Annotated in this window: 204 protein-coding genes and 2 tRNA genes (2 of these 206 cut by a window edge); 109 read left to right on the forward strand and 97 right to left on the reverse strand. The window is 67.3% G+C overall.

Translation table 11 applies throughout. The features are described 5' to 3' along the window. On the forward strand, positions 1-921 hold the 3' portion of the coding sequence (gene leuA / locus ACTJKY_RS12500; protein WP_440846482.1) for a 2-isopropylmalate synthase. Its footprint begins 738 nt before the window's first position; the window shows 921 of its 1,659 coding nt (coding positions 739-1,659); its start codon lies off the left edge, out of view; it ends in the stop codon at positions 919-921. 45 nt (positions 922-966) lie between these two features. Here leuA and ACTJKY_RS12505 read toward each other — a convergent pair whose 3' ends face one another. The 10 genes from ACTJKY_RS12505 to miaA form a co-directional block, all read right to left on the reverse strand. Beyond that, positions 967-2,730: a methyl-accepting chemotaxis protein gene (locus ACTJKY_RS12505; protein WP_440846483.1), complete on the reverse strand. Its 1,764-nt coding sequence runs from the start codon at positions 2,728-2,730 to the stop codon at positions 967-969. A 111-nt stretch (positions 2,731-2,841) separates the two neighbouring features. Continuing rightward, on the reverse strand, positions 2,842-3,207 hold the full coding sequence (locus ACTJKY_RS12510; protein ID WP_440846484.1) for a dihydroneopterin aldolase: 366 nt from the start codon (positions 3,205-3,207) through the stop codon (positions 2,842-2,844). Next, the gene (locus ACTJKY_RS12515) at positions 3,200-3,973 is read right to left on the reverse strand and encodes an SDR family oxidoreductase (protein ID WP_440846485.1); all 774 of its coding nucleotides are present in this window, start codon (positions 3,971-3,973) and stop codon (positions 3,200-3,202) included. The genes ACTJKY_RS12510 and ACTJKY_RS12515 overlap by 8 nt, the downstream gene beginning before the upstream one ends. Further along, entirely contained in the window at positions 3,973-4,593 is a 621-nt protein-coding gene (gene folE, locus ACTJKY_RS12520; protein WP_440846486.1) for a GTP cyclohydrolase I FolE, read from the reverse strand. Before folE ends, ACTJKY_RS12515 begins: the two co-directional genes overlap by 1 nt. A gap of 76 nt (positions 4,594-4,669) precedes the next feature. After that, a complete protein-coding gene (locus tag ACTJKY_RS12525) occupies positions 4,670-5,269 on the reverse strand; it encodes a TMEM175 family protein (protein ID WP_141985754.1) in 600 nt (199 codons plus the stop codon). A gap of 64 nt (positions 5,270-5,333) precedes the next feature. Continuing rightward, on the reverse strand, positions 5,334-5,933 hold the full coding sequence (locus tag ACTJKY_RS12530) for a YceI family protein (RefSeq protein ID WP_440846487.1): 600 nt from the start codon (positions 5,931-5,933) through the stop codon (positions 5,334-5,336). A 96-nt stretch (positions 5,934-6,029) separates the two neighbouring features. Continuing rightward, positions 6,030-7,049, reverse strand: coding sequence for a ketol-acid reductoisomerase (ilvC, locus tag ACTJKY_RS12535; RefSeq protein WP_440846488.1), 1,020 nt, complete (start codon positions 7,047-7,049; stop codon positions 6,030-6,032). Positions 7,050-7,099: 50 nt separating this feature from the next. After that, positions 7,100-7,615 (reverse strand): acetolactate synthase small subunit, encoded by a 516-nt coding sequence (gene ilvN, locus ACTJKY_RS12540; protein ID WP_440846489.1) that lies wholly within the window; start codon positions 7,613-7,615, stop codon positions 7,100-7,102. A gap of 46 nt (positions 7,616-7,661) precedes the next feature. After that, positions 7,662-9,407 (reverse strand): acetolactate synthase 3 large subunit, encoded by a 1,746-nt coding sequence (locus ACTJKY_RS12545; protein WP_440846490.1) that lies wholly within the window; start codon positions 9,405-9,407, stop codon positions 7,662-7,664. Between the two features lie 92 nt (positions 9,408-9,499). Continuing rightward, complete coding sequence (gene miaA / locus ACTJKY_RS12550) at positions 9,500-10,426, reverse strand: tRNA (adenosine(37)-N6)-dimethylallyltransferase MiaA (protein ID WP_440846491.1); 927 nt, start codon at positions 10,424-10,426, stop codon at positions 9,500-9,502. Between miaA and serB the strand changes: the two genes are divergently transcribed. Next, positions 10,425-11,303: a phosphoserine phosphatase SerB gene (serB, locus tag ACTJKY_RS12555; RefSeq protein WP_440846492.1), complete on the forward strand. Its 879-nt coding sequence runs from the start codon at positions 10,425-10,427 to the stop codon at positions 11,301-11,303. The genes miaA and serB overlap by 2 nt on opposite strands. A 4-nt stretch (positions 11,304-11,307) precedes the next feature. Here serB and ACTJKY_RS12560 read toward each other — a convergent pair whose 3' ends face one another. Together ACTJKY_RS12560 and ACTJKY_RS12565 are read right to left on the reverse strand one after the other, a co-directional pair. After that, positions 11,308-12,102, reverse strand: a complete 795-nt coding sequence (locus ACTJKY_RS12560) for a MipA/OmpV family protein (RefSeq protein WP_440846493.1) — start codon at positions 12,100-12,102, stop codon at positions 11,308-11,310. A 14-nt stretch (positions 12,103-12,116) separates the two neighbouring features. Next, complete coding sequence (locus tag ACTJKY_RS12565) at positions 12,117-13,013, reverse strand: SPOR domain-containing protein (RefSeq protein WP_440846494.1); 897 nt, start codon at positions 13,011-13,013, stop codon at positions 12,117-12,119. 133 nt (positions 13,014-13,146) lie between these two features. Here ACTJKY_RS12565 and ACTJKY_RS12570 point away from each other — a divergent pair, with 133 nt between their 5' ends. The 3 genes from ACTJKY_RS12570 to ACTJKY_RS12580 are packed head-to-tail and all read left to right on the forward strand — an operon-like array spanning position 13,147 to position 15,391. Then, complete coding sequence (locus ACTJKY_RS12570; protein ID WP_440846495.1) at positions 13,147-13,860, forward strand: AAA family ATPase; 714 nt, start codon at positions 13,147-13,149, stop codon at positions 13,858-13,860. Between the two features lie 5 nt (positions 13,861-13,865). Further along, positions 13,866-14,171 (forward strand): hypothetical protein, encoded by a 306-nt coding sequence (locus ACTJKY_RS12575; protein WP_440846496.1) that lies wholly within the window; start codon positions 13,866-13,868, stop codon positions 14,169-14,171. Continuing rightward, a complete protein-coding gene (locus ACTJKY_RS12580; RefSeq protein ID WP_440846497.1) occupies positions 14,168-15,391 on the forward strand; it encodes an SPOR domain-containing protein in 1,224 nt (407 codons plus the stop codon). The genes ACTJKY_RS12575 and ACTJKY_RS12580 overlap by 4 nt, the downstream gene beginning before the upstream one ends. A gap of 4 nt (positions 15,392-15,395) precedes the next feature. On the opposite strand, the gene ACTJKY_RS12585 is transcribed toward ACTJKY_RS12580, so the two are convergent. The 5 genes from ACTJKY_RS12585 to ACTJKY_RS12605 form a co-directional block, all read right to left on the reverse strand. Next, positions 15,396-16,616 (reverse strand): dihydroorotase, encoded by a 1,221-nt coding sequence (locus ACTJKY_RS12585; RefSeq protein WP_440846498.1) that lies wholly within the window; start codon positions 16,614-16,616, stop codon positions 15,396-15,398. After that, positions 16,613-17,602 carry an aspartate carbamoyltransferase catalytic subunit gene (locus ACTJKY_RS12590; protein WP_440846499.1) on the reverse strand — a complete coding sequence of 330 codons (990 nt, stop codon included), beginning with the start codon at positions 17,600-17,602 and terminating at the stop codon, positions 16,613-16,615. Before ACTJKY_RS12590 ends, ACTJKY_RS12585 begins: the two co-directional genes overlap by 4 nt. Positions 17,603-17,664: 62 nt before the next feature. Beyond that, positions 17,665-19,053 (reverse strand): flagellin N-terminal helical domain-containing protein, encoded by a 1,389-nt coding sequence (locus ACTJKY_RS12595; RefSeq protein WP_440846500.1) that lies wholly within the window; start codon positions 19,051-19,053, stop codon positions 17,665-17,667. A gap of 87 nt (positions 19,054-19,140) precedes the next feature. Continuing rightward, positions 19,141-19,602: a Holliday junction resolvase RuvX gene (gene ruvX, locus ACTJKY_RS12600; protein ID WP_440846501.1), complete on the reverse strand. Its 462-nt coding sequence runs from the start codon at positions 19,600-19,602 to the stop codon at positions 19,141-19,143. A gap of 55 nt (positions 19,603-19,657) precedes the next feature. After that, entirely contained in the window at positions 19,658-20,761 is a 1,104-nt protein-coding gene (locus ACTJKY_RS12605; protein ID WP_440846502.1) for a DUF3089 domain-containing protein, read from the reverse strand. A 148-nt stretch (positions 20,762-20,909) separates the two neighbouring features. Between ACTJKY_RS12605 and gatC the strand changes: the two genes are divergently transcribed. Both gatC and gatA read left to right on the forward strand, forming a co-directional pair. Then, a complete protein-coding gene (gene gatC, locus ACTJKY_RS12610; protein WP_121076543.1) occupies positions 20,910-21,197 on the forward strand; it encodes an Asp-tRNA(Asn)/Glu-tRNA(Gln) amidotransferase subunit GatC in 288 nt (95 codons plus the stop codon). After that, positions 21,194-22,675 carry an Asp-tRNA(Asn)/Glu-tRNA(Gln) amidotransferase subunit GatA gene (gene gatA / locus ACTJKY_RS12615; protein WP_440846503.1) on the forward strand — a complete coding sequence of 494 codons (1,482 nt, stop codon included), beginning with the start codon at positions 21,194-21,196 and terminating at the stop codon, positions 22,673-22,675. The genes gatC and gatA overlap by 4 nt, the downstream gene beginning before the upstream one ends. Positions 22,676-22,717: 42 nt before the next feature. Here gatA and ACTJKY_RS12620 read toward each other — a convergent pair whose 3' ends face one another. Beyond that, positions 22,718-24,184, reverse strand: coding sequence for a hypothetical protein (locus ACTJKY_RS12620; protein ID WP_440846504.1), 1,467 nt, complete (start codon positions 24,182-24,184; stop codon positions 22,718-22,720). 124 nt (positions 24,185-24,308) lie between these two features. Further along, positions 24,309-25,268 carry a glycosyltransferase family 2 protein gene (locus ACTJKY_RS12625; RefSeq protein ID WP_440846505.1) on the reverse strand — a complete coding sequence of 320 codons (960 nt, stop codon included), beginning with the start codon at positions 25,266-25,268 and terminating at the stop codon, positions 24,309-24,311. A 261-nt stretch (positions 25,269-25,529) separates the two neighbouring features. Here ACTJKY_RS12625 and gatB point away from each other — a divergent pair, with 261 nt between their 5' ends. Together gatB and ACTJKY_RS12635 are read left to right on the forward strand one after the other, a co-directional pair. Further along, complete coding sequence (gene gatB, locus ACTJKY_RS12630) at positions 25,530-27,041, forward strand: Asp-tRNA(Asn)/Glu-tRNA(Gln) amidotransferase subunit GatB (protein ID WP_440846506.1); 1,512 nt, start codon at positions 25,530-25,532, stop codon at positions 27,039-27,041. Positions 27,042-27,054: 13 nt separating this feature from the next. Further along, a complete protein-coding gene (locus tag ACTJKY_RS12635) occupies positions 27,055-27,672 on the forward strand; it encodes a peptidylprolyl isomerase (RefSeq protein ID WP_440846507.1) in 618 nt (205 codons plus the stop codon). 6 nt (positions 27,673-27,678) lie between these two features. Here the strand turns inward: ACTJKY_RS12635 and ACTJKY_RS12640 are convergent, their stop codons facing one another. From ACTJKY_RS12640 to ACTJKY_RS12650, 3 genes are all read right to left on the reverse strand, one after another. Next, a complete protein-coding gene (locus tag ACTJKY_RS12640) occupies positions 27,679-28,398 on the reverse strand; it encodes a Crp/Fnr family transcriptional regulator (RefSeq protein ID WP_440846508.1) in 720 nt (239 codons plus the stop codon). Positions 28,399-28,481: 83 nt separating this feature from the next. Further along, a complete protein-coding gene (locus ACTJKY_RS12645; protein WP_440846509.1) occupies positions 28,482-28,673 on the reverse strand; it encodes a hypothetical protein in 192 nt (63 codons plus the stop codon). A gap of 16 nt (positions 28,674-28,689) precedes the next feature. Next, positions 28,690-28,872 carry a hypothetical protein gene (locus ACTJKY_RS12650; protein ID WP_440846510.1) on the reverse strand — a complete coding sequence of 61 codons (183 nt, stop codon included), beginning with the start codon at positions 28,870-28,872 and terminating at the stop codon, positions 28,690-28,692. Positions 28,873-28,984: 112 nt separating this feature from the next. On the opposite strand from ACTJKY_RS12650, the gene ACTJKY_RS12655 reads away from it, so the two are divergent. Continuing rightward, positions 28,985-29,069 (forward strand) — tRNA-Leu (locus tag ACTJKY_RS12655). 58 nt (positions 29,070-29,127) lie between these two features. Next, a complete protein-coding gene (gene tig / locus ACTJKY_RS12660) occupies positions 29,128-30,735 on the forward strand; it encodes a trigger factor (protein WP_440846511.1) in 1,608 nt (535 codons plus the stop codon). Between the two features lie 197 nt (positions 30,736-30,932). Here tig and ACTJKY_RS12665 read toward each other — a convergent pair whose 3' ends face one another. The 3 genes from ACTJKY_RS12665 to ACTJKY_RS12675 all read right to left on the reverse strand — a co-directional run bounded on the left by ACTJKY_RS12665 (position 30,933) and on the right by ACTJKY_RS12675 (position 34,551). Continuing rightward, positions 30,933-32,417 carry a glycoside hydrolase gene (locus ACTJKY_RS12665; protein WP_440846512.1) on the reverse strand — a complete coding sequence of 495 codons (1,485 nt, stop codon included), beginning with the start codon at positions 32,415-32,417 and terminating at the stop codon, positions 30,933-30,935. After that, on the reverse strand, positions 32,414-33,781 hold the full coding sequence (locus ACTJKY_RS12670) for a glycoside hydrolase family 27 protein (protein ID WP_440846513.1): 1,368 nt from the start codon (positions 33,779-33,781) through the stop codon (positions 32,414-32,416). The genes ACTJKY_RS12665 and ACTJKY_RS12670 overlap by 4 nt, the downstream gene beginning before the upstream one ends. A 62-nt stretch (positions 33,782-33,843) precedes the next feature. Then, positions 33,844-34,551, reverse strand: coding sequence for a FadR/GntR family transcriptional regulator (locus ACTJKY_RS12675; RefSeq protein ID WP_440846514.1), 708 nt, complete (start codon positions 34,549-34,551; stop codon positions 33,844-33,846). Positions 34,552-34,779: 228 nt separating this feature from the next. On the opposite strand from ACTJKY_RS12675, the gene ACTJKY_RS12680 reads away from it, so the two are divergent. The 6 genes from ACTJKY_RS12680 to ACTJKY_RS12705 all read left to right on the forward strand — a co-directional run bounded on the left by ACTJKY_RS12680 (position 34,780) and on the right by ACTJKY_RS12705 (position 46,103). Beyond that, positions 34,780-37,515, forward strand: a complete 2,736-nt coding sequence (locus ACTJKY_RS12680; RefSeq protein ID WP_440846515.1) for a TonB-dependent receptor — start codon at positions 34,780-34,782, stop codon at positions 37,513-37,515. Positions 37,516-37,639: 124 nt separating this feature from the next. Continuing rightward, complete coding sequence (locus ACTJKY_RS12685; protein WP_440846516.1) at positions 37,640-39,145, forward strand: tryptophan halogenase family protein; 1,506 nt, start codon at positions 37,640-37,642, stop codon at positions 39,143-39,145. An 81-nt stretch (positions 39,146-39,226) separates the two neighbouring features. After that, positions 39,227-42,478, forward strand: coding sequence for a glycoside hydrolase family 2 TIM barrel-domain containing protein (locus ACTJKY_RS12690; RefSeq protein ID WP_440846517.1), 3,252 nt, complete (start codon positions 39,227-39,229; stop codon positions 42,476-42,478). Then, entirely contained in the window at positions 42,478-44,025 is a 1,548-nt protein-coding gene (locus tag ACTJKY_RS12695; protein ID WP_440846841.1) for an alpha-N-arabinofuranosidase, read from the forward strand. The genes ACTJKY_RS12690 and ACTJKY_RS12695 overlap by 1 nt, the downstream gene beginning before the upstream one ends. Beyond that, entirely contained in the window at positions 44,022-45,377 is a 1,356-nt protein-coding gene (locus ACTJKY_RS12700; RefSeq protein ID WP_440846518.1) for a family 43 glycosylhydrolase, read from the forward strand. Before ACTJKY_RS12695 ends, ACTJKY_RS12700 begins: the two co-directional genes overlap by 4 nt. Before the next feature lie 102 nt (positions 45,378-45,479). Beyond that, complete coding sequence (locus ACTJKY_RS12705) at positions 45,480-46,103, forward strand: superoxide dismutase (RefSeq protein ID WP_440846519.1); 624 nt, start codon at positions 45,480-45,482, stop codon at positions 46,101-46,103. A gap of 39 nt (positions 46,104-46,142) precedes the next feature. Here ACTJKY_RS12705 and ACTJKY_RS12710 read toward each other — a convergent pair whose 3' ends face one another. The 4 genes from ACTJKY_RS12710 to mtaB are packed head-to-tail and all read right to left on the reverse strand — an operon-like array spanning position 46,143 to position 50,652. Next, positions 46,143-47,900, reverse strand: a complete 1,758-nt coding sequence (locus ACTJKY_RS12710) for a chloride channel protein (RefSeq protein WP_440846520.1) — start codon at positions 47,898-47,900, stop codon at positions 46,143-46,145. 7 nt (positions 47,901-47,907) lie between these two features. Next, positions 47,908-48,531 (reverse strand): septation protein A, encoded by a 624-nt coding sequence (locus ACTJKY_RS12715; RefSeq protein ID WP_121076593.1) that lies wholly within the window; start codon positions 48,529-48,531, stop codon positions 47,908-47,910. Next, complete coding sequence (gene ftsY / locus ACTJKY_RS12720; RefSeq protein WP_440846521.1) at positions 48,524-49,459, reverse strand: signal recognition particle-docking protein FtsY; 936 nt, start codon at positions 49,457-49,459, stop codon at positions 48,524-48,526. The genes ACTJKY_RS12715 and ftsY overlap by 8 nt, the downstream gene beginning before the upstream one ends. Next, positions 49,456-50,652, reverse strand: coding sequence for a tRNA (N(6)-L-threonylcarbamoyladenosine(37)-C(2))-methylthiotransferase MtaB (gene mtaB, locus ACTJKY_RS12725; RefSeq protein ID WP_440846522.1), 1,197 nt, complete (start codon positions 50,650-50,652; stop codon positions 49,456-49,458). Before mtaB ends, ftsY begins: the two co-directional genes overlap by 4 nt. Positions 50,653-50,681: 29 nt before the next feature. Here mtaB and ACTJKY_RS12730 point away from each other — a divergent pair, with 29 nt between their 5' ends. Beyond that, entirely contained in the window at positions 50,682-51,260 is a 579-nt protein-coding gene (locus ACTJKY_RS12730; protein ID WP_440846523.1) for a DUF924 family protein, read from the forward strand. Here the strand turns inward: ACTJKY_RS12730 and ACTJKY_RS12735 are convergent. Then, a complete protein-coding gene (locus ACTJKY_RS12735) occupies positions 51,235-52,839 on the reverse strand; it encodes a putative bifunctional diguanylate cyclase/phosphodiesterase (protein ID WP_440846524.1) in 1,605 nt (534 codons plus the stop codon). The two genes, ACTJKY_RS12730 and ACTJKY_RS12735, sit on opposite strands and share 26 nt — an antisense overlap. 236 nt (positions 52,840-53,075) lie before the next feature. Between ACTJKY_RS12735 and ffh the strand changes: the two genes are divergently transcribed. Genes ffh through rimM form a run of 3 tightly spaced genes read left to right on the forward strand, consistent with a single transcriptional unit; the run spans position 53,076 to position 55,556 of the window. Continuing rightward, a complete protein-coding gene (gene ffh, locus ACTJKY_RS12740) occupies positions 53,076-54,557 on the forward strand; it encodes a signal recognition particle protein (RefSeq protein WP_440846525.1) in 1,482 nt (493 codons plus the stop codon). Positions 54,558-54,605: 48 nt separating this feature from the next. After that, a complete protein-coding gene (rpsP, locus tag ACTJKY_RS12745; protein WP_440846526.1) occupies positions 54,606-54,992 on the forward strand; it encodes a 30S ribosomal protein S16 in 387 nt (128 codons plus the stop codon). A 60-nt stretch (positions 54,993-55,052) separates the two neighbouring features. Beyond that, positions 55,053-55,556: a ribosome maturation factor RimM gene (gene rimM, locus ACTJKY_RS12750; RefSeq protein ID WP_440846527.1), complete on the forward strand. Its 504-nt coding sequence runs from the start codon at positions 55,053-55,055 to the stop codon at positions 55,554-55,556. A 60-nt stretch (positions 55,557-55,616) separates the two neighbouring features. Here rimM and ACTJKY_RS12755 read toward each other — a convergent pair whose 3' ends face one another. After that, positions 55,617-56,519: an NAD(P)/FAD-dependent oxidoreductase gene (locus ACTJKY_RS12755; RefSeq protein WP_440846528.1), complete on the reverse strand. Its 903-nt coding sequence runs from the start codon at positions 56,517-56,519 to the stop codon at positions 55,617-55,619. Positions 56,520-56,575: 56 nt separating this feature from the next. Here ACTJKY_RS12755 and ACTJKY_RS12760 point away from each other — a divergent pair, with 56 nt between their 5' ends. The 5 genes from ACTJKY_RS12760 to rplS are packed head-to-tail and all read left to right on the forward strand — an operon-like array spanning position 56,576 to position 58,767. Further along, complete coding sequence (locus tag ACTJKY_RS12760; protein ID WP_440846529.1) at positions 56,576-56,944, forward strand: PIN domain-containing protein; 369 nt, start codon at positions 56,576-56,578, stop codon at positions 56,942-56,944. A 55-nt stretch (positions 56,945-56,999) separates the two neighbouring features. Continuing rightward, positions 57,000-57,272, forward strand: coding sequence for an AbrB/MazE/SpoVT family DNA-binding domain-containing protein (locus ACTJKY_RS12765; protein WP_440846530.1), 273 nt, complete (start codon positions 57,000-57,002; stop codon positions 57,270-57,272). Beyond that, entirely contained in the window at positions 57,265-57,648 is a 384-nt protein-coding gene (locus ACTJKY_RS12770; protein WP_440846531.1) for a type II toxin-antitoxin system VapC family toxin, read from the forward strand. Before ACTJKY_RS12765 ends, ACTJKY_RS12770 begins: the two co-directional genes overlap by 8 nt. After that, positions 57,645-58,379, forward strand: coding sequence for a tRNA (guanosine(37)-N1)-methyltransferase TrmD (trmD, locus tag ACTJKY_RS12775; RefSeq protein ID WP_440846532.1), 735 nt, complete (start codon positions 57,645-57,647; stop codon positions 58,377-58,379). Before ACTJKY_RS12770 ends, trmD begins: the two co-directional genes overlap by 4 nt. A gap of 1 nt (position 58,380) precedes the next feature. Further along, complete coding sequence (rplS, locus tag ACTJKY_RS12780; RefSeq protein WP_440846842.1) at positions 58,381-58,767, forward strand: 50S ribosomal protein L19; 387 nt, start codon at positions 58,381-58,383, stop codon at positions 58,765-58,767. Positions 58,768-58,925: 158 nt separating this feature from the next. Here the strand turns inward: rplS and ACTJKY_RS12785 are convergent, their stop codons facing one another. Then, positions 58,926-59,234 carry a hypothetical protein gene (locus ACTJKY_RS12785; protein ID WP_440846533.1) on the reverse strand — a complete coding sequence of 103 codons (309 nt, stop codon included), beginning with the start codon at positions 59,232-59,234 and terminating at the stop codon, positions 58,926-58,928. Positions 59,235-59,626: 392 nt separating this feature from the next. On the opposite strand from ACTJKY_RS12785, the gene ACTJKY_RS12790 reads away from it, so the two are divergent. Beyond that, positions 59,627-60,019, forward strand: coding sequence for a GAF domain-containing protein (locus ACTJKY_RS12790; RefSeq protein ID WP_440846534.1), 393 nt, complete (start codon positions 59,627-59,629; stop codon positions 60,017-60,019). Positions 60,020-60,044: 25 nt separating this feature from the next. Here the strand turns inward: ACTJKY_RS12790 and ACTJKY_RS12795 are convergent, their stop codons facing one another. Both ACTJKY_RS12795 and ACTJKY_RS12800 read right to left on the reverse strand, forming a co-directional pair. Continuing rightward, entirely contained in the window at positions 60,045-60,461 is a 417-nt protein-coding gene (locus tag ACTJKY_RS12795; RefSeq protein WP_440846535.1) for a hypothetical protein, read from the reverse strand. After that, entirely contained in the window at positions 60,458-60,634 is a 177-nt protein-coding gene (locus tag ACTJKY_RS12800; protein WP_440846536.1) for a hypothetical protein, read from the reverse strand. The genes ACTJKY_RS12795 and ACTJKY_RS12800 overlap by 4 nt, the downstream gene beginning before the upstream one ends. A gap of 26 nt (positions 60,635-60,660) precedes the next feature. On the opposite strand from ACTJKY_RS12800, the gene ACTJKY_RS12805 reads away from it, so the two are divergent. The 3 genes from ACTJKY_RS12805 (at position 60,661) to ACTJKY_RS12815 (ending at position 66,287) form a co-directional block, all read left to right on the forward strand. After that, positions 60,661-62,898: a DPP IV N-terminal domain-containing protein gene (locus tag ACTJKY_RS12805; protein WP_440846537.1), complete on the forward strand. Its 2,238-nt coding sequence runs from the start codon at positions 60,661-60,663 to the stop codon at positions 62,896-62,898. Positions 62,899-63,020: 122 nt separating this feature from the next. After that, complete coding sequence (locus ACTJKY_RS12810; protein WP_440846843.1) at positions 63,021-64,886, forward strand: methyl-accepting chemotaxis protein; 1,866 nt, start codon at positions 63,021-63,023, stop codon at positions 64,884-64,886. A 375-nt stretch (positions 64,887-65,261) separates the two neighbouring features. Continuing rightward, positions 65,262-66,287, forward strand: coding sequence for an aspartate-semialdehyde dehydrogenase (locus tag ACTJKY_RS12815; protein WP_440846538.1), 1,026 nt, complete (start codon positions 65,262-65,264; stop codon positions 66,285-66,287). Between the two features lie 65 nt (positions 66,288-66,352). On the opposite strand, the gene dcd is transcribed toward ACTJKY_RS12815, so the two are convergent. Together dcd and ACTJKY_RS12825 are read right to left on the reverse strand one after the other, a co-directional pair. Continuing rightward, positions 66,353-66,907, reverse strand: coding sequence for a dCTP deaminase (gene dcd, locus ACTJKY_RS12820; RefSeq protein WP_315383097.1), 555 nt, complete (start codon positions 66,905-66,907; stop codon positions 66,353-66,355). 98 nt (positions 66,908-67,005) lie between these two features. After that, on the reverse strand, positions 67,006-67,488 hold the full coding sequence (locus ACTJKY_RS12825; protein WP_440846539.1) for a peroxiredoxin: 483 nt from the start codon (positions 67,486-67,488) through the stop codon (positions 67,006-67,008). 114 nt (positions 67,489-67,602) lie between these two features. Here ACTJKY_RS12825 and ACTJKY_RS12830 point away from each other — a divergent pair, with 114 nt between their 5' ends. Further along, a complete protein-coding gene (locus tag ACTJKY_RS12830) occupies positions 67,603-68,163 on the forward strand; it encodes a YqgE/AlgH family protein (protein ID WP_440846540.1) in 561 nt (186 codons plus the stop codon). A 120-nt stretch (positions 68,164-68,283) separates the two neighbouring features. Beyond that, positions 68,284-69,702 (forward strand): adenosylhomocysteinase, encoded by a 1,419-nt coding sequence (gene ahcY / locus ACTJKY_RS12835; RefSeq protein ID WP_440846844.1) that lies wholly within the window; start codon positions 68,284-68,286, stop codon positions 69,700-69,702. Between the two features lie 177 nt (positions 69,703-69,879). Here the strand turns inward: ahcY and ACTJKY_RS12840 are convergent, their stop codons facing one another. Then, complete coding sequence (locus tag ACTJKY_RS12840; protein WP_440846541.1) at positions 69,880-72,792, reverse strand: TonB-dependent receptor plug domain-containing protein; 2,913 nt, start codon at positions 72,790-72,792, stop codon at positions 69,880-69,882. 329 nt (positions 72,793-73,121) lie between these two features. Here ACTJKY_RS12840 and ACTJKY_RS12845 point away from each other — a divergent pair, with 329 nt between their 5' ends. The 7 genes from ACTJKY_RS12845 (at position 73,122) to trxA (ending at position 84,564) form a co-directional block, all read left to right on the forward strand. Beyond that, entirely contained in the window at positions 73,122-75,461 is a 2,340-nt protein-coding gene (locus tag ACTJKY_RS12845) for an ATP-binding protein (RefSeq protein WP_440846542.1), read from the forward strand. Then, complete coding sequence (tsaE, locus tag ACTJKY_RS12850) at positions 75,458-75,916, forward strand: tRNA (adenosine(37)-N6)-threonylcarbamoyltransferase complex ATPase subunit type 1 TsaE (protein WP_440846543.1); 459 nt, start codon at positions 75,458-75,460, stop codon at positions 75,914-75,916. The genes ACTJKY_RS12845 and tsaE overlap by 4 nt, the downstream gene beginning before the upstream one ends. Beyond that, a complete protein-coding gene (locus tag ACTJKY_RS12855) occupies positions 75,913-76,884 on the forward strand; it encodes an aminoglycoside phosphotransferase family protein (RefSeq protein WP_440846845.1) in 972 nt (323 codons plus the stop codon). Before tsaE ends, ACTJKY_RS12855 begins: the two co-directional genes overlap by 4 nt. Beyond that, on the forward strand, positions 76,881-77,633 hold the full coding sequence (locus tag ACTJKY_RS12860; RefSeq protein WP_440846544.1) for a nucleotidyltransferase family protein: 753 nt from the start codon (positions 76,881-76,883) through the stop codon (positions 77,631-77,633). Before ACTJKY_RS12855 ends, ACTJKY_RS12860 begins: the two co-directional genes overlap by 4 nt. A gap of 79 nt (positions 77,634-77,712) precedes the next feature. Beyond that, complete coding sequence (gene addB, locus ACTJKY_RS12865) at positions 77,713-80,652, forward strand: double-strand break repair protein AddB (RefSeq protein WP_440846545.1); 2,940 nt, start codon at positions 77,713-77,715, stop codon at positions 80,650-80,652. Positions 80,653-80,754: 102 nt separating this feature from the next. Further along, positions 80,755-84,159, forward strand: coding sequence for a double-strand break repair helicase AddA (addA, locus tag ACTJKY_RS12870; RefSeq protein WP_440846546.1), 3,405 nt, complete (start codon positions 80,755-80,757; stop codon positions 84,157-84,159). An 84-nt stretch (positions 84,160-84,243) separates the two neighbouring features. After that, positions 84,244-84,564 (forward strand): thioredoxin TrxA, encoded by a 321-nt coding sequence (trxA, locus tag ACTJKY_RS12875; protein WP_121076646.1) that lies wholly within the window; start codon positions 84,244-84,246, stop codon positions 84,562-84,564. Between the two features lie 49 nt (positions 84,565-84,613). Here trxA and ACTJKY_RS12880 read toward each other — a convergent pair whose 3' ends face one another. Next, positions 84,614-85,408 carry an inositol monophosphatase family protein gene (locus ACTJKY_RS12880; protein ID WP_440846547.1) on the reverse strand — a complete coding sequence of 265 codons (795 nt, stop codon included), beginning with the start codon at positions 85,406-85,408 and terminating at the stop codon, positions 84,614-84,616. A gap of 4 nt (positions 85,409-85,412) precedes the next feature. Beyond that, positions 85,413-86,639, reverse strand: coding sequence for a bifunctional glutamate N-acetyltransferase/amino-acid acetyltransferase ArgJ (gene argJ, locus ACTJKY_RS12885; RefSeq protein ID WP_440846548.1), 1,227 nt, complete (start codon positions 86,637-86,639; stop codon positions 85,413-85,415). A 68-nt stretch (positions 86,640-86,707) separates the two neighbouring features. On the opposite strand from argJ, the gene ACTJKY_RS12890 reads away from it, so the two are divergent. The 3 genes from ACTJKY_RS12890 to secA all read left to right on the forward strand — a co-directional run bounded on the left by ACTJKY_RS12890 (position 86,708) and on the right by secA (position 90,571). Then, positions 86,708-87,346 carry an energy transducer TonB gene (locus ACTJKY_RS12890; protein ID WP_440846549.1) on the forward strand — a complete coding sequence of 213 codons (639 nt, stop codon included), beginning with the start codon at positions 86,708-86,710 and terminating at the stop codon, positions 87,344-87,346. Positions 87,347-87,439: 93 nt separating this feature from the next. Beyond that, positions 87,440-87,700, forward strand: a complete 261-nt coding sequence (locus ACTJKY_RS12895) for a hypothetical protein (RefSeq protein WP_440846550.1) — start codon at positions 87,440-87,442, stop codon at positions 87,698-87,700. 126 nt (positions 87,701-87,826) lie between these two features. Beyond that, positions 87,827-90,571 carry a preprotein translocase subunit SecA gene (gene secA, locus ACTJKY_RS12900; RefSeq protein ID WP_440846551.1) on the forward strand — a complete coding sequence of 915 codons (2,745 nt, stop codon included), beginning with the start codon at positions 87,827-87,829 and terminating at the stop codon, positions 90,569-90,571. Between the two features lie 174 nt (positions 90,572-90,745). Here secA and ACTJKY_RS12905 read toward each other — a convergent pair whose 3' ends face one another. The 3 genes from ACTJKY_RS12905 to ACTJKY_RS12915 all read right to left on the reverse strand — a co-directional run bounded on the left by ACTJKY_RS12905 (position 90,746) and on the right by ACTJKY_RS12915 (position 93,008). Beyond that, positions 90,746-91,345 (reverse strand): CC0125/CC1285 family lipoprotein, encoded by a 600-nt coding sequence (locus ACTJKY_RS12905; protein WP_440846552.1) that lies wholly within the window; start codon positions 91,343-91,345, stop codon positions 90,746-90,748. 131 nt (positions 91,346-91,476) lie between these two features. After that, the gene (locus ACTJKY_RS12910; RefSeq protein WP_440846553.1) at positions 91,477-91,992 is read right to left on the reverse strand and encodes a phosphoribosyltransferase; all 516 of its coding nucleotides are present in this window, start codon (positions 91,990-91,992) and stop codon (positions 91,477-91,479) included. Further along, positions 91,992-93,008, reverse strand: a complete 1,017-nt coding sequence (locus ACTJKY_RS12915) for an adenosine deaminase (RefSeq protein WP_440846554.1) — start codon at positions 93,006-93,008, stop codon at positions 91,992-91,994. Before ACTJKY_RS12915 ends, ACTJKY_RS12910 begins: the two co-directional genes overlap by 1 nt. 92 nt (positions 93,009-93,100) lie before the next feature. Between ACTJKY_RS12915 and ACTJKY_RS12920 the strand changes: the two genes are divergently transcribed. Further along, positions 93,101-93,361 carry a PepSY domain-containing protein gene (locus tag ACTJKY_RS12920; protein ID WP_440846555.1) on the forward strand — a complete coding sequence of 87 codons (261 nt, stop codon included), beginning with the start codon at positions 93,101-93,103 and terminating at the stop codon, positions 93,359-93,361. Between the two features lie 72 nt (positions 93,362-93,433). Here the strand turns inward: ACTJKY_RS12920 and ACTJKY_RS12925 are convergent. From ACTJKY_RS12925 to moaA, 3 genes are all read right to left on the reverse strand, one after another. Continuing rightward, positions 93,434-93,508 (reverse strand) — tRNA-Asn (locus ACTJKY_RS12925). An 84-nt stretch (positions 93,509-93,592) separates the two neighbouring features. Beyond that, complete coding sequence (locus ACTJKY_RS12930; RefSeq protein WP_440846556.1) at positions 93,593-94,369, reverse strand: NAD kinase; 777 nt, start codon at positions 94,367-94,369, stop codon at positions 93,593-93,595. After that, positions 94,366-95,382: a GTP 3',8-cyclase MoaA gene (gene moaA / locus ACTJKY_RS12935; RefSeq protein WP_440846557.1), complete on the reverse strand. Its 1,017-nt coding sequence runs from the start codon at positions 95,380-95,382 to the stop codon at positions 94,366-94,368. The genes ACTJKY_RS12930 and moaA overlap by 4 nt, the downstream gene beginning before the upstream one ends. 81 nt (positions 95,383-95,463) lie before the next feature. On the opposite strand from moaA, the gene ACTJKY_RS12940 reads away from it, so the two are divergent. Further along, positions 95,464-97,449, forward strand: coding sequence for a putative bifunctional diguanylate cyclase/phosphodiesterase (locus tag ACTJKY_RS12940; RefSeq protein ID WP_440846558.1), 1,986 nt, complete (start codon positions 95,464-95,466; stop codon positions 97,447-97,449). A 15-nt stretch (positions 97,450-97,464) separates the two neighbouring features. On the opposite strand, the gene ACTJKY_RS12945 is transcribed toward ACTJKY_RS12940, so the two are convergent. Beyond that, entirely contained in the window at positions 97,465-98,931 is a 1,467-nt protein-coding gene (locus tag ACTJKY_RS12945) for a methyl-accepting chemotaxis protein (protein WP_440846846.1), read from the reverse strand. Positions 98,932-99,198: 267 nt separating this feature from the next. Between ACTJKY_RS12945 and ACTJKY_RS12950 the strand changes: the two genes are divergently transcribed. After that, on the forward strand, positions 99,199-99,603 hold the full coding sequence (locus tag ACTJKY_RS12950) for a YybH family protein (RefSeq protein ID WP_440846559.1): 405 nt from the start codon (positions 99,199-99,201) through the stop codon (positions 99,601-99,603). Positions 99,604-99,609: 6 nt separating this feature from the next. Here the strand turns inward: ACTJKY_RS12950 and mfd are convergent, their stop codons facing one another. Next, positions 99,610-103,083, reverse strand: a complete 3,474-nt coding sequence (gene mfd / locus ACTJKY_RS12955; RefSeq protein ID WP_440846560.1) for a transcription-repair coupling factor — start codon at positions 103,081-103,083, stop codon at positions 99,610-99,612. A 71-nt stretch (positions 103,084-103,154) separates the two neighbouring features. Next, a complete protein-coding gene (locus tag ACTJKY_RS12960; RefSeq protein WP_440846847.1) occupies positions 103,155-103,421 on the reverse strand; it encodes a succinate dehydrogenase assembly factor 2 in 267 nt (88 codons plus the stop codon). A 191-nt stretch (positions 103,422-103,612) separates the two neighbouring features. On the opposite strand from ACTJKY_RS12960, the gene ACTJKY_RS12965 reads away from it, so the two are divergent. Both ACTJKY_RS12965 and recG read left to right on the forward strand, forming a co-directional pair. Continuing rightward, positions 103,613-103,855 carry a hypothetical protein gene (locus tag ACTJKY_RS12965; RefSeq protein WP_121076676.1) on the forward strand — a complete coding sequence of 81 codons (243 nt, stop codon included), beginning with the start codon at positions 103,613-103,615 and terminating at the stop codon, positions 103,853-103,855. Between the two features lie 71 nt (positions 103,856-103,926). Continuing rightward, complete coding sequence (recG, locus tag ACTJKY_RS12970) at positions 103,927-105,990, forward strand: ATP-dependent DNA helicase RecG (protein WP_440846561.1); 2,064 nt, start codon at positions 103,927-103,929, stop codon at positions 105,988-105,990. Here the strand turns inward: recG and ACTJKY_RS12975 are convergent, their stop codons facing one another. The 3 genes from ACTJKY_RS12975 to ACTJKY_RS12985 all read right to left on the reverse strand — a co-directional run bounded on the left by ACTJKY_RS12975 (position 105,991) and on the right by ACTJKY_RS12985 (position 108,392). Next, positions 105,991-106,311, reverse strand: coding sequence for a PilZ domain-containing protein (locus tag ACTJKY_RS12975; protein ID WP_175487959.1), 321 nt, complete (start codon positions 106,309-106,311; stop codon positions 105,991-105,993). It lies immediately after the preceding gene. 85 nt (positions 106,312-106,396) lie between these two features. After that, positions 106,397-107,626: a tyrosine--tRNA ligase gene (gene tyrS / locus ACTJKY_RS12980; protein ID WP_440846562.1), complete on the reverse strand. Its 1,230-nt coding sequence runs from the start codon at positions 107,624-107,626 to the stop codon at positions 106,397-106,399. 49 nt (positions 107,627-107,675) lie between these two features. Next, positions 107,676-108,392, reverse strand: a complete 717-nt coding sequence (locus ACTJKY_RS12985; protein ID WP_440846563.1) for an MgtC/SapB family protein — start codon at positions 108,390-108,392, stop codon at positions 107,676-107,678. 179 nt (positions 108,393-108,571) lie between these two features. Between ACTJKY_RS12985 and ACTJKY_RS12990 the strand changes: the two genes are divergently transcribed. The 5 genes from ACTJKY_RS12990 to ACTJKY_RS13010 are packed head-to-tail and all read left to right on the forward strand — an operon-like array spanning position 108,572 to position 113,979. Next, positions 108,572-109,054 (forward strand): DOMON-like domain-containing protein, encoded by a 483-nt coding sequence (locus ACTJKY_RS12990; RefSeq protein WP_440846564.1) that lies wholly within the window; start codon positions 108,572-108,574, stop codon positions 109,052-109,054. Position 109,055: 1 nt separating this feature from the next. After that, complete coding sequence (locus ACTJKY_RS12995) at positions 109,056-110,252, forward strand: exo-beta-N-acetylmuramidase NamZ family protein (RefSeq protein ID WP_440846565.1); 1,197 nt, start codon at positions 109,056-109,058, stop codon at positions 110,250-110,252. A gap of 11 nt (positions 110,253-110,263) precedes the next feature. After that, positions 110,264-111,457, forward strand: coding sequence for a hypothetical protein (locus tag ACTJKY_RS13000; protein WP_440846566.1), 1,194 nt, complete (start codon positions 110,264-110,266; stop codon positions 111,455-111,457). Between the two features lie 36 nt (positions 111,458-111,493). Beyond that, positions 111,494-112,558 (forward strand): DUF2336 domain-containing protein, encoded by a 1,065-nt coding sequence (locus tag ACTJKY_RS13005; protein WP_440846567.1) that lies wholly within the window; start codon positions 111,494-111,496, stop codon positions 112,556-112,558. Beyond that, positions 112,555-113,979 (forward strand): ATP-binding protein, encoded by a 1,425-nt coding sequence (locus ACTJKY_RS13010; protein WP_440846568.1) that lies wholly within the window; start codon positions 112,555-112,557, stop codon positions 113,977-113,979. Before ACTJKY_RS13005 ends, ACTJKY_RS13010 begins: the two co-directional genes overlap by 4 nt. Before the next feature lie 4 nt (positions 113,980-113,983). Here ACTJKY_RS13010 and ACTJKY_RS13015 read toward each other — a convergent pair whose 3' ends face one another. Further along, positions 113,984-114,277 carry a hypothetical protein gene (locus ACTJKY_RS13015; RefSeq protein WP_440846569.1) on the reverse strand — a complete coding sequence of 98 codons (294 nt, stop codon included), beginning with the start codon at positions 114,275-114,277 and terminating at the stop codon, positions 113,984-113,986. Between the two features lie 415 nt (positions 114,278-114,692). On the opposite strand from ACTJKY_RS13015, the gene ACTJKY_RS13020 reads away from it, so the two are divergent. Next, entirely contained in the window at positions 114,693-115,067 is a 375-nt protein-coding gene (locus ACTJKY_RS13020) for a hypothetical protein (protein ID WP_440846570.1), read from the forward strand. 23 nt (positions 115,068-115,090) lie between these two features. Here ACTJKY_RS13020 and ACTJKY_RS13025 read toward each other — a convergent pair whose 3' ends face one another. Together ACTJKY_RS13025 and ACTJKY_RS13030 are read right to left on the reverse strand one after the other, a co-directional pair. Further along, entirely contained in the window at positions 115,091-115,417 is a 327-nt protein-coding gene (locus ACTJKY_RS13025) for a hypothetical protein (RefSeq protein ID WP_440846571.1), read from the reverse strand. Positions 115,418-115,440: 23 nt separating this feature from the next. Continuing rightward, on the reverse strand, positions 115,441-117,078 hold the full coding sequence (locus ACTJKY_RS13030; RefSeq protein ID WP_440846572.1) for a L,D-transpeptidase family protein: 1,638 nt from the start codon (positions 117,076-117,078) through the stop codon (positions 115,441-115,443). Between the two features lie 162 nt (positions 117,079-117,240). Between ACTJKY_RS13030 and ACTJKY_RS13035 the strand changes: the two genes are divergently transcribed. From ACTJKY_RS13035 to ACTJKY_RS13055, 5 genes are all read left to right on the forward strand, one after another. Continuing rightward, positions 117,241-118,569, forward strand: a complete 1,329-nt coding sequence (locus ACTJKY_RS13035) for an MFS transporter (protein ID WP_440846573.1) — start codon at positions 117,241-117,243, stop codon at positions 118,567-118,569. A gap of 88 nt (positions 118,570-118,657) precedes the next feature. Continuing rightward, positions 118,658-119,377 (forward strand): GDSL-type esterase/lipase family protein, encoded by a 720-nt coding sequence (locus ACTJKY_RS13040; protein WP_440846574.1) that lies wholly within the window; start codon positions 118,658-118,660, stop codon positions 119,375-119,377. Then, positions 119,374-121,326 carry a glycoside hydrolase family 97 protein gene (locus ACTJKY_RS13045; protein ID WP_440846575.1) on the forward strand — a complete coding sequence of 651 codons (1,953 nt, stop codon included), beginning with the start codon at positions 119,374-119,376 and terminating at the stop codon, positions 121,324-121,326. Before ACTJKY_RS13040 ends, ACTJKY_RS13045 begins: the two co-directional genes overlap by 4 nt. 160 nt (positions 121,327-121,486) lie before the next feature. Next, positions 121,487-123,340, forward strand: coding sequence for an ABC transporter ATP-binding protein (locus tag ACTJKY_RS13050; protein WP_440846576.1), 1,854 nt, complete (start codon positions 121,487-121,489; stop codon positions 123,338-123,340). Between the two features lie 163 nt (positions 123,341-123,503). Beyond that, positions 123,504-123,974 (forward strand): RICIN domain-containing protein, encoded by a 471-nt coding sequence (locus ACTJKY_RS13055; protein WP_440846577.1) that lies wholly within the window; start codon positions 123,504-123,506, stop codon positions 123,972-123,974. A 132-nt stretch (positions 123,975-124,106) separates the two neighbouring features. On the opposite strand, the gene ACTJKY_RS13060 is transcribed toward ACTJKY_RS13055, so the two are convergent. Both ACTJKY_RS13060 and ACTJKY_RS13065 read right to left on the reverse strand, forming a co-directional pair. Then, the gene (locus ACTJKY_RS13060; RefSeq protein ID WP_440846578.1) at positions 124,107-125,390 is read right to left on the reverse strand and encodes a citrate synthase; all 1,284 of its coding nucleotides are present in this window, start codon (positions 125,388-125,390) and stop codon (positions 124,107-124,109) included. Between the two features lie 27 nt (positions 125,391-125,417). Beyond that, on the reverse strand, positions 125,418-125,717 hold the full coding sequence (locus tag ACTJKY_RS13065; RefSeq protein ID WP_440846579.1) for a hypothetical protein: 300 nt from the start codon (positions 125,715-125,717) through the stop codon (positions 125,418-125,420). 412 nt (positions 125,718-126,129) lie between these two features. Between ACTJKY_RS13065 and ACTJKY_RS13070 the strand changes: the two genes are divergently transcribed. Beyond that, positions 126,130-128,208: a ComEC/Rec2 family competence protein gene (locus ACTJKY_RS13070; protein ID WP_440846580.1), complete on the forward strand. Its 2,079-nt coding sequence runs from the start codon at positions 126,130-126,132 to the stop codon at positions 128,206-128,208. Continuing rightward, positions 128,205-129,065 (forward strand): subclass B3 metallo-beta-lactamase, encoded by an 861-nt coding sequence (gene bla / locus ACTJKY_RS13075; protein WP_440846581.1) that lies wholly within the window; start codon positions 128,205-128,207, stop codon positions 129,063-129,065. The genes ACTJKY_RS13070 and bla overlap by 4 nt, the downstream gene beginning before the upstream one ends. Positions 129,066-129,076: 11 nt before the next feature. Here the strand turns inward: bla and ACTJKY_RS13080 are convergent, their stop codons facing one another. The 9 genes from ACTJKY_RS13080 to ACTJKY_RS13120 all read right to left on the reverse strand — a co-directional run bounded on the left by ACTJKY_RS13080 (position 129,077) and on the right by ACTJKY_RS13120 (position 138,909). Continuing rightward, positions 129,077-129,412: a hypothetical protein gene (locus ACTJKY_RS13080; protein ID WP_440846582.1), complete on the reverse strand. Its 336-nt coding sequence runs from the start codon at positions 129,410-129,412 to the stop codon at positions 129,077-129,079. A 939-nt stretch (positions 129,413-130,351) separates the two neighbouring features. After that, positions 130,352-131,263: a hypothetical protein gene (locus ACTJKY_RS13085; RefSeq protein ID WP_440846583.1), complete on the reverse strand. Its 912-nt coding sequence runs from the start codon at positions 131,261-131,263 to the stop codon at positions 130,352-130,354. Positions 131,264-131,548: 285 nt separating this feature from the next. Beyond that, positions 131,549-131,683 (reverse strand): LexA family protein, encoded by a 135-nt coding sequence (locus tag ACTJKY_RS13090; protein WP_440846584.1) that lies wholly within the window; start codon positions 131,681-131,683, stop codon positions 131,549-131,551. Positions 131,684-131,942: 259 nt separating this feature from the next. Next, positions 131,943-132,911 (reverse strand): hypothetical protein, encoded by a 969-nt coding sequence (locus ACTJKY_RS13095; RefSeq protein WP_440846585.1) that lies wholly within the window; start codon positions 132,909-132,911, stop codon positions 131,943-131,945. 179 nt (positions 132,912-133,090) lie between these two features. After that, positions 133,091-133,768, reverse strand: a complete 678-nt coding sequence (gene lexA / locus ACTJKY_RS13100) for a transcriptional repressor LexA (protein ID WP_440846586.1) — start codon at positions 133,766-133,768, stop codon at positions 133,091-133,093. Between the two features lie 58 nt (positions 133,769-133,826). Continuing rightward, positions 133,827-135,008 carry a molybdopterin molybdotransferase MoeA gene (locus ACTJKY_RS13105; protein WP_440846587.1) on the reverse strand — a complete coding sequence of 394 codons (1,182 nt, stop codon included), beginning with the start codon at positions 135,006-135,008 and terminating at the stop codon, positions 133,827-133,829. Positions 135,009-135,049: 41 nt separating this feature from the next. Further along, on the reverse strand, positions 135,050-135,991 hold the full coding sequence (locus ACTJKY_RS13110; RefSeq protein ID WP_440846588.1) for a PilZ domain-containing protein: 942 nt from the start codon (positions 135,989-135,991) through the stop codon (positions 135,050-135,052). Positions 135,992-136,082: 91 nt separating this feature from the next. Beyond that, the gene (astD, locus tag ACTJKY_RS13115) at positions 136,083-137,498 is read right to left on the reverse strand and encodes a succinylglutamate-semialdehyde dehydrogenase (RefSeq protein ID WP_440846589.1); all 1,416 of its coding nucleotides are present in this window, start codon (positions 137,496-137,498) and stop codon (positions 136,083-136,085) included. Positions 137,499-137,559: 61 nt separating this feature from the next. Then, positions 137,560-138,909, reverse strand: coding sequence for a protein adenylyltransferase SelO family protein (locus tag ACTJKY_RS13120; protein ID WP_440846590.1), 1,350 nt, complete (start codon positions 138,907-138,909; stop codon positions 137,560-137,562). A gap of 18 nt (positions 138,910-138,927) precedes the next feature. Between ACTJKY_RS13120 and ACTJKY_RS13125 the strand changes: the two genes are divergently transcribed. The 3 genes from ACTJKY_RS13125 to ACTJKY_RS13135 all read left to right on the forward strand — a co-directional run bounded on the left by ACTJKY_RS13125 (position 138,928) and on the right by ACTJKY_RS13135 (position 142,481). After that, positions 138,928-139,794, forward strand: a complete 867-nt coding sequence (locus ACTJKY_RS13125; protein WP_440846591.1) for an alpha/beta fold hydrolase — start codon at positions 138,928-138,930, stop codon at positions 139,792-139,794. A gap of 59 nt (positions 139,795-139,853) precedes the next feature. After that, the gene (locus ACTJKY_RS13130; RefSeq protein ID WP_440846592.1) at positions 139,854-140,987 is read left to right on the forward strand and encodes a glycosyltransferase; all 1,134 of its coding nucleotides are present in this window, start codon (positions 139,854-139,856) and stop codon (positions 140,985-140,987) included. A gap of 90 nt (positions 140,988-141,077) precedes the next feature. Beyond that, positions 141,078-142,481, forward strand: a complete 1,404-nt coding sequence (locus tag ACTJKY_RS13135) for an NAD(P)H-dependent flavin oxidoreductase (RefSeq protein ID WP_440846593.1) — start codon at positions 141,078-141,080, stop codon at positions 142,479-142,481. Positions 142,482-142,532: 51 nt separating this feature from the next. On the opposite strand, the gene ACTJKY_RS13140 is transcribed toward ACTJKY_RS13135, so the two are convergent. Beyond that, positions 142,533-143,531 carry a 2-hydroxyacid dehydrogenase gene (locus tag ACTJKY_RS13140; RefSeq protein ID WP_440846594.1) on the reverse strand — a complete coding sequence of 333 codons (999 nt, stop codon included), beginning with the start codon at positions 143,529-143,531 and terminating at the stop codon, positions 142,533-142,535. Between the two features lie 73 nt (positions 143,532-143,604). On the opposite strand from ACTJKY_RS13140, the gene ACTJKY_RS13145 reads away from it, so the two are divergent. Then, positions 143,605-144,087: an SH3 domain-containing protein gene (locus ACTJKY_RS13145; protein WP_440846595.1), complete on the forward strand. Its 483-nt coding sequence runs from the start codon at positions 143,605-143,607 to the stop codon at positions 144,085-144,087. A gap of 50 nt (positions 144,088-144,137) precedes the next feature. Here ACTJKY_RS13145 and ACTJKY_RS13150 read toward each other — a convergent pair whose 3' ends face one another. Further along, positions 144,138-145,325 carry an acetyl-CoA C-acyltransferase gene (locus ACTJKY_RS13150; protein WP_440846596.1) on the reverse strand — a complete coding sequence of 396 codons (1,188 nt, stop codon included), beginning with the start codon at positions 145,323-145,325 and terminating at the stop codon, positions 144,138-144,140. Positions 145,326-145,414: 89 nt separating this feature from the next. Between ACTJKY_RS13150 and ACTJKY_RS13155 the strand changes: the two genes are divergently transcribed. The 6 genes from ACTJKY_RS13155 (at position 145,415) to ACTJKY_RS13180 (ending at position 155,247) form a co-directional block, all read left to right on the forward strand. Continuing rightward, positions 145,415-145,675, forward strand: coding sequence for a hypothetical protein (locus tag ACTJKY_RS13155; protein WP_440846597.1), 261 nt, complete (start codon positions 145,415-145,417; stop codon positions 145,673-145,675). Further along, entirely contained in the window at positions 145,671-146,438 is a 768-nt protein-coding gene (locus ACTJKY_RS13160; protein WP_440846848.1) for a prepilin peptidase, read from the forward strand. The genes ACTJKY_RS13155 and ACTJKY_RS13160 overlap by 5 nt, the downstream gene beginning before the upstream one ends. Before the next feature lie 239 nt (positions 146,439-146,677). Next, entirely contained in the window at positions 146,678-147,124 is a 447-nt protein-coding gene (locus ACTJKY_RS13165) for a MarR family winged helix-turn-helix transcriptional regulator (RefSeq protein ID WP_440846598.1), read from the forward strand. Positions 147,125-147,328: 204 nt separating this feature from the next. Next, positions 147,329-149,512 carry a BamA/TamA family outer membrane protein gene (locus ACTJKY_RS13170; protein WP_440846849.1) on the forward strand — a complete coding sequence of 728 codons (2,184 nt, stop codon included), beginning with the start codon at positions 147,329-147,331 and terminating at the stop codon, positions 149,510-149,512. After that, complete coding sequence (locus tag ACTJKY_RS13175; RefSeq protein ID WP_440846599.1) at positions 149,512-153,729, forward strand: translocation/assembly module TamB domain-containing protein; 4,218 nt, start codon at positions 149,512-149,514, stop codon at positions 153,727-153,729. Before ACTJKY_RS13170 ends, ACTJKY_RS13175 begins: the two co-directional genes overlap by 1 nt. 51 nt (positions 153,730-153,780) lie before the next feature. Continuing rightward, a complete protein-coding gene (locus tag ACTJKY_RS13180) occupies positions 153,781-155,247 on the forward strand; it encodes a flavin-containing monooxygenase (RefSeq protein ID WP_440846600.1) in 1,467 nt (488 codons plus the stop codon). Here ACTJKY_RS13180 and ACTJKY_RS13185 read toward each other — a convergent pair. The 17 genes from ACTJKY_RS13185 to ACTJKY_RS13265 all read right to left on the reverse strand — a co-directional run bounded on the left by ACTJKY_RS13185 (position 155,244) and on the right by ACTJKY_RS13265 (position 173,502). Beyond that, a complete protein-coding gene (locus ACTJKY_RS13185; RefSeq protein ID WP_440846601.1) occupies positions 155,244-156,458 on the reverse strand; it encodes a flavin monoamine oxidase family protein in 1,215 nt (404 codons plus the stop codon). The genes ACTJKY_RS13180 and ACTJKY_RS13185 overlap by 4 nt on opposite strands. Positions 156,459-156,475: 17 nt before the next feature. After that, positions 156,476-156,925, reverse strand: coding sequence for a MaoC family dehydratase (locus tag ACTJKY_RS13190; RefSeq protein ID WP_126001132.1), 450 nt, complete (start codon positions 156,923-156,925; stop codon positions 156,476-156,478). Beyond that, the gene (locus ACTJKY_RS13195; protein WP_440846602.1) at positions 156,926-157,390 is read right to left on the reverse strand and encodes an N-acetyltransferase family protein; all 465 of its coding nucleotides are present in this window, start codon (positions 157,388-157,390) and stop codon (positions 156,926-156,928) included. After that, a complete protein-coding gene (locus tag ACTJKY_RS13200) occupies positions 157,387-159,330 on the reverse strand; it encodes an acetyl/propionyl/methylcrotonyl-CoA carboxylase subunit alpha (protein ID WP_440846603.1) in 1,944 nt (647 codons plus the stop codon). The genes ACTJKY_RS13195 and ACTJKY_RS13200 overlap by 4 nt, the downstream gene beginning before the upstream one ends. Positions 159,331-159,456: 126 nt before the next feature. After that, a complete protein-coding gene (locus tag ACTJKY_RS13205) occupies positions 159,457-159,768 on the reverse strand; it encodes a DUF3088 family protein (RefSeq protein WP_440846604.1) in 312 nt (103 codons plus the stop codon). Continuing rightward, the gene (locus ACTJKY_RS13210; RefSeq protein ID WP_440846605.1) at positions 159,765-160,292 is read right to left on the reverse strand and encodes a nuclear transport factor 2 family protein; all 528 of its coding nucleotides are present in this window, start codon (positions 160,290-160,292) and stop codon (positions 159,765-159,767) included. Before ACTJKY_RS13210 ends, ACTJKY_RS13205 begins: the two co-directional genes overlap by 4 nt. A gap of 47 nt (positions 160,293-160,339) precedes the next feature. Further along, positions 160,340-161,941 carry a carboxyl transferase domain-containing protein gene (locus ACTJKY_RS13215; protein ID WP_440846606.1) on the reverse strand — a complete coding sequence of 534 codons (1,602 nt, stop codon included), beginning with the start codon at positions 161,939-161,941 and terminating at the stop codon, positions 160,340-160,342. A gap of 6 nt (positions 161,942-161,947) precedes the next feature. Continuing rightward, positions 161,948-163,102, reverse strand: a complete 1,155-nt coding sequence (locus tag ACTJKY_RS13220; protein WP_440846607.1) for an isovaleryl-CoA dehydrogenase — start codon at positions 163,100-163,102, stop codon at positions 161,948-161,950. Beyond that, complete coding sequence (locus ACTJKY_RS13225) at positions 163,099-163,470, reverse strand: Rieske (2Fe-2S) protein (RefSeq protein WP_440846608.1); 372 nt, start codon at positions 163,468-163,470, stop codon at positions 163,099-163,101. The genes ACTJKY_RS13220 and ACTJKY_RS13225 overlap by 4 nt, the downstream gene beginning before the upstream one ends. Positions 163,471-163,633: 163 nt before the next feature. Next, positions 163,634-164,911 carry a homogentisate 1,2-dioxygenase gene (gene hmgA / locus ACTJKY_RS13230; protein WP_440846609.1) on the reverse strand — a complete coding sequence of 426 codons (1,278 nt, stop codon included), beginning with the start codon at positions 164,909-164,911 and terminating at the stop codon, positions 163,634-163,636. A gap of 125 nt (positions 164,912-165,036) precedes the next feature. Beyond that, a complete protein-coding gene (gene hppD / locus ACTJKY_RS13235) occupies positions 165,037-166,077 on the reverse strand; it encodes a 4-hydroxyphenylpyruvate dioxygenase (RefSeq protein ID WP_440846610.1) in 1,041 nt (346 codons plus the stop codon). 50 nt (positions 166,078-166,127) lie between these two features. Further along, positions 166,128-167,477: an FAD/NAD(P)-binding protein gene (locus ACTJKY_RS13240; protein WP_440846611.1), complete on the reverse strand. Its 1,350-nt coding sequence runs from the start codon at positions 167,475-167,477 to the stop codon at positions 166,128-166,130. A gap of 25 nt (positions 167,478-167,502) precedes the next feature. After that, entirely contained in the window at positions 167,503-167,769 is a 267-nt protein-coding gene (locus tag ACTJKY_RS13245; RefSeq protein WP_440846612.1) for a DUF6356 family protein, read from the reverse strand. Between the two features lie 190 nt (positions 167,770-167,959). Next, positions 167,960-168,829: an NAD(P)-dependent oxidoreductase gene (locus tag ACTJKY_RS13250; protein WP_440846613.1), complete on the reverse strand. Its 870-nt coding sequence runs from the start codon at positions 168,827-168,829 to the stop codon at positions 167,960-167,962. A 58-nt stretch (positions 168,830-168,887) separates the two neighbouring features. After that, a complete protein-coding gene (gene mprF, locus ACTJKY_RS13255) occupies positions 168,888-171,479 on the reverse strand; it encodes a bifunctional lysylphosphatidylglycerol flippase/synthetase MprF (protein ID WP_440846614.1) in 2,592 nt (863 codons plus the stop codon). 79 nt (positions 171,480-171,558) lie between these two features. Next, on the reverse strand, positions 171,559-172,323 hold the full coding sequence (locus ACTJKY_RS13260; protein WP_440846615.1) for an AcvB/VirJ family lysyl-phosphatidylglycerol hydrolase: 765 nt from the start codon (positions 172,321-172,323) through the stop codon (positions 171,559-171,561). A 126-nt stretch (positions 172,324-172,449) separates the two neighbouring features. Next, positions 172,450-173,502, reverse strand: a complete 1,053-nt coding sequence (locus ACTJKY_RS13265) for a potassium channel family protein (RefSeq protein ID WP_440846616.1) — start codon at positions 173,500-173,502, stop codon at positions 172,450-172,452. A 148-nt stretch (positions 173,503-173,650) separates the two neighbouring features. Between ACTJKY_RS13265 and ACTJKY_RS13270 the strand changes: the two genes are divergently transcribed. The 27 genes from ACTJKY_RS13270 to ACTJKY_RS13400 all read left to right on the forward strand — a co-directional run bounded on the left by ACTJKY_RS13270 (position 173,651) and on the right by ACTJKY_RS13400 (position 201,180). Then, positions 173,651-174,643 (forward strand): L,D-transpeptidase family protein, encoded by a 993-nt coding sequence (locus ACTJKY_RS13270; protein ID WP_440846617.1) that lies wholly within the window; start codon positions 173,651-173,653, stop codon positions 174,641-174,643. Between the two features lie 4 nt (positions 174,644-174,647). Continuing rightward, positions 174,648-175,229, forward strand: a complete 582-nt coding sequence (locus tag ACTJKY_RS13275; RefSeq protein WP_440846618.1) for a M23 family metallopeptidase — start codon at positions 174,648-174,650, stop codon at positions 175,227-175,229. 40 nt (positions 175,230-175,269) lie between these two features. Further along, positions 175,270-175,833 carry an elongation factor P gene (efp, locus tag ACTJKY_RS13280; RefSeq protein ID WP_313534918.1) on the forward strand — a complete coding sequence of 188 codons (564 nt, stop codon included), beginning with the start codon at positions 175,270-175,272 and terminating at the stop codon, positions 175,831-175,833. 119 nt (positions 175,834-175,952) lie between these two features. After that, positions 175,953-176,768: an inositol monophosphatase family protein gene (locus ACTJKY_RS13285; RefSeq protein ID WP_440846619.1), complete on the forward strand. Its 816-nt coding sequence runs from the start codon at positions 175,953-175,955 to the stop codon at positions 176,766-176,768. Positions 176,769-176,895: 127 nt separating this feature from the next. Further along, positions 176,896-179,364 carry a methyl-accepting chemotaxis protein gene (locus tag ACTJKY_RS13290; RefSeq protein ID WP_440846620.1) on the forward strand — a complete coding sequence of 823 codons (2,469 nt, stop codon included), beginning with the start codon at positions 176,896-176,898 and terminating at the stop codon, positions 179,362-179,364. An 8-nt stretch (positions 179,365-179,372) separates the two neighbouring features. Further along, positions 179,373-180,773, forward strand: coding sequence for a chemotaxis protein CheW (locus ACTJKY_RS13295; protein WP_440846621.1), 1,401 nt, complete (start codon positions 179,373-179,375; stop codon positions 180,771-180,773). Positions 180,774-180,902: 129 nt separating this feature from the next. Then, positions 180,903-181,277 carry an NADH-quinone oxidoreductase subunit A gene (locus ACTJKY_RS13300; RefSeq protein ID WP_440846622.1) on the forward strand — a complete coding sequence of 125 codons (375 nt, stop codon included), beginning with the start codon at positions 180,903-180,905 and terminating at the stop codon, positions 181,275-181,277. After that, positions 181,268-181,807, forward strand: coding sequence for a NuoB/complex I 20 kDa subunit family protein (locus ACTJKY_RS13305; RefSeq protein WP_064312156.1), 540 nt, complete (start codon positions 181,268-181,270; stop codon positions 181,805-181,807). The genes ACTJKY_RS13300 and ACTJKY_RS13305 overlap by 10 nt, the downstream gene beginning before the upstream one ends. After that, the gene (locus tag ACTJKY_RS13310; RefSeq protein ID WP_440846623.1) at positions 181,804-182,640 is read left to right on the forward strand and encodes an NADH-quinone oxidoreductase subunit C; all 837 of its coding nucleotides are present in this window, start codon (positions 181,804-181,806) and stop codon (positions 182,638-182,640) included. The genes ACTJKY_RS13305 and ACTJKY_RS13310 overlap by 4 nt, the downstream gene beginning before the upstream one ends. Beyond that, positions 182,637-183,866, forward strand: coding sequence for an NADH-quinone oxidoreductase subunit D (locus tag ACTJKY_RS13315; protein ID WP_440846624.1), 1,230 nt, complete (start codon positions 182,637-182,639; stop codon positions 183,864-183,866). Before ACTJKY_RS13310 ends, ACTJKY_RS13315 begins: the two co-directional genes overlap by 4 nt. Continuing rightward, a complete protein-coding gene (locus tag ACTJKY_RS13320) occupies positions 183,866-184,534 on the forward strand; it encodes a complex I 24 kDa subunit family protein (protein WP_440846625.1) in 669 nt (222 codons plus the stop codon). The genes ACTJKY_RS13315 and ACTJKY_RS13320 overlap by 1 nt, the downstream gene beginning before the upstream one ends. Then, positions 184,534-184,701: a hypothetical protein gene (locus tag ACTJKY_RS13325; RefSeq protein WP_440846626.1), complete on the forward strand. Its 168-nt coding sequence runs from the start codon at positions 184,534-184,536 to the stop codon at positions 184,699-184,701. Before ACTJKY_RS13320 ends, ACTJKY_RS13325 begins: the two co-directional genes overlap by 1 nt. Before the next feature lies 1 nt (position 184,702). Then, the gene (gene nuoF / locus ACTJKY_RS13330; RefSeq protein ID WP_440846627.1) at positions 184,703-186,007 is read left to right on the forward strand and encodes an NADH-quinone oxidoreductase subunit NuoF; all 1,305 of its coding nucleotides are present in this window, start codon (positions 184,703-184,705) and stop codon (positions 186,005-186,007) included. Continuing rightward, a complete protein-coding gene (nuoG, locus tag ACTJKY_RS13335; RefSeq protein ID WP_440846628.1) occupies positions 186,007-188,025 on the forward strand; it encodes an NADH-quinone oxidoreductase subunit NuoG in 2,019 nt (672 codons plus the stop codon). The genes nuoF and nuoG overlap by 1 nt, the downstream gene beginning before the upstream one ends. Beyond that, positions 188,022-189,071: an NADH-quinone oxidoreductase subunit NuoH gene (nuoH, locus tag ACTJKY_RS13340; protein WP_440846629.1), complete on the forward strand. Its 1,050-nt coding sequence runs from the start codon at positions 188,022-188,024 to the stop codon at positions 189,069-189,071. The genes nuoG and nuoH overlap by 4 nt, the downstream gene beginning before the upstream one ends. Next, positions 189,068-189,553 carry an NADH-quinone oxidoreductase subunit NuoI gene (gene nuoI / locus ACTJKY_RS13345; RefSeq protein WP_066718225.1) on the forward strand — a complete coding sequence of 162 codons (486 nt, stop codon included), beginning with the start codon at positions 189,068-189,070 and terminating at the stop codon, positions 189,551-189,553. The genes nuoH and nuoI overlap by 4 nt, the downstream gene beginning before the upstream one ends. 33 nt (positions 189,554-189,586) lie before the next feature. Further along, positions 189,587-190,198 carry an NADH-quinone oxidoreductase subunit J gene (locus ACTJKY_RS13350; protein WP_440846630.1) on the forward strand — a complete coding sequence of 204 codons (612 nt, stop codon included), beginning with the start codon at positions 189,587-189,589 and terminating at the stop codon, positions 190,196-190,198. Further along, a complete protein-coding gene (nuoK, locus tag ACTJKY_RS13355; RefSeq protein ID WP_116469538.1) occupies positions 190,195-190,500 on the forward strand; it encodes an NADH-quinone oxidoreductase subunit NuoK in 306 nt (101 codons plus the stop codon). Before ACTJKY_RS13350 ends, nuoK begins: the two co-directional genes overlap by 4 nt. Next, positions 190,500-192,620, forward strand: a complete 2,121-nt coding sequence (gene nuoL / locus ACTJKY_RS13360) for an NADH-quinone oxidoreductase subunit L (protein ID WP_440846631.1) — start codon at positions 190,500-190,502, stop codon at positions 192,618-192,620. Before nuoK ends, nuoL begins: the two co-directional genes overlap by 1 nt. A gap of 7 nt (positions 192,621-192,627) precedes the next feature. Next, positions 192,628-194,193, forward strand: coding sequence for an NADH-quinone oxidoreductase subunit M (locus ACTJKY_RS13365; protein WP_440846632.1), 1,566 nt, complete (start codon positions 192,628-192,630; stop codon positions 194,191-194,193). Then, on the forward strand, positions 194,193-195,650 hold the full coding sequence (gene nuoN, locus ACTJKY_RS13370) for an NADH-quinone oxidoreductase subunit NuoN (protein ID WP_440846633.1): 1,458 nt from the start codon (positions 194,193-194,195) through the stop codon (positions 195,648-195,650). The genes ACTJKY_RS13365 and nuoN overlap by 1 nt, the downstream gene beginning before the upstream one ends. A gap of 5 nt (positions 195,651-195,655) precedes the next feature. Next, positions 195,656-196,351 carry a biotin--[acetyl-CoA-carboxylase] ligase gene (locus ACTJKY_RS13375; protein WP_440846634.1) on the forward strand — a complete coding sequence of 232 codons (696 nt, stop codon included), beginning with the start codon at positions 195,656-195,658 and terminating at the stop codon, positions 196,349-196,351. Between the two features lie 19 nt (positions 196,352-196,370). Then, positions 196,371-197,153, forward strand: a complete 783-nt coding sequence (locus ACTJKY_RS13380) for a type III pantothenate kinase (RefSeq protein WP_440846635.1) — start codon at positions 196,371-196,373, stop codon at positions 197,151-197,153. After that, positions 197,154-198,791, forward strand: a complete 1,638-nt coding sequence (locus ACTJKY_RS13385) for a ribonuclease J (RefSeq protein WP_440846636.1) — start codon at positions 197,154-197,156, stop codon at positions 198,789-198,791. A gap of 9 nt (positions 198,792-198,800) precedes the next feature. Continuing rightward, on the forward strand, positions 198,801-199,061 hold the full coding sequence (locus tag ACTJKY_RS13390; protein WP_141985617.1) for a DUF1467 family protein: 261 nt from the start codon (positions 198,801-198,803) through the stop codon (positions 199,059-199,061). Positions 199,062-199,121: 60 nt separating this feature from the next. Continuing rightward, on the forward strand, positions 199,122-199,514 hold the full coding sequence (locus tag ACTJKY_RS13395; RefSeq protein WP_440846637.1) for a hypothetical protein: 393 nt from the start codon (positions 199,122-199,124) through the stop codon (positions 199,512-199,514). 109 nt (positions 199,515-199,623) lie between these two features. Then, the gene (locus tag ACTJKY_RS13400; RefSeq protein ID WP_440846638.1) at positions 199,624-201,180 is read left to right on the forward strand and encodes an alkaline phosphatase D family protein; all 1,557 of its coding nucleotides are present in this window, start codon (positions 199,624-199,626) and stop codon (positions 201,178-201,180) included. Positions 201,181-201,202: 22 nt separating this feature from the next. Here ACTJKY_RS13400 and ACTJKY_RS13405 read toward each other — a convergent pair whose 3' ends face one another. Continuing rightward, a complete protein-coding gene (locus ACTJKY_RS13405; RefSeq protein ID WP_440846639.1) occupies positions 201,203-203,491 on the reverse strand; it encodes a hypothetical protein in 2,289 nt (762 codons plus the stop codon). Between the two features lie 82 nt (positions 203,492-203,573). Between ACTJKY_RS13405 and ACTJKY_RS13410 the strand changes: the two genes are divergently transcribed. Beyond that, a complete protein-coding gene (locus ACTJKY_RS13410) occupies positions 203,574-203,867 on the forward strand; it encodes an Hpt domain-containing protein (protein ID WP_440846640.1) in 294 nt (97 codons plus the stop codon). Between the two features lie 25 nt (positions 203,868-203,892). Next, a complete protein-coding gene (locus ACTJKY_RS13415; protein WP_440846641.1) occupies positions 203,893-204,303 on the forward strand; it encodes a hypothetical protein in 411 nt (136 codons plus the stop codon). A 50-nt stretch (positions 204,304-204,353) separates the two neighbouring features. Here the strand turns inward: ACTJKY_RS13415 and ACTJKY_RS13420 are convergent, their stop codons facing one another. From ACTJKY_RS13420 to ACTJKY_RS13455, 8 genes are all read right to left on the reverse strand, one after another. Continuing rightward, complete coding sequence (locus tag ACTJKY_RS13420; RefSeq protein WP_313534893.1) at positions 204,354-205,052, reverse strand: immunity protein Imm33 domain-containing protein; 699 nt, start codon at positions 205,050-205,052, stop codon at positions 204,354-204,356. Then, a complete protein-coding gene (locus ACTJKY_RS13425) occupies positions 205,049-206,227 on the reverse strand; it encodes a vWA domain-containing protein (RefSeq protein WP_440846642.1) in 1,179 nt (392 codons plus the stop codon). Before ACTJKY_RS13425 ends, ACTJKY_RS13420 begins: the two co-directional genes overlap by 4 nt. A gap of 74 nt (positions 206,228-206,301) precedes the next feature. Beyond that, positions 206,302-207,144 carry an AAA family ATPase gene (locus ACTJKY_RS13430; protein ID WP_440846643.1) on the reverse strand — a complete coding sequence of 281 codons (843 nt, stop codon included), beginning with the start codon at positions 207,142-207,144 and terminating at the stop codon, positions 206,302-206,304. 53 nt (positions 207,145-207,197) lie between these two features. Continuing rightward, a complete protein-coding gene (locus tag ACTJKY_RS13435; protein WP_440846644.1) occupies positions 207,198-207,863 on the reverse strand; it encodes a DUF6975 family protein in 666 nt (221 codons plus the stop codon). 204 nt (positions 207,864-208,067) lie between these two features. Next, positions 208,068-210,095: an RNA polymerase sigma factor RpoD gene (gene rpoD, locus ACTJKY_RS13440; RefSeq protein WP_440846645.1), complete on the reverse strand. Its 2,028-nt coding sequence runs from the start codon at positions 210,093-210,095 to the stop codon at positions 208,068-208,070. 42 nt (positions 210,096-210,137) lie between these two features. Next, positions 210,138-212,033 carry a DNA primase gene (gene dnaG / locus ACTJKY_RS13445; RefSeq protein ID WP_440846646.1) on the reverse strand — a complete coding sequence of 632 codons (1,896 nt, stop codon included), beginning with the start codon at positions 212,031-212,033 and terminating at the stop codon, positions 210,138-210,140. Between the two features lie 3 nt (positions 212,034-212,036). Beyond that, positions 212,037-212,447, reverse strand: a complete 411-nt coding sequence (locus tag ACTJKY_RS13450) for an endonuclease domain-containing protein (protein WP_440846647.1) — start codon at positions 212,445-212,447, stop codon at positions 212,037-212,039. A 58-nt stretch (positions 212,448-212,505) separates the two neighbouring features. Continuing rightward, positions 212,506-212,958 carry a GatB/YqeY domain-containing protein gene (locus ACTJKY_RS13455; protein WP_440846648.1) on the reverse strand — a complete coding sequence of 151 codons (453 nt, stop codon included), beginning with the start codon at positions 212,956-212,958 and terminating at the stop codon, positions 212,506-212,508. 141 nt (positions 212,959-213,099) lie between these two features. On the opposite strand from ACTJKY_RS13455, the gene carA reads away from it, so the two are divergent. From carA to ACTJKY_RS13480, 5 genes are all read left to right on the forward strand, one after another. Continuing rightward, on the forward strand, positions 213,100-214,263 hold the full coding sequence (gene carA, locus ACTJKY_RS13460; protein ID WP_440846649.1) for a glutamine-hydrolyzing carbamoyl-phosphate synthase small subunit: 1,164 nt from the start codon (positions 213,100-213,102) through the stop codon (positions 214,261-214,263). Beyond that, complete coding sequence (locus ACTJKY_RS13465; RefSeq protein WP_440846650.1) at positions 214,260-214,622, forward strand: ribonuclease E inhibitor RraB; 363 nt, start codon at positions 214,260-214,262, stop codon at positions 214,620-214,622. The genes carA and ACTJKY_RS13465 overlap by 4 nt, the downstream gene beginning before the upstream one ends. Then, complete coding sequence (gene carB / locus ACTJKY_RS13470; RefSeq protein ID WP_440846651.1) at positions 214,622-217,951, forward strand: carbamoyl-phosphate synthase large subunit; 3,330 nt, start codon at positions 214,622-214,624, stop codon at positions 217,949-217,951. The genes ACTJKY_RS13465 and carB overlap by 1 nt, the downstream gene beginning before the upstream one ends. A gap of 223 nt (positions 217,952-218,174) precedes the next feature. Next, positions 218,175-218,651, forward strand: a complete 477-nt coding sequence (greA, locus tag ACTJKY_RS13475) for a transcription elongation factor GreA (protein ID WP_440846652.1) — start codon at positions 218,175-218,177, stop codon at positions 218,649-218,651. Positions 218,652-218,659: 8 nt separating this feature from the next. Further along, a complete protein-coding gene (locus tag ACTJKY_RS13480; protein WP_440846653.1) occupies positions 218,660-219,286 on the forward strand; it encodes a rhomboid family intramembrane serine protease in 627 nt (208 codons plus the stop codon). 36 nt (positions 219,287-219,322) lie between these two features. Here ACTJKY_RS13480 and ACTJKY_RS13485 read toward each other — a convergent pair whose 3' ends face one another. The 3 genes from ACTJKY_RS13485 to ACTJKY_RS13495 are packed head-to-tail and all read right to left on the reverse strand — an operon-like array spanning position 219,323 to position 222,611. Then, complete coding sequence (locus ACTJKY_RS13485) at positions 219,323-221,140, reverse strand: DUF885 domain-containing protein (protein WP_440846654.1); 1,818 nt, start codon at positions 221,138-221,140, stop codon at positions 219,323-219,325. 20 nt (positions 221,141-221,160) lie between these two features. Further along, positions 221,161-221,619 (reverse strand): NfeD family protein, encoded by a 459-nt coding sequence (locus tag ACTJKY_RS13490; RefSeq protein ID WP_440846655.1) that lies wholly within the window; start codon positions 221,617-221,619, stop codon positions 221,161-221,163. Between the two features lie 8 nt (positions 221,620-221,627). Beyond that, positions 221,628-222,611, reverse strand: a complete 984-nt coding sequence (locus ACTJKY_RS13495) for an SPFH domain-containing protein (protein ID WP_121076855.1) — start codon at positions 222,609-222,611, stop codon at positions 221,628-221,630. A gap of 51 nt (positions 222,612-222,662) precedes the next feature. Between ACTJKY_RS13495 and ACTJKY_RS13500 the strand changes: the two genes are divergently transcribed. The 3 genes from ACTJKY_RS13500 to guaB all read left to right on the forward strand — a co-directional run bounded on the left by ACTJKY_RS13500 (position 222,663) and on the right by guaB (position 225,463). After that, the gene (locus tag ACTJKY_RS13500; RefSeq protein WP_440846656.1) at positions 222,663-223,481 is read left to right on the forward strand and encodes an HpcH/HpaI aldolase/citrate lyase family protein; all 819 of its coding nucleotides are present in this window, start codon (positions 222,663-222,665) and stop codon (positions 223,479-223,481) included. 49 nt (positions 223,482-223,530) lie between these two features. After that, entirely contained in the window at positions 223,531-223,929 is a 399-nt protein-coding gene (locus tag ACTJKY_RS13505; protein ID WP_440846657.1) for a hypothetical protein, read from the forward strand. A gap of 76 nt (positions 223,930-224,005) precedes the next feature. After that, the gene (guaB, locus tag ACTJKY_RS13510; RefSeq protein WP_440846658.1) at positions 224,006-225,463 is read left to right on the forward strand and encodes an IMP dehydrogenase; all 1,458 of its coding nucleotides are present in this window, start codon (positions 224,006-224,008) and stop codon (positions 225,461-225,463) included. Between the two features lie 5 nt (positions 225,464-225,468). Here the strand turns inward: guaB and ACTJKY_RS13515 are convergent, their stop codons facing one another. Further along, positions 225,469-227,031 carry a diguanylate cyclase domain-containing protein gene (locus tag ACTJKY_RS13515; RefSeq protein WP_440846659.1) on the reverse strand — a complete coding sequence of 521 codons (1,563 nt, stop codon included), beginning with the start codon at positions 227,029-227,031 and terminating at the stop codon, positions 225,469-225,471. A gap of 323 nt (positions 227,032-227,354) precedes the next feature. Here ACTJKY_RS13515 and ACTJKY_RS13520 point away from each other — a divergent pair, with 323 nt between their 5' ends. Next, complete coding sequence (locus tag ACTJKY_RS13520; protein ID WP_440846660.1) at positions 227,355-228,542, forward strand: RsmB/NOP family class I SAM-dependent RNA methyltransferase; 1,188 nt, start codon at positions 227,355-227,357, stop codon at positions 228,540-228,542. Between the two features lie 29 nt (positions 228,543-228,571). After that, positions 228,572-228,632, forward strand: the 5' end (the start) of a protein-coding gene (locus ACTJKY_RS13525) for a tetratricopeptide repeat protein (protein ID WP_440846850.1). Its footprint extends 452 nt past the window's final position; only the first 61 of its 513 coding nucleotides appear in the window; it begins with the start codon at positions 228,572-228,574; its stop codon lies off the right edge, out of view.

Here is a 228,632-nt window from a genome sequence, read left to right on the forward strand (position 1 = left end):
AACGACCGCGGCACCGGCGTCGCCGCGTCCGAACTGGGCCTGCTGGCGGGCGCGGACCGTGTCGAGGGCTGCCTGTTCGGCAATGGCGAGCGGACCGGCAATGTCGATCTCGTGACGCTGGCGCTCAACATGTACACCCAGGGGCTGAACCCGGGCCTCGACTTCTCGGACATCGACGAGGTGATCCAGACGGTCGAGTATTGCAACCAGCTGCCCGTCCACCCGCGCCACCCTTATGCCGGCGACCTGGTGTTCACCGCCTTCTCCGGCAGCCACCAGGACGCGATCAAGAAGGGCTTCGCCTCGCAGGCGGCGCGCAACGATCAGGTCTGGGACGTGCCGTACCTGCCGATTGATCCCAAGGATCTCGGCCGCGATTACGAGGCGGTGATCCGGGTCAATTCGCAGTCGGGCAAGGGCGGCGTCGCCTGGGTGCTCGAGCAGGACAAGGGCCTCAAGCTGCCCAAGCGGATGCAGTCCGAGTTCTCCAAGCACGTCCAGGCGCTGGCCGACGAGACCAGCCGCGAGCTCAACGCGGCCGATATCTGGAGTCTGTTTGAACGGGTGTACCTGCCCGGTGACAAGGACCGCATCACGCTGGTCGATTACGAAGAGACCGGCAGCGCGGGCAGCCGCGTGTTCGTCGGGCGCATCGCGATCGACGGCGCGGCGCAGTCGATCTCGGGGCGGGGTAACGGCCTGATCTCGGGCGTGGTCGATGCGCTGGCGGGCTCTACGGGTCCGCGCTTTGACGTGGTGGACTATAGCGAGCACGCGATCGGCGGCGGCGCCGATGCGCAGGCTGCGGCCTATGTCGAGTGCCGCACCGAGGATGGCCGGACGGTGTTCGGCGTCGGCATCGATGCGGATATCGCCACTGCCTCGGTGCGGGCGGTGCTCAGCGCGGCCAATCGGGCCTGAAATAGGAAGCCCCTGTCCGTGGAGGACAGGGGCTTCCTCGCCTCCTCAGTGCACCGTCGCCAGTTCGCCCGTCTGGGCGGCGGCGCGCGTGGCAGCGGCGCGATCGAAACGGAAGGCGCCGGCGCGCTGGGCGAGCGCGTTGACCTCGCTCGACAGATTGCGGATCGCCGCCGAGGTCTCTTCGACCATCGCCGCGTTCTGCTGCGTCACCAGATCCATTCCCTTCATCGCGGTCGAAACCTGGCTCACCGCCGCCGACTGGGCGTGGTTGTCATGGTCGATCGCTGCGATGAGATCGTGCACCGCTTCGACGTCGCTCGAGATCGTGTCGAGCGCGGTGTCGGTATCGTGCACCGCATCGGCGGCCTGGAGGATGTCGACCTGGGTTTCGCTGAGCATGTCGCGGGCCTGCTTGGCCTGGTCCTCGGCGCGGAGGGCCAGCGCGGCGACGAGATCGGCGACGACCATGAAGCCGCGGCCGGCCTCGCCGGCGCGGCCTGCTTCCACCGCCGCGTTCATCGCAAGCACGCGCGTCTGGAAGGCGATCTTGTCGAGGCCTTCGATCACGCCGTCGATATTCTTGGCGCTGCCGCTCGCCCGGTCCATCGCCTGAACGGCGCGGGCGGTGGTGCCGCGGCCGTCGCGGAGCGCGGTGGTGGCCTCGCCGGCGCGCTTCACGGTGTTGTCGGCGGCGATCATCGTCGCGCGCAGGCGCTCTTCGATCTTCGCCAGCGCCTCGGTGGCCTGGGCGAGATTGGCCGCACTCTTTTCGGTGCGATGTGCCAGATCCTCGGAGCCTTGCGCGACCTCGGACGAGGTGTTGCGGATATTGTCGGCGCTTTCGCTGACCAGCTGCACGCGGGCGCGCAGCGAGGCGATCGCCTCGTTGATGTTGTGGCGCAGCACTTCATATTCGGCCGGGAAGCGCTGGTCGATGGTGCGGCTCAGGTCACCCTCGCGCAGCGCCAGCAGGCCGTTGCCGAGCACTTCGGTGACGTTGCGCTGCGCCTCGAGCTTGCGCGCATCTGCCTCGCTCTGCGCTGCCGCGGCGGCGCGGTAATGCTCGAGGCCGCAGGCGATCCGGCCCATTTCGTCGGTGCGATCCTGATAGGGGATCGTGGCCACTTCGCCTCGGGCGAGGCGATCGGTGAGCGCGGATAGCGTGCCGACCGGCTCCAGCACCCGGCGATACATGGTGATGTAGAAATGCGCCGCCTGGCCGCCGACGATCAGCGCCAGCACCAGCACAATGCCGATCGCGAAGTAGAATTCGGACGTGCCGCTGGCGGATACGCGCTGCTGCTCGGCCAGCGCCATCGTGACGAGCTTGTCCACCGCCGTGCGGTGCGCCTCGTACAGGCCGGTCAGCTTGGCGTAGCTGGCCTCGATCGCGGCGCGGTCCCCCTTCCGGGCGGCGGGCAGGAAGCCCCCTTCGAGCTCGTTCCAGAAGGCCTGGGCGGCGGGGTGTGCCTGCTGGAGCAGCTGGGTGCGCAGGCTCTCGTCCACCCGCGCGGTCTGCCAATACTTGTTGCGCTCCAGGTAGAGCTTCCTGAGGCCTTCCAGCTTATCGGCCCGCGCGCCGACCGTTGCCGGGTTCCGCGCGATCAGCGTCGCTTCGAGAAACGGCTCGATGATATATTCGGGGGGCGGCAGGATGTCCGCGATCAGTTCGGCATTGACCTGCTGGTGCAGTTGGACGTCGCCGCCCATGCGGATGCGATCCAGTCGCCAGGCTGCCAGCGAGCCGCCTACAACCAAAAGCGCCATCATGGCTAAGGCGCTGTTGCGAACGAAACTTGCAATCGACATCCACAATCCTCTGGTGACAGGCGCACGCATCCCCCAAGCGGGCCTCCGGCGAGGAAGGCCTTTTGATAGATTATAGGGGGGAGGATCGGGGCGAGGCGCCCTGATTCGGGATTATTGCTGCATATTCGTAAGAATACGGACCACCTCGCAGCCCACCCGCGCGTCCGGGTAGATGTCCTGCTTGGCGGAGCGCACGCGGACCTGGACGACGCGCGGATCGCGCATCGCCAGCGCGGCGACCTGCTCGCACAGCACTTCCTGCAGTTCGAAATGGCGCGAGCGGACCAAGGCATGGATCCCCTCGCGGAGAAAGTCGTAATCGACGACCGCGTCGATGCGGTCCTCGGGCACGTCGGGGTAGCGGCAGGTCATCGCCACGTCGATGCGGACGCGCTGGGGGGCGGCGCGCTCATGGGCATGGATGCCGAGGCCCATCGAGACCTCCAGCGCTTCGAGGTGGATCACATAGTCAGGCATCGGGGCGGTGCTCGCGTCCTTCGAACATCACGTCGCTGTCGCGCGCGAGGAAATGCTGACCGCAATCGACAAAGATATTCTGCCCGGTGATGCTGCGGCATTCGAGCAGATGCGCGACCGTCGCGGCGAGGTCGGCCGGGTCGACCGGGCGGCGGAGCAGGTTCTGGTTGCCGGTGCGGGAAAATTCTTCCTCGGTCTGGTCTAGGCTGGGGAGGGTGAGGCCGGGCGATACCGCGTTCACCCGCACCCGCGGCGCCAGCTTCTGCGCGAGCATGTGGGTCGCGCCGTGCAGTGCCAGCTTGGAGCAGGTGTAGCTGAAGAAGTCCGGGTTGAGATTGCCCACCTTCTGGTCGAGCAGGTTCACGACGGCACCTTCCGCCAGATCCGGCTGGGCTGCGAGCGCCGTGGCGAGGGCTACGGGGGCGGCGAGGTTCACGTGCATGTGCCGGTCGAGCAGGGCGTAATCCGCGATCGGGGCCTGATCATAGGCAAACAGCGAAGCGTTGTTGACCACCGCATCGAGCGGCGCGCCGAAGGCGGTGCGGCACGCCTCGACGAGTGTGGCGGGGGCTGCCGGATCGGCGAGTTCGGCGCAGACGATCGCCGCCGTCGCCCCGCCGGCGCGCAGTTCGGCGGCAAAGGCTTCGGCTTCGTCGGGCGCGTGATGGTGGTGGATCGCCACGGCCCAGCCGCGCGCGGCCAGCCCTCGGCTGATCGCCGCGCCGATCCGCCGCGCGCCGCCCGTCACCAGCACCCGCCCGGGCATCAATAACCCATCAGCTTGAGCACTTCGGCCCGGCTGCGCTCGTCCTCGCGAAACACGCCCATCATCCGGCTGGTGACCATGCCGACGCCGGGCGTGCGGACCCCGCGTCCGGTCATGCAGCCATGCTGCGCCTCGATCACCACCGCGACGCCCTGTGGGTGGAGGTGGTTCCAGATGCAGTCGGCAACTTCCGCGGTGAGCCGTTCCTGCACCTGCAGGCGACGGGCAAAGGCGTGGAGGACACGTGCGAGTTTGGAGATGCCGACGACATGGTTCCTGGGCAGATAGGCGATCGATGCCTTGCCGGTAATCGGTGCCATGTGGTGCTCGCAATGTGACTGGAAGGGAATGTCCTTCAGCAGCACGATTTCGTCATAGCCACCGACCTCCTCGAACACACGCGAGAGATGGTGGGACGGGTCCTCGCCATAGCCGGCGCAATATTCCTTCCAGGCGCGAGCGACGCGCTGGGGGGTGTCGAGCAGCCCCTCGCGCTCGGGATCGTCGCCGGTCCAGCGGATCAGGGTGCGGATCGCCTCGGCGACATGCTCGGGCACCGGAATCTTGGGCTGGGGGGCGACGATGTCACCGTCTACGGGGTCATGGTGATGATCGTGCATGTCTGTCTGTCCTTTCGCCGCGCATGGCGGGTTCGGACCGCAGAAACAGCAAAGTGGCTACAGGTGCAACCCGGGGTCAGCGTTCGAACAGCCGATCGAGCGGACCGTCGGCCAGGCACCAGAGCAGCGCGACGAGCGCGGCGCAGGCGAGGCCGGCGGCGGGCGACGCGATCGCCACGGCGAGGCCGGCAAGGTAGAGGCAGCAGGCAAGCATGCTCTTGCGCAGGGTCCGGCGGTGGTAGCGCTGCGCTTCGGCCGACTGGGCGCCGGTACGCCGGATCACCCGCTGCAGCCAGTTATAGGCGAAGGAGGGGAGGAGCATCACCAGCATGTAGAGAAGCGTCGCCTCGCCGCTGAAATGCTGCTCGCCGAGATAGGCGGTGGCGAAGGGGATCAGCGACAGGGTGAACAGCAGCACGATGTTCGACCAGAGCAGCGCGTTGCCGGCGCGGGTGGCGAACTGGAACAGCTTGTGGTGGTTCACCCAGTAGATCGCCACATAGGCGTAGCTGAGCGCGTAGGCGAGGAAGACGGGCCATTGCGCGGCCAGCGCGCGCAATCCCGGCGCCTCGGGCGCGTGCAGCTCCAGCACCATGATCGTCACGATGATGGCGATCACGCCATCCGAAAACGCCTCGACTCGCTTGGCGCCGTCGCGGCCTTCCTGGTCCTGCATATCCGTCCTCCTGCCCGCAGCCGTGGTGGCGCAGGCAGGAGGCGGAGGCAACTAAACCAAGGGTTTACTTGGCCGAGAATGCCGCGTTGATGTGCAGCTTCACTTCGTCCGAGACGAAGGGGACATACTTGTCCATGCCGAACGCGCTGCGCTGGATGGTGGTGGTCGCCTCGAAGCCGAAGTTCAGCTTCTTCATCATCGGGTTGGTGCCCGCGCCGACCAGACTGGTCTCGAGCGTGACGGGCTTGGTGACGCCGTGCAGCGTCAGGTCGCCGGTGATCTGCGCCTTGGTGCCGCTCACGACAACCTTGGTCGAGACGAAGTGGATCGTCGGATACTTGGCCGCATCGAAGAAGTCCGGCGATGCGAGATGCTTGTCGAGCGCCGAGACGGTGGTGACGATGCCGCTGGTCGGGATGGTGATGTCCAGCTTGGCGTCGTTCGGCTTGGCCGGATCGATCGTCAGCGCGCCGGTGGCGCCGCCGGCCTGGCCGGTGAACTGGCTGAAGCCGAAATGGTTGACAGTGAAGTCGACCTGGGTGTGGCCGGTATCGACCGCATAGGTGCCGGCGGGAACGCGGCTGGCATCGGCCTGGCCGGGCAGTTCCTGGGCGAAGGCGACCGGAGCGGCCGCGAAAAGAGCGAGAGCAAGGAGAGCGCGCATGGATGTTCCCTTCGGGTGGTTGCGTCGCTCCCGTAATGAGGGCGCCGGCCGCGCAAAGCTAGTGCGCAGCCGGCAACCCAAGGTTTCCGCCCGTGATCAGTTCTTCGACTGATCGACCAGCTTGTTGGCGCCGATCCACGGCATCATCGCGCGCAGTTCGCTGCCGACCTGCTCGATCTGGTGGCGCTTGGCGGCGATGCGGCTGGCCTTCAGCTCGGGCTGGCCAGCGCGGTTGTCGAGCACGAAGTCCTTCACGAAGCGGCCCGACTGGATGTCGGCGAGCACGCGCTTCATTTCCTTCTTGGTCTCTTCGGTGATGATGCGCGGGCCGGTCTTGATGTCACCGTACTCGGCGGTGTTCGAGATCGAGTAGCGCATGTTGGCGATGCCGCCCTCATACATCAGGTCGACGATCAGCTTCAGCTCGTGCAGGCACTCGAAATAGGCCATTTCGGGGGCATAGCCCGCCTCAACCAGCGTCTCGAAGCCGGCCTGGACCAGCGCGGTCGCGCCGCCGCACAGCACGGCCTGCTCGCCGAACAGATCGGTTTCGCATTCTTCGCGGAAGTTGGTCTCGATGATGCCCGAACGGCCGCCGCCGACGCCCGACGCATAGGCCAGCGCGACGTCATGCGCGTTGCCCGAGGCGTCCTGGTGGATCGCGATCAGGCAGGGGACGCCGCCGCCGCGGACATACTCGCTGCGCACGGTGTGGCCCGGGCCCTTGGGCGCGATCATGATCACGTCGATGTCCGCCGGCGGCTCGATCAGGCCGAAATGCACGTTGAGGCCGTGCGCGAAGGCCAGCGCCGAACCCGGCTTCATGTTGCCCTTGAGGTCGGCCTCCCAGATCGCGGCCTGGTGCTCGTCGGGTGCCAGGATCATCAGGACGTCGGCCCATGCGGCGGCTTCCTTGTTCGGCAGCACCTTGAAGCCGGCGGCTTCCGCCTTGGCGGCCGAGGCCGAACCCGGGCGGAGCGCGATCGCGACTTCCTTGACGCCCGAATCGCGCAGGTTCTGCGCATGGGCATGGCCCTGGCTGCCATAGCCGAGGATGGCGATCTTCTTGTCGGTGATCAGGTTCAGATCGGCGTCGCGATCGTAATAGACACGCATGGTGGTATTCTTCCCTTTCAAATCTGCGGTGCGCGGATGCGCGGAGAAATTCAGGCGGCTTCGCGGCCGCGCGAGATCGCGACGATACCGGTGCGGGCGACTTCGATCAGCCCCACTTCGCGCATCAGCTCGACGAACTTGTCGATCTTGTCGATCGTGCCGGTCACTTCGAACACGAAGCTGGAGATGGTCGCATCGACCACGCGGGCGCGATACACCTCGGCGAGGCGCAGTGCCTCGATCCGGTGATCGCCGGTGCCTACGACCTTGATCAGCGCCAGCTCGCGCTCGACATGCTCGCCCTTGACCGTGAGATCGACCACCTTGTGGACCGGCACCAGCCGATCGAGCTGGGCGATGATCTGCTCCATCACCGGTGCGGACGCAAAGGTGACGATGGTGATCCGGCTGATCAGGTCGTCGTCGCTGACCTCCGACACGGTGAGCGACGAGATATTATAGCCGCGCGCCGTGAACAGGCCGGCGATCCGCGCGAGGATGCCGGGCTCGTTATCGACGATGACCGCCAGCGTGTGGCGCTCGATGGCTTCTTCCTTGATGTGCATTTCTACCCCTTCGATCCTGCCCGCGCGGGGAGGATCCAAAATCCGGTCAAACCAGCGCCTTGGCCTCGTCGTCCATCTCGCCGGAGACTTCGCTCGCCTGGAGCAGCATCTCGGTGTGGGCGGCACCCGATGGGATCATCGGGAAGCAGTTCGCGAGCTTCGCGACGCGGCAATCGACCAGCACCGGGCCGTCATAGTCGAGCATCGCCTGGATGCCGTCGTCCAGCTCCGAACGCTTCTCGATGCGGATGCCCTTCCAGCCATAGGCCTCGGCCAGCTTGACGAAGTCGGGCAGGGCGTCCGAATAGCTCTCCGAATAGCGCGACTGGTAGGTCAGCTCCTGCCACTGGCGGACCATGCCCATATATTCGTTGTTCAGGATGAAGATCTTCACCGGCAGGCGATACTGCGTCGCGGTCGCCAGCTCCTGGATGTTCATCTGGATCGAGGCTTCGCCGGCGATGTCGATGACGAGATCGTCCGGATTGCCCAGCTGCGCACCGATCGCCGCGGGCAGGCCATAGCCCATGGTGCCAAGACCGCCGCTGGTCAGCCACTTGTTCGGCGCTTCGAAGCCGAAATGCTGGGCCGCCCACATCTGGTGCTGGCCGACCTCGGTGGTGATGATCGGGGCGCGATGCTTGGTCGCCTCGTACAGCGCGCGGACCGCCCGCTGCGGCATGATCGTCTCGCCCGCTTCGGGGAAGTCGAGGCAGCGGCGCGCGCGCCAGCCCTGGATGCGGCTCCACCATTCGCCCAGATCGGGCTTGGGATGGCCGCGCGACTTCCAGCTTTCCACCATCGCGTCGAGCGCACGGGCGCAATCGGCGATGATCGGCAGATCGACGCGGACATTCTTGTTCACGCTCGAACGATCGATGTCGATGTGTACCTTGCGGCTGTTCGGCGCGAAGGCATCGAGCCGGCCGGTAACGCGGTCGTCGAAGCGGGAGCCGACCGCGATGATCAGGTCGGCCTGATTCATCGCCATGTTGGCTTCATAGGTGCCGTGCATGCCGAGCATGCCCAGCCACTGGTCCGACGAGGCGGGCAGGGCGCCCAGGCCCATCAGCGTCGAGGTGACCGGCGCGCCGGTCAGCGCCGCCAGTTCGCGCAGCAGGCGCGTGGCTTCGGGACCCGAATTGATCACGCCGCCGCCGGTGTAGAAGACCGGGCGCTCGGCCGCGGCGAGCATGTCGACCGCTTCCTGGATCTTCGCCGCCTCGGGCTCGGTGGTCGGGCGATAGGTCTTGTGCTGGATCGGGCCCGGCGCCTCGTAGCGCGCCGTCGCGACCTGGACGTCCTTGGGGATGTCGATCACGACCGGGCCGGGGCGGCCCGAGACGGCGATGTGGAAGGCCTCATGGACGGTCGCGCCCAGCAACTCCGGCCGCTTCACCAGATAGTTGTGCTTGGTGCAGTGGCGGGTGATGCCGACCGTGTCCGCTTCCTGGAAGGCGTCGGTGCCGATCAGCGTCGTCGGCACCTGGCCGGTGATGACGACCATCGGGATCGAATCGAGCAGCGCATCGGTGATGCCGGTGATCGCGTTGGTCGCGCCCGGGCCCGAGGTGACGAGGACGACGCCCGGCTTGCCGGTCGAGCGGGCATAGCCTTCGGCGGCGTGGGTCGCTGCCTGTTCGTGGCGGACCAGGATGTGCTTGATCCGGTCCTGCTTGAACAGGGCGTCGTAAATCGGAAGCACGGCACCGCCCGGATAGCCGAACACGACTTCCACCCCGAGGTCGGTCAAAGCCTCGATCAGGATGTCTGCGCCGCTCTTCTCGGTCACATTTGCCTCCACGCAATCAAAAATGGTATACAGTGCGGAAAGAGCTCCGCCGGAGAGGGGCTGCTACTCGCACGAAAATGATGCGTCAACCCCTATTGAAATAATTTCCTTTCAATCTGAAGTAGGTTTTCGTACGTATCTGTCTCCGCTGTCGCCTCCCACCCCCCTGGGGGCTGGCGGCGGAACCAAGTGTACTGGCGTTTGGCATATTGGCGGGTGGCGGTAGCGCCGGCTTCCTGCGCCTGTTCGGCCTCCCATTCGCCACGCAGCAGCCTGCCGATCTCGTCCACGCCGATCGCGCGCAGCACCGGCGCGTCCGCGGGAATGTCGGTGCGGGCGAGCAAGGCGCGCACCTCGTCTTCGGCGGTGGCGAGCATGGTGGCGAAGCGGCGGTCGATCCGCTCGCTCAGCCAGGCGCGATCGGGCAGCAGGATCATCGCGGCGAGTTGGACCTGGTCGCCGATGCCGCCCTCGCGGCGGTCCTGCCATTCGGCGAGCGTGCGGCCGGTCGAGCGCACGACTTCAAGGGTGCGGGCGACGCGGGTGGTGTCGGCCGCATGCAGCCGCGCGGCGGCGGCGGGGTCGGCAAGGGTGAGCGCCGCATGTGCCTCGGCGACGGGGAGGGCGCGGACCTCGGCGCGGATCGCGGGATCGATCTCCGGGACCGGGGCGATGCCGTCGATCAGCGTGCGCAGATACAGGCCGGTGCCGCCGACCAGGATCGGCAGGCGATCCTCGGCATGCGCCTCAGCGATCGCGGCGCGCGCGTCGGCGGCCCAGCGCGCGGCCGAGCATGCCTCGGCGCCGTCGATATGGCCGAACAGCCGGTGCGGCGCGCGTGCCTCTTCCTCTGCGGAGGGGCGGGCGGTGAGGATACGGAGATCGGCATAGACCTGCATCGAATCCGCGTTGATCACTGTGCCGCGATGCTTTTCGGCGAGCGCGAGGGCCAGCGCGGACTTGCCGCTGGCCGTCGGCCCTGCAATGAGCGCGACGCGCGACAGCCCAGGGGAAATCATGTTCATTGCGACGCTGATAGCAGAAGGTCTTACGTCAGGGCAGCTGGAGGCGGTGAAGGATCGCCTCGCGGCCGCGGGTTGCGCACCCGGCAGCTGGCGCTGGCTCGACGACGGCATCGCGGCGGACCTGCCGTTCACGGCTCAGCCCGATGCGGCGCGTGCTGCGCTAGAAGGGGCGGTCCCCGGCGCCGACGCGATCGTGCAGGTGGAAGCGCATCGCGAAAAGAAGCTGCTGGTTGCCGACATGGATTCGACGATGATTACCGTCGAGTGCATCGACGAGCTCGCCGACTATGCCGGGATCAAGCCGCAGATCGCCGAAGTGACCGAGCGCGCGATGCGCGGCGAGCTGGACTTTGCCGAGGCGCTCGATGCCCGCGTCGCGCTGCTCAAGGGGCTGCCCGAGACCGCGATCGACCAGTGCCTCGCAGAGCGCGTGCGGCTGATGCCCGGCGCCCAAGCGCTGGTCCAGACGATGCGCGCGCGAGGTGCGCATACCATCCTCGTCTCGGGCGGCTTCACCCGCTTTGCCGAGCCGGTCGGCACGCAGATCGGCTTCGATCGCCGCATCGCCAATGTGCTGGAGATCGAGGAGGGCAAGCTCACCGGCACCGTCACCAAGCCGATCGTCGACAGCAGCACCAAGGAAACCACGCTGCTCGGCGCGATGGCCGAGCTGGGCCTCGCGCCCGAACAGACCATGGCGGTGGGCGACGGCGCCAACGACCTGGCGATGATCCGCAAGGCAGGCCTCGGCGTCGCCTATCACGCCAAGCCCATTGTAGCGGCAGCGGCAGGGGCTCGCGTTGACCATGGCGACCTGACGGCGCTGCTCTATGCCCAGGGCATCGCCCGCGCCGATTGGGTCACCGGCTGAGGACCTAGCGCACGCCGCGCCCGAAGGTGTAGCTGAGCGCAAGGCCGCCGTAGAACTGGTTCTTCGAGCCGTAGCGTTCGGTGATCGGCGAGCGCGCCGCATCGCCGGTCAGCCGGTCATAGGCGAGATAGCCATAGAGGCCCCAGCGCTTGGTCAGCTGGCGGATGCCGGTGGCGGCGAGGCCGACGCTGTGCACGACATTGTCGCCGACCTGATAAACCGGGATTCCGGCGGCGGCCGCATCGCGCTGGGTCACGCCGAAATAGGCGCGGCGATATTTGGCGTCCGAAAGGCCTAAACGCGGACCGACCGAGACCAGCCAGCTATCGCCGTCGCGCTCAACATAATCGAGGGCGACCATGCTCACCAAGCCCTCATGCCCGCCCGCGCCCTTGCGCACTTCTGCATAGGCGCGGAGCTTGGGAGCGACATAATAGCCGGCGAACACGCCCGGCTCGACGGTGAAGTCGACCTTGGCGAGGTCCGCGCCGGCGCGCTTGCGGGTGCGGGCGCTCTGGAAGCCGACGACGATGCCGGCCTCGAGGCCATCGCGATCATACAGCGCAATATTGGGGTTTTCGTCCGCCGCTTCGAACTTGAACTGCTCGTCGCCGCGCGCGGTGGCAAAGTCGAACAGCGGGCGCACCGCATCGTGATCGGCGCCCGGATAGCTCGGCGTTCCCTGCGCGCCGACGGCGATGCGATAGCGGCGCGGTACATCCTTGCTGTCCTCCGACTGGGCATGCGCAGGCATCGCAAACCCGAGCAGCAGGCCGGCGCACAAGATGGATCGTTGCATGTCGTTTCTCCCCGTCAATGTTGCACTGCCATGCAGGGCTTGATCGCGCCACAGGCTTTTTCCGCCTCGGCCTGTGAGGGGAAGGGTCCGACGATTAAGCGGGTCAGCTTGCCCGAGGTGGAATAGAAGGGCTGGCGGCCGGGGAAGCGGGTGCGGACCTGGCCCCAGAGCCGCTCGGCATTGCCCGGGGCGGCGAAGGCGCCGAGCTGGAGCCGCCAACTGCCGTTGGCGTGCGGCGGCGGCGGCGCGGTCGCGACCGCCGGCTTGGCGGCGTGGGCGACGGCGATCGGCGCGGTCTTGCGGGGCGGGGCGCTTTTCGGAACCGGCGTGGCGGCCGCGTGCTCCTCCTTGGCGTAGCGCTGCGCCAGGGCTTGTGCCTGCTCGCGATCGGCGGCCGGGATGTTCTGGTCCATCTGGGCCAGCGTGCGGGTGGCCGCGTCGAGCCCGCCGGCCGAGGCACGGAGCATCAGCGCATAGGCGCGCACCCAGTTTCGGGCGACGCCGTCACCGTTGAACAGCATCACGCCTAGCAGATATTGCGCGCGCGGCTCGCCATGCGCGACGGCGCGCTCCAGCCACGGCACCGCGGCTTCCCGCTTGCCGTTCTCGAACAGCATCATGCCGTAGTTCGCCTCGCCCAGGTCATGCCCCTGCAGCGCGGCGAGGCGGTACCATTTCTCGGCCTCCACCATATCGACGGGCACGCCGCGGCCGAGCTTGTAGATCTGGCCGACATTGTACTGCGCGTCTGCATCGCCCTTCTCGGCTGCCGGGCGCCAAGCCTGCATCGCGCCCGCATAGTCGCCGCGATTATAGGCATCGACGCCCGCCTTCACGGCAGCGTCCTGGGCAAGGGCGGGCGGGGTCAGGCCAAGGCTGGCGAAAAGCAACAAGGCGGCAGGCAGGCGCATGGCGAATCCCCTCTTTGGCGGCCGTTCGGACGCTGCGCCCGTTGCGTAGCGGCTTAGCGGGCCCCCGTTAACTCGATCTTATCCGCGGCCGTGGCAGACGGTGTGCGAGTATCCGTCGACGTCGAGAGGGTAAATGCGCGTTCTGGCGCTGGCTTCGCAAAAAGGTGGATCGGGCAAGACGACCTTGTCCGGCCATCTGGCGGTGCAGGCGCAGCTCAGCGGTGCCGGCCCGGTGGCGATGATCGACCTCGATCCGCAGGGTTCGCTGACCGACTGGTGGAACGAGCGCGAGGCCGAACTGCCGGCGCTCGCCCAGACCAGCATCGCCCGCCTCGCCGCCGATATCGAACTGCTGCGCCAGCAGGGCTTCAAGCTGGTGGTGATCGACACGCCGCCCGCGATCACCCCGGCCATCCTCACCGTGATCCAGATCGCCGAGCTGATCGTCATCCCGACGCGGCCGAGCCCGCACGATCTGCGCGCGGTAGGCGCCACGGTGGAGCTGTGCGAGCGCGCCCACAAGCCGCTGCTGTTCGTGGTCAATGCCGCCACCCAAAATGCCCGGATCACCGCCGAGGCGGCGCTGGCGCTGTCGCAGCACGGCACCGTCGCACCGATCATGCTCCACCACCGCACCGATTTCGCCGGATCGATGATCGACGGGCGGACGGTGATGGAGGTCGATGCCGGCAGCAAGTCCGCCGCTGAGGTCGAGAGCCTGTGGGCCTATGTCTCGGACCGGCTCGAGAAGAATTTCCGCCGCACCGTGTTCGCGGCGCCCGCAGCGGCTGCCCCGTTCGCGGCAGCGCGGCCCGGGGGCGGCTTTGGTCGCCGGGTGGTGAATTGAGCGCCATGGACAAGCCGATCGCGTCGCTGAGCGCCGGGCTGCTCGCCCGCAAGCCGGTGCCGGTGCTGTCCGATGGCGATGCGGTCGCCGCGCAGCTGGCCCGCACCGCGCGGGCGACCAAGGACAAGGCCGCGTTCACCCTGCGCCTCGATGCCGAGCGGCGACTGCGCCTCAGGCTGGCGGCGGCGGTCACCGGCCGCTCGGCGCAGCAGCTAGTGACCGAGGCGATCGACACGATGCTGGCCGACATGGCCGAACTGGAACCGCTCGCGCGCCGGATCGCCGCGATCGAAGGACAAGAAACGATATGACGTCCCGCAAACTGCTCTCGATCGGCGCGGCGCTGCTCGCGCTGGGCGGCACCGCCGCGACCGGCGTGATGGTGCACGGCGCCGCCTCCGCCGCCGTCGCGGCCAACGCCAAGAAGGCGGCGCGCGAGGCCCGGTCCGCGCAGAAGGCGCTGGCCGCGCACAAGGCCGCCGCCGCGGTTGCCCATGCCGAGCAGGCGGTGGCGAACGATCCGCAGCGCGGCGACTATCGCACGCTGCTCGGCCAATCCTATCTGCTCGTGGGGCGCTTTACTTCGGCGGCCCAGGCGCTGCGTGACGCGCTGGCGCTGAACCCCGAGGATGGCCGCGCGGCCCTTAACCTTGCGCTCGCCAGCATCGGCACGGGCGACTGGGGCGGGGCCCGGACATTGCTGCAGGCGCATGCCGCGCGCATTCCCGCTGCCGACCTCGGCCTCGCGACCGCCTTGGCCGGTGATCCGAACGCCGCGCTCGAGATCCTGGCGCCCGCAGTGCGCGCACCCGATGCGACCGCCCGCACCCGGCAGAATTTCGCGTTGGTGCTGGCGCTGGCGGGCCGCTGGGGAGAAGCCAAGACTGTGGCGGCAATGGACGTCGCACCCGACCAGCTCAACGCGCGGATGCTGCAATGGGCGAGCTTTGCCCGGCCGGCCAACGCCTATGACCAGGTTGCCGCCGTCCTCGGCGTGCAGGCGGTGCAGGACGGCGGCCAGCCGGTCGCGCTCGCGCTGGCCAAGCAGCCGGACTTCGCCGCCGTGACGCCGGCACCGACGCCGACGATCACACCGGAACCCGAACCGGCGCCGATTCCGGTAAGCGAGCCCGTGCCGACGCCCATGTTCACGCCGGTGCCGGTCCGCATGGCAAAGTCCAAGCCCGTCAAGCCGGTCCCACCCAAGGCTGCACCGATTCCGGTGGCGAGCGGCGCCTATGTCGTCCAGCTCGGCGCCTTCGCCAATGCCGGCGTGGCGCGCGATGCCTGGCAGAAGCTAAGCGGTCGCGTCGCGGCGCTCCGCCCGCTCAAGCCGCAGGGTGCCACCGTGCCGAGCGGTGCGGCGACGCTCTATCGCCTCTCGGTCGGCGGCTTCGCCCGCAGCGACGCCGATGGGCTCTGCCGCGCGGTAAAGACCGGCGGCGGCAATTGCTTCGTGCGCATGGCGGCGGGCGACGCGGTAGCGAGCTGGTACAAGCCCGCCGGCCGCATCGGCATCGCCGCCCGGTGATCGATCAGACCAGCGCGCCGCCCTTGTAGAGCTGCAGCACCCGCCCTTGCGTAGGCAGGCGATCGAACGGGGTGTTGCCGGCGCGCGCGTTCATCTTGCGCGCGTCGATCACCCAGGGCGTTTCCGGATCGAGAACGATCAGGTCGGCCGGCAGGCCCGGCTTGAGCGCACCGCTCTCCAGCCCGAGGATCTTCGCCGGATTGGCGGCGAGCAGCGCGAACAGCTGGTCGAGGCCGATCTTGCCGTCGCGCACCAGCGTGAGCGACAGCGCCAGCAGCGTCTCGGCGCCCGCCATGCCCGGCTCGGCATCGGCGAAGGGCAGGCGCTTGGCCTCGGGCCCACGCGGATCATGGCCGGAGGCGATCACGTCGATCGTGCCGTCGGCCACCGCCAGCAGCGCCGCCTGGCGGTCGCTTTCGTCGCGCAAGGGGGGCGAGAGGCGGGCGAAGGTGCGGAAGTCGCTGATCGCGATGTCCGACAGCAGCAGATGCGCCGGCGTGATGCCGCAGGTGACCTGCACGCCGCGGCGCTTGGCGGCGCGGATCAGGTCGAACCCAGCGGCCGTCGTCACCTGGCGGAAGTGGAGCTTGGCGCCGGTTTCCTCGGCCAGCATGAGGTCGCGGGCGATGGCGAGCGGCTCGGCGATCGATGGCGCGCTCGGCAGGCCGAGGCGCGCGGCGGTCTCGCCCGCGGTCGCGACGGTGCCGTCGGCCAGCCCGCCGTCCTCGGCATGCGCGACGACGGTGAGGTTGAGGTCGCGTGCGTAGAGCAGCGCCTTGCGCATCGTGCCGGTGTTGGCGATCCAGCGCCGCCCGGTGGCGATGGCGCGGGCGCCGGCCGAGGCGTTGATCGCGATCTCGGCAAGATCCTCGCCCTTGAGGCCCTGCGTCGCCGCGGCGAGCGGGTGGACCCAGAGCTGCGGCTTGCCCGAAACGGCGGCGCGGCGGACGATGCCGGGATCGTCGAGCACCGGCGACTGGTCGGGCATCAGGCCGACGCGCGCGATCCCGCCGAAGCGGCAGGCGCCCTTGTCCACGGCGAACACGCCCAAGTCGATCAGCGCGGGCGCGAGCACCTTGCCGGCGACATCGACGATTTCGGCATCGGCCGGCGCATCCACCGCGCCGACCGCGGCGATGCTGTCACCCTGCACCAGCAGGTCGCCTTCGGAAATGCCGCCTGCGGGGCAGACCAGCTTGGCGTTGCGGAAGAGGATGCTGTTCATGCCCAGCCCTCCACGCCGCGCGATCGTCGTGTCAGCACGTCGAGGCATGCCATGCGCACCGCCACGCCCATCTCCACCTGTTCGGTGATCGCGCTGCGCTCCGGATGGTCGGCGACGATCGAGTCGATTTCGACCCCGCGGTTCATTGGGCCCGGGTGCATCACCAGCGCGTCGGGCTTGGCCCGGGCCAGGCGTTCGGGGGTGAGGCCGTAGCGCATGTGGAACTCGCGAGTCGAAGGGATGTAGCCGCCGGCCATGCGCTCGTTCTGGACGCGGAGCATCATCACCACGTCGGCGCCTTCCAGCGCGGCATCGAAATCGGTGAAGGGGGTGACGAACATCCGGTCCATGGCGGGCGGCATCAGCGTTGACGGCGCGACCACGCGCACCTCGGCGGCCAGCGCGGTGAGCGCGAGGATGTTCGATCGGGCGACGCGACTGTGGAGGATGTCGCCGCAGATCACCACGCGTTGACCTGCCACCGACCCCCGGCGACGGCGGATGGTGAGCGCGTCGAGCAGCGCCTGGGTCGGGTGCTCGTGCCAGCCGTCGCCGGCGTTGAGCACCGGGCAGTCGACCTTGTCGGCGATCAGCCGCACCGCGCCCGAGCTGGCATGGCGGATCACGATCACGTCGGCGCGCATCGCGTTGAGCGTCACCGCGGTGTCGATCAGCGTCTCGCCCTTCTTCACGCTGCTCTGCGCGGCGTGCATGTTGACGACGTCGGCGCCGAGGCGCTTGCCCGCGATCTCGAACGACAGCAGCGTGCGCGTCGAATTCTCGAAAAAGGCGTTGATCTGGGTGAGGCCTTCCAGGCGCTTGTCGCTCTTGGCGCGGCTGCGATTGGCCTCCACCCATTGTTCCGCTTCGTCGAGCAGGAACATGAATTCGTGGGGCTGAAGTCCCGAAATGCCGGTGAGGTGCCGGTGCGGGAAAACGGCGCTGCCCTGTATCTGGGCACCGGGGCGATGATCGGAGGTGTGCATTAAAGCCGCCGCCTAGAGCGGGGGCGGGCCGGGCGCAAGGCCGCGACTCCGCCGCGCCCGCGTTATGCGGCCTTCTTGTCGAACAGCGAGAGCAGGATCTTGGGCTGATCGTTGGCGATCGACAGCGCCTTGGCGGCAAGCTGCTGCTTGATCTGCGCCGACTGGAGCTTGGCCGCTTCGACGCCAAGATCGGCATCGACGATGTTGCCCACCGCGATGTCGAGCACGTCGCCCAGCTTGGTGTTGAACAGGCTGGCGATGTCGAAGGAGCGTGCCTTGGTGCCGAAATGGCTGAGCGCTTCGTTGACCCGGCCCGTGGCGCCGTCCACCGCCCCCATCGCGCTGCCCAGCGCACCGAGCCAATCGACGGTGTTCAGTCCCAGGCCCGTGGTCGACAGGTCGCGCGAGCCGATGCTGATCTTCTCGCCATTGGTGCCGGTGATCACATTGTAGCTGAACGGCACCGCGCCTTGCCCTTCGCTCGTCGTAGAGCTGGTGGAGGTGCTCGCGATCGGTGCGGTCTTGTCGTTGAGGGCGACGCCGGTCACTGCCCAAGCGGTGGCCGAGTCGGCACCGTTCGGGTTGAAGCGGAAGGTGAGGTCGCCCTTGCTCGGGTCATAGTCGAAACTGACGATGTTCTCGCCGCTCACTGCCTTGCCGGCAGACACGGCGCCGCCGCCGGCGGCATAGGTCTGCCCAGTGGCCGCGATCCGCGCGCCATTCTGCCACACCTCCATCACGTCGCCCTCGCCGAAGGCGTTGAACGCAACGTCCATGCGCCCGGCCTGGTTGCCGCCCGATACGGTGTAGCTGGTGCTGGCATTCTCGGGCGGGGTGCCGAGCGCCTTGGCGGCGAGTTCGGGGTCGCCCGCATTTGCGCTCGTGGCGTCGGTGGTGACGGTCTGCAGCGTGCTGCCGGTGCCGGTGTTGGTCAGCGTCGATCCCGGCGGCAGCGCCGCCATGGTGGGCAGCGCGGGCGGGGCATAGGTAGACGGCGACATCGTCGTCACGGTCTTCGTGGTCGTCACCGTGGCCGGGCGACCGGTCAGCAGGTTGATCCCGTTGAGATTGCTGCTTTTGGCGATTGTGTTGATCTGGTCGACCAGCGCCTTTACGTCGTCCGCGATAGCGTTTTTCGAGCCGCCGTCGCTGCCGGTAAGGCTCAGCGCCTTTTCGCGAATGCTGTTGAGAATATTGCTGATCTGCTCAGCGCCCATGTTGGCGACGTCGAGTACCGAGCTGGCATTCGCCATGCTTTTGCCGATTGCGCGGCGCACGTCGGCGTCGCTGCGCAGCTGCTGGGCGGTGATATAGTCGGCGCTGTCGTCCTTGGTGCCGTTGACGCGCTTGCCGGTCGAGACCCGCTCCTCGTGGACCTGCACCTCGGCGGTCGCAGCATTGAGCGCGCGAACCGCATCCGCCGCGCCCGTGTTGGTCAAGATCGACAGCATCTTCCGAACTACCCACGTTGATTACGAGGAAGTCTACGTGGTCAGGGTAAACGGATCGTGTCTTTCAGCAAGTGCCGAAAGAAAAAGTCACGTGTTTACCAGACCATCGATAGCGCCTTGCAGAATATAAGCGGCAGCCATCTTATCGATCAGCTCGGCCCGTTTGGCGCGGCTGGCGTCCTGTTCGATCAGCGTGCGCTCGACCGCGACGGTAGACCAGCGCTCGTCCCACATCAGGATGGGGAAGCCCAGGTCTTCGAGATTGCGGGCAAAGGCGCGGGTCGATTGGGTGCGGGGGCTGTCGGTACCGTCGAGATTAAGCGGCAGGCCGATGACCATGCCCCGGACCTGCTGGGCGGCGATCAGCTCGACCAGCGCCGCCTTGTCCTTGGTGAACTTGGTGCGGCGGATCAGCTGGGCGGGGCTCGCGAAGCTCCAGCCGGCGTCGCACAGCGCGGTGCCGATCGTCTTGGTGCCGACGTCGAGGCCGATCAGGCGGCCGCCTTCCGGCAGGACTGCACGGAAATCGCTGGGAACGATGGTGATCACCGCGCGGCTATAGGGGAGGCGGGGCGGGGGTGCAAAGGCCTCCCCGCCGTCGTGATTAGGGCTTGTAGGCGGCCAGCCGGCGCGCGGCATCGGCGCGGACATTGGCCCAGAACAGGCTGTAGTCGAACACGTGGTAGTTGTTGCCCGGCAGCACATATTGGCCGAAGTCGGGCGGGGTCGCGCCGATGGTGAGGATGCCGCGACCGTCGCAGCGCGCTGGCACCCGGCCGGCCTCGAGATGCGCGGATTGCAGGTTCAGGTCCGGGATCAGCGATCCGAGGTTCGCGCTTGCCGGCGCGGAGTCGTTCGGCTTGCCGGTCAGCGGGTTGGTGCAAAGCATCTTCGTCCCCGCGCGCGGCTGGCCGGTGAAGCCGTTGGTGGCGTCGAAGGTGTCGACGATCAGCGCCGGGTCGGCGGGTTCGGCGAAGCTCTGCCAGGATAGGATGCAGCCGGCTTGGTCGGGGCCGGTGCAGGCGGGCAGGCCCATCTTGGGCAGGTCGGCGGTGAGCGAGACCGGCCATCCCACCACATAGGCGGCGACGACCCGCTTCGCGATCGGCGTGCCCGCGACTCGCTCAGCGAGCAGGCGGGAAAGGTGCAGCGCACCCTGGCTATGGCCGGCGAGGATGATCGGCCGGTCGCCGGCTTCGTGGAGGAATTCCTCGAACGCCGCCGACACGTCGCGATAGGCGAGGTCGAGCGCCTTCTGCGCCTGCGCCTTGCTGGTGAGGAACGCCCCGAACGTCGCCTGGCGATAGCGCGGTGCCCAGATCGCGGCGCTGCCGTTGAACGCGCTCGCCTGGCCGCGCAGGAACAGCTCGGCGCGGGCGTTGGCGTCCGGGTTGTCGAGCGGGGCGTTCCACTGCTTGGTGTCGAGGAACGAGGTGGGGTGGATGAAGAATAGCGCCGCCCGGGGATTGGCCGCGGGTGTGTGCCCGGCAGGGGTCCACAGCGCCGGGTTGCCCGGCTTGTCCGGCCGCGCGATCCACATCTCTGCCTTGGCATAGTCGCGCGGGGAAACCGGCGGCAGGTCGGCGGCGTCTCCGGCGGGCACCATGAACTGGCGCATCAATTGGATGCCGTAGAGCCTGTAGGCGAACATGGATGCCACGCCAAGCATGATCAGGATCGCAACCGCATAAAGAAACTTTCGGGCCAATCGGCCTCTCCATTGTGCAATGCAGCATAAACGGGCGGCGACGCAATCGCGTTCCGGCCAGTGTTGCGTGCGAAGGATGCAACCGCAAGTGCCGATACAGCGCGACGGACGCTTGAAGGGGCGCGGCTCGGCTGTTAGGCGCAGATGCATGTCCGTAGACACCGCAACCGTGAAGAAAGTGGCGAGCCTGGCGCGTATCGCGATCAGCGACGCCGACGCCGAGCGCCTGGCGCCCGAACTCAACAACATCCTCGGCTGGATCGAGCAGCTCGGCGAGGTCGACACGAAGGATGTCGCGCCGATGACCGCCGTGATCCCGAACACGCTGCGCCTGCGCGCCGACGTGATCACCGACGGCAACCAGCGCGAGGCGGTGCTGGCGAACGCGCCGCAGGGCGAATTTGGTTTCTTCACGGTTCCGAAGGTGGTGGAATGAGCACGCTGACCGATCTGGGCGTCGCCGCCATCCGCAAGGGCGTGCGCGACGGCGAATTTTCCGCGCGCGAAGTCGCCGAGGCGTTCAACACCGCCGTGGCGGGTGCCGACGCGCTCAATGCCTTCATCGTCAAGACCCCCGAGCATGCGCTCGCCGCCGCCGATGCCGCCGACAAGGCGCGCGCCGCGGGCGAGACGCTCAAGCCGCTGGCCGGCGTGCCGATCGGCATGAAGGACCTGTTCGCCACCAAGGGCGTACAGACCACCGCTGCCAGCCACATCCTCGAAGGCTTCAAGCCGGAATATGAGTCGACCGTCTCGCACAAGCTGTGGGACGCCGGCGCCGGCATGCTCGGCAAGCTCAATCTCGACCAGTTCGCCATGGGCTCGTCGAACGAGACCAGCTATTTCGGCAACGTGATCTCGCCGTGGCGGCGGGGCGAGGGCAACAACACCCCGCTCGCGCCGGGCGGCTCCTCGGGCGGCAGCTCGGCGGCGATTGCCGCACGGCTCTGCCCGGCGGCGACCGGCACCGACACCGGCGGCTCGATCCGCCAGCCCGCGGCGTTCACCGGCATTTCGGGCATCAAGCCGACCTATGGTCGCTGCTCGCGCTGGGGCGTGGTGGCGTTCGCCTCCTCGCTCGACCAGGCAGGGCCGATGGCGCGCGACGTGCGCGACTGCGCGATCATGCTTGAGGCGATGGCTGGGTTCGACCCGAAGGACTCGACCTCGCTCGACATGCCCGTGCCGCACTGGGAGGCGGGCCTCTCCGCCGATCTGCGCGGCAAGCGCGTCGGCATCCCGGCCGAGTACAGGATGGACGGCACGCCGGCCGAGATTGAGGCGCTGTGGCAGCAGGGCATCGCCTGGCTGAAGGACGCGGGTGCCGAGATCGTCGAGGTCAGCCTGCCGCACACCAAATACGCGCTGCCAGCCTATTACATCATCGCGCCGGCCGAGGCCTCCTCGAACCTCGCCCGCTATGACGGTGTGCGCTACGGCCTGCGCGAGCTGGCCGAGGGCCAGAACCTGCAGGAAATGTACGCCGCCACCCGCGCCGCCGGCTTCGGCGACGAGGTGAAGCGCCGCATCCTGATTGGCACCTATGTGCTTTCGGCAGGCTTCTACGACGCCTATTACACCCAGGCGCAGAAGGTCCGCACGCTGATCGCGCGCGACTTCGACAATGCCTGGAGCCAGTGCGACCTGCTGCTCACCCCCACCGCGCCGAGCGCAGCGTTCGGGCTGGGCGAGAAGGTCGATCCGCTCGCGATGTACCTCAACGACGTGTTCACCGTGCCGGCCAGCCTGGCAGGCGTGCCCGCGATGAGCGTGCCGGGTGGGCTGGACGCGGCAGGGCTGCCGCTGGGCCTGCAGATCATCGGCAAGCCGTTCGACGAACAGGGCGTGCTCAACGCCGGCCTCGCGCTCGAGCAGCGCGCGGGCTTCACCGCGCGTCCCAACGCCTGGTGGTGATGTGATGCCGGGGGCGGTAGCGTAGCGCTGCCGCTCCCGCCTTCAGCGCGCAGATTGCGCGTTGGCGCTGCGCAGCTGGATCAGGATCGCCAGCGCGAACAGCGGGATCAGCCAGGCGACGCGGCCCTGGTAGCGATCGAACACTCCGGAAATCGCACCGCACACCGCGCCGTTGAGCAGCACGGCGAACACCACCAGCAATGTTGCCTCGAACAACCGTGTCGGCCACAAAACGACCGGCTGGGTGTCGCTGGCGCGCCGGGACAGCCGCACCGCCAGGACCGCCAGCGCCACGCCGCCCAGCGCATAGCTGGCGAGCATCAGGCTGCTGAGCAGCCGCAGCGGCATGGTCTGGGTCGCGATGCCGCTGTCCTGCCGATAGGCCGCGACGTCGGGGTGCAGCAGCGTCGTCGTCGCGTCGCGGGGCATCACGGCATATTCGGTCACGCCCACGCTGGCGATCTGACGGAAGACACCGGCGACGCTCTTGCCGAGCTGTTCCAGGCCATGGGTGCGCAGCGTGCCGAGCACGATCGGCCATTGCTCGCTGCAGATCTGCGCCTTTTCGGCGGCGGACAGGGAGGCGAAGCTGCTTGCGTTGCCGTCACCGCTCCACAGGAACTCGTTCTCCGTCATCGGCATGCGCGATACGAAGCGGCAGGTGGCGTAGGGGGTCTGCGCGCAGGTCTCGCGCAGATATTGCTCCGCGGTGCGATCTCCGATCACGCGGGCCAGCAGGAAGGGCGGCGAATAGACCGTCAGCCCGGCATGGCGCGCGGCCATGCTGAAGGCGACCTGCCCGAGCCCGCCGACGGCGATCAGCAGCGCGATCAGCCCCAGGCTGGCCCAGCGCGGCCGCCGGGTGACGAGGCCGAGCAGCAGCAAGGCGCAGAACATGCCGAGTGCGAGCAGCAGGTGCGACTTGTGGAACAGGATTGCCGCGACGCCCAGCGCCAGCCAACCGAACAGCTCCAGGCGCGATACTGCAGGGCGATAGATCGCAATGATCGCGAGCGCGAGGATCAGCAGCCCGGCGAACACGTCCGGCATGAGGGTGGTGGCGAAGATGCCCGCGCCGCCGATCAGTCCGGTAGCCGCCACCACCGTCCAGCGGACCCCCTGCGGAGCCGCTGGAGCGAGGTGCCGAAGCGCGGCATAGATTGCGACGACGCAGAGCAGTGCCTGGAGCACGGGCAACGCCCATAGCCCTGCCACCGCCCAGCTCAGGATGAAGGCGGTACCGTAATAGACCGAGCGTGCATCGGACACGCCGTCTTCGGTGTTGATCCCCATGGCTGCCGCCGGGCTGCTCTGCGCGGGTGCTGCGGCCGGGTGCGCGGCGGGCAGGGGGATGTGCGCCGCGCTGGCGGCCGCCTTGCCGGCTTGGAAATAGCCTACCGAGTCGGGATAGAGGATCGGGCTGCGGTTGATCGCGGCGGGGACGAGGAACAGCAGCAGCGCGACGAAGGCGAAGAGAAGATCGGTTCGCTTCCATCGTGCAACCGTCATGGTGTACCTAGTCCTTCTAACCCGCGGCCGGGATACTCGTCGAAGGTTCCGGTCGTGCCGTGAAATGCCTTCAAGCTTGTCATGGTTCCGTTTCGGCTGCGTTCAGAGCAGCCGAAGCCGCCGTTCAGGCGCGCGGCGCCGGAACGCCCAGATAGGCCAGCCGCCGGATCTCGCGCCGGCCGCGTACCACCGTGTCGAGGATCAGGCCGGTGAAGATGTTCAGCACGCCGATGATCGACAGGCCGGTGACGAGCACCGCCGTTGGGAAGCGCGGCACCAGGCCGGTGTGCGCGTAGGTAATCGCCAGCGGGATCGCCAGGATGATCGCGAGCAGCAGCGCGATGCCGCCGAGGAGGCCGAAGAACAGCACCGGCCGCTCGATCCGGAACAGGTTCACGATCGTCCGCAGGATCCGCCAGCCGTCGCGATAGGTGGAAAGCTTCGAGGTCGAGCCTTCCGGACGCGCGGCATAATTGGTGACGATCTCGGACACCGGCATGCGCAGTTCGAGGGCGTGGATGCTGATCTCGGTCTCGATCTCGAAGCCGGCGGACAGCACCGGGAAGCTCTTGACGAAGCGGCGCGAAAAGACGCGGTAGCCCGACAGGATATCGGTGAAGCTGCGCCCGAACAGCTGGGCGAGCATGCCGGTCAGCATCGCATTGCCGAAGCGGTGGCCGCGGCGATAGGCCAGCTCGATCTCGGATTTGCGCGCGCCGACAACCATGTCCAGCTGCTCGTCGATCAGGCGGTCGACCAGCTCGGGAGCGGCGTCGGCATCATAGGTCAGGTCGCCGTCGGAAAGGACGTAGATGTCGGCCTCGACATCGGCGAACATACGACGGACGACATTGCCCTTGCCCTGCATGCGCTCGCAGCGGACGACGGCGCCGGCCTCGGCGGCCACTTCGCAGGTCCGATCGCGGCTGTTATTGTCGTAGACGTAGACGGTAGCTTCCGGCAGCGCGTTCTTGAACGCGGCCACCGTGCGGCCGATCGCCACTTCTTCATTGTAACAGGGAAGCAACACGGCGATCTTCAGGCCGGAAAAGCGTCCGGCACCAGTGATGGCGTTCGGTGACATGAAGCTACCCCTTGTACTCGCTTGCCTAAATTCGGCAGCGCGGCGGTTGGGTAGTGGATCATTTCGCCTTGTGCAACGCCGAACAACTCGGCTTTGAGGGCAGTTCGTCGCGTTGCGGGACTCTCTCGGGCTGCAATTTTCGCTGCGATGCACAATTGCGCCGGGCCGCGCCGTTCCTGTCGGCCAATTGCCCGCTGGACCTGAACGCCGCGACGCGCGATAGGCGAAGGCACGCATATCCCATTACCTTGTGAAGAGCACATGGCGACCAAGACTGCATCGAGCTACCGAATCCAGGGCGAGACCGGCGAATGGGAGGTCGTGATCGGCCTCGAAGTCCATGCGCAGGTGACGTCGAACGCCAAGCTGTTCTCGGGCGCGGCGACGGCGTTCGGGGCGGACCCGAACAGCCAGGTGAGCCTGATCGACGCGGCGATGCCCGGCATGCTGCCCACGCTCAACCGCGAGTGCATCCGCCAGGCGGTGCGCACCGGCATGGCGATCGGCGCGGTGATCAACAAATGGTCGCGCTTCGACCGGAAGAATTATTTCTATGCCGATCTGCCGCAGGGCTATCAGATCAGCCAGCTCTTCCACCCGCTGGTGGGCGAGGGTGAAGTCACGATCAGCCTCGACGACAAGGATCCCGAGGCCGAGGTGAAGTCGATCGGCGTCGAGCGCATCCATGTCGAGCAGGACGCCGGCAAGCTGATCCACGACCAGCATCCGAACCGCTCCTATGTCGATCTCAACCGCGCCGGCGTGGCGCTGATGGAGATCGTGTCGAAGCCGGACATGCGTTCGCCGGCCGAGGCGGGGGCGTATCTGTCGAAGCTGCGCGCGATCCTGCGCTATGTCGGCAGCTGCGACGGCAACATGGACCAGGGCTCGATGCGCGCCGACGTCAATGTCTCGGTCCGCAAGCCCGGCGAGCCGTTCGGCACGCGGACGGAGACCAAGAACGTCAACTCGGTCCGCTTCGTGATGCAGGCGATCGAAGTCGAGGCGCGCCGCCAGGTCGAGGTGCTGGAGAGCGGCGGCCGTATCGTCCAGGAAACCCGGCTGTTTGATCCGGATCGCGCCGAGACCCGCTCGATGCGCTCGAAGGAAGACGCGCATGACTATCGCTACTTCCCCGATCCCGACCTGCTGCCGCTCGAACTCGACGACAGCTTCCTCGAGGATTGCCGCCAGAGCCTGCCCGAGCTGCCCGACGCCAAGCGTCGTCGCTATGAGGAATCGCTGGGCCTGACCCCCTACAACGCCGCGGTGCTGACCGCCGAGGCGGAGACGGCGCGCTGGTTCGAGGCCCTGCTCGCCGAGAGCGCGCGGATCCAGAAGAAGGGCGAACAGGAAGTCGCGCGTTCCGCGGCCAACTGGCTGCTCTCGGACCTCTACGGGGCGCTCAACCGCCTCGGCAAGGGCATCGAGGAAAGCCCGGTCAGCCCCGAGGCGGGTGCCGAACTGCTCTCGCTGATCGCTGACGGGACGATCTCCAACACGCTGGGCAAGCAGGTGTTCGAGATCATGCTCGAAACCGGCGAAGCCCCCGGCAAGATCGTCGAAGAGCGCGGCATGAAGCAGACCAGCGACACCGGCGCGATCGAAGCGGTGATCGCCGATATTCTGGCCAAGAACCCGAACCAGCTGGAGCAGTACCGCGGTGGCAAGGAAGCCCTGTTCGGCTTCTTCGTGGGCCAGACGATGAAGGCGATGGCCGGCAAGGCCAATCCGGCGGTGGTCAACGAGCTGCTGAAGAAGGCGCTGAGCTAAGGGAGGCGCGGGGATGTTGCGTAGACTGGTCGTCCTGGCGCTGTGCTTGGTGCCGCTGGCCGCTTCGGCGCAGACCGCGCCGGTGCCGGCATCCCCGCCCGCCAATCCCAAGGTCGCGATCGAGACCAGCGCCGGGCCGATGGTCGTCGAGGTCTATCTCGACAAGGCGCCGATCTCCGCGCGCAACTTCCTGCGCTATGTCGATGCCAAGCGGCTCGATGGGGTGGTGTTCTACCGCACGGTCAGACCGGCGGAGAAGTTCGGCTTCGTCCAGTTCGGCATCCAGAACGCGCCGGCCAAGATGTTTCCGCCGATCAAGCACGAGCCGACCACCGAGACGGGCATCAAGCATCTCGACGGCACGCTCTCGCTGCCACGGCTGGCGCCGGGCACCGCCCGCGGCGAGTTCACCATCATGGTCGGCGACCAGCCCTCCTTCGATGCCGACCCGAGCAAGCCCGGCGACAATCTCGGCTATGCGGCGTTCGGCCGGGTGATCGAGGGCAAGGACGTGTTGCTCAAGATCCTCGATGCGCCGACCTCACCGACCAAGACGCTGAGCGGCAGCTTCAAGGGCGAGGTGCCGGAGGTACCGGTGAAGATCGTCTCGGCCCGCCGCATCGCTGGTTGATCCGCCTCAGAGCGGGTGACGGTCCAGGTAGAGATACCCGGGATCGAATTCGGCGAGCCTTTTGAGGCCGGGCAGGTCCTGGAAGGCGACGCGGCCGTTGCGGAACTCCATCAGCGTGCGTTCGCGCAACTCGCGCAGCACGCGGTTCACATGCACCGGCGTGAGGCCCAGGCATTCGGCCAGTTCCGCCTGGCTAATCGCGAGCCGATAGCCGTCCTCCTCGGCAAGCCCCACGGCGCCGAGCCGCACGTGCAGTTCGCAGAAGAAGTGCGCGGCGCGCTGGATCGCCGATCGCCGGCCGAGTGACACTTCCCACTCCCGATGGATCGCCGCATCGACATTGGTCGAGAACCACATGATCCTGGTGAGATGCGGCAACGTCTCGGTGATCTCGCGGAGCCGCGTGTGCGAGGCCCGCGCGATCGTGCAGGGCGTCAGCGCGAGCAGCGAATGGTCGAGTCGCTTGAGCGTGAAGCCGTGCAGATCGGCGAAATCGCCGGCGACATGGACATGGGTGATCTGCCGCTGACCGTTCTTCAGGTCCTTGTACCGGCCGATCAGGCCGTCGAGCAGCAGGGTGGAATAGTTCAGCTCCTCGCCCGCGCGCACGATGGTGCGGCCGGCCGGATGGGTGACTGTGTCGACAATCGTCCCCTGCAGTGCAGCCGCTTCGGCCGCGTCGATCGTATCGCGGAGTCGGAGCTTGAGCAGGTGGCGTTCGATCATCGCTACGTTTATCTCCAACAAGGTGACAGCGACGCTACCGTGCGGAGGTCGGGCCGCTGTCATCGCAGGTGTGGGGGAGGGGGTTATTGCTGGTTGAGATCCTGGTTCTTCACGACCCCATCGGCGCCGTTTTCGCCACCCGCGCCCAGCGGCACCGCTTTGGGGAGCGGCGTGCCTTCCTTGGCGGCCGCATCGGCGGCATCGGAGCGGGCTTCCACAGCCTGCTGGATGTCGGAGCGCGGATCCTCGCGATCGTCGTTGGTGATGTTCGGCATGGAAAGTTCTCCTGGTTCAGGCAACGGGCTGGCCGGGGGTGATGCCGGGATCGATGCTCGGCGTGGTGTCAGGCGCGGGCACGTCGATATCGGGACCGGGCGGATTGATCTCCGGCGGCGGGCCGCCGGGCTGGCCGGGATCGGGCGCGGGCGCTTCGGGCGGCGGCGTGGTAGGCTGGATGGGGGGCTCTACCGGCATGGGGCGTCTCCTGTTCGTTTCAGCCCCAACGCCTTGCGGCGCCCAATTGTTGCTTCGTACTTGCCCCGAACCCCATGACTGCTATAGAGCCCGCCGACCGGCGGTGTCCCCTGCGGGCGTGGCGGAACTGGTAGACGCGCTGGATTTAGGTTCCAGTATCGAAAGATGTGGGGGTTCGACTCCCTTCGCCCGCACCAGTCCTCGCGGCTGATGTGTGGTACACCGCAATTCCGAATTCTTTTAGAAAGCGTGAGAATGCAGACTGTCGAGACGTTGAACGAGGGCCTGAAGCGCGCCTTCACGCTGAAGATCACCGCCGCGGACATCGACTCGAAGGTCGATGCCGAGGTCAAGCGGGTCGCTCCGCAGATTCGCATGCCCGGTTTCCGTCCCGGCAAGGTGCCGATCAACCTGGTCCGCAAGATGCACGGCGAGGCGCTGACCCAGGACGCGCTCAACAGCTCGATCCAGGAAGGCATCCAGAAGCTGATCGCCGATCACAAGCTGCGCCCGGCGATGCAGCCGTCGGTGAGCCTCGAGGGCGAATATGCCGTTGGCGGCGACGCGGAAGTGAAGGTCGAGCTGGAAGTGCTCCCGGACGTTCCGACCCCGTCGATCGAAGGCCTGAAGCTGGAGCGCCTGACGGTGCCGGTGCAGGATTCGGAAGTGCAGGAGCAGCTGAAGCAGCTCGCCGACCAGCAGAAGCGCTGGGACGATGCGGCTACGGGCCATGCCGCGACCACGGGTGACCAGGTCGTCATGGACTTCGCCGGCAAGGTCGACGGCGTCGCCTTCGAGGGCGGCACCGGCGAGGGCATGGCCGTCGAGCTCGGCTCCGGCCGCCTGATCCCGGGCTTCGAGGAGCAACTCGAAGGCGTGAAGGTCGGCGACGAGAAGCAGCTCAACGTCACCTTCCCGGACGATTACGGCGCCAAGGATCTGGCCGGCAAGGCCGCGACGTTCGACGTCAAGATCACCGCGGTGCAGACCGCCGGTGAGACCAAGATCGACGACGACATGGCGAAGGCGTTCGGCCTCCAGGATCTGGAGCAGCTGACCGGCCTGCTGAAGGGCCAGATCGAGCAGCAGCTCAACGGCCTGACCCGCACCCACATGAAGCGCAAGCTGCTCGACCAGCTCGCCGCCGGCCACGACTTCCCGGTGCCGCCGTCGATGGTGGAAGCCGAGTTCGACCAGATCTGGCACCAGCTCGTCCACGAGACCGAGCATGAGGAAGATCCGGCCGCAGCGCTGGCGGAGCTCGAGAGCGAGCGCGACGAATATCGCGCGATCGCCGAGCGCCGCGTGCGCCTGGGTCTGCTGCTCAGCGAGATCGGCACTGCCAACGGCGTGGAAGTGACCGCGCAGGAAATGAACCGCCTGATCGCGCAGGCCGCGCAGCAGTACGGCCCGCAGGATCGCCAGCGCTTCATCCAGTATGTCCAGCAGGAGCCGATGGCGGCTGCCCAGCTGCGCGCGCCGCTGTTCGAAGACAAGGTCGTCGACTTCCTGTTCGACAAGGCCGAGATCAGCGACCGCGAAGTGACCAAGGAAGAGCTGGAAGCCGCGATCGAGAGCGAAGACGGCTTCTCGTCGGGCACCCACGTCCACGATCACGACAACCACAAGCCGAAGAAGAAGGCCGCCAAGAAGGCCGACGCTTCGGACGAGGCCGGTGAAGAAAAGCCCGCCAAGAAGCCGGCTGCCAAGAAGGCCAAGGCCGACGACGCCGAGCTGGCCGCCGAGGGCGATGCCGAGCCGGTGAAGAAGGCCAAGAAGGCTGCCAAGGCCGAAGGCGAGGCCGAAGACGCCGCGCCGAAGCCGAAAAAGGCAGCGGCCAAGAAGAAGGCCGACGCCGAGTGATTTGAGAGGGGGCCGGAACGAAAGTTCCGGCCCTTTTTCTATGTCCCCCTGATCCTCCCCTGGAAGGGGAGGTGGCGCGCGTAGCGCGACGGAGGGGTGTAGACGCTGGTGTGTCGGATGCCTGCCCAGCCGGGACACCCCTCCACCACCGCCTTCGGCGGCGGTCCCCCTCCCCCTCCGGGGGAGGATCTTTCGCTTCAGCGCAGCGCGACGATCAGCGTGGTGACCGCCTTGGGCTCCGCCAGCGCTTCCACCGATACCGACGCCGCGTTGCGCGTAGCATCGGTAACGACCCGCTCCACCACCTTTGCCCCGGGCACGCCGATCGTCAGCCGCCGCGGCACCACGCCGCCATTGACGTGCACCAGCACCAGCTGCGTGCCGTCCGGCGACACCGCGCCGACCGTGTCTGCATCGTCCACCGGCACCAGGCGATAGCCCGGCCGAATGTAGCGGCTGAACTGCGCCATCGCCCAATATTTGCGCGTCACGTGGATCGGATGCTGGGGGGCGCTCGCAGGCGTGTAGGCCATCTTGACGATGCCCCAGTTGCTGCCGCCGGCGGTGCCATCACCCTTGTCGCTGCTCTGGCGCTCCACCGCCTGCCAGAACACCCAGGCGACCGGCTCCAGCCGCTTGAGATCGTGGACGACATGCTCGGCAAAGGCGAGTGGGCTCGCCATGCCGTCGAAGCTCTCGGGGTCCTTGTCGAGCGGAGTATCGTTCTCGCTCATCCACAGGCGGATGCCATGCGCGCGGGCGATGTCGCGCACCGCGGTCTGGTGGACGGTGCCATAGCTATGGACGTTGAGCTGGCCGATCCGCGCGCGTGTCGCCGCCGGATAGCCTTCCCAGTCGCGCACGAAAAGGTGTGAGTTGGTCTCGTCGGGCGCGGCGATCACCGTCTTAAGGCCATGCGCCTTGAGCGCGCGGTCGGACGCGTCGATCATCAGCGCCTGGCGCGCGGGGCTCCAATGCGCACCTTCCTGGGTGTTCTTGGCGAACCAGTAGTCGGTATTCGGCTCGTTGACCGGCGACAGCGTGCGGAAAGTGATGCCGTGGGCCTGTTGCAGCTTGTCCACCACGATCGCCAGATATTCGGCGAAGCGCGCCTCCTGGCCTGGCCGGAGATTATCGTCGGTGCCCTTCTCGGCGCCCGACACCTTGCCGCTGACGGTCATGAACCAGGGCGGCGAGTTGGAGAAGGCCTCGAAAATCGGCGTCTTCACCCGGCGCTTGATCGCATCCAGCCACCAGCGCTGGTTGGCATCGGCCGACCAGTCCCACATCGCCGGATCGGCCGGGTTCCACCAGTCGCTGCCGGTGGCGCCGGTCGGCCGGCGCCAGAAGCCTGGCACGTCGGCGCCGAGGCGGAGATAGGGTTTGGTCTCGGGCGCATCGCCTCCGCCGATATTGTAGCGGGCGATTGTCCAGCCGAGCCCACCGGGCCCATAGAACAGGTCGGCGAGCTTCTCGCGCACCGGGTCGGGATAGCCGCCGGTCACATGTGCGAACCAGGCGAGCGCGGTGCCCCAGCCTTCGAAGGGCTGGCCGGGCCGCTGGAGATCGGGCCGCAGCGTCAGCGTCACCGCCGGCTCGGCTGCGGGGGGCGGGGGGCTGGTCTGGGCGAGCGCGGCAGGGGAGGCTGCGAGCAGCAGCGACAAGGCAAGCGTGCGGATCATGCGGGGCGTACTCGGTAGAGGGCGGCACCATGGGGCGGCAGCGTGCGGGCGAGGCGGAGCGGGCCGGGGCCTTCGTCCTTGCCCTCCCACAGGTTGCGGATCTGCGCTCTGCCCGACAGGCCGAGCAGCCGCAGGTCGAACGCCGCCTCGCCGGGTTTGTCGCCGGTGTTGAACAGCGCGACATAATGGCCGCCCTTGGCCGCGCGGGCGGTCCAGACGCGGCGATCGTCGGCGACGAACCAAGGGCGATTGTCGCTGCTCGCCTGGTTCACCGCGATCACCTCGCGATTGGTGAGCAGCGCCCGGGTGGGCGCGTCGAGATGGCGCAGGTCGCCGCCCATGATCAGCGGCGAGCGGGCGATCGACCAGAGCGTCATCAGCGTGCGCTGCTCGTCCGGCGTGAACTTGGTGTCGCGCTGGCCGAGCGCGAGGCGGCCGAGCGGCAGCATGTCGGCATCGGGCCAGGCACCGGGCCGGGTGTGCGGGCTCCAATTCTCCAGCCGGGTGAACTGCGCCTCAAGCATCTTCCAGTCGTCCCAAAAGTCGTCCGAGATGCGCCACATCTGCGCGTGCCGGGCGACATGGTCCGCGCGCGGCACCGGGGTCTCGCCCGGTGACAGGCTCAGCAGGATCGGGCGGCCGCTTGCCTTGATCGCCTTTGCCGCGGCCTCGATTTCCGGGGCATGCGCGTCATAGGGGCGGCTCATGTCGTCCATCTTGACGAAGTCGACGCCCCAGGAAGCGAGCAGCGCGAAGACACTGTCATAATAGGCCTGGGCGCCGGGCTTGCGCATGTCGACGCCGTACATGTCCGGGTTCCACGGGCAGATGCTCGCGGTGTCGGCGATGTCGGCCGCGCGGACGCCGTTGGTGCCGAGTACGGCCAAGTTGCGCTCCACCGCCAGCCGGGGAATGCCGCGCATCAGATGGACGCCGAACTTCATGCCGAGGGCATGGACCTTCGCGGCGATGGCCGAGAAGCCCTTGCCGTTCGCGGCCGAAGGAAAGCGGTTGGGGGCGGGGAGCAGCCGGCCATACCCGTCCAGCGTCGGCGCGGGCTTGGCGTTGTAGGTATAGCTGCTCGCATCCGGCTCGTACCACTGGATGTCGATGGTGAAGACGTCATAGCCGAAGGGCAGCAGCTCGCGCGCCTGGATCGTCGCGGTCTCCAGCGCCTGGGCCTCGGTGATCGTCGTGGCGAAGCTGTTCCAGCTGTTCCAGCCCATCGGGGGGGTGGGGGCGAGCAGCGGCGCCTTCGCCGCGGCGGTCGCGCGCGGGGCCGCCGCGAGGCCGCCGACGAGCACGGCCCCCTTCAGCACGCCGCGCCGGCCGACCTCCCCCTTGCGTGCGATCGTGTCAGGCATCGGCGTCTCCCTGTTGTTTTGTCTGACTATAATGGGGCGAAGATGAGGTCAACGCTGGGCGCTCACGCCTTGAGCGACGATTCCGTGTCTTCCTGCGCCTGGAGAATCAGCGTGATCGTGGCGGCGCGCGCGGCTGCCGGATCGCCGTTGGTGATGGCCGCGAACAGGTCTCGGTGCAGCGGGATCGAATCGCGCAGCTGCTTGGCCTTGCGGTGCTTGAACAGCGTCGTCGCACGCACCGCCGCACCGATGCTGCCGGACAGGCTGATCAGCAGATCATTGGCCGTGGCCTCCAGGATGATGTTGTGGAACTGCTGGTCGGCGGCCTGCCCTTCGGGGTTCGACAGCCCGGCTTCTTCCATCAGTTCGAGCGCGTGGCCGAGGCGCCCGATCTGCCGCGTCGAGCGCAGGCGCGCGGCCATTTCAGCGGCGGCGGGCTCGACGATCATGCGGAGTTGAAACAAACTTTCCACGAAGGCCATCGGCGGCTCGCCTTCAAACATCCAGGCGAGCAGGTCCGGATCGAGCAGGTTCCAGTCCGCCCGCGCCCGCACCCGCGTGCCGGCCTTGGGCCGGCTTTCGATCAGCCCTTTGGCGGCAAGCATGCGCAAGGCCTCGCGCACGACGCTGCGCGACACGCCCCGCGATTCGGCGAGATCGAGTTCGCCGGGAAGAACGGCCCCCGGAAGATAGCGGCCGGTCGCGATCGCGACTCCAATCTCGCGTGCAATCGATTGGTGCGCCGGGTGGCGCTTTCGTCGTTCCCTCAATGGCTTGCCCCCGTGTGATGAGGCGATTTTGCGGGGTTTTCGCGTGGCGTGCCAGCCCCAATCACGGCCGCTGAAACAACTTGTCTTACAAATATGATCGTATATGTTGTCCGACAACTGGTGCGGCAATGCGCAAAGACGTAGTAGGCTCGCCGGTGCCTTTGGGAGGATGGGATGAAGGTGTCTTCGCGTTTTTCGTTGGTCGGCGTTTCGTTGATCGCGCTCATGATGGGTGCTGCAACGGTGCCTGCCTTTGCGCAGCAAACTAATGGCCAGCCCGCGGACGGCGAGGGCGAGATCGTCGTGACCGGCGTGCGAGCAAGCCTGCGGTCCGCACAGGCGCTGAAGCGCAATTCCGATCAGATCGTCGACTCGGTCCAGGCCCAGGACATCGGCAAGCTTCCGGATGCGAATACGGTCGAGGCACTGCAGCGCATCACCGGCGTGCAAATCCAGCGTCGCTATGGCGAAGGCGCCACAGACTTCGACCATCGTACCCAGCCAGCGATCACCGTTCGCGGCCTTACCCAAGTCAGCAATTTCATCGACGGCCGCTCCGCCATCTCCGCATCCGGCGGGCGCACGCTAGACCTCGAGGCGGTGCCGCCGGAACTGCTCGCCGGCATCGACGTTTTCAAGAACCCGCCTGCCAGCACGATCGAGGGTGACGTGGCTGGCGTGGTCAACATTCGCACGCGGCTTCCGTTCGACCAGCCTGGCCAGCTGATCAGCCTCACCGCCAAGGGTAATTATTATGATCGCGCCGACAAGTTCGGCGGATCGCTCTCCGGCTTGTATAGCAATCGCTTCGAGACCGGGATCGGCGAGATCGGCTTCCTGGTGAATGCCAGCTATGCGCGGAGCTCCTACCGGCAGGACGCGATCCTGATCGGCGCTTATGGCCCGATCCCGGCCGGCATCAACATCCCCGGCGCGCCGGCGAATGCACAGGTACCGTTCGGCGAGCAAATCTATGACGATGGCGGCGATCGCAAGCGGCTCGGTGTTGCTGGCGCGGTTCAGTGGCAGGCCTCGGACAATCTCCTGCTGACCGGCCAGGCGCTCTACTCGCGGTACAAGTTCTTCCGGCAGGGCAAATACTTCTACTACAACAATAACGGCAATACGGTCACGACGCCTCTGAACGGCGCGGCGTTTACCTTCGACAGCGCCGGCTATGCGACGTCGGGATCGCTCGCCAACCAAGTGTTCGAATCGTCGCGCTTCGACCAGGACCTGACCAACACGACAGGCAACTACACGCTCAACGCGAAGTGGAAGGTCTCCGACCGCCTGCGGATGACGTTCGACGCCCAGTATCTCAAGTCGACCTATAATGCCGATCGCAACGGGTTCGTGATTTCGCTGTACGATCAGACGGGCGAGACGCCGTATACTGCGAAGAACCAAAGCATCGTAGACTTCGATCTGCGGGGCTCCAAGCCGGTTTGGAGCGTTCGCAACCCTGCGCTGCTCTCCGACCCGAACAACTATGCATTCACCTACATGGCGGATGCGCTTCAGCGGAACGACGCCAACAACAAGTCGCTGCAATATGACCTGGAATATGACGTCGATGGCGGCTTCCTGAAAAAGCTGCGCGGCGGCGCGCGCTATTCTAACAGCACGATCGACTTGCGCGGCACTTGGAACGCCTTCTGCCTGCTGCCCACGGGCGCCAACCCGAGCTGCTCGTCCGCCAACGGTATTCCGTTCGTGCCGCTTTCCCAGCATCCCGAGCTTGCGCTCAAGGGCCCCACGCCCAACTTCTTCGACGGCAGGACGCTGAACGGCGGGATTCTCTATCCCAACTTCGAGCCGGGCACCAGCCTGTGGGACAGCCTCACCAAGACCGAAGCGCTGTTCAATACGACGCCGAAAAACTATTTCGCACCGGCCGATCTCAACCACCAGACGGAAGAGACGATCGCTGGCTTCGCGATGGCGGATTACGACACGACCATCGGCGGGTTGCGGATCGACGGCACGATCGGCGTGCGGGTGGTGCGCACCAACACCGGATCGACCGGCACCATCTTCAACAGCGATGGCTCGTCGGCAGCGATCGACGTCAATCGCAGCTACACCAAGGCGCTGCCCAGCTTCAATTTCCGGGCGCACCTGACCGACACGCTGCAGGCGCGTCTGGCTTTCTCCAAGTCGTTCGCGCGGCCCAATTTCGACACTATGTCGACCAACGTCACGCTCAACCCGGCGACTCAGAAGACCTTCCAGGTCAAGGACTCAAGCGGCAACGTCATCGCCGCTTACCCGACGGGCAGTTCGGGCAACCCCTATCTGAACCCGATCACTTCGACCAACTATGACGCCACGCTGGAATGGTATTTCGCCCCCACCGGGTCTGTGACGGTCGGCGCCTTCTACAAGGACGTGAACGGTTTCCTGGCGAGCGGCACGCGCTTCGCCACCTTTGGCGGCACCGAATATGCGATCGGCACGACGCTCAATACCGGTGCCGGCAAGATCAAAGGCTTCGAGGCTGCCTATCAGCAGTTCTTCGATTTCCTGCCCGGTCCGCTTAGCGGCCTTGGCATCCAGGCCAACTATACGTTCGTCGACAGCGACGTGACCAACCCGTTCGCCTCGGCGGGATCCGACATCCCGACGCGGGTGCCGCTGGAGAAGCTGTCCAAGCACAGCTACAATCTCGTCGGCCTGTACGAGAAGGGGCCGATCCAGGCGCGCGTGGCCTGGAGTTGGCGTGGAAAGTATCTGGATACCACCCAAGGTAGTGGCGCTAACGGTCTGGCGCAGTATCAGAAGCCTTATGCGTCGCTGGACGGGTCGATCAGCTACAATCTGAACCAGCATATCGCTGTGTCTGTGGACGCGGTGAACCTGCTGAACCGTATGAACGTGACGTATATCGGCACGCCAAGCCAGCCGCTGCAATATACGCTCAACGACCGGCGCTTCGGCTTCTCCCTGCGCGCGACCTACTGACGACGTGCGATCGATGCCGGCATGTTATACTCATGCCGGCATCGTTCCTGAGGAGCATGCGTCTCGTGTCTGTCTCGATGCCCCAAAGCGCGACAACGTCGCGTGTTTGTAGCGGTACCGTTCTATGAGCACGCCGCTTTCGCATATCGCGGTCATCGGCGGCGGCACCGCGGGCTGGATGGCGGCGGCCGCGCTCAGCCGGGTGCTGGATACGCGCGCCATCGCCGTTACGCTGGTCGAGTCCGAGGCGATCGGCACGGTGGGGGTGGGCGAGGCGACGATCCCTCCGATCCAGGCATTCAACGCGCTGCTCGGCATCGACGAAGCGGAGTTCCTCCGCGCGACCAAGGGCACCGCCAAGCTCGGCATCGAGTTCGTCGACTGGCGCGCGAAGGGTACGCGCTATTTCCATCCCTTCGGCATCCACGGCATCGATTTCGGCGCGATCCCGTTCGAGGCGCTGTGGCAGCGCGCGCGGCTGGCGGGCGAGGCGGCGCCGCTCGAAGCCTATTCGATCTGCGCCGAGGCGGCGCGGCTGGGCCGCTTCCAGCGCCCGGTGACGAGCGGCAACAACCCGCTGACCCATCTCGGCTATGCCTATCATTTCGATGCGGCGCTCTATGCCGGCTTCCTCCGCGAAAAGGCCGAGCAATGGGGCGTGCGGCGGCAGGAAGGCCGGATCGTCACCGTCGAGCGCGGCGACGATGGCGCGATCGCTGGCGTAGTGCTGGAGGACGGTACCCGCATCGCCGCCGATTTCTACATCGACTGTTCGGGCTTCCGCTCGCTGCTGCTCGGCGAGACGCTGGGGGTGCCGTTCGAGGATTGGGCACAGTGGCTGCCCAACGACCGCGCTGTCGCGGTGCCCTGTACGCTGGGGCCGGAGGGGCGTTCGCCGTTTACGCGCTCGACCGCGCGGGGGGCGGGGTGGCAGTGGCGGATCCCGCTGCAGCACCGCGTCGGCAACGGGCTGGTCTATGCGAGCTCCTATTGCTCGGATGCCGAGGCCGAGGCGCAGCTGCTCGGCAGCCTGGAAGGGACGCCGCTCGTCGAACCGCGGCTGCTGCGCTTCCAGGCGGGGCGCCGCGCCCGCTTTTGGGAGAAGAATTGCGTGGCCCTGGGTCTCGCCAGCGGTTTTCTGGAGCCGCTGGAATCGACCAGCATCCACCTCGTCCAGGCGGGGATCGCGCGGCTGCTGGAGATGCTGCCGATAGGCGGCGGCACGCCCGCGGACATCCGCCGCTACAACCGTCTGATGGCGACGGAATTCGAGACCATCCGCGACTTCCTGATCCTCCACTTCCACGCCACCGCGCGCGACGACACCGACTATTGGCGGCACCTGCGCACCTTGGAATTGCCCGACACGCTGGCCGATCGCATCGCCATCTACCGCGCCAGCGGCCGGCTCTACCGCGAGGCGGACGAGCTGTTCTCCAAGACCAGCTGGCTCGCGGTGCTGCACGGGCAGGGGGTCGACCCCGCCGGTTACGACCCGATCGCTGACGGCATGCCGCGCGACGAGGCGGCGGCGCGGCTCGCCCGGATCGCCGAGGTGACGGCGCTCGCGGCCTCCCGCATGCCCGCGCACGAGGCATTCCTGCACGAGAGCGGGGCGCTGCAACGATAAATTACACGGAAATTACTCCGAGAAATTTGACCGAAACAATCTGCCTTTGCAGTATGCCCCAGTGGGGCGGGAGGAATCAGCGTGAACAAGTTCGGGTTGCTGGCGGCGGTGGGCACGGTTGCGCTCGCCTCCGGCATGGGGATGGCGCAGGACGGGCCGAAGATCGGCGACGCGCCGCAGGTCCAGCCGGTGCAGGTCGATCCGCGGCGCCCTGATTGGGAGAACCCGGCGGTGTTCGCGCGCGGCAAGATGCCGGCCAACGCCACGCATTTTCCGTATGAGAGCCGCGCCGCCGCGCTGGCGGGCGATCCCGCCAAGTCCAGCCGCTATCTGCTGCTCGACGGCCAATGGTCGTTCCACTTCTCGCCTTCGTCGGATGCAGTGCCGGACGGCTTCGAGAAGCCTGACTATGACGTCGCCAAATGGAAGCGCATCAAGGTGCCGGCCGACTGGCAGACCGAGGGCTATGACCAGGCGCGCTATTTCAACATCACCTACCCGTTCCCGGCCAATCGCCCGCTGATCCCGCACGCGACCAACCCGGTCGGTTCCTATCGCCGCGACGTGCAATTGCCGGCGAACTGGGCCGGGCAGGACGTGATCCTGCACATCGGCGCGGCGGGTTCGGCGACGCAGGTGTGGGTGAACGGCGTCGAGGCGGGCTATTCGGAGGATTCGAAGCTCCCGGCCGAATATGATGTGACCAAGCTGCTCCATGCCGGGCGCAACACCATCGCGATCCAGATCCATCGCTGGTCGGACGGCAGCTATCTGGAGGACCAGGACTTCTGGCGCGTCTCGGGTATCGAGCGTTCGGTCTATCTGGCGGCGGCCCCCAAGGCGCGCGTGGCGGATCTGTTCGTCCACGCCGGGCTCGACTCCGCGTACAAGGACGGCAAGCTCTCGACCGAGCTGACGCTCACCGATCGCAGCGCGCCGCTCACCGCGCGGATGACGTTACTGGATGGTGACAAGGCGGTGCTGGTGCGCGAGTCCCAGCTTGCCGCCGGTCCGGCGCAGAAGCTGACGCTCGCCGCCGATGTACCGGGCGTCCGCCCCTGGACTGCCGAGACGCCCAATCTCTACACGCTGCTCGTCGAACTGGTCGATGCCGAGGGCAAGGTGGTGCAGGCGACGCCGCAGCGCATCGGCTTCCGCACCGTCGAGATCAAGAACGGGCTGGTCAGCGTCAACGGCAAGCCGATCACGATCCGCGGCGTCAACCGCCACGAGCATGATCCGGAGACCTTCCACGTCGTCAGCCATGCGTCGATGGAGCATGATATCCAGCTGATGAAGCGGGCGAACATCAACGCGATCCGCACCTCGCATTATCCGAACGACCCGTATCTGTACGAGCTCGCGGACCGCTACGGCCTCTATGTGATGGACGAAGCCGATATCGAGAGCCACGGCTATATGGATTACGCCAACAAACATGGCGAACTCCGCTCGCAATTCCAGGTCGGCTTCGATCCGGCGTGGAAGGACGCGCACGTCTCCCGTGTCGTCAACATGGTCCAGCGCGACAAGAATCACCCCTCGGTGATTATCTGGTCGCTGGGCAACGAGGCGGGCATCGGCCCCAATTTCGCGGCCGCGGCGGCCGCGGCGCGCGCGGTCGATCCGGGCCGGCTGATCTCGTATCTCGGCTGGGGCACGTGGGACGGCATCCAGGACCACCGGCCGAACGATTATGCCGACATCTACGCGCCGATGTATGATCCGGCAGTGAAGCTGGAGGATTACGCCACCAACTGGAACTTCAAGCAGCCGGTGATTCAGTGCGAATATGCCCATATGATGGGCAATTCGGGCGGCGACCTGAAGGAATATTGGGACACGATCTACGCCCATCCGGGCAAGCTGCAGGGCGGCTTCGCCTGGGACTGGGTCGACCAGTCGATGTACCGCTATACCAAGGATGGCCGGCGCTATTGGGGCGACGGCAGCGAATATGGCCCGAACCCCGGCGGCGAGATCGAGTTCGGCGACGGCCTGCTCCAGTCCGACCGCACGCCCAATCCGCAGCTCTACGAGTTGCGCAAGGTCTATGCGCCGATCCAGTTCGACGGGTTCGATCCGGCGAGCGGCCGGGTCACGGTGCGCAACCGGCACGATTTCCGCGATCTTTCCGATTTCACCTTCGACTGGGAAGTGCAGGAGAACGGCGTCGCGGTGGCGAACGGCACGCTGGCGACGTCGGACGTAGCAGCACACGGCGCGGGCACCATGGCGCTGCCGCTGGCAGGCATCGCCCGCAAGCCGGGCGCCGAGTATTTCGTCACGATCCGCGCGCGGGCCAAGGCCGATGCGGTGCCGCTGGTGCCGGGCGGCACGGTGATCGGCTGGGAGCAGTTCGCGCTCGATCCGGCCTATCGCACGGCAGAGGTCGCGGCGCCCACCGGCACGGTGACGACGCAGGATGGAAAGGGGGCGATCACGCTCTCGACCGGCGGTGCCACGCTGGTGGTGAACCGCGCGACCGGCCTGGTCGATCGCTATGCCGCCAGGGGCAAGACGCTGCTGAGCGGCGGGGCGCCGCATTTCTGGCGGGCGGTGACCGACAACGACATCGGCATCGGCACCGAAAAGCAGCTCGCGGCGTGGAAGGGCATGAGCGACACGCGCACCGTCTCCTCCGTGCAGGTGCAGGATCTGGGCGAGGGCGGTGCCGAGGTGCGCGTCGCCTATACCATGGGCGCGGGCGCGGTGCGCTTCACCAGCGTCTATCGGATGGCCGGCGACGGCTCGGTCGCGGTCGACGGCCGGTTCGAGCCGGTCTCGGGCCAGTTGCCGCCGCCGTTCCGCATCGGCCTGGCCTTCACCACGCCGGGCAGCCTCAAGACGGTCGAATGGTATGGCCGGGGCCCACACGAAAGCTATGTCGACCGCAAGACCTCGGCGCCGATCGGGCTGTGGCGCGGCGCCGTTGCCGAGCAGAACCATGATTACATCCGCCCGCAGGAGACCGGCAACAAGGTCGATGTCCGCTGGATGGAACTGATCGGCGGCGGCGCCGGCCTGCGGGTGCAGGGCGACACGCCGCTGATGATGAACGCGCTCGCCTTCCGCTATGCCGATCTCGACCGGCACGAACCCGGCACCTGGAAGAGCACCGATGTGGTGCCCAAGAGCCAAGGCACGCTGCTGATCGACGCGGCGCAATGGGGCGTCGGCGGCGACACCCAGTGGAGCGAGTTCGGCAAGCCGCTCCCGAAATACCGCACCCAGCTGGTGCCCACGACGATCCATTTCCGCCTCACCCCGTTCGCGGGCGAAGGTACTACCCCAGCAAAGGCGCGCCCGGCGCGCGCGACGGAGAAAGAATGATGCGAAGCCTCATCAGCGCGATCGCGCTCATCGCCGCCATGCCCGCATTGCCGGCGCTGGCGCAGACCAGCGGCGACGCCGTGACCGTGCATGGCGACAAGCCGGGCGCAAAATATGACAAGCGCCTGTTCGGCCAGTTCGCCGAGCATCTCGGCTCCGGCATCTATGGCGGCCTCTATGTCGGTACCGACAGCAAGATCCCGAACGTGAAAGGTTTTCGACGCGACGTGATCGACGCGCTGAAAGCCATCAAGGTCCCCGTGATCCGCTGGCCGGGCGGCTGTTTCGCCGACGAATATCACTGGCGGGAAGGCATTGGCCCGAAGGCCAAGCGCCCGGTGAAGGTCAACACCAACTGGGGTGGCGTGACCGAGGATAATGCCGTCGGCACCAACGAGTTCATGGACTTCACCGAGGTGGTGGGCGCCGAGCCCTATGTCTCGGGCAATGTCGGCACCGCGGCACCGAGTGAAATGGCGGAGTGGGTCGAGTACATGACCTCGCCGACCCAGTCGACGATCGCCAACCAGCGCCGCGCCAATGGCCGTGACAAGCCGTGGAAGCTGACGATGTTCGGCATCGGCAACGAGCTGTGGGGCTGCGGCGGCGACATGCTGCCGGAGTACGCCGCGGACGTCACGCGCCGCTATGCCACCTTCCTCAAGGTGCCCGAGGGCCAGAAGCTGATGAAGATCGCCAGCGGCGCCAATACGGATGATTATACCTGGACCGACGTGATGATGCGCAAGGCCGGCGACAAGATCGACGGTATCGGCGTGCATTACTACACGGTGCCTGGCCCCTGGAGCAAAAAGGGCGCCGCCACCGGCTTCGACGAGGAAAGCTGGGCGCGCACGCTTTCCAAGACGCTCAAGATGGAAGAGCTGCTGACCGAGCATAGCAAGATCATGGACAAATATGATCCGTCCAAGCGGGTCGCGCTGCTCGTCGACGAATGGGGTACCTGGTACGATGTCGAGCCGGGCACCAACCCCGGCTTCCTCTACCAGCAGAACAGCCTGCGCGACGCGATGGTCGCGGCGCTCAACTTCAACATCTTCGCGGCCCATGCGGACCGCGTGCGCGGCGCCAACATCGCCCAGATGGTCAACGTGCTGCAGGCGATGCTGCTGACCGACGGCGCCAGGATGGTGAAGACCCCGACTTATTGGGCGTTCGACCTGTACAAGGACTATATGGACGGCACGGTGCTGCCGGTCGACGTGACGTCGCGCTGGTACAACAAGGACCAGTGGACGATGCGTGCGGTCAGCGCCAGCGCGGTGCGGGGCACCGACGGCGTGGTCCATGTCGGCCTGGTCAATGTCGATCCCAACCAGCCGGCGAGCGTGAGCGTGAAGCTGGACGGCGTGACCGGCACGCAGGTAACCGGCAAGGTCCTCACCGGCGCCACGATGGACGCGCATAACGACTTCAAGGCACCGGACGCGATCCGTCCGGCGGCATTCACCGGGGCGACGCTTTCGGGCGGCACCCTGACGGTGCAGGTGCCGGCCAAGGCGATCGTGATGCTCGACATCAAGTGAGCAAGGCGTTCCTTCTGATGGTGGCGGCGGGCTTGCTCGCCGCCGCCGACGCGCCCGCGCCGCGCTGGGATGCGGCCGGCGACGGCAATCCGCTGCTCCCCGGCTATCTCGCGGATCCCTCGATCGTGCGTGATGGCGGCAAATGGTACATCTACGCCACCATCGATCCCTGGGGCGGGGACACGCTGGGGATGTGGACCTCCAGCAACGGTCGGGACTGGAGCTTCTCCACCCCGGCTTGGCCGACCAAGGCCGCGGCGACCAGCCCGACCTCGGGCGATTCCAAGGTCTGGGCGCCTTCGGTGGTGAAAGCCAAGAACGGGCGCTGGTACATGTATGTCTCGGTCGGCTCCGAGGTGTGGGTGGGCAGCGCGCCGTCGCCCGCAGGCCCCTGGGCCGATGCGCATGGTGGCAAGCCGCTGATCGCCAAGGACTTCGCGCCGGCCTATCACATGATCGACGCCGAGGCGTTCGTCGACGACGACGGCACGGCGTATCTCTATTGGGGCTCGGGTCTCAACTGGACCAACGGCCACTGTTTCGTCGTGAAGCTCAAGCCGGACATGGTCAGCTTCGACGGCGAACCCAAGGACGTCACGCCCGCCAATTACTTTGAGGGTCCGTTCCTGGTGAAGGCGGGCAAACACTATGTCCTCACCTATAGCGACGGCAAGACGACCGAAGACACCTACAAGGTCCGCTACGCGATCGGCGACACGCCGTTCGGCCCGTTCCGCGAGGGGCCGGACAGTCCGATCCTGTCTACCGATAAAAGCCGAGACGTGATCAGCCCTGGGCATCACGCGATCTTCCGCGTCGGCAAGCAGCCCTACATCCTCTACCACCGCCAGTCGCTGCCCTGGCCGCGACCGGGCGACGATGCGACGCTGCGTCAGATCGCCGTCGATCCGCTGACGATCCATGACGACGGGACTATCGCGAAGGTGACGCCGAGCCATGGCAGTGCGGTTGCGGGCTTCGTCGCCCGCCGTGCGCGCGGCCTGCCGGTCACGCTGAAAGGCGCGGCGGTGGATGCGGTCCATGGCGCCGAGCAGGCAGGGGACGACAATTACGCGACGCTATGGCGCCCCGCGACCGGCACTGCGCCGCTGCTCGTTGCCGATCTCGGCAAGGTACAGACGATCCGTACGGCGCAGTTGCGGATGGAATATGCCAACCGCGCCTACGACGTCGCGATCGAGGCCTCGGTCGATGGCACGCACTGGCGGCAGGTTGCTGCCAAGTCCGGCGCCAGCGGCTCGCCCATCGTGCTGCCGCTGGCCATCACCGCCCGCTATCTCCGCCTGCGCGTGCCTGCGGGTGCCGGTGTATGGGAGTGGCAGCTCTTCTGATCGGCGGCATCGATCAGGGGCGAAACAAAAAATGTTGCGGCGCGACGCCCTCCCATGCGTTAGGCGGGCGGACAAGCTTTCCAATTCCAAGAGGAGCATGACATGGCCTTCGAACTTCCCGAACTGCCGTACGCCAAGGACGCGCTCGCGCCGCACATGTCGGCCGAGACCTTCGACTATCACCATGGCAAGCACCACCGGACCTATGTCGACAACTGCAACAAGCTGGTTGCCGACATCCCCGAGCTGGCCGGCGCGAAGCTCACCGACGTGATCGCGTACGCCAAGGACAAGGGCATCAAGGGCCTGTTCAACAACAGCTCGCAGATCTGGAACCACAGCTTCTTCTGGCAGTGCCTGACGCCGAACTATGCGGCGCCCACCGGCAAGCTGGCCGAGATGATCACCCGCGACTTCGGCAGCCAGGAAGCGCTGGTCGAGAAGCTGAAGGCGGAGTCCGTCGGCCACTTCGCCAGCGGCTGGGGCTGGCTGGTGCTCGACGGCGACACACTGAAGGTCACCTCGTTCCATGACGGCGACTCGCCCGTCGCGCACGGCGTGAAGCCGCTGTTCACGATCGACGTGTGGGAACACGCCTATTACATCGACTATCGCAACGCGCGCCCGTCGTTCGTCGATACCATTCTGACCAAGCTGGCGAACTGGGAGTTCGTTGCCCAGAACCTCGACGGCGAAGGCGCGAGCCGCGCCGACCAGCAGGGCTGAGCCCTATAGGTCCCTCCGCCCGGTGATCGGGCGGGGGGATCAACTTTCCCCGTACAAATCGCGCTGGGCCTTCTCCAGCTCCTCGGCATAGCGCCGCCGCGCATGGCTCTCGGTAATGAGCCCCAGCACCTCGCCATCGGGTGCCAGCACCGCCAGATCGTCCGCCACGCTCGCGTCGAAGGCTTCCAGCACCTCCGCGATCGTCATGTCCGGCGACAGCGCGCGATCGACGAACTTCGCCATGCTGCCGACGCGATCCGCCTGATCGGCGGACGGGCTCCACACCGCGGCGGTTTCGGCAATGCCGGCATAATGGTGCCTGGCGTCGAGCAGCACGACGCGCTTCGTCGAGCCTAGCGGGAAGCGCGCGCGGAACGTCGCGACGTCGCTGTTCGCTGCGATCGTCGCCACATCGCGCCGCATCATACGGGCTGCGGTGAGGCCGCGGACCCAACCCACGTCCCGCCCGCTGCGCAGCGTTTCGCCGCGCAGGTGCAGCCGCCAAGTGGAGAAGCTGTAGCCGAACATCTCGCGCACGATCGTGCTGGCGATCAGCGTCGCGGCGATGGTGACGCCGGTAATGCTGAAGTCGTGGGTGACCTCCAGCACCAGCAGCGACATCGTCATGGGGCCGCCGACCACCGCCACTGCGAGCGCCGCCATGCCGACCACCGCGGCGTCGTCGGGCGCGAGATGGTGGAGCCCGGGGATCTCGGCCAGCGTGAGCTGATAAAAGCGCCCGATCAGCGCGCCAAGGAACAGCGACGCGAAGAACAGGCCGCCGCGAAACCCGAAGCCGAGCGAGACGGCCGAGCCCAGCAGCTTGAGCAGGATCACCAGCCCCAGCGACGCGATCGTCGCCTGTGCGGCGAGGTTGATGTCCAGCGCGCCATGCCCGCTCGACAGCACCTGGGGGGAGAGCAGCGCGAGCGGGATCATCAGCACGCCGCCGATCAGCGGCGCCCAGGCAGGCCGGATCGGGCTGCGGCGTACGCCCGCTTCCACCAGCGCCACCAGCCGCATCAGCGCGATGCCGAAGCCGGCGCAGAGCACGCCGAGCACCGCGTAGAGGAGATAGTCCGCGGTGCCGATCGCATGCGCCCCGCCTGCGCTGATCACATAGGGGTGGATGCCGAGCGTGCGAGCGATGGTCGCGGCGGTGAGCGAGGCAAGCACCACCGGTGCGACGATCGCGGGCGTATAGGCGCCCAGCACGATCTCGAAGGCGTAGAAGGCGCCGGTGAGCGGCGCCCCGAACGCCGCGCCCAAGCCTGCACCCGCGCCGGCCGCCATCAGCGTGCGCAAGTCCGCGCGGCGCAGTTTCAGCCGTTGGCCGAGCAGCGAGGCGAGCCCGCCGCCCGCTTGCGCATAGGCCGCTTCCAGCCCCACCGAGGCGCCGAAGCCGTTGGAGAGCAATGTCTGGCCCACCACCGTGGCCGTATCGCGCGCGGGGATGCGCCCGCCATGCAGTGCGTTGGCCTCGACCACGTCGACCGTCTTGCGGCGGCGGAGCAACCACAGCGTGATCCCGAGCAGCGCGCCGCCCACGGGCAGGGCGAGCAGCCGCAGCGGCGCGATATGGCTCGCTGCGCTCAGATGCTCGCCGACTGCCAACCCGAACAGCACCCGCTGCATGCCGCGTGCGCTCTGGCCGATGGCGATGGCGGCAAGGCTCGCCGCCGCGCCGACGCCGATCGCCAGCAGCAGGAACAGCAGCGTGTTCGAGCGGATCTGCCGGCGCAGTCCGTTCGCCGCGCGCACCGCGTGAAAGGTGGCCGGGTGGCGCGGCAGGAACATGGCGGGATCAGCCTTCCGGCGGGACGGGCGCGTCCTCGGGCTTTTCCAGCTGCAGGCCATGGCGCAGCAGCATCGGGATATTGGCGATGGCGAACACAAGGGTCAGCGGGATCACCACCCAGGTCTTGAACGTCACCCAGCGATCCCAGTCGAGCATGTGGCGCATGACTTCGTTGAGCACGGCCATCGCGACGAAGAAGACGGTCCAGTTGATCGTGAGCAGCCGCCAGCCCTTGGCGCTCAGCCCCGGATAGGCGGACTCCAGCATCGTCTGGAGCAGCGGCTTGTTGGTGATCAGGCCATAGCCGAGGATCACCGCGAACATCGCATAGACGATGGTCGGCTTGACCTGGATGAAGGTCTGGTCGTGATAGTAGAGCGTCAGCCCGCCGAACACGAGCACCAGCACGCCGGTGATCCACAGCATCGGCGAGACGTGGCGGGTCTTCCACCAGGAGACGGCGATCGCCGCCGCCATCGCGATCATGAAGGCCAGCGTCGCGGTGAAGATGCGCTGGAGCTGGACGCCGGGGGCGAGGCTGTTGACCGCGAAGAACACGATCAGCGGGCCGTAATCGAGCGCCATGCGCAGGCCGGCAGAGGCCTTGGGGCGGGCGGCTGCATCAGCCATGGGTCAGCTCCTCCACGCCGGCGATGATGCGGGCGACCTCGACCGGATCGAAGCCGCGCAGATCGTCGACCTTCTCGCCGACGCCGATCGCGTGGATGGGCAGGCCGTATTTCTCGGCCGCCGCGACCAGCACGCCGCCGCGCGCGGTGCCGTCGAGCTTGGTCATGACGAGGCCGGTGACGCCCGCCACTTCCTTGAACACCTCGATCTGGTTCAGCGCGTTCTGGCCGGTGGTGGCATCCAGCACCAGCACCACGTCGTGCGGCGCGGCCGGATTGAGGCGGCCGAGCACCCGGCGGACCTTAGCGAGCTCGTCCATCAGCTCACGCTTGTTCTGCAGGCGGCCGGCGGTGTCGACGATCAGCACGTCGGTGCCGATCTCGGTCGCGCGCTTCACCGCTTCGAAGACGATGCCGGCGGCGTCACCGCCCTCGGCGCCCGATACGATCGGGACGCCGATCCGATCGGCCCAAGTCTTGAGCTGACCGATCGCGGCGGCGCGGAAGGTGTCGCCCGCCGCGACCATCACGCTATAATCCTGCTCGAGCAGCTGGTTGGCGAGCTTGGCGATCGTCGTCGTCTTGCCCGATCCGTTGACGCCGATGACCAGGATCACCTGTGGGCGCGGGAACGCCTCGATCTCGAGCGGCTTGGCGACCGGCTCGAGCACCTTGGCGACTTCCTCGGCGACGATCACGCGGATGCCGAGTTCCTCCAGGTTGCGCTCGAACTGCCCCTGGGCAAGCCGCGCGCGCACCTTGGCGGCGGTGGCGGGGCCGAGGTCCGAGGCGATCAGCGCCTCCTCGATCTCGTCCAGCGTCGCCTCGTCCAGCCGGGCGAGCGACAGGCCGGCGAGGTTGCCGAGCAGCCGGTCCGACGTCTTGCGAAAGCCGCCGAGCAGCTTTTCATGCCAGCCGGGCCCGCTCATGCGACCAGCTTTCCGTCTTCGACGCGTGCAATCGTCACGTTCACCGTTTCTCCAGTCTGCCGGGGGGCGGTCAGCCGCACCTCGGCGAAATTCTCTGCATGGCCGCGGTCGCCCGGGCGCTCGACCAGCACCTGCTGGCGGCTGCCGACCAGGGTCTCCAGCCAGCGCGCCCGCTGCTCGGCCGCCGCCGCGCGCAGCCGGGCGGCGCGATCGCGGATCGTGGCGGGCGCCACCTGCGGCATGCGCGCGGCGGGCGTGCCGGCGCGCGGGCTATAGGGGAAGATATGCGCATGCACCACGCCGCAATCGGCGATCAGGGCGCGGGTGTTTTCGAACATTGTCTCGTCTTCGGTCGGAAAGCCGGCGATCAGGTCCGCGCCGATGGCGATTTCGGGGCGTGCGGCGCGCAGGCGCTCGGCCAGGGCCACCGATTGCGCGCGGCTGTGGCGGCGCTTCATCCGCTTGAGGATCATGTCGTCGCCCGCCTGGAGCGACAGATGGACGTGCGGCATCACGCGCGGCTCCTGGGTGAGCAGCGCGAACAGCCGATCGTCGACTTCGATCCCGTCGAGAGACGAAAGCCGAAGCCGCTGCAGCCTGGGCACGTGGCGGAGGATGCGCTCGACCAGCGAGCCCAGTGCGGGCGTGCCGGGCAGGTCATGGCCATAGCTGGTGAGGTCGACGCCGGTCAGCACCACTTCGCCATGCGCCTCGGCGAGCATCGCGATCCGATCGATCACCGCGCCTGCGGGCACCGAGCGGCTGTTGCCGCGGCCGAAGGGGATGGCGCAGAAGGTGCAGCGATGGTCGCAGCCATTCTGCACCTCCACAAAGGCGCGGGCATGGGTGGAGAAGCTGGCTGCGAGGTGCGGCGCGGTCTCGCGCACGGCGAGGATGTCCTGCACCTGTACCCTGGCCTCAGACGCCCAGGCCTCGGGCAGCAGCTTCTCGGCATTGCCGATCACCCGGTCCACCTCGGGCATCGCCGCAAAGGCTTGCGGATCGATCTGCGCCGCGCAGCCGGTGACGACCAGTTCCGCATCGGGCCGCTCGCGGCGCGCGCGGCGGATCGCCTGGCGGGTCTGCTTCACCGCTTCGTTGGTCACCGCGCAGCTGTTCACCACGATCGCATCCTGCCCAGAGAGCATCGCACGGATCGACTCGCCTTCGGCTAGGTTCAGCCGGCAACCCATGTTAAGGATGAGAGGCGAGGAGAGGGGCATTGGCCAGCGATCTAAGGACGCCGACCGCAGAAGTCCAACACCGGGCGGGCCAAGTGCTGGCCTTCTGGTTCGACGCGCTGCTGCCCGAACAATGGTTTCTGAAGTCCGACGGGGTGGATCGCGAGATCGCCGATCTGTTCGGCGACCTGCGCGACCGGGTGCTGGCCAGCGACGCGGCGGGCTGGGACGAAGATCCCGAAACGCTGCTCGCGGCCGTTATCCTGCTCGACCAATTCTCGCGCAACATCCATCGCGGGCAGGCGGAGGCGTTTGCCGGCGATCTGCTCGCCCAGCGTCTCGCCAGGCTCGCCGTGACGCGAAGCTGGGATGAGCGCATGTCCAAGGAACGGCGCCAGTTCCTCTACATGCCCTTCGAGCATGCCGAGGATGCCGAGCTCCAGGCGCTGAGCCTGCGCTGCTTCGCGAGCCTGGAGGATGACGAACTGCTCGGCTATGCCCGCGATCATGCCGAGGTCTTCCACCGCTTCGGCCGTTTCCCGGGCCGGAACGAGGCGCTGGGGCGCATCTCCACCCCCGACGAGCTCGATTATCTCAGCCGGCCTGGAGCTGGCTGGTAGCATCGCCGCCCTCCAGCCGCGGGCCGGGCTGGAGAATCAGCCGCCGCTCGGCGAGCAGGCGCCGCGCGCCTGCGATCGACAGCGGCTTGCCGTACAGCCAGCCCTGCGCCTTGGCGCAGCCGATAGCGCGCAGCCGCTCCTCGATCGCTGCATTTTCCACGCCCTCGGCTGTAATCGGCAGGTTGAGGCTCTCGCCCAGCCGCAGGATGGTGTGGACGATCGCGGCGGAGTCCGCGCTCTGGTTGAGCGAGAGGATGAAGCTCTTGTCGATCTTGATCCGATCGAAGGGCAGCGCGCGGAGATGGGCCAGCGACGAATAGCCCGTCCCGAAATCGTCGAGCGCCAGCCGCACGCCCTGGTTCTTGAGGCTGCCGACAATCGACTGGGCGAGTGCCAGATTGTCGAACAGCGCACTTTCGGTGATCTCCACTTCCAGCCGGTGGGCGGGGAAGCCGGTCTCGGTCAGCACCTTGATGATCTTCTGCGCGAGCCACGCATCGCGCAGCTGCACCGGCGAGATGTTGACGGAGAGGCTGAGCCCCGGATCCCAGTCACGCGCGGCGTGGAAAGCCTGGCGCATGATCGACAGCGACAGCTCGCCGATCAGGCTGGCATCCTCGGCGACGGGAATGAACCGGTCGGGCGGGATCATGCCGTGGGTCGGATGCTCCCAGCGGGCCAGCACCTCGAAACCGTGCAGCCGACCGCTGGCCAGATCGACCTGCTGCTCGAAATAGGGGATGATCTCCTCGCGCGGGATCGCGACGCGCAACCCGCTTTCTAGGGCGCTACGCACCTGCAGCGCGCGCTCCATCGCCGGATCGAACCAGGCGAAGCGGTTTCTGCCCGCCTTTTGCGCCTGGTGCATCGCGATGTCCGCCGTGCGCAGCAGTGCGTCGATGCTTGGGCAGTCGAAGTCGGAGCGGGCAATCCCCAGCGAGCAGCTGATGTGCAGCACATGGCCCTCTACCTCGAACGGCTCTGCCATACGGGTGACGATCCTCTCGGCGATCCGCTCGACGATGTCGGGCTCGCGGGGGTCGAAGGCGAAGGCACAGGCGAACTCGTCGACGCCCAGCCGCCCCGCCTGCGCCATTTGCGGCAGCACCCGGGCGACTTCCTGCGCCACGACGCGGATCAGCGCGTCGCCCACCGCGTGGCCGTGCAGATCGTTGATCGCCTTGAACCGATCGAGGTCGAACACCAGCATCGCCACCGCCTGGCTGCGACGATACGCGCGGGCAAACATCGCGGCGCCTTCCTCGGTCAGGCTGTTGCGGTGGAGGAAGCCGGTCAGCGCATCGCGGCTGGCGACGCTTTGTACGCGCTCGCCCGTTGTGCGCCGGGTCGCGCGGGTGACAAGGCGTCGGCCGCAGAGGAGGATGAGCACGAGGTTCACCGCCTGGGCGCCGAGCAACCAGCCGCTCGGCACTATCTGTTCGATATGGTCGAACGCCAGGCCGGCACAAATCGCAAGTGCGAGCAGCGCCGAGGCGACGCACAGCGCGTTGAAGATCGCCGCGGTTCGATCCTTTCGCGCGTTCTGCCGCTTCTCTTGCTGTTGCTGTTGCCGCGTCATCGACGCACTACGCCCCTCGTACTAACGAAGCGGCGTTTTCCCATGCGAGGCGTGTAGATCGGGTTAAATCCCTAGAGGTTGCTTTCCGCCACCACAGCGGCTAAGGGGGCCTACCGTTCCTCCGTGGACGCGAGACATTTGCCACCCCAAGGGGTGACGCCGGCCGACGAGGTTTCGTCCGCCGGCGTGTTTTGCGTTTGGCGGGACATGGACTGATTTGGAGTGATCTGGGCATCATGTTCGAAAGTTTGAGCGATCGGCTGGGCGGCGTCTTCGAGCGCCTGCGCGGACGTGGCGCGCTCAGCGAGGCCGATGTCCGGACCGCGATGCGCGAAGTACGCGTGGCGCTGTTGGAAGCGGACGTCGCGCTGCCCGTCGCCCGCGAATTCGTCGACAAGGTAACCGAGCAGGCCGTCGGCCAGCAGGTGCTGCGGTCGGTCACGCCGGGTCAGCAGGTCGTCAAGATCGTCCATGACGCGCTGGTCGACATGCTCGGCGCCGATACGGCCGAGCTGCACATCGACGTTACGCCGCCTGCCGTCGTCATGCTCGTCGGCCTGCAGGGCTCGGGCAAGACGACGACCACCGCCAAGCTTGCCAAGCTGCTGAAGAAGCAGGGCAAGAAGGTGATGATGGCGTCGCTGGACGTCAATCGTCCAGCCGCGCAGGAGCAGCTGGCGGTTCTCGGCACGCAGACCGAAGTGGCGACGCTGCCGATCGTCACCGGCCAGCAGCCGGTCGAGATCGCCCGCCGTGCGCTCCAGTCGGCGAAGCTCCAGGGCTTCGACGTGGTGATGCTCGACACCGCCGGCCGTCTCCACGTCGACCAGGCGCTGATGGACGAGATGAAGGCCGTGGCCGACATCTCGCAGCCCCAGGAAATCCTGCTCGTCGTTGACTCGCTCACCGGCCAGGACGCGGTCAACGTCGCCAGCAACTTCTCGGCGCAGGTGCCGCTGACCGGCGTGATCCTCACCCGGATGGACGGCGATGCGCGCGGTGGTGCGGCGCTGTCGATGCGCGCGGTCACCGGCCAGCCGATCAAGTTCGCCGGCATGGGCGAGAAGCTCGACCAGATCGAGCCTTTCCATCCGAAGCGCGTTGCCGGCCGAATCCTCGGCATGGGCGACGTGGTCAGCCTGGTCGAGCGCGCCGCGGCGTCGATCGAGCAGGAAGACGCCGAGCGCATGGCGAACCGGCTCGCCAAGGGCCAGTTCGACATGAACGACCTGCGCGCGCAGCTGAACCAGATGCGCAAGATGGGCGGCATCGGCGCGCTGGCGGGGATGATCCCCGGCATGAAGAAGGCGCAGGCCGCGGTCGACCAGGTCGGCGGCGACAAGGTGCTGATCCGCATGGACGCGATCATCGGTTCGATGACGCCCAAGGAGCGCGCCAAGCCCGAACTGCTCAACGCCAAGCGCAAGATCCGCATCGCCAAGGGCAGCGGCCTGACCGTGCAGGACGTCAACAAGCTCATCAAGATGCATCAGGAGATGCAGACCGCGATGAAGCGCCTGAAGAAGATGGGCGGCTTGAAGGGCATGCTGGGCATGCTCGCCAAGGGTGGCCCGGGCGGCGGCATGGGCGGCATCGGCAATGCCCTGGGCGGCGCCGAGATGGGCGAGATGATGGACAAGGTGGGCGCCGGCCTGCCGGGTCTGCCGGGCGGCGCCAAGCTGCCGCCGGGATTCGAGAATTTGCTGAAGAAAAAGTAACTTAACCCGATTTGTTTCAATCGTATCTCTAGAAGGAAGTGAAGTAGAATGGCTCTCTCCATGCGTCTGTCGCGCGGCGGCTCCAAGAAGCGCCCGTACTACCGGATCGTCGTTGCTGACGCCCGTGCGCCCCGCGACGGCAAGTTCATCGAGAAGATCGGCACCTACAACCCGCTGCTCGCCAAGGATTCGCCCGAGCGCGTGAAGCTCGACAACGAGCGCGCCACCTACTGGCTGGGCGTCGGCGCGCAGCCGACCGATCGCGTCCTCCGCTTCCTCGACGCCGCCGGCGTGAAGGAGCGTGCGGCGCGCAGCAACCCGAACAAGGCGGTTCCGGGCGAGAAGGCCAAGGAGCGCGCCGAGGAGCGTGCGGAGAAGGCCAAGGCAGCAGCCGAAGCCGCTGCCGCCCCGGCCGAAGAGGCTGCCGAGGCCTGAGGCTGAACGTCCCTCCCGCCTGGTGCGGGAGGGATGCCTTGTGCGTCGCAGATCTCCATCATGGCAGAACCTTCCGCTCCCTCGACCCGCGGCGACCGCCCGGTGACGCTTGCCGCCGTGATCGGTGCGCATGGCATCGCCGGCGAGGTGCGGCTGAAGGTCTTCGCCGAAGATCTGGCGGCGCATACAAGCTTTAACGGCGGCACGCTCACGCTCAAGTCGGTGCGCGGGGGATCCAATGGTGTGATCGCTCGCTTCGCCGAAGTGGCGGACCGCAACGCCGCCGAGGCACTGCGCGGCACCGAACTGACGGTGCCGCGTGCTGCCCTCCCGCCGCTGGGTGAGGGCGAATATTACCATATCGACCTGGTCGACCTGCCCGTGCTGGGTGAGGATGGGGCAGCGATCGGCCGTGTCGTCGCGATCGACGATTATGGCGCGGGCGACGTGATCGAGATCGAGCGCCCCGACGGAAAGCGCTTCATGGTGCCGATGCGGCCCGAGGCGGTGCCGAGCTGGGATGCGGAAAAGCTCGTCGTCGCGGACGCTTTCCTGGAAGCCTGACGACCGTCGCTAGCGGCGGGTGCGGCTATCCTGGGCTGCGGGTGGGCGGTGGTCGGGTGGTCAACGCCAGAGCGGGGCTTCCGCATTCAACATATTACGGATCGTCGTCGCCGCCACTCCGGCCTCGCCCATGGCGTGGCTGATCTGGTCGAGCCCCTTAGCGACGTCACCGGCGGCGAACAGGCTGGGGAGCGACGTGCGCTGGTGATCGTCCACCTCCAGGCAGCCGCTTGAATCTGCGCGCGCGCCTGCGCCAACCGCCAGCTCGGAGCGGATGCGCGAGCCGAGGGCGGGGTAGAGGCTGTCGAAGCGCAGCCGGCCCGCCGGCACCGTCAGGTGGATCCGGTCGTTCTCGAGTGCCCAGTCGGTGGCCGGGCCATCGACGCGCGCGACGCCCGCGGCCTCAAGCTGCGCGATCTGGTCCGGCGGCAGATCGTGGGCATCGGGGGCGATCAGCGTCACGTCCTGGGTGAAGCTGCGGATGAACAGCGCCTCGCGCGCGCCATGCTCGCCGGTTCCGTACACGGCGACGCGCTTGTCGGTGACCTCATAGCCGTCACACACCGGGCAGTAGCGGATCTGGCCCTTTGCCAGCGCCGCGTCGTGGAGGTCGTCGGGCATCGGCGGGCGGTGATTGATGACGCCGGTTGCCAGCAGCACCGATCGGGCACGCACTTCGCGTTCGCCGATCTGCGCGGCAAATCCGCCTTCGATCGGCTGGAGGCTGGTCACCTTCGCTGCCTCGCGCACCGTGCCGTATTTCTCGGCCTGGGCGCGCATTGCGGCGAGCAGGTCGAGACCCGAAATGCCTTCCGGATAGCCCGCATGGTTGTGCGTGCAGGGGATCAGCGCGGCGCGGCTGGATCCGCAATCGAACAGGCGGATCTTCAGATGGTAGCGGCTGAGATAGATGGCCGCGGTGAGGCCTGCAGGGCCGCCGCCGATGATGATGCAATCGTCCATCGCGCGCCAGCGCGCGGGGCCGCGACAGGTTCCCCCATCCGTTGTAGGGCCGGCATATGGCCGCGCCCGATTATCTGCTCGACACTTGCGTCTGCATCCGCCTGTTGCGCGGCGGCGGGGCACCGATCGCGCGGCGAATCGCATCGGCCGCGCCGGAAGTCATTGCGATTTCCGCGATCAGCCTGGCCGAACTGATGGAGGGCGTTGGGCAGGGCAGTGCCGCTCTGGACGCGCTGCTCGAACAGGTTCCGGTGCTGGGCTTCGATGCTATGGCTGCGCGCGCGTTTCCTGCGGCACGTGCCGCGCGCGGTCGCCATGACCGGCTGATTGCGGCGCACGCGCTCGCGTTGGGGGCAACGCTGGTCACGCATAACGGCCGCGATTTCCGCGCCGTGCCAGGCTTGCGGATTGAAGACTGGTTCTGAGTGCGTTGCGCTTCGGCACGAATGTATATACATCCCGTATATACGGAGGCGATGCATGGGCGAGGAATATCGCGCCAAGATCTTCAAGTCGGGCAATTCGCTGGCGCTGCGCCTGCCCAAGGCGCTGGGGCTGAAGGAAGGTGCCGAGGTCGTGCTGCGCGAGGAGCGGCGCGGCTTCTCGGTCGAGCCGGTGGACGGCGAGGAAAAAATAGACCTGAGCGGCATCGCCGGCGCGCTGCCCTGGCTGAAGCCGATCCCGCCGGAGGATCGCGAGATCGAGGAACGCGCGCTCGATTGGGAAGGGCGCAGGCTGCGGCGCGATGGCTGAACCTCGCTTCCTGCTCGACACGAACATCTGTATCTATGTCCTGAACGAAGCCCATGGCGCGGCGGCGCGGGCGGTGGAGGCGCAGGCCAAAGGCAGCGTGGTGAGTTCCACCATCGTGCTCGCGGAAGTGCTGCGCGGGGTGCCTGACGACGATGCGGCCGGACGACAGGTCGTCGAGCGGTTCTTCCGCCTCGTCGAGCCGCTCCCATTCGACGCTGCCGCAGCCGATGCCTATGCTCGCCTGCCGTTCCGCCGTGCCCGCCTCGACCGGCTGATCGCGGCGCAGGCGCTGGCCGCCGGCCTGACGCTGATCACCAACAACGAACGGGATTTCGCCGACATCCCCGACCTCAGAATCGAGAACTGGACGCTGTGACCTTCGCTGCCACCATCCTGACGCTGTACCCCGAGATGTTCCCGGGGCCGCTGGGCATATCGCTTGCCGGACGCGGCCTGCGTGAGGGCCTGTGGTCGCTGGAGGCGGTGCAGATCCGCGACTTCGCTACCGACAAGCACCGCTCCGTGGACGACACCCCGGCGGGGGGTGGAGCGGGGATGGTGCTGCGCGCCGACGTTCTCGCCGCCGCGATCGACAGTGTGGCTCGGGACGGCCGGCCGCTGCTGGCGATGACGCCGCGTGGCCGAACCCTGACCCAGGATCGCGTGCGCGACCTTGCAGCCGGCCCCGGTGCCATCGTGCTCTGCGGCCGTTTCGAGGGGTTCGACGAGCGCATCTTCGAGGCGCGCGAGATTGAGGAAGTCTCGATCGGGGATTACATCCTCTCCGGCGGCGAAATGGCCGCGCTGACGCTGCTCGATGCTTGCATTCGGCTCGTTCCCGGCGTAATGGGCGCCGCTTCTAGCGGTATGGACGAGAGCTTCGAAACGGGGCTGCTCGAATATCCGCAATATACCCGACCTGTCGAATGGGAAGGGCGCACGATCCCCGAAGTGCTGCGATCGGGGGATCATGCGAGGATCGAAGCCTGGCGACGCGCCACGGCAGAGACCGATACACGGCTAAGGAGGCCGGATCTTTGGGAACGCCATGAGGGCGTTCGGGTCCAGTCTCCCTCTGGCGCGCGGCGAAAACATGGGACTGACTGAGATGAACATCATCCAGACGCTCGAAGCAGAGCAGATTGCCAAGTTCACCGAAGCCAAGAAGATTCCTGAATTCCGTCCGGGCGACACCGTCCGCATCGGTGTGAAGGTCGTCGAAGGCGAGCGCACCCGCGTGCAGAACTTCGAAGGCGTGTGCATCGCCCGCTCGAACAAGGGCATGGGTTCGAACTTCACCGTCCGCAAGATCTCGTTCGGTGAAGGCGTGGAGCGCGTGTTCCCGCTCTATTCGCCGAACATCGATTCGATCGACGTTGTGCGTCGCGGTGTCGTGCGTCGTGCGAAGCTCTACTATCTGCGTGGTCGTACCGGTAAGTCGGCGCGTATCGCCGAGCGCCGGGATCCCCGCCCCGAGGCGCAGGCCGCCGAATAAGGCTGGTCTTCCCAGAAAGAGAAAGGCGTGCGGACCCAGCGGTTCGCACGCCTTTTTTGTGCCCGGCGCGGTTCGTGCCCGTTGCTGCCGGTGCAAAAAAATGCGCCGTCGACGGTAGCCGTCGCGGCGCATCCCTACTTTTCGATGGAGGACGCCGCTCAGGCTGCGGCGCGGAAGCTGTCGTTCTGGAGCAGAGCGCGGCCGCGGGCGGTGAGCGCGGCATCGCGCACTTCGGGACCGCCGATACCGATCAGCAGCGCCTCATAGGCCAGCAGGCCGCGATCGCAGAGTCCCTGCACGGCAGCGACGAAAGCGTGGTGGCGATCCAGCGACGCACCCAGATCCAGTGCGGTGGGAGTAAGCGTCGCGCTGCCCGGCCAACTGCGCTGCAGCGCATCGGCGATCGCGACGATGCAGCGCGAATCGAGGGCGCCCAGCGCCTCACGACTTTCCCCGCTCATCGACATCAGGTCCTCCTCAGCAATATGGTCCGCACGCCTTTGTGCAGCCCGAGGGATCGTAGTGAACCCATCGAAATCTTGCCCAAAACTGCAATTATCAGAACCACGCCATCGACCCCCGGCCGGTTCCGCAACATTCCTATGCACGCATACGCCGAATCGGTCTTTTCCAATCCCGGAGTCGTGCTGTGACGCAGCATTTACGCCACTAGGCAAATTCTGCCTAGACGTGGATTGCGTCCGAAACGAATTTACCGGTTGATAACTTCTATGCTCGTCTCGTTCTGAAACAGTGCATGGAGGTCGGTCGGTCGGTAAATGTGCCGCTGGTAGAACTCCGTACTGCCCCAACCAGACCGTGTCGCTTACGATACAACCGTTTTCATCAGGGTGTAGTTATGTCGGCTTGGGGCGTTGCAAGGTTGGAAGTGGATGATCGATTCGGACAGTGTGCCGCGGGTGAAATGATGCCCGAGGAAAGCCGGATCGTGCGCGCGGCGGTGGTGCTGCTGCGCGGTGACGTTGCGGTACTGCGCACCGGATCGCGCGCCGTCCTCGCGGCTGCCGACGGCGTCGAGGCCGTCGATTCGGCACGGCGCTTGTCCGATCCCCTCGAGGCCATGGCGCTCGGCTATCGCAGCCAGCTGTCGGTGCCGTTGTGGCGCGACGGTCGCCGTATCGGGGCGCTGGCCGTGCTTGGCCGCGACGACCGCAACTTCGGTGATGCCGACATCGCACTGCTGCAGGCGCTTGCCGGGCGCATGGACCGCGCACATCCCAGTATCCACTGATCGGCGGACGAGGGCGGGGGAGCGCTCAGTTCGCCCGGTTGGCCTCCCTTGCCAGCATGGCGCGACCGCGGGCGGTGAGGGTGGCATCGACCAGCATCGGCCCCTCGCTGTTGAACACCAGCGCCTCGTACGCGAGGAACCCGGCGTCGCTGAGCGATTCGACCATTCCGAGAAATTCGGCGACCGCCGTTTCCCGTCCGCCCAACCCGATATCGGCGGGGGTGAGAAGCGTCGAACGCGGCCAGTTTTGCTCCAGCAAACGCGTAGCGCTTTCTACCGGAACACCCGAACCTATCCTGCCAAGACGGTCCACTGACATGCGGTACTTCTCCTGATCGATCGATCGCGCCCCGCTTCGCGGCTCCACCGCGGCTACCGTGTTCCCGGCAACTTGTGTGAGCGAGACTTTACCATAATCTGATCTCAGGTCGAGGCTATTCATTCGGAAAACTGAATATCTTTAATTCGCTTCGCTTTCATTAGCCTTCTAAAGAACTTGTTCGTGACTTTGCGGAAGTGCGCGATCGTTCGCTTGGCAAGGGCACGCGTCGCCGTGCGGGTCTTCTGCCTCTTTACGCGTCGGCGCGCGGCGATAAACCAGCCGCCACCGGTCATTGGATGCCGGTCTGGCGGAGTGTTGGATGCGCAAATGGATGCTGGGTGTTGCCAGTGCGGCGATCGCGATGGGGGTGTGCATGGCTGATGCCGCGGCGCAGGTGCCGGCACAGACCGGGCAAACCCTCACGCTCGAACGGGTTTTCGGCAGTCCTGCACTGGACGGCCCGGCGCCGCGCGCGGTGCAGCTGTCGCCCGACGGCCACTATCTAACCCTGCTGCGCAACCGCGACGACGATCGCGAGCGCTACGACCTTTGGGCGCTCGACACCACCAATGGCCAGTGGCGCATGTTGGTCGATTCGAAGAAGCTGGGCTCGGGCGCCGAACTTTCCGAGGCCGAGAAGATGCAGCGCGAGCGCGCGCGCATCGGCGGGGCCAAGGGCATCGTTTCCTATGACTGGGCCCCGGACGGCAAGTCGATCCTGGTGCCGCTAGAAGGCGAGCTGTTCCGCGCGCGGCTGGATGGGGTGGTCGACAAGCTGCCGGCCGCGGCCGGCCCGAAGCTCAACGCGGCGCTCAGCCCCGCGGGCACGTTCGCCAGCTATGTGCAGGATCAGAACCTGATCATCATGGACCTGGCCAGCGGCAAGGCGACCCGTATAACCCAGGACGGTGCCGACACCGTGCATTGGGGCGAGGCCGAGTTCGTCGCGCAGGAGGAAATGGCGCGGAGCGACGGCTATTGGTGGTCGCCGAACGACGCCTATGTCGCGGCCGAGCGCTTCGACGACGCGCCGGTGGGCATCGTCACCCGTGCCGCGATCGGTGCCGAGGGCACCAGCATCGTCCAGCAGCGCTATCCCAAGGCCGGCACGGCCAATGCGCTGGTCGAGCTCTATGTGCTCGATCCAACGGGGCAGAAGCGGGTGAAGGTCGATCTCGGCGCCGATCCCGACATCTATCTGGCCCGTGTCGATTGGGCTGCGGACGGCAAGACGCTGTACGTCCAGCGCGAGAACCGTGCGCAGACCCGGCTCGACCTGCTCGCGGTCGACCCCGCCACCGGTGCATCGCGCGTGCTGTTCAGCGAGACAGCGGCACCGAAAAGCTGGATCAACCTCAGCTACGGCCTCAAGCCACTCGACGACGGCAGCCTGATCTGGTGGTCCGAGCGCGACGGCCACGGCCACCTCTATCGCTGGCAGGCGGGCAAGTTCACCCAGTTGACCAAGGGGCCGTGGGAAGTGGCGCCGGACGGCATCAGCGTCGATCAGAAGCGCGGACGCCTCTATTTCCAGGGCAACAAGGACGATCCGCTCGAACGCCACCTCTACTGGGTTGACTATCGCAAGCCCGCCACGATCACGCGGCTGACCGAGCGCGGCTGGTGGAACGCCGCGGCCATGGATGCCAGCGGCACCCGTGCCATCGTCGGCCGCTCGAATCCGAACCAGCCGCGCCAGGTCTATCTCGCCGATGCCGACGGCAAGCGGATCGCCTGGGTGCAGGAAAACGCGATATCCGATACCGGTCATCCCTATCATCCGTACCTCGCCGCGCATCGCGAGCGGACCTTCGGAACGATCAAGGGGCCGGACGGCACCGACCTCCACTGGGAGATGATCACGCCGAAGCTGGAGCCGGGCAAACGCTACCCGGTGTTCTTCCAGCATTATGGCGGCCCGCATGTGCAGACGGTCAGCCGCGCTTGGGGTGGCGCGCTCCAGCAATATCTGGTCCAGCACGGCTATATCTGGTTCCAGATCGACAATCGCGGATCGGCCAATCGCGGCGTCGCGTTCGAAAGCGCGATCTGGCACGCGATGGGCAGCGTGGAAGTGCAGGACCAGTTGGCGGGCGCGGCCTATCTCAAGTCGCTGCCCTTCGTCGATCCTAAGCGCATCGCCACCTATGGCTGGTCGTACGGCGGCTACATGACGCTGAAGATGCTGGAGGCCGCGCCGGGCACCTTCGCCGCAGGCGTTTCCGGCGCGCCTGTGACCAAGTGGGAACTGTACGACACCCATTATACCGAGCGCTACATGGGCGATCCGCGCCAGGTGCCGGAAGCGTACAAGGCTTCCAGCACGTTGGGCGACGCCGCGAAGATCGCCGATCCGCTGCTGATGATCCACGGCATGTCCGACGACAATGTCGTACTGGAGAACGGCACTGCAATGTACGCCGCGCTCCAGCAACAAAAGGTGCCGTTCGAGATGATGCTCTATCCTGGCCAGACCCACCGCGTGGGCGGGCCGGGCATCAGCGAGCATCTCTGGAATACTATACTCAACTTCCTTGATCGAGCGTTGACCAAGTAAAGCGCTAAGAAAACAACCGGGTACGTAAAATTCCGGGGGCGTGTCGCAGCAGTGCGGCGCGCCCCGTCTTCTATAATGCGCAGGTGGGATATCTGCGCCCCTCCTGGGGTGCCTAGGAGGAACTGACTGTGCAATTCCTGTCTAACTTAAAAATCCAGTTCAAGATCATGATGATGCTGGGCTTGCTTGGCGTCGTGACCTTGGGCGTCGCCTGGTATGGCAGCAGGGTGATGAAGTCGATCGACGCCGACTATTCGCAGCTGACGGACGTCGTCCACCCGGACACGGCGAAGCTGATCCGAGTCAATCGCCTTACCCAGACCATGATGTACGCGGCGTACAAGACGCTCGTGTATGAAGGTACGTCGACGCAGGCTAAAAAGGCAGCGGCCGACGAGGTTGCGGCGTACAAGCAGGCAACCGACTATCTGAACGAGGTCGAGGCGACCGAGAAGGGCACGGCCAATCTGGCGGCGATCCGCTCCGGTCTGGACGAACTCCAGAATGCGGTGGCACCGGCGCTTGAGCAGGGCCTCGCCAACAATGACGCGGAAGCAAAGGCGCTGCTGACGAAGGCCGACGACACCGCGACTGCGTTCACGGCGAAGATCAAGTCGTTCAACGATGGCCGCGTTGCCGAGGCGAAAAAGCAGTCGAGCGCACTGAGCGACAGCGTTGCGTCGGCGGGCCTGACCCTGCTCGGTATCGCGCTTGTCGCGGTTGCCGGCAGCATGGGTCTTGCCGTGTTCATCACCCGTTCGCAGATCGCCGGTCCGCTGGAGCGCCTGCAGGACACGATGCGTGCGCTGGCCGGCGGCCAGAACCATGTCGACGTGCCCGGCACCGAGCGTGGCGACGAAGTCGGCACGATGGCCAAGTCGGTGCTCGTCTTCAAGGAAGCCGCGCTGCGCCAGGAAGAGCTGACCGAGGCCAAGAAGCGCTCCGATGCCGCACAGGCGCTGGTCGTCGAGACGCTCGAGGATCGCCTGGGCAAGCTGGCCGGCGGCGACCTGACCGCGGCGATCGAGACCCGCTTCGATCCCGAATATGACGGGCTGAAGCAGAACTTCAACGCCGCCGTGGCCTCGCTGCGCGAACTGATCACCGCGGTGATCGAGAGCGCCGAGACGATCTCGACCGGCTCGGCCGAAATCGCCCAGGCCAGCGAGGATCTCGCCCGCCGTACCGAGGGCGCTGCTGCCAGCCTCGAGGAAACCTCGGCCGCGGTGCATCAGATGGACCAGCGCATCAAGGCGACCGCCGCCGCCTCGACCAAGACCGTCGAGCGCGCCACCGGGGCCATCGGCGTGGTCGACTCCGGCCGCAGCGTGGCGGACGAGGCGATGCAGGCGATGAGCCGCGTGTCGGAAAGCGCCAAGGGCATCGACAACGTCATCGAGGGCCTCGACAAGATCGCCTTCCAGACCCGGGTTCTCGCGATGAACGCGGCGGTGGAAGCCGGCCGGGCAGGGGAAGCGGGTCGCGGTTTCGCGGTCGTCGCCGATCTCGTCTCGGCGCTGGCGATGCGCGCCGAAGAGGAAGCCGGCCGCGCCCGCGACCAGCTGACCGCGACGCAGACCGACATCAACGCCGCGGTCGACATGGTCCGCCGCGTGGACAGCGCGCTCGGCGCAATCGTCGGTGACGTCAACGAGGTCCACTCGCTGCTCGAGACCATGGCCCAGGACAACCAGGTCCAGGCCACGGCGGTCACCCAGGTCGCGACCGCGGTGAACAGCATCGACCAGACCACCCAGCAGAATGCGGCGATGGTGGAAGAGACCTCGGCTGCCGCGCGCAACCTCAGCTCGGAGGTCAACGCGCTCACCGAGCAGGCCTCGCGCTTCAAGGCGGGCGACCGCAGCCACCGCAAGCCGTTGCGCTCCAAGGTCCATGCGTTGCCGGTGGCGTCGAACGCCCCCCATGCCGCAAGCGTCAACACCGTGCGCTCGACCAGCGCCGAAGTGGAAGAATGGGCAAGCTTCTAAGGCTCGCTTCTTCGCGATAGACTAGCAGTATCCCACACTACAGGCTCGCCTCCGTCTTGCGACGGGGGCGAGCCACGGTGTTTGAGAGGGCGCGCGCGCCCTTCCGGTGCGCACCTGCGGCCACGTCGGAGCCACACTGACGGCAGCATGAAATTGCGCAAAAAGGGCCTCGCCACGCAGCATTGTTTCTGCTAGCGGATCCCACGATGCTTCGAAAACGCGCTAAATCCACGCGAATTACACCGCGCCCGTAGTCCGGGCGCGATAGCTGCGCTTTATGCAGCGAAGCAGCGGAATGCTGGTGCATTCCATCCTCCATCCCCACTAAAGAGCCTCCACGCCGCAGGTGTCGGCGCGGGCAAGAAAGAGGTACAAATGGGTTACCGTGTCGTCGTCGCAGGCGCCACCGGCAATGTCGGTCGCGAAATGCTCAACATCCTGGCCGAGCGGGAATTCCCGATCGACGATCTCGCCGTGCTGGCGTCGTCGCGCTCGACCGGCGACATGGTCGACTATGGCGAGACCGGCAAACAGTACAAGGTCCAGAACATCGAGCATTTCGATCCCACCGGCTGGGACATGGCGCTGTTCGCGATCGGCTCCGAAGGCAGCGCGAAGTACGCGCCGAAGTTCGCCGCTGCGGGCTGCACGGTGATCGACAATGCCTCGCTCTACCGCATGGACCCGGACGTTCCGCTGATCGTGCCCGAGGTGAACCCCGAGGCGATCGACGGCTACAAGGCCCGCAACATCATCGCCAACCCGAACTGCTCGACCGCGCAGATGGTGGTGGCGCTCAAGCCGCTGCACGATGCCGCCAAGATCAAGCGCGTGGTGGTCGCGACCTACCAGTCCGTCTCCGGCGCGGGCAAGGCGGGCATGGACGAGCTGTTCAACCAGAGCCGCGCGATCTTCGTCGGCGACCAGGTGGAGCCGGCCAAGTTCACCAAGCAGATCGCCTTCAACGTGATCCCGCACATCGACAGCTTCCTCGACGACGGCTCGACCAAGGAAGAGTGGAAGATGGTCGTGGAGACCAAGAAGATCCTCGATCCCAAGATCAAGGTGACCGCCACCTGCGTGCGCGTGCCGGTGTTCGTCGGCCATTCCGAGGCGATCAACATCGAGTTCGAGGACGAGATCTCGGCGGAAGAGGCGCAGAACATCCTGCGCGAGGCGCCGGGGATCATGCTCGTCGATAAGCGCGAGAATGGCGGCTACGTCACGCCGATCGAGAGCGTCGGCGAATATGCGACCTATATCAGCCGCGTGCGCGAGGATTCGACCGTGGAGAACGGCCTGTCGCTGTGGTGCGTGTCGGATAACCTGCGCAAGGGCGCGGCGCTGAACGCGGTGCAGATCGCCGAACTGCTCGGCCGCCGCCACCTGCAGAAGGCGTAAAATGTAAGGCGTCTCCTCCCCCGCTTACGCGGGGGAGGAGACGCTTTAATCTCTGAACGTTCAGTTCAAAGCCGCGGCAGGGTTACCCCGCGCTGGCCCATGTACTTGCCCGCCCGGTCGGCATAGCTCGTCTCGCAGGGCTGCTCGCCCTTGAGGAACAGGAACTGGCAGGCGCCTTCATTGGCGTAGATCTTGGCCGGGAGCGGGGTGGTGTTGGAAAACTCCAGCGTCACATGGCCCTCCCATTCGGGCTCGAGCGGGGTCACGTTCACGATGATCCCGCAGCGCGCATAGGTCGACTTGCCGAGGCAGATCACCAGCACGTCGCGCGGCACCCGGAAATATTCCACCGTCCGCGCCAGCGCAAAGCTGTTGGGCGGGATCACGCAGACATCGGTCTTGCGGTCGACGAAGCTGTTCGCGTCGAAATTCTTGGGGTCGACCACGGCGCTGTCGACATTTGTGAAGATCTTGAACTCGTCGGCGACGCGGGCGTCATAGCCGTAGGAGGAGAGGCCGTAGCTGATGCAGCCTTCGCGGCGCTGGCTCTCGACGAAGGGCTCGATCATGTTGTGGTTGAGCGCCTGCTCGCGAATCCAGCGGTCGGATAGAATGGACATGGGCGCGGGTAGTGCGGGGCGGGGCGGCCTCCGTCAAGCGGACCGCCGCGCAAGCACGCTTCCTCCTCCCCGCGGCTGCAGGGAGGAGGAGGGGGCGATCAGAGCTTGCTCAGGACATATTCCGCCGAGCTCACCTCGAACGCGCCCGGCGCCTCGACGAACAGCTGCTCGACCACGCCGTCATTGACGATCATCGCGAAGCGCTGGCCGCGCGTGCCCAGGCCGAAGGCCGAGCCGTCCAGCGTGAGGCCCAGCGCCTCTGCGAAGCCGCCATTGCCGTCGGCGAGCATCGTCACCTTGTCGGCCACGCCATTGGCTTCGCCCCAGGCCTTCATCACGAAGAAGTCGTTGACCGCGGTGCAGGCGATCTCGTCGACGCCCTTGGCCTTGATCTCTTCGGCCTTCTCCACGAAGCCCGGCAGGTGCTTGGCCGAGCAGGTGGGCGTGAAGGCACCGGGCACCGAGAACAGCGCGACCTTGCGGCCGGCGAAATAGGCGGGGGCCTGGACCTGGTCCGGACCCTCGGCGGTGACCTTGACGAGCGTGGCGTCGGGGATGCGATCGCCGGTCTGGATCGTCATGCTGTTCTCTCCTTGTACGAATCCTGCGGCCGCGCGGCCGCGCCGCCTCCATCGCATCCCGCGCAACAAATTCAAGCGTGGCCCGTAGGGAGGGTGGACGATAAGGTGGACTGCATGGATTCGACGCCCTCCCTCACCGGCCAGTTCCTGCTGGCCATGCCTGGCATCGGCGACCCGCGCTTCGAGCGCGCGGTGATCGCGATGTGCGCCCATGATACCGAAGGCGCGCTGGGCATCGGCATCGGCGCGACGATCGAGGGGCTGGGCCTGCACGACCTGCTCAAGCAGTTCGAGATCGATCCGGGCGAAGTACCCGATGTGCCGGTACATTTCGGTGGCCCGGTCGAGCCGCGCCGCGGCTTCGTGCTGCATTCGGCCGACTGGAGCGGGCAGGACACGATCGACGTCGCCGGCCGCTGGCAACTCTCCGGCACGATCGACGTGCTGCGCGCGATCGCCGAGGGGAAGGGGCCGAGCCGCTGGTTGGTCGCGCTCGGCTATGCCGGCTGGGGCGAGGGGCAGCTGGAGAGCGAGCTGACCCGCCATGGCTGGTTCAACACCCCCGCGGACCTGACGCTGCTCTACGACACCGATGTGTACGATCGCTGGGCCGAGGGGTTCGTCGGCGCAGGCATCGATCCGCGGCTGCTGGCAAATAGCACGGGTACCGCTTGAATTCGGCCGAACGGCATATAAAGATATCTTTATATTAACGTTGCGCGCCTCCCTCGAAGCGGGTAGGGGCGCACCCATGCGACCGGGAGGATTCCCGGTGCGCCAGCATTATGCCTGCAACTGGAGAAGCAGCCCGTGGCTAAAAACGACTATGTCATCAAGGACATCGCGCTCGCCGATTTCGGCCGTGCCGAGATCAACATCGCCGAGACCGAGATGCCCGGCCTGATGGCGCTCCGCAAGGAATTCGGCGCGTCGCAGCCGCTCAAGGGCGCGCGCATCACCGGTTCGCTGCACATGACGATCCAGACCGCCGTGCTGATCGAGACGCTGACCGCGCTCGGCGCGCAGGTCCGCTGGGCGACCTGCAACATCTTCTCGACGCAGGACCACGCTGCCGCCGCGATCGCCGCGACCGGCGTGCCGGTGTTCGCGGTGAAGGGCGAGAGCCTGGCCGACTATTGGGACTATGTCGGCGACATCTTCAACTGGGGCGCCGACGGTGACGGCACCACCGCCAACATCATCCTCGACGACGGCGGCGACGCGACCATGTTCGCGCTGTGGGGCGCCAAGCTCGAAGCCGGCGCGACGCTGGGCGAGCCGGAAAATGACGAGGAAGTCGAGTTCCAGCGCGCGCTGAAGGCGTTCATCGCCAAGTATCCGGGCTATCTGACCGAGACGGTCAAGAACCTGAAGGGCGTCTCGGAAGAGACCACCACCGGCGTGCACCGCCTGTACGAGATCGCCAAGAAGGGCGAGCTGCCGTTCCCGGCGATCAACGTCAACGACAGCGTCACCAAGTCGAAGTTCGACAACCTCTATGGCTGCAAGGAATCGCTGGTCGACGCGATCCGTCGCGCCACCGACGTGATGCTCGCCGGCAAGGTTGCCGCGGTTGCCGGTTTCGGTGACGTCGGCAAGGGCTCGGCCCAGTCGCTGCGCAATGGCGGCGCCCGCGTGCTCGTGACCGAAATCGATCCGATCTGCGCGCTGCAGGCGGCGATGGAAGGCTTCGAGGTCGTCACGATGGACGAGGCCGTCCAGCGCGCCGATATCTTCGTGACCGCCACGGGTAATGCCGACGTGATCACCGCCGATCACATGAAGGCGATGAAGCCGATGTCGATCGTCTGCAACATCGGCCACTTCGACAGCGAGATCCAGATCGCTGCGCTGTCGAACTACAAGTGGACCGAAGTGAAGCCCGGCACCGACCTGGTCGAGTTCCCGGACGGCAAGCAGATCATCGTGCTCGCCAAGGGCCGCCTGGTGAACCTGGGCTGCGCCACCGGCCACCCGAGCTTCGTGATGTCGGCCAGCTTCACCAACCAGACGCTGGCGCAGATCGAGCTCTGGACCAAGGGCGAGAACTACAAGAACGAAGTCTACGTCCTGCCGAAGCACCTCGACGAGAAGGTCGCCGCGCTCCACCTCGAGAAGCTGGGCGTGCACCTGTCGCAGCTGAGCGAGAAGCAGGCCGCCTATATCGGCGTGCCGGTCGAAGGCCCGTTCAAGCCGGACCACTACCGCTACTGATCGCTTCCCGCGATCGAGGCTATGAGGGCCGCGCTCCGAAGGGAGCGCGGCCCTTTTCGTATGTGCGCGGCTGGGCGGGCCGGTGGACGAGGATCGGGGGCGCCAGCGAAGGTGGGCCCGGCACAAAAAAAAGGGGGGCCGTTTCCGGCCCCCGTATCAGGTCGAACGTGGTTCGGATCAGAAGGCGAGCCGGACGCCGGCATAATAGCGGCGGCCGATCGGGTCGTAGACGCCCGCATCGGTATCCTGACCGGCCGACGCGCCGATATCGGCGAGGTAAGGCGGCTTGTTGTCGAGCAGGTTGTCGCCGCCGATGAAGAACTCATACTGGCGGTTGACGCGGAAGCGCAGCTGCGAGTCCAGGTAGAACTGCGGGCGTGTACGCACCAACGGGTCGGTACCCGGCCGCTCGCCGGTCAGCTGGTCGTCGACGCTCGACTGGCTCAGCCAGGTCCCGGTGACCGTCAGGCCGACGCCGTTGATCGCATAGTTGCCGTTGATCGTGAACTTGTCGCGCGGCGCACCGATTTCCCCCGCGAAATAGTCCCGGTCCGCGTTCGGCACGGGCACGGTGTAGCCCGTGAACAGGTGGGTGTACGAACCACGCAGGCCGAGATTGCCGGCCAGGCCCCAGTCGGACAGGTTCTGGTTCCACGTGACGGTGGTGTCGATACCCGAGGTCTTCAGGCCGCCGCTGTTGCGGAAGGTGGTGTTGACCTCGTCGATCGAGCCCACGCTGTTCGCGCCGACCGCTGCCGCTCGGCGCACGATCTGCGAGCAATAGGCCTGCACGCCGCCATTGTAGCACTGCGCCAGCGTGTACTGGAGCGGGGTGAAGACGATCGCGTCCTTGATGCGGATGTTGAAGTAATCGACCGTCACGACCAGGTTACGCAGCGCGCGGACCGAGCGGGGGTTGATCAGGACGCCGGCCGTGAACGAGTCACCCTTTTCTTCCTGCAGCGCGAGATTGCCGCCGCCGAAGCTGGTGATGCCCTGCTTGTCCGCCTGGCTCACCGCGAACGCACCGTTGGCGGCGATGTTCGCGGCGACACCGGGGGCTGCGCGGCACTGGGCGCCGAGCGTGCCGCCGGTAGCAGCCGTCACGCCCAGGCAGGGGTCCTGCAGGCCGCTCGGGAAATCCTGCTGCGCAGGCTGGTACAGCTCGTTGATATTCGGTGCACGCACCGAACGTGCAGCGATCACGCGGAAGCGGATGTCCTCCACCGGCGCCCACTCGCCACCATAGTTGTAGCTGACCGTCGTGCCGACCGTCGAATAGTCGGAGACGCGGATCGCGCCGCGCACGTTCAGCGAATGGAAGAACGGACGATCCTGAAGCAGCGGCGCGATCACTTCGCCGAAGCCTTCCCAGACATGGAAGCTGCCCGAGGTAGCCGGCAGTGCGTTGTTGCCGTTCAGGCCCTGCTGGGTCAGCAGGTCGAAGGTGTTGCTGCTGGTCTCGCGGCGATACTCGGTGCCGATGTTGATGCCGACCTCGTCGGCGCCGAACAGCGAGAAGAGCTTGCCGGTGACGTTGCCGCCGAACACCGTCTGGGTGATCTTGGCATCCAGCGTCGTCGGCGCCTCGATATAGCCCGCAGCCGGGGCAAGCGTGCCGATGCCGTAGATGTTGGCGGGCACGCAGCCGGCTGCACGCGCGGCGGGGTCGGCGCAGACGATCTGGCCGGTCGCCGGATCGGTATAGGCATTCAGCGCCTGGGTGAACTTGGTGCTGTCGAACTGGCCCGAACCAGTCTGATGCTCCTTGCTCTGGCCGTAGATGCCATAGACCTCATAGCTAAAGCGATCCCCGGCGAACGAGCCGTTCAGGCCGCCGGCGATGCGGAACAGGTCGCGGTCTGCGGACGAGGTGCGCGGGCCAAAATCGGCAAGGCGGCGCTCGAAAAAGACGTCGCGCAGGCCGTCGCCGTCGGTGTCGGTCGCTGCGTTGAAGATCGCGTTCGGCACGTACGGATTGCGATAGCGGGTGCCGCCGACGATCGTCTCGATCGGCACCTGACCGCCGGTCGCGATGTCGACCAAGTCCGAGCTGAGCGGGAAGGGCTCGATTTCCGTGCGCACCTTGGTCTTGGCGTAATTGCCTTCGACCCAGAGATTGGCAGCCGAAGAGAATTCGAAGTTCGCGCGGCCGGCGGCGACGTAGCGCTCGACCGGGACGGCGAGATAGCGATAGTCGGAACGGTTGAAGCCGCCGCAGCTGATGTCGGTGCAGTTCACCAGCGAACCGGTGTTGTAGCCGAAGACCTGGTCGCCGGCGTAGATGCTGCCGCCCGGCGTGTAGGAAGAAAGATAGGGCCGCTCCGGATCGTTCGGACGGAAGCTGCCGCTCGTCGAATCGACCGCGCTCGAACCGGCTTCGGTCGAGCGGTCGCGCTTGAGCACGGTGCCCTGCTTCGAATAGCTGCCGAACAGCATCACGTTGCCGCGACCATCGGCGAAGTTCTTGCCGCCGAGCAGGCTGTACTGCTGGTCGAACCCGTCGCCGCGCTCGGCCACACCGAGCTGCGCATCTGCCTGAATGCCTTCGAAATTCTTCTTGTAGACGATGTTCACCACGCCGGCGACCGCGTCCGAACCATAGACGGCCGAGGCGCCGCCGGTCAGCGTGTCGATCCGCTCGATGAAGCCGGTCGGGATCACGTTGAGGTCGACCGCCTGGCTGCCCGGCTGGCCCGAGACGAAGCGGCGGCCGTTGACCAGCACCAGCGTGCGGTCTTCGCCGAGGTTGCGCAGGTTCACCGTCGCGGCGCCTGCCCCCTGGGTCGCGAAACTCGAATTGGTGCGGCTGATGCCGGGAGCGCCAAAGGCCGGGTTCTGGAGCAGCACTTCCTGGACGTTGATCGCGCCCTGCTGCTGGATCTGCTCGGCGCTGATCACCTGCAGCGGCGATGCCGAGGCGGCGGCGGGCGACGCGATGCGCGAACCAGTCACGACGATTTCGGCGGGCTGGTCCTGGGTGCCTGTGGTCTGGTCCGCCGCAGTCTGTGCCGAGGCGACCGGAACCGCGATTAGCGCGCTGCCGAGCAGCGTACTCGCCAGAAGATGGTGACGGCGCAAAAGATGCATAGCAAACGTCCTACTCATACTGAAACAAATCGTCATGCGGCGTTACGCAATCGTGAATGATCGGCGGAGTAGGGGGTGAAATCAGTGCACGCTACGCCCCGTTAGGCTTTTCTGTATTTCCATTCATCTGTGTATCAAATCTGCAACAATTGCAGTATTAAGAAGTATTGCTGTAATATCAACTTTGAATGCCGAGACATGTCTGTGATGTGTCCCACGGGATCTTTCGGTGCGGCGATGGGCGTCCCGGTAGGAGCTCGTCCAAAATACTTTTCGCGCTGGGCTGCATTGGCTTAAGGACGAAGCGTGGCAGTCCCGGGGACCCTTTTGTGATCGTACTTTCGCAAAGTGGCGCAGCCATTGTTGGCGCGGTGCTGGCGTTCGTGCTGATCGCGGCGATCTGGGCGCTCTATGCGGGGCTGGCCGCGCGTGTCGCGGCGCGTACCGCCTATGAGCAGAACCGGCGGCTGCTGCGCTTTTCTCGCACCTCGCCGGCGCTGCCGATGCTGGTCCGCGCCGATGGCCGGATCGAAATGTCACCGCGTCTCGCCGCATGGCTGGGGTTGGACGGCCCGGTCGAATCGCTCGGGCGACTGTCGCAAAAGGATGCCGGCCTCGATCCCGATGATGTCGTCCTGCTCGGCGAGCAGGTCCAGGCCGCACAGCGGGCGGGGCAATCGTTCCGCCTGTCGCTGCCGGTACGCGGGTCCGAGCGGATGTTGCTGGTGCTGGGCGAGCGCGCCTCCGAAGCCGTGGAGACGCCGGGCAGCGTGCTGCTCTGGGTGCTCGACGCGACCGATAGCCAGGCGGAGGTGGGATCGCTGGAGCGCGAGGCGGATCGGCTGCGCGCCGCCTTCGACGCGCTGACCGCGCTGATCGAGGCTGCGCCGATGCCGATGTGGTATCGCGGGCCCGACCTGCGGCTGCTGATGGTCAACACCGCCTATGTCCGTGCCGTGGAAGGCCGCGACGCCGAGGATGTGGTGTCGCGCGGGGTGGAACTGGTCGACGGGGCGGGGCTGGGCGGGCCGCTCGCCAATGCCGCGATCGCGCGCGATACGCAGGAGCCGCAATCGGCCGCGATGCCCGCGACGATCGCCGGCGCGCGACGGATGCTCCGCCTCCACGACGTGCCGCTGCCGACCGGCGGCATCGCAGGCTTCGCGGTCGACATCGAGGAACTGGAGCGCGCCCGCGGCGGCCTCAAGCGCTTCGCGGAGGCGCAGCGGGCGATGCTCGATCGCATGTCCGCCGGTGTCGCCCAGTTCGGTTCGGACCGCAGCCTGGTATTCTGCAACCAGCCCTTCCGCCGCCTGTTCGCGATGAAGAACGAGTGGCTGGCCGACCGCCCGGAATTCGACCGCGTGCTCGAGCGGATGCGCGAGGCGCGCAAGCTGCCCGACGTGCGCGACTTCCCGCACTGGAAGGCCGAGCGCCGCGAATGGTTCACCGCGCCTGACGCGGTGGAGGAAAGCTGGAGCATCGGCACCACCCATCTCCGCGTCGTAGCGCAACCGCTGCCCGAGGGCGGGCTGCTGCTGATTTTCGAGGATCAGACCCAGCAGCTCGAACTCCAGCGCGAGCATGGCGAGATGCAGCAGGTCCGCACCGCGACGCTGGACAGCCTGGCCGAGGCGGTGGCGGTGTTCGGCAAGGGGCGGCTGCAGCTGTGGAACCGCAAGTTCCGACAGGTCTGGGGCTTCGAGGACGGCTTCCTCGACGGGCACCCGCAGATCGCCACGATCGTCAAGGCGGCGGGCGGCAAGCTGGTCAATCCGGCGCGCGCCGAGATCATCGGCGACCTCATCCGGCTCGCGGCGAAGGATCGCCAGCAGCGCGGCTCCAGCATCACCTTCGCCAATGGCCGCCATTTCGACATCGCCGCGGTGCCGCTGCCCGACGGCAATGCGCTGGTGACCATGCTCGACACCACCGATCGCCAGCGGGTGGAGCGCGCGCTGCGCGACCGCAACGAGGCGCTGGAAGCGGCCGACCGTGTCCGCACCGCCTTCGTCGCGAACATGAGCTACGAGCTGCGCACGCCGCTCACCTCGATCAAGGGGTTCGGCGAGATGCTGCAGGGCGGCTTTGCCGGCAAGCTGAGCGCCGACGGCAAGGAATATGTCGAGGCGATCCTGATGTCGGTGGACCGCCTAGGCGGGCTGATCGACGACGTGCTGGATCTCACCCAGAGCGAGGGCCAGCCGATCGAGCGCGAGACGGTGGACGTCGAGCTCGCCGCGACCAGCGCCGCCGACGTGATCGCGCCGCTCGCCAAGGGCAAGGCGATCGAGCTGGTCATCGAGGATGCGGGCACGGCGGGCGTCGTGCAGGGCGACGCTCGCCGCATCCGCCAGACGGTGGAGCACCTGCTCCGTCATGCGGTGTCGCACACGCCGGAGGGGGGGCGCGTGCTGCTCCATCTCGACGGCAATGCGCGGGTGGCGCGGGTCATCGTCAGCGACGACGGGCCCGGCATGCCGCCGGAGGCGGTGGCGCGGGCGTTCGACCGCTTCGCGCAGGTCGGCACCTCGCGCGGCGGCGACCGCGCCCTGGGGCTGGGCCTGCCGCTCGCCAAGCAGTTCGTCGAGGCCCATGGCGGGCGGATCGAGCTGATCTCCGAACCCGGGGAGGGGACGCTCGTCACGGTGGAGTTGCCGCGCGGATGACCGAAGACCGGATCATGCTCGCCTCGCTGGAGGAGGCGCTGGCGCTCGGCGCCAGGCTCGCGGCGGTGGTCGGGCCGGGCGACGTCGTCGCCTTGTCCGGCCCGCTGGGTGCGGGCAAGACCAGCATTGCCCGCGGGCTTCTCGCTGCACTGGGCCTGGAGGGCGAGGCGCCGTCGCCGAGCTTCGCGATCGTCCAGCCCTATGACGTGCCCGAGGTGCGGCTGCCGGTGCTGCACGTCGACCTGTACCGGATCGAGGATCCGGACGAGGCCGAGGAACTCGGGCTCGACGATGCGCGCTACGATGCGCTGCTGCTGGTCGAATGGCCCGAGCGGCTGCCTGCGTCGGCGTGGCACGATGCCCTGTGGCTGACGCTGGCCGTCGCGGCGGACGGCACCCGCACCTTGACAGCGCGCGTGCCCGCGGCATGGGAAGGCCGATGGCCGTTGACATGACTCCGCCGCCTGCGGCGCCCGCTTTTCTTCTCTCCGCCGGTTGGGCGGGGGCAGACATCCTCCCCGTCGCCGGCGATGCCTCGTTCCGCCGCTATTTCCGCGTCGTCGAGCGCGACCGCAGCGCGATTCTGATGGACGCGCCGCCCCCGCACGAGGACCCGCGCCCGTTTCTGGCCGTCGCGCGCTGGCTGACCGACCACGGCTTTGCCGCGCCCGCGATCCTGCACGAGGATCTGGCGCAGGGGCTGGTGCTGCTCGAGGATTTCGGCGACGTCCGGTTGCGCGAGACGGTGGATGCCGAGCCTGCGCGCGAGCTCGGCCTGTACGGCGCCGCGGTGGACCTGCTGGTGCGGCTCCACGATGCGCCGGCCGGTGTGGAGGCGCCCTATGACCTTGCCGTCTACCAGCGCGAGGCGGCGCTGTTTGTCGAATGGTATTGCCCCGCCGTCGGGCTCGACGTCGATGCGGCGGGCTATCGCGACGCCTGGGATGCGGTGCTGGCGCCGCTGCTGGACGGTCATCGGCCCGTCACGGTGCTGCGCGACTACCATGCCGAGAATCTGATGCTGATCGAAGGTGGCGAAGGCTTGGGACTGCTCGACTTCCAGGATGCGCTCGCCGGCCACCCCGCCTATGACCTCGTCTCGCTGCTCCAGGATGCGCGCCGCGACGTGCCGGCCGCGACTGAAGCGGCGATGCTGGCCCGCTACCGCGACGCCACCGGGGCGGGCGAGGCGTTCGACACCGCCTATCACGTCCTCGGCGCGCAGCGGAACGCCAAGATCCTCGGCATCTTCACCCGGCTGTGGAAGCGCGACGGCAAGCCGCGCTACCCGTCGCTCTGCCCGCGCGTCTGGGCCTATCTCGAGCGCGACCTCGCGCATCCGGCATTGAAGCCGGTGGCAGACTGGTTCGCCGCCAATGTGCCACCCGAGAAGCGCGGCGATCCGATGCAGGTGGCGGCATGACGATCTATTCGCTCCGCCCGCAGCCGGCAGCGCCGGTGCCCAGGACGGCGATGGTGATGGCTGCCGGCCTCGGCAAGCGGATGCGTCCGCTCACCGTCACCCGGCCCAAGCCGCTGATCGAGGTCGCCGGCAAGCCGCTGATCGACCATGTCTTCGATCGCCTTTCGGCGGCCGGGGTCGAGCGCGCGGTGGTCAACGTCCATTACCTTGCCGACCAGCTCGAGGCGCATCTGCGCGCGCGGGTGAAGGGCATGGAGCTGCTGGTGTCGGACGAGCGCAAGCAGTTGCTCGAGACCGGCGGCGGCCTCGTCCAGGCCCGCGAGCTGTTGGGGGACCAGCCCTTCCTCTGCGTCAACAGCGACAATCTGTGGGTCGACGGCCCCAGCGATGCGATCCGGCTGCTCGCCGCGCAGTGGGACGACGCGAAGATGGACGCGCTGCTGCTGCTGGTGCCGCTGGCGCGCGCGACCTGCCATCGCGGGCAGGGCGATTTCCGGCTCGATGCGTTCGGGCGGATCACCGAGCGGCGCAAGCCCGGCCGACTGGCGCCCTTCGTCTTCACCGGCATCCAGATCCTGTCGCCGCGCGTGATCCGCGACTGGCCCGAGGGTCCGTTCTCGACCAACTTGTTCTGGAACCGCGCTATGGAGGCCGGGCGCCTGTGGGGCGCGGTGCATCAGGGGCTGTGGTTCGACGTCGGCTCCCCCAAGGCAATCCGCGCGACCGAACTGGCGCTCGCGGAGCTTTGATCGTCCAGGCCGAGGACAGCGGTTGCGTTGAAGGCGCACGGCGCTAAGGTTCGCGCTCCGTTCCCCTTTGCCGAGCCGCATGTCGCACGCCCTGCACCTTTACACGATTCCGCCACACCGGGCCTTTGCCGACGCGCTGGCGATCGGGCTGATCCGCCGCTTCGGCGCGGACCCGCTGCGGCTGGCCCGCGGTGTGGTGCTGCTACCGAACAATCGCGCCAAGCGGGCGATGCAGGACGCCTTCGTGCGCGAGAGCGGCGGTGGGCTGCTGCTGCCCCGATTGGTCGCGATCGGCGATCCCGAGCTCGACGAAGCGGTGTTCGAGACGGTCGACGATCCCGAGCCGGTACCGCCCGCGGTCGATCCGCTCCAGCGGCGGATGATCCTCGCGCGGCTGCTCCAGGGGCACGATGCGCGGCTGGACGCGGCGGAGGCGGTGCGGCTGGCGGGTGATCTGGGCACGACGCTCGACCAGCTGCTGGTCGAGGAAGTTTCGCCCCGTAAGCTGCGCGATCTGGAGCTGGGGCCCGAGCTGTCGGCGCATTGGGAGCGCTCGCTCGCGCTGTTCGAGATCGTGCTGACCCGCTGGCCCGAGGAACTGGCCGCGCTGGGGCGCGTCGACCTGCCCGAACGGCGGCGGCGCCTGCTCGATCGTGTTTCCGCACGGTGGAAGGCGGCGGCGCCCGCCGGCTTCGTCTGCGCTGCGGGCATCACCACGGCGGCGCCCGCGATCGCGCGGCTGCTGCGGGTCGTGGCGGGGCTGCCCGAGGGGATGGTGGTGCTGCCCGCGCTCGCCACCGGCATGGGCGACGACGAATGGGAGTCGCTCGGGCCGCACAAGCCGGATACCACAACGGGTCGGCGGCGGCGCGCGCTGGAGACGCACCCGCAATTCCACCTCAAGCTGCTGCTCGACCGGATGGGCGTGGCGCGCGGCGAGTTCCAGCAATGGCGCGTCGCCAGCGAGCTCGACGCGCCGCCCGCGCGCAGCAAGGCGATCGCCTCGGCGATGCAGCCGCCCGAGCTCACCCATCGCTGGACCGACCTGCCCGCCGGCGAGCGTCGCTTGGACGGGGTCCGCGCGCTCGAACTGGCGACCCCCGCCGAAGAGGCGCAGGCGATCGCACTCGCGCTGCGCGAGGCGCTGGAGACGCCGGCGCGTACCGCCGCGCTGGTCACCCCCGATCGCGCGCTGGCCCGCCGCGTGGCGGCGCATTGCGCGCGCTGGGGCATCGCGGTCGACGATTCCGCCGGGCAGCCGCTGTCGCTCACGCCGCCGGGCACCTTGCTGCTGGCACTCGCCGATGCGGCGGCGCAGGCCTTCGCGCCGATGCCGCTGTTGACCTTGCTCAAGCATCCGCTGGTGCAGCCGAACGAGCGCTCCACCTGGCTCGACGGCGCCCGCGCGCTCGACCTCGCGCTGCGCGGCCCGCGCCCGGCCCCGGGACTGACCGGTATCGACGCACATCTCGCCGAGCAGGGCGGCCGGGAAAGGGCATTGCGCCGCACTGCCGCGGGCTGGTGGGAAACCGCGCGGCCTCTGCTCGCGCCACTCGAAGGCGTGTTCGAGTGCGGCGCGCAGCCGCTTGCCGGGCTGGTGGCCGCTCTCCGTGAGGCAGCCCAGGCACTGGGTGGTGACATGTTGTGGAGCCGCGAGGATGGCCGCGCCGCCGCACTGCTGCTCGACGATCTGGAGCGTGAAGCGGCGCACGGCCCTGCACTCGCCGAGCCCGACAGCCTCGCGCCGATGCTGCGTACGCTGATGGACGAGGTGGCGGTGCGGCCGCCGCAGGGCGGGCACCCGCGTCTCGCCATTCTCGGCCTGATCGAGGCGCGGCTGCACAGCGCCGATTTGATGATCCTGGGCGGGCTCAACGAAGGCGTCTGGCCCGGCCTGCCGTCCCCCGATCCCTGGCTCGCACCGCGCATCCGTGCCGAACTCGGGCTGCCGGGGCTGGAGCGGCGGATCGGCGTGTCGGCGCACGATCTCGCGATCGGGCTGGGTGCGAAAGAGGTGTTGCTCACCCGTGCCCGCAGAGACGCAAGCGCGCCGACCATCGCCTCGCGCTTCTGGCTGCGGCTAGAGGCGCTGTCGGGCGGTCTGGAGCGAGCAGGCGACCTTGCCGCCTGGATGGCGGCGATCGATGCGCCGCGTGCCTTCGCGCCGGTCGCGCGGCCCGAGCCGTCGCCCCCAGCCAAGGACCGGCCCAAGGTCATCTCGGTCACCGAAGTCGATCGGCTCAAGGCCGATCCCTATGCCTTTTACGCGCGGCGTATGCTGCGGCTGATGCCGCTCGATCCGGTCGATGCCGATCCCAGCGCGGCATGGCGGGGCACCGCGGTGCACGATGTGCTGCAGCGCTGGTTCGAAGAGGATGACTGCCGCCCGGACCTGCTCCGCGCTCGCGCCGAAGCGATGCTGGCCGACACCCGCACCCACCCGCTGATCCGCGCGCTGTGGCAGCCGCGACTGATCGAGGCGATCGACTGGATCGCCGGCGAACTGGTCGAGCAGGGCGCAAAGGGCCGCACGGTACTGGCGGTGGAGCGGGACGGGTCGATCGACTTCGCGGGCGTGACGCTGCGCGGCAAGTTCGACCGGGTCGACCGGCTGGAGGGCGGTGCGCTGGCGATCGTCGACTACAAGACCGGCCAGCCGCCGAGCACCCGCGCGGTGAAGGCGGGGTTCAGCCTGCAGCTCGGGCTACTGGGGCTGATCGCCGAGCGGGGCGGGTTCGAGGGCATCGAGGGCGCCGCGCGGGCGTTCGAATACTGGTCGCTGGCGCGCAACCCGAGGAGCGGCGGGTTCGGCTATGTCGACTCGCCGGTCGATCCGAAGAAGCGCGAACCGGTGCCCGCGGAGGATTTCGTCAGCATCGCCGCCGAGCATTTCACCGCGGCGGCCGGCGAGTGGCTGACGGGCGAGCGTCCGTTCACCGCCAAGCTGGTGCCGGAATACGCCCCCTATGCCGAGTATGATCAGCTGATGCGCCGGGATGAATGGTATGGGCGTGAGTAGTTTTCGTGCTCCTGCGAACGCAGGAGCCCAGGGCCACGCGGGAATCCCTCGCGACTCCTGGCCCCCTGCTTTCGCAGGGGCACGGCCAGGAAGGACGCGCCCATGAGCCGCAGCCCCGCCAAGCTCCACCCGCTCAAGGGCAACCAGAAGCGTGCCAGCGATCCTACGCGGCATATCTGGCTGTCGGCATCGGCAGGGACCGGCAAGACGCAGGTGCTCGCCGCACGCGTGTGGCGGCTGCTGCTCGCCGGCACCGATCCCTCGGCGATCCTGTGCCTCACCTTCACCAAGGCGGGCGCGGCCGAGATGTCCGAGCGGATCACCGGGCGGCTGGCGTACTGGGTGCGTGCCAAGGACGAGGAACTGGCCGCCGACCTTGCGGCGCTGGGCGAGAGCATCGGGCCGGAGAGTCGGGCTGCTGCGCGCACGCTGTTCGCCAAGGTGCTCGATGCGCCCGGGGGCGGCATCCGCATCCAGACGATCCACAGCTTCTGCCAGTCGCTGCTTTCCGCCTTCCCGATCGAAGCGGGACTGGTGCCCGGCTTCCGGCCGCTGGAGGCGCGCGAGGAGGCGGTGCTGGCGCGCGAGACGCTCGCCGAGATGCTCGTCGAGGCCCGGCGCGAGGGCCGCGAGGGCGTGATCGAGGCGATCGGCGCGCTGTCCTTGCGGCTCGGCGAAGGGGGGGCGGAAGGCTTCCTCCAGGAATGTGCGCGCGCTGGCGAGGCGTTGGAGGGGCTCCCCAGCGGCATCCAGCCCTGGCTCCGCCGGGCGTTCGATCTGCCCGCGGGCGACATCGCAGAATCGCTCGCAGCAAGCTGCTGCGACGATAGCTTTGACCTGCAAACGCTACGCAATATCGCCTCTGCCAACGCCGCATGGGCCACCGCCCGCGGACTGGAGCGGGCCGATGTGATCGCCGCGTGGCTCGCGCGTTCGCCGGAAGAACGCGCCGAGACGCTCGATCAGCTCCACCTCGTCTGGGCCACCGCCAAGGGCGATCCGCGCAGCTTCGCGAAGGCGCAGGCGCCGCAGGATCCCGACTATGCCGAAGCGGCGATGCGGCTGCACGGGCGCTGCGGCGAACTGCTCGCGATGCGGGTGCGTGCCGCCTATGTCGACCTGCTTGCGCGCGGGTTGGAAGCCGGCCGCGAATACGCCCGCGCCTATACCGCCGCCAAGCGCCGGCTGGGCGCGGTCGACTTCGACGATCTGATCGGCCGCACCATCGCGCTGCTTCGCCAGGAGGGCATGGGCGCATGGGTGCGCTTCAAGCTCGACCAGGTGACCGAGCATGTGCTGATCGACGAGGCGCAGGACACCAATCCCCGACAATGGGCGATCGTCTCGGCGATGGCCGACGAGTTCTTCGCCGGCGAAGGCGCGCGCGGCGACCGGCTGCGCACGCTGTTCACCGTGGGCGACTACAAGCAGGCGATCTTCGGCTTCCAGGGCACCGACCCGATCTTCTTCCAGGCGGCGTTCGAGCGGTTCAAGCAACTCGCCAATTTCCGGCCCGACTATGAAGTGGAAGCGCGCGAGCTGGAATCGCTGTCGCTGACCCACAGCTTCCGCTCCACGCGCCCGGTGCTCGAGTTCGTCGACACCGCGCTGGGCCTGCTCCCCGAACCCGGCATGGGCCCGATGAGCGACAGCGAGCCGCACGCCAGCGAAGTGCCGGGTCCCGGCACGGTGACATTGTGGCCGCCGGTGATAGAAGGCGGCAGCGAGGCCGACGAGGAGGAGTGGATCGGCGATGCCACCCGCGCGCTCGCCGCCCGCATCGCCAGGCAGATCAAGGGCTGGGTGGGCAACCTCCCGCTCTCCGCCAAGGGGCGGATGCTCGCCCCAGGCGACGTCATGGTGCTGGTCAAGCGGCGCGGCGAGCTTGCCTCGCTGATCGTCGCGCGGCTCTATGCCGAGGGCGTGCCGGTGGCGGGCGTCGACCGGCTGCGCTTGAACGCGCCGTTGGCGGTGCAGGATCTGCTCGCCGCTATCCGCTTCGCGCTCCAGCCCGAGGACGATCTGTCGCTGGCATCGCTGCTGGTATCGCCGCTGATCGGCTGGACGCAGGAAGAGCTGATGGCCGCGGCGGTGCGTGAGCGCGGCGGGCTGTGGCGCCACCTGCGCGAAGGCCAGCCGGCGGAGAAGCTGGCGCCGCTCTACGACCTGCTGCGCCGCGCCGATCTCGCCACGCCCTATCGCTTTCTCGAGGAGATCTTGTCCGGGCCGATGCAGGGGCGGCGCAAGCTGCTGTTGCGGCTGGGCGAAGAGGCGCGCGATCCGATCGAGGAACTGCTCAACGCCGCGCTGACCTTCGAGACGCGGGCGACGCCTTCGCTCCAGCGCTTCCTCGACTGGTTCGATCGCGGCGATGTCGAGATCGTCCGCGATGCGGCGCAGCCCCAGCCGGCGGTGCGGGTGATGACGGCGCACGGCTCCAAGGGCCTGCAGGCACCGCTGGTGATCTTGGCCGACGCGACGGTGGACCCGACGCGCAGCCCGCGCAGCACCCTCAAATGGACGCCCGACCAGGAGCAGGAGAAGTTCCCGATCTTCCGCCCGCGCAGCGCCGAGCGTGACGGGGCACTGGCCGAGGCGCTGGCAGAGGCGGACGCGCGTGAGTTGCAGGAACATTGGCGGCTGTTCTACGTCGCCGCCACCCGCGCCGAAGAGCGGCTGGTGATCGCCGGCGCGCTCGGGCCCCAGGCAAAGGGCGAGCCGCCCAAGGCAAGCTGGTATGCCGCAAGCGCCGCCGCGCTCGATGCGCTGGGTGTGCCGCTGGACGAGGCCGGGGTGCGGGAGTTCCACGGAGTGGTCCCGCAGGCGCCGGTGCGTCCTGTTGCTCCACCGGCGGTCGTCGAAGCGGCGCCCGCGCCGTTACTACCCGACTGGCTCCACACCCGCGCGCCGGAGGAAGCCCGGCCGCCGCGCCCGCTGGCGCCCTCGTCGCTGGGCGACGACCGTGTATCGGATCCGCCGCCGGGTCCTGCGCTGCGGGCCGCTGCCGAGCGTGGGCGATTGCTCCACGCCTTGTTCGAGCGCCTGCCGGGCGTTGCACCGGACGCGCGGCGATCTGCCGCCGATCGCTGGCTGGCCGGGGCAGGGGGGCTCGCCGATACCGCCGAGCGCACGGCACTGATCGATGCCGCCCTGGCCGTTACTGAAGATCCGCGATTCGCCGAGCTGTTCGGGCCCGACGCGCTGGGCGAGGCGCCGATCGCCGCGGTGGTGGCGGACGGCGTGGTCGTCTCCGGCACGGTCGACCGGCTGGTGGTGACGCCCGAGCGCGTCCGCGTCGTCGACTTCAAGACCGGGCGCCGCGCGCCGGCCTTGCTGGCGGACGTGCCGCCCTATCACCTCCGCCAGATGGCCGCCTATGTCGCGGCGCTGCGGGTGATCTTCCCCGAGCGGGAGGTGGAGGCCGCGCTGCTCTATTCCGCCGGTCCGGTGCTCTACGCATTGCCCGAGGCCCTTCTCGCCGAGCACAAGCCGGGCTACGTGGGGTAGGAGCAAAGCTTGGGCTCCTGCGCTTGAGCAACGGCCCCGGCGATCATAGATAGCCGACCAACACGAAGTTCAGGAGATACCGACATGGCCACTGTGGCGACCACCGACGCCAATTTCGAAACCGACGTGCTGCAGGCGGACAAGCCCGTCCTCGTCGATTTCTGGGCAGAATGGTGCGGCCCCTGCCGCATGATCGCCCCGGCGCTCGAAGAGCTCGCCGAGGAGCTGGCGGACAAGGTGCAGATCGTGAAGATCAACATCGACGACAATCCCGATGCGCCGACCAAGTATGGCGTGCGCGGCATTCCGACGATGATCCTGTTCAAGAACGGCCAGCAGGCAGCCACCCAGGTCGGCGCGCTGCCAAAGAGCGGCATCAAGCAGTGGATCGAACGCGAGATCTGATCGCGTTTCGCCCGGCTCCCCGCCCGATCGCGGGTGGGGAGCGTGGGTTTCAGTCGAATAGCAATTCGGTCGCGCGCTTGCCGAGCTCCGGCGTCGATGCCGCGACGATCCCGACACCCTCGTCGCCGATCCGATAGGGGCTGCCGTCCCAGCGGCCGACATAGCCGCCTGCCTCGGTGAGGAGCAGCACGCCGGGGGCGTGATCCCACACCAGCGTACGCCGAAATACGGCGATGTCGTTCTGTCCCAGCACGAGCCGCGGGTAATTCTCGGCGGCGCAGCGCGGCAGCGGCACCAGTTCGAACGTCGATTCGAAACGCCCCGCTCGGGCAGCGTGGTCTTCCTCGGACTGACCCACCTTCGAAACCGCTGCCAGCGGCAGCGCCGCGCCGCTTGAACGGGCCCGGACCGGTGCGTCGCCGATGAACGCGCCGCCGCCCAGCACCGCGTGGCACATTCGATCGGCAACCGGGTCATATATCCAGCCGGCCTGCGTCACGCCCTCCTCGACGAGCGCGATCATGATCCCGAAGGGCGACTGACCCGCAGCGAAATTGGCGGTGCCGTCGATCGGATCGATGATCCAGGCGCGCACGGCGGTTTCCTGATCCATCAGCGCCGGATCGGCCGCGCATGCCTCCTCGCCGACGATGACCGCATCGCGGTCGATTTTCGCCAGCCCTTCGGTCAGCCGCTCCTCGGCCTCGCGATCGGCGACGGTCACCAGCTCGCCGGGCGTCTTCTCCAGCACTTCATGGGCGGCGAGGTTGCGGAAGCGCGGCATCACCACCGTCTCGGCCACGGTGCGCATCAGCGCGGAGACGGCGGCGTGGTGGCGATGCATGGGGTCAGCTCCGATAGTCGGCGTTGATCGAGATATAGCCGTGGGTGAGGTCGCAGGTCCAAACCGTCGCGCGGCCTTCGCCGAGGCCGAGATCGACGCCGATCTCGATTTCCTGGCCCTTGAGATGCGCGGCGACCGGCGCTTCGTCATAGCCGTCGACCGCGAGGCCCTCGCGCGCCACCTGGGTGGTGCCGAAGCGGATGGCGAGCTTGTCGCGCTCGGCGGGCTCGCCGGCCTTGCCGACCGCCATCACCACCCGACCCCAGTTCGCGTCCTCGCCGGCGATCGCGGTCTTCACGAGCGGCGAGTTGGCGATGGACATGGCGATGCGGTGCGCGCTGCGGTCGCTCTCGGCACCCTCGACGGTGATTTCGATCAGCTTCTGCGCGCCTTCGCCGTCGCGGACGACGAGCAGGGCGAGCTGGCGGCAGAGATCGGCAAGTGCGGCACGAAAGGCGTCGGCGCCGGCGTCCTCGTCGCCGGTGAGCGGCGCATTGCCGGCCTTACCCGTCGCAAAAGCGAGAACGGTGTCGCTGGTCGAGGTGTCGCCGTCCACCGTGATGCACGAGAAGCTCGTGCCGTTGGCGTCGCGCAGTGCGTGCTGGAGGAACACCGGATCAACCGCGGCATCGGTGAAGACGAAGCCGAGCATCGTCGCCATGTCCGGCGCGATCATCCCCGATCCCTTGATGATGCCGGCCAGCGTCACCGTGCGGCCGTCTACCACGGCGGTGGTCACCGCGCCCTTGGCGAAGGTGTCGGTGGTCATGATCGTCGCGGCGGCGTCTTCCCAGCTGCACGGCGCGGCGGTGTAGGCGGCGTCGAGCCCGGCCTCCGCCTTGTCGATCGGCAACGGGACGCCGATCACGCCGGTGGAGGAGACGAACACGTCCGAGGGATCGCAGCCGAGATGCTGCGCCGTGCGGGCGGCGATCGCCTCCACTGCCGCGCGGCCGCGATTGCCGGTGAAGGCGTTGGAGTTACCCGCATTCACCACCAGCGCGCGCGCCTTGCCGAGGACGAGCGCCTTGCGGCACCACTCCACTTCGGGCGAGGGGCATTTGCTGCTGGTCAGCACCCCGGCGACGCTGGTGCCTTCGTCGAGGGTGACGAAGGTCAGATCGCAGCGATCCCAGTTCTTGTACCGCGCACGGGCGACGCGGGGCGTGACGCCGGGAATCGCGGGCAAAGCGGGGAAGGGCAGCGCGAGCGGGGAGGTGCTGGTGGACATGGGACCGCCTGTGATTAGGATGCGCGCGTGCTTCGTGCATGAGGGGGCAAAGATCAATGTTTTTGGTTATGGCGCTGCTGGTGGCGCAGGCAACAACGGAAGCTTCTGTGAAGCCAACCCCGAAAGGCGATGCGCCGTGGATCACCAACGACGACTATCCTTCGGAAGAGGCGCGTGTGCACCATGAGGGTGTCGTCGCGTTCGCGCTCCAAGTGGATGCCTCTGGCCACGCGGTAAAATGCGATGTGACCGCAACCAGTGGATATGCCGGCCTGGATAAACAAACCTGCTTCCTGATGATGCGCCGGGCGCGCTTCAACCCAGCGTTGGAGCATGGGGTCGCCGTCGATTCGCACGTCGCAGGCAACTTCACTTGGCGCCTGGGCAAGGCGCCGCCCTATCGTATCGGCGTAGACGGTGCTGTGGGCGTCCCAGCACCCGTTCCGCCCGGTTCGTTGCAACTGACCGTAGCGGCGCTGCCGTCAGATTATCGGCAGGCCACAAGGGCGGAAGTAGCGTTTCGCAGCAACCATGGGGTGGTCGACTGCCGCATCCTGGAATCGAGCGGAAGCGTCGCGATCGATCGTGTGGCTTGCGGGCAATTGCGCGCGCTTGCCGCGGCGCCTGCCTCAATATCTGGGGCCTCTGCTCCCAAAACTGCGGAATACATCGTCTCATTCCGCACCGATGCGCCCGCCAAGCCCTAGCTTTTGATTAGACGAACCGTGCGTCGATCCCTATGTGTCGTGCGTTGCGGCCCGTCGGTTGCGACATCACCACCGTGTAACACAGGGTTTCGCTTGGAACTGCTGCTGCTTCTCACTGCGCTTTTCGCGAGCCTGACCGGCGTGTCGGGCGAGCGTGGGCTGCGCCCGATTCAGGGCGTGGCCGTGGTGCGCGTGGCCGAAGCGGCGCAGGCGGCGGTTACCCCGTCGCGCCACATTGTTACGGCGGCGGCAGCGCTGCCCGCGCTGGTGCGCGTCGTCACGATCCCGGTGTTCCATCTGGCCGCCACGCCGCGGCCTGCGCTTCGCCTCGCCTTCGAGCAGCGACGCGAATAGCCTTTCCGGCCCGCGCGTTCGGGCCCTTCTTCCTTTCGTCGCCGCGCTTGTGCGCGGTGCGCCCGTGATGGCTCCGCCTCGTCCGGCAGCCGTCGCGCATCCCATCCAAACAGGTCAGGAATTCGCATGTTCGGCGGTATTGCCAAGTCGCTTTTCGGTTCGTCCAACGATCGCTACGTCAAGTCGCTCAACCCCATCGTCCAGAAGATCGCCAGCTTCGAGCCGACGCTCCAGGCGATGAACGACGACACGCTGGCCCAGCAGACGATCAAGTTCCGCGAGCAGCTGGCCAACGGCGCCAAGCTCGACGACCTGCTGCCCGAGGCCTTCGCCACGGTGCGCGAGGCGGCGCGGCGAGTGATCGGCCAGCGCCACTATGACGTGCAGATGATCGGCGGCATCGTGCTCCATCGCGGCGAGATCGCCGAGATGCGCACCGGCGAGGGCAAGACGCTGGTGGCCACGCTCGCCACCTATCTCAACGCGCTGCCGGGCGACGGCGTCCACGTCATCACCGTCAACGATTATCTCGCCCGCCGCGACGCCGAATGGATGGCGCAGGTCTATGGCTTCCTGGGCCTCACCACCGGCGTGATCGTGCCCAACCTGTCCGATCAGCAGCGCCGCGATGCGTACGCCTCGGATATCACCTACGGCACGAACAACGAATTCGGCTTCGACTATCTGCGCGACAACATGAAGTATGACCGCGCGAGCATGGTGCAGCGGCCCTTCGCCTATGCGATCGTCGACGAGGTCGACTCGATCCTGATCGACGAGGCGCGCACCCCGCTGATCATTTCCGGCCCGACCGACGACCGTTCGGAGCTCTATATGAGCGTCGACGCCGTGGTGAAGCAGCTCGATGCCTCGACCTATGAGAAGGACGAGAAGCAGCGCACGATCGTGCTGACCGAGGAGGGCACCGAGACGGTCGAGCGGCTGCTCGAGGAAGCCGGCGTGCTGGTCGGCGCGAACCTCTACGACTTCGAGAACACCCAGGTCGTCCACCACCTGAACCAGGCGCTCCGCGCGAACGTGATGTTCAAGCGCGACACCGATTACATCGTCAAGGACGGCAAGATCGTCATCATCGACGAGTTCACCGGCCGCATGATGGACGGCCGCCGCTGGTCGGACGGCCTGCACCAGGCAGTGGAAGCCAAGGAAGGCGTGAATATCGAGCCCGAGAACCAGACGCTCGCCTCGATCACCTTCCAGAATTATTTCCGCATGTACCCGAAGCTAGGCGGCATGACCGGCACCGCCTCGACCGAGGCGGCCGAGTTCTACGACATCTACAAGATGAACGTCGTCACCATCCCCACCAACCTGCCGGTGCAGCGCGTCGACGAGGAAGACACGTTCTACAAGTCGACCGAGGACAAGTTCGCCGGCATCGCCAAGACGATCAAGGCGCATGCCGAGCGCGGCCAGCCGGTGCTGGTCGGCACCGTCTCGATCGAGAAGTCGGAAATGCTCTCCGAATTCCTCCACCGCGAGGGCGTGAAGCACGAGGTGCTCAACGCGCGTTTCCATGAGAGCGAGGCGCATATCGTCGCGCAGGCGGGCCGCCTGGGCGTGGTGACCGTGTCGACCAACATGGCCGGCCGCGGCACCGACATTCAGCTGGGCGGCAACGTGGATTTCCGCGTTGCTGACGAGCTTCGCGACATGCCCGAGGGGCCGGAACGCGATGCCGCGATCGAGCGGATCAAGGCCGAAGTCGCCGAGGAAAAGGAAAAGGTGAAGGCCGCGGGCGGGCTGTTCGTGCTCGGCACCGAGCGCCACGAGAGCCGCCGCATCGACAACCAGCTGCGCGGCCGCTCGGGCCGCCAGGGCGATCCGGGCCTCAGCCGCTTCTACCTCAGCCTCGACGACGATCTGCTGCGCATCTTCGGCTCGAACACGCTGTTCTCGCGGATGATGCGCTCCAGCCTGGAGGACGGCGAGGCGATGCCGCCGTCGCGCTGGCTCAGCAAGGCGATCGAGACCGCGCAGCGCAAGGTCGAGGCGCGCAACTATGACGTGCGCAAGCAGGTCGTCGAATATGACGACGTGATGAACGACCAGCGCAAGGTCATCTACGAACAGCGCGCCGACATCATGGATGCCGACACCGTCGGCCATGTCGTCGAGGACATGCGCCATGAGACGGTCAACGCGATCGTCGGCGAGGCCTGCCCGCCGAACAGCTACCCCGAGCAGTGGAACCTCGCCGGGCTCAAGGAGCGCCTTGCCGACACGCTCAACCTCGACCTGCCGGTCGACGATTGGGTGAAGAACGAGGAGGCGATCGATCCGGAGATCCTGGAGGAGCGCATCCGCGAAGCCGCCGATGCCGCGATCGCCGAGAAGGCCGCGGACCTGGAGCCGGAGACCTGGACCTCGATCGAGAAGTCGATCCTGCTCCAGAATCTGGACCATCACTGGAAGGAGCATCTCGCGATGCTCGACGCGCTGCGCCAGGTCGTCCACCTGCGCGCCTATGCGCAGAAGACACCGATCAATGAATACAAGCATGAGGCGTTCTCGATGTTCCAGCGGATGCTGGACACGATCCGCGAGGACGTGACGCGCACCATGGCGTTCGCCCAGTTCCGCATGGCGCCGCCGCCCGAACTGCCCGAGCTGCCGGCGTTCCTGACCACCCACATCGATCCGCTGACCGGCATGGACAACACCAACGACTGGGACGGCGGCTCGGCAGGGCTGGTCACCACCCGCCTGCCACCGCTCGGCATCCCGCAGCCGGCGGGCGACGACTATGGCACCGATCCGTCGCAGTGGGAGGGCGTGGTCAGCCGCAACGCGCCGTGCCCGTGCGGTTCGGGGCTGAAGTACAAGCACTGCCACGGCCAGGTGGCGTAAGCACCTGCGTTCCCCTCCCGCTTGCGGGAGGGCTAGGGGAGGGGATGAAGCGGTATCGCGCTTTTTCCACGTCGATCCCTCCCCCAACCCTTCCGCAAGCGGGAGGGGAGCACAAAGAAAAGGGCGGCGCCGGTGGTCCCGGCGCCGCCCTTTCTGTTTCTCCGCTGTCCGCGATCAGCGGGTCTGCGGCATCTGGATCTTCGGACCCAGCCGTTCCTTCACCTCGCGCGCATCGAAGGCGCGGATGTTGTCAGCGGGCTTGGGGCCCTTGCCCATCACGATCTCTGCCATCGCTTCGTAGCGGTCGACGGTGCGGATATCGACATTGCGGTCGAAGAAGGGATCGCCCCAGAACGGATCCCAGCTGCGCCAGCCCCAGCGCGGGCTGTAATAGCGCCAGTAGGGGTTCCAATAGCCCCAGGGGCCGCCGAAGCCGGCGCCGCCGACGCCCGGCGTCGCATAGGTCTGGGTCTTCTTCTCGGTGTCGCGGTTCGACAGCACGAAATAGTCATAGCCGTTCTGCAGCGTCAGCTCGGCCGACCGATAGAGCAGGTAGCGCTCGACGGTCTCGCGCGAGGTCAGGCTGTTGCCCGAAAAGCTCACCCGGAAGCGATTCTCTTCGATCTGCTCGTCCGAATAGCCGTTGCGCACCGAACCGTTCGCCGAAGCGGGCTGGTACGGCGTGGCGGTCATGCACGATGCGAGCGAGAGGCTGCCCGCGACCATCAGGCCGAGTGCTGCCAGCCGCCGGCCCTTCTGTGATGAAATTGGCATTGGTCCTCCGACACTTCCAAACAGTAACGTCGCCGTATGCCCCTCGAACGCGCGAGCCGGCGAAACTCTCCCGCGCGTTCACGCGGTGAGACGTGGCACAGCTGCGATTGACGGTTGCTGAACGGCGCCTGTCAAGCCAGCCGATCGGGTACTTCGCGCGCATCGGCATCGATGCTGGTCTGCGGTGCCATCGCTTCCCAGGGGAAGACGAACCAGTCCTTCTGCACCGCGCGGTCGATCGTGTCCGCGCGATACTCCACGCGTTGCGACGATCGGACATTGTCGAGCAGCACGGCGAAGTGCACCTGCCCGGCCACCGCGCCCTCGGCGGCGAGCGCCGCGCGCAGCTCGCCAATGGTCTTGCCGCTGTCGTTGATGTCCTCAACGAACAGCAGCCGCTCGCCGTCGCGGGTGCGGTTGGCGAGCACAGCGACCAGCTCCTCGGCGAACTGGGCGATGCGGGTCGAATAGTCGATCGAGACCAGCGGCAGCCCAATGCGGTGCGAAAGATACACCGCCGGAGTCAGCCCGCCGCGGCCGACGCCGACGAGCAGGGTGGGGGACCAGTCCGCCACCGCGCCGGCAATGGTGTGGACGCCCGCGACCAGCTGGTCATGGGTGAAATGGGTGAAGGCGATGTCGCCCATCAAGCCGCTTCCGCCACCCAGGCGTCGATCGCCGCAAGATGCGTCGCCACCGCCTCGTCAGGCAGGAACGAGCCGAGGAAGCTGTTGCGGGCGAGAGTGGCGAGCTGCTGCTTGGTGAGGCCGCGGCCGTAAGCGACGGCGCGGTAATTCTCGCCGACATAGCCGCCGAAATAGGCGGGGTCGTCTGAGTTCACCGTCGCACGCAGGCCGAGTTCGAGCATCCGGTCGATCGGGTGCGCATCGATCGTCTCGACGTTGCACAGCTTGACGTTGGACAGCGGGCAGACGGTGAGCGTCATGCTCGACCGCGCCAGCCGGGCGACGAGCGTGGGGTCGTCGAGGCTGCGATTGCCATGGTCGAGCCGGTCGACCTGGAGCAGGTCCAGCGCCTCATGGACATAGGCGGCCGGGCCTTCCTCGCCGGCATGGGCGACGCGCTTCAGACCCTTTTCGGCGGCCGCGGCGAAGACGCGGGCGAACTTGGACGGCGGATGACCGAGCTCGGACGAGTCGAGGCCCACACCAGCGATGCGATCGAGCCAGGGTTCGGCCTCGGCCAGCGTCTTAAAGGCATCTTCCTCGTCCAGATGGCGCAGGAAGCAGAGGATCAACTGCGAGGTGATGCCGAAGCGCGTCTCGGCCTCCGCCATGCCGGCCAGCAGGCCCTCGACAACGGTGCCCATTGCGATGCCGCGTGCGGTGTGAGTCTGCGGATCGAAGAAGATCTCGGCGTGGCGCACGCCGTCGACGGCGGAGCGCTCGAAATAGGCAAGCGCCAGGTCGCGGAAGTCCGCCTCAGTGCGCAGCACGTCGGCGCCGGCATAATAGATGTCGAGAAAGTCCTGCAGGTTCGAGAACTGATAGGCGGCGCGCACCGCCTGGACACTGTCATAGGGAATCGCCACGCCGTTGCGGCGGGCGAATTCGAACATCTGCTCGGGCTCGAGGCTGCCTTCGATGTGGAGATGGAGTTCGGCCTTGGGCAGGCCGGCGATGAAAGCGTCCAAATTTTCCATCGCCTCACCATCGCAGTCGCCTCGATGAGTCGCAAGCGCAACGCCTGGCGGGTAAGATGCGTTCGGTGCATCTGTCGGGAGGAAGGTCGACCATGATCACTGCGGCAGAGGCAATGGATGCGGCGCTTCGATTCGCGCGGCCGCCGTACGACGAAGCCAACGTGGTGCAGGTCGACGCCGAGCCGGCGAGGATTGGGGACGTCTCGGTGTGGAAGGTGAAGGTTGAAGAGGTGCCGGTCGGGCCCGACGCCTGGATGGAGATCCATTGGGCGCCGGTTTTCTATTTTGTTGATGCGGAGAACGGCCGGGTCATCGGCTTCGCGACGGAGCGCGGGACCACGATGCTGCGCTAAGGCCGCGTACGCTCGAAGGGTTTTTGATTGGAGATGTGGGGACCGGCCGTAACCGGTCCCGACAACAACAGATGGCTCCCCGAGTAGGATTCGAACCTACGACCATTCGATTAACAGTCGAATGCTCTACCGCTGAGCTATCGGGGACCACTCTGGTCAACCCCTCGGCGGTGGGTCACCGCGTCGGGAGGCGCGCCTTTAGCACCGGGTTTTCGAAAGGCGCAAGGGGTTTTATGCAATAAATTGTTCCATCGTTATCCGATCGTCCAACGCGTGCTCCGGATCGAACAGCAGCGTGAGGTCGCGCATGCGGTCGATCTCGATATGAACGCTGCAAACTTCGCGAATCTCGCGCTGATCGGCCACAGCGCTCACCGGGCGCTTGTCGGCCTCCAGCACGCGGATGTCGATGCGGGTCTTCTCCGGCAGGATCGCGCCGCGCCAGCGGCGGGGGCGGAAGGGGCTGATCGGGGTGAGCGCGAGCAGCGCCGAGCCGAGCGGGAGAATCGGGCCCTGGGCCGAGAAGTTGTACGCCGTCGAGCCCGCAGGGGTGGCGACGAGGATGCCGTCGCAGACCAGCTCGGGAATCACCACACGGCCGTTGATGGTGACTTCGAGCTTGGCGGTCTGGCGCGTCTCGCGCAGCAGCGAGGCTTCGTTGATCGCAGGGAGGACACAGGTTTCGCCCTCGACCGTCGTCGCGGTCATTGCCAGCGGGGCAACGCGGAAGGGGCGGGCGCGCTCGAGCCGCTGGGTCAGCCCGTCGAGCCCCCAGTCGTTCATCAGGAAGCCCACCGTGCCCAGGTTCATCCCGAACACCGGCAGCAGCCGCCTGCGCTCCAGCATCGCGTGGAGCGTCTGGAGCATGAAGCCGTCGCCGCCGAGCGCGACGACCTCCTCGGCGTCCTCGATCGGCACCCAGTCATAGGTCTGGCGCAATTCCTCCGCCGCTGTCTGCGCCGGGGCGGTGGGCGAGGCGAGCAATGCGCGCGGCTTGGGCAAGCTCATCCGCCAGTGACGCTCATATGGCGGGAAACCGCCGGCGCGGCGCCTGCCTCGATGCGGAAATCATGCCGTTCGGGCTTTGCGGCAAGCGCGCGGTCGATCGCCGCATCCACCGCCTCCAGCCCGCCGTCGCGAATCGCTGCCTTCAGGTCCACCGAATCCTCATGCCCCAGGCACATGTGCAGCCGTCCATCGGTCGAGAGCCGAACGCGGTTGCAGCTTGCGCAGAAATTGTTGGTGAGCGGCGAGATCAGCCCGAGCCGGCTGTCCGTACCCCCGACCCGCCAGTAGCGCGCCGGGCCGCCGCTGTCGTACGAATCGGCGACGAGGTCGAACTGCCCCTTCAGCCGCGCCAGCACCTCGGGCAGCGGCAGGAAGCGATCGGCGCGGTCCTCGTCGATCACGCCCATCGGCATCGTCTCGATCAGCGATAGGTCCATGCCGTTCGCCGCGACCCAGGCGAGCATCGGCGCGATCTCGTCCTCATTGAGTCCGCGCAGCGCGACCATGTTGATCTTCACCCGCAGCCCCGCCGCCTGCGCCGCGGCGATACCATCCAGTACCTGCGTCACGTCGCCGTGGCGGGTAATGTAGCGGAAGGTCTCGGGATCGCGGCTGTCCATGCTCACATTGATGCGGCGGACGCCCGCGGCGGCGAGTTGGTCGGCATATTGCGCCAGCCGCGTCGCGTTGGTGGTGAGGGTGAGTTCCTTGAGCCCGTCGCCGATCCGCGCGCCGAGCTGTTCGACCAGCGTCATCATGTTGCGGCGGACGAGCGGCTCGCCCCCGGTCAGCCGGATCTTGGTGACGCCGCGATCGATGAAGCGCCAGGCGATCGCCGCCAGCTCTTCCAGACTGAGCACCGCCTCGCGCGGCAGGAAGGTCATGTGCTCCGCCATGCAGTAGCGGCAGCGCAGATCGCAGCGATCGGTCACGGAAATACGCAGGTAGCGGATCGCACGATTGTGGCGATCGACCAGCGTGGGCGGCGTCGCGAGGGCGGGTGCGCTGGCCATAGAGGCCGGAGGTAAGGCGTTGAACCGCGCCGTACAAGGCTTGGATGGCGGAGCGCGCAGCGAGCCGCTATCGAGGTCGGCATGGAAGAAGGGTTCACGATCGTCCAGGGCACCGCGCCTGCCCCCGAGGTGCCGGTATTCGTACTCTCGTTCCGCCAGCGCGACGAAGTCGCCGCCGCCGCCGCGGGCGGGGGCTGGCGGGTGGTGGCGGCGCGGCGCAGCGAGGGGCTGGAAACGCGCTTCCTGGCGAGCGGCGCCTCGGTCGCGGTGATCGATGCGCGCGGGGCGATGACCGAGGGGCTCGATGCCGCGAGGCTGCTCGGGCCGACGATCAAGGCCTATGGGGCGGCGTTGCTGATACTCGTCTCGCAAAGCGATACGGTGCACATGGGCCGCTTCTACGATGCGGGGGCGACGCATTTTCTCGGCAGCCCGATGTCCTCCGCCGCGATCGCCCATGCGATCCGATTCGCCGAACGTTATGTCGAGCGGCTGTCGGGCTGGGCCGGGCAGGGGACGAGCAATGCCAATCCGCTCGGCTGGCGATTCGACCCGACGGCCGGCTCGATCGAGCTGACCCCGGCGCTCGCCCAACTGCTCGACCTGCCCGAGGCACCGGGCCCGCGCGCGCTGTTCGGCCGGCTGGCGCTGTCCGATCGGCGGCTCGCCTGGGCGGCGCTGCGGCGGTTGCGCGAGGCAGGCTCGACCGCCTTCGCGCACGACCTGCCCGGCAAGGGCCGGGTGGTGCAGCACCTCCAGTACGATGCCGAGACCGGCCAGATCGACGCCCTGGTCGAGCCGCTGGGGCTGACCCCCGATGCCGGCGCGGCGGTGCGCGACGTGCTGACCGGCGCCCGCGATGCGCCCAGCGCGCGGCGCTGGATCGATCGCGCGATGGAAAAGGGGCAGCGGGTCGGGCTGGTGCTGGTGGGCCTCACCCGCTTCGACACGATCAATACCGCCTATGGTCGTCCGGCCGGCGACGAGTTGCTGCGCGGTGTTTCGCGGCGCGTGGCCGAGGCCGCGCGCGAGACGTTGGGTTCGGACGTGGTCGTTGCGCGGATCGGCGGATCGGATTTCCTCGCGGCGGCAGTAGACCCGGGCACGCCCGCACTGCGCACCGCCGCGCGCCGAATCGAGGAAGCGCTGGCCCGGCCGTTCGTCGCGGCGGGCGAACTTGTCCATCTCGGCGCCAAGGTGGTGCTCACCGAAAGCGTCGCGGGTGACGGCGCGGCGAGCCTGTTGCGGCGGGCGAGCGAAACGCTGCTCGGTGAGGGAACGGCCCGGCCCGGCAGCGGTCCGTCGATCGAATCGCTGATCGGTGACTTACGGCGCGGGATCGAACGCGGCGAGATCGGCGTGCTGTTCCAGCCGCAGGTCGCGGTCGCCACCGGGCAGATCATCGGGGTGGAGGCGCTGGCGCGCTGGCAGCACCCCCAGCATGGCGAGATCGGTGCCGAGCCGCTGTTCGCCGCCGCCGATCGCGCCGGGCTGGTGGCGGTGCTGAGCGAGCATGTCCAGCGCCGGGCGCTGACCATTGCCGCGCATTGGCCGCGCTCGCTGGGCAGCCTGCGCCTGTCGATCAACGTCACTGCCGGCGATGTTGGGCGGCCAGGGTTCGGCGAAAGCCTGCTGCGCTGGGTGGATGCCACCGGCTTTCCGCGCCAGCGGCTGACGCTGGAGATCACCGAAAGTGGGATCATGGCGGATCTGAGCGAGGCGGCGGCGCTGCTTTCGGGCCTGCGCACGGCGGGGTGCCGCGTGGCGATCGACGATTTCGGCACCGGCTATTCGAGCCTCGCCTATCTGAAGGCGCTGCCGCTCGACTATCTCAAGATCGACAAGAAGCTGTCCAACGAGATCACCGGCTCGCCGCGTGATCGGATCGTGGTGCGCGGCGTGATCGATATGGCGCGGTCGCTGGGGCTGTCCGTGGTGGCGGAGGGCGTCGAGACCGAGGCGGCACTGGACCTGCTCGCCAAGGAAGGCTGCCAATATTTCCAAGGCTTCCTCTGCTCGCCGCCGATCGACGTGCCGGCGCTCGCCGCACTGGTGCGCGACTGGTGAGCGCCGGCGCGGCCGTCAGAGGTCGGGGCGGGTAAGCGCAGGGATCGCGGCCGCCGGCAGCGGACGATAGCCGCCGAAGCGCGATTCGGCCTTTTCGGTGCGGAACTGCGCGGCGAGGTTGGCGAGATCGCTCACCTCGTTGGCGAGGTTCTGCGCGGCGGCGGAGGTCTGCTCCACCATCGCGGCGTTCTGCTGGGTTGCGCGGTCCATCGCGCCGACCGCGTTGGAAATTTCGCTGATCGCGGTCGACTGGGCGCCGTTGTCGGCTGCCATGCTGCCGAGCAGGTCATGGACCTGGCCGACGTCGCCCGAGATATTGGCGAGCGCGCCGTCGACCTTCTGCACCGCGTCCACCGCGGTGACGATTTCGGCCTGGGTCATGGTGAGCTGTTCGCGGGCGCGTCCGGCCTCTTCCTCGGCACGCATCGCCAGCGCGGAGACGAGATCGGCGACGACCGCGAAGCCGCGGCCCGCCTCGCCGGCGCGGCCTGCTTCGACCGCCGCGTTCATCGCGAGCACGCGCGTCTGGAAGGCGATCTTGTCGAGGCCCTCGATGACGCTGTCGGTGCCCTTGGCGGCTTCGGAAACGCGACCCATGGCCTGCGACGCTTCATCGGCGATCGACCGGCCCTGGCCGACGGTGCTGAGCGCCTGGTCGGCGCGCGCGACGGTGTGGCGCGCGGCCTCGGCGGTCGAGCGGAAGCGTGCATCCATCTGCGAGACGGCGGCGGTGGTCTCCTCCAGGCTCGCGGCATTGCCCTGGGTGCGGCGCGACAGATCCTCGGCCGCCTGCGAAATCTCGTTGATGCCCGAGCGGATCCGCATCGTTCCGTCGCCGACCGAGGCGATCATTTCGCGGATGCGGTTCAGCGTCTTGTTGTAGCTCTTCTCGAGCGCAGCGAAGCTGGTCGGCAGGCCGCTGAGCTCGTTGGTGAGGTCGCCCTCCGCCAGTGCGGTCAGCGCGTTCTCAAAGGCGGTGATGGCGGCGTCGCGTTCCCGCTGGGCCTCTTCGAAATAGATCGAGATCGAGACTTCCATGTCGAGCAGCGCCGCCTTCACCAGCGCGATCGTCGCCTTTTCGGTACTCGGGCCGCGGAACAGGCGCAGCAGGCGCTTGAAGGGGCTGTTGAGGCGATGCACGCCGCTGATCAGGTGCTGCAGCACGATCGCATAGCTGCCGACATACCAGCGCGGCTCCAGCCCGATGCGGGCATGGGTGGCGCCGATGCGGCGGGCGCTGGCGTGATAGTCCGCGTTGAACTCGCCGGCGGCGATCCGCGCCCAATGCTTCTCCTGCGCGGCCTTGGCGCGGGCCATATGCGCTTGGTCGCGGAAGAAGCGCGAGGTTTCCGGTGTGGCGGCGGCGCGCGCGTAGAAGCGGTCGAGTGCGTCCCCCATCGTCGCTTCCACCCAGGGCTGGGTGGCGCGCAGCGTTTTGCGCTGGGCCTCGTCCAGCTCCATGAAGCTGAGCCGCGACTTCATCTGCTCGGGCACGGGGCGAATCCTTTCGAAACCTGTCACCGTGGCTGCCGGGCATGCGGCAAGCCAATCTTAGGCATAATAGTATGTCCCGGGGGACAGGTGGTGCGGCTAAGTAGAATTCCGTTGGGTGAGGCCTTGCAGCCTAGTCCGAGGGTGGATTTGACGCACTTGTGAAGATACGCCGGTGCCCGCGCGCCGGGGAGTGGTTGCCCGGCACGAAATTGGCGTACGAGCGATAGCAAGTTCGATGGATGAAAGGGGATGGGGATGCTGCTGGCACTTCTATTGATCGGGGCCGATGCCGGCGCTATCGCGGCCGATACGGCGATGGCGCAGAGCGTGTCCGGGTGGAACGCGGGCGATATCGATCGCTTCCTGCGAGTCTATTCGGACGATCCCAGCACCAGCTTCGTGGCGGGCGACGGGCTGGTGCGGGGCAAGGCGGCGATGAAGGTGCGCTACCAGGCCAAGTACGACTTCGCCGATCCGGCCAAGCGCGGCACGCTGACGATCGAGCGGCTCGACTATCGCCCGCTCGGGCATGACTATGCGCTGTACATTGGCCGCTACACCTTACGCTATCCGGACGGGCACAGCGCTTCCGGCCCCACCAGCCTCGTGCTGCATCACGAAGTCGGCGGGTGGAAGATCGTCGCCGATCACAGCAGCTGAGCCGGCTCAGCCCGCGGCGCGTGCGAGCCCGCGCGAAAGCTGGAGCGCGCCGTGCAGCCGCGCCGCGGGGTTCGCCCAGGCGCGGTTGATCACCAGCTTCATGTCCGGCCGCAGCCGCGCCGTCTCGCCCAATTTCTCGACATAGGCGATCAGCGCCGTCGGGTTCGGGAAATGGTCGTTGTGGAACGACACCAGCGCACCCTTGGGCCCCAGGTCGAGCTTGGCGATGCACGCCTTCTTGGCGTTGAGCTTGGTCTCGATCAGCCGCAGCAGATTGTCGGTCGGCTCGGGCAGCTTGCCGAAGCGATCGATCAGCTCGGCGGCGAAGCTCTCGATGCCGTCGGTATCCTCGATCTCGTTGAGGCGGCGATAGAGGCCCATGCGCAGGTCGAGATCAGGGACATAGTCCTCCGGGATCATGATCGGCGCGTCGACGGTGATCTGCGGCGACAGGTCCTTCGGGCGGCTGTCGTCGCGGATGCCGCCGGCCTTGGCGTCCATGATCGCTTCTTCGAGCATCGACTGGTAGAGTTCGTAGCCCACTTCCTTGATGTGCCCCGACTGTTCGTCGCCGAGCAAATTGCCCGCGCCGCGAATGTCGAGATCGTGGCTGGCGAGCTGGAAGCCCGCGCCCAGGCTCTCCAGGTCGGACAGCACCTTGAGACGCTTTTCCGCCGCCTCGGTCATCTGCCGCTGGGGCGGGGTGGTCATATAGGCATAGGCGCGGGTCTTGGCCCGGCCGACGCGGCCGCGCAGCTGGTAGAGCTGGGCGAGGCCGAACTTGTCGGCGCGGTTGATGATCAGCGTGTTGGCGCTCGGAATGTCGAGCCCGCTCTCGACGATGGTGGTCGAGACCAGCACCTCGAACTTGCGGTCGTAGAAGGCGGAGATCCGCTCCTCGACCTCGGTGGGGGACATCTGGCCGTGGGCGACGACATAGCGGACCTCGGGCACCTCGTTGCGGAGGAACTCCTCGATCTCGGGCAGGTCGGCGATGCGCGGGGTGACGAAATAGCTCTGCCCGCCGCGATAATGTTCGCGCAGCAGCGCCTCGCGCAGCACCACCGGATCCCAGGGCATCACATAGGTGCGCACCGCGAGGCGATCCACCGGCGGGGTCTGGATCACCGAGAGCTCGCGCAAGCCGCTCATCGCCATCTGCAGCGTGCGCGGGATCGGCGTGGCCGTGAGGGTGAGGACGTGGACGTCGGTCTTGAGCGCCTTGAGCCGCTCCTTGTGCGTCACCCCGAAGCGCTGCTCCTCGTCGACGATGACGAGGCCGAGCCGCTTGAACTCGATATTCTTCGCCAACACCGCATGGGTACCGATCACGATGTCGATCGTGCCGACGGCGAGCCCGTCCTTGACCTTCTTGGTCTCGCCCGCGGTCACGAGGCGCGAGAGGCGGCCGATCTCAAGCGGGAAACCTTCGAAGCGCGTCTTGAAGTTGTTGTAGTGCTGGCGGGCGAGCAGGGTGGTGGGGCACACCACCGCGACCTGCATGCCGGCCATCGCCGCGACGAAGGCAGCGCGCAGCGCGACCTCTGTCTTGCCGAAGCCGACATCGCCGACGACCAGCCGGTCCATCGGCCGCCCGGCGGCGAGATCGCCCAGCACGTCGCCGATCGCACGATCTTGGTCGTCGGTTTCCTCGAACGGGAAACGGTCGACGAACGCCGGATAGCCGCCATGATCGGGTTCGGCGATCTCGGCACCGCGGGTGGCGCGCAAGGCCGCGGTGGCGATCAGCTCGCCCGCGATCTCGCGGATGCGCTCCTTCATCCGCGCCTTGCGACGCTGCCAGGCCTCGCCGCCGAGGCGATCTAGCGTCGCACCTTCCTCGCCCGAGCCGTAGCGGCTCAGTACCTCGAGATTTTCGACCGGCACGTAGAGCTTGTCGCCGCCGGCATATTCCAGCGCGACGCAATCGTGTGGCGCCTTCTGCACCGGGATCTGGGTCAGCCCCTCGTAGCGGCCGATGCCATGATCGAGATGGACGACGAGGTCGCCGGGGGAGAGCGTCGCCAGTTCCTGGAGGAAGGCGTCGGTATTCTTGCGACGCTTGGCGCGGCGGACGAGGCGGTCGCCGAGCATGTCCTGCTCGGTGAGCACCGCAACGTCGGGGGTGGTGAAGCCATGGTCGAGCGGCAGCACCAGCAGCGCGACCTGCAGCCCGCTGCCGTTCGGGTTGGCGACACCGAGCGCGGGCTGCCAGCCATCGACCGGCACGGCACCGGTGAGGCCGTGATCCTCGAGCAGTCCCTTCAGCCGCTCGCGCGCGCCGATCGAATAGCTGGCGAGCACGGGCTTCTTGCCCTGCGCCCGCACCGCCTTGAGGTGGGCGACTACCGCTTCGTAGACGTTGCTGGCGGCGGCGCGCTCGGGGGCGAAGTCGCGCGGGCCGTCGACGCCGAATTCAACGACGCTAGCCGATTCGGGCTCGTGGAACGGCGTCGCCAGGTGCATCGGCTGCCCATCGACCTGCGCCTGCCATTCCTTGGCGAGCAGATAGAGGTCGCCGGCCTTGAGCGGGCGATAGCTGCCCGGATCGGCCGACTGCGCCCGGATGCGGTTTTCCTGATAGTCCTTGATTGCCTCGAAGCGCTGCTCGGCGGCCGCCGGTGTACCGCCGTCGCGAACGATCACGCTGTGATCGGGCAGGTGGTCGAACAGCGTCTCCAGCCGTTCCTCGAACAGGGGCAGCCAATGCTCCATGCCGGCAAGGCGGCGGCCCTCGCTGATCGCCTGGTAGAGCGGGTCGCCCGTCGCGGTGGCGCCGAAGCGGTCGCGATAGCCGCTGCGGAAGCGCTTGATGCTCTCCTCGTCGAGCAGCGCCTCGCTGGCGGGCAGCAGGGTGAAGCCGTCGACCCGGCCGGTGGTGCGCTGGTCCTGCGGATCGAAGGTGCGGACGCTCTCGATCTCGTCGCCGAAGAAGTCGAGCCGCAGCGCCTGTTCGGCGCCGCTGGGGAACAGGTCGACCAGGCCGCCGCGCACGGCGAACTCGCCGTAATCGTTGACTGTCTCGACCCGGACATAGCCGTTCGCCTGCAGCAGATAGGCGAGCTTATCGAGCCCGATGCGCTCGCCGGGGGCGAGTCGCGCAACCAGCTGGCGGATGCGGAACGGCGTGAGCGTGCGCTGGGTGGCGGCGTTGACCGTGGTGACGAGCAGGCGGGACTTCTCGCTTTTGCCCTGGAGCGCGTGCAGCGTTGCCAGTCGCTCTGCCATCACCCGCAGCGTCGGGCTGGCGCGGTCATAGGGAAGGCAGTCCCAGGCGGGGTAGCTGAGCACCTCCAGCTCAGGCGCGAAGAAGGTCGCGGTGCTCGCCACCGCGCGCATGCCCGCCTCGTCGGCGGCGACGAACACCGCCATCCGGCTGGCGCGGGCAACATCGGCCAGCATCCAGGGCAGGAAGCCGCTCGGCACGCCGGCGAGCGTCAGAGGATGCTTGGCGGAAAGGATCGTCTTCAAGTCGGGCATGGGGTCTCGTTCGGATCGATCTCCTCACCTGCGGCGGAGGTGCGGGCGCAAAGGCTAGGAGATCCGGAGGGTCACTCGGAAATAGGCACGTAATTCAGGGTCTTCAGCGCATCGAGGATCGTTCCCCGGTAGCGCTCCGGGGCGGTGTCGGTTCCCATCGCCCAGGCCATGATGTCGACGTCCTGCTCTTCCAGCAGCGCCTCGAACAGCGTGATTTCGTCATCGCTCCACCGTTCGCCATGCTGGTCGAAGAAGCCGCCGATCAGCAGATCGGCTTCCTTGGTGCCGCGGTGCCAGCTGCGGAAGCGGAGGCGCTTGAGGCGGGTTTCTCGATCCATGACGGGCTTTCCCAACGGCAGGCGGACGGCTGCACGCCAGGGCGCGGCCGACACGGGGTTGATCACGAGCCCGGCAGATAGGGATGCCGCCGTCGAAAGGCCAGCGTGGTCTTACGGGTAGAAATGTGGAAGGCTTGTTAACCGAGGGCGGCTAGGGTCGACTCCTCTTTGGGGTATAAGGCTAGGGTACGATGACGGATACTTTGACCAACAAGCTGCGCTTCGTGATGCTGAAGTCGATTAATGGCGAGCCGATGATCGTCAACATCGCGTCGGTGCGCACGGTCACCACGATCAACATGGCGGGTGAGGATGTCGGCGTCATTTCGTTCGGCAAGGATCATGAAGTGGTGATCGGTTCGTCGGTGCCGGAAGTCGTGAAGGCGATCGAAGCCGCGCTCGCCAGCCACAGCCCGATCTTCCTCAACGCCTGAACCACGGCAAGGGCGCTGCGGCCGGCGCAGCGCCATTTGTCAGCCGCGCCGCCGCACGATAGGGCGGCGCGATGCGTCCCGAGCTTCTCAACCCATTATTCGCCGAAGTCACTGCGCTGAAGGGCATCGGCCCGGCGCTGGCCAAGCCGATGGAAAAGCTGGGGCTGGCGCGGGTGGTAGACGTCGCCTTCCACCTGCCGACCGGATTCGTCGATCGAATCCCGCGCGACGAACTCGACATGGCCGATTCGGGCAAGGTGATCGCGATCACGCTCACGCCCGTGCAATATCGCTTCGGCGGCGGGCCACGCTCGCCGGCGCGGGTGCAGGCGGTCGATGCGCACGGCAACCACGTCTCCCTCGTCTATTTCGGCGGCAGCTCGGGCTGGGCCAAGAAGCTGCTGCCGCTGAACGAGCCGCGCTGGGTCTCGGGCAAGCTCGAACATTATGGCCAGGACCTGCAGATGGTCCACCCGGACCATGTCCTGCCGCTCGACCAGGTCGAGAGCGTCGGCGGGCGCGAGGCGATCTATCCGTGTTCGGAAGGCATCACCTCCAAGCGGATCGCTGCGCTGGCCGCGCAGGCGATCGAGCGCGCGCCTGAACTCCCCGAATGGATCGAGCCCAGCCTCAAGGCGCAGAAGGGCTGGCCTGACTGGCGCGAGGCGATCGCGCGTATCCATGCCGACCCGGCCGACGCCAAGGCGCGCGAGCGGCTCGCCTATGACGAGGTGTTCGCCAACCAGCTCGCGCTGCTGCTGGTCCGCGGCGAGGCGCGGGCGAAGCGGGGCCGTGCGCTCGCCGGCGACGGGCGGCTGCGCGACAAGCTGAAGCTGCCCTATGCCCCCACCGGCGCGCAGAGTCGCACCATCGCCGAGATCGAAGGCGACATGGCGCAGACCCAGCCGATGCTGCGGATGCTGCAGGGCGATGTCGGCTCGGGCAAGACGCTGGTCGCGACGATGGCGCTGCTGATCGCCGCCGAAGCGGGCGCGCAGGGCGCGCTGCTGGCGCCGACCGAAATCCTCGCCCGGCAGCATTACGAGACGCTCAGCCGCACGCTGGGCCCGATCGGCGTGAACGTCGCCATCCTCACCGGCCGCGACAAGGGCAAGGCGCGCGAAGCGACGCTGATGGGGCTGGCGGCGGGCGAGATCGACATCCTGATCGGTACGCACGCGATCTTCCAGGAAGGCGTGACCTATCGCGACCTCGGGCTGGTGGTGGTGGACGAGCAGCACCGCTTCGGCGTCGCCCAGCGGATGATGCTCCAGGCCAAGGCGGAGCGTCCGCCGCACCTGCTGGTGATGACTGCCACGCCGATCCCGCGCACGCTGACGCTCGCCCAATATGGCGAGATGGATGTCAGCCGGCTCGACGAGATGCCGCCGGGGCGCCAGCCGATCGAGACCAGCGTGATCTCCGAGGAGCGGCTGGGCGAAGTCGTCGGCGGGCTCGGACGGCATCTGGCGAACGGCGGGCAGGCCTATTGGGTGTGCCCGCTGGTCGAGGAGAGCGAGAAGAGCGACCTCGCCGCCGCAGAGGCGCGTGCGGCCGAGCTGCAGGCGCACTTCGGCGACAAGGTCGGGCTGATCCACGGCCGGATGAAGGGGCCGGAGAAGGACGCGGTGATGGCGCGCTTCTCGGCCGGGGAGCTCGGCGTGCTGGTCGCGACCACGGTGATCGAGGTCGGCGTCGACGTGCCCAACGCCACGCTGATCGTGATCGAGCATGCCGATCGCTTTGGCCTGGCCCAGCTCCACCAGCTGCGCGGCCGGGTCGGGCGGGGCGGGGGGCGCTCGGTCTGCGTGCTGCTCCGCGGCAACCACCTCAGCGAAACGGCGCGCGCGCGGCTGGCGCTGATGCGCGAGAGCAATGACGGCTTCCGCATTGCCGAGGAGGATCTGCGGCTGCGCGGGGCGGGCGAGCTGCTCGGCACCCGCCAGTCGGGCGACATGCAATTCCGCCTTGCCGAGCCGGACATGCTGGGGGCCTTGCTGCCTGCAGCCAATGGCGATGCGAGGCTGCTGGTCGATCGGGACGGCGGGCTCAAGGGCGAGCGGGGGAGGGCGGCGCGGGTGGCGCTGTACCTGTTCGAGCGCGATGCGGCAGTCGGGTTGCTGCGCGCCGGCTGATCAGCGGGTGCGCAGCGCCGCGACGAGGGGCACATAGTCGGCGGAGGCGATCGGCTGGAGGAACTGGCAGCCGACCCGCCCGCCCAATGCCCAGCGGACCTCCGCGCCGATTTCGCCGACGACGGGCAGCTGGATGCGGAGCAGATCGCCGGCCTCGAACGGCGCCTCGCAGCGCGCCATCAGCCCCTGCGGCGAGACGTTGACGATCAGGAAGGCGACGGGACGCGCGTCCGGGCCCACCGCACGGGTGCGGTGTTCGACTTCGTCGCGATGCACCAGACGATCGTCGGCGCTCGCCAGCTTGGCACCCGTCACGCTCACACGCCCCTCTCCACACACTGGAGGACCGTGAACACGGTAACCCGGATCAGTGAACAGGTGCCGAACGAGGCTGGTAAACGCGGCGTTAGCCCTGCGGCGTCAGCAACCCGTGATGCTTCTTGCCGGCCGAGACGCGGACCTCGCCCGAGACCGCGATCGCCGCTGCCTCATCGTCGATCTTCTCGCCCTCGACGCGCGCGCCGCCGCCCTTGATCAGGCGCCGGGCCTCGCCCTTGGAGGCGCAGAAACCCAGCCCGACCAGCGCATCGACCACGCTGATGCTGCCGCCGCTCACCGCCAGCGTCGGCAGCGCGCCGCCCGCGGCACCTTCCTCGAAGGTCTTGCGTGCGGTCTCGGCGGCTTCCTCGGCAGCGGCGCGGCCGCGACACATCGCGGTGGCCTCGTTGGCGAGGATCTTCTTCGCCTCGTTGATCTCGGCGCCTTCCAGCGCTTCCAGCCGGGCGATCTCGTCGAGCGGCAGATCGGTGAACAGCCGCAGGAAGCGGCCGACGTCGCGATCGTCGGTGTTCCGCCAGAACTGCCAGTAATCATAGTGCGGCAGCTGGTCCGGGTTGAGCCACACCGCGCCGGACATGGTCTTGCCCATCTTGCCGCCGTCCGCCGTGGTGATCAGCGGGGTGGTGACGCCGTACACCTCGGTGCCGTCGACGCGGCGCGACAGCTCGATGCCGTTGACGATATTGCCCCACTGGTCCGATCCGCCCATCTGCAACCTGCAGGCGGATCGCCGCGACAGCTCCAGGAAGTCATAGCCCTGGAGGATCATGTAGTTGAATTCGAGGAAGCTCAGCGACTGCTCGCGATCGAGCCGCAGCTTGACCGAATCGAAGCTCAGCATCCGGTTGATCGAGAAATGCCGGCCGATGTCGCGCAGGAACGGGATGTACTCGAGCTTGTCGAGCCACTCGGCATTGTCCATCATCACCGCGTCGGTGGGGCCATCGCCGAAGGTGAGGAAATTCTCGAACACCGTCTTGATCGAGGCGATGTTGCTGCCGATCGCGTCGAGCGTCAGCATCTTGCGGGCTTCGTCCTTGAAGCTCGGGTCGCCGATCTTGCCGGTGCCGCCGCCCATCAGCACGATCGGCTTGTGGCCCGCCTGCTGGAGGCGGCGGAGCAGCATGATCTGCACCAGGCTGCCGACGTGCAGCGACGGCGCGGTGGGATCGAAGCCGATATAGCCGGGCACGATCTGCTTGGCGGCGAGCGCGTCGAGGCCCTCGGCGTCGGTCACCTGGTGGATGTACCCGCGCGAGGCGAGCAGGCGGAGCAGATCGGAGCTGTATTCGGTCATGGTGCGAGGGCGCATAGCCAATGCGGGCGCCCGCGTCATCCCCGGCCGCTCAGTCCTGGGTCTGCAGTTCCCAGCTGGCGTGCTGGACGTCGTGGCGCTTCGACAGGTGCGCGATGATGCTGTCGAGCTCGGCATCGAGCGCCGCCGTGGAGACGAGGCGGGCGCGCAGCTCGATCCGATCATGCGGGCGCTCGATCTTCTCGATCTCCGCCACGGGGTAGCGCATCAGCTCCAGGTGATCGGTCAGCAGGTCGCGCAGCCGATCGACCTCGGCAGGGACGGTGGTGAGGGTGACGAAATAATGCGCCTCCACCTGGCCGCCCGCGAGCGGCACCCGGTTGATCGCGTTGACGATCGGCCGCAGCAGCGTGTTGCCCGCGATCACGAATATCGCGAGCGTCGCCGCCTCCGCCGCCATGTCGCTGCCCGCGCAGGCGCCTACCGCCGCCGAGCACCACAAGGTCGCCGCGGTGTTGAGCCCGCGGACGTTCATGCCCTCCTTCATGATCACGCCCGCGCCGAGAAAGCCGATGCCCGAAACGACATAGGAGATCACCCGCACCGCCTCGAGATCGCCGGCAATGCGCTGGGCGAGATCGACGAACGCCGCCGAGCCGAGCGCCACCAGCGCGTTGGTGCGCAGGCCCGCGGTGCGCTGGCGGAACTGCCGCTCCGCGCCGATCGCGGCACCCAGGAGGAGCGCAAGGCTGTAGCTGAGCAGCGTGTCGAGGTAGGCGGCCAGGTGGAAGGTATGGAGGAACTTCATGGCTGCGGCTGTACGCAGCTTTTGTTGCGTCGCCATGGCTTTTCTGGCGGTGCTGACGGCCCGTTGCGCTGCCTGTGAGCGCGGCGGCGCGCGCGCTGGCTGCTGACGCGCGCGGCGTGCCGCGGTAGAGGGTGGCTATGGAATGCTCGCTGCTGCCGCACTCGGCCACATCGCCGCACTTGATCCGCACGGTCCACTGCAGGCTCCAGCGCGACGCCGCGGCGCTTCACTTGCTCTACTCGGTCGCAGGCGCGCCGGGTGCATTGCTACTGCCGAGCCCCGCGACGCCTGCGCGGACCGGTGGGCTGTGGAAGACCACCTGCCTCGAATTGTTCGTGGCGGATGCCGGCGGCGCCTATCGCGAGTTCAACTTCGCGCCCTCGGGGCAATGGGCGGCCTATGGCTTCACCGCGCGCCGCCAGGACATGGCCCCGCTCGCCATGCCGGTGCCACCGACGATCCAGCTGACGGAGGCGGGCGATATGACGTGCATTTCCGTCCACCTGCCCAATATCGGCATCGATGCGCTCCGTCTCGGTATCACCGCGGTCATCGAGGAGAAGGACGGCACCAAATCCTATTGGGCGCTGCGTCATGGCGGCGATGCGCCGGATTTCCACGATCCCGATTGCTTTGTGGTGCAACTGCCGCCAGCAGACTGACATGCATTTCGGAATCGATCGCCTTCTCGCCGAACCTGATCTTCGCGCGCCCCTGCAGGGCAAGCGCGTGGCGCTGCTTGCCCATCCCGCTTCGGTCACCGCAGACCTGACCCACAGCCTCGACGCGCTGGTGGCCGCCGGCGTGGCTATCTCGGCGGTGTTCGGCCCCCAGCACGGCGTGCGCGGCGACCTGCAGGACAATATGATGGAGTCGCCGGACTTCACCGATCCGCAGTACGGCGTGCCGGTGTTCAGCCTGTACGGTGAGGTCCGCCGCCCGACCGAGGCGTCGATGGCGACGTTCGACGTGATGCTGGTCGACCTCCAGGATGTCGGCTGCCGCATCTACACCTTCGTGACGACGCTGCTCTATGTGCTCGAAGCGGCCGCCAAGCACGGCAAGGCGGTGTGGGTGCTCGATCGCCCCAATCCCGCCGGCCGGCCGGTCGAGGGGTTGACGCTGCTGCCGGGCTGGGAGAGCTTCGTCGGGGCAGGGCCGATGCCGATGCGCCACGGCATGACGCTGGGCGAGCTCGGCCACTGGTTCATCGCGCATTATGGCCTCGACGTGGACTATCGCGTGATCGCGATGCAGGGTTGGCAGCCGGAGGCGGGCCTGGGCTATGGCTGGCCGGCCGAGCGCCTCTGGATCAACCCGAGCCCCAACGCCGCCAACGTCAACATGGCGCGCGCATATGCCGGCACGGTAATGCTCGAAGGAACGACGCTGTCCGAGGGCCGCGGCACCACGCGCCCGCTCGAGCTGTTCGGCGCGCCCGACATCGATGCACGCGCGGTGATCGCCGAGATGCAGCGCCTCGCCCCCGAATGGCTCGTCGGTTGCACCCTGCGCGACATGTGGTTCCAGCCGACCTTCCACAAACATGTCGGCCAGCTCTGCGCCGGCGTGTTCCTCCATGCCGAGGGGCCGCGCTACGACCACCAGGCCTTCCGCCCGTGGCGCGTGCAGGCGCTGGCGTTCAAGGCGATCCGCGCGCTGTACCCGGACTATGACCTCTGGCGTGATTTCCCTTACGAATATGTGTTCGACAAGCTGGCGATCGACGTGATCAACGGCGGCCCGGGCCTGCGGGAATGGGTCGATGATCCCGCCGCGGTGCCCGCCGATCTCGACGCGTTGATCCTGCCCGACGAAGCGGCCTGGATTGCGGCACGCCAACCGCACCTGCTCTACTGATGGAGGGCTCGATGGTGGCACCCGAACGCGCGCTCTGCGGCCTGATCTTCGCGGTGGAGGAGGCGCAGGATCGCCCCGGCACGCTGGTCGCCAGCCTGCCGTTCGGCGGCATGACCCTACTCGAATATCAGATCCGCCTGCTCGCCGGGATCGGCGCCGAACAGGTGCTGGTCGCGGTCGGCAAGGTGACCCCGCAGTTCCTCGGCGCGATCGAGCGGGCGGGGCGCGGGCGGCTGAAGGTCGACATCGTCCGCTCGGCCGAGGAAGCGGCGGAGAAGGTGCTGCGCGACGCCGATGTGCTCGTGCTGGCCGACGGGCTCGTCACCATCGATCCGGTGATGGAGCGGATGGCTGCCGAACCCCATGCCGCGCTGCTGGTGACCGACGATACCGAGTCGCCCGCTGCGATCGAGCGGCTCGACATGCGCCATTGCTGGGCCGGCATCGCCCGTATCGAGACGCGGCATCTGGCACACATTGCCAACATGCCGGAGGATTACGACTTCCAGTCGGCGCTGCTCCGCGTCGCGGCACAGTCGGGCGCGCTGCAGGTGCCGCTGGCGCCGGGCTGGGCCCGCGCGGGCCATGCGGTGGAGCGGAGCGGCGAGGGGCTCGCGGCGCGCAACGACGCGGTGCTGGTGGCGCTGAGCGACCGCCGCACGCTCTGGGCCGATCGTTGGGTGTTCAGCCGCGCCGCCCGGCTCGTGCTGCCGCAGATGATGGCGCGCAACATCCCCGATTGGGCGCCGCTCGCGCTCGGTGGCGTGGTTTCGGTCGCATCGCTGCTCACCGTGCTGGCGGGCTGGGAAGGGGGCGGCGCGCTGGTTGCGCTGCTCGCGACGCTCGCGTTTGCGACCGCCGCCTCGCACGCGGCGCTGCGCGGTGAGGAGCCGCGCGCGCGGCAGATCGAAGCCGCGATCCTCGGCCTGTTCGTGCTGCTGCTGGCAGCGGGCGGCTGGCGCGAGTTCCGCGCGATCGGCAACGCGACCCCGCTGCTGCTGGCGGCGGGCGGGGTGGGGTTGCAACTGCTCGCCGAGCGCGTGCCGGTGCAGCGCCGGCGCTGGTGGGCGAACGCGGCGGCGCAGATGCTCGTCTTCACCCCCTTCGCGCTGATCGGGCATGCGACGCTGGGGCTGGCGGCGGTGTCGGTCTACGCCTTCGCGACGCTCACCGCGGCGATCGAAAGCCTGCGCGGCAAGTCTTAGCCTCCGATTAAGCTACCGGCGCTATGACCTTGGTACATGGCGCAAGGCGCTCCCGAACCGCGTGGTGGCCCGGCCATCGACGCCCAGGATCTGCTGGCGCGCGCCGGGGCAGCGGAGGCGCACGAACGCGCGCTGGGCGCAGCGACGGCGCGCGACCTGGCGATCCCCGAAAACCTGCGGCTGGACGAGCGTACGCGCACGGCGATGCTGATCGCGCTCGAGCAGATCGTCGGTTCGATCGAAGCCAGCCTGCGCCGCGCGGTGGTACCGGAGGGCTTTCCCGGCATCGGCCCGACGCTGCCGCTGCTACACACCGCCGGGCTGGCGGCGGACGGGGTGCTGGTGCACGAGCTGCTCGCCCGTATCCGCCTCGACCAGCTCGCAGCGGGCCTGCCGCACCGCGCGGCGGAGCATCCGGCACGTCCCAGCCTGCTCGGCCGACTCGCCGAGCACCCCGCGCCCGAATTGTCGGAGGCCGCCCGGGCGCTGCTGCTCGCCGAGAGCCGCGCGCGGAGTCCTGAAGCGGGACGGTGGCGACTGCCGTTCACCTTGCACCAACGGCTGCTTTGGTGGGTTGCATCCGCCATGCGCGAGCAGGCGGGAACCTTGGCGGGCGTGGCACTGGACGAGGCGCTTTGCGCCGCGGTCGCGGCCGAATGCGCGCTTGCAGCGCGTTACGCCGAGGAACAGCTGGAGGCAGTGGCGCTGCGCCTCGCCACCGCGATCGCGCCCGAACCACGCGAACGCGCCCGGGTACTGCTGGAGGCCCTGCGGGACCGGCACGTGTCTCTCTTCCTGGCATCCCTGGCCCAAGCCGCGCGCATTGCCTTTGCTGATGCGCGCGCGCTACTGCTCGATCCCGGCGCCGAGCGGCTGATGCTGGTGCTGCACGCGCTGGAGTTGCCGCGCGGAGCCATCGCCGAACTCTGCTTCCTGCTCAGCGATGCTGATCCCCGGCGCGATCTCGCTGCGATGGCGGACATGATCGACATGCTTGCGACGGTTGACGTGGCGCGAGCCCGCGAGCTGCTCGCCGACCTGCGGCTGCCCTCGGACTATCGCGAGGCACGCGCCGCGCTGCGCGGGATGCCGGCGCGGTGATCGCGGTTCCGTCGCTCGATCCGGTCGTGCCGCTGGCGGTGGCGCGACTGGATGCCAGCGGGCGGCTGATCGACGCCGAGCCCCGGCTGCGCGCGCTCAACGATCGAGCGGGCGGCGAAATCGGCGCGCCGCTGGCGCTACCCGGCGTCGCCGCGGTGGCGCAGCTCGCCTATCGGCTGGGCATCGCCATCTCGCGCAGTGTCGTCGCGGCGGACGGTGAGGAAGAAATCGATCTCTGGGTGCGCGCTGCACCGGATCGCGGTGGCGTGCGGCTCGAAGTCAGCGGCTGGCGTGCGCGACCGGCCTGGCGTCCGGCCGGCGATCCCGCACGCGACGGCGATTTCCTCCGCGCCGCGGGCGACTGGCTGTGGGAAACCGATGGCGCGCTGCGGCTGACCTTCCTCTCGCCCGAAGCGGGTCAACGCCATGGCTTCGACATTCGCGAGATGCTCGGCCAGCCGCTCACCCGGCTGTTCGCGCTGGCGCAGGACGATGCCGGGCAGCTGCCGATCCTCTCGGCGGTATCCGCCCAGGCGCGATTCGACGGCCAGCGTGCCGAGGTGCGTGGGACCGGACGTATGGTGCGGCTCGCCGCGACGCCCCGGCACGATCCGCTGGGCCGCTTCGCCGGGTTCATCGGCGCGGCGCGGGTGCTGGAGGGGGAAGGGGCCGACTCGCCGCGGCCCGTCCCGCCGGTCGCCGGGACCGGCTTTCCGCGCGCATTCGGCAGACGGCTGGAGCGGGCATTGCGCGGGCCGCTCGCGCGGATCATCGCCAATGCCGATGCGATCGGCGTGCAGGGCGAAGGGCCGATCCGCGGCGATTATGCTGGCTATGCCGGGGATATCGCCAGCGCTGGACGGCATTTGCTCGCGCTGGTCGAGGATCTGGTCGACCTTCAGGCGATCGAGCGCGACGATTTCGCGACCACGCGGTCGACCATCGACCTGGCCGATGTCGCGCGCCGTGCGGCGGGGCTGCTGGCGATGCGGGCGGGCGAGGCGGGGGTCCGCATAGACCGCCCCGGACCCGATGCGGTGCTGCGGGTGCGCGGCGAGTTTCGCCGGGCGCTGCAGGTGCTGGTCAATCTGATCGGCAACGCGCTGCGCTACAGCCCGCGCGGTGCCGCGGTATGGATCCGGCTGGAGAGTGAAGGCGGGATGGGCTGTGTGATCGTCGCCGATCAAGGCAAGGGCATCGCGCTCGAAGACCAGGTGCGCATTTTCGAGAAGTTCGGCCGCGTCGATCCGACCGAGCCGGGCGGGAGCGGGCTGGGGCTCTATATCGCGCGGCGTCTGGCCCGCGCGATGGGAGGCGATCTGATTGTCGACAGTGCGCCCGGCATGGGCGCGCGCTTCGTGCTGATGCTGCCGCTGGTCGAGGATCCGGAGCGCCCGCCTCCTCCTGCGGGCGCTCCCTGAGCCGTCAGCGGCGACGGCAGACTTCGATGCGGCGGCCGTGGTGCCATTCGTCGAAGCAGACGGTGCGGCTGCGATAGCCATAGCCGCCGCGGTCCCAACCCGGACGCCCGCGATCCCAGCCATGGTGGCGGCCGCGATCCCAGCCGCGATGGCGCTCCCAGCGGTCGTGGCGATCATGGCGATCCCAGCGGCGCTCGTCATGGTCACGGTAGCGCCAGTCCTGCGCCTGCGCGGCCGTGGCGCCGACCAGGCCGGTGGCGACGAAGCCGGCGGTAGCGATCCATTGAACCAGTTTCATCGGTGAGTCCTTTCTCGTGTCGATGAAGCAGGATTAGGCGAGTCGAGGCGTCCAGAGCCTGAACTGGTTTGTAGGCGAGGGTTCATCTTCGGATCATGCCCGTCCCCCGCTGCGATGCGGTAAATCAGCAACACCAGGGGCTTTTGAAAATTGCAGTACTACACAGTACGATTTTAGCTTGACGTTACGGCGCCCGGGCGTAGAGAAAGCTGCATACCGTAACGATCCGCGCCGTTTTGAAAGCGTGGGTTCAGGGAGCCGGGATATACCCGGCGGCCTCGTAGCGGGACGATGGGGGGGATCCTCCACCGTTCGGGTGCGGGAACAGGTGGAACATATTTTTGCGGAACGGCCGGCGACGCCGCACAGCGTCGACCAGGGAGGCCTGCAGCCGCAGCGTACAGGAGTGCAGGCGATGGCGTATCTTGATCTTTCCGGCTTCGATCGGCAGCCCGTCACGACCCCGTCGACTGCAGCGCTGACCCCGCTGGAATGGCAGGTCGTGGCGATCGCGCAGCGCGATCGGCTGTCCTCGCTCGAAGCTCCGAGCCGCTGGGCGCGCTTCCTCACGATCTTCTTCGGCGGTGATCGCGCCAGCCCGCGCTTGGCCGACTCCAAGCTGGAGGCGCTGCGCCGTATCGCGGTGCTCGCCTGGCACAAGGGCTATGCGCTGCCGAAGCAGGAAATTGCCGACTTCCATGCCTCGGGCTATTCGCTCGAGCATCTCGAGCTGCTGCTCGCCCGGGTGAGCGAGGGCCGTTCGGCCCTCAACGAGGGGCGCGCCCGCTAAGCGCGGACGCGCTGTTTCCCCGCTTACTGCTGCTTCTTTTCCTGGTTCTCGCTGTCGGCGTTGCGATCGATGCGCGACGTCATGCCGGTGGCGGCTGCGTCCGACTCGGTCTGCTCGCGGTCGCTGAACGGCTTCGGCTTCTCGGTCGGCGTCGCTTCCGGCACCGGCGCGGCGTTGACCGGCTCGGCGGTGGCGGGTTCCTGAGTCGAGACGTTCACGTCGGCCGGGGTCTCCGGCACGGTGATTTCGGTGACGTTGGCGTCGGGCGCGCTCGGGGCCTCGTCCTTGCTGCCGCAAGCGGCGAGGGTGAGGCCGGCGCTGGCCAGGATCGCGAAAGTGCGCAGCTTCATCAGTATTTCCTTGGCGTTCGGGTTCAGGAGGCGGTGGCGACGCTGACCGCCGCACGCGATTCGATCTTCTCGGCGAGCAGCTTGTCCCAGTTATAGGGATCGTCGCGGAAGTTCATCGTGCCGTCACCGCTCGCGAATGCGGTCCAGTAGAGCAGATAGACCGCGACCTGGTCGGCATCGGCAAGGCGGACGCGCACCGTCTTGGTGCCTTCCAGCTGCGCGGCGATCGCCTCGGGCTGCCAGTTCGGATCGTTCTTGAGCAGCAGCTCGGCCAGCGGGCCCGGCTTTTCCAGGCGGACGCAGCCATGGCTGTCGAGCCGGCTATAGCTGTTGAAGCCCGACTGGACCGGCGTGTCGTGCAGATACACGGCGTAAGGATTGTCGAAATCGAACTTGTAGCGGCCGAGCGCGCTGCGCGGGCCCGATTCCTGCTGCAGGCGGCGATCCGGCCCGGTGCCGATCACGCGGTAGCCATGCGCCTTCAGATAGGCCTCGCCCTTGGGCCACAGCTCCTTGGCGGCGATGCCGCTGGGCACGTTCCACGGCGGATTGAGCACGATCGAGTGGATGCGCGACTGCAGCATCGGCGTCTCGTTGCCCGGGCGGCCGGTGACTGCCTTCATCGAGGCGATCGGGCTGTCGCCCTCGAACACGGTCATCACCGCCGCGGCGATGTTCACCTGGATGCGCTTGGCCGGCAGCGTCTGCGGCAGCCAGCGCCAGCGCTCCATGTTCGCCATGATCTGGCGGACGCGCGCCTCGACCGGCACGTTGAGCGCGGCCAGGGTGCCGGTGGAGACGACGCCGGTCGGACGCAGGCCGTAGCGGCGCTGGGCGCGGAGCACGGCCTCCTGCAGATCCTGGTCGAACACGTCGCCGCTCGCCGAGACCTGCTTGTCCTCGACGGCGAGGCGCTTGCGCAGCGCCTTCACCCGCGCGCCGCTGGCGCCCTTGGCGAGATCGGGCCCCGGTGCCAGCTTCGGCCAGCCACCCGAGGTGAGGATCGCGCGATAGGCGACCAAGCCCTTTTCCAGCCCGTCATAGCCGGCATAGGGCGGCGGCAGCGAGCGGATCCAGGCGGCGAGACGATCGCGCTTGACCGCATCGGCAAAGCCGGGCGTGGGATCGAACGGGGCGGGGCGCAGGCCCCAGTCGTTGATGAAGTCGCTCGAATCGAGCCGGCCCGAATGGACGGCGCGCGCATAATCCAGCGCGGCGCGGGCCATGCCGTCGCTGTCATTGGGCAGGGTGACCGTGCTCGTCATGCGGCGCAGGCCCTGCGACAGGCCGGCATCGGTGAGCAGCTGGCGCAGCTCGGCGATCTGCTTGGTGCTGAGCGTGGGCAGCGGGGCCGCGGCCACCAGCGGGGCGGGGACGAGCGGCGTCGGCTGCGCCTGGGGCGTCTGCGCCGGGCGCGGCGTCTGCACCGCCGGGGTCTGGCTTTGCGGCGTGCGCTGGGCAGCCGGCCGGGGGTTCTGGGTCTGCACCTGGCTCACGGGTGTCGGCGTCGGCTGCGTGGCGGGGGTGGGGCTGGCCTTGGGTTTGGGAATCAGCCGGAATTGGGCCATGGCGGGAGAGGCGATCGCGCTCGCCAGCGCCACTATTGCTACCCCCTTTTTCAGCACCAACTTCGTTCCCACCGGCTTCTTCACTTCGTCCACGCGCAATACTCCACTCGCCGCGTCGTTTATCAACGCATCGGCCTATAGGCGATGCCCGTACGAACATGCGAGAAGGAAAACCCATCCCCGCTCAGCTTGACTTTTGCCAACGTTGTCGGGAAGCGTCGCGCCCACACGCCACCAGGGCAGGAGAGGGATCGCTTGGCAACCGCACGTTCGACGCACACCACGCTGGCATTCGCCGCGGTAACAACGCTGTTCTTCGCCTGGGGGTTCATCACCTCGCTGGTCGATCCGCTCGTCGCAGCGGTGAAGGGCATCTTCACGCTCACCAATCTGCAGGCGCAGGCGAGCGCCTTCGCCTTCTTCTTCGCCTATTTCGTCGTCTCGCTGCCCGCAGCGGCGCTGGTCTCGCGCCTCAAGGCGGTGCCGTCGATCCTGCTGGCTTTGTGCACCATGGCGGTCGCCTGCCTGATCATGCTGACCGCAGCCAATCTCGCCAATTACTGGCTGGTGCTGCTCGGTCTGTTCGTGCTGGCAAGCGGCATCACCGTGCTGCAGGTCGCGGCGAACCCGCTGGCGGCGGCGCTCGGCGATCCGCAGCGCAGCCATTTCCGGCTGGTGCTGAGCCAGACCTTCAACTCCTTCGGCACCTTCCTCGGCCCGCTGCTCGGCGCGCATCTGTTCCTCAAGGGCGTCGAGGTAAAGTCGGGCGCGGTCGTCGATCCGGCGGTCCGCGCCGAGGCGCTGGCGGGCATCGATACCGCCTATCTGTGGATCTGCGGCCTGATCCTCGCACTGGCGGTGTTCTTCTTCCTCAGTCGCCGCGTCGTCAGCGATGCCGCGCCTGCGCACAAGGGCACCACGGGCCTGTTCGACGCCTTTTCGTCGCGCTGGGCGCTGTTCGGCGCGCTGGGCATCTTCCTCTATGTCGGCGCCGAAGTTTCGATCGGCACGCAGATGGCGCTGTTCCTCAACGACAACAGCATCTGGGGCCAGTCCGATGCGCCGTTCGGGGTGCCGATCCTCGGTACGCTGATGGGCAGCGACGGCGTCCACGGCGTTTCGCTCCAGGAGGCCGGCAAAGCGGTTGCCTTCTATTGGGGCGGGGCGATGGTCGGTCGCGCGCTCGGCTCGCTGCTGCTCACCCGCGTTCGCGCCGACAAGCTGCTGGCGCTGTTCACCGTGATCGCGGCGGCGATGTGCCTCTATGTCGTCGCGGTCGGCGGCGTCACCGCGGGCTTCGTCGCGCTGTCGATCGGCCTGTTCAACTCGATCATGTTCCCGGTGATCTTCACGCTGACGCTCGAGCGTTCGGGCGCCAGCGAGGAGGCGACCTCAGGCCTGCTCTGCACCGCGATCGTAGGCGGCGCGCTGCTGCCGCTGCTGGTCGGCAAGGTGGCGGATCTGCACGGCTATGCCTTCGCGCTGATCGTGCCGGCGCTCTGCTACGTGGTGCTGTGCGGCTTTGCGATCGCCGCGGGCCGCGCCAAGCCGGTACGCGCCGGCGGCGGCGCTTCGCTGCACTGATAGGCAAGGGCCGAGCGGGGTTTGACGCTCCTGCAGCGTTGCGCCACGCTCGGCCCCAACGACCTACGCTATCTCCAGGAGAATCGGGATGTCCCTCCGCCGCCGTTCGCTGCTCGCCGGCGCGCTTGCGCTGCCCCTCGTCGCCCGCGCGCAGACGCAGGAAAGTTACGAGCAGCGCAAGGAGCGCCTGTTGCACGAGGATTTTCCCGAACTCAGCCGCTACGCCGCCGACAATGCCCGCATCCTCGCGAGCGGGGAGAAGGTGAACATCGTCTTCATGGGCGATTCGATTACCGAGGGCTGGAAGGGCAAGCGGCCGGGTTTCTTCACTGCCGGCCGCGTCGGGCGCGGCATCAGCGGGCAGACGACGCCGCAGATGGTGCTGCGGATGATGGCCGATGTCGTCCACCTCAAGCCGCGCTTCGTCCACATCATGGCAGGCACCAACGACATCGCCGGCAATACCGGCAAGATGACGCGCGCACAGAGCTATGACAATTTCCGCATGATGACCCAGATCGCCAAGGCGAACGGCATCGGCGTGATCCTCGCCTCCATTCCCCCCTCGGATCATTTCCCCTGGCGTCCGGGGCTCGACGTGCTCGGCCCGATTCGCGAGATGAACGCCTGGCTGCGGGACTATGCCAAGGCCGAACGGCTGACCTGGGTGGATTACACCCCCGTGCTGGCCGATGCGAAGGGCGCGATGAAGCCCGGTCTCGCCTCGGACGGCGTCCATCCGACCGAAGCCGGCTATGACGCGATGGCGACGGTGATCGAGCCGATCCTGAAGGCCCGCCACGCGTGAAGCAGTTGCTCGGCACGGCGGCGCTGCTGATCGCGGCTCCGGCCGCCGGGCAAACGCTGGAAGTGGTGTCCCCCGACGGCGCCAACCGCGTGGTGGTGGCGCTCGATCGGCAGGGCGTGCCCAACTACACGGTGCAGCGGCGCGGCGAGCTGATCCTCGCACCCGCACCGATCGCGCTGGACCTCGATCGCGACATGATGGGCTGGGGCATGGCCGTCACCGGCAGCGAGGCGAGCAGCGCCGACACGCGCTACAAGATCGTGCTCGGCAAGGCGGCCGAGGGGCGCGATCGCTATAATCAGCGCATCATCCACCTGCAGGAGCGCGGCGGCGCCAGACGGCGGATGGACCTGATCCTGCGCGCCTATGACGACGGCATCGCCTTTCGCATGCTGGTGCCGGTGCAGCCGGCGACTGCGGCGGCGGTCGTGCGCTATGAACGCACCGGCTTCTATTTCCCACAGCCCTGGAAATGCTGGGGCTTCAATGTCGGCCGCTTCGGTTCGAGCCACGAAGGTGAGTTCGATCCCGTCGACACCACGCGGCTGCGCGACCACAATCTGTTCGACGTGCCCTTCGCTTGCGAGACGGGGAAGGGCGCCTTTGCCATCGCCGAAGCCGATCTGATCGACTTCGCCGCGATGTACCTTACGGGGCGCGGCGATGGCGGGCCGGGGCTGCAGGTGAAGCTCTCCCCCTCGCTCGACGACCCGCGCATCGCGGTGCACACCCGTATCGGCAGCCCGATCGTCACGCCGTGGCGCGTGGTGATGCTCGCCGACCGGCTCGGCGCGCTGCAGGAATCGACGCTGCTCACCAGCCTCTCCAGCCCGAGCCGGATCGAGGACACCAGCTGGATCCAGCCGGGCCTCACCAGCTGGGACTGGTGGAGCGGGCCCTCCATCGCCAAGCTCCCCGGCCAGCGCACCACGACGGCGGTGGCCAAGGCGTTCATCGACTTCGCCGCGGCGAACGGCATGCCCTATACGATGATCGACGAGGGCTGGTATGCCGGCGCCGGCGGTGGCGGGGTGCGGCGGCCGGGCGTCGACATCACCAAATGGGCCGATGCGATCAACCTCCAGGAAGTCGCCGACTATGCCCGCGCCAAGAAGGTGCGGCTGTGGCTGTGGGCGCACTGGCAGGCGCTCGACGAGCAGATGGAGGATGCGCTCGCGCTCTACGAGAAGCTCGGCGTCGCCGGCATCAAGATCGACTTCATGGAACGCGACGACCAGTGGATGGTCAACTGGTACCAGAAGCTGCTGGGTGCGGCCGCACGGCACCATCTGATGGTCGACCTGCATGGTGCCTTCGCGCCACGCGGGCTCACCCGTACCTGGCCCAATTTCGTGACCCAGGAAGGCGTGATGGGCGCCGAGTACAACAAGTGGAGCACGCGGGCTACCGCGGGCAACGACGTGATGCTCGCCTATACCCGCGGGCTGCTGGGTCCGATGGATTATACCCCCGGTGGCTTCCGCAACGTGGCGCCGGCGGATTTCCGGATGCGCGGCGACCTGCCGATGGTGCAGTCGACCCGGGCGCATGGGCTGGCGATGTATGTCGTCTTCCTCTCGCCGCTGCAGGCGGTGGCGGATAGCCCCGATACCTATGCGGCGAGCCCGGCGGGCTTCGACTTCCTTCGCCAGGTGCCGACCAGTTGGGACGAGACGCGGTTCCTCGCCGGGGAGACGGGTGCGTACATCGTTCTGGGCCGCCGCAAGGGGAAGGCCTGGTATCTCGGCGCCATGAACGACGAGAAGCCGCGGACGATCTCCGTCCCGCTCGATTTCCTCGGTGCGCACGGCGCCGAGGTGCGGATCTGGAGCGACGGTGCCGCGCCCGATGCGGTGGAGGTAGAAACCAAGCGCGTATCGCGGGAAGTGCCGCTGACGCTCAATCTCGCGGCGACGGGCGGGGCGGTGGCGGTGCTCCAGGAGCGCTGATTCGGGCACTTGATGCCTAGATTCTGCCGCATTTCGTCGCCTCGATTTCACCGTTCGACCGCATCTGTCGCAAAGTTCACCCAGGGTTCATGGCCCGATGGGTCTTTTCGGTCGCATGATTGTTGCATTGCAGCGCCCGGAAAACCCGAAGGGGAACGACATGCCGTTTCTGAAGAGCCCGGCTCGGTTCCTACTCCACTACGTCACGCGACGGCCGCTGGCCTTCGCGCTGCTTGCGCTGCTCGTGGTGGGCGGCGCCTCCAGCGCGGTCGGCGTGCAGTACGCGATGAAGCTGCTGATCGATTCGATGACGGTCGCGGCGCCCTCGCACACGGCGGTATATGTCGCGCTCGGGGCATTTGTCGGCCTGGTGGCGCTCGAGAACGGCCTGGTCCGCGGCGCGGCGATGTTGTTGTGCAACATCACCGTGGCGAGCGGAGTACGCATCCGGCTCGACATGTTCCACTATCTGACCGGCCACCATATCGGCTTCTTCCAGAACCAGCGCGGCGGCTCGCTCGGGCACCGCGTCGGCGCGCTGACGGGCTCGTTCCAGGCGCTCACCCACCGTATCCTGATGGAGATCACGCCCCCGCTGATCGCGTTCGGCGGCGCGCTGCTGATCTTCCTCGCGATCGACTGGCGCATGGCGGTGGCGATCACCGGCATCTTCGTCGCGGCGAGCACCGGCCTGGTCTTCCTCGGCATGCGCGGCGACAAATACCACAAGGCCTTTGCCCGCGCCGCCAGCGAGAGCGGCGGCGAGTTGGTCGACCTGGTCGGCAACATCGCCGCGATCAAGTCGTTCGGCGCCCGCCGCCGCGAGTCCGAGCGGCTCGCCGGCTTCTTCCAGACCGAGGCGGCGGCGCAGAAGCGCGGCTGGATGTTCGTCGAGCGGATCCGCGTGCTGCATGACGTCGCGCTGGTCATCCTCGTCGGCGGTGCGCTGGTCTGGGCGGTCGAGCGCTGGATCGCGGGTGGGATTACCGCGGGCGACGTCGTCGTCGTCAGCGCGATGACCTTCCGCATGCTCAACGGCTCGCGCGACCTCGCCATGGCGCTGATCGATACCAGCCAGCAGTTCAGCTATCTGCGCGAGACGCTGGAGATCGTCGGCGCCCCCCATGCGCTGGAAGACGCCCCCGACGCGGTGCCGCTGCAGGCGACCGAGGGCGAGGTGCGGATCGAGGGCCTGACCTTCGCACATCATCCCGGCCAGCCGGTGCTGCACGATCTCTCGCTGGAGGTCGCGCCCGGCCAGAAGATCGGCATCGTCGGCCCCTCGGGCGCCGGCAAGTCGACGATCCTCCAGCTCGTCCAGCGGCTGCACGATCCGCAGGCGGGACGCGTCCTGATCGATGGCCAGCCAATCGACCGGGTAACGCAGGACAGCCTGCACCAGGCAGTGGCCGTGGTGCCGCAGGAAGTGCTGCTGTTCCACCGCTCGATCCTCGAGAACATCCGCTTCGCCCGCCCCGACGCCACCGATGCCGAGGTCCGTGCCGCGGCCGAGGCGGCGCATTGCGCGGGCTTCATCGCGCTGCTGCCCAAGGGCTATGACACGATCGTCGGCGAGCGCGGGACCAACCTGTCGGGCGGCCAGCGCCAGCGCATCGGCATTGCCCGCGCGTTTCTCAGCAAGGCGCCGATCGTGCTGCTCGACGAGGCGACCTCGGCGCTGGACACTGGGTCGGAGATCGAGGTGCAGCAGGCGCTCGACGCGCTGATGGCGCACCGCACCGTGCTGGCCGTCGCGCACCGCCTCTCCACCGTGGTCGGTTTCGACCGGGTGATCGTGGTGGAGCATGGCCGTATCGTCGAGGACGGCGCACCGCTGTCGCTGCTGCGTGCGGGCGGGGCCTTCCAGCGGCTCTGGGCGCTGCAGGCCGAGGGCCTGGATGCACCGGTCGAGCGCCGCGAATTCCCCCGCTTCGTCGCCGGTACCGCTCTGCGGATGTTCGGCCTCGGCGCGCGCCCCCCGCTGCGGGTGGTGGAGCGGCAGGCTGCTGGCTGAGGCTGAAACGCTCCGCTCCCGAGCGATTTCGGCATCATCGCAGCCGGAACGGAGGGAGTGGCTGTCGCCAGGCCTGAGCATCGGTCGCTATACCGCTGGCGGGAAAGGGTCGCCCAAACACTCCGGCATCAACGGTGCCGCGTTCCGTTCAGAGGAGAGGGCAATGACTCAGGCAATTATTCAATATGCGTTCGACCCGAACTATGTGCTTGGTGTGCAGAATGTGCAGGCCGGTGCACAGGTGGTGATCCTGCAGCAATCGACGGTGACCAATCCGTCTCTGATCCTGTGGGACATCAACATGTTCAACCAGTATATCACGCTCGTCGCTAGCCAAGCGAGCCCCACGCCGCTGGTGCTTACGGCGCCGTCTGCGGCGGCGCAGACTCAACTGGTGGTAAGCAATCGCCAAGGGTCCAACAATCTGCAGCAATGGACCTTCTTCGGCTCGCAGAGCTTCATTTCTTCCGTTGGGGCACCCGGCATGGTTGTCGACGACCAGAGTCGCGGACTGCAGAACGGTAACCCCATTTGGCTCTATCCGAACAACGGCTCGCCCGCGCAGCAGTGGATCCTGTTTCCTGCGACGCTGCGATCGTTGGAAGAAGACCTCGCCGAACTCGAAAGCGCCTGACGCAGCCAGATGCCGCGACGGCTCCAACACGCAGTCGCGGCATACCGCATCGGAAAAAAGAAGACGGCGCCACCGCGGGAGCGGGGCGCCGTCTTTTTGTAACTACCGGGGCCGAAGCCCCGGAAGCTGCGCTTAGCGCTGGCTGACGGGCACGTAGTCGCGCTGCGTCGGGCCGGTGTAGAGCTGGCGCGGGCGGCCGATCTTCTGCTCGGGATCCGAGATCATCTCGTTCCACTGCGCCACCCAGCCGACGGTGCGGGCCAGGGCGAACAGCGCGGTGAACATCGTCGTCGGGAAACCGATCGCCGACAGGATCACGCCCGAATAGAAGTCGACGTTCGGGAACAGCTTCTTCTCGACGAAGTAATCGTCCTTCAGCGCCATTTCCTCGAGCTGCAGCGCCACCTCGAACACGGGGTCCGAAACGTTGAGCGACGCGAAGACTTCGCGCACGGTCTGCTGCATCACGGTCGCGCGCGGATCGTAGTTCTTGTACACGCGGTGACCGAAGCCCATCAGGCGGAACGGATCGTTCTTGTCCTTCGCGCGGGCGATGAACTCGGGGATACGCTCCGGACGGCCGATTTCGTGCAGCATGTTGAGCGCGGCTTCGTTGGCGCCGCCATGCGCCGGGCCCCACAGGCAGGCGATGCCGGCGGCGATGCAGGCGAACGGATTGGCGCCCGACGAACCGGCGAGGCGCACGGTCGAGGTAGAGGCGTTCTGCTCGTGATCGGCATGGAGGATGAAGATGCGGTCGAGCGCCTTCTCCACCACCGGGTTCACTTCATATTCCTCGGCCGGAACGCCGAAGGTCATGCGCAGGAAGTTGCCCGTGTAGCTCAGGTCGTTCTTCGGATAGAGGAACGGCTGGCCCACGCTGTACTTGTACGCCATCGCCGCGATCGTCGGCATCTTGGCGATCAGACGGTGCGACGCGATCATGCGCTGCGTCGGATCGGTGATGTCGGTCGAGTCGTGGTAGAAGGCCGAAAGCGCGCCGACCACGCCGCACATCACCGCCATCGGGTGCGCGTCGCGACGGAAGCCGCGATAGAAGGTCGCCAGCTGCTCGTGCAGCATGGTGTGGCGGGTGATCGTGCTCTCGAACTTGGTCAGCTCGTCCTGCGTCGGCAGCTCGCCGTTGAGCAGCAGATACGAGACTTCCATGAAGCTCGAATTCTCGGCCAGCTGGCCGATCGGGTAGCCGCGGTGGAGCAGCACGCCCTCGTCGCCGTCGATGAAGGTCAGGCCCGACTCGCAGCTCGCGGTCGAGGTGAAACCCGGATCGTAGGTGAAGGCGCCGGTCTGCGCGTAGAGCTTGCGGATATCGACGACGTCCGGGCCGGTGCTGCCCTTGAGGACGGGATATTCGACGTCTTTCCCCGCAACATGCAGTTTGGCGGTATCGCTCATGTAGTCGTCCTTTCCTTCGACCCGTTTTCAGGCGGGTGTACGCATCTGATCTGCGAAGCGGGGGAGAGCCCCCTCGGTTCCCGGCGTCGCCTGGGCGCCGAAGATAGCCGGAGAAGTTCGGCGGCCGGTTAACGCCGCAAGCAGCGGCTGCGCCATGTCGCCGGGCTTCCCGCCCGCTTTGTCGGCGACGGTGCGTACCGCCGCTTCGAGCGCCTCCGTATCCCACGTTACCAATCCGTCAAGCGCGGTGTGTAACCGAGGGCGGGCGGGGGCGCGGCTCGCCCTTAGCAGAGCGGTTGCCGCTTCGTCCAATGTACGTGCGCGCATGCGGAAAAGAAGGGGCGGCGATCGGACGCGAGCACGGAAAATCCGAACGGAACGCCAATTTGCACCTATGCTGCGATGCAAATTCTCGACAGCGAGTCGGCGTTGGTCGGGGCAATATCCACCTCGCGGTCACGACACACCGCCCGACCTTGCGTGATCAATGCAAGCGAACCGCAGTGGTTTTTTGTTTCCTGCAATTTGCGCCCATATGGTGTGCTGCTCAAGAGATGCTGTTTGACGCAAGAATTTGCCTCCGCGGCGCGCTATTTTCTACGGTTGCGCGCCGCCGCACATGCCCGCAGTCTTTCGCATCATGGCGAGTCCAGCCGCTCCGGCCCCGATCCTGGGGGTGTCGAGCCTTCCCTTGGGGGGCGGGTGGCGATTCTCCGGGGGACCTGCCAGCGTTTGGGGGATGGTCGAACGCTGGCTCGAGGCGGAGCGGGGCCAGTTGCCGCTGTGGCTGCCGATCGCCTTCGGGAGCGGGATCAGCGGCTGGTTCTTGCTTGTCGGGCCGCAGCAATGGATCGGCTTCGTCGTAGCCGCGCTGGGAGCGGCGGGACTCGGTGCCGTGCTTCCCGGCCGAAGCGGGCGGGCGTTGTTGGTGGGCGGGTTGCTGGTCGCCGCGGGCTGCGGGGCGATCTGGTGGCGGGCGGAGCATCTTGCCGCCCCGGTGCTCGCGCGGCCGCAGGTGGCACGCTTCGACGCCGCCGTGCTGCGCGTCGAGTCGCGGCCGGCCCGCGGGCTGGTGCGGCTGGTGCTCGCGCCGGTGCGACGCGGCGATCTGCCGCCGCGGTTGCGGGTGAATGTTGACGTCGCGGCGGTGCCGCCCGGGATTTCGGCGGGCACGCTGGTAGCGGTGCGGGCGCGGCTGGTGCCGCCGCCGGGGCCCTCGGTCCCCGGCGCCTATGATTTCCGGCGAGTGGCCTGGTTCGACGGGATCGGCGCCACCGGCAAGGCGCTCGATCCGGTGACGCTGCTCCGCGCGCCACCCCAGGCCGGGCAGGATTTGCGCGCCGCCTTGTCCGCGCATATCGAGTCGCGGCTGCCGGGTAGTGCCGGCGGTATCGCCAGCGCGCTCGCCACCGGCGACGAGGGCGCAATCTCCGAGGACGACAGCGAGGCGATGCGTCGCGCTGGCTTGGCGCACCTGCTGTCGGTGAGTGGGCTCCACGTCACCGCCGTCACCGGCGCAGCGATGCTGGTGGTGCTCCGGCTGCTGGCGCTGAGCCCATGGCTGGCGCTTCGGATGCGGCTGCCGCTGGTGGCGGCGGGAGCGGGGGCGCTGGCGGCGATCGGCTATACCTGGCTCACCGGTGGGCAGGTGCCGACGATCCGCTCCTGCGTCGCCGCACTGCTGGTGCTGGTGGCGCTGAGCCTGGGGCGCGAGGCGCTGACGCTGCGGCTGGTCGCCACCGGGGCGATGGTGGTGCTCCTCCTCTGGCCCGAGTCGCTGGCGGGGCCCAGCTTTCAGCTGAGCTTCACCGCGGTCGCCGCGATTGTCGCGCTGCACGAGAGCCCGCACATGCGGCGCTGGTTCGAGGCGCGGGAGGAGGGGCTGGCGCGGCGGATCGCGCGGGGGGCTGGCTCGCTGCTGCTCACCGGCATCCTGGTCGAGCTGGCGCTGATGCCGATCGGGCTGTTCCATTTCCACAAGGGCGGCATCTACGGCGCGGTCGCCAACATCGCCGCGATCCCGCTGACCACCTTCGTGGTGATGCCGCTCGAGGCGCTGGCGTTGCTGGGCGATCTGGTCGGGGTGGGCGGGCCCTTCTGGTGGCTGACTGGCAAGGCGATGGCGCTGCTGCTGTGGATCGCGCACAGCGTGGCGAGCGCGCCGGGCTCGGTCGCGGTGCTGCCGGTGATGCCGGCGGACGCCTTCGCATGCATGGTGCTCGGCGGGCTGTGGCTCGGCCTGTGGCGGACGCGGGTGCGTATCGCCGGGCTCGTGCCGCTGCTCGTCGGCGGCCTGTGGGCACTCGCGACGCCGGGGCCGGATTTGCTGGTGACCGGAGACGGGCGGCACGTCGCGCTACGCATGGCGGACGGCAGTCTTGCGTTGCTGCGCTATCGCGCGGGCGACTTCACGCGGCAGGTGCTCGGCGAGAATGGCGGGGTGGAGGCGGATGCGCTGGCGGCGCTCGCCGAGCGGCCCGATGCGCGGTGCAGCCCCGATCTGTGCGTGGCGGAGGTGATGCAGGGTGGCCGGCGCTGGCGCGTGGCGGCGACCCGCAGTGTCTATCCGGTGGCGTGGCGCGAACTGGTCGCGGTCTGCGCGTCGAGCGACATCGTAGTGAGCGAGCGGCGGCTGCCGCGTGCCTGCAAGCCCCGCTGGCTTCGGCTCGACCGGCGGGTGCTCGACTCCACCGGCGGGGTCGCGCTGACCTTTGCGGGCGGGACGGTACGCACCGTGCGCACGGGCGCGCACCAGCCATGGCTTGACCCGCCCACCGTCCAGCCTCCATTCAGCGCCGCGAAGGGAGATCGACGATGATCCGGATTCTGCTTGCGGCCTCGGCACTTGGCCTCGCGTCCCCGGCGCTGGCGCAGAGCATCGACTGGGCCAAGACCCGCGCCGAATGGAACCAGCCCATGGCGCCGTTCCGGATCCTCGGTAACGTCCATTATGTCGGCACCGCGGGTATCTCTGCCTATCTGATCACCAGCCCGCAGGGGCATATCCTGATCGACGGCGGCATGCCCGAAAGCGCGCCGCTGATCGCCGCGAACATCGAGAAGCTGGGCTTCAAGCTCAGCGACGTGAAGATTCTGCTGATCAACCACGCCCATTGGGACCATGAAGGCGGCCTGGCCGAGCTCAAGCGCCGCACCGGCGCTCGGCTGCTGGCCAGCGCGGCGGACACTGCGGCGCTGGAAGCGGGCAAGTCCGACTATCGCCCCGACATCAGCATCGCCGCGCCGCCGGTGAAGGTCGACGGACAGTTGAAGGACGGCGAGGAGATCCGCCTCGGCACCAACACGCTGGTCGCACACCTGACCCCGGGGCACACCAAGGGCTGCACCAGCTTCACGATGCAGGTCCCTTCAGGCGGCGACAGCCTGACCGTGCTGTTCGCCTGCAGCCTCAGCGTCGCCGACCAGCCGCTGACCCCGGGCCATGGCTATGACGCAGCCCCCGCCGATTTCCGCGCGACTTTCGCCAAGCTGCGCGCCACCCAGGCGGACGTGTTCCTCAGCTTCCACGCCGAGCAGTTCGACCTTGCCGCCAAGCGCGCCAAGCAGATGGCGGGTGACGCCGAGGCGTTCGTCGATCCGGGCGAACTGGGGCGTCGGGTGGATGCTGCGCAGAAGGCGTTCGCGGCCGAACTCACATCGAAGGGCGCTCACTAGAGAGTCCGTTGTTACTTCGCGATGTCCGGCATTCCCTCGGCTTTCTTCTCCTCCAATATACTCCGCACGATGAGACTTTGTGTCGTCGTCGCAAAAGCGTTTGCTGTGTCGGCGTACAGGCCGCGGAGATAGCCGCGGTCGAAGGCCGTCATCTCGGGCGGGGCTTCCGTCGCACCAGGGGTGAAAAGCGACAGGATGCTTCGCGCGCCCAGGTCATTCTGCGGCCGTGTGCCCCCCAAGGCGCGCATTGCGATACAGTCGCCAATCTGTGTCGGTGACTTTCCCGGCAACGCGGAGCGCTCGATGAACACGATCGAAGCGAGAACATCTTTGCGAATGGGGGACACCAGTGTTGTTCCGCCCCCACGCGCAACACTTTGCCCGAGCCAAGCTGCTCACCGTCGATGCTCAAAGTGTCGGTGTTGCTCCATGCGCGCACCGGCCCACTTCCGTGAACGATCGCCCGAATTTCGCTGGGCACCCTCTCACCGAAAAGCCCCGATTTCCTTTTCGCGAGCGCGGCGATCTCCTCATCGATCTTGCCGATGAAGAAAACGCCGACATTGGGTTTGCATCCCTTTCCAGCCAACTTCAGCCCGGCCAATTCGGCGTCGAGCGCGAGCCGATTGCCAAGGTCTTCCAGGACGGCGCGGTCCAGCCCCGCGCCGACAAAACAGACGGAATCTCGAAAGCGCGCGATGGGCTCGTTCGAGGGAGCATAGGGCATGATCGATCGCGCCACTGCGGGGATTTCCGCCCTGGCAGGCAATCGGCGAGCGGTACCGACAATAGGATCACCGGGCGAGGGCAGCGCTTGAGATGGGGCAGCGGCGCTCTGGTGTCCGTGCTCTGTAGACGTTGCGCCTCGCTCGTCAGGTTCGCGTTCTTGCTGTGCGCGTGCTGGAGGGGACATCAGTACAATTGCTATCAAGGAACAGAGCAAGATGCGCACTATGCTGTCCTTCTCCCCGACATACGGAGACTATGCCATCGACGCCGAACATGCGGACGAGGGTTGCGATAGGCCAGCATAGCACTAGCCACTGAGTATTTAAGAGAAGATGCGCGGCTGATTGCTGCGGACGCCGAGAATTTGGGCTTCATGCGCGGCGACGCGAAAATCCTCCCGATCAACCATGCCCCATCGAGACCATGAAGGCAGCCTCATCGCCACGCGTGCCAAGCAGATAGTGGGCGATACCGGGCATTCGTCGATCCGGTCATCGGATGGATACGGCGCAGAAGGCGTTCGACGGGGAGCAAACGGCTGGGAAGTGCATCGAGCTTCAGTGGGCCGAGGTGTCCGCGGAGACGTTCGTCTTGGTGTGGACGTTCGTCTGATTGACGATGCCCTGCACGATCCGGCCTTGTTGGACATTCGCAAGCTGATTGCCGGCGCCGTTGTAGAGTCCGCGCAGATAGCCGCGATCGAAGACCGTCATTTCCGCCGGAGGCGACCCGGCCGTATCGAAGAGCGAAAGGATTGTGTCGCGACCGATAGCCCGCCGCGGCCGAATGACTGCGAGTGCGCGCATCACCGCATAATCGGCGATCTGGTTCGTCGTTCTGCCGACAACGGCCGACCGCTCGACCAGCACTATCGCGTTGACGATGTCCATCCGGACATCGGAAACCAGACGAGAGCCCTCGTTGAGCGGCACCTGCACCATCCGTATGTTGTTCCACGCACGTACCGGCCCTGGCTGGCGGGAGAGATCGTGAAGATCGGCAGGCTTGCGCGTGCCAAACAGCACAGCGCGATCGTGCTCCAGTCGTTTCAGCGTGGCCTCGACGCCGTTGACGAACAATATTGCGACATTGGGGTGGCATCCGGCGCCAGCGAGCCGGAGGCCGGCCTGTTCCGCATCCGCCGCAAGCCGATCGCCGATCTGCTCGAGCGTGGCCTGCGCAAGGCCGGAGGTGATGAAGCAGACGGGCTCGTTGAACCGGGCCAGTGGGTCGTCCGGTGCGACATTTGGGGTGATGGCGCGGCTGAGCGATCGCACGGTCTCCGGGTCGGGCGCCTGCCTGCCCATGACGATGATCGGATCCTGCTTGGCCGCCCCTGCGGGAGGCGCGGCAGTCGTGTCCGGCATGTCCTGCTCGGCCGTTATCGCGCCCGGCATCGCTTGCGACGAGGGCGAAGTGGAGGGCAGGCTCTGCTGCGCGGCCACCCCGCCTGGCAGGAGAAGAGCCATGAACCTGCCAACCAACCACGCACGCATTGAATCCCTCCCCGATCCTGAACACAAGGCAATCATGTGACAAGCGCGCTCATTCGGGAACAGAAACCGTGATGATGCTGCCCCTCGGTCTCGCGCTCGCCTGCAAAAAGCATATCGGTTGCTTGGCTCAGGGCTCAGTATTGCCGCTGTAGTCCAGCAAGGCGCTGAACGCGCATCTGATCAGGGCGGTAGCGTTGCGCGGTGTAGTCGCGATTGGCCGGGTCAAGCTGGACCGTCGAGCCTTCCTTGCAGAATACTTCAGCGGACCTCGGCATCGTCGGTCCGTGCGGCGACGATCTCCCCGTCCCGCGCGGTCTCGGTGCGGCGGATCAGCGCATGATCGCCGTCGAGATTGCCGGCTTCGCCCCTCCAGTCGCCCGCGACTTCGAACACATAATGCTCGCCCCACCGAGCAGCGGGATTTCGACTATGTCGTTGGCCGAACAAGGCAGCCAGGCGGGGGCGACGATGGTGCTCAACGGGCTTGGCGTCTTGGCGGCAGACGTTCTGGGCGTGCGGAATCGGGCTGGGCAATCGGCGCCACCGAAGGCCCGCACAAGCACAAGGCCGTTGCCCATGAATGCCCGATGGATAACTCGACGGGATCGGCTGTCCGATGCGTGATGACCCGATGATCGCGCCGTTAGCAGCGTCAGTGTTCGGCAGACGGCGGGGGATCCGCTTGTTGCTCCTTGAGGACGCGCTGGACGATCAACCCGCGCGTGCTCCATGCAAAGGCATTGGCCTGTCCGGCGTAGAGGCCGCGCAGATAGCCGCGGTCGAAGGCGGTGAGTTCGCCTGGCACGCGATTGGCATTCCCGTCGAATAGGGAGAGGATCGTCTCCGTCGGCCCGCTGGCGCGGGGGCGGGCGCCGCCCAGGGTGCGCATCGCCAGATAATCGGCGATCTGGTTGCTGGTTTTGCCAATCACGGCCGAGCGCTCGACCAGAACGATCGACGCCAGCATGTCGTTGCGGGTGGGCGAGACCAGCCTGGAGGCAATCGGGACGTTCAAAAAGCCGCCCTTGTTGATGTGCTCGCCATCGCGGCTGAGGACCTCGCTGTTGCTCCACGCACGCACGGGACCGGTCTCGCCGACGATGGTGCGAATCTCCGACGGCGTACGATCCCCGAAGATCCACCATTTGCGTCGCACGAGGGTGTCGACCCCCGCCGATACGCCGTCGGTGAAGACGACGAGGATGTTGGGCGTGCATCCATCGCCCGCGAGTTTCAGCCCTGCCTGTTCGGCATCTGCCGCCAGGCGGTAGCCGATCATCTCGAGGACGGAGCGCTCTAGCCCGACGCTGCCAAAGCAGACGGCGTCATGAAAGCGTGCCAGCGGTGCGTCGTTGGGGCTGGGCGGCGTGATCGCATGCACCAGCGCGCTGATTTCCTTCCTGGAAGCAGGCTTGCGTCCGGTGACGACGATGGGATCGGTGGGGCCGGCAGGCGCCTTGCGGCCTTGTGCGGGGTCGGGCGTATCCGGTGCGACCGGCGATGCCGGCGGCTGCGTCGCACCCTGAGGAGGGGAGGCGCTCTGCTGCGCTATAGCCACGCCGGGAAACAGCAGGCCCGCCGCCGCCACCAGAAGATGTCCACGCATACGTCCGCGCTCCATAACTTCTTATGTGCAGACCGTGCCATAAATATCGGGGGCGTAGAAGTAGTATTGGAGGCGTAGAAGTAAAACCACGCGATCGACGGCCAAAGTGCGCGAGGCTGGACGGACAGGGAATGGACGAAGCGCAAGGCGAAGCGCTACTGGTGCCTCGTGTCGCCTCGTCCTCGCCCAACCCATCAGTAGCGGCGCAGCAATCCGGCCAACCGGCCCTGCACCCGCACTTGATCGGGGCGGTAGCGCTGCGGGCTATAGTCGCGATTGGCCGGATCGAGCCGGACCATCGCGCCTTCCTTGCGGAAATACTTCAACGTCGCCTCGGCATCGTCGATCAGTGCGACGACGATCTCGCCGTCCCGCGCGGTCTCGGTGCGGCGGATCAGCGCAAAGTCGCCGTCGAGAATGCCGGCTTCGACCATCGAGTCGCCCGCGACTTCGAGCGCATAATGCTCGCCCGCGCCGAGCAGCGCGGCGGGCACCGGCAACATGGTCGAGCCTTCGAGCGCCTCGATCGGGGTGCCGGCGGCGATGCGGCCGTGCAGCGGGATCTCCACCACGTCATTGGCCGGGGCAGGCAGCGAGGCTGGCGCAGCGGTGGTGCTCGCGGGCTTGGGCGCCTTGGCGGCCGGTTTGCGCTCGCCGCGTTCGGGCATGCGCAGCACTTCCAGCGCGCGGGCGCGGTTGGGCAGGCGGCGGATGAACTCGCGTTCCTCCAGCGCGCTGATCAGGCGGTGCACGCCCGATTTCGACTTGAGATCGAGCGCCTCCTTCATTTCCTCGAACGAGGGCGATACGCCCGTCTCGGCAAGACGGTCGGAAATGAAGCAGATCAGCTCGTGCTGCTTGCGCGTGAGCATCCAATCCTCCGGGGTCCAGAACAGACTGGGAACGTTTATGCAATGTTCCGGGGTGCTGTCAAGCGATGTCGAGGATTTCCACCGAGCCGGAGCTATTTGCAGGCGGCGCATGGGGTTCGCGCACGATCAGGCAGGTGCTGCGGGCTAGCGTGCGGAGCATCGAACTGTCCTGGATCGCCGAGGCATGGACGCGCCCGTCGATCAGCACGGCGCGCAGGTAATCGGTGCGCGGGCCATTGGCCGGCAGCGTCTCGCCGAGGATCGCCGTGCGCCCTCGCGGGAATGGGTCGGCGGCGCCGGAACAATGCGCGATCAAGGGCTTGGCGAAGAGCAGCGCGGTGACGAACACCGACACCGGATTGCCCGGCAAGCCCAGCACGACCATGTCGCCGCGCGTGCCGGCCATCATCGGCTTGCCCGGGCGGAGGGCGATCCGCCAGAAGTCGATCGTCGCGCCGGCGGCTTCGAGCGCGGGCCGGACGAGGTCGTGATCGCCCACCGATGCGCCGCCGCTGGTGATCAGCAGATCGGCCTCGACGGTGGCGAAGGCATGGGTGAGGGCCCCCAGATCGTCGGGCAGGATGCCGAGATCGACGATCTCGACCGGCAGATCGGCGAGCTGCGCGGCGAGCATGGTGCGGTTCGATTCGGGAAGCTGGGCTGGGCCGACAGGCGTACCCGGCGTCACCAGTTCGTCGCCGGTCGCGGCGATCGCGACGCGGACCTTGCGGCGGACGGGCAGCGCCGCATGGCCGCCGATCGCCGCCAGCGCGATCCGCGCGGGCGTGAGCCGCTCGCCCGCCGCGATCAGCGCGTCGCCCTCCGCGAAGTCGAGCCCCCGGCGGCGGGTGTTGCGGCCGAGATAGGGCGGGCCTTCGCCAGCGAGACTTAGCCGATCGCCGTCGCGCGCGGCCTCTTCCTGGACGAGCACCGTGTCCGAGCCCGCTGGCATCGGCGCGCCGGTGAAGATCCGCACCGTTTCTCCCGGCGCAATCGTGCCTGCGAAGCCCGAGCCCGCCGCACTTTCACCGATCACGGTCCACGGCCCGGGCAGGTCGGCGAAGCGGATCGCATAGCCGTCCATCGCCGAAAGATCGGTCTCCGGCTGGGTGCGGCGGGCGACCACCGGCTGGGCGGCCCAGCGGCCGACGGCGTCCGCGAGCGGAACCGTCTCGACAGGCGTGGGGCCGGCGAGCGCGAGCAGCCGCGCCTGGGCCTCGGCGATGGGAAGAAGTGCCATGCCGCTCGATTGGGCGCGGGCGCGCGGCGATGCAAGCGGCTTCAGCCGGTGCGGCGGCTCGCGGTGAGCAGGCGCAGGTCGCTGTCGCGCAGCGGCATGCGGAATTCGGCGAGCGTCCGGCCTTGCCGCGCCCGCACCACGCGCGCTGGGCCGCCGCCGATCTCGGGCAGCGCTACCCAAATCGAAGCGCCGGGGGCGAAGGCCTGGCGCGCCTCGAACTCGACCTGCAGGGCGGTGAGCGCATGGATCCGGCAATTCCACCAGCCCACGCCCTCACGTACCCTTCCGGGCAGGTCCAGGCGGAGCGCCAGCTTGTCCTGCAGCAGCCCGTCGATGTCGCTCCCGCCGGCTTGTGGGGCGGGTGCCTGCTGGATGCCGCGAAGCCAGGGGAACAGGGTCTGCCAGCCCAGCTCCTCGGTGAAGACGATGCCGGCGGTCTCGCCCGCGATCCAGCGCACCGTACCTTCCAGCGGGCGCAGCCCGTCGAAGGTCAGCTGCACCGCCTCGTCGACGCCAAGCCCCCGCGCCTCGACGCCGACCCCGCCTTGCGAGATGTCGCGGGTGCGCAGCTGCTCGACCTCGCCGCCGCGATGCACGCCGACGGTGTGGCGCAGCTCGATGCGCGGCAGGCGGCGGCGCTCGGCGGTGGCGCGGGCGAGGTTGCGCGCGACCATCCCCAGCACGTCCACCGGCGCGTCGAAGGTGAGCCCCGCCTCGGCGCCGTCCGACCAGAGCGTGCGCCCGATCAGCGGCTCAGCGGTCCCGAGGTGCAGCCGGACCGGCACCGCTTCGGCCAGCGCGTGCTCGACGCGCAGCCGGGCGCCGGCCCGGCCGATCCAGTGGATGCCGCAGTCGAGCAGTTCGCCGCCCCAGGCGAGTTGGCCTGCATCGAGCCCGTCCGCCGCCGCGGCGCTGGGCGCGCGCGGTGCGGGCAGGTCGTGCGTCAGGCTGAAGATCGTCGCGGACGTTCGCCCCGTATCCATGCTGTCGTTCCGTCCCAAGGGGAACAGCATGCGCGCCGGGCCCTGAAACCGCGGTTAAGCGGCAGGGTTGCGAAAAGCCTAACGCAGGGGCTCAGGCGTCGCGCAGCCCCACGCCCATGGCGGCGCGCGCCTGCTCGGATTCCGAGGAGACGACCGGATAGGCGCAATAGTCCGCCGCATAATAGGCGCTGGGCCGGTGGTTGCCCGACCAGCCGACGCCGCCGAACGGCGCGGCCGAAGAGGCACCGTTGGTCGGCTTGTTCCAGTTGACGATGCCCGCGCGGATGTTCGCCCAGAACTGGTCGTAGAGCCGCGGGTCCTGGCTCACCAGGCTGGCGGACAGGCCGTAGCGGGTGTCGTTCGCTTCGGCGATCGCGTCCTCGAAGCTCGTCTTGCGGAACACCTGGAGGATCGGGCCGAACAGCTCGACATCCACCTTCTCGCGCGCCTCGGTCATGTCGACCACGCCGGGGGTGAGGAAGGGGCGGTTCTCGATCAGCCGCTCCATGTGGCGCAGCGGGCGGCCGCCCATGGTGGAGAGCGTCAGGAAACTTTCGGTGAGCATGTCGGCGGTGTTGTTGTCGATCACCGGGCCCATGAAGGGCTGGGGATCGGCGTGCGGCTCGCCGATGATCAGGCGGCCAATCAGCTTGTTGAGCTCGGCCATCAGCGGCTCGAACAGTTTCTCGTCGACGATCAGCCGGCGCGCGGCGGTGCAGCGCTGGCCGGCGGTGGTGAAGGCGGACTGCACCACCAGCACTGCGGCCGAGTAGAGGTCCGGCGTATTCCAGACGAGGATCGGGTTGTTGCCGCCCATCTCCAGCGCGAGGATCTTCTCCGGCCGCGCGGCGAACTGTCGGTTGAGCGCGATGCCGGTGTTCGCCGAGCCGGTGAAGAGGAGCCCGTCGATATCGGGATGGCTGGCCAGCGCCTTGCCCTGGTCCGGCCCGCCGATCAGCAGGCGGATACAGCCTTCGGGGATGCCCGCGGCATGGAAGCACTCGACGAGAAAGGCGCCGCTGGCGGGCGTCTTTTCGGAAGGCTTGAATACCACCGCATTGCCGGCGAGCAGCGCAGGCACGATGTGGCCGTTCGGCAGATGCGCCGGGAAGTTATAGGGACCGAGCACCGCGAGCACGCCGTGCGGCTTGTGCCGCAGCGCGAGGCGGGTGTTCATCGGCGCTTCGATCCGGCGCTGGCCGGTACGCTCCGAATAGCTGGTGACCGAGATGTCGACCTTGGCGATCACCGTCTCGACCTCGGTGCGTGCTTCCCAGATCGGCTTGCCCGTCTCTCGGGCGAGCAGGTCGGTAAAGGCATCGGCGCGTTGTCGCACGACATTGGCGAAGCGGCGCAGCGCCTCGATCCGCACGGCGAGCGGGCGCGCGGCCCAAGCGGCCCAGCTGGCGCGGGCAATGGCAACTTCGGTGTCTGCGTCCCCGATCGGGTGGCGCCACAGCACGGCGCCGGTTGCGGGTTCGGTCGAAAGGAGTTCCTGGTCCGGCATGGGCCTTCTGTATTTCTGGTTCGTTGCCCCTGTTACGATCGCTTTGCCCGATTTCGCGGCGCTAGGCCAGAGCCTCGCCCATCTCGCGGATCGCCGCCACCTTGGCATAGAGCGGCGCCCAATCGTCGTGCTCGGCGATGGCGGACCACAGCGATTCGACCTCGTCGATCAGCATCGAACATGGCTCGCCGCGCCAATAGCCATGGTCGCGGGCCTTGCGCGGGCGATAGTCGGCGAGGCGGCTGCGGACCTCGTCAAATTCCACGCCATAGCTTGCGGGCAGGGTGCCGCCGAACGCGTCGAAATAGAAACGGTGGAGCAGCGTGCCGGTCTGGTTGAGCGCCACCTCGACGGCTTCGGTAAGCGCGCGGTCGCTCGCTTCGTCGCGCGGCTGGACGCCGAGGCGCCAGAGCACGGCCTTGGCCTCCGCGCGATGATAGGCGGGGGCAAAGCCTTCGAGCGCGGCGATCAGCGGCGCTTCCTCGGCGATCAGCCGCAGCGAGATGGCGAGCTGCATGACGTCCCAATAGATCGCCTCGGGCTGGCGACCGAAGGCATAGAGGCCGTTCTGGTCAAAATAGGCCGCCGTGAAGTTCGCCGCCCAGCTGGGGGCGAAGCGCCACGGGCCATAGTCGAAGCTCTCGCCGGTGACGTTGATATTGTCGCTGTTGAGCACCCCGTGGACGAAGCCAGCGGCCATGAACTGCCCCGCGAGCCGCGCGGTGCGGGCGACGACATGGGCGAGCAGGCGCTCCGGCGCATCCGGCCCGTCGTCCTCGCCGAAATAGTGGCGCAGCACATAGGCGGTGAGCTTCCGCAGGCCTTCCTCGTCCTGGAAATAGGCGAGGCGCTGGAACATGCCGATGCGGATATGGCCATGGTTGAGCCGCACCAGCACCGCGGAGCGGGTGGGGGAGGGCTCGTCGCCGCGATGGAGCGATTCGCCGGTTTCGACCAGCGAGAAGGTGCGGCTGGTCTCGACGCCCAGCGCCTCCAGCATCTCGGTCGCGAGGATCTCGCGAACACCACCCTTCAGCGTCAGCCGGCCATCGCCGAAGCGGCTGTACGGCGTCTGGCCCGATCCCTTGGTGCCGAGGTCCATCAGCCGGCCGGCATCGTCGGTCATCTGCGCGAACAGGAAGCCGCGGCCGTCGCCGATCTCGGGATTGTACACGCGGAACTGGTGGCCGTGATAGCGCAGCGCCAGCGGCTCGGGGAGGCTGCCCGCGAGCGGCTCGAACCGGGCGAAATGGGCGAGCCATTCGGCTTCGCTCAGCCCCTCCAGCCCTACCGTCGCGGCGGCGCGGTCGTTGCGGAAGCGGAGGATCGTCTGGGGGAAGCGCGCGGGCGCCACCGGATCGTAGAAGCCATCCCCGAGTTCGAGGATCGCCTGTTGCGGAGCGAAGGCCATGCGGCGATATGGGGCGCGATGGGTGATCGGCGCAACTACTCCGATGGCGTTTGGTGGTCGAAAGACGGCCTGCGGCTGCATTATCGCGATTATCCGGGGCGCGACGACCGTCCGCCGCTGATCTGCTTCCCGGGCCTCACCCGCAATGCGCGCGACTTCGCCGATCTGGCAGAGCGCTTCTCGGGCGACTGGCGGGTGCTCTGCGTCGAGTTCCGCGGCCGCGGCGACAGCGCCTATGCCAAGGACCCGATGAGCTATGTGCCGCTGGTCTATCTCCAGGATGTCGAGGCGCTGCTCGCCGAGCTGAAGATCGAGAAGTTCGTGGCTGTGGGCACCTCGCTGGGCGGCATCGTGACGATGCTGCTCGCGGCCACCGACGGCGGCAAGCTGGCCGGCGCGGTGCTCAACGATGTCGGGCCGGAGCTCAACCCGGCGGGGCTGGCGCGGATCCGCACCTATGTCGGCAAACAGGTCTGGTACCCGACCTGGATGCACGCGGCGCGCGGCGTCGCCGAGGCGAACGCAGACGTGTATCCGGACTATGAAATCGAGGACTGGCTGGCGATGGCCAAGCGGCTCCACCGAGTGAACAGCCAGGGCCGCATCGTCCTCGACTATGACATGAAGATCGCCGAGCCGTTCCGCGTGCCGGGCAATGAAGCCGGACCGGACATGTGGCCGACGATCGACGCGCTTGCCGGCCGCCCGCTACTGGTGGTGCGCGGCGAGCGCTCGGACATCCTGCGCGCCGAAACGGCCGAGAAGATGGTCGCGCGGGTACCGGGCGCCGAGCTGGTGACGGTACCGCGGGTAGGCCATGCGCCGACGCTGGACGAGCCGGAAGCGGTGGCGGGGATCGAGCGGCTGCTGGTGAAGATCGCCTGAGAGCCGCCCGCATCCTAACGGATGACGCCGCCGCAATCGCCCGCTACACCCCGGCCCCCATGTCGATCCACATTCTCCATCTTCATTCGACCTTCGCGCTCGGCGGCAAGGAAGCGCGGGCGGTGCAGCTGATGAACGCCTTTGGCGACCGCGCCCGGCACACGATCGTCTCGGCGATGCCCGACCAGCTCGGCGCCCGCGAGGCGATCGACAAGCATATCAAATATGAGATCGCGCTCGATCCGCCGCCGCTCACCGGCAGGCCCTCTGTCAAACGCTACGAGCAGATCGCGCGCTTCATGCGGCGCTTCGACCTGGTGCTCACCTATAATTGGGGTGCGATCGACGGGGTGATGGCCGCACGCGTGTTCGGCAAGGGCCTGCCGCCGATCATCCACCATGAGGACGGGTTCAACGCCGACGAAGCGGAAAAGCTGAGCACCGTCCGCAACATGTATCGCCGGATGGCGCTGCCTGCGGCCAATGCGCTGGTGGTCCCATCCGAAAAGCTCGAGCAAGTCGCGACCAAATTCTGGAAGCAGCCGGCCGAGCGCCTGGTCCGCATCGCCAATGGCGTGCCGACCGCGCGCTACACCGGCCAGCTCGACCCCTCGCTGCTGCCGATGCTGGAAAAGCGCCGCAAGGGCGAGGTGTTCATCGGCTGCCTCGCCGGGCTGCGGCCGGTCAAGGACCTGCCGATGCTGGTCCGCGCCGCTTCGGGCATGTCCTCGCGCTTCAAGCTGGTGATCCTGGGCGAGGGGCCCGAGCGTCAGGCGATCCTCGACCAGGCCGAGGCGATGGCGATCGAGGACCAAGTGTTCCTGCCCGGCTTCATCGCCAATCCGCATCGCTATTTGGGGCTGTTCGACATCTTCGCTCTCTCGTCCAAGAGCGAGCAGGCACCGGTTTCGGTGCTGGAGGCGATGGCGGCGGGGCTGCCGATCGTCGCGCCGCAGGTAGGGGATATTGCGGCAATGGTGTCCGAGCCCAATCACACGTATCTTTCGGCGGATCGCACCGAAGTGTCGCTGCGGGATCGGCTCGATATCCTGGCGCAGCATCCGGACGAACGGAAGCGGCTGGGCGAGGCGAACCGGCTGCGGGTTGCGGCGTTGTATGACGAGGCCGAGATGGTTTCGGCCTATGCGCGGCTCTATTCCCAGGCGATGGGGCGGCCGGGCGCGCTGGGCTGAGACCGGGCCGAGACCGGGCGGCGTTGATTTGTTACTCGCTTGTCGCAGCCAATCCGGCTAGCGTCGCGCGGCAATTTTTGTGGAGGCAATGTGTTCAAGGGTCTTTCGCCCATCAGCTATAACGGCCGTGAAGTCTGGCCGCTGGTCGAGGGTGGGAAGGGCGTCGCAGCGACCAACCATGCGAGCGCGGGGGCCTGGGCGGCCGCCGGCGGCATCGGCACGGTCAGCGCGGTCAACGCCGACAGCTATGATGCGGATGGCAAGATCATCCCGCAGATCTACCGTGCCCTCACGCGCCGCGAGCGCCATGAAGAGCTGATCCAATACGCCATCGAGGGCGCGGTCGAGCAGGTGAAGCGCGCCTTCGAGATTGCCGGCGGCAAGGGCGCGATCAACATCAACGTGCTTTGGGAAATGGGCGGCGCGCAGCGCGTCCTCCAGGGAGTGCTGGAGCGGACCAAGGGCATGGTGGCGGGCGTCACCTGCGGCGCGGGCATGCCCTACAAGCTCAGCGAGATTGCGGCGCACCACGAGGTGAGCTACCTGCCGATCGTCAGCTCGGGCCGCGCCTTCCGCGCGCTGTGGAAGCGGGCCTATTCCAAGGCGCAGGAATGGCTGGCGGCGGTGGTCTATGAGGATCCCTGGCTCGCCGGCGGCCATAACGGCCTGTCCAACGCCGAGGACCCGCGCGCGCCGCAGGATCCCTATCCGCGCGTCAAGGCACTGCGCGAGGTGATGCGCGAAGGCGGGCTGCCGGACAGCGTGCCGATCGTGATGGCCGGCGGCGTCTGGTACCTGCGCGACTGGAACGACTGGATCGACAATCCCGAGCTGGGCGCGATCGCCTTTCAGTTCGGCACGCGTCCGCTGCTCACGAAGGAAAGCCCGATCCCCGATGGCTGGAAGGCCAAGCTGATGGAGATCGAGGAAGGCGACGTGCTGCTGCACCGCTTCTCGCCGACCGGCTTCTATTCCAGCGCGGTGCGCAATCCGTTCCTGCGCCATCTGGAAGCGCGCAGCGAGCGCCAGATTCCCTATTCCACCGAGGCGGCGGGCGATCACACCTTCCAGCTCGACGTGGGCGTGAAGGGCAAGAATTTCTGGGTCACGCGCAACGACCTGCTGCGCGCCCGCGAATGGCACGGCCTGGGCTTCACCAGCGCGCTCAAGACGCCGGACAACACGCTGGTGTTCGTGACGTCCGAGGACCAGCAGATCATCCGCAAGGACCAGGCCGACTGCATGGGCTGCCTCAGCCAGTGCCAGTTCTCGTCCTGGGCGGATACCGAGACCAACTCGACCGGTCGCCTGGCCGACCCGCGCAGCTTCTGCATCCAGAAGACGTTGCAGGACATCGCCCATGGCGGCGATACCGACCAAAACCTGATGTTTGCCGGCCACGCCGCGTACAACTTCAAGCGCGATCCCTTCTATTCGAACGGGTTCGTGCCGACGGTGAAGCAGCTGGTCGATCGGATCCTGACCGGGGATTGAGGAACACTTCCTAGCCCCTCCTCCTTGGGGGAGGGGCTTAGAAATAGTAGATTACAACCACCCCTCGAACACTTGGTCCGGCGGCCTGTGCCCATCGAACCAGCTGCGGATATTGGCGATGACCTTCATCCCCATCGCCTCTCGCGCCTCAAAGGTCGCCGAGCCGAGGTGCGGCAGCAGCACGACATTCTCCAGCGCGATCAACCGCGGATCGACCCTGGGCTCGTTGACATAGACGTCGAGCCCGGCCCCGGCGATGCGGCGTTCCTGCAGCGCCGTCACCAGCGCTTCCGGATCGACGATCTCGCCCCGCGCGGTGTTGACCAGCCACGCGTCGGGCCCGAGCAGATCCAACCGTCGCGCATCGATCAGTCCGTTGGTGGTGGCGGTATGCGGGGTGTGGATCGTCAGGATGTCGATCGCTCCCAGCATCGCATCGAGATCGTCGTGATAGGTGGCGCCCAGCTGATGCTCGAGCACCTCGTGCACGCGGTGCCGCCCGTGATAATGGATCTGCAGCCCGAACGCCCGTGCGCGCTGTGCCACCGCCTGCCCGATTCGGCCCATGCCGAGGATGCCGAGCTTGCGCCCGCCGATCCGGTGGCCGCGCATGCTGGTCGGGCTCCAGCCGCGCCAGGCGCCCGAGCGGACCAGCTTGTCGCCCTCGACCAACCGCCGCGGCACCGCGAGGATCAGCGCCATCGCCATGTCGGCGGTGTCGTCGGTCAGCACGCCGGGCGTATTGGTGACGATGATGTTGCGCGCCCGCGCCGCCTTCAGGTCGATATGGCCGACGCCGGCGCCGTAATTGGCGATCAGCCGCAGCCTATCGGGCGCGGTGGCGAGCAGCTCCGCCGTGATGCGATCGGTGACGGTGGGGACCAGCACGTCCGCATCCGCCATGGCGGCGGCGAGCGCGGCGGCGTCCATCGGCGCGTCCTCGGGATTGGGGACCGAGTCGAACAGCGCCGCCATCCGCGCCTCGCTGGCTTGCGGCAGCGCGCGGGTGAGGATCACCCGGGGGCGGGACGGTCGCTTGGGATCGGCCATGGCAAAGGATTGGCCGGTGGCGCCGATACAGTCAACGGTTGAAGCGCGCCGCGCGCTGGACGATAGACGGCGCATGCAGCAGCGGCGTTTCTCGATCGGACTTTCGGCCCTGGCGCTCGTCGCCCTGGCCACCCCCGCGCATGCGGAGCGCAAGCCGCCTTATTATGCCTCGCTCAAGGCGAGCAAGGCGCGGATGCGCACCGGGCCTGGGCGCAACTATCCCACCAACTGGTTCTACCAGCGGCGCGGGCTGCCGGTGAAAGTCGTCGCCAGCTATGGCGCCTGGGTGAAGGTGCGCGATCCCGATGGCGCGGAGGGCTGGATGCAGGCCAATTTGCTCGACGACAAGCGCACCGCGATCGTCGCCGGCGGCATCGCCGAGCTGCACAGCAGCCCCTCGGGCGATTCGCACATCAGCTGGCGTGCGGCACCGGGGGTGGTCGGCAAAATCAGCGCGTGCAGCGGCGGCTGGTGCTGGTTCGATGCCACAGGGCGCGCCGGCTATGTCGAGCAGGCGCGGATCTGGGGGACCGATCCTGGCGAGACGGTTCGGTGAATGCGACTCTTAAGCCCCTCCCCTCAGGGGAGGGGCTTAATGTTCGGCACTCAATCCATCAGTTCCACCGCCACCGCGGTGGCTTCGCCGCCGCCGATGCACAGCGAGGCCAGCCCGCGCTTCTGGCCCTTGGTCTCCAGCGCGGACAGGAGCGTCGCCAGCACCCGCGCGCCGCTTGCGCCGATGGGATGGCCGAGCGCGCAGGCGCCGCCATGCACGTTCACGGCGTCATGGCTTAAGCCTAGTTCCTGCATCGCGATCATCGTCACGCAGGCAAAGGCTTCGTTGACCTCGAACAGGTCGACGTCGCCGGTTTCCCAGCCCGCCTTCTCCAGCGCCTTGCGCATCGCGAACACCGGTGCGGTGGTGAAGCGTGCGGGCGCATGGGCATGGGCCGCATGCGAGACGATCCGTGCGATCGGCGTCAGCCCCAGCTTCTCGGCAACCGAGGCGCGTGCCAGCACCAGCGCCGCCGCGCCGTCCGAGATCGACGAGGCGTTCGCTGCGGTGATCGTGCCGTCCTTGGCGAAGGCAGGCTTGAGCGTCGGGATCTTGGCGGGATCGGCCTTGGTCGGCTGCTCGTCGAGCGCCACCGTTACCACGCCCTTGCGGCCCTGCAGCTCAACGGGGACGATCTCGCGATCGAAGGCGCCGCTGGTCTGCGCCGCCTTGGCGCGCTCCAGGCTGGCGATGGCGAAGGCGTCCTGCGCCTCGCGGGTGAACTGATATTCCTTCGCCGTCTCCTCGGCGAAGCTGCCCATCAGCCGGCCGGGTTCATAGGCGTCTTCCAGACCGTCGAGGAACATGTGATCCTTGAGCACGTCATGCCCGATCCGCGCGCCGCTGCGGTGACGCATCGAGAGATAGGGCGCGTTGGTCATGCTCTCCATGCCGCCGGCGATCAGCAGGTCGACCGAGCCCGCGGCGAGCACCTCGGCGGCCATGATCGTCGCCTGCATGCCCGATCCGCACATCTTGTTGATCGTCGTCGCTTCGATGTGCTGGGGCAGCCCGGCCTTGAGCGCAGCTTGGCGGGCAGGAGCCTGGCCGAGCCCGGCGGGCAGCACGCAGCCCATATAGATGCGCTCGATCGCCTCGCCCTTCAGCCCCGCGCGCTCCACCGCGGCGCCGACGGCGGTCGCGCCGAGATCGGTGGCGGTGGCGTCGGCGAGGCTGCCCTGAAAGCTCCCCATCGGCGTGCGGGCAAAGGACAGGATCACGATGGGATCGGCGGACATAAAGGCTCCTCTCGGGTGTTTGCCGATGATCTAGGGGGGCGGTGCGTCGTTTGCAAAAGCCATCGTGCTCCCGCAGGAAGGGGCCGTGCGTGAACCTTGTCGATATTCTGAAATGGACAGCCTCGATCAGCGGCATGATCGCGGCCTTCATGGTCTCGCTCGATCTGGGGCGGCGCGTCACCGGCTGGGGCTTCGCGCTGTTCGTGGCATCGAGCATCTGCTGGATCAGCGGCGCGCTGATGACCAGCGACGAGCCGCTGTGGACGCAGAATCTGGTGCTGTTCTGCATCAATCTGTTCGGCGTGTACCGCTATCTCATCCGCAAGCGAAAGCCGCGTGACACCGATTGAACTCTGGGGCTGGCCGATCCTGCTCGGTCTGCTGGGTGCGGTGTTCGGCAGTTTCATCGCGACGCTGGCGATCCGCTGGCCGGAGGGGCGGGGCATCGCGCGGGGGCGATCGGCCTGCGATTTCTGCGGCGCCACGCTGGGCGCGGCCGAGCTGGTGCCGGTGCTCAGCTATCTCGTCCAGCGGGGGCGGTGCCGTCATTGCGCGGGCCACATCGCGCCGAGCCACTGGATGACCGAGGTTGTGGGACTGGCGATCGGCGTGATCGCGGGGATCGTCGCACCGGGCCTCGAAGGCGCCGCGGGCGCGGTGTTCGGATGGTTGCTGCTGGCGCTGGCGGCGCTGGATCTTGCGGCATTCTGGCTGCCGAACGGGCTCAATGCCGCGCTCGCCGTCGCCGGGCTCGGCGTGGGCGCGCTGGGCATCTGCGCACCGCTTGCCGCGCAGCTGATCGGCGGGTTGGGAGGCTTCGCCGCGCTGTGGCTGGTAGCGCGCGGCTACAAGGCGCTGCGGGGTCGGCAGGGGCTGGGCGGCGGGGATCCTAAGCTGTTCGGGGGGATCGGCTGCTGGCTAGGCTGGGACAATCTGCCGGTGGTGCTGCTCGCCGCGAGCCTGATCGGGCTCGCGGTGGTGCTGGCGATGCTGATGCTGGGCAGGCGTGTGCGAAGCGGCGACCGGCTGCCCTTCGGGGTGATGCTGGCAATCGGCGCCTGGGCGGTGTGGCTCGTCCCGCAGCTTCTTCCCGCCGCCATCAGCACGGGCTAGGTCGCGACATTGCAGCGGGTACCGATACGGCATTGATCGGTGGTACCGCGCAGGCCAAAAAAAAGGCCGCCCGGAAGGCGGCCTTTGAAAGTCTTAGGAGAGGATGCCTGAAAGGCCCGATCTTTCTGCACCGCAGGCACTTCTGCTGCAAGTGCGAACTGTTACCGGTATCATTGCAAAAATTGCAACCTGCCAGCGTTGTCATGTGCGTGAAGGTTAACCAGAGCTTAGGGGGATAGATGACTGCGTTGAAATTAAACGACTTTCTTCCCTACCGAATGTCGATCGCCTCCAATGCGGTTTCGGACGCCGTGGCCACTGCCTACCGAAACCTTTTCGGATTGCGCATTCCGGAGTGGCGTCTCGTCGCCGTGCTGGCCGAGGGCGGGGCGATGAGCCAGCAGGCGCTGTGCGGCCGGACTCGCATGGACAAGGTGACGGTAAGTCGCGCGGCGATCGGCCTGGTCGAGCGCGGCCTGATCGCACGGGCGGCAAATCCGATCGACCAGCGCTCGCACCTGGTCGCGCTTACGCCGGCGGGCTGGCAGTTGTACGAGCAGGTCGCCCCCAAGGCCCTCGAGCTGGAGCGGCGGCTGTTCGCCAGTTTTTCCGAGGCGGAAAAGGCGCAGCTGGCAGCGATGCTCGACCGAATCGAGGCGGCCGCAACCGCGTTCGACGGCGGGTGATCGCGCCGATGTGCCGCCTGGCAAGATGCTCGAACCTTGCGTTTGATCGCAAGGGTTGCTTGGAACGACGCAAGCGGGGAGCCAAATCGGCAACGGACCGTTACGGAAGCGGGAAGGGCCGGACGCAAGCGCGGCTCCCAAAGGAGGCGCGTGGGTAAAGGGGTTCGGGTGGTTTGGGTCGCGGCATTGGCCGGGGCGGGGTTTGTGCCAGCGATTGCGCATGCCCAGCTGAACGATCCCAAGCCGGGGCAGGGTGCCCCGCAATCCGCCCCGCCGGTGGCGAGGGATACGCCCGCTGGCGATTTGCAGCAGCCTGCACCGATCGTCACGGACCAACCGATTGTCACGGACAAGGCGTTCGAAGACGCGTTGCCCAAGCTGAGCGACGACATCAATGCGCCGCTGGAGCCGCTCGGCGGGTTCCAGAAGCCCGCCCAGGGCGCCGCCGCCACTCGTGCGCCGGCGGCCGCGCCCCCAGCCGTGGTGAAGCCGCAAGCGCCTGCCGCGGTGCATTCGCAAGCGCCCGCTGGGGTCGACGAGCAGGGGTTCGCCCCCGTGGCGCCCGAAGCGCCCGAAATGGCCGCGCCGCTGCCGCCGCTGGCCGACTTCAAGGTGGCGCCGGTCGCCGACGTCGCGGACGACAACGAGAAGACGCCGACGATCCGCTACACCACCGAAGTCGACGGCCTCGCCGAACTGCGCCTCGACGACGAATTCCGCAGCCTCTCCGCGCTTCAGCACGGCAAGGGTAAGGCGGCGAACGCCGCAATGGTCACCGCCCGCGCGCGCGAGGACGAAAAGCTCGCGCTGCGGCTGATGAAGTCGCTCGGCTATTACGACGCCACCGCGTCGTCCTCGATCGCCCAGAACCCGCCCAATTCGGGCAGTCTGCGCGCGACGATCATTACCTCGCCCGGCAAGCTGTACCGATTGGGTTCGGTGCAGATCCAGAGCGATCCCACGGTGCCGCCGGGCCTGCTGGACCGCGAACTGAACCTCAACCCGGGCGATCCGATCCAGGCCGATCGCGTGCTCGGGGCCGAGGCGAACGTATCGCTGCGCATGCCGCAACAGGGCTATCCGTTCGTCGAGCTCGGCGAGCGGGACATCGTGCTCGACGACGCCACCCACACCGGCGACTACACGCTGCCGGTTACGCTGGGCCCGCGCGCGAGCTTCGGTCAGATCCAGACGACCGGGCGCCGGCAGGTGTTCACGCCCGAGCATATCAACATTTTCCGCCGCTACCGCGAAGGCCAGGTCTATGACAGCCGCAAGGTCGACGATCTGCGCCAGGCACTGATTGCGACGGGGCTGTTCTCCACCGTTTCGGTGGAGCCACAGCGGACCGGCAAGCCGGGGCCAGACGGCACCGAGCAGGTCGATCTGCTGGTGCGGCAGGTCGCGGGCAAGGCGCGCACCCTCGCGGGCGAACTGGGCTACAGCACCGGCCAGGGCATCAAGCTCCAGGCAAGCTGGGCAAGTCGCAACCTGTTCCCGCCCGAAGGCGCGCTGACGGTAAGCGGCATCGTGGGCACGCAGGAGCAGGCGCTGACCACCACCTTCCGCCGCTCCAATGCCGGCAAGCGCGACCGGACCTTGCTCGTCACGGCATCGCTCAATCACAGCGATTACGACGCGTTCGAAGCCTTCACGAGCACCTTGTCCGCCCGCATCTCGCGCGATTCCACTCCGATCTGGCAGAAGCGCTGGACCTATTATTACGGCGCCGAGCTGGTCGGCTCGAACGAGGACCGGTACAATTACAGCCTCGGCAAGCGCGACCGCGGCACCTGGCTGATCGCCGCGATCCCCACCTTCCTCGGCTATGACACCTCGGACGACCTGCTCAACCCGACGCGCGGCTATCGCATCAAGGGCAATCTGAGCGCCGAGACCTCCGTGCGCGGATCGGTGCAGCCCTATGCGCGGATGATGCTGGAAGTGGACGGCTATTACCCGATCACCAGCAACATCGTGCTGGCCGGCCGGGCGCGGGCGGGTTCGATCACCGGGGTGTCGCGCGACGACCTGCCGCCTTCGCGGCGCTATTATGGCGGCGGCGGCGGTTCGGTCCGTGGCTTCGGCTATCAGGAACTCGGCCCCCGCTCGCCCGATGACAAACCGGTCGGCGGTCGTTCGTTCAACGAGTTCGGGATCGAGGCGCGCTATCGCTTCGGCAATTACGGCATCGTCCCCTTCCTCGACGCCGGCCAGGTCTATGAAGGCACGGCGCCGACGGGGCGCAACCTGCGCTTCGGCGCGGGCATCGGTGGCCGGCTCTACACCAATTTCGGCCCGCTGCGCATCGACGTGGCGACGCCGATCGCGCGCAAGAAGAACGAATCCAAGATCGCGCTCTACATTTCGATCGGACAGGCATTCTGATGGTGGACGAAGTGCCTGAAACCGAGACGGTGACGGTGGTGCGCACCGGCAAGCCGCTCTGGGTGAAGATCGCCCAGTGGGTTGCGCTGGGGCTGGTGTCGCTCGCCGCGCTGGCAGGCCTGGCCGTGCTGGGGCTGGATACCCAGCCGGGGCGGCGGCTGATCGCGGATCAGTTGGCCCGGCTCAAACTCGATTCCGGTCTCGGCTTCCGCATCGGGCGGATCGACGGATCCATCTATGGCGGCATGGTGCTGCGCGACGTGCGGGTAAGCGACACCAAGGGGGTGTTCGCCACCGCGCAGGAGATCAAGCTCGACTGGCGGCCGCTGTCCTATCTCAAGAACCGGATCGACATCCGCAATCTGGAGAGCCCGGAAATTCGGCTCGCGCGCCTGCCGGAGCTCAAGCCCTCGGGCGATCCGAACGCGCCGCTGCTGCCGGATCTGAACATCGACGTGGCGCGGCTCAACGTCGCACGGATCGACGTCGCGCCGGCGGTGGACGGTCAGCGCCATATCGCGCGGCTCAGCGGCTCGGCGCATCTGTCGGACGGGCGCGCGCAACTGGTCGCCGATGCAGGCACGATCGCGGCGCGGGGTGTCGCGGGCGGCGACCGGGTGACCCTCAAGCTCGACGCGGTGCCCCAGGCCAACCGCCTCGACATCGACCTGAGATTAAACGCCCCCAAGGGTGGCCTCGTCGCCGGTCTCGCCAAGTTGCAGGCGCCGATGGTGGCGACCGTGCAGGGCAAGGGTGATTGGAAGCACTGGGCCGGCAAGGGTGTCGCGACGCTGGGCGGCGGCAGCCTCGCCGATCTCGACGTGACGGCCGATAACGGCCGCTTTCAGATTCGCGGCATGACCCATCCCGGCCTGTATATGCAGGGCCCGGTCGAGCGGCTGACCGCGCCGGGGCTGCGCCTCGACACCGATTTCCGCTGGGCCGACCGAAAGGCCGACGGCGTGATCAAGCTCAAGTCCGATGCGCTCTCGGCACAGGCCCAGGGTCTGGTCGATCTCGGCAACAACCAGTTCCACGGCGTCCATGTCGATGCGCTGCTGCTCAAGCCGGGCACCATCGCACCCAAGCTGGTGGGTCGCTCGGTGCGCGCCTCGCTGGCGCTGGAGGGTGCCTTCGCAACGCCGATGGTCGACTATAAGCTCTCCGCCGGCGCGATCGGTTTCGGCGAAACGGTGGTCGAGCAGCTCTATGCCGAGGGCCGCGCTCGTGTGGATTCCGATCGCATCCTGGTGCCGGTGCGCGCCAAGGCGGCGCGGGTCTCCGGGCTGAACGCCGCGGCGGGCGGTCTCGTCACCAACGTGACCGTGAATGGCGATATCGCCATCTCGGGCAGCCGGATTCTTTCGGACAATCTGCGGCTGAAGTCGGACAAGATCGACGCGACTGCGATCGTCGCCGCTGACATGGCCAAGGGCCGCTATACCGGCGCGCTCAAGGGGCGGATCAACGACTATACCATCGCCGGCGTCGGCGTAGTCGACCTCAATACCGATGCCGAGCTCTACACCGCTCCCGGCGGCGGCTGGGGCATTCGAGGCAAGGTGGCCGGGCGGTCGCGCAAGCTGTTCAACGAGGGCGTCCGCAATTTTCTGGGCGGCAACACTGTCGCCTCGGCACGGCTCAACCTCGATCCCAAGGGCGTGATCGGCATCGCCGACGTCCGCCTGAAGGCGCCACAGTTCCGCGTGCTGCGCGGGCAGGGGACCTATGATCCCGCCGGGCCGATCCGGATCACGGCGGATGCCGTGTCGGATCAGTACGGCCCGCTCAGCGCCCAGGTGACCGGCACGCTCAACGCGCCGCAGCTGCTGCTGCGTGCCGAGAAGCCGGGGCTGGGCGTCGGGCTCGCCAAGGTCGAGGCCAAGGTGGTCGGCCGCGGCGATGCCTATGCGGTGACGGCTACCGGCGAGAGCAATTACGGGCCGTTCAACGCCGATGTGCTGGTTCGCACCGGCGAGGCGCTGGCGATCCAGGTCAACGCCGCGCGCTTCGCCGGCATGGACATTGCCGGCCAGCTGCAGGCGACGTCCGCCGGGCCGTTCGCCGGCCAGCTCACCTTCCGCGGATCGGGCGTGGACGGCATCGCCACGCTGGGTGCGGAGGGCAAGTTCCAGCGCGCCGACGTGCGGGCGACCGCGGCCAATGCCACGATCCCCGGCGTCGCCGAGCTGACCATCGGCCGCGCCATCGCCAATGCGAGCATCGTGCTGGCCGATCAGCCCCAGGTCGTGGCCGACGTTCAGGTCGCCAACCTGAAGCGCGGCGAGTTCCTGCTGCGGACGGCGCGCGCCAAGATCGACTATCGCGGCGGCAACGGCACCGTGCAGGCGGTGGCCAGCGGCTCCTCTGGCGTGGCGTTCGACGTGGCGCTCAACGGCCGGATGACGCCGGCACTGTGGACGGCGGCGCTCCAAGGCCAGGCGAGCGGGGTCAAGTTCCGCACGCCCCAGGCGGCGCGGATCGCGATCGAGAACGGCACCTATCGCCTGCTGCCGACGCAGATCGACTTCGATCAGGGCAGCATCCGCCTCGCCGGTCGCTACGGCGACGGCACGGTGCTGCAGGCGCGGCTCGACAAGCTCGATCTGGCGATCGTCAACGCCTTCGTCCCTGATCTCGGCATCGGCGGCACGGCCACCGGCAGCCTCGATTTCGCCCAGACCTCGGCCGAGGCCTTCCCGAGCGCCGATATGCGGCTGGAGATCGACGATCTCACCCGCTCCAGCCTCGTCCGCGTCTCGGAGCCGGTGCATATCAGCATGGTTGGCAAGCTGCTGCCCGATGGTGGCGACCTGCGCGCGCTGATCAAGCGCGGCACCGCCACGATCGGCCGAATCGTCACGACGCTGCGACCGCTCGGCGCGGGGGCGGGCACGTGGACGGAGCGCCTGATGGCGGCCCCGCTCTCCGGCGGTATCCGCTACAACGGCCCGGCGGCACTACCCTTCGCCTTTGCGGGGCTGCCCAACCAGCAGCTCACCGGCGCGATCGGCATGGCCGCGGACTTTAGCGGCCGGGTAGATCGCCCGCAGCTCAATGGCGTGGTGCGTGCCGACAACCTGACCTATGACAATGAAGGCACCGGCACCCGCCTGACCAACCTCAAGATCGACGGCCAGTTCTCCAACGACGCCTTCGTGCTCAACCAGGCGACCGCGCGCGCTGGGGACGGCAGCGTGAGCGCCAGCGGCCGGGTCGGCCTGTCCTCGGCGGACGGCTTCCCGATGGCGATCACCATCAAGCTGGACGATGCCCGGCTGGCGCGCAGCGAAGCGCTGGGGGCGACGGCTAGCGGCACGCTCACCATCACCAAGAGCGCCGACGTCCAGAAGATCGAAGGCCAGATCAAGATTCCGGAGGCGAACTACCAGATCATCCGCCAGGGCGCGGCCGAGATCCCGGAACTCACCGGCGTGCGGCGCAAGGGCGATGTCGATCCCAACCAGCAGGCACAGTCGAGGAAGCCGGCGCGTGCCTTCGGCAATTTCGACCTCGCGATCCGGGTCCGTGCCGATAATCGCCTGATGGTGAGCGGCATGGGCCTGGAATCCGAATGGCAGGCGAACATCACCATCGGCGGCACGACGCTGAACCCGCAGATCCGGGGGACGATGGAAGTGGTGCGCGGCACCTACAGCTTCGCCAGCCGCCGCTTCGATCTGACCAAGGGCATCATCAGCTTCCAGGGTGGCGAGCTGACCAACCCGACGATCGACATTTCGGCGAACACCACGGCGGAGGGCGTAACGGCGATCCTCAACATCACCGGCACCGCGCAGAAGCCGCAGATCGCCTTCACCTCCAATCCAGCGCTGCCGCAGGACGAGGTGCTGTCGCGCCTGTTCTTCGGCACCAACGTGACCAACCTGTCCGCCACCGAGGCGATCCAGCTGGCCGCGGCGCTCAATTCGCTGCGGGCTACCGGCGGCGGGCTCAATCCGCTCGGTCAGCTGAAGTCGGCAACCGGCATCGATCGCCTGCGCGTGCTGGGCGCCGACGACACCACCGGGCGCGGCACCTCGCTGGCGGCGGGCAAATACATCACGAACAACATCTATATCGAGATCATCACCGATGCCCGCGGCTTCACCGCGACGCAGCTGGAGGTTTCGCTGTCGCGGGCGCTCAGCGTGCTCTCGCAGACGAGTTCGTTCGGCGGATCGGGTGCAACGCTGCGCTACTCGCGGGATTATTGAGGTGGCGCGGGTCCGTTAGTCGTGCAACCATGTCTCCCGGAGAGGCAAAAGATGCGCGAACATTTCGACGTGCTCGTCGTCGGCGCGGGGATTTCGGGGATCGGTGCGGGCTATCACCTGCAGACGCAGAGCCCCGGTCGCACCTATGCGATCCTCGAGGGGCGCGAGCGGATGGGGGGCACCTGGGACCTGTTCCGCTATCCCGGTATCCGCTCGGATTCCGACATGTACACGCTAGGCTTCCCGTTCCGGCCGTGGACCGATGCCAAGGTGATCGCCGACGGCGACGCGATCCTGCGCTATCTGGTGGATACTGCGCGCGAATTCGGCATCGACCGACATATCCGCTACCGCCATAAGGTCGTCGGCGCCGCCTGGTCGAGCGAGGAGGCGCTGTGGACCGTCACCGTCGAGACGGGCGGGCAGACCCGGCAGTTCAGCTGCAGCTTCCTGTTCCTGTGCGCGGGCTATTATAATTACGAGCGCGGCCATCTGCCGGACTTCCCGGGACGAGAGAGTTTTCACGGCCGTATCGTCCATCCGCAGTTTTGGACGCCCGACATCGACTATGCGGGCAAGCGCGTCGTCGTGATCGGCAGCGGTGCGACGGCGGTGACGCTGGTCCCCGAACTCGCCCGCGAGGCGGCGCATGTCACCATGCTGCAGCGCTCACCCAGTTATGTCGTGGCGCGACCGTCGCAGGACCGGATCGCCAACTGGCTGCGACGAGTCCTTCCCGCCAAGACGGCCTATGCCCTCACGCGGTGGAAGAATGTGCTGATCGGCCAGTATTTCTATGGTCTGGCGCGCAAATATCCTGCGAAAGCGAAGGAGAGGCTGGTCGCCATGGTGCGCGGCGAACTCGACCCCGGTTATGACGTCGCCACCCATTTCACCCCCAGCTACGATCCCTGGGACCAGCGGCTGTGCCTGGTGCCCGATGCCGATCTGTTCGCCGCGATCCGTGGCGGAAAGGCCGATGTCGTCACCGATCGGATCGAGCGGTTCACCGCCGATGGCCTGAAGCTGCAATCGGGGCGCGAACTTGCCGCCGACCTGGTCGTCACCGCGACAGGGCTCGAAGTGCAGCTGATGGGCGGCGTGCCGATAACGGTAGACGGCGAGCCGGTCGATTGGTCGCAGCGCCTGACCTACAAGGGCATGATGTTCTCCGGCGTGCCGAATTTCGCGATCGCCTTTGGCTACACCAATGCCAGCTGGACGCTGAAGGCGGATCTGACCGCGCGCTACGTCACTCGGCTGCTGGGCGCGATGGCGAAGCGCGGCATGCGGCAGGTGACGCCGCAGCCCTCGGCTCCGGTCGAGCCGCAGCCCTTCCTCGATTTCACCTCGGGCTATGTCCAGCGCGCGCTGCACCTGCTGCCGCGCCAGGGCCATCGCAAGCCGTGGCGGGTGCACCAGAGCTACACCCGCGACCTGCTGGCGCTGAAATATGGCGGGATCGACGACGACCTGGTCTTCTCCAACCCCGAGCCTGCCAAGCGCCGCGCCGCCTAGAGCAGGGAACGGGCGGCAGCGACGCCGGTCTTGTAGGCGCCGTGGACGGTGGAGAATTCGGTCGTCGAGCACGCTTCGCCAGCGAAGCGGAGGCGCGGATCGATCGGCGTGCCGAGCACCTGCCGGGCCGAGGCGCGGCCGGGAAGCGCATGGCTGTAGCCGCCGCGGATATGCGTCTCGCGGCTCCAGGCCGAGCCGGCGAGCAGCCGCAGCCGCCGTCGCCACTTGCCGCCGAGCAGCGCACACACTTCCTCGATCGCGAAGTCGGCCGCCCCCTGCAGCCCCCGCGCAGCCATCTCGCGCGCACCGTCGCCGCCGAACATCGCTTCGATGATCGGTCGGCCGAAGGGGCGCAGCGTATAGGTGCCGGTGAGGACGCTGCGCGGGTCGCCGAGCAGATGGGCATTGGCCTCGAGCTCGTCGGCACCCTGGTCGACCGCGAGGAACAGCTTGTCCGCCAGCCCCAGCGGCAGCGCGGCCGCGGCATGGAGCAGGTCGTCATGACCAGCGAGCATGATGTCGCCGCGGGCGAGGATGTCAGTGGAGACGGTGACGATGACCTGCGCCGCCTCCAACGTGCCGCGCGGCGTCTGCAGCTTGAGGCGCGTGCCGGAGCCATCGATCGCGGTGATCGGCGTGGCGAGCGCGGTGCGCAGGCAGCCGGCTTGTGCCGTCACCAGCGCGCCATAGCCGGCGGGCACCCGCCAATCGGTTTCGGTCGCGGAATCCTCGTAAGCGAGATAGTCGGCGGTTGAGAGCTTGGCGGTGTCGACGCCGTTGACGAAGCCGCTGATCGCATCGATCCAGGCGCTCCACCCGCTGCCCGGCACCAGCGCCGCGCCCGCTCGGTCCCCGGGCGGCGGATCCTTGCGCAGCCGGGTCTCGAACGCATCATAGGCCCTCGCAGCTTCGCGCTGTTCGGCCTGCGAGAAGCCGAGCTCGCGCCATTGCTCACGCCAGCGGGGCAGCGTCTGGTCGATCTCGAAGCCGTGGAGCGCGGCGATCTCCACCCAGGGGTTGTTCTCGGCCGAATGGAGCCAGCCTGCGCCCAGGTCGAGCGCCATGCCGTCGACATGCTCGGTCCGCGCCCGCCCGCCGAGACGGGTGTCCGCCTCGACCAGCAGCACGTCCTTGCCGGCATCGACCAGGGTGCGGGCGGCCCCGATGCCGGCGGCGCCGCCGCCGACCACGATTACGTCGAATGGTTGCATCGCGCGTTAAACGCGCGTCAGGCCGAACGGCTGCGCAGCAATGCCGATCGCAGGCATTCGCAGACCAGCTCGTCGCGCTGGTTATGCATCTGGTGCCGCCAAGTGACGATGCCTTGGCCGGGGCGCGATTTGCTCGCGCGCAGCTCCACCACTTCAGAGCTGGCGCGCAGCGTGTCGCCGAGGAACACCGGCTTGGGCATGACGAGCTTGTCATAGCCGAGATTGGCGACCAGCGATCCCGCGGTGGTGTCCGCCACGGTGACGCCGATCATCAGGCTGAACGTATAGGTGCCGTTGACCAGGATCTGGCCGAACTCGGAGGCGCGTGCCGCCTCGGCATCGAGGTGCAGCGGCTGGGTGTTGTGGGTAAGCGCGGTGAACAGGAGATTGTCGGTCTCCGTTACCGTCCGCCGCAGCGCATGCTCGATGCGGTCGCCCAGCTGCCATTCGTCGAAGAAGCGTGCCATTCAGCCTTGGTCCTGATCGAGCTTGAGCTTGAAGCCGTAGTGGCTCTTGGTCCAGCCGAGCTTCTCGTAGAAGCGGTGCGCATCGACGCGGTCGCGCATCGAGGTGAGTTGCACCATCCGGCAGCCCCGGGCGCGGCATTCCGCTACCGCCCAGTCTATCATCTGCCCGCCAAGTCCTTGACCGCGCACGGAAGAAGCGATGCGCACCGCCTCGATCTGGCCGCGCCAGGCGCCGCGAAAGGCGATGCCGGGGAGGAAGCTCAGCTGCATCGTGCCGATCACCTCGCCGTCACGTTCGGCGACGATCAGCCTCTGGTTGGGATCGCGATCGATGTCGGCAAACGCCATTTCGTAGCGCGGATCGAGCGGCAGCGAGGCATCCTCGCGCCCGCGGCTGAGCTCGTCGTCGTCGAGCATCGCGATGATGGCGGGGAGGTCGGCCAAGGTGGCGTCGCGGAAAATCATGCCGCCTTCTCCACCCGGACGAGCAGCGTGCCTTCGGTGACCTGCCCCCCGGCGGTGACCGGCAGTTCGGCGACGGTGCCGTCGAACGGCGCGGTGAGCGCATGCTCCATCTTCATTGCCTCCAGCGTGACCAGCCGCTGGCCTTTGGTGACCTGGGCGCCGGGGGCGACATCCACCGCGGTGATGCGGCCCGGCATAGGGGCGAGCAGGGTGCCGTCGCCCGCGGTGCCGATGCTTTCTGCACCGGCAGAAGCCGGAAATGCGAAGCGGTGGGGGGCGTTGCTCTCTTCGGCTTGTACCCAGACGCTGTCGCCATCGATATCATAGCGATGCGGCTCGACAGGGCCGGTTGCATCCAAATCGATATCGGTGGTCTTGCCGTCGACTGCAATTCGCACGGTATGGTGTGGGGCTGCGTTCAGACGGAAACCGAACAACGGGTTCCAGCGCGTGCCAGAGGAGACGACCCACTCGCGATTACCTCTGCCGGATAGGACGGGCTGTTCGGCCACACCCTTTTCCGGCGAGGCCAGAAGAAGCAGCGCGCCGGCAGAGAGCAATCGTGCGTCTGGTACTTCACGCTCGATCAGGCTGTCTAGCTTGCGCTCGATCAAGCCGGTGTCGATCAGTCCGTCCGCAAACTCGGGGGTTTGGAGCAGGCGAGCCATGAACTCCGCGTTGGTACGAACGGGCTGCACCCGAACGTCCTTGCAAACATCAGCAAGCTGCATCCGGGCTTCGGTGCGATCGTGGCCAGTTGCTATCAGTTTCGCGATCATGGGGTCGTAGAACGCGCTGACGGCAGCACCTTCGGCGACGCCGGTTTCAATCCGCGCACCGTGCGGCAGCATGAAGTAATCGAGCGTCCCGATCGATGGCAGGAAGCCCTTGGCCGGATCCTCCGCGTAGAGCCGTGCTTCCATCGCCCAGCCCTGGATCGACAGTTCGTCCTGGCGCTTGGGAAGCGGCTCGCCGCTGGCGACGCGGAGCTGCCACTCCACGAGATCCTGCCCGGTGATCTCCTCGGTAACCGGGTGCTCGACCTGGAGCCGGGTGTTCATTTCCATGAACCAGATGCGGTCGGGGCGAAGCCCTTCGCTGGCGTCGGCGATGAACTCGATCGTGCCGGCTCCGACATAGTCGACCGCCTTGGCCGCCCGCACCGCCGCGGCGCAGATCGCCTCGCGCGTCTCGGCATCCATGCCCGGGGCCGGGGCTTCCTCGATCACCTTCTGGTGGCGGCGCTGGAGCGAGCAGTCGCGCTCAAACAGGTGGACGACATCGCCGTGCGTGTCGCCGAACACCTGCACTTCGATGTGGCGAGGCGAGAGGATGTACTTCTCCAGCAGCACCCGGTCGTCGCCGAAGGACGAGGCTGCCTCGCGCTTGCAGCTGGCCAGCGCGTCGGCGAACTCCGCCGCGCTTTCCACCCGCCGCATGCCCTTGCCGCCGCCGCCCGCCACCGCCTTGATCAGCACCGGATAGCCGATCGCATCGGCCTCGGCCTGGAGCCGCTCGGGGCTCTGGTCCTCGCCAAGATAGCCCGGGGTGACCGGCACGCCCGCCGCGATCATCCGCGCCTTGGCGGCGTCCTTGAGGCCCATCGCGCGGATGCTGTCCGGCTTCGGCCCGACCCAGACCAGCCCGGCGGCGAGCACCGCCTCGGCGAACTCGGCGTTTTCCGAAAGGAAGCCATAGCCGGGGTGGATCGCCTCGGCCCCGGTCGCCTTGGCCGCGGCGATGATCTTTTCGCCGACCAGATAGCTCTCGCGCGCCGGGGAGGGTCCGATATGCACCGCCTCATCGGCCTGACGGACGTGGAGCGCGTTCGAGTCGGCGTCCGAATAGACCGCGATCGTGCGCAAACCCATCGCGCGGGCGGTACGGATGATGCGGCAAGCGATTTCGCCGCGATTGGCGATGAGCAGCGATTTCAGCATGATAGGCGCTCCCGAACCGCGCAAACTTCACGAAGTTCGCGCATGTCGATGAAGAAAATAACGGCGGTTTGCGGTTCGGTGGCCATCGCCGAGCCTAGGCAGATTTCGCGTGTGTAGGACAGCCCGTCACGGGTGGCGCTCCGGGAAACCGTGGCGGGTGTGGAGCGCGGCGAGCACCCCCTCGATGTCGTTGGCGAAGCCGCCCTCGGCAAAGGCGAGCGCGGGCAGGTTCTGGTTGTCCTCGCCCAGTCGCGCCACCACCGCGGCGCGGGGGCGGGGCCAGGGGACGCGGGCGACGTCGATATTCGCGGCGCGCTCCGGGAAGGCGGCGAGCAGGCCCTCCACGGTGATGCAGTCCTTGCAGTAGAAGCGGCGCGCACCGCCATAGGCCGGGTCGGCCCAGTCGGTGTCGAGCACGAACAGCGTGTCGCGGCTCATTCGGCGCATCCCGTGGTACGCGAGGTCCAGGCGAGGCTGGCGATCTTCCAGGCGCCGTTCTCGCGCACCAGGCTTACATGGTTGGTGCCGCAGTGATGCACCTTGCCGTTCAGCCGGAACACGTACGGGGCCCACACCATTGCAAGATCGCCGTCGATCTCGACCGCGGGGCTGGCGATACGCTCGTCGAACGTCTCGGGGCCGGGCTGGAAGCGGGCGAGCAACTCGGGGTTGGTCAAGGTGCGGACGGTGCTGGGGCCATTGGCGGCTTCGGTGACGATTGCTGCGCTGGCGCTCGGGAGAAGGACGGCGCCGATCGCCGCGGCATCGCGCGTGTTGATCCCGCCCAGCAGCTTGTCGACCGTCGCCAGCACGGCACGCTCGTCGCTGCCGTCGGGCGGGGCGAGCGGGTTGGCGGGCGGCAGCTTTGCCGGTGAGGGAACGCTGTGGGTCGGATTTGCAGCGGGGGGCGGCAGACCTGCAGTTTGCGCGGCAACGGCAAAAGCAATGAAAGACAATAGCATGGATCAGTCTCTGCAATATGGTTCTGAGGACATGCGTGCGCGCTTCCTCACATCCGGAACACGCCGAACTGCGGCCGCTCCGGGATCGGCGCGTTGAGCGTCGCCGCAAGGGCGAGGCCGAGCACGTCGCGGGTCTGCGCCGGATCGATGATGCCGTCGTCCCACAGCCGCGCGGTGGCGTGCCAGGGGTTGCCCTCATCCTCGTACTTCTGGCGGATCGGCGCCTTGAACGCCTCCGCCTCCTCGGGCGACCAGCCAGCGGCATCCCGGTGCACCGTGGCCAGCACGCTTGCCGCCTGCTCGCCGCCCATCACGCTGATCCGGCTGTTCGGCCAGCTGAACAGGAAGCGCGGGGAATAAGCGCGGCCGCACATGCCGTAGTTACCCGCGCCGAAGCTGCCGCCGATCAGGATGGTGAGCTTGGGCACGGTCGCGGTCGCCACCGCCGTCACCAGCTTTGCGCCATGTTTTGCAATTCCTTCCGCTTCATACTTGCCGCCGACCATGAAGCCGGAGATATTCTGGAGGAAGAGCAAAGGAATGCGGCGTTGGCAGGCGAGCTCGATGAAATGCGCGCCCTTCTGCGCGCTTTCGGAGAACAGCACGCCGTTGTTGGCGAGGATCGCGACCGGCATGCCCCAGATATGCGCGAAGCCGCACACCAGCGAGCTGCCGTACAGTGCCTTGAACTCGTGGAACTCCGATCCGTCGACTAGTCGCGCGATCACCTCGTGCACGTCATAGGGCGCTCGGACGTCGGCGGGGAGGATGCCGTAGAGCTCCTCGGGCGCATATCTGGGCGGGCGCGGATCCTTTAGCGCCACATCGGGCACGCGATCGGCGGGGAGGTGGCTGACGATGTCGCGGACGATGGTCAGCGCATGTTCGTCATTCTCGGCGAGATGATCGACCACGCCCGAGCGGCGGGCATGGAGGTCGCCGCCGCCGAGATCCTCAGCGCTGATCTCCTCGCCCGTCGCCGCCTTCACCAGCGGCGGGCCGGCGAGGAAGATCGTGCCCTGGTTGCGGACGATCACGCTCTCGTCTGACATAGCGGGGACGTACGCGCCGCCAGCGGTGCAGCTGCCCATCACGCAGGCGATCTGCGGGATGCCCTGCGCGGACATGGTCGCCTGGTTGAAGAAGATGCGGCCGAAATGATCCTTGTCCGGGAACACCTCGGCCTGGTGCGGCAGGTTGGCGCCGCCGCTGTCGACGAGGTAGATGCAGGGCAGGCGGTTGGCCTCGGCGATCTCCTGCGCGCGGAGATGCTTCTTCACCGTCATCGGATAATAGGTGCCGCCCTTCACGGTGGCGTCGTTGCAGACGATCATGCAGCTTCGGCCCGAGACGCGGCCGATGCCGGCGATCACCCCCGCGCCTGGGACTTCGCCTTCATAGAGGTCGCAGGCGGCGAGTTGGCCGATCTCGAGGAAGGGGCTGCCGGGATCGAGCAGCCGCTCGACGCGCTCGCGGGGGAGCAGCTTGCCGCGCGCGACATGCTTGGCGCGGGCGGACTCGCTGCCGCCGAGTGCGGCCTGCGCGACATCGGCGCGGAGCTTCTCGGCGAGGGCGCGGTGGTGCGCCGCCTGGGCGCGGAACTGGTCGCTGTCGGGGTTGACCTGCGTGGGAAGAACGGGAGCAGACATCGTAGGTTACGCCGCCCCCAGCAATTCGCGGCCGATCAGCATGCGGCGGATTTCGTTGGTCCCTGCGCCGATGTCGAGCAGCTTGGCGTCGCGCAGGAAGCGTTCGACCGGCCAGTCCTTGGTGTAGCCGGCACCACCCAGTGCCTGCACCGCCTCGCCCGCCACGCGGAAGGCGTTCTCGCTCGCGAGCAGGATCGCTCCCGCCGCATCGAAGCGCGTCGTCTTGCCCGCATCGCAGCTGCGCGCCACGGCATAGACATAGGCGCGCGCCGAATTGAGCGCGACATACATGTCGGCGATCTTGGCCTGCATCAGCTGGAAGCTGCCGATCGCCTGGCCGAACTGCTTGCGCTCGCGCAGGTACGGCAGGACGACGTCGAGGCACGCCTGCATGATGCCTAGCTGGATGCCGGCGAGCACGGTCCGCTCATAGTCCAGCCCGCTCATCAGCACGGCTACGCCGCCGTTGAGCGGGCCCATGACGTTCGCTTCCGGCACTTCGCAATCGGTGAACACCAGTTCCGAGGTGGGCGAGCCGCGCATGCCCATCTTGTCGATCTTCTGGCCGATCGCGAAGCCGGGCATGTCCTTCTCGATCAGGAAGGTCGTGATGCCGCGCGAGCCTTCGCCGGTCTTGGCGTAGACCACCAGCGTGTCGGCGTACGCCGCGTTGGTGATCCAGAATTTGGTGCCGTTGAGCACATAGCCGCCCTGGACCTTCTCGGCCTTGAGCTTCATCGAGACCACGTCGGAGCCGGCCCCGGCTTCGGACATGGCAAGGCTGCCGACATGCTCGCCCGAGATCAGCTTGGGGAGATATTTGGCTTTCTGCTCTGCATTGCCCCAGCGGGCGATCTGGTTGACGCAGAGGTTCGAGTGCGCGCCGTAGCTGAGGCCGATCGAGGCCGAGGCGCGGGCGACTTCCTCGCACGCGATGACATGTTCGAGATAGCCGAGGCCGAGGCCGCCGTCGGCTTCGGGGACGGTGATGCCGTGCAGGCCCAGCTCGCCCATCGCGGCCCAGAGCTCGTTGCGGGGAAACCAGTCCTCGGCGTCGATCCGCGCGGCGAGCGGCGCGATCTTGTCGCGGGCGAAGCGCGCGGTGGTGTCGCGGATCATGTCGGCGGAATCGCCGAGGGCGAAGTCGAAGTCCGGGGTCATGCTTGTTCCTCTCCAACGGTCACGATCATGCCGTCGATTGTTGTCACGGGCCATGGAAGCAGTCGCGCGCCGACGCAAGGGCCGCCGACGCACCGGCCCTCCTCCACGGTGTAGAGCGCGCCGTGCCAGCTGCACTGGATATGGCTGGCATCGGGGGTGAGATAGGCGTCGAGCTTTTGGGTCAGCGGCACCGGCATGTGGGCGCAGCGATCGACATAGCCGAAGACTTGGGCACCGCGGCGGACGACAAAGCCGTGGAAGCGGCCGGCGCGCATCTCCAGCACGAAATTGCGGGCGGTGCCGTCGGGGATCAGGTCGAGCGGCCCGAGCTTCACGCCGGCTGGGGTTTTCGTCAGTCGCTCGGTCATGCGCGGATAAAAGCTTTCAACGCTTCACGGTTCGCGTTCTCCTTCCGCTTGCGGGAGGGGCCAGGGGAGGGGCTGCACCGTCTAAGCGCTGCTTCCACGTCGTTCCCTCCCCCGACCCCTCCCGCAAGCGGGAGGGGAGCGCAGGTTGCAGCGGTCGGAGACATCACGGCAGCTGTGCCTTGGGGAAGCCTTCCCATACCGCGTCATAGTCCGGCTGGGCGTGGGCTAGCGCGTGCTCGGTCGGACGGTAGGGCCAACAGGTCTCGACCATGAACGCCATGGTGCCCTCGATCTTGTGGGGCTTGAGCTCGGCGTTGGACGCACCGCGCCAGCTGGCGACGTCGGGGCCGTGCCCCGCCATCAGGTTGTGGAGCGACAGCCCACCCGGCGCGAAGCCCTCGGCCTTCGCGTCGTACGCGCCGTGGATCAGCCCCATCGCCTCGCTCATCACGTTGCGGTGGAACCAGGGCGGGCGGAACGTGTCTTCCGCCACCATCCAGCGCGGCGGGAAGATCACGAAATCGGCGTTGGCGCGGCCCGCCACGGTGCTCGGCGAGGTGAGGACGGTGAAGATCGAGGGATCGGGATGGTCGAAGCTGACCGTGTTGATCGCGTTGAACCGGGCGAGATCGTAGCGATAGGGCGCGAGGTTGCCGTGCCATGCCACTACGTCGAGCGGGCTGTGCGGCAGGGTGGTTATCCACAGACTTGCCAACGACTTCTGCACAAGCTGGAACTGCGTGTCGCGATCCTCGAACCAGGCGGCGGGGGTCTCGAAGTCGCGGGGATTGGCGAGACCGTTGGCGCCGATGGGCCCAAGATCGGGCAGGCGGAAGGGCGCGCCGTAATTCTCGGCGACGTAGCCGGCGGCGCTGCCTTCGGGCAGCAGCACGCGGAAGCGTACGCCGCGCGGGATCACCGCGATCTGGCCCGGGGCGATGTCGATCCGGCCGAGTTCGGTGAGCAGCACCAGCGCGCCGGCCTGGGGGATGAAGAGCAGTTCGCCGTCCGCGTCGACAAAGGCGCGGGTCTCCATGTCCCGATTGGCGGCGTAGCGGTGGACGACGACGCCTTCCAGATCGGCGGGGTCGCGGGTCGTCAGCATCGTCTCCATGCCGTCGATCCAGTCGACCGGCGCGGCGGGCGCGGGGATCGGGTCCCAGCGGAGGCGGTTCGGGGCGAGCGGCTTCAGCGAAGTGCGGGGCGAAAAGCGCGGGGCACCGTGATAGGGCCGGTAGGGCGGATGCTCGGCGCTGGGGCGCAGGCGATAGAGCCAGCTGCGGCGGTTCTCGGCGCGCGGCGCGGTAAAGGCGGTGCCGGAGAGCTGCTCGGCATAGAGGCCATAAGGCGGCCGCTGCGGGCTGTTGCGGCCGATCGGCAGCGCGCCGGGCACCGCTTCGGTCGAGACATGGTTGCCGAAGCCGGGGAAATACTGGGTCACGTGGCTCGTCCTCTCCAGCGCGTCTCCCCTTTTGGATCAGGACGGGGAGGGGGCGTTCGGTGGGGCCGGGGTATGCCATGCTGTTCCTGCGGCGGCACCCCCGGCTCTCTCCCTCTCCGAACTGGTCAGGCGTCGACCTTGATCACGCCGCGGCGGATCTGGTCGAGCTCGATGCTCTCGAACAGCGCCTGGAAATTGCCGTTGCCGAAGCCTTCATTGCCCTTGCGCTGGATGATCTCGAAGAAGATCGGGCCGAACATCGTCTCGGTGAAGATCTGGAGCAGGATGCCCTCGTTGTTCTCCACCGAGCCGTCGATCAGGATGCGGTTCTTGCGCAGCCGCTCGACATCCTCGCCGTGGCCGGGGACGCGCTTGTCGATCAGCTCGTAATAGGTCTCGATCGTGTCCTGCAGCCGCACGCCGCGGGCGCGGAGGCGCTCGACGGTGTCGTAGATGTCGTCGGTGGTCAGCGCGAGGTGCTGGATGCCTTCGCCATTATATTCGCGGAGGAATTCCTCGATCTGGCTGTTGTCGTCCTGGCTCTCGTTGAGCGGGATGCGGATCGCCTTGTCGGGCGCGATCATCGCCTGGCTGAACAGGCCCGTCGCCTTGCCCTTGATGTCGAAATACTTCTGCTCCTCGAAGCCGAAGAGCGTACGGTAGAACTCGCTCCACACCCGCATCTGGCCGCGGCGGACATTGTGGGTGAGGTGGTCGAGCAGGTCGAGCCCGACACTGTTCTCCGCCTCCGCTTCGCGCCAGCCCGGGAACTCGGCCCAGTTGGCATAGAGGTCATCGCCGTCCTGGATGAAATAGAGATAGGAGCCGCCGATGCCCTGGATGACGGTGTCGTCCTCATCGGTGGGCTTGCCGCCATGGGCGAGCGCCCATTCCATCGCCTTTTTCGGGTCCGACACGCGGAACGCCATGGCGCTCGCCGAAGGGCCATGCTCGCCGCGGAAGGCGGCGACGCGGCCGGCGTCGTCGCGGTTGAGCATCAGGTTGATGCGGCCCTGCTTGTAGCGGGTGATGTTCTTGCGCGGATGGCGGTGGGTGGGGACGAAGCCCAGCTGCTCGAACTGGCGCGCCATCGCGTCCGGATCGGGCGAGGTGAACTCGACGAACTCGAAGCCGTTGAGGCCGAGCGGGTTGGCGGTATCGGTCATGGCCACCTGATACCCCAAACCTCGATTTAGTGTCAAATGTTACCAGTTCGCTACAGACCCTCGCCGCCGACCCAATGCGCGTTGGAGAGGCGACGGGCGACCGCCCAGGTCTGGGTGCGGATATCGGGCACCGCGACGATCTCCCAGAAGGCGCCGCGGGTCATCGGGCCGAGCGCGTAGAGATTGGCGTTGGCGCTTCCGTCGGCGGCAATCGTCTGGCCCTGGTTGTCGACATCGATGCCGATATGCGCGGGGTCCGGGCGAATCACCCCGCGCGCGGCGAGGCGCTGGAGCAGCGGCTCGCGCGACCGGGCGAGGTCGCCGAGCGGGCCGGTACAGTTGATGATGCGCTGGGCGAGAATCGTCTCGGGCGCAGCCTGTCCGCGCGGGCGGAGGGTGACGGCGATGCCGTTCGGGCGTTCCACGAAGCCCAGAGTCTTGGCGGGGCGTACCTCCAGCTGCCCGCGATCGATCAGCGCCTGCAGCCGCGCATGGACCTCGGGGGCGAGGCGGTGGCGGTGGACGTCCCACCAGGGGCGGAGGTGGCGGAGAAAGCGGGCGCGCTCGTCTTCGCTGGCATTGGCCCACATCGGCTGGGTGAAGGGGCGGAGTTCGTCGACCGCGTTGCGCCAGCCGACCTGCTCGGCCCGGTCGCGCACGGCGCGGACCAGCGCGGAGGCTCTGGTGCGGGGGCGTTCGCGGAGCTTGTCCCAGTCCTGCCCCGGGCCATGGGGACGAGGGAGCAGGCCGCGGCGTGAAACCGCGACGATCTTGCCGCCGAACCCGCGCGCCTCCAGCAGCAGCGCGACGTCGACCATGGTGAGGCCGGTGCCGATCACCAGCACAGTATCGCTGTCGGAAAGGCCCTCGGGCACGCTCGGGTCCCAAGGATCGCCCTTGTAGCGTTGGGCGGAAAGCGTTGCGGGGTCGAGACCCGGCGGATCGTGCGGCGGCAGATTGCCGACCGCGAGCACCGCGGCATCGGCACACAGCGTGCCGTCGGACAGTTGCAGCGTCGCGCCGTCGGCGTCGAAGGTCACGTCCTCCACTTCGCCGCGGACGAGGCGCAGGCGATCCGGATAGCGAGCGAGCGCCTGTTCGAGCATCTCGCGCAGATATTCGCCATAGACGCGGCGTGGCACGAAGCTGGCAGCGGCATGCTCCACCCCGCGCGCCTCAAGCCAGCGGACGAGATGTCCCGGATCGTCCGGGAACGCGCTCATGTTCGCGGCGCGGACGTTGAGCAGGTGCGAGGGGTGGGCCGCGCCGTAGGCGAGCCCGGTGCCCGCCACCGGCGCGCGTTCGATGAGCGTGGCGCGCGGGCCCTCATGGCGGATCAGGTTGATCGCCTGGAGCGTGCCCGAAAAGCCCGCGCCGATAATGGCGACGTGTTCGATCATGGTTGCGGCTCCCCCGATGCCGGCGTCAAATTTCGTAGTCGAGCTGCCACTCGGGCTGGCGGAAGGCGGGCTGCTGCTCGGCAAAGGCGGGCTGGCGTGCCTTCATCTGGGCATAGAGCCGCTTCACCGAGTCGCTCGCGGTACGGACGAACAGGAAGGGCAGCACCGCATGGACGATACAGGCGGCGCCGCCGACCATCATCGTAACGCCGAACCGCGCCGCAGTGGCGGCATGCTCGCCATAGCTTTCGCCGACGCTGCGGGGATGGGTGAGGAAAAGCCGAGTGATCATATGGGAAATGTACGCGGGATCGCGGCAGGGGGGAAGGGCGTCCGTCCCAAATCCCTCTCCCTTTGTAGGAGAGGAGATTCCCCTCCCGCTTGCGGGAGGGGCTAGGGGAGGGGGTGACGTGGCGAGGGCGGACGCGGCTGCGGCCACCCCCTCCCCCGACCCCTCCCGCAAGCGGGAGGGGAGCGCAGGCTCACAGCTTGGCGATCGTCTCGGCGAGCGCGGTCACGTCGACGTCGCTGCCTTCGGTGGCCACGGTTTCGGTGAGGTGCGCGCGGACCAGATCGAGCAGCGGCAGCTTCGCGCCGACAGCCTCGGCGGCTTCCCCGGCAAGGCGCATGTCCTTGAGGCCCAGCGGCGCGGCGAAGCCGGCGGGGCGGTGGCGGCGCTCGGCGATCGGCGGGCCATAGACCTTGTGGATCGCGCCGTCGAAGATCGTGCCCGAGAACACCTCGAGCATCTTCGCGCGGTCGACGCCGCCCTTTTCGCCGAGGGACATCGCCTCGCCATAGGCCTCGACGGTGGCCATGATCATGAAGTTGCCGGCGAGCTTCACCAGGTTCGCGGCCGAAGGCTTGTCGCCCATCGGGAAGGTGACGCGGCCCAGCGCGTCGAGGATCGGCGCGGCGACCTCCATCGCCTCGGGCGACCCTGCGGCGACAATGGCGAGCTTGCCCTGCGCGGCGACCGGCGGGCGGCCGAAGACCGGTGCTGAGACGAACTGGTGCCCGGCTTCTGCGTGATGCTCGGCGAGCTTGTCGGCGGTCGCGACGGCGATGGTGCTGTGCGAGAGATGCAGCGCGCCCGGCGCCATGCCCGCGAGCACGCCGTCCTCGCCTTCGAGGATCGCGGTCAGCGCCGCATCGTCCGCCACCATGGTCAGCACCGCCTGGGCGCCGTCGGCGGCTTCGCGCGGGGTGCGGGCGAGGCGGGCGCCGCGCTCGGTAAGGGCGGCGGCCTTGTCGGGCGAGCGGTTCCAGACGGTAAGCGTGTGCCCGGCATCGAGCAACGCGCCCGCCATGCCGATTCCCATCTGTCCAAGCCCGAGAAATGCGAGGTCCATGCGTGTCTCCCTGAAATGCGGTGCAGCATGTGGGGTGCGGGGCCCGGAACCCAAGGGATTATCCGCCGATCAGCACCGCCGCGTCGATGAGCGCCCGCGGCACCGAGACCCCCGGGGTGGTGCCGATATAGCGGGGGACCCAGCTGGGGCCGAACTTCTGCTTGAACGATCGCAGCCCCGAAAAGCCGTAGATCCGCTCGCCATGGCCATAGACCGCCGCCCCGAGCCGCGACCAGATCGGCGCGAGCGGGCCGGGCTTGAGGCCTGAGAGCGGCGCCATGCCGAGGTTGAAGCGCTGGAAGCCCTGCGCCGCGCCATACTGCAGCAGCCGCACGAACAGCAGATCCATCGCGCCATAGGGCGTGCCGGGCCGGTGGCGCATCAGGTCGACCGAGATTTCCTCGCGATTGGGTGTCTCCCAGAGATTGGCGAAGGCAACGATCTCGCCCGCCAGCCGCAGCACCGCGCAGTCGAACTGCGACAGATAGTCGGGATCGAAGCGGCCCAGGCTGAAGCGCTTCTCGGCGCCGGTCTTTCCCGCCAGCCAGGCATCGGAGACCCGCTGGAGATCGGGAAGCAGCGCAGGCACCTGCGCGGCGGGCACCACCTCGAACACCAGGCCTTCGCTGGTCGCACGCTTGACCGAATAGCGCAGCGACTTGAACTGCCCGCCCTTGAGGTCATAGCCCTGGCGAAGATCGACCACCGCTTCCTCGCCATATTTGAGCGGCTGAAGGCCGAGTTCGACAACCAGCGGCAGCATCGCCGCGCTGACCTGGAACAGGCAGAGCCGGCCCCGCACGGCATCGCAGCGTCGGCGGATTTCCCAGATCAGCTCGGACCAGGCTTCCTCGGGTCCGACCGGATCGCCCATCACGATCCAGGTGCGGCCCTGCACGCGGTACATCAGGAAGGCGTCGCCCGAGGTGGAGACGAGGAAGTCCTTGTCGCCGGTATAGGCCAGCATCGCATCGGCGCGGCTGGTGGCGCCAAGCGCGCGCGTCGCCACCTCCGGATCGAGCGCCTGATGCTCGCGCACCCGGGGGGCTGCCGACATCAGCCGCCAGAACGCCCAGCCGACCAGCAGGATCGTCGCGCCCAGCGTGGCGCGAAGGAAGCGGGGGGCGTTGCCGCGCCAGGCGAAATCCCACCACAGATCGTCGCTGTACGGCACGCGCTTATAGGCGAAGAAGCCGGCCCAGGCGCTCAGCAGCAGCGCGATCAGCGCCGCCGCCCACCACCAGCGGGCGACCGGCGCCGAGCCGATCCCGGCGCTGCGATAGAAGCCGGGCCGGGCATATTGGAGCAGCCCGGCGACGATCAGCAGCACCGTCGCTTCCTCGACATCGATGCCCTTCGCGAGCGAGAAGATCGCGCCCGCGACCAGCAGCAGCCGCGCGGCATAGAAGCCGCTCTTGAGCCGCGCCTGCACCGCCGGGGCGATCAGCAGCAGCGCGGTGCCGACCAGGCTCGCGGCAAAGTGCGAGCCTTCGACGAAGGGCAGCGGCAGGACGCCGTGGAGCGGGTGCATCCGGCCATGCGCCGGCGGCAGCGCGCCCGAGACGAGCAGCACCAGTCCGCCGCCGAACACGAGCAGCGCGAGCAGCGGCGGGACCAAAGTCTGCCCGATCCGGTGCGCGACGCTCAGCCCCGCCGCGATCGGATGGCGCAGCCGCCGTCCCTCGATGCCGACCAGCAGCCCGCCGGCGACGAGCAGCGGAAGGAGATAGTAAAGCACCCGGTATAGCAGCAGTGCGGCGAACAGGTCGCTGCGGCCGATTGGAACCAGCGCCAGCATCACCGCCTCGAACACGCCGATCCCGCCCGGCACATGGGTGACCAGCGCGATGACGATGGCGAGCGCATAGGCGAGGTAGAAGCTGCCGATCAGCGCCGGATCGGCATGGGGGATCAGGACGAACAGCGCGCCCGAGGCACAGGCCAGGTCGAGTGCGGCGATGCCGATCTGGGCCGCCATCAGCGGGGCGGGCGGCAGCGGCAGGGTCGCACTGCCGAGGCGCAGTTCGGCCAGGCCGCGGGCGCGCGCTACGAACAGCGCGGCAAAGGCGAGCAGGACGGCGACGCCCACGCCATGGAGCAGCGGCAGCGGCAGCGTCTGGCCGAACAGTGCCAGCGGCTGCGGGGCGACGAGCAGCGCGATGGCGGTCACCGCGAACACGCCGCTCCAGAAGGTCGCACCGGCGATCAGGGTGATGCGGGCTACATCGGCGAAGTCCAGCCCCGCCGCGCCGTACGCCCGCAGCCGCGCAGTGCCGCCGGTGAGCAGCGACAGACCGAGATTATGGCTGATCGTGTAGCTGGTGAACGAGGCCAGCGCCGCGGTCCGCCAGGGCAATCGCTGGCCGATCGCGCGCACCGCGAACCAGTCGTAGAGGGTGAGCGCCAGATAGGAAGCGGTGGTGAGCCCCAGCGCCGCCGCCAGCCGCACCGGCTGGATCTGGTGCAGCGCGTGCCGCACGTCGCGCAGGCGCACCTCGGCGAGGATGGTACGTACCGCCTCGAAGCCCAGCGCGGCCAGCGCCAGCGTGACCAGGATCAGCAGCGGCCGGCGATGGCGCGCGAGCCAGGCCAACAGACCGTGTCCGGTCGACGGCTCTTCCTCCGGCGCCTCGGTATCCGCAATCTGCATCCAACTCCCCCAACGGCGCCTTTCCCGTGCGCCGCCTGCCTTTATCCGGGGGACCGGCGGCGGGCAATCGAGGGTGCGATTATGGCGCGGGGGCATCCAGATGGGCGCCCAATACCGGGGCGAGCGCCGCGAATACGGTGCGGACCAGCAGGTCGTGATCCATTCGCAGATAATGGCCGCCGGGCAGGGTGATGCGGCGGACGTTGGGCGCGAGCAGAGTAGGGCACAGGCTGTCGGTTTCGTCTTGCCCACGGATGCAGGTGACCGGCAGCCAGTCGAGCGACCGCGCTGAGGCGGCGTCGGCATCGGGCGTGCCGACATAGGCGAAACCCAGCGGGTCGGCGCGGAAATAGGCGTCGCTGCCGGGCACGACGAGCACCAGCGCGGCGACTTGGGCACGCAGCGCTGGGGGAAGCGACGCCAGCGCCACCCGCGCCATGTCGGCGCCGAAGGACTGGCCGATGACGACCACCTTAGCCGCGCCCGAGCGGCGGCGCGTCTCCTGGATCGCATGGGTGAGCAGCGCCAGCACTTCGGCATGGCTGTGGCGCCGGGCAAAGGCGGTTGAGCTCGCCACCGCATAGACCGGCACCCCGGCTCCGGCGAGCGCCTCGACCACATAGGAACCCATACCGTAGCGCAGCCCCATGTCCCCCGACAGGAACACCGCGGCGACTGGCATGGTGCGGGGCTGTTCGGGCATGCCGTAGAGATGGACCGGGTTGCGATCGAGGAAGCCGGCGCTCCAATAGATGCCGAAAGCGATCGCGACGATCAGCGCGACGAGGGCGGCGGCCCAGCGCTTCCAGGCGAGACGGCGGGTGCGGGGGGAGGGTGTCGCCATCGTTACGCCTTATGCTCCGGGAGATGAAGGGCGGCTGAAGGGGGGGCGTGTCTCACCGAGACCAACATCTGTTCTGGAATCCCTCCACCCCCAACCCTCCTCCCAGGAGGAGGGGCTTAAGAAAGGTCAAAACTTGTTCCGCCCGGCGCGAATCTCGGCCCGCGCGGTGAACAGTGCCCGCGCGCCTGCGGCGACGTCGCGCATCACCACGACTGCCTTGTCGCCGGCCTCGAGCCGCTCGTCGCGGGCGGGGCGGGGGATCGAACGGCCGTCGGCGCGGTCGATCTGGACGAGGAACACGCTGCCCTCGGCGCGGCGTTCGGCTTCCTCGACGCTCAGCCCGGCCATGGCGGAGCCCTTCGCGACTTCGATCAGCTCCACCTCCAGCCCCAGCGCACCCAATTCGCGCCGCAGCCGCGCCAGTTCGGCCTCGCCCTGGACGTGCTCGCGGTGCGGATAGAGGATCATCCGCGCCATCGCCTCGGCGCCGATATGGGTGGGGAAGACGACGCGATCGGCGCCGGCATGGATCAGCTTGCGCTCGGTGGTCGGCGCCTCGCCGCGGGCGATGATCTCCAGACCCGCATTGAGGTTGCGGGCGCTGAGCGTGATGAACACGTTCGCCGCGTCGTCGGGCAGCACCGTCGCCAGCGCGCGGGCGCGCTGGATGCCCGCGGCGATCAGCACTTCCTCCTCGGTCGCGTCGCCGGCGAGGGTGCACAGCCCCGCCGCCTCGGCCTCGGCGCGGCGTTCGGGGCCGCGCTCGATCACCACCACCGGCACGGCTGCGCGGGAGAGGTCACGGGCGAGCATCACCCCGATCCGGCCATAGCCGCAGATCACGACATGGTCGGCGAGCTTGTCGATGCGGCTCTGCATGCGGGTTGCTCCGAAAATACTCTGCAATTGCAGCACGGTGAAGAACTGGACGAGCGCGCTGGTGAGCAGGATCATGCCGGTGCAGCCCAGCACCATCGTGCCCATGGTCAGCGCGTGGAGATAGGGGGTGTCGATCGGGCGGATCTCGCCATAGCCGACGGTGTAGATGGTCAGCACGACCATGTAGCTCGCGTCGGAGAAGCTCCAGCCCGCCGCCATGTAGCCGATCGTCGCCAGCACCGCGACCGCGAGCACGAACAGCAGGATCGAAACAAGGTTGCGCACGGGCGAGCCGAGCACTTGTTCCGCTTCTGAAAGAATCCCCCGCATTGCGTTGATAAGGACACGCGAAACCCCGCTTGTCCATCGGGGTTTGCCCGCAGCGGCAACCGCGAGGCGCATGCGAACGTTTAGCCTGAATTGGATATTAAGGATCGGGAGAGGCTGCATGCGGGAATGGGTGTTCGGAGTTGCCGCGTTGTTCGCCGCGCCTGCCATGGCGCAGGCCCCTAGCCCCAAGCCGCCGATCGACCTCAACATCCTCCATGCCCAGGTGATCCTCGACCATCTCGGCTTCGGACCCGGCATCCTCGACGGGCGCGCAGGCCAGTCGTTGACTGCCGCTGTGCGCGGGCTGCAGGAAGCTCGTGGGCTGAAGGTCACCGGCGTGATCGACCCGGCGACGCTGGCGGTGCTCCACCAATATCGCGCGCTGCGGCCGGTGCGGACGCTCGCAGTCGGCGCGACGACGATGCAGGGGCCGTTCGTCGATCCTATCCCCAAGGATCTTGACCAGCAGGCCAAGCTGAAGATGCTCGGCTATCGCAATCCGCTCGAGAAGTTGGCCGAGATGTTTCATACATCGTCTGAAGTTATCACGGCGCTCAACCCCGGGGTGACGACGGTCAAGACCGGCACGATGCTGCGGCTGCCCAACGCGCTGCCGGGCTCGCGCGCCTATCCGACGGACTGGAAGCCCGAATGGCGCCAGACGCTGAACATGCTCAACGTCGATCCGCGCCAGCCCCAGGCCGATCATATCGTCGTCGACAAGTCCGAGGGCGTGCTGAAAGTGTATGGCGCGGGCAACCGGCTGGTCGCGCAGTTCAGCGCCACGATGGGGAGCGAGCATGATCCGCTGCCGATCGGTCGCTGGACAATCAATGGTGTAGATACCAACCCTAAGTTTCATTATAATCCGAAGCTGTTCTGGGACGCGAAGAAGGGCGACGATCCGGCGATGCTGCCGCCGGGGCCGAACGGGCCGGTGGGTGTGGTGTGGATCGACCTGTCCAAGGACCATTACGGCATCCATGGCACCCCGGAGCCGCAGACGATCGGCCGCACCGAAAGCCATGGCTGCATCCGCCTGACCAACTGGGATGCGGCCCGCGTCGCGCTGATGGTGAAGCCGGGCACCCCGGCACTCTTCCAGGAATAGTCCCGTGCGGCGCTTCGGCCTGATCGCGGGGCTGGTGATGGTGGCGCTGCTCGCGCTGCTAGTGTCACGCGTGCGCTTCCTGCCAGCGGGGCAAGCGCCCCGGACGCAAGCGGCACCGGCGACGCAGCCAGCCGCGGCGCCGGTCGCCTCAGGGTTGATCATCCCGGTGCAGGGCGTCCCTGCTACGGCGCTCAGCGACAATTGGGGTGAACCCCGCGGCGACGGCACCCGAGAGCACCACGCGATCGACATTCTCGCGCCCAAGGGCACCCCGGTGCTCGCCGCTGCGTCGGGCACGGTCGAGAAGCAGTTCGAGAGCGATCTCGGCGGCCATACGCTCTATGTCCGGACGTCCGATGGTGGGACGGTGCACTATTACGCGCACCTCGACACCATTGCCGTTCCGGAGGGCGCGGCCGTGCGCCAGGGCCAGCCGATCGGCACCGTCGGCACCAGTGGAAGCGCCGATGGCGGGGCGCCGCACCTCCATTTCGAGGTCAAACGCATGGCGCCGGGCGAGGGCTGGTGGCAGGGCACCAACGTCGATCCCTATCCGCTGCTTGCGGGAAAGCCCGGGCGGAGCTAAAGGGCCCCGCTCAGCTCTTTCTCACATACAGGCACGATCCATGAAGATCAGCGGCGTGGACATCCGTCCCGGCAACATCATCGAATATGAGGGCGGCATCTGGCGCGCCGTCAAGATTCAGCATACCCAGCCCGGCAAGGGCGGTGCCTATATGCAGGTCGAACTCAAGAACCTGCGCGACGGCCGCAAGAACAACGTCCGCTTCCGCTCGGCCGAGACCGTGGAGCGCGTGCGCCTCGACACCAAGGATTTCCAGTTCCTGTATCCTGAAGGCGACATGCTCGTGTTCATGGACAAGGAAACCTATGACCAGACCACGCTGCCGCGCGACCTGCTCGGCGACGCTGCCGCCTTCCTGCAGGACGGCATGGACGTGGTGATGGAGCTCTATGACGAAGAGGCGATCAGCGTCCAGCTGCCCGACACGATCGAAGCGACGATCGTCGAGGCCGACGCGGTGGTGAAGGGCCAGACGGCCTCCTCCTCGTACAAGCCCGCCGTGCTCGACAACGGCGTGCGCGTGATGGTGCCGCCGCATATCGGCAGCGGCACGCGCATCGTCGTCGACGTGTACGAGCAGACCTACGTCCGCCGCGCGGACTGATCTGCCGGCTTCGGCCGAACATGCTAAGGGAAGGGGACGGCAGGCCTGCGTCCCCTTTTCCCGTTTTCAGGTCAGGCCTTCCTTAGTCCCCCGCAGCAGCGGCAGGGAGAGAGATTGATATGGCAGCCTTTTCCGGCCTTCTCACCGTCATGGACCGTGCCGCACGCAAGGCGGCCCCCCGCCTGCGTCGCGACTTCAACGAGGTCACGCACCTGCAGGTCAGCCGCAAGGGCCCGGCCGATTTCGTGAGCATGGCCGACAAGCGCGCCGAGCAGACGCTGATCGAGGAACTGCGCAAGGCGCGACCCGATTGGCGCATCCTGGCCGAAGAGGGCGGCGAGCTGCCGGGCGATCCGGACAAGCCGCGCTTCATCGTCGACCCGCTCGATGGCACGACCAACTTCCTCCACGGCATCCCGCATTTCTCGATCGCGATCGCGGTCGAGGACCCGAACGGCAGCCAGGGCAAGTCCGAGATCACCCATGGCCTGATCTACCAGCCGCTCACCGACGAGAGCTTCTGGGCCGAGAAGGGCCGCGGCGCCTGGCTGCAGGACCAGCGGCTGCGCGTCTCGGCACGGCGGGACCTGTCCGAGGCGCTGATCGCGACCGGCATCCCGTTCATGGGCCATGGCAATTTCGCCGAGTGGAGCCGCATCTTCGGTGCGGTGGCACCGGAAGTGGCGGGCATCCGCCGGCTCGGCTCGGCCGCGCTCGACCTCGCCTGGGTCGCCGCGGGTCGCTTCGACGGCTATTGGGAATCGGACCTGAAGCCCTGGGATGTCGCGGCGGGCATGCTGCTCGTCAAGGAAGCCGGCGGCTTCGTCACCGACTATCGCGGCCAGGACATGGCGATGCAGCGCAACCAGTTCCTCGCCGCCAATGACGGGCTGCACTCCAAGCTTCACAAGCTGGTCGCCAACGCGCTGCGCTGAGGCTGTAAGTACGACTACGGAGCCGGGAAATTAACTGTATTTCCCGACCGTTTACGAGAGCTTGCGGCCTATAAGGTCCTTAAAACGCTTTCGGCTATCCAGCCGAGCGATATAGGACAGTTGGCGCATGAACATGGAAGCGGGCGGTCTCGGCAAGGGGCGTCGGGGAGAGGCATCGGACGAGGCGTTCTGCCATGACGTGGGCTCGGTGCTCGATCGCCTCTATGCGGTGGCCGAGTTCAGCCCCGACGGCATCCTGACCCGCGCCAACCAGCATTTCCTCGACGCGATGGGCTGCGTGCTCGAGACCGTCGTCGGCGAGCATCACCGCTTCTTCTGCGACGAGGACTATGCCGCCAGTCCGGCCTACACGGCGTTCTGGGATCGTCTGCGTGCCGGCGAGACGATGGAGGAGACCGCCCGCCGCAACGGCTGCGAGGGCAAGGATGCCTGGATCGCCGGTCAATACGCCCCGGTGAAGGACGCCAAGGGCGCGGTGAAGAGCATCGTGCTGATCGCCCGCGACGTGCGCGGCGCGCAGATCGAGGCGGCGCTGAACCGCAGCGTGCTCAACGCCTTCAGCCGCGCCACCGCGATGATCGAGTTCGATCTCTCGGGCCGCGTGCTCAGCGCCAACGAGAATTTCTGCGACCTGCTCGGCTACAAGGTCGAGGACGTGATCGGCCAGCATCACCGCATCTTCTGCACCGCCGACTATGCGCGCTCGCCCGCCTATCGCCAATTCTGGGAACGGCTGGGCCGCGGCGAGTTCGACGGCGGCCTGTACAAGCGCGTCGCCAAGGACGGCAGCGATCGCTGGATCCAGGCGACCTACAACCCGATCCTCGACCACCAGGGCCTGCCGGTGAAGGTCGTCAAGTTCGCCATGGACGTGACCAAGCAGCAAATCGACACCGCCGAGGCGGCGGGCAAGCTTGCCGCGATCGACCGCTCGACCGCGGTCATCGAATTCGACACCAACGGCTATGTCGTCGCCGCCAACGACATGTTCCTGCAGACGATGGGCTATGACCGCAGCGAGCTGATCGGCAAGCACCACCGCACCTGCTGCGACCCGGACTATGTGAAGGGCGAGGAATACAACAACTTCTGGCGTGCGCTGGCAGCGGGTGAATATCAGGCCGGGATCTTCCCACGGATCGGCAAGGACGGCCGCCGCGTCTGGATCCGCGCCACCTACAATCCGATCGTCGATGCCGACGGCAAGCTGATCAAGGTGGTGAAATACGCCTATGACATCACCGAGCAGAAGCAGCGCGCCGCCGATGCCGAGGGCAAGGTCGCCGCGATCAGCCGCGCGCAGGCGGTGATCGAGTTCACCCCCGAGGGCACGGTCCTAGAGGCGAACGACAATTTTCTGAGCGCCACGGGCTATCGCCGTGAGGACGTGATCGGAAAGCACCACAAGATGTTCTGCGATGCCGAGCTGGTGAACTCGCAGGAATATACGCGCTTCTGGGCGGACCTGGCGCATGGCGAATATACCGCCGGGGATTTCCGCCGCCGCAACAAGGCGGGCGAGGAGATCTGGCTCAACGCGACCTACAACCCGATCTTCGACGGCCTCGGCAACGTCGTGAAGGTGGTCAAGTTCGCCCACGACATTACCGAGCGCAAGAAGGCCGCGATCGAGGGCAAGAGCCGCGCCCAGGCGGTCGACCGCAGCCTCGCGACGATCGAGTTCAGCCTCGAGGGCGAAATCCTGACCGCGAACGAGAACTTCCTCTCGACCATGGGCTATACCCTGCGCGAGATCCAGGGGCGCCACCATTCGATGTTCGTCGATCCGGCGCACCTAAAGTCGAAGGAATATGGCGACTTCTGGCGCGCGCTCGGCCGCGGCGAGGGCCATAGCGGTCGCTTCCACCGGATCGGCAAATACGATCGCGACGTGTTCATCCAGGCGAGCTACTCGCCCGTGTTCGATCTGCAGGGAAATCCGTCGCGGGTGATCAAATATGCCTATGACGTCACCGACCAGGTGATGCTCGAGCGCAAGATCGCAGCGAAGACCGAGCAGATGCAGGGCGTCGTCGGTGATCTCTCCGACGCGATCAAGACGATCAGCGAAGGCGCCTGCAGTGCGACCGGGCTCGCCAGCGAGACCCAGGCGGCGGCGGATCGCGGGACCACCGCGATCGAGGGCACGATCGAATCGATGGAGCTGATGTCGGCGTCGTCGAAGAAGATCGCCAGCATCGTCGACGTGATCGGCGACCTGGCCGGCCAGACCAACCTGCTCGCCTTCAACGCCGCGATCGAGGCGGCCCGTGCCGGCGAGCACGGCGTCGGATTCTCGATCGTTGCCGAAGAGGTGCGCAAGCTCGCCGAGCGCAGCGCCTCGGCTGCCGAGGAGATCAACCGACTGATCGGCGAATCGAGCGAGCGTGTGGCGCAGGGCACCGACCGGTCCCGCTCGGCGCGCGATGCTTTCGAGGCGATCGCCGGCTGCGTCGACAAGACCACCGGCGCGATCTCCGGCATCGCCCAGTCGGTCGGCGCCCAGCGCGAGACCTCGCGCCAGGTGGTGGCGATGATCGACGAGCTCGCGACCTCCACGCACAGCAAGATCTGAGCGGGGCGATGGGGATCGAGCTCACCGCACCGGTCGGCGAGGCGGGGCGGCGCCATATCGATGTCGGCCTGCTCCGGCTATGCGGGATCGAACTGGCCATACCGGTCGACTGGGTACGCGAAGTCGTGCCCTGTGCGGCGGCGATGGGGCCGTGTTTCGGCAGCCATCCGGCGCTGATCGGCTCGATCGGGGTGCGCGGCGACGTGATCCCGGTGGTCGACGTCACCGTGCTGCTCGGCTTTGGCGAGCGGACCGGCACGGGCGGGACGATCGTGGTGCTGCGCAAGGACGACGTGCTGCTCGGCCTCCGGATCGATACCGTCTCCGGCCTGTACCGGATCCCGGTGTCGGCGGTGCGCGAACTGGTCGACTCGGGCGGGGCGGCGCGGCTGGTCGATCGCGCCTTCGTCCGCGAGGAGCATCTCGTCGGCATTCTCGATCCCGAGGCGCTGTTCGCGATGCCCGGGCTGCCGCTGGTGCGCTGCCATGCGCGCGAAGGGGACAGCGCTGCCCTCTCCCGCGCGCGGCCCTTCGTGCTCGTCACCGTGGCTGGAGTCGATATCGCGATCGACAGCCATCTGGTGGAAAGCACCGCGCCGGCGGTCAGCCTGCGCCGCTGCGCCGTTCCGGCGCCCGGCTGGGCGCGCAACGTGATATATCTCGGCCGCGAGGTCCGCGTCTTCGACCAGCTCGCGACGCTGGGACTCGATGGTGCGACTCCGGAAGAATCGCCCGGTCCGGTGATCCTGCTGCGCATCGCGCCGGACAAACTGGTCGGGTGGCATGTCGAAAGCGTGCGCAGTGTCGCCCGTATTCCGGACGAAAAGTTCGGCCCGGTCCCGGAAGGGCTTGCCGAAAGGAGCGCGTTGTTCGCGGGCATCGCGACCGACCCGGCCGGGGGTCAGAACCTCGTGCTCGACAGCGAGGCTGTCCGCGCCGATCCGGCGATCAAGGCAATGGCGGCCCTGTGCCGTGCGCCGGCACAGGCAGACGGCAGAACGGCCAGCATCGCTCGCGAAGGTGCTGCATCCAACAGCGCCTTCCTGATCTTCGATACCGGCGCGCGCCTGCTCGCCACGCCCCTCGATGCGATCCGCGAGGTGGTACCGTTTCGCGGGCTTTCCTCGCGAGTCGAGGACTATTCGGGGCTGTGCGGGCTCACCGATCACCGCGGTGCGCCGATCTCGGTCTATGGCGTCGAACCAAGCTTGCAGCCCGAAGACGCGAAGCTGCTGATCATCGCCCGCCACCAGGAGGGGCAGGGGGCTCGCGGCTTCCTTGCCCAGCGGCTGGCGACGATCCTCAACGCCCCCGCGCTCCCTGTCCCTGGGGGAAGCCCGGGCGCGCGTTTCGTGCCCGCAACGATCGATGGAACCGCGCATTCCATCCGAATTCATACGCTTGGCTGAAGCCCCGCCGGACGCGTTCAGCCGGGCTTAACAATTGCGAATGATTCTCAGCGGTTCCAGGCCTTGCCGCACCGGGATCATGGTCCTAGAAGCCGCTCAAGATTCCGCAGTCGCGAGAAGAGAAGGCCATTGGTCGACCTGTCACAATATCTGCCGATCCTGATATTCCTCGGGATCGCCCTGTTGCTCTCGGGCACGTTCGTGTTCCTGCCGATGGCGGTTTCGCGCCTCACCGGCACGAACAAGCCGTCGCCGGAAAAGCTCACCGAATATGAGTGCGGCTTCCCCGCCTTCGAGGATTCGCGCAGCCAGTTCGACGTGCGCTTCTACCTCGTCGCGATCCTGTTCATCGTGTTCGATCTCGAAGCCGCGTTCCTCTACCCCTGGGCGGTGAGCGTGTTCAAACTGGGCTGGACCGCCTGGTTCTCGATGATGATCTTTGTCGCCGAGCTGGCGCTCGGCCTTGTTTACGCGTGGAAGAAGGGAGCCCTGGAATGGGAGTAGAGCTTTCGTCGGCGCCTCCGGCCGGTACGCTCCCGGACGTCGGCTTCCTCAACGACATCAATGCCGAGATTTCGGACAAGGGTTTCCTGGTCACCTCCACCGAGGAGCTGTTCCAGTGGGCCCGTACCGGCTCGCTGTGGTGGATGACCTTCGGTCTGGCGTGCTGCGCGGTGGAGATGATTCACGTCAACATGCCGCGCTACGACATGGAGCGTTTCGGCGCCGCGCCGCGCGCTTCCCCGCGTCAGTCGGACGTGATGATCGTCGCGGGCACGTTGTGCAACAAGATGGCCCCGGCGCTGCGCCGGGTCTATGACCAGATGTCGGAACCGAAATACGTGATTTCGATGGGCAGCTGCGCCAATGGCGGCGGCTACTACCACTATAGCTACAGCGTCGTGCGCGGCTGCGATCGCGTGGTGCCCGTGGACATCTACGTCCCCGGCTGCCCGCCGACCGCCGAGGCGCTGCTCTACGGCGTGATGCAGCTGCAGCGGAAGATCCGCCGCATCGGGAGCCTGGACCGGTGAGGGCGCCGGCTCCCCGCTATGCCGCAAACGACGGCGTGATCGAGGCGGCCAAGGCCGCGCTCGGCGACATGCTGGTCGAGGCGAAGGATGCCGTGGGCGAGGTGTCGCTCACCGTAGTCCGCGAGAAGCTGTGCGACGCGATGATCGCGCTGCGCGACACGCCGGGGCTGGAATACCAGCAGCTCAGCGAGATCGCCGGTGTCGACTATCCGCAGCGCGCCGAGCGCTTCGACGTCGTCTACCAGCTGCTGTCGTTCACCCGGAACCACCGTATCCGCGTCCGCGTCACCACCGACGAGGAAAAGCCGGTGCCGAGCGTGACCGACATCTGGCCGGTCGCCGGCTGGCTCGAGCGCGAGACGTACGACATGTACGGCGTGCTGTTCTCGGGCAATGACGACCTCCGTCGCATCCTGACCGATTACGGGTTCCAGGGCCATCCGCTGCGCAAGGACTTCCCGATGACCGGGTATGTCGAAGTGCGCTACTCGGAAGAGGCAAAGCGCGTGGTCTATGAGCCGGTCAGCCTGGCCCAGGACTTCCGCAATTTCGACTTCATGAGCCCGTGGGAAGGCGCCAAGTACGTGCTTCCGGGCGACGAGAAGGCGCCGCAGCCCGAGGCAAAGGGTGCACCCACGCCGGCCAAGGCAGGCGAGGTGGCCAAGGCCGACGCCGCTGCCGCGAAGAGCGAGCCGGCGCAGGGCAAGGACACCAAGACCACGGAAAGCCCGGCCCAGACCGGCGCCGGTCAGCCGCACCCGGGCAACCAGCCCGGCGAGAAGCCCAAGGATCCGGACGTCGTCCCGACCAAGGGCGAAGGGCATAACAAATGAGCGATACCGTCGACAAGATCATGGAACGCGATATCGACCCGGCCACGGGCGATACCTCGATCGCGAACTACACGATCAACTTCGGCCCGCAGCATCCCGCGGCGCACGGCGTGCTCCGTCTCGTCACCGAGCTGGACGGCGAGATCATCGAGCGCATCGATCCGCATGTCGGCCTGCTCCACCGCGGCACCGAGAAGCTGATCGAGTACAAGACCTATACCCAGGCGCTGCCGTACTTCGATCGCTTTGATTACTGCTCGCCGCTGGCGATGGAGCACAGCTATGTGCTCGCGGTCGAGAAGCTGCTCGATCTTGAGGTGCCGCTGCGTGGCCAGTATCTGCGCGTGCTGTTCGCCGAGCTGACCCGCATCTGCAATCACATGCTGAACCTCGGTTCGCACGTCATGGACGTCGGCGCGATGACGCCGAACCTGTGGATGTTCGAGGTCCGCGAGGACTGCCTGAACTTCTTCGAGCGGGCTTCGGGTGCGCGCATGCACTCGAACTATTACCGCGTCGGCGGGGTTCGCCAGGACGTGCCGGTCAAGCTGCTCAACGACATCGCGGAATGGCTCGACACGCGCCTGCCGCGGCTGTTCGGCGACGCGATCAGCCTGGTCGCCGAGAACCGCATCTTCAAGCAGCGCAACGTCGACATCGCGACGGTGAGCCGCGAGGACGCGATCAAGTGGGGCTTCTCCGGCCCGATGATCCGCGCCGCCGGCATTCCGTGGGACATCCGCCGTTCGCAGCCCTATGACGTGTACGATCGCGTCGACTTCGAGATCCCGGTCGGCACCCGCGGCGATTGCTATGATCGCTTCATGGTCCGCGTCGAGGAAGTCTACCAGTCGGCCCGCATCATCAAGCAGTGCATCCAGGACATGCCGGAAGGCCCGGTCCTGACGCTCGACCGCAAGGTCGGTGCGCCGAAGCGCGGCGAGATGAAGCAGTCGATGGAAGCGCTGATCCATCACTTCAAGCTCTTCACCGAAGGCTATCACGTGCCGGCGGGCGAAGTGTATGTCGCGACCGAAAGCCCCAAGGGCGAGTTCGGCGTGTATCTGGTGTCGGACGGCACCAACAAACCCTATCGCTGCAAGGTGCGCCCGACCGCGTTCAGCCACCTGCAGGCGATGGACTTCATGTCCAAGGGGCACATGCTGGCGGACATCACCGCCATCCTGGGCGCCATGGATATCGTTTTCGGTGAATGTGACCGCTGATGGCTGACGCTCCTCAACTCCCCGACGAAGCCGAAGTGCGCGCGCGCTGGGGCGCTTTCGCCTGGACGCCGGCCAATGCCGAGAAGGCGCGCGAGATCATGTCCCGCTATCCGGCGGGCCGCCAGATGTCGTGCACCATCCCGTTCCTCGATCTGGCGCAGCGCCAGGTGGGTGCCGAGACGAACACCCAGGGCTGGCTGCCGGTTCCGGTGATCGAGTTCGTCGCCCGCCAGCTCGACATGCCGTATATCCGCGTGTTCGAGGTCGCCACCTTCTACACCATGTTCAACCTGGTGCCGGTCGGCCGCTACCATGTGCAGGTCTGCGGCACGACGCCGTGCATGCTGCGCGGGTCGGACGACGTGATGGCCGCGTGCAAGTCGCGCGGGCTGAAGAAGGGCCACACTACCGCGGACGGGCTGTTCACGCTCACCGAGGTAGAGTGCATGGGCAATTGCGCGTCGGCGCCAATGGTGCAGATCAACGACGACAATTTCGAAGATCTCGACTATGATCGCACGCTCGCGATCCTCGACGCGCTGGCCAAGGGCGAGAGCCCCAAGACCGGCACGCAGGAGCCGGGCCGTCACACCGTCGAGCCGCTCGGCGGACCGACGACGCTCACCGCGATGGTGGGCGAGAACCATGACTATCGGGGTGAATGGTGATGCGGGGCAACAGCCTCATCGTCACCATCCTGGCCATCATCGGCGCCATCGTCGTGCTCGGCTGGGTGCTCAAGATTGCATTTCACTTGATCGGGACGCTCGTCCTGATCGGTCTGGCCGTAGTCTTCTATCTGTTCGTACAGAAGCTGGTCGGGAAGGGACGCTAAGGTGCTTCAGGACAAGGACCGCATCTTCACCAATCTCTACGGCTACCAGTCGTGGCATCTCGATGCCGCGCGGGCGCGTGGGGCGTGGGATAACACCAAGGCGCTGCTGGAGCTGGGCCAGGATACCATCATCGACCGCATCAAGGCCTCGGGCCTGCGCGGGCGTGGCGGTGCCGGCTTCCCGACGGGCATGAAGTGGAGCTTCATGCCGAAGAACCCGACGCCCGAGCGTCCGAGCTTCCTCGTCATCAACGCCGACGAGTCCGAACCGGGTTCGTGCAAGGACCGCGAGATCATCCGCCACGATCCGCATCTGCTGATCGAAGGCGCGCTGGTCGCGGGCTTCGCGATGCGCGCGCGTGCGGCGTATATCTACATCCGCGGCGAATATATCCGCGAGGCCGAGACGCTGTTCGCAGCGGTCGCCGAGGCCTATGCCGCCGGGCTGGTGGGCAAGAATGCCTGCGGTTCGGGCTATGACTTCGACGTCTTCGTCCATCGCGGCGCCGGCGCGTATATCTGCGGCGAAGAGACCGCGATGATCGAGAGCCTGGAAGGCAAGAAGGGCCAGCCGCGCCTCAAGCCGCCGTTCCCGGCGGGTGCCGGCCTCTATGGTTGCCCGACCACGGTCAACAACGTCGAGTCGATCGCGGTCGCCCCGACCATCCTGCGTCGCAGCCCCGAATGGTTCGCCAGCTTCGGCAACGAGAACAACAAGGGCACCAAGCTCTTCCAGATTTCGGGCCATGTGAACAATCCGTGCGTGGTCGAAGAGGCCATGTCGATCTCGTTCCGCGAACTGATCGAGAAGCATTGCGGCGGCATCCGCGGCGGGTGGGACAATCTGCTCGCGGTGATCCCGGGCGGCTCGTCGGTGCCGCTGGTGCCGGCAGCCCAGATCATGGACTGCGCGATGGATTTCGACGGCCTCAAGGCGGTCGGCTCGGGCCTCGGCACCGCAGCGGTCATCGTGATGGACAAGTCGACCGACATCGTTCGTGCGATCAGCCGCATCAGCTATTTCTACAAGCATGAGAGCTGCGGCCAGTGCACGCCGTGCCGCGAAGGCACCGGCTGGATGTGGCGCGTGATGGAGCGGATGCGCACCGGCGACGCCGACATTAGCGAGATCGACACGCTGCAGCAGGTGACCAAGCAGGTCGAAGGCCACACCATCTGCGCCCTGGGCGACGCGGCCGCCTGGCCGATCCAGGGCCTGATCAAGCATTTCCGCCCGGAAATGGAGCGCCGTATCAACGAGCGCCGTTCGGGCGGCCTCGAAACCATGCAAGAGGCGGCAGAGTAATGCCCAAGCTCAAGGTTGACGGAATCGAAGTCGAGGTGCCGCAGGGCGCCACCGTGCTCCAGGCCTGCGAGGCTGCGGGCAAGGAGATTCCGCGTTTCTGCTATCATGAACGGCTGAGCATCGCCGGCAATTGCCGCATGTGCCTGGTCGAGGTGAAGCCCGGACCGCCCAAGCCGCAGGCTTCGTGCGCGCTGCCGGCCGCCGACAATCAGGAAGTCCGCACCGACAGCCCGATGGTGAAGGCCGCGCGCGAAGGCGTGATGGAATTCCTGCTGATCAACCACCCGCTCGATTGCCCGATCTGCGATCAGGGCGGCGAGTGCGACCTGCAGGACCAGTCGGTCGCCTATGGTCGCGGCCAGTCGCGCTATGAGGAAAACAAGCGCGCGGTCACCGAGAAATATATGGGCCCCATCATCAAGACGGTGATGACCCGCTGCATCCAGTGCACCCGTTGCGTCCGCTTCGGCGAGGAAGTGGCCGGGGTGGAGGATATCGGCGCGATCTATCGCGGCGAGAACATGCAGATCACGACCTATCTCGAAAAGGCGTTCAAGAGCGAGCTTTCGGGCAATGTCGCGGACCTGTGCCCGGTCGGCGCGCTGACCCACAAGCCGGTCGCGTTCGAATATCGCCCCTGGGAGCTCAAGCGGAACCTGTCGATCGACGTCATGGACGCGGTCGGCACCAACATCCGCCTCGACAGCCGCGGCCGTCAGGTGATGCGCGTCCTGCCGCGCATCAACGAGGACGTGAACGAGGAGTGGGCGCACGACAAGACCCGCTACCATGTCGACGCGCTGGTCCGCCGCCGTCTCGACCGCCCGTTCGTCCGCAAGGACGGCAAGCTGGTCCCGGCGACGTGGGAAGAAGCGTTCGACGCGATCGCGGGCGTGGCAGCGACTGCCGGTTCTAGCGTCGCGGCGATCGCCGGCGACCTGCTCGATGCCGAGACCATGTATGCCGCCAAGGCGCTGGTGAAGGCGTTCGGTTCGGACCTGCTCGAAGGCCGCCAGACCGGCATGGCCTATGACACGTCGAGCCTCTCGGCAGTGGCGTTCAACACCACCATCGCGGCGCTCGAAGACGCCGATGCGATCCTGCTGGTCGGCACCAACCTGCGCTGGGAAGCGCCGCTGGTGAACACCCGCGTGCGAAAGGCAATCAAGCGCGGCGCCAAGGTGTTCGCGATCGGACCGCAGGTGGACCTGACCTACAAGGTCGAGTGGCTGGGTGACGATCTGGGGCTGCTCAACAGCCTGCCGGAAAACCTCGCCCAGGCGATCGACAATGCCAAGAAGCCGGCGCTGATCCTCGGCCCGGGTGCTCTGAAGAACGGCCATGGCGGCGCGCTCGCGATCGCGGGTGCGTTCCAGCGCGCCGCGACCGAGACCGAGGCGGCATGGAACGGCTTCAACGTTGTCCACACCGCGGCGGCGCGGATGGCCGGCCTGATGCTCGGCTATGCGCAGAAGGGCGGCATTGCCGACATCGTCGCGGCATCGCCGAAGCTCGCCTTCTTCCTGGGCGCCGACGAGGTGGACTTTTCCAAGTTCGCCGGCAGCTTCAAGGTCTATATCGGCCATCATGGCGACCAGGGCGCGCATCATGCGGATGTGATCCTGCCGGGCGCCACCTATGCCGAGAAGCCGGGCACCTATGTGAACCTGGAAGGCCGCGTGCAGCGCGCCGATCGCGCGGTGTTCGCACCGGGCGAAGCGCGCGAGGATTGGACGATCCTGCGCGCGCTTTCCGAAAAGCTCGGCCGCACGCTGCCGTTCGACAGCTTCGACGAACTGCGCGCCGCGATGGCGAGCGAGGTTCCGGCGCTCGGCCAGGAAGGTCTCGCCGAGTTCGCGTGGAACCCGCCGTCGCTTGCCAGCCAGGCTTCGGGTCCGGTGACTTATCCGGTCGCCGACTTCTATCTCACCAACGCCATCTGCCGTGCGTCGCCGACGATGCAGCGCTGCTCGGCCGAACTGCTCCATGGCGAAGACTTCGCAGAGGCCGCAGAATGACCTCCTGGTTCACCTATCTCGGCCTGCCCTTCGAGCTGGCCTGGACCGTCGCCACGGTCATCGACATCCTCGTCATCGCGCTGCCGGTGATGCTGGGTGTCGCCATGATCATCTATGCCGATCGCAAGATCTGGGCGGCGATGGCGCTGCGCCGCGGCCCGAATGTCGTCGGCCCGCTCGGCCTGATGCAGTCCTTCGCCGACGGCCTGAAGGTGTTCCTGCAGGAAACCATCGTGCCGTCGGGCGCGAACAAGGGCCTGTTCCTGCTCGCGCCGATCATCACCTTCACGGTCGCGCTGATCGTGTGGGCGGTGGTGCCGTTCCAGGCGGGTGTCGCGCTGTCGAACATCAATGTCGGCCTGCTCTACGTGCTCGCGGCCTCGTCGCTGGGCGTGTACGGCATCATCCTCGCCGGCTGGTCGTCCAACTCGAAGTACCCGTTCTACTCGGCGATCCGCGCGGCCGCGCAGATGGTGAGCTACGAAGTCTCGATCGGCTTCGTGCTGATTTCGGTCGTGCTCTGGGCCGGCTCGTTCAATCTCGGCGCGATCGTCGAGATGCAGAAGGGCTATTACGGCTTCGTCAACGGCAACTTCGTCAATCCGCTGCTCTTCCCGATGGCGATCGTGTTCTTCATCTCGTCGCTTGCCGAGACGCAGCGCGCGCCGTTCGACTTGACCGAAGCGGAGTCGGAGCTGGTCGCGGGCTATCAGACCGAATATTCGTCGATGGCCTTCGCGCTCTACTGGCTCGGTGAGTATGCCAACGTCATCCTGATGTGCGCGCTCAACGCGACGCTGTTCTGGGGCGGCTATCTCCCGCCGTTCGACTGGGCGCCGCTCTATGCCGTGCCGGGCATTCTCTGGCTCTTCGCCAAGATGCTGTTCTTCTTCTTCTGCTTCAGCTGGGTGAAGGCCACCGTCCCGCGCTATCGCTACGATCAGCTGATGCGCCTGGGCTGGAAGATCTTCCTGCCGCTGTCGCTTCTCTTCGTCTTCCTCGTTTCCGGGTATCTCATGCTGACCCGGGTTGGAGTGCCCGCATGAGCGTCGGTAGTTTCATTCGCACCTGGACTCTGTGGGAGTTCGTGAAGGCGCATGCCCTGACCTTGAAGTATTTCTTCAAGCCCAAGGCGACTATCAACTATCCGTACGAGAAGAACCCGCTCTCGCCCCGCTTCCGCGGCGAGCATGCGCTGCGCCGCTATCCCAATGGGGAAGAGCGCTGCATCGCGTGCAAGCTGTGCGAGGCGGTGTGCCCGGCGCTGGCGATCACGATCGAGGCCGAACCGCGCGACGACGGCAGCCGCCGCACGACGCGCTACGACATCGACATGACCAAGTGCATCTATTGCGGCCTGTGCCAGGAAGCGTGCCCGGTCGATGCGATCGTCGAGGGGCCGAATTTCGAATTTTCTACCGAAACGCGGGAAGAGCTGATTTATCAGAAGGATAAGCTGCTCGCGAACGGCGATCGCTGGGAACGCGCCATCGCGGCGAACCTTGCCGCCGACGCGCCGTACCGTTAAGCGCCGCACCATTCAAAGGGGCCATCCGATTCCGTGATCCAGCTTCTCGCCTTTTACCTGTTCGCGATCATCGTGTGCGTCTCCGGCGCATGCACGATCCTGTCGCGTAACCCGGTACATTCCGTCCTGTGGCTCATCCTGGCGTTCTTCAACGCCGCGGGCCTGATGGTGCTCGTGGGCGCCGAATTCATCGCCATGCTGCTGGTGATCGTCTATGTCGGCGCGGTCGCGGTGCTCTTCCTGTTCGTCGTGATGATGCTCGACATCGACTTCACCGAGCTCCGCGCGGGCGTGATGAAATATGCCGCCGTCGGAGCGCTGCTGGCGCTGGCGCTGGTCGCCGAGATCATCGTCGCGGTGGGCGCCTGGAGCGCCGGCGCGCTGGCGCTCGGCCGCCGCGTCGCCCCAGTGGCGGACGGTGTGCCGAACATCGAGGCGATCGGTGCGCTGCTCTACACGCGCTATCTGTTCGTGTTCGAAGGCGCCGGCCTGGTGCTGCTCGTCGCGATGATCGGTGCGATCGTGCTGACCTACCGCAAGCGCAGCGACGTGCGGCCGCAGAACATTGCGCGCCAGAATGCCCGCCGCGCCAAGGATGCCACCCGCAACATGAACCCGGCAGTCGGGCAGGGGATGGATCTGTGATCACGCTCACCCATTATCTGGTCGTCTCGGCCATCCTGTTCACCATGGGGGTGCTCGGCATCTTCATGAACCGGAAGAACCTGATCGTCATCCTGATGGCGATCGAGCTCATCCTGCTCAGCGTGAACCTCAATTTCGTCGCCTTCTCGTCGTTCCTGCACGACCTGGTGGGCCAGGTGTTCGCGATGTTCGTGCTGACCGTCGCCGCCGGTGAGGCCGCGATCGGCCTTGCCATCCTGGTCATCTATTTCCGCGGTCGCGGCACGATTTCGGTCGACGACGTCAATCGGATGAAGGGCTGATGTCGTCCATTCTGATCATCGTATTCCTGCCGCTCCTCGCGGCAGCCGTTGCGGGGCTCGTGAACAAATCGTTCGGCGCCGCGCTGCCCAAGATCCTCACCACGGGCTCGCTGTTCGTGGCGTGCGGCCTTTCCTGGCCGATCTTCCTCTCGTACCTCAGCGGCTCGGCCGCCCCGACGGTTACGCCGGTGCTGCACTGGATGACCTCGGGCACGATGAGCTTCGCCTGGGAACTGCGCGTCGACGCGCTGACCGCAGTGATGCTCGTGGTGGTCACCAGCGTCTCGGCGCTCGTCCACCTCTATAGCTGGGGCTATATGAGCGAAGAGCCGGATCAGCCGCGCTTCTTCGCCTATCTCTCGCTGTTCACCTTCGCGATGCTGATGCTCGTGACCGCGAACAACCTGGTGCAGATGTTCTTCGGCTGGGAAGGCGTGGGTCTCGCGTCGTACCTCCTGATCGGCTTCTGGTTCCGCAAGCCCAGCGCCAATGCCGCCGCGATCAAGGCCTTCGTGGTCAACCGCGTCGGCGACCTTGGCTTCATGCTCGGCATCTTCGGCGTGTTCCTGGTGTTCGGCACCGTCGACATCCCGACGATCCTGGCGGCGGCGCCGAACCATGCCGGTTCGACGATCGGCTTCCTCGGCCACCGCTTCGACACGATCACCGTGCTCTGCTTGCTGCTGTTCGTCGGCGCGATGGGCAAGTCGGCGCAGCTCGGCCTGCACACCTGGTTGCCGGACGCGATGGAAGGCCCGACCCCGGTGTCGGCGCTGATCCACGCCGCGACCATGGTGACCGCGGGCGTGTTCATGGTCTGCCGCATGTCGCCGCTGTTCGAGCAGAGCGCAGTCGCGATGCACGTCGTGATGGTGATCGGCGCGGCTACCTGCTTCTTCGCCGCCACCGTCGGCACGACGCAGACCGACATCAAGCGCGTGATCGCCTATTCGACCTGTTCGCAGCTCGGTTATATGTTCTTCGCGGCGGGTTGCGGCGCGTTTGGCGCGGCGATGTTCCACCTGTTCACGCACGCCTTCTTCAAGGCGCTGCTGTTCCTCGGCGCCGGCTCGGTGATCCATGCGATGCACCACGAGCAGGACATGCGCTACTATGGCGGCCTCTGGAAGAAGATCCCGATCACCTACACGGCGATGATGGCGGGCACGCTTGCGATCACCGGCGTCGGCATCCCCGCGCTGTTCGGCAACCCGGTGGCGTTCGGCTTCGCCGGCTTCCACTCGAAGGACGCGATCATCGAGGCGGCCTTCGCGTCGGGCAACACCGGCGTGTTCTGGGTCGGCGTGGTCGTCGCGCTGCTGACGAGCTTCTACTCGTGGCGCGTGGTGTTCCTGACCTTCCACGGCAAGCCGCGCTGGGCCGCTTCCGAGCACATCCAGCACGCGGTGCATGACGCGCACGGCCATGGTCGTGACGATCATGCGCACGACACGCACGGCCATGGCAGCGCGCATGCCAATGCGCCGGCGCAGGAAGATGCGGGTCACACCCCGCACGGCACCCATGCGCTGCACGAGCATGAGGCCGAGGGCACGGCGGGCTATCACCCGCATGAGAGCCCGCTGGTCATGCTGATCCCGCTGATCCTGCTGTCGATCGGCGCAGTGCTTGCGGGCTTCGTCTTCCACGGTGCGTTCATCGAGCCGACCGCGGGCGAGACCTATTGGCACGGCGCGCTGGCCTTCAACGAGCACCTGATGCACGCGATGCATGAAGTGCCGGTGTGGGTGAAGCTTTCGGCCACGGTGGCGATGCTGCTGGGCCTGGGCACCGCGGTGTTCGCGTATATCGTTTCGCCGGGCTTCCCGGCGGCCTTCGCCGAGCAGGTGCGTCCGCTGTATCTGTTCCTGCTCAACAAGTGGTATTTCGACGAGCTCTACAATCTGCTCTTCGTGCGTCCCGCATTCGCCATCGGGCGGCTGTTCTGGAAGCGCGGCGACGAGCAGACGATCGACCGGTTCGGCCCCAATGGCGCGGCGCGCCTGGTGCAGTTCGGAAGCTTCGGGGCCGTCAAGCTGCAATCGGGGTATCTCTACACCTATGCCTTCGTCATGCTGATCGGGCTCACGGCCGCGCTCACCTGGGTCATTGCGAGGTGATGGAATCATGACCGGCTTTCCGATCCTTTCCGTCCTGCTCGCGGTGCCTGCGGCTGCCGCAGTGCTCTGCCTGTTCGTGGGCGCCCGGGGCGCCCGCTGGACGGCGCTCCTCGCGACGCTCGTCAATCTGGCGCTCGGCGCCTGGCTCTGGACCCAGTTCCAGCATGGCGACGGTGCCCCGCAGTGGCAGTTCGTCGAGCATGTCACGCTGTTCAAGATGGGCGGCGTCGAGTTCTCCTGGGCGCTCGGCATCGACGGCTTCGCCTTCCTGCTGATCGAGCTCTCGCTGTTCCTGATGCCGATCTGCATCGGCGCCAGCTGGCTCTCGGTCACCAAGCGCGTGCCGGAATACATGGCGGCGTTCCTCGCGACCGAAGTGCTGATGATCGGCACCTTCGCCGCGCAGGACCTGTTCCTGTTCTACATCTTCTTCGAAGGTGGCCTGATCCCGATGTACCTGATCATCGGCATCTGGGGCGGCGTGAACCGCATCTACGCGTCGTACAAATTCTTCCTGTACACGCTGCTCGGCTCGCTGCTGATGCTCATCGCGATGATCGCAATGGTGCTGACCACCGGCACAACCTCGATCCCGTACCTGATGGCCTATGATTTCCCGGCCAGCTGGCAGACCTGGCTGTGGCTCGCCTTCTTCGCCTCGTTCGCGGTGAAGATGCCGATGTGGCCGGTCCACACCTGGCTTCCCGATGCGCACGTCCAGGCGCCGACCGCAGGGTCGGTCATCCTGGCGGGCGTGCTGCTGAAGCTCGGCGGCTATGGCTTCCTGCGCTTCTCGCTGCCGATGTTCCCGGTCGCGTCGGTGCAGTTCATGGGCTTGGTGTTCGCGCTTTCCTGCGTCGCGGTAGTCTACACCTCGCTCGTCGCGCTCGTGCAGAGCGACATGAAGAAGCTGATCGCCTATTCGTCGGTCGCGCACATGGCGATCGTCACCATGGCTCTGTTCGCCTTCAACGCGAACGGCATCGACGGTGCGATGATGGTGATGCTGGGCCACGGCGTGGTCTCGGGCGCGCTGTTCCTGTGCGTCGGCATCATCTATGATCGCCTGCACACCCGCGAGATCGACCGGTACGGCGGTCTGGCGATCAACATGCCGCGCTATGCCGTGCTGTTCCTGCTGTTCACCATGGCCTCGATCGGCCTGCCGGGCACCAGCAACTTCGTTGGCGAATTCTTCAGCCTCGCCGGCGTGTACCAGGTCTCGACCTGGACCGCGCTGATCGGCACCACCGGCATCATCCTCGGCGCCGCCTACATGCTCTACCTGTTCCGTCGGGTGGTGTGGGGCGACCTGACCAAGGACGATGTGAAGGCGATGCCGGACCTCGACGGTCGCGAAGTGGCGATGCTCGTCGCACTGGCTGCCGTGGTGCTGTGGATGGGCGTGTACCCGACCAGCTTCACCGCACCGATGCACGCCGACGTCGCCCGGCTGACGCAGCGCCTCGACAGCGCCGCGCACACCGCGTCGATCAGCGACTCCAAGCCCACGCCGGGTTCGCCGCAGGCGGCCCCCGCCCATGAAGCCTCCGCGCACGGGGAGGCGCACTGATGTCCTATTCGATGCAACTAATGATGACGCTGCCCGAGTTGGTGCTCGCGGCCGGTTCGATCGTCCTGATGCTGGTCGCTGCCTTTGGCGGCCAGGCATCGACCAAGCTGGTGAGCTGGGCCTCGGTGGCGCTGCTCGCCGGTGCCGGCATCGCGCTGGCGGGCCCGGCCTCGACCGGTGGCGTCGCGTTTGGCGGTCTGTTCCGCGCGGATGCGTTCGCTACCTTCGCCAAGGTGGTGATCTATGTCGCCGCGGCAGTGTCGATCCTCGTCGCGCCCAAGTTCTTTGAGCGTACCTCGGGCGACGATCTGCGTCCGGAATATCCGGTGCTGATCCTGCTTTCGACCGTGGGCATGGGCATGATGGTGTCGGCGGGCGACCTGCTGACCCTGTATGTCGGCCTCGAGCTGCAGAGCCTCTCGGCCTACATCCTCGCCAGCTTCATGCGGCGGGACACGCGCTCGGCGGAAGCGGGCCTGAAGTATTTCGTGCTCGGCGCGCTGGCTTCGGGCATCCTGCTCTACGGCATCAGCCTGGTCTACGGTTTCTCCGGCACGACGCTGTTCGACGGCATTGCCGAGGCCTACAGCGCCGGTACCAGCGGCAGCCAGCACACCGGCCTGCTGTTCGGCCTGGTGTTCGTGTTCGCCGGTCTCGCCTTCAAGATCTCGGCCGTGCCGTTCCACATGTGGACGCCAGACGTGTACGAAGGCGCACCGACCCCGGTCACCGCCTATTTCGCCTCGGCGCCCAAGGTGGCGGCGGTGGCGATGGCGGTCCGCGTCGCGGTCGATGCGATGGGCCCGGCGATCCTCGAATGGCGCCAGATCGTGATCTTCGCCTCGCTCGCCTCGATCATCTTCGGTGCGGTGGCGGCGATCGGCCAGACCAACATCAAGCGTCTGCTCGCCTATTCGTCGATCAACAATGTCGGCTTCGCGCTGATCGGCCTTGCCGCCGGCGGCGAGGAAGGCGTGGCGAGCGTGCTCGTCTACATGGCGGTCTATGTCGTGATGACGATCGGCGGCTTCCTGGTGGTGCTGCAGATGCGCGGCGAGGATGGCGAGCAGATCGAGACGATCGCGAGCCTGTCGGGCATGTCGCGGACCCGCCCGGGCCTGGCGGCGGCGCTGGCGATCTTCATGTTCAGCCTTGCCGGCATCCCTCCGCTGCTCGGCTTCTTCGCCAAGCTGGGCGTGTTCATGGCGGCGGTGCATTCGGGCTTGATCGCATTCGCGACGGTGGGTGCCGCGGCCTCGACGATCGGTGCCTTCTACTACCTCAAGATCGTCAAGACGATGTACTTCGACGAGCCGGCGCCGGCGTTTGCAGGCAAGACCAACCTGGTCGAGGGCGGCTTGATCGCGATCAGCGCGGTCGTGATCTCGCCAATCGGCTGGCTGGTGTTCGGTGCGATCGGCACCTGGTCGCTGGTCGCCGCGAAGTCGCTGTTCTGACACCTGTGATCCGGACCGTCGCCGAGACGGGATCGACCAATGCCGACATCCTTTCCCTGGCGCTTACGGGCGCCGGGGAAGGGCTGTGGCTCCGGGCCGAACGCCAGACCGCCGGCAAGGGCCGGCAGGGGCGCGCCTGGGTCTCGCCTGCGGGCAATCTCTACATTTCCACGCTGGTCCGCGTGCGGCCGACCGATCCCTCGCCGGCGACGCTGGCGCTGCTCTCGGCCGTGGCGCTGGAAGAGGCGGTGCGGGCGTTCGGTGTATCGCCGATGCTCAAATGGCCCAACGACCTGCTGGTCGACGGCGCCAAGCTCTCCGGGATCCTGCTGGAGCGGGCGGGGGATGCGATCGCGGTCGGCATCGGCGTCAACCTGGCCGCGGCACCCGAGGGGCTCGACCGCGCCGCGACCAGCCTGGCCGCGCAGGGCGTCACCGTCACCCCCGACATTGTCGCCGAGGTGCTCGCCGAGAGCTTCGGCCGCTGGCTGGAGCGCTGGCGGGGTGAGGGCATGTGGCCCGTCCGCGAGCGCTGGCTCGCCAAGGCGCATCCCGAGGGCACCGCGCTCACCGCACGGCTCGCCGACGGGTCGAGCTTCGACGGGCTGTTCGGCGGGTTGGATTCGAGCGGGGCGCTGATCCTGCGCTTGGCCGATGGAACGACCCGTGCCATTCACGCGGGCGATGTGTTCCTGCTGTAACGAGGAAAAGGGAAGGGCGATGCTGCTCGCGATCGACGCCGGCAATACCAATGTCGTGTTCGCGCTGGTGGACGGCGGCGAGATCCGCGCCCGCTGGCGCATCGCCACCGATCCCCGCCGCACCGCCGACGAATATGCGGTGTGGCTCAGCCAATTGCTGGCGCTGGAGGGCTTCGACCGCAGCGCGGTGAGTGGGGTGATCGTCGGCACGGTGGTGCCGCGCGCGCTCCACAATCTCGAGGTGCTCGCCAGCAAGTACTTCAAGACCGAGGCGGTGATCGCGGGCAAGGGCAGCGCCGAATGGGGCTTCGCGCTCGACGTGGACGAGCCGCAGAATCTCGGTGCCGACCGCGCGCTCAACGTGCTTGCCGGCCATGCGCGTCATGCCGGCGATCTGATCATCATCGATTTCGGCACCGCGACCACCTTCGACGTGGTCGATTATCGCGGCGCCTATAAGGGCGGGATCATCGCGCCGGGCATCAACCTCTCGCTGGACGCCTTGGTGACCGCCGCCGCCAAGCTGCCGCGCATCGCCATTTCCGCGCCCGAGACCGCCAGCGTGGTCGGTCGGAACACGGTCGATCAGATGCATATCGGCATCTATTGGGGTTATGTAGCGATGATCGAGGGGCTGGTCGCGCGGCTGAAGGCCGAGGTGGGCAGGCCGCTCAAGGTTATTGCGACGGGTGGGCTGGCGATTCTCTTCGAAACGCATACATCTGTCTTCGATACGATCGAGCCCGATCTGACCATTCAGGGCTTGGCGATGCTGTGGGAACGCAGCCAGCAAGGAAATTAAGTGACTCCAAGAAACGAACTGCTCTTCCTCGCCCTTGGTGGCTCGGGCGAGATTGGCATGAACGTCAATCTCTATGGCTGCGACGGCAAGTGGCTGATGGTCGATTGCGGCATCACCTTCGGCGACGCCAGCTATCCCGGCATCGACGTGATCCTGCCCGATCTCCAGTTCATCGAGGACCGGGTGGACGATCTGCTCGGCATCGTGCTGACGCACGGGCATGAGGACCATATCGGCGCGCTGCCTTATCTCGCCGCCGATCTCGGCGTGCCGCTCTACGCGACGCCGTTCACCGCGGGCCTGATCCACGGCAAGCTCGCCGAGGAAGGCATCGAGGACCGCGTCGAGCTCAACGTGGTCAAGGAAGAGGGGCCGTTCGACATCGGCCCGTTCACGATCACCTACACCCCGCTCGCCCACTCGATCCCCGAGGGCAATGCGGTGCTGATCGAGACGCCGTACGGCAAGGTGTTCCACACCGGCGACTGGAAGCTGGACGAAGCGCCGTCGCTCGGCGGTTCGGCGACCGCCGAGGAACTGACCGCGATCGGTGACAAGGGCGTGCTCGCGCTCGTCTGCGACTCGACCAACGTGTTCAACCCCGAAGCCTCGGGCTCGGAAGCGGATGTGCGCACCGGTCTCGACGAGGTCGTCGCGGCGGCGAAGGGCCGCGTGCTCGTCACCACCTTCGCGTCGAACGCGGCGCGGCTGCAGACGCTGGGCGAGGTCGCGCGCGACACCGGCCGCGAGCTGTGCGTGGCCGGGCGCTCGCTCGACCGCATCATCCGCGTCGCCAAGGCGACCGGCTATCTGCGTGACTTCCCCGAACTGATCGACTTCGACAAGGCGATGACGCTGCCCGCCTCGCGCGTGCTGATCGTCGCCACCGGCGGCCAGGGCGAGCCGCGCGCCGCGCTCAACCGCATCGCCGAGGGCAGCCATGTGCTGAAGCTCCATCAGGGCGACCTGGTGGTGTTCTCCTCGCGCCAGATCCCGGGCAACGAGATCGCGATCGGCAAGATCATGAACACGCTGGCCGACAAGGGCGTCGACATCATCACCGACCGCCAGGCCTTCGTCCACGTCTCGGGTCACCCGGGCCGCCCCGAGCTGGCCGAGATGTACAAGTGGATCCGGCCGGAGATCATCGTGCCGGTGCACGGCGAGATCCGCCACATGCACGAACAGGCCCGTTTCGCGCTGTCGCAGGGCGTGCCCAAGGCAGTGAAGCAGCAGAATGGCGAGATCATTCGCCTCGCGCCCAACGGCCCGGCCAAGATTGGTCATGCGCCGGTCGGCCGCCTCGTCCTCGACGGCGACGTGATCCTGCCCGCCGACGGCGCAACGATGAGCGAGCGCCGCCGCATTGCTCTCTATGGCCAGATGTCGGTCGCGGTGGCGATCGACCGCAAGGGCAAGCTGGTGGGTGCGCCGCAGATCCGCATCCAGGGCGTGCCGGTGGAAGAAGACCGTGACGACCTGATCGAGGCGGCGGCCAAGGCGGCGCGCGAGGCGGTCGCCAAGGATGGCCGCGATCGCGACAAGCTGCGCGAATCGCTGCGCCTTGCGGTGCGGCGGGTCGCGGTGCGCTTCACCGGCAAGAAGCCGGTAGTGGACGTGCTGCTGATCGAGGCGTAACCTCACCCCATGAAGTGGCAGTCGGCGCTCGCGATCTATACGCTCTTCTGGGCGATGTCGGTGTTCTTCGTACTGCCCTTCGGGGTGCGGACCAGCGAGGAGGCGGGCGTACCGCTCGTCCCTGGCCAGGCGCCGAGCGCGCCGCACAGCTTCAACCCGACGAAGATCGTGGTGCGCACCACGATCCTTTCGGCGGTGCTGTTCGCGGCCTTCTACCTCAATTACGTCTATGGCTGGGTGACCGCCGACATGCTCGACTGGACGCGGTAACCACCGGCAAAACAAGCTTTTGTTGACCATGAGGTAGGTTCGGTCGCCTATAAGAACCGGATGGAAGACCTGCGCCGCCACCACGCCCAGATGCTCGCCGCACTCGACGAACTCGAGCAACTCACGCAATCGCCCAGCTGTGACGACAAGGTGGTGACGGCCGTGCGCTACCGCCTGACCCGCGCCAGCAGCGCGCGGCGGCGTGAGGTGGTTGCACTGTGTGAGCGGCTGATCGCGGCGGGGACGGGCGATCCCGCGCTGAAGGCCCTGCGCGATGCGACCAATGCCTCGCGCGGCGCCTCCAGCAGTCATATCGGCACCTGGACGCTCCGGCAGGTGATTGCCGACTGGCCCGGCTATGTCCGTGCATCGAAGGCGATGCGGGCAGCGCTGCGGCGCGAGGTCGAGCGGGAGGTCGCGGTCCTGACGCCGCATTTTGCCGTAGCGGTGTAAGCGTTCACCATTCTGTCATCGTCGCTTGCCATGCGACGTGGGACGGGTTCGCATCTCCTCGCTACGACCGAGGCTGGGTGCCTGCCGCTCCGCGCAAGGAAACTGAACGATGCACACTACGCGCCGCGAACTGTTGCTGGGCGCTGCTGGGTCCATGCTGCTGGTGGGCGCGCCGGATATCGTGCGTGCGCAGCAGATTTTCCGAGCCTATCCGTTCACGCTCGGCATTGCGGCCGGCGATGCGTCGGCGGACGGCTTCGTGCTGTGGACGCGCCTCGCCCCGGACCCGCTGGAGCCGCATGGCGGCATGCCGATGGCGCCGATCGCGGTGCAGTGGGAAGTCGGCGCCGACCCCGCCTTCAAGACGATCGCCGCCAAGGGCGAGGCGCTGGCCCGGCCCGAGCTTGGCCATTCAGTGCATGTCGAGGTCGCGGGGCTGCAGCCGGCGCGGCCCTATTGGTATCGCTTCACCTGCGGCCGCGAGCGCTCGATGCGCGGCCGGGTCAAGACGCTGCCCGCCGCCGGTGCCTCGGTGGGCGAAGCGCGTTTCGTCGTCGCGGGCTGCCAGCATTACGAGCAGGGGCTCTACACCGCCTATGCCCATGCGGCGCGCGAAGAGGCCGACTTCCTCTTCCACTATGGCGACTATATCTACGAGGGCCGCGCCAACCCGTTGGCGTTCGATTATGGCGGCAACCCCAAGAAATTCATCCGCGCGCATGTCGGCGAGGAGCCGTTCAGCCTCGACGACTATCGCCGTCGGTACGCCCAGTACAAGACGGACACCGATCTCCAGGCCGCGCATGCCGCGACCGGCTGGTATGCGACCTTCGACGACCATGAAGTCCAGAACAACTGGGTGAGCGACCGCGACCAGAACGGCACGCCCCCCGAGGCTTTCCTGCTCCGCCGCGCCTCCGCCTTCCAGGCCTGGTACGAGCATATGCCGGTGCGCAGCAGCGCGATCCCCAAGGGGGATACGATCCAGGCCTATCGCCGTGCGCGTTTCGGCGATCTGCTGGACCTGCATCTGCTCGACACGCGGCAGTTCCGCACCGACCAGCCCTGCGACGACGGCTTCAAGCCGAAATGCGCCGGTTGGGATGCCGCCGATGCGCAGGTGCTCGGCACCCCGCAGGAAGCATGGCTCGGCCGCAACCTTGCCGAGGGCAAGGCGCGCTGGAATGCCATCGCCCAGCAGGTGATGATGATGCCGCTCGACCGCCGCATGGGCGACGAGCCGGCGCCGATCCGCAACATGGACAGCTGGGGTGGCTACGACCGGCCCCGCGAGCGGCTGCTCTCCAGCTTCGCCGGGCATGGCAATGTCGTGGTGCTGACCGGCGACGAGCACCAGAATTATGCCGGCGAGCTGCGCACCCGCGCCGGCCAGGGCGAGGCGGTGGCGGTGGAGTTCGTCTCCACCTCGATCAGCTCGGGCGGCGACGGGGCGGACGTTCGCTCGGGAAGCGACAAGATCCTCGGCCACAACCCGTATCTGAAATACATGAACGACCGCCGCGGCTATCTGCTCTGCGACGTCACCCGTGACCAGTGGCAGGCGCAGTTCCGCACCGTCGACACGGTCACCGAACCCGGCGCACCGGTGAAGACGGCGCGCACCGCGATCGTGCCGCACGGGCGCCCCGAGCTCAGCTTCAGCTGAGCCCGGCGGCAGGCCGGGGGCCTTAGTTGCGGAGCCGCTCGATCGCCTGGGCGAGCGCGACGTAGAGCTTGCCCGCGTCGGACGAGAGCAGGGTCACCGCCAGCGGATTGCCTTCGCGCAGGCCCAGCACCTGGCGGAGCATCGTCTCGAAATCATGGACATAGCGGTGGACGTTCTCGCGGAACGTCTCGTCATGGTCGTACAGCCGGTGGATCTCGCGCGCCTCGTGCGGCGCGAGCAGGCGCACCGCGCGGCGGGTGAACACGCCGCGGTCGCCCTTGAGATAGGCGCCCCAGGCACCGTCGGTCACCTCGGTCGAAAAGGTCTTGGCGATGTCGATCGAGGTCGAGTGCAGCGCGTCGATCAGCAGTGCCATGCGGTGGGCGAAGCCGTCGCTGTCGGCGCGCTCCTGCGCGTCCTGCGCTTCGGCGATGCGGGTCTCGGCGAGCTGGTTGGCTTCCTCGAGCACGGTCATCTGCGCGCGGAGATGCTCGGCGGCGCGGGCGGCGGCGCCGATCGCGGCGTCGGCGGCCTTGGTCAGCGTGTCGACCTGCCGGCGAACCGACAGCTCGACGGCATGTTCGATCACCTGATCGGTCGCGTCCTGCAGCACGCGGTTGACCGCCGGCACGATGCCGTCGATCGCCTCGCGGGCATGGTCGGCGGCCTTGTTGGCGCTGTCGCGGACGCGGAGCAGCGTCTCGATCAGTTCGGGCGCGGCCTCGCTGGTGAAGCTCTTCGCGTGGAGGATCGCGCCGTCGACCGCGCGGCTGAGCGTCTCGGCCTGCTCGGCGGCGGTCGCCAGCGTCTCGGCGAGCGCGGCGCGGCCGCGTTCGAGCGCGGTCTGCTGATGGGTGACCGATGCAGCGATCCCTGCGACGGCATCGTGCGTGGTCTCGGCAGCGGTGACCAGGCCGAGCAGCTCGGGCTTGGAGGCGGCGATGCGCTTGCGGGTGGCGTCGATCCGCTCGTCGAGCCGTTCGAGCGAAGCGGGCATCGTCTCGTCGAGCTCCCGCGCGGCGGCGTCTAGCGCGGTGAGCAGGTTTTCCGCGGTGGCGATCACCTCGCGCGCGGTGCCTTCGCCGGTGCGCATCGACTGGGTCATGCCGTCCATCGACTGGTGGAGCCCGTGGATCGCGGCGGCCAGCGCCTCGGTGCGGCGGGTGCCGGCGGCGTGAAGGACTTCCAGCTCCGAATCGAAAGTCGACGCACCTTCGGAAAGGCGGGCGAACAGCGCGTCGCCGCGGCGCTGTTCCTCGCTGAGCCGCGACGAGATGCGGATGATCGCATCCTCGATCAGCGCCATGCGCTGCGCCATCGCGGTGCTGCTGTCCTCGGTCGCGCGTTCGAGCGCGGCTTGGTTGGCGCCGAGCATCGCCAGCATCGCGTCGCCTTGCGCAGCGATGCCCTGGCGCGACTGGTCGACCGCGGCGGCGGCGCGATCGAGCACCGCATCGACCTGCGCGGACATCTGGTCGGTCACCTGTTCAAGCCGGCTGCTCGCCGCCTCGCTGGTCGCTTCCATGCGGGAGATATGCGCGGCGAGCCGCTCGGCGGCGCCGCTGGCGATGCGATCTGCCTCGCGACCGCGCTCGGCGAGCACGGTCAGCTGGATATCGAGCGCGGCGGCGGTCTGGCCCGCCTGCAGCCCGGCCTGATCGACACGATCGGCCAGCCCGCGCATTTCCTCGTGCGCCCTGGGCAGCGAGGCGAGGATCACCGCGACGCTGTGCTCGGCGGCGCCGGTGACGGCGCTCAGCTGCTGGGTGCTGGCGGCGACCGTCTCGGCCTGGCGCTGGGCGCTGGCGGCGGCATGGGCGAGGCGCTCGGCCGCGGCGTCGCTCAGCACCGACAAGCTGGTTTCCTGCTCGGCGAGCGCGTTGCGTTGGGCGAGCAGGCGATCGGTGAGCGCGGCGGTGCGCGCTTCGAGCTCCTCGGCCGCCACGCGCATCGCCCGCGCGGTATCGGCATGGCGGCGCGCCTCGGCGGTGCTGGTGCGCACCGCGATCAGGTAGAGCAGCGCGACCACGGCAGCAGGCACGCAGAGCGACGCGAGCAGCTGGACGCGCTGGAAGTTGCTCAGCGGCTCGTCCCAGGCGGGCAGCGCGAGCGCCGCCATGCCATAGGTCGCGCCGACCCCGGCCGCGACCGCGAGCAGGGTGAGGATCCAGCCGAGGCGCGGCGCTTCGAGCGGCTCGGCGGGCGCCAAGGGTGCGGGTTCGTCGATCACCAGGCTTTCCGCGAGCACGGGCGGCTCGGCGGCGTGGGTGTCGAACGATACGGCGGATTCAGCGGTGGAGCCCCCAGTCATCGGGCCACCTTACCAGCTTTGCCGCGCGGACCAAGACCGGGTTGGCAACCAACGGTTAACGAAGGTGGAGATAGGATTAGCCATGGCTTATGATCCCGGTGCAATCGATACGAGTCTGGCGGCTGCGGTGGGCGACGATCCCGCGCTGATCGCCGAGCTTCGCGACGCGTTCCTCGAGAGCGTCCATCGTTCGGTCGACATGATGAGGACCTCCAAGGGCGCCGAGCAATGGTCAGGCGCCGCGCTGCGGCTGCAGAGCCTGGCCGGCAGCTTCGGCGCGACCAGCCTGATGGGCCTGGCCGAAGAGGCCGTGCGGCGCAGCGCCCAGGACGGCGCGCTGCTGCGACGGATCGACAAGGCGGTGGAGAAGCTTTGAGCCCACGTCATTAGCCGGGAAAAAAGTGATCGCTGCTGAGGAGCTGCTCGGCAAATTGCCGAACCAGCTTCCACAGCTGGGTGAAATAACGTCTGAGCGCGTTGACGATCGAGACTATCTCAGTTCAATCGCGTTCGGGATATCCTTGGTGGTCGTAGATGGCCACGTCGCGGCTGTGTTCATCTATGGCGGTGAGAAGGATGGCTTCGCGCGCTTCCCATTTCGCGTTCCGCTCGGCCTGACCTTTGACATGTCGCGGGATGTGGTCCGCTCTCACCTTGGAAGTCCTGAAGAAAGCTCTGAAGCTGGCCGGGTGCTCGTGCTAGGATGGAAGCCGGCATGGGATAACTTCGTACGCGATGGTTTCAAACTGCACGTGGAGTACTCGGAGGACCTAACCTCAGTACAGATGTTTACAGTACTACCGATCTCATGAGCTGCATTGGCGAGCATCGCTTTTCATGAATGACGGCAGGTTATCCGTCTTCAATCCGCCGCCGCGGACTCCGGCTCGAACACATCCTTCTCCCAATTCCGCACATAGGCCGAGCCGGTGGGGGCATCGATCAGGTGGACCCAGCTATCGTCGATGTTGAGCACCCGGCCGAGCGCGACGCACTCGATCGCACGCGCGCCGATCGCTTCGTCTTCCAGCCCGCGATAGTCGCCGCGGATGCGCCAGCCGCTGTCGGGCGCGTCGCCGACGCTGGGGGGCAGGGGCAGCTCGCGGTAGAGATAATGGACCGCCGCACCCTGTTCGAGCACGCAGCTATCGACCAGGCAGCGCGCGTCGTAATGGCGCCGCGCCGGGGCCGACGGCGGGCGCACCGGGCGATCTTCGCCCCAGCGCAGGTCGATCACGTCGCCGCGGCGGAACGCCACCTCGCGGCCGGGGCGGAGCTGGGGCATGTCCAGGGGCACGTTGTCCAGCCGGCCCCAGAGCTTCTCGCCCTCGGCGCGGGTGATCTCCACCCACATCCGCTCGGCGGCATAGTCGCGCGACGGCGGGGTGGACTGGAAGATCAGCTTGGCGAGGTCGCCAGGCCGCAGCGCCAGTGCTTCGTTCTCGCTGGGCAGGAAGAAGGTGTAGGGCGCGGCATCGGCCATCGGCCGGGGGTCGGCGATGGTGTAGCTACCGAACAGGCGCCGGTGCCAACGGTGGAGCATGTCGCGGATCGTACTCATCGCTTTCTACTCAACTCGCGCATCGCCGCATCGATCCCTGCAATCGTGAGAGGATACATGCGATCGCGCATCAGTTCGCGGATCATCGACACCGAGTGCGAATAGCCCCATTGCGCCTCGGGCAATACGTTGAGCCAGACGGTGGCGGGCCAAGTGTCGGTCACCCGCCGCAGCCAGGTGGCGCCGGGCTCGTCGTTCAGATGCTCGACCGAGCCGCCGACCTGGGTGATCTCATAGGGGCTCATCGACGCGTCGCCGACGAAGATCACCTTATAGTCCGGGCCATATTTGTGGAGGAGGTCGGCGGTGCGGGTGCGCTCGGTGAACCGCCTGCGATTATCCTTCCACACGCCTTCGTAGAGGCAGTTGTGGAAGTAGAAGAACTCCAGGTTCTTGAACTCGCTGGTCGCGGCCGAGAACAGCTCCTCGCAGAGCTTGACGAACGGGTCCATCGATCCGCCCACGTCGAGGAAAAGCAGCAGCTTCACCGCATTGTGCCGCTCGGGCCGCATCTTGACGTCGAGCCAGCCTTGCCTTGCGGTGCCGGCGATCGTGCCGTCGATGTCGAGCTCTTCCGCCGCACCCTCGCGGGCGAAGCGGCGCAGGCGGCGCAGCGCCACCTTGATGTTGCGGGTGCCGAGCTCGCGGGTGGAATCGAGGTTGCGATAGTCGCGCGCCTCCCACACCTTCACCGCGCGCTGGTGCTTGCCTTCGCCGCCGATCCGCACGCCTTCCGGGTTGTAGCCGCCATTGCCGAAGGGGGAGGTGCCGCCGGTGCCGATCCACTTGCTGCCGCCCTGGTGGCGTTCGTGCTGCTCGTTCAGCCGCTGCTGGAGCGTCTCCATCAGCTTGTCCCACGAGCCGAGCGCCTCGATCGCCGCCTTTTCCTCGTCGCTTAAGTATTTGTCGGCGATCGCGCGGAGCCATTCCTCGGGGATCTCGGCCGGGGCGACGCCGTAATTGGAGGCGATGCCGCGGAACACCTTGGCGAACACCTGGTCGAAGCGGTCGAGCAGCCCCTCGTCCTTCACATAGGTGGCGCGGGCGAGGAAGTAGAAGGCCTCGGGCGTCGGCTCGATCACCTGCGCGTCGAGCGCTTCGAGCAGCAGGAGGTGTTCTTTGAGGCTGGCAGGGATGCCCGCGGCGCGCAGTTCGTCGAGAAAGGCGAGGAACATGGCGCTAGACTAGGCCTGCGGGGCGGGGCGCGTCCATTACGTTGCGCGCCGGAGGGGATGCGCCCGGCGCATGTTCATTTCTGCCGCCGCGCCATGAAGGCCAGCCGCTCGAACAGCATCACGTCCTGCTCGTTCTTGAGCAGCGCGCCGTGGAGCGGCGGGATCGCCTTGTTGGGATCGCGCGACTGGAGCACCTCCAGCGGCATCTCCTCGTGGAGCAGCAGCTTGAGCCAGTCGAGCAGCTCGCTGGTGGAGGGCTTCTTCTTGATGCCCGGCACTTCGCGGATCTCGTAGAACAGGTCCATCGCGCGGCTGACCAGCAGCTTCTGGATGCCGGGGAAGTGGACGTCGACGATCGCCTGCATCGTGTCGCGATCGGGGAACTTGATATAGTGGAAGAAGCAGCGGCGCAGGAACGCGTCGGGCAGCTCCTTCTCGTTGTTCGAGGTGATGACGACGATCGGGCGCTCGGCGGCGCGGACATTCTCGCCGGTCTCGTAGACATGGAATTCCATGCGATCGAGTTCCTGGAGCAGGTCGTTCGGGAACTCGATATCGGCCTTGTCGATCTCGTCGATCAGCAGCACGGGGAGGACCGGGCTGGTGAACGCCTCCCACAATTTGCCCTTGCGGATATAGTTGCCGATGTCGTGCACCCGCGGATCGCCGAGCTGGCCGTCGCGCAGCCGCGCCACCGCGTCATATTCGTACAGGCCCTGCTGCGCCTTGGTGGTCGACTTGACGTTCCACTCGATCAGCGGCGCGTTCACCGCCTTGGCGATTTCGGTCGCCAGCACGGTCTTGCCGGTGCCGGGCTCGCCCTTGACGAGCAGCGGGCGTCGCAGCGTGACGGCGGCATTGACCGCGACCTTCAGGTCCGCGGTGGCGACATAGCTCTGGGTACCTTCGAAGCGCATGCGCAGAAGGTGGGACGAACAGTGGCGGGATGCAACCCATCCCGAGGGGCAGGTCAGCCCCGGCTGCGGGCGCTGGCGCGGGCTTCCAGCAGGTCCCACAGCCCGCGATGCTGGGCGAAGACCTGTTGCGCGCCGAACAGCATCGCGCGCTCGTGCGCGGCTTCGCGGGCCAGTGCGTCGACCACGCTGACGGTCTCCTCGGGGATCGGCAGGCTTGGGGGCTTGGGATCGACCCCGAAGCTCGTCGCGGCACGATCGAGCACCGCGCGGATCGCCACCCACTCGATCGCCAGCGCGATCGCCGCGCCGGTCGCGCAGCCGGCGCGATCGGACTGGGCGAGCATGTCGAGCGCATGGCGCTGCGCGGCGGCGGCGGCTTCGCTTTCGGCATGGCCGGGGGTGCTGGGCAGGGGGCCCACCGCGGCGACGAGGCGGACGAGATAGGCGCGCTCCGCCACGAAGGCGTCGGCGGCGGCTTCCAGCCATTCGCATTCGATCGGGCGGCGGGCATGGCCGGCGGCATAGTCGACCAGCCCGGGATGGCGGCCATGCAGGCGCGCGATATGGTGGACCGCGTCGGCCAGATCGCGGCGGGGCAGGGTGGCGGCGCGGAGCGCGCGCAGATGCAGATGCTGGGCGCTGCCGTCGGATCCCGCCAGCGCCCCCATCGGGCCCCAAGCGCCCGACAAATGCTCGATCGGTGCGGTATCCAAGAGCATGACCTTCCTCATCTGGACAGTGCCGCCCGCCATCGGCCGGTTCAGAGGAGATCGCACAGCGACGATACCGAAGCGCATAGAAAGATGGTTACGCCGAAATTAATCTTGAAAGACAGGATTTCGGCTCCCCACGCGTCCTTGTCCCAAAAGAAAACGGCCCCGGGGGATGCCCGGGGCCGTTGTTTCTCTTTCTGGCCGATGCGCTTACTGGTCGAGGAAGCTGCGCATCTTGCGGCTGCGGCTCGGGTGCTTGAGCTTGCGCAGCGCCTTGGCCTCGATCTGGCGGATACGCTCGCGCGTCACCGAGAATTGCTGGCCGACTTCTTCCAGCGTGTGATCGGTGTTCATGCCGATGCCGAAGCGCATGCGCAGCACGCGCTCTTCACGCGGGGTGAGGCTCGCCAGGACGCGGGTGACCGTTTCCTTGAGGTTCGCCTGGATCGCTGCGTCGACCGGGATGATCGCGTTCTTGTCCTCGATGAAGTCGCCCAGGTGGCTGTCTTCCTCGTCGCCGATCGGCGTTTCGAGCGAGATCGGCTCCTTGGCAATCTTCATCACCTTGCGCACCTTCTCGAGCGGCATGCTCAGGCGCTCCGCCATCTCTTCCGGCGTGGGCTCGCGGCCCTGCTCGTGGAGGAACTGGCGGCTGGTGCGGACCAGCTTGTTGATCGTCTCGATCATGTGCACCGGAATACGGATGGTGCGCGCCTGATCGGCGATGCTGCGGGTGATCGCCTGGCGGATCCACCAGGTCGCATAGGTGCTGAACTTGTAGCCGCGGCGATATTCGAACTTATCGACCGCCTTCATCAGGCCGATATTGCCCTCCTGGATGAGATCCAGGAACTGCAGGCCGCGATTGGTGTACTTCTTGGCGATCGAGATCACGAGGCGGAGATTGGCCTCAACCATCTCCTTCTTCGCGATACGCGCCTCGCGCTCGCCCTTCTGCACCATGTTGACGATGCGGCGGAACTCGGTGAGCGTCATGCCCGTCGACTGGGCGATTTCGCTCATCTCGGTGCGGATGCGGTCGACCGCGCTGCCCTCGTTCTCGACGAAGGCCTTCCACTTCTTGTCGAGACCCACCACCGTCGGCAGCCAGTTCTCGTCGAGCTCGTGATCGACATAGCGATCCAGGAAGTCCTTGCGGCTGACCTTGTGGCGCTCGGCGAGACGCAGCATCTGGCCGCCCAGCGCGGTGAGGCGGCGGTTGAAGCTGTACAGCTGGTCAACGAGATACTCGATCTTCGCCTGGTGGAACTGGACGCTCTCCACCTCGGCGGTCAGCTCCTCGCGGAGCTTGTTGTACTTCTTTTCCTCGGAAGCCGGGAAATCCTCGCCGGCCGACATGGTGTCGAGCCGCTGCTGCTGGACCTTGCCGAACTTCTTGTAGATCGCCGTGATGTTGGCGAACTTCTCGAGCGCCTGCGGCTTGAGCTGCTCTTCCATCTGGGCGAGCGAGAGGGTGTTGTCCTCCTCCTCGTCGTCGGAGGGGCGGCGGGCGCGGCGCTCGGTCAGCTCGTCATCCTCGTCGGACGCGACTTCCTCGGGCTCTTCCTCTTCCTTGAAGGTCGGGCCGGTGCTCGATTCGCTGATCTCGCCATTATCGTCCTCGGCGCCCTCGACCTGCTCGGCCGACGGACCCTTGGAGAGCATGGCGTCGAGATCGAGGATCTCGCGCAGCTGCATCGTGCCTTCGTTGAGTGCGGTCGACCAGCCGATGATCGCGTTGAACGTGATCGGCGACTCGCAGAGCCCCAGGATCATCGTGTCGCGGCCGGCCTCGATACGCTTGGCGATGGCGATTTCGCCCTCGCGGCTGAGCAGCTCCACGGCGCCCATTTCGCGAAGATACATGCGCACCGGATCGTCGGTGCGATCGACGGTTTCCTTCTTCTTCGCGATCTCGAAGGCGGGCGCGGAGTCGTCGCTGGTGTCTGCGCTTTCCGAATCGTCCGCCGAATCGTCCTCGGATTCGGAGTCCTCGCCGGCGTCCTCGTTCTCGACGACGTTGATGCCCATGTCGTTGAGCGCGGCCATCACGTCCTCGATCTGCTCGGAGGACATCTGGTCCTGCGGCAGCATCTCGTTGAGCTGGTCGACGGTGATGTACCCGCGCTTTTTCGCACGCGCGACCAGCTTCTTGATCGAACCTTCGTTCAGATCGATCAGCGGCGCGTCACTCGTGTCTGCCGTGTCCGTGACGTCTGCCATGTTCGCCTTCGCCATCAAATCCCTCGAAACTCAGATGGCGGCAATTTTACACCGCCTCTATTCCTCAAAAACGCCGTCTTCCGCAAGCATCAGATTGGCAAGCCGTTCCTGAAGCTCCTGCCGTTGCCGCGAAAGCGCCACCTGGCGGGCGAACGCTTCCTCGGTGCCGTCGCGCATCAGCGCAGCAGTCGCCTCGGCGAGCGCCACATCGACGGCGGGCTGTGCCGCCATCACCGCGATCGCCTCGCCCAGATCCTCACGCGCCTTCGTCACGTCGGCTGCGGGCCGCGTGAAGGTGAAGGGGAGCGTGTCTGCGCGGAGCAACTCGCTTGCCACTGAATCGAAACCGGACGATGCCAATATGGTGAGGAAATCCGCGCTATCAAGCTGACGCGACGCCGGATTGGTGAGCGCCACCTCGACAACGGCTTCGAATAGCCGCCCGAGTGCGCCCGATGCACTACGCAGACTCCCCAATATCTCCATGTGGCGGGCGATCTCGACCGGGTGGCGGATCAGCCCGGCGAGCACCGCGCGTGCCAATATGGGATCGAGCCCGCTCGCCTGCACGCCCTTGATCAGGTGCGAGGGCGGGGCCTCGGGCGGCTGCCAGCCGCCGCGGGCGTTGCGGGTGCCGCGCTGCTGCTGGCGGGCAGGAGCGGGGCCGCGCTGGTCCTTGCGGAACTCTCGCGGGCCGCGGCCGAATTGCTGGTCGGCACGGGCACGAAATTCCGCGATATATTCGTGCTTTACATTCGGGTCTTGAATCTGCTCGGCAAGTTCGGAGAGGCGGCGCTTGAGGCCGGCGCGCTGCTCGGGCGTGTCGAGCGGACCGGCCGCGACTTCGCTCGTCCACAGCCGATCGACCAGCGGCTCGGGCTTGGCCAGCAGCGCCTCGAAGGCGGCCGGGCCCTGCGCGCGGACGAGATCGTCCGGATCGAGGCCCTGGGGGAGGGTGACGAAGGCGAGGCTGCGGCCAGGGGCCAGCATCGGCAGCGCTCGGTGGGCGGCGCGGAGCGCGGCCTTCTGCCCGGCGCTGTCGCCATCGAAGCAGAGCAGGGGGACTTCGGACAGCCGCCACAGCCGCTCGAGCTGGTGTTCGGTCAGCGCGGTGCCGAGCGGGGCGACGACTTCGCCGAACCCGGCCTGGGCGAGCGCGATCACGTCCATATAGCCTTCGACCGCGATCACCCGATCGGCCTTGCGTGCGGCAGCCTGGGCGCGATCGAGATTGTAGAGCGTGCGGCCCTTGTCGAAGAGCGGTGTTTCCGGCGAGTTCAGATATTTGGGTTCGCCGTCACCGATGATGCGGCCGCCGAAAGCGATCGTCCGGCCGCGCACGTCGCGGATCGGGATCATCAGCCGGCCGCGGAAGCGGTCATACGGCTCCTTGCCCTCGACGGCGATCAGCATGCCGGATTCGACCAGCATGGGATCGCCATAGGATTTCAGCGCATCCTTGAGCTTGCCGCGCGAATCGGGGGCGAAGCCCAGGCCGAAGCTGCGCGCAATCTCCGGCGTGATGCCGCGGCGCTGGAGCACGGCGCGGGCCTCGGCACCTTCGATGCCGTTCAGCCGCTCCGTGAACCACGCGGCTGCCTCGCCCATCAGCTCGTGCAGGCCCTTGGCGCGCTCGGCCTTTTCGGCGGCGCGGCGGTCCTGCTCGGGCATGTCGAGCCCCGCGGCCTGGGCGAGTTCCTTCACTGCATCGATGAAGGGCAAGCCGCGCTGGTCGGTCATCCAGCGGATCGCATCGCCATGCGCGCCGCAGCCGAAGCAATGGTAGAAGCCCTTGTCGTCGTTGACGTAGAAGCTGGGGGTCTTCTCGTTGTGGAACGGGCAGCAGGCGCGGAATTCCTTGCCGGCACGCTGCAGCTTCACCGACTTGGCGATGAGGGTGGACAGCGTCGTGCGGGCGCGGAGCTCGTCGAGAAAGGCGGGGGTGAGGGACATGGGTTAAGCGCTCCCCCTCCCGCGAGCGGGAGGGGGCTGTGGGGTGGGCCCCCGCTCACCACTGGGCACGGCGGCGGAAAGGATCGCCTGCAACACGCCCTCCATATTCGAGGTCAAATCATTGTTCCAAAAGCGAAGGACGCGATAACCCTCGGCCTCGATCCGCCGTGTGCGTTCAGCATCGGCTGTGGTCATCTCGGCATGCTGGCTGCCATCCAGTTCCACCACCAGCTTCGCCTTCCGACACGCGAAATCTGCGAAGTGCCCCGCGATCGGCATTTGTCGGCTGAACTTCAGCCCCGCCAGCTGAGACTTCCGCAGCTTCGACCACAGCAGCTCTTCCGCTGCCGTAGGATCGTTTCGCAGTTCGCGTGCCCGCCGCGTCGGCCTGTCCAGCCGGAAGCGGGGGCCCACCCCCCGGCCCCCTCCCGCGTGCGGGAGGGGGAGCGCAGAGCGGTCCCCGTCGTCCATCTTACGAAAGCGCCGCCTTCACCAGCGTGCTCGCCTTGCTCATGTCGAGCTGCGCGGCATGCCGCGCCTTCAGTTCGGCCATCACCCGGCCCATGTCCTTCATGCCGCCCGCGCCCAGCTCGGCCTTGATCGCCTCGATCGCCGCCGTGGTCTCGGCTTCGCTCATCTGCGTCGGCAGGAAACGCTCGATCACCACCACCTCGGCGGCCTCGGCGTCGGCGAGTTCCTGGCGATTGCCCTTCACATACATGTCGATCGATTCGCGGCGCTGCTTGACCATCTTCTGCAGCACCTCGACGACCAGCACATCGTCGTCCTCGGGCGCCTTGCCGGTGCGGGCTTCGATGTCGCGGTTCTTGATCGCGCTCTGGATCAGGCGGATCGTGGCGGTCGACGCCTTGTCGCCGCCCTTCATGGCAGTAACCAGCGCAGCCTTGATGTCGTCGCGAATCATCGTTTCTCTCGATCTTTTTACGGTAAGCCGGGAACCATAGCGGACCTGCAAAAAACTTAACAGATTGACGCACCCGGCCATGGGGTCTAGCGGGCGGCCCTTAGCAACATCGCAAACCCAAAGCAGGAGTGCCCGCCCCAAATGGCCGACGCCAAACCCTTGTCCATGCCCGTTGGAGCCACGGGCGTTCTGGTTCTGGCGAGCGGCGAGATATTGTGGGGTCGAGGATTCGGTGCCGAAGGCGATGCCGTCGGCGAGGTGTGCTTCCACACCGCGATGACCGGCTATCAGGAGATCATGACCGACCCGAGCTTCGCCGGTCAGATCATCAACTTCACCTTCCCGCACATCGGCAATGTCGGCGCCAACGCCGACGACATCGAGGCCGATGATCCGCATGCGCTGGGCATGATCGTCCGCGAGGACGTGACCGAGCCGTCGAACTTCCGCAGCACCGAGCATCTCGATGCCTGGATGGCGAAGCACCAGCGGATCGGCCTGTCGGGCATCGACACCCGCGCGCTCACCCGCCGCATCCGCGTGGGCGGCGCGCCGAACGGCGTGATCGCGCATTCGAAGTCGGGCAATTTCGACATCGACGCACTGCTGGAGAAGGCGCGCGCCTGGCCGGGGCTGGAGGGCATGGACCTCGCCGTCACCGTCTCGTGCGAGACGCATTTCGGCTGGGAAGGCGGCGTGTGGAAGCTCGGCGCCGGCTATGACACCAGCCGCCCCGCAAACAAGCGCCCGCAGGTCGTCGCGATCGACTATGGTTCGAAGCGCAACATCTTCCGCAACCTGGTGCAGGCCGGCGCGGACGTGACCGTGCTCCCCGCCACCGCGACCTTCGAGCAGGTGATGGCGTTCAACCCGGACGGCTTCTTCCTCTCCAACGGCCCGGGCGATCCCGCAGCGACCGGCGAATACGCCGTGCCGGTGATCCGCCAGCTGCTGGAAACCGGCAAGCCGCTGTTCGGCATCTGCCTCGGCCACCAGCTGCTCGGCCTCGCAGTGGGCGCGCAGACCACCAAGATGTTCCAGGGCCATCGCGGCGCCAACCATCCGGTCAAGCGGCTGGAAGATGGCGCGGTGGAGATCACCAGCATGAACCACGGCTTCGCCGTCGAGCGCGAGAGCCTGCCGGCAAACGCCCGCGAGACCCATGTGTCGCTGTTCGACGGCTCCAATGCCGGCATCGAGCTCACCGACCGCCCGGCGTTCAGCGTGCAGTATCACCCGGAGGCCAGCCCCGGCCCGCAGGACAGCCTCTATCTGTTCGAGCGGTTCGTGGGGATGATGGCGTGAACCTCCCCCCGTTCGATCCGGCCCGCTTCGAAGAGGAGTGGGCGGCCGACAGGGACGTTTTCGAGAATCTCGCTGCCAATGGCGACAACGCCGCCGTCGCGCGGCCGATCGATGTGAGCTTCAAGGGCTCGGCGGACGCACTCGCCGCGTTGGAAGATGCGGCCGAGGAGCTGGGCTTCACCGTGCTCGGCGACGAGACGTCCAAGGGCGGCGCGCGCTGGCTCTTCCTGGAGCGCAGCCAGCCGACCGACGAGACGTCGATCCGTGCCCTGACCGAACTTTGTCTGCGCATAGAAGCGCATTTCGGCCTCGAATATGATGGCTGGGGATGCGTCGCTGAAACTGGAATGAAACACTGATGCCCAAGCGTACCGACATCTCGTCCATCCTCGTCATCGGCGCAGGCCCGATCGTCATCGGTCAGGCGTGCGAGTTCGATTATTCGGGCACGCAGGCGATCAAGGCGCTCAAGGAAGAGGGCTACCGCATCGTCCTGGTCAATTCGAACCCGGCGACGATCATGACCGATCCCGAGCTGGCCGACGCGACCTATATCGAGCCGATCACGCCCGCGGTCGTCGCCAAGATCATCGAGAAGGAGCGGCCCGACGCCGTCCTGCCGACGATGGGCGGCCAGACCGCGCTCAACACCGCGCTGGCGCTGTTCCGCGACGGCACGCTGGAGAAGTTCGGCGTCACGATGATCGGCGCCGATGCCGATGCGATCGACAAGGCCGAGGACCGGCTGAAGTTCAAGGACGCGATGACCAAGATCGGGCTCGAAAGCGCCCGGTCGGCGATCGCCCACACCGAGGCCGAGGCGCTCGCCGGGCTCGATTATGTCGGGCTGCCGGCGATCATCCGCCCCAGCTTCACCATGGGCGGATCGGGCGGCGGCATCGCCTACAATCGCGAGGAGTTCATCGCGATCGTGCGCTCGGGCCTCGACCTGTCGCCGACCACCGAGGTGCTGATCGAGGAATCGCTGCTCGGCTGGAAGGAATATGAGATGGAGGTCGTCCGGGATCGGAACGACAATGCCATCATCGTCTGCTCGATCGAGAATATCGATCCGATGGGCACGCACACCGGCGATTCGATCACCGTCGCGCCGGCGCTGACGCTGACCGACAAGGAATACCAGATCATGCGCAACGCATCGATCGCGTGTCTCCGGGAGATCGGCGTCGAGACCGGCGGTTCCAACGTGCAGTTCGCGGTCAATCCGAAGGACGGCCGCCTGATCGTGATCGAGATGAACCCGCGCGTCAGCCGCTCCTCGGCGCTGGCCTCCAAGGCGACCGGCTTCCCGATCGCCAAGGTCGCGGCCAAGCTGGCGGTGGGCTACACGCTCGACGAGATCGACAACGACATCACCGGCGCCACCCCGGCGAGCTTCGAGCCGACGATCGATTACGTCGTCACCAAGATCCCGCGCTTCGCCTTCGAGAAGTTCAAGGGCGCCGAAGCAGTGCTGGGCACGGCGATGAAGTCGGTCGGCGAAGTGATGGCGATCGGCCGCTCGATCCACGAATCGCTGCAGAAGGCGCTGCGCGGGCTGGAAACCGGCCTCAGCGGCTTCAACGATGTCGACCGGCTGGTCGGCGCGCCGCGCGACGTGATCGAGGCGGCGCTGACCGTCCGCTCGCCCGACCGGCTGCTGATCGCGGCGCAGGCGATGCGCGAGGGCTTCAGCGTCAAGGACGTCCAGCGCTTCACCAGCTACGACCCCTGGTTCCTCGAGCGGATCGCCGAGATCCTCGACGCCGAGAAGGACGTCGCTACCAACGGCCTGCCGCAGGACGCGGCCGGCATGCGCCGCCTGAAGGCGATGGGCTTCAGCGACAAGCGGCTGGCCTATCTGGCGCTCAAGTCGGTCAACCTGCGCGCGGGCAGCGAAGTCATGGCGCGCAGCTCGGGGCTGATCGGCGAGGTGGCCAACGCCATCTCCGGGGGCGTGACTGAGGCCGAGGTGCGCAAGCTGCGCCACCGCCTGGGCGTGCGGCCCGTCTTCAAGCGGATCGACACCTGCGCGGCCGAGTTCGAGGCGAAGACGCCCTACATGTACTCGACCTATGAGGCGCCCAGCTTCGGCGAGCCCGAGAACGAGGCCGAGCCGAGCGACCGCCGCAAGGTGGTGATCCTCGGTGGCGGCCCGAACCGGATCGGGCAGGGGATCGAGTTCGACTATTGCTGCTGCCACGCCTGCTTCGCGCTGGCGGATGCGGGCTATGAGACGATCATGGTCAACTGCAACCCGGAAACGGTGAGCACCGACTATGACACCTCGGACCGGCTCTATTTCGAGCCGCTGACCGCCGAGGACGTGCTCGAGATCCTCGAGGTCGAAAAGTCGAAGGGCGAGCTGGTCGGCGTGATCGTCCAGTTCGGCGGCCAGACCCCGCTCAACCTCGCCAAGGCGCTGGAGGATGCGGGCATCCCGATCCTCGGCACCAGCCCCGATGCGATCGACCTTGCCGAGGACCGCGAGCGCTTCGCCGACCTGGTCGCCAAGCTGGGCCTCAAGCAGCCGATGAACGGCATCGCGCGCAGCCGCGACGAGGCGGTGCGCGTGGCCGAGCGGATCGGCTACCCCGTGCTGATGCGGCCGAGCTATGTGCTGGGCGGCCGGGCGATGGAGATCGTCGACAGCCTCCAGCAGCTCGACGACTATATCCAGACCGCGGTGCAGGTCTCGGGCGATTCGCCGGTGCTGATCGATCAGTATCTGCGCGACGCCATCGAGGTGGACGTGGACGCGATCGCCGACGGCACCGATGTGGTGGTGGCGGGCGTGCTCCAGCATATCGAGGAAGCCGGCGTCCATTCGGGCGACAGCGCCTGCTCGATCCCGCCCTATAGCCTGCCCGCCGAGATCATCGCCGAGATCGAGCGCCAGACCGTGGCGCTGGCGCGGGCGCTCAAGGTGAAGGGCCTGATGAACATCCAGTTCGCGGTCAAGGACGGCGAGGTCTACCTGATCGAGGTGAACCCGCGCGCCAGCCGCACGGTGCCGTTCGTCGCCAAGGCGATCGGGGCGCCGATCGCCAAGATCGCCAGCCGCGTGATGGCGGGCGAGAAGCTGGCGAACCTGCCCAAGATCGACCGCGACATCGATTATATCGCGGTGAAGGAAGCGGTGTTCCCCTGGGCGCGCTTCCCCGGCGTCGATCCCGTGCTCTCGCCCGAGATGAAGTCGACCGGCGAAGTGATGGGCATCGACAAGGACTTTGCGACCGCCTTCGCCAAGTCGCAGCTCGGCGCCGGCACGGTGTTGCCCGACGGCGGCACGGTGTTCGTCAGCGTCAAGCAGGGCGACAAGGCCGTGGTGCTGCCCGGCGTCAAGATCCTGGCCGATCTCGGCTTCAAGATCATCGCGACCAGCGGCACGGCCGAGTTCCTTGCCGCCGAGGGCATCGCGGTGGAGACGGTGAACAAGGTGGCCCAGGGCCGTCCGCACATCGTCGACCGCATCCAGGACGGCGACGTCGCGCTGATCTTCAACACCACCGAAGGCTGGCAGTCGCTGAAGGACTCGATGAGCATCCGCGCCTCGGCGCTGGCGCAGAAGGTGCCCTATTTCACCACTGCGCCGGGCAGCGTAGCGGCGGCACGGGCGATCGCGGCGATGGCCGAGCGGCCTTTCGAGGTGCAGCCGATCCAGGCGTATTTCGCCTCGCGGGGGTAATCTGCCGTTGGGGAGGGGGCTGCGTTCCCCTCCCGCTTGCGGGAGGGGCGAAAGCTTTGGGTGGACGGCAATTTATTGCATTTCCTCCCCCCGCCTTGATGTTTTTCGTCCCGCATCTTAATATTCGCGTTCGCACAATGGATTTCCCCAACCGATGTAAGTGTGCGGACGTCGCTTTCGGGCGACGGTCGGTCCCGGGGGCGTATTGAAGGACAAGGGCGTTATGGCGACCGTCGAGAAGATGCCGATGCTGGCGGAAGGCTATCAGAAGCTCAACGAAGAGTTGAAGCGGCTGAAAGCCGAGCGGCCGTTGATCGTGGACGCGATCGAGGAAGCGCGTGCGCACGGCGATCTCTCCGAAAACGCCGAATATCATGCCGCCAAGGAGCGGCAGGGCCAGGTCGAGGCCACGATCAACGACATCGAGGACAAGCTCAGCCGCGCGCAGATCATCGACCCCAAGGAGCTTTCGGGCGACAAGGTCGTGTTCGGCGCGACCGTGACGCTGCTCGACGAGGACGACAAGCCGGTCACCTACCAGATCGTCGGCCAGACCGAGGCGGATGCCAGCAAGGGCCGTATCTCGTACAATTCGCCGATCGGCCGCGCGCTGATCGGCCGCAAGGTCGACGAAGAGGTCGAGGTGTCGGTACCGGCGGGCGACCGCTATTATCTGGTCTCCAAGGTCGAATTCATCTGAGGCCTGCCATGCCGAAGTTCAGCGCCACGACGGTGATCGTCGCCGTCACGGTGGCGGTGAGCCTGATCGCCAATTTTGCGCCCAATGCGGTGCAGATCCAATATGCGGCGGGGTTCATTCCGGCGCGGCTTTCGGGTGGTCTGATCCTGTCCGGGCCGGTGGTGCCGGTGTGGCTGACCCCGCTCAGCTCCGCGCTGATCCACGGTGGCCTCGCCCATCTCGGCATGAACATGCTGATGCTGGCCTTTACGGGCCGTGAGGCCGAGCGCGCGATCGGCATCAAGGGGCTGGTGACGCTCTACCTGATCGGCGCCTATGCCGCGTGTGGCGCGCAGTGGCTGGCGGACCCGATGTCGACCGCGCCGATGATCGGCGCGAGCGGCGCGAGCTCGGCGGTGGTCGGCGCCTATTCGCTGCTCTACGGCCGCCAGCGCGCCAAGGCGATCGGGCCGATCCCGGCGCAGGTCGTCCACGTCGCCTGGCTCGCGGCCGCCTGGGTGGGCGTCAACCTGCTGATGGGTTTCGCCTTCCTTCAGGGCGGCGTGACCGTCGCGATCTGGGCGCATATCGGCGGCTTCCTGATCGGCCTGGCGCTGGCCCGGCCGATGCTGCTTTGGCGCTGGCGCCACGCCTGAGGACCCCGCCCGCGATCGGGCGGGATCCCCATCCTCTCAAGCCTTCCGCAGCGCGATGTGCCGGTCGATCACATGGCCGAGCACGGTCATCGGCACGTTGCCGCCCAGCAGCAGCGCGTCGTTGAAGGCGCGGAAGTCGAACTTGTCGCCGAGTTCGCCCTTCGCCTTGGTCCGCAGGCGGTTGATCGCGGTGTGGCCCACCTTGTAGCCGCACGCCTGGCCCGGCCACGAGCAATAGCGATCGACTTCGCCCTGCACCTCGTCCTCGGACGAGCCGTTCGCCTCGACGAACCAGCGGATCGCCTGTTCGCGGGTCCAGCGCTTGGCGTGGAGCCCGCTGTCCACCACCAGCCGGCAGGCGCGGAAGCCGAGCGACTGGAGATAGCCCAGCCTTGCCGCCGGGTTCTCGGCATAGACGCCCAGTTCGTCGCCCAGCTGCTCGGCATAGAGCGCCCAGCCTTCCGAATAGGCGTTGAATTGCAGCAGCGAGCGGATGAGCGGCATCTTGAAGGTATATTCGCCCTGCCAGGCATGGCCGGGGATTGCCTCGTGATAGGCGAGGTCGGGCAGGCTGAACCGCGTCCAGATGCCGGTAGAGCGCAGATTGACCCATAGCCGCCCGGGCACCTTGCCGTCGATCGTGCCGGGGCCGCCATAGGCGCCGGCCGCGCCTTCTTCCTCGACGATCGGGATCCGCTTCACCTCGACATTGCCGGGGACCAGCGTGTGGAAGGCCTGGGGCATGCGGGTGCGCATGTCGTCGATGCTCTTCTGGAGGATCTGGATGATCTCGGCGCGGCCCGCGTCATTCTCGGGGAAGGCGAAGCGCTTGTCGGTGGCGAGCCCGCGCATCCGTGCGCCGACCGAGCCTTGCGTATAGCCGAGCGTCTTGAGGATCGTGTCCATCTCGGCCTGGAGCTCGGCGAGCTGCGCCTTGCCCATCGCATGCACCTCGTCCGGCGACATGGTCGTGGTCGTGCCGGCGCTCAGCGCCCAGGCATAATAGGCGTCGCCGTCCTTGAACTTCCACACGCCGGCGTCGGAGGTAGCGCGAGCGCGCTGCTTCTCCAGCTCGGCGATCTGGCGGTCTAGGGCAGGGCCGACCTGCTCGGCGGCGATCCTGGTCGCGCGCGCGTCATAGTCGCCCGGCATCGTCGCGGTCCGCTTGGCGAGCGAGGTCACCACGTCCCACTTGGCCGGATCGCCGCTGCGGGCGAGGCGGATCTGCTTGAGGCATTTGTCGAGCAGGAAGTCGGGCGCGATCACGCCGACGCTCGCTGCCTGCTGGAGCCGCACCGTCTCGCCGTCGAGCGCGCCGGCATAGGCGACAAGCCGGTCGCAATAGGCATCGGCATCGTCGCGCGTGGCGATCTGGTGATCGCTGTCGAGCGTCTTGGGCACGTCGATATAGGCGCCGACATTCTGGATCACGACATAGGGCGTGTTGCGCCAGCTCCCCACCGCGACATCGCCATACGGGAAGGCCATGCCCTTCAGGCCGTTTTCATAGGCGGTCTGGATCACGTCGAGATGGACGCGCATCTCGGGGCTGACCGCATTCACGTCTATCCGCGCGATGTCGGCGAGCGTTGCCTTGAGGTGTGCGGCCATCTTGGCGACGCCCGCGGGTGTGCGGTCGCCGAGCTTGTGCTTGAGCGCGGCGCGTGCGCCCTTGTCGATGCCGAGGCTGGACGCGCCTTCGGGGTTGAGCACCAGCAGCGCCTCGGCAGTACGATCGATCAACGCCTGGGCCTGGGCTTCGGCCGGGCTGGCGGCAAGCGCGGGGTGTGCGGCGGCGGAAGTGGCCAGCAGGGCGCTCGATCCGAGCAGCACGTCGCGACGGGTAGTACGCATGGTTTCGACCTCGATTGTTTTCAGTCTTGGGGAGGAGAGGAAAGCGGCGCGACACGGAGCGTCGCGCCGGTGGCGCCGGTGATCCGCACGCAGGCACCGACGGGGGCATCGGGACCGCGGGCCGGCCATTCGCCGTCGCCGACGCGCACGCGGCCTCCATGGTCGCTCACCGGCTCGACGACGGTGACGACCTCGCCGACCAGCCGGGCGACGCGATCGTTGAGCAGCGGATCGGCGCTCTGCACCGGGAAGTCGTGATACCAGCGCCGGCCGATCAGCACGGCGACGGCCGACCAGCCGGCAAAGCCAAGCAACTGCCCGGCAAGCGGCAGGTCCGGGAACAGCAATGCCAGCCCGCCCATGATCGCGGCGGCGGCGGCGAGGAACACCAGGAACACGCCCGGCACCACCAGTTCGGCGATCCCCAGCGCGACCGCGGCGATCAGCCAGAGCAGGGGCGGGTGCTGCAGCCAGTCCAACGCTGCGATCAATCCTGCTGGTCGAAGGGACCCGGACGGCGGGCCGGCGGTGCGGGCGGGGCGGGGGGCTTGGGCGCACCGCCGGACAGCGCGTCCCGGGCCAGCTCGCCGATGCCGCCCAGGGTGCCGATCAGCTGCGTCGCCTCGACCGGGAACAGGATCGTCTTGGCATTGGGCGAGGTGGCGAACTTGCCGACCGCCTCGACGTACTTTTGCGCGATGAAATAGTTGAGCGAGGCGGCGCTGCCGGACTCGATCGCGTCGGAGACCAGCCGGGTCGCCTCCGCCTCCGCCTGGGCGGCGCGCTCGCGGGCCTCGGCGTCGCGGAAGGCGGATTCGCGGCGGCCCTCGGCCTCCAGGATCCGTGCCTGCTTCTGGCCCTCGGCGCGCAGGATCTCCGACTGGCGGCTGCCTTCGGCCTCAAGGATGTTGGCACGCTTCTCGCGCTCCGCCTTCATCTGGCGGCCCATCGCGTTGACGATGTCTGCGGGCGGGCGGATGTCCTTGATCTCGACGCGGGTGATCTTCACTCCCCAGGGCGTCGTCGCATGGTCGACCACCGAGAGCAGCCGAGCATTGATCTCGTCGCGCTTGGACAGGGTCTCGTCGAGGTCCATCGAGCCCATCACGGTGCGGAGGTTCGTCGTCGTCAGCTGGAGCAGCGCGACATACAGGTCGGACACTTCATAGGCGGCCTTGGCGGCGTCGAGCACCTGGAAGAACACCACCCCGTCGGTGGAGATCATCGCATTGTCCTTGGTGATGATTTCCTGGCCGGGAATGTCGATCACCTGCTCCATCATGTTCACCTTGCGACCGACACGATAGAAAAAGGCGGGGTAGAAGTTGAAGCCGGGCGCGGCGACGGTGGTGAAGCGGCCGAAATGCTCGATCGTGTACTGATAGCCCTGGGTCACGATCTTCACGCTGGCCAGCAGGTAGAACAGCACCAGCGCCACCAGCCCGGCCAGAAACACGAAAAGCACGTCCATACGCCCCGACTCCCCTCGCAATGGGGCCTAGTGCTAGCATAGAGAACGTCCATGACCAGCATGGCTCTCGCCCCCCGCACCGCCCTGTTCCTCCCCGCATCAAACCCGCGCGCGATAGCCAAGGCGCGCACGCTCGCCTGCGACATGGTGATCCTCGACCTCGAGGACGCGGTGAAGCCCGAGGACAAGGACGCGGCGCGCGAAGCCGCCGTGGCGGCGATGGCGGAGGGCTTCGGCGCGCGGATCGCCGCGATCCGTGTGAACGGCGTCGATTCGGCGGAGCACGGCGCGGATCTGGCCGCGGCCGCGCGCTCGGCAGCGGATTTGATCGTCGTTCCCAAGGTCGAGGATGCCGACACCGCCGCTCGGATCGCCGCGGCAGTCGGCAAGCCCCTGCTGGCGATGATCGAGACGCCCGCCGGGGTGCTCGCCGCCGCGGCTATCGCCGCGCAACCGGGCGTCGCGGGATTGATCGCCGGGACCAACGACCTCAAGGCGACCCTCGGCATTCCCTCGGCGGCGGGGCGGGGCGGGCTGTCGCTGGCGCTGCAGACCGTGGTGCTCGCGGCGCGGGCGGGAAATGCCTGGGCGCTCGATGGCGTGTTCAACGCGCTCGCCGATGCCGAAGGCCTCGCTGCCGAGTGCCGCGAGGGGCGCGCGCTGGGCTATGACGGCAAGACGTTGATCCACCCGGGCCAGATTGCGATCGCCGCAGAGGCCTTCGGCGCGACCGCCGAGGAAATCGCCGATGCCCGCGCCCTGCTCGCCGCCGCCCAAGGCGGTGCTGAGCGCTTCCGCGACCGCATGATCGAGGCGATGCACGTGGCCCAGGCCCGGCTGCTTCTCCAACGTGCTGGGGAAGTCGAATAAATCGCCGCGCCGGCATTCGCTCCGCCTGCAGTTGATCTATGTCTAATATATGGGCAATCTGCACAAGCTCGACAGGACGCTGCTCCAGGCGATCGGGGCGATCGAGGCGCTCCTCGCCATGCCCTGCTGCGACGTCGCCGAGCTTTCCCGACTCCGCTACCAGACCGCCCGCGCGGTTGCGGCGCGGCGCCGGGCCATGGACCTGCTGTTCAACGCCGCGACGGCCGAGGGCGGTGCCCGGGCGGCGGCGGTGCAGGCGGTGCGCGCCGGCAATCTCCAGATGCGGATGTTCTATACCGACCATACCGTCGCCTGGCCGACCACCCGCGCCGTGGCCGAGTGGCCGGACTATGTCGTCGCCTCCCGCAAGCTTGCCCAGGTCCTCCGGCGGCAGATCGAAATCGAACGCGTGCAATTCTATCCGGCGCTCCCATCGGTCGACGCCTGACGCTGCCCCCTAGCGCATCCGCACCCTTGCGGTTACATGGGCCGCCAACATTCGACTCAAGGATTTGGCGCACCCCATGGAAATCCCCCTCGGCCTCACGTTCGACGACGTCCTCCTCTATCCGGGCGAATCCGAAATCGTGCCGAGCATGGCGGATACGCGCACCTTCGTGACGAAGAACCTTGCCCTCAACATCCCGATCCTCTCCTCGGCGATGGATACCGTCACCGAAGCCGACATGGCGATCGTGATGGCGCAGCTCGGCGGCATCGGTGTGCTCCATCGCAACATGGAGGTGGACGAGCAGTGCGAGGCGGTCCGCGCGGTGAAGCGGTTCGAGAGCGGCATGGTCGTCAACCCGATCACCATGGCGCCCACCGGTACGCTCGCCGAGGCGCAGGCGCTGATGGCGCGGCACCGGATCAGCGGCATCCCGATCGTGGAAGCCAGCGGCAAGCTCGTCGGCATCCTGACCAATCGGGACGTCCGCTTCGCCGAGAACCCCAACCAGCTCGTCTCCGAGCTGATGACCCACCAGAACCTCGCCACGGTGAAGGTCGGCGTCGCGCAGGAAGAGGCGCGCCGCCTGCTCCACCAGCGCCGGATCGAGAAGCTGCTGGTCGTGGACGAAGGCTATCGCTGCGTCGGCCTGATCACGGTGAAGGACATCGAAAAGGCCGTCACCTATCCGCACGCCACCAAGGACGGCACCGGTCGCCTGTGCGTCGCCGCGGCGACCACTGTGGGCGACAAGGGCTTCGCGCGCACCGAGGCGCTGGTCGACGCCGAAGTCGACCTGATCGTGATCGACACCGCGCACGGCCACAACAAGGACGTCAGCCGCGCGGTCGAGCGGGTGAAGAAGCTTTCCAATCGCGTCCAGGTGATCGCCGGCAACATCGCGACCGCCGAAGCCGCACGCGCGCTGATCGATGCAGGCGCGGATGGCCTCAAGGTCGGCATCGGCCCGGGCTCGATCTGCACCACCCGCGTCGTCGCCGGCGTCGGCGTGCCGCAGCTCACCGCGGTGATGGACGCGGCCAACGAAGCCGCCAAGTCGGGGGTTCCGGTGATCGCCGATGGCGGCATCCGCACCTCGGGCGACATCGCCAAGGCGCTGGCCGCCGGCGCAAGCGCCGCGATGATCGGTTCGCTGCTCGCGGGTACCGAGGAAGCGCCGGGCGAGACCTTCCTGTACCAGGGCCGCGCCTACAAGTCGTATCGCGGCATGGGCTCGGTCGGTGCGATGGCCAAGGGCTCGGCCGACCGCTACTTCCAGCAGGACATCAAGGACCAGCTCAAGCTGGTGCCGGAAGGCATCGAGGGCCAGGTGCCGTACAAGGGCCCGGCGCGCGACGTGATCCACCAGCTGGTCGGCGGTGTGAAGGCCTCGATGGGCTATGTCGGCGCCGGCACCATCCCGGAATTCCAGCAAAAGGCGCGCTTCGTGCGCATCACCAATGCCGGCCTCAAGGAAAGCCACGTCCACGACGTGACGATCACCCGCGAGGCACCCAACTACCCGACGCGCTGAGCGTTCTAGCCGGTCGCAGCGGGCCTTTGCTCGTTCGCGACCGGCACCGGCACTGGCATCGGAACCGTGTCGGCATGGCGGACCTGGTTGCGGCCGCCGCGCTTCGCCGCATAGAGCGCGCGATCCGCTTCACGATACAGCTTGGCGAGGTCGATCCGGTGCCGCCCTTCGGCGACGCCGATGCTGATAGTCACCTGCCGGTCGCCGATCGCCGTGCGATGATCGCAGGCAGCGACCGCCTCGCGCACCTGCTCTGCAAAATCGATCGCGGTCGGGTCGGCGGCAATCGTCAACAGCGCGAACTCCTCGCCGCCGAGCCGGGCGACCACGCAGGTCGGACCTTCCCAGTGCGCCAGTTGCGTCGCGATCGTACACAGCACGATATCGCCCGCGTCATGGCCATGCTCGTCGTTGATCGCCTTGAACCGGTCGATATCGACCAGCAGCAACGCCACTGATGCCTGCGTGCGCGCCGCCGTGGCGATCAGCGCGTCGGCCGCTTCCAGAAACCCCCGGCGGTTGCGGATCGCCGTCAGCGGATCATGCTCGGCGAGCCGGCTGGCGCGCGCCTCGGCGGCACGGGCAAGATCGCGCTCGGTGCGCATGCGGGCGAGCCGGCGGCTGGCGGCGAAGGACAGCCACAGTGTCTGCCAGGCGGAGGCGAACAATACCAGGATCTGGGGACCACCACCCCAGAACGACGTGCCGAGATCGACCAGTTGGGTGAATCCCAGTGCCGCCATCGGCACCGACCAGGCGGCGAGCAAGTCGCGCGCCTCGACGCTGCCGCGACGTGCGCCGACGATCAGGCAGGCGAGCACGGCCACCAGATTGCCCAGCACGGCGACAGCGAGCGGCGGGCCGACGCTCTCGATCAACGGCCCGCGCGCCAGGGTCGCGGGGATCCCGATCGCGGCGACGGCGATGCCGAGCGCCAGCGCGGTCGCGCGCAGTGGCGCGGGTATCCGACCCTTCTCCAGCGCGCTCGTTGCGCTCAGGGTGGCAAGCAGGATCGATAGGGCGGAAAGTGCGGTGCTGGTCTGCGCTGCCGTGGTTCCCGCCATGCCCGGCAGGAGCAGCAGGCCGAATTGCGACCAGATCGCCCCCCACAGGAATACGGTGGCCGCCCAGGCGCCTTGCCAGCCGAGATAGCCGCGGCGCGTGCCGATGGCGAGTGACAGGTTATAGGCCGCCCCTGCCAGCACCAGCGTGAGCGCCGCCCCGATCAATGCGCCGAGGACGGCGGTTTCGATCCCTGCTTCGCCCGCCCCCATCAGGCGGAGCCGCAGCAGCGGATAGCTCGCCAGCCGGTCGACCCGCAGCGTGATCGAGGTGAGGGCGGTCTTCTGGTCGCGCGGCGTGAATGCGATCTGCGCACCGGGCCGCCAATGATCCCCGAAATCTCCGGCCCGGACCTCCTGCCATTCGATACTGCCATCGGCGTAGCGAAAGGCGACCGCCAGCCGATCGAACCGCGTCTGGTGGACGAGCAGCGTCGGGGACTTGCCGCGAATGCCGTAGCGCTGCGGGTCCAGCTGCAGCCACAGCCGCGTCGACTGGTAGCCCATGGGTCTTTCCCCGCAGCGGAAGCGCAGCGCGGGCAGCACCGCGGCTGGCCCGCTGATCGGCGAAACGGCGTGACAAACGCGCGAATCGAGCGGGATCGGCACCGCGTGAGCGGGCCAGGGCGCGACCATGCACCCCAGGGCCAGCATGCTCCATGCGCGAAGCAGGGCCCATATCGTAACGCGCCGCACCGAACTCTTATCCACGATCCCCACATCGCACCCCATGCGAAAGCCGGGGTGTACAAAGGATTGCGCGTGCTGGCTATCCGCCGCGAGCCGCAGGTGCTTTGCATTCCGCAGGCGTTCGGCCTAGCGCTGCCGGCATGACTCCTGCCGCACGTGTACAGATGGCGATCGACCTGCTCGATCAGGTGATCGCGGCCGCGCGCAACCGCGGTGCCGCTGCCGACGTGATCCTCGCGCGCTGGTTCGCCGAGCGGCGCTTCGCCGGCTCCAAGGACCGGCGAGCGGTGCGCGGCCTCGTTTATGATGCGATCCGGCTGTGCGGGGAGGTGCCGGTGTCCGGCCGCGCGGCGATGCTGGCGGTTGCACACGCCCAGCCGGCGCTGGCCGACCTGTTCGACGGCTCGCGCTATGGACCTGCCGCGATCGCCGAGGGCGAACCGGTGGCGAGGCAGGGCGTTGCCCCGGCATGGCTGGAGGCGGCGTTCGAGGCATCGGGGCTCGATGCGGACGAGCGGATGGCACTGCTCGACCGCGCCCCGCTCGACCTGCGGGTCAACCGGCTGAAGATGACCCCCGACGCCGTGGCCGCACTGTTCGACGGCGCCGAACGGCTCGCCTTCGCCCCCGATGCGCTGCGGCTGCCCGAGGACATGCCGGTCGATCGCAGCGACGCCTATGCCGAAGGCGGCTTCGAGGTGCAGGATGCCGGCAGCCAGCTGGTCAGCGCCCTGGCGGGTGCAGCACCCGGCATGACGGTAATCGATCTCTGCGCGGGCGGCGGCGGCAAGACGCTGGCGCTGGCGGCCGCGATGGCCAACCAGGGCCGGATCCTCGCCTGCGACGTCGACCGGGCGCGTCTCTCGAAGTTGATGCCGCGGGCCGAGCGCGCGGGCGTCACCATCGCCGAGACGCTGCTGCTCAACCCCGCGCGCGAAGCCGAAGCGCTAGCCGATTGGCGCGAGCAGGCGGATCTGGTCGTGGTCGACGCGCCCTGCTCGGGTACCGGCACGTGGCGGCGCAATCCGGAGGCGCGCTGGCGGCTGACCCCGCCGCAGCTCGATCGCTATGTCGATACCCAGGCGCATCTGCTCGACGTTGCCGCACGGCTGGTGCGGCCGGGCGGGGCACTGGTGCATATCGTCTGCTCGCTGCTCGATGCCGAGGGGGCGGGGCAGGTCGATCGCTTCGTGGCGGCGCAGCCCGGCTGGGCGACGGTGCCGCTCGATGCCCCCGCAGGGCGTCCCCGGGGCGAGGGGCTGCGGCTCACGCCGCTGCACGACACGACCGACGGGTTTTTTGTCGCGAAGCTGGTGCGGCAATGCTAGCCCGTGGCGATGGAGTTTCGGAGATGTTGATGCGGTTCACGACGATCTCGGTGGCGGCGGCGCTGCTGGTGCTGACGGTTTCGACCAGCC

The sequence above is a fragment of the Sphingomonas sp. 22176 genome (assembly GCF_052045505.1).
Classification (GTDB): Bacteria; Pseudomonadota; Alphaproteobacteria; order Sphingomonadales; family Sphingomonadaceae; genus Sphingomonas.

Coding starts and splice junctions, on each gene's coding strand:
- ACTJKY_RS12785 (WP_440846533.1), bottom strand. CDS start 59,234: ATGTCGATGAGCGGGGAAAGTCGTGAGGCGCTGGGCGCCCTCGATTCG.
- ACTJKY_RS13110 (WP_440846588.1), bottom strand. CDS start 135,991: ATGGATACGGGGCGAACGTCCGCGACGATCTTCAGCCTGACGCACGAC.
- ACTJKY_RS12575 (WP_440846496.1), top strand. CDS start 13,866: ATGGACAAGCCGATCGCGTCGCTGAGCGCCGGGCTGCTCGCCCGCAAG.
- ACTJKY_RS13050 (WP_440846576.1), top strand. CDS start 121,487: ATGCCGTTTCTGAAGAGCCCGGCTCGGTTCCTACTCCACTACGTCACG.
- bla (WP_440846581.1), top strand. CDS start 128,205: ATGATCCGGATTCTGCTTGCGGCCTCGGCACTTGGCCTCGCGTCCCCG.
- ACTJKY_RS13380 (WP_440846635.1), top strand. CDS start 196,371: ATGCTGCTCGCGATCGACGCCGGCAATACCAATGTCGTGTTCGCGCTG.
- ACTJKY_RS13150 (WP_440846596.1), bottom strand. CDS start 145,325: ATGTCCGCCGATCCCATCGTGATCCTGTCCTTTGCCCGCACGCCGATG.
- ACTJKY_RS12735 (WP_440846524.1), bottom strand. CDS start 52,839: ATGACGCGGCAACAGCAACAGCAAGAGAAGCGGCAGAACGCGCGAAAG.
- ACTJKY_RS13315 (WP_440846624.1), top strand. CDS start 182,637: ATGAGCGATACCGTCGACAAGATCATGGAACGCGATATCGACCCGGCC.
- ACTJKY_RS13165 (WP_440846598.1), top strand. CDS start 146,678: ATGACTGCGTTGAAATTAAACGACTTTCTTCCCTACCGAATGTCGATC.
- ACTJKY_RS13190 (WP_126001132.1), bottom strand. CDS start 156,925: ATGGCACGCTTCTTCGACGAATGGCAGCTGGGCGACCGCATCGAGCAT.
- ACTJKY_RS13055 (WP_440846577.1), top strand. CDS start 123,504: ATGACTCAGGCAATTATTCAATATGCGTTCGACCCGAACTATGTGCTT.
- ACTJKY_RS12890 (WP_440846549.1), top strand. CDS start 86,708: ATGGCGCTGCTGGTGGCGCAGGCAACAACGGAAGCTTCTGTGAAGCCA.
- ACTJKY_RS12620 (WP_440846504.1), bottom strand. CDS start 24,184: ATGACGGTTGCACGATGGAAGCGAACCGATCTTCTCTTCGCCTTCGTC.
- ACTJKY_RS13070 (WP_440846580.1), top strand. CDS start 126,130: ATGGTCGAACGCTGGCTCGAGGCGGAGCGGGGCCAGTTGCCGCTGTGG.
- ACTJKY_RS13295 (WP_440846621.1), top strand. CDS start 179,373: ATGGGGATCGAGCTCACCGCACCGGTCGGCGAGGCGGGGCGGCGCCAT.
- ACTJKY_RS13505 (WP_440846657.1), top strand. CDS start 223,531: ATGGGCAATCTGCACAAGCTCGACAGGACGCTGCTCCAGGCGATCGGG.
- ACTJKY_RS13260 (WP_440846615.1), bottom strand. CDS start 172,323: ATGGCGACACCCTCCCCCCGCACCCGCCGTCTCGCCTGGAAGCGCTGG.
- ACTJKY_RS13365 (WP_440846632.1), top strand. CDS start 192,628: ATGACCGGCTTTCCGATCCTTTCCGTCCTGCTCGCGGTGCCTGCGGCT.
- ilvN (WP_440846489.1), bottom strand. CDS start 7,615: ATGCACATCAAGGAAGAAGCCATCGAGCGCCACACGCTGGCGGTCATC.
- ACTJKY_RS13060 (WP_440846578.1), bottom strand. CDS start 125,390: ATGAGCGATACCGCCAAACTGCATGTTGCGGGGAAAGACGTCGAATAT.
- ACTJKY_RS12650 (WP_440846510.1), bottom strand. CDS start 28,872: ATGCCGGTAGAGCCCCCCATCCAGCCTACCACGCCGCCGCCCGAAGCG.
- ACTJKY_RS12800 (WP_440846536.1), bottom strand. CDS start 60,634: ATGACCGGTGGCGGCTGGTTTATCGCCGCGCGCCGACGCGTAAAGAGG.
- ACTJKY_RS13325 (WP_440846626.1), top strand. CDS start 184,534: ATGCGGGGCAACAGCCTCATCGTCACCATCCTGGCCATCATCGGCGCC.
- ACTJKY_RS13455 (WP_440846648.1), bottom strand. CDS start 212,958: ATGATTCGCGACGACATCAAGGCTGCGCTGGTTACTGCCATGAAGGGC.
- ACTJKY_RS13125 (WP_440846591.1), top strand. CDS start 138,928: ATGGGTGATCGGCGCAACTACTCCGATGGCGTTTGGTGGTCGAAAGAC.
- ACTJKY_RS13020 (WP_440846570.1), top strand. CDS start 114,693: ATGGCGTATCTTGATCTTTCCGGCTTCGATCGGCAGCCCGTCACGACC.
- ACTJKY_RS12905 (WP_440846552.1), bottom strand. CDS start 91,345: ATGCCAATTTCATCACAGAAGGGCCGGCGGCTGGCAGCACTCGGCCTG.
- ACTJKY_RS12950 (WP_440846559.1), top strand. CDS start 99,199: ATGCTGCTGGCACTTCTATTGATCGGGGCCGATGCCGGCGCTATCGCG.
- ACTJKY_RS13410 (WP_440846640.1), top strand. CDS start 203,574: ATGGCTTATGATCCCGGTGCAATCGATACGAGTCTGGCGGCTGCGGTG.
- dnaG (WP_440846646.1), bottom strand. CDS start 212,033: ATGTCCCTCACCCCCGCCTTTCTCGACGAGCTCCGCGCCCGCACGACG.
- ACTJKY_RS12790 (WP_440846534.1), top strand. CDS start 59,627: ATGTCGGCTTGGGGCGTTGCAAGGTTGGAAGTGGATGATCGATTCGGA.
- ACTJKY_RS12715 (WP_121076593.1), bottom strand. CDS start 48,531: ATGGCTGATGCAGCCGCCCGCCCCAAGGCCTCTGCCGGCCTGCGCATG.
- folE (WP_440846486.1), bottom strand. CDS start 4,593: ATGCACGATCATCACCATGACCCCGTAGACGGTGACATCGTCGCCCCC.
- ACTJKY_RS12645 (WP_440846509.1), bottom strand. CDS start 28,673: ATGCCGAACATCACCAACGACGATCGCGAGGATCCGCGCTCCGACATC.
- lexA (WP_440846586.1), bottom strand. CDS start 133,768: ATGCTCACGCGCAAGCAGCACGAGCTGATCTGCTTCATTTCCGACCGT.
- hppD (WP_440846610.1), bottom strand. CDS start 166,077: ATGACCGATACCGCCAACCCGCTCGGCCTCAACGGCTTCGAGTTCGTC.
- ACTJKY_RS12595 (WP_440846500.1), bottom strand. CDS start 19,053: ATGCTGTCGATCTTGACCAACACGGGCGCGGCGGATGCGGTTCGCGCG.
- ACTJKY_RS13120 (WP_440846590.1), bottom strand. CDS start 138,909: ATGGCCTTCGCTCCGCAACAGGCGATCCTCGAACTCGGGGATGGCTTC.
- ACTJKY_RS13105 (WP_440846587.1), bottom strand. CDS start 135,008: ATGGCACTTCTTCCCATCGCCGAGGCCCAGGCGCGGCTGCTCGCGCTC.
- ACTJKY_RS12635 (WP_440846507.1), top strand. CDS start 27,055: ATGTTGCGTAGACTGGTCGTCCTGGCGCTGTGCTTGGTGCCGCTGGCC.
- ACTJKY_RS13210 (WP_440846605.1), bottom strand. CDS start 160,292: ATGCTATTGTCTTTCATTGCTTTTGCCGTTGCCGCGCAAACTGCAGGT.
- nuoI (WP_066718225.1), top strand. CDS start 189,068: ATGAGCGTCGGTAGTTTCATTCGCACCTGGACTCTGTGGGAGTTCGTG.
- guaB (WP_440846658.1), top strand. CDS start 224,006: ATGGAAATCCCCCTCGGCCTCACGTTCGACGACGTCCTCCTCTATCCG.
- ACTJKY_RS12710 (WP_440846520.1), bottom strand. CDS start 47,900: ATGTTCCTGCCGCGCCACCCGGCCACCTTTCACGCGGTGCGCGCGGCG.
- serB (WP_440846492.1), top strand. CDS start 10,425: ATGTTCATTGCGACGCTGATAGCAGAAGGTCTTACGTCAGGGCAGCTG.
- ACTJKY_RS12765 (WP_440846530.1), top strand. CDS start 57,000: ATGGGCGAGGAATATCGCGCCAAGATCTTCAAGTCGGGCAATTCGCTG.
- rpoD (WP_440846645.1), bottom strand. CDS start 210,095: ATGGCGAAGGCGAACATGGCAGACGTCACGGACACGGCAGACACGAGT.
- ACTJKY_RS13195 (WP_440846602.1), bottom strand. CDS start 157,390: ATGATTTTCCGCGACGCCACCTTGGCCGACCTCCCCGCCATCATCGCG.
- ACTJKY_RS12580 (WP_440846497.1), top strand. CDS start 14,168: ATGACGTCCCGCAAACTGCTCTCGATCGGCGCGGCGCTGCTCGCGCTG.
- ACTJKY_RS12695 (WP_440846841.1), top strand. CDS start 42,478: ATGCGAAGCCTCATCAGCGCGATCGCGCTCATCGCCGCCATGCCCGCA.
- ACTJKY_RS13215 (WP_440846606.1), bottom strand. CDS start 161,941: ATGTCTGCTCCCGTTCTTCCCACGCAGGTCAACCCCGACAGCGACCAG.
- secA (WP_440846551.1), top strand. CDS start 87,827: ATGTTCGGCGGTATTGCCAAGTCGCTTTTCGGTTCGTCCAACGATCGC.
- ACTJKY_RS13175 (WP_440846599.1), top strand. CDS start 149,512: ATGGTGGACGAAGTGCCTGAAACCGAGACGGTGACGGTGGTGCGCACC.
- moaA (WP_440846557.1), bottom strand. CDS start 95,382: ATGGCCAGCGCACCCGCCCTCGCGACGCCGCCCACGCTGGTCGATCGC.
- ACTJKY_RS12805 (WP_440846537.1), top strand. CDS start 60,661: ATGCGCAAATGGATGCTGGGTGTTGCCAGTGCGGCGATCGCGATGGGG.
- ACTJKY_RS13005 (WP_440846567.1), top strand. CDS start 111,494: ATGGCGCAAGGCGCTCCCGAACCGCGTGGTGGCCCGGCCATCGACGCC.
- ACTJKY_RS13240 (WP_440846611.1), bottom strand. CDS start 167,477: ATGATCGAACACGTCGCCATTATCGGCGCGGGCTTTTCGGGCACGCTC.
- ACTJKY_RS13085 (WP_440846583.1), bottom strand. CDS start 131,263: ATGGCTCTTCTCCTGCCAGGCGGGGTGGCCGCGCAGCAGAGCCTGCCC.
- greA (WP_440846652.1), top strand. CDS start 218,175: ATGGCGACCGTCGAGAAGATGCCGATGCTGGCGGAAGGCTATCAGAAG.
- ACTJKY_RS13065 (WP_440846579.1), bottom strand. CDS start 125,717: ATGCGCGCACGTACATTGGACGAAGCGGCAACCGCTCTGCTAAGGGCG.
- ACTJKY_RS12985 (WP_440846563.1), bottom strand. CDS start 108,392: ATGAAGTTCCTCCATACCTTCCACCTGGCCGCCTACCTCGACACGCTG.
- ACTJKY_RS12770 (WP_440846531.1), top strand. CDS start 57,265: ATGGCTGAACCTCGCTTCCTGCTCGACACGAACATCTGTATCTATGTC.
- ACTJKY_RS13305 (WP_064312156.1), top strand. CDS start 181,268: ATGGGAGTAGAGCTTTCGTCGGCGCCTCCGGCCGGTACGCTCCCGGAC.
- ACTJKY_RS13485 (WP_440846654.1), bottom strand. CDS start 221,140: ATGCGTACTACCCGTCGCGACGTGCTGCTCGGATCGAGCGCCCTGCTG.
- ACTJKY_RS13290 (WP_440846620.1), top strand. CDS start 176,896: ATGAACATGGAAGCGGGCGGTCTCGGCAAGGGGCGTCGGGGAGAGGCA.
- miaA (WP_440846491.1), bottom strand. CDS start 10,426: ATGATTTCCCCTGGGCTGTCGCGCGTCGCGCTCATTGCAGGGCCGACG.
- ACTJKY_RS13015 (WP_440846569.1), bottom strand. CDS start 114,277: ATGAAACTGGTTCAATGGATCGCTACCGCCGGCTTCGTCGCCACCGGC.
- ACTJKY_RS12945 (WP_440846846.1), bottom strand. CDS start 98,931: ATGAAGTCGCGGCTCAGCTTCATGGAGCTGGACGAGGCCCAGCGCAAA.
- ACTJKY_RS12590 (WP_440846499.1), bottom strand. CDS start 17,602: ATGCACACCTCCGATCATCGCCCCGGTGCCCAGATACAGGGCAGCGCC.
- mtaB (WP_440846522.1), bottom strand. CDS start 50,652: ATGGGTTGCCGGCTGAACCTAGCCGAAGGCGAGTCGATCCGTGCGATG.
- ACTJKY_RS12860 (WP_440846544.1), top strand. CDS start 76,881: ATGACGATCTATTCGCTCCGCCCGCAGCCGGCAGCGCCGGTGCCCAGG.
- ACTJKY_RS13180 (WP_440846600.1), top strand. CDS start 153,781: ATGCGCGAACATTTCGACGTGCTCGTCGTCGGCGCGGGGATTTCGGGG.
- ACTJKY_RS12825 (WP_440846539.1), bottom strand. CDS start 67,488: ATGACGATCCAGACCGGCGATCGCATCCCCGACGCCACGCTCGTCAAG.
- ACTJKY_RS12505 (WP_440846483.1), bottom strand. CDS start 2,730: ATGTCGATTGCAAGTTTCGTTCGCAACAGCGCCTTAGCCATGATGGCG.
- addA (WP_440846546.1), top strand. CDS start 80,755: ATGAGCCGCAGCCCCGCCAAGCTCCACCCGCTCAAGGGCAACCAGAAG.
- ACTJKY_RS12705 (WP_440846519.1), top strand. CDS start 45,480: ATGGCCTTCGAACTTCCCGAACTGCCGTACGCCAAGGACGCGCTCGCG.
- ACTJKY_RS12640 (WP_440846508.1), bottom strand. CDS start 28,398: ATGATCGAACGCCACCTGCTCAAGCTCCGACTCCGCGATACGATCGAC.
- ACTJKY_RS13250 (WP_440846613.1), bottom strand. CDS start 168,829: ATGGACCTCGCATTTCTCGGGCTTGGACAGATGGGAATCGGCATGGCG.
- ACTJKY_RS13515 (WP_440846659.1), bottom strand. CDS start 227,031: ATGGGCTACCAGTCGACGCGGCTGTGGCTGCAGCTGGACCCGCAGCGC.
- ACTJKY_RS12625 (WP_440846505.1), bottom strand. CDS start 25,268: ATGTCACCGAACGCCATCACTGGTGCCGGACGCTTTTCCGGCCTGAAG.
- ACTJKY_RS12680 (WP_440846515.1), top strand. CDS start 34,780: ATGGGTGCTGCAACGGTGCCTGCCTTTGCGCAGCAAACTAATGGCCAG.
- nuoN (WP_440846633.1), top strand. CDS start 194,193: ATGTCCTATTCGATGCAACTAATGATGACGCTGCCCGAGTTGGTGCTC.
- ACTJKY_RS12855 (WP_440846845.1), top strand. CDS start 75,913: ATGACTCCGCCGCCTGCGGCGCCCGCTTTTCTTCTCTCCGCCGGTTGG.
- ACTJKY_RS12795 (WP_440846535.1), bottom strand. CDS start 60,461: ATGAATAGCCTCGACCTGAGATCAGATTATGGTAAAGTCTCGCTCACA.
- ACTJKY_RS12530 (WP_440846487.1), bottom strand. CDS start 5,933: ATGCGCGCTCTCCTTGCTCTCGCTCTTTTCGCGGCCGCTCCGGTCGCC.
- ACTJKY_RS13435 (WP_440846644.1), bottom strand. CDS start 207,863: ATGCTCTTGGATACCGCACCGATCGAGCATTTGTCGGGCGCTTGGGGC.
- ftsY (WP_440846521.1), bottom strand. CDS start 49,459: ATGAGCGGGCCCGGCTGGCATGAAAAGCTGCTCGGCGGCTTTCGCAAG.
- ACTJKY_RS13395 (WP_440846637.1), top strand. CDS start 199,122: ATGGAAGACCTGCGCCGCCACCACGCCCAGATGCTCGCCGCACTCGAC.
- ACTJKY_RS13225 (WP_440846608.1), bottom strand. CDS start 163,470: ATGACCGAGCGACTGACGAAAACCCCAGCCGGCGTGAAGCTCGGGCCG.
- ACTJKY_RS13495 (WP_121076855.1), bottom strand. CDS start 222,611: ATGGACGTGCTTTTCGTGTTTCTGGCCGGGCTGGTGGCGCTGGTGCTG.
- ACTJKY_RS12830 (WP_440846540.1), top strand. CDS start 67,603: ATGGATTCGACGCCCTCCCTCACCGGCCAGTTCCTGCTGGCCATGCCT.
- ACTJKY_RS13270 (WP_440846617.1), top strand. CDS start 173,651: ATGCGGGAATGGGTGTTCGGAGTTGCCGCGTTGTTCGCCGCGCCTGCC.
- ACTJKY_RS13400 (WP_440846638.1), top strand. CDS start 199,624: ATGCACACTACGCGCCGCGAACTGTTGCTGGGCGCTGCTGGGTCCATG.
- ACTJKY_RS13245 (WP_440846612.1), bottom strand. CDS start 167,769: ATGATCACTCGGCTTTTCCTCACCCATCCCCGCAGCGTCGGCGAAAGC.
- ACTJKY_RS13405 (WP_440846639.1), bottom strand. CDS start 203,491: ATGACTGGGGGCTCCACCGCTGAATCCGCCGTATCGTTCGACACCCAC.
- addB (WP_440846545.1), top strand. CDS start 77,713: ATGTCGCACGCCCTGCACCTTTACACGATTCCGCCACACCGGGCCTTT.
- ACTJKY_RS13025 (WP_440846571.1), bottom strand. CDS start 115,417: ATGAAGCTGCGCACTTTCGCGATCCTGGCCAGCGCCGGCCTCACCCTC.
- ACTJKY_RS12940 (WP_440846558.1), top strand. CDS start 95,464: ATGGAAGAAGGGTTCACGATCGTCCAGGGCACCGCGCCTGCCCCCGAG.
- ACTJKY_RS12965 (WP_121076676.1), top strand. CDS start 103,613: ATGACGGATACTTTGACCAACAAGCTGCGCTTCGTGATGCTGAAGTCG.
- nuoG (WP_440846628.1), top strand. CDS start 186,007: ATGCCCAAGCTCAAGGTTGACGGAATCGAAGTCGAGGTGCCGCAGGGC.
- ACTJKY_RS12570 (WP_440846495.1), top strand. CDS start 13,147: ATGCGCGTTCTGGCGCTGGCTTCGCAAAAAGGTGGATCGGGCAAGACG.
- ACTJKY_RS12995 (WP_440846565.1), top strand. CDS start 109,056: ATGCATTTCGGAATCGATCGCCTTCTCGCCGAACCTGATCTTCGCGCG.
- gatB (WP_440846506.1), top strand. CDS start 25,530: ATGGCGACCAAGACTGCATCGAGCTACCGAATCCAGGGCGAGACCGGC.
- ACTJKY_RS12920 (WP_440846555.1), top strand. CDS start 93,101: ATGATCACTGCGGCAGAGGCAATGGATGCGGCGCTTCGATTCGCGCGG.
- mfd (WP_440846560.1), bottom strand. CDS start 103,083: ATGCCCGACTTGAAGACGATCCTTTCCGCCAAGCATCCTCTGACGCTC.
- ACTJKY_RS12525 (WP_141985754.1), bottom strand. CDS start 5,269: ATGCAGGACCAGGAAGGCCGCGACGGCGCCAAGCGAGTCGAGGCGTTT.
- astD (WP_440846589.1), bottom strand. CDS start 137,498: ATGCCGGACCAGGAACTCCTTTCGACCGAACCCGCAACCGGCGCCGTG.
- ACTJKY_RS13000 (WP_440846566.1), top strand. CDS start 110,264: ATGGTGGCACCCGAACGCGCGCTCTGCGGCCTGATCTTCGCGGTGGAG.
- ACTJKY_RS12760 (WP_440846529.1), top strand. CDS start 56,576: ATGGCCGCGCCCGATTATCTGCTCGACACTTGCGTCTGCATCCGCCTG.
- nuoH (WP_440846629.1), top strand. CDS start 188,022: ATGACCTCCTGGTTCACCTATCTCGGCCTGCCCTTCGAGCTGGCCTGG.
- tyrS (WP_440846562.1), bottom strand. CDS start 107,626: ATGACCGAATACAGCTCCGATCTGCTCCGCCTGCTCGCCTCGCGCGGG.
- ACTJKY_RS13430 (WP_440846643.1), bottom strand. CDS start 207,144: ATGCGCTTCGAAGGTACCCAGAGCTATGTCGCCACCGCGGACCTGAAG.
- ACTJKY_RS12585 (WP_440846498.1), bottom strand. CDS start 16,616: ATGAACAGCATCCTCTTCCGCAACGCCAAGCTGGTCTGCCCCGCAGGC.
- ACTJKY_RS12565 (WP_440846494.1), bottom strand. CDS start 13,013: ATGCGCCTGCCTGCCGCCTTGTTGCTTTTCGCCAGCCTTGGCCTGACC.
- ACTJKY_RS12930 (WP_440846556.1), bottom strand. CDS start 94,369: ATGAGCTTGCCCAAGCCGCGCGCATTGCTCGCCTCGCCCACCGCCCCG.
- ACTJKY_RS13220 (WP_440846607.1), bottom strand. CDS start 163,102: ATGACCCCGGACTTCGACTTCGCCCTCGGCGATTCCGCCGACATGATC.
- ACTJKY_RS13285 (WP_440846619.1), top strand. CDS start 175,953: ATGGCAGCCTTTTCCGGCCTTCTCACCGTCATGGACCGTGCCGCACGC.
- ACTJKY_RS13040 (WP_440846574.1), top strand. CDS start 118,658: ATGTCCCTCCGCCGCCGTTCGCTGCTCGCCGGCGCGCTTGCGCTGCCC.
- gatC (WP_121076543.1), top strand. CDS start 20,910: ATGTCCGTAGACACCGCAACCGTGAAGAAAGTGGCGAGCCTGGCGCGT.
- ACTJKY_RS13390 (WP_141985617.1), top strand. CDS start 198,801: ATGAAGTGGCAGTCGGCGCTCGCGATCTATACGCTCTTCTGGGCGATG.
- ACTJKY_RS13185 (WP_440846601.1), bottom strand. CDS start 156,458: ATGCAACCATTCGACGTAATCGTGGTCGGCGGCGGCGCCGCCGGCATC.
- ACTJKY_RS12560 (WP_440846493.1), bottom strand. CDS start 12,102: ATGCAACGATCCATCTTGTGCGCCGGCCTGCTGCTCGGGTTTGCGATG.
- gatA (WP_440846503.1), top strand. CDS start 21,194: ATGAGCACGCTGACCGATCTGGGCGTCGCCGCCATCCGCAAGGGCGTG.
- nuoL (WP_440846631.1), top strand. CDS start 190,500: ATGTCGTCCATTCTGATCATCGTATTCCTGCCGCTCCTCGCGGCAGCC.
- ACTJKY_RS12880 (WP_440846547.1), bottom strand. CDS start 85,408: ATGCATCGCCACCACGCCGCCGTCTCCGCGCTGATGCGCACCGTGGCC.
- ACTJKY_RS13480 (WP_440846653.1), top strand. CDS start 218,660: ATGCCGAAGTTCAGCGCCACGACGGTGATCGTCGCCGTCACGGTGGCG.
- ACTJKY_RS13200 (WP_440846603.1), bottom strand. CDS start 159,330: ATGCTGAAATCGCTGCTCATCGCCAATCGCGGCGAAATCGCTTGCCGC.
- ACTJKY_RS13140 (WP_440846594.1), bottom strand. CDS start 143,531: ATGGCCGATCCCAAGCGACCGTCCCGCCCCCGGGTGATCCTCACCCGC.
- ACTJKY_RS13145 (WP_440846595.1), top strand. CDS start 143,605: ATGCAGCAGCGGCGTTTCTCGATCGGACTTTCGGCCCTGGCGCTCGTC.
- argJ (WP_440846548.1), bottom strand. CDS start 86,639: ATGTCCACCAGCACCTCCCCGCTCGCGCTGCCCTTCCCCGCTTTGCCC.
- ACTJKY_RS12840 (WP_440846541.1), bottom strand. CDS start 72,792: ATGCATCTTTTGCGCCGTCACCATCTTCTGGCGAGTACGCTGCTCGGC.
- ACTJKY_RS12815 (WP_440846538.1), top strand. CDS start 65,262: ATGGGTTACCGTGTCGTCGTCGCAGGCGCCACCGGCAATGTCGGTCGC.
- tsaE (WP_440846543.1), top strand. CDS start 75,458: ATGACCGAAGACCGGATCATGCTCGCCTCGCTGGAGGAGGCGCTGGCG.
- ACTJKY_RS12670 (WP_440846513.1), bottom strand. CDS start 33,781: ATGCCTGACACGATCGCACGCAAGGGGGAGGTCGGCCGGCGCGGCGTG.
- ACTJKY_RS13130 (WP_440846592.1), top strand. CDS start 139,854: ATGTCGATCCACATTCTCCATCTTCATTCGACCTTCGCGCTCGGCGGC.
- carB (WP_440846651.1), top strand. CDS start 214,622: ATGCCCAAGCGTACCGACATCTCGTCCATCCTCGTCATCGGCGCAGGC.
- ACTJKY_RS13425 (WP_440846642.1), bottom strand. CDS start 206,227: ATGTTCCTCGCCTTTCTCGACGAACTGCGCGCCGCGGGCATCCCTGCC.
- rplS (WP_440846842.1), top strand. CDS start 58,381: ATGAACATCATCCAGACGCTCGAAGCAGAGCAGATTGCCAAGTTCACC.
- ACTJKY_RS12665 (WP_440846512.1), bottom strand. CDS start 32,417: ATGATCCGCACGCTTGCCTTGTCGCTGCTGCTCGCAGCCTCCCCTGCC.
- trxA (WP_121076646.1), top strand. CDS start 84,244: ATGGCCACTGTGGCGACCACCGACGCCAATTTCGAAACCGACGTGCTG.
- ACTJKY_RS12515 (WP_440846485.1), bottom strand. CDS start 3,973: ATGCCCGGGCGGGTGCTGGTGACGGGCGGCGCGCGGCGGATCGGCGCG.
- carA (WP_440846649.1), top strand. CDS start 213,100: ATGGCCGACGCCAAACCCTTGTCCATGCCCGTTGGAGCCACGGGCGTT.
- rimM (WP_440846527.1), top strand. CDS start 55,053: ATGGCAGAACCTTCCGCTCCCTCGACCCGCGGCGACCGCCCGGTGACG.
- ACTJKY_RS12960 (WP_440846847.1), bottom strand. CDS start 103,421: ATGGATCGAGAAACCCGCCTCAAGCGCCTCCGCTTCCGCAGCTGGCAC.
- ACTJKY_RS13520 (WP_440846660.1), top strand. CDS start 227,355: ATGACTCCTGCCGCACGTGTACAGATGGCGATCGACCTGCTCGATCAG.
- ACTJKY_RS12685 (WP_440846516.1), top strand. CDS start 37,640: ATGAGCACGCCGCTTTCGCATATCGCGGTCATCGGCGGCGGCACCGCG.
- ACTJKY_RS13500 (WP_440846656.1), top strand. CDS start 222,663: ATGACCAGCATGGCTCTCGCCCCCCGCACCGCCCTGTTCCTCCCCGCA.
- ACTJKY_RS13320 (WP_440846625.1), top strand. CDS start 183,866: ATGGCTGACGCTCCTCAACTCCCCGACGAAGCCGAAGTGCGCGCGCGC.
- ACTJKY_RS12755 (WP_440846528.1), bottom strand. CDS start 56,519: ATGGACGATTGCATCATCATCGGCGGCGGCCCTGCAGGCCTCACCGCG.
- ilvC (WP_440846488.1), bottom strand. CDS start 7,049: ATGCGTGTCTATTACGATCGCGACGCCGATCTGAACCTGATCACCGAC.
- ffh (WP_440846525.1), top strand. CDS start 53,076: ATGTTCGAAAGTTTGAGCGATCGGCTGGGCGGCGTCTTCGAGCGCCTG.
- recG (WP_440846561.1), top strand. CDS start 103,927: ATGCGTCCCGAGCTTCTCAACCCATTATTCGCCGAAGTCACTGCGCTG.
- ACTJKY_RS12510 (WP_440846484.1), bottom strand. CDS start 3,207: ATGCCTGACTATGTGATCCACCTCGAAGCGCTGGAGGTCTCGATGGGC.
- rpsP (WP_440846526.1), top strand. CDS start 54,606: ATGGCTCTCTCCATGCGTCTGTCGCGCGGCGGCTCCAAGAAGCGCCCG.
- tig (WP_440846511.1), top strand. CDS start 29,128: ATGCAGACTGTCGAGACGTTGAACGAGGGCCTGAAGCGCGCCTTCACG.
- ACTJKY_RS13095 (WP_440846585.1), bottom strand. CDS start 132,911: ATGGAGCGCGGACGTATGCGTGGACATCTTCTGGTGGCGGCGGCGGGC.
- dcd (WP_315383097.1), bottom strand. CDS start 66,907: ATGTCCATTCTATCCGACCGCTGGATTCGCGAGCAGGCGCTCAACCAC.
- ACTJKY_RS13205 (WP_440846604.1), bottom strand. CDS start 159,768: ATGAGCCGCGACACGCTGTTCGTGCTCGACACCGACTGGGCCGACCCG.
- efp (WP_313534918.1), top strand. CDS start 175,270: ATGAAGATCAGCGGCGTGGACATCCGTCCCGGCAACATCATCGAATAT.
- mprF (WP_440846614.1), bottom strand. CDS start 171,479: ATGCAGATTGCGGATACCGAGGCGCCGGAGGAAGAGCCGTCGACCGGA.
- ACTJKY_RS12910 (WP_440846553.1), bottom strand. CDS start 91,992: ATGGGCGACATCGCCTTCACCCATTTCACCCATGACCAGCTGGTCGCG.
- ACTJKY_RS12915 (WP_440846554.1), bottom strand. CDS start 93,008: ATGGAAAATTTGGACGCTTTCATCGCCGGCCTGCCCAAGGCCGAACTC.
- ACTJKY_RS13420 (WP_313534893.1), bottom strand. CDS start 205,052: ATGAGTACGATCCGCGACATGCTCCACCGTTGGCACCGGCGCCTGTTC.